The sequence below is a fragment of the Roseburia sp. TF10-5 genome (assembly GCF_003462365.1).
Lineage (GTDB): Bacteria > Bacillota > Clostridia > Lachnospirales > Lachnospiraceae > Roseburia > Roseburia faecis.
The window spans coordinates 1-230,686 of sequence record NZ_QTYW01000002.1 but is presented as its reverse complement, the minus strand read 5'-3'; the positions used below and the strand labels follow the sequence as shown (position 1 = coordinate 230,686).

215 protein-coding genes, 1 tRNA gene, 4 pseudogenes, 2 riboswitches and 1 other annotated feature (1 of these 223 cut by a window edge) are annotated in these 230,686 nt (G+C 43.3%); of the genes and pseudogenes, 194 read left to right on the top strand and 26 right to left on the bottom strand.

The window, feature by feature from the left end; all coding sequences use genetic code 11:
- From DXD06_RS03195 to DXD06_RS03130, 14 genes are all read left to right on the top strand, one after another.
- Positions 1-55: the 3' portion of an A24 family peptidase gene (locus DXD06_RS03195; RefSeq protein ID WP_022045651.1), read on the top strand. Its footprint begins 470 nt before the window's first position; only the last 55 of its 525 coding nucleotides appear in the window; the start codon falls outside the window, past its left edge; its stop codon occupies positions 53-55.
- 31 nt (positions 56-86) lie between these two features.
- Positions 87-1,070 carry a hypothetical protein gene (locus DXD06_RS03190; protein WP_243000839.1) on the top strand — a complete coding sequence of 328 codons (984 nt, stop codon included), beginning with the start codon at positions 87-89 and terminating at the stop codon, positions 1,068-1,070.
- Between the two features lie 37 nt (positions 1,071-1,107).
- The gene (locus tag DXD06_RS03185) at positions 1,108-2,319 is read left to right on the top strand and encodes a CpaF family protein (protein WP_117830693.1); all 1,212 of its coding nucleotides are present in this window, start codon (positions 1,108-1,110) and stop codon (positions 2,317-2,319) included.
- The gene (locus DXD06_RS03180; protein ID WP_117830617.1) at positions 2,276-3,013 is read left to right on the top strand and encodes a type II secretion system F family protein; all 738 of its coding nucleotides are present in this window, start codon (positions 2,276-2,278) and stop codon (positions 3,011-3,013) included. Before DXD06_RS03185 ends, DXD06_RS03180 begins: the two co-directional genes overlap by 44 nt.
- A gap of 10 nt (positions 3,014-3,023) precedes the next feature.
- The gene (locus DXD06_RS03175; protein ID WP_117830616.1) at positions 3,024-4,241 is read left to right on the top strand and encodes a type II secretion system F family protein; all 1,218 of its coding nucleotides are present in this window, start codon (positions 3,024-3,026) and stop codon (positions 4,239-4,241) included.
- 12 nt (positions 4,242-4,253) lie between these two features.
- The gene (locus DXD06_RS03170) at positions 4,254-4,421 is read left to right on the top strand and encodes a Flp1 family type IVb pilin (protein WP_117830615.1); all 168 of its coding nucleotides are present in this window, start codon (positions 4,254-4,256) and stop codon (positions 4,419-4,421) included.
- Complete coding sequence (locus DXD06_RS03165; RefSeq protein WP_117830614.1) at positions 4,421-5,974, top strand: DUF5702 domain-containing protein; 1,554 nt, start codon at positions 4,421-4,423, stop codon at positions 5,972-5,974. The genes DXD06_RS03170 and DXD06_RS03165 overlap by 1 nt, the downstream gene beginning before the upstream one ends.
- 197 nt (positions 5,975-6,171) lie before the next feature.
- The gene (locus DXD06_RS03160) at positions 6,172-6,888 is read left to right on the top strand and encodes a hypothetical protein (protein ID WP_147343601.1); all 717 of its coding nucleotides are present in this window, start codon (positions 6,172-6,174) and stop codon (positions 6,886-6,888) included.
- A gap of 31 nt (positions 6,889-6,919) precedes the next feature.
- Positions 6,920-7,333 carry a prepilin peptidase gene (locus DXD06_RS03155; protein WP_117830612.1) on the top strand — a complete coding sequence of 138 codons (414 nt, stop codon included), beginning with the start codon at positions 6,920-6,922 and terminating at the stop codon, positions 7,331-7,333.
- A gap of 11 nt (positions 7,334-7,344) precedes the next feature.
- On the top strand, positions 7,345-7,542 hold the full coding sequence (locus tag DXD06_RS03150) for a TadE/TadG family type IV pilus assembly protein (protein WP_117830611.1): 198 nt from the start codon (positions 7,345-7,347) through the stop codon (positions 7,540-7,542).
- Positions 7,539-8,801, top strand: coding sequence for a DUF6382 domain-containing protein (locus DXD06_RS03145; protein WP_117830610.1), 1,263 nt, complete (start codon positions 7,539-7,541; stop codon positions 8,799-8,801). The genes DXD06_RS03150 and DXD06_RS03145 overlap by 4 nt, the downstream gene beginning before the upstream one ends.
- Positions 8,802-8,867: 66 nt before the next feature.
- Entirely contained in the window at positions 8,868-9,491 is a 624-nt protein-coding gene (locus tag DXD06_RS03140; protein WP_117830609.1) for a rhomboid family intramembrane serine protease, read from the top strand.
- Between the two features lie 24 nt (positions 9,492-9,515).
- The gene (locus tag DXD06_RS03135) at positions 9,516-10,505 is read left to right on the top strand and encodes an SCP2 sterol-binding domain-containing protein (RefSeq protein WP_117830608.1); all 990 of its coding nucleotides are present in this window, start codon (positions 9,516-9,518) and stop codon (positions 10,503-10,505) included.
- 11 nt (positions 10,506-10,516) lie between these two features.
- Positions 10,517-10,927 carry an HIT family protein gene (locus tag DXD06_RS03130; RefSeq protein WP_117830607.1) on the top strand — a complete coding sequence of 137 codons (411 nt, stop codon included), beginning with the start codon at positions 10,517-10,519 and terminating at the stop codon, positions 10,925-10,927.
- Positions 10,928-11,013: 86 nt separating this feature from the next.
- Here DXD06_RS03130 and DXD06_RS03125 read toward each other — a convergent pair whose 3' ends face one another.
- A complete protein-coding gene (locus DXD06_RS03125; protein WP_117830606.1) occupies positions 11,014-12,090 on the bottom strand; it encodes an undecaprenyldiphospho-muramoylpentapeptide beta-N-acetylglucosaminyltransferase in 1,077 nt (358 codons plus the stop codon).
- 808 nt (positions 12,091-12,898) lie between these two features.
- Here DXD06_RS03125 and DXD06_RS03115 point away from each other — a divergent pair.
- The 11 genes from DXD06_RS03115 to DXD06_RS17005 all read left to right on the top strand — a co-directional run bounded on the left by DXD06_RS03115 (position 12,899) and on the right by DXD06_RS17005 (position 23,418).
- Complete coding sequence (locus tag DXD06_RS03115; protein ID WP_117830605.1) at positions 12,899-14,158, top strand: cell wall hydrolase; 1,260 nt, start codon at positions 12,899-12,901, stop codon at positions 14,156-14,158.
- A 130-nt stretch (positions 14,159-14,288) separates the two neighbouring features.
- Positions 14,289-15,278 (top strand): ornithine carbamoyltransferase, encoded by a 990-nt coding sequence (gene argF, locus DXD06_RS03110; RefSeq protein ID WP_117830604.1) that lies wholly within the window; start codon positions 14,289-14,291, stop codon positions 15,276-15,278.
- 41 nt (positions 15,279-15,319) lie between these two features.
- Positions 15,320-16,297, top strand: coding sequence for a biotin--[acetyl-CoA-carboxylase] ligase (locus DXD06_RS03105; RefSeq protein ID WP_117830603.1), 978 nt, complete (start codon positions 15,320-15,322; stop codon positions 16,295-16,297).
- The gene (locus DXD06_RS03100) at positions 16,290-16,652 is read left to right on the top strand and encodes a DUF6145 family protein (protein ID WP_055261114.1); all 363 of its coding nucleotides are present in this window, start codon (positions 16,290-16,292) and stop codon (positions 16,650-16,652) included. Before DXD06_RS03105 ends, DXD06_RS03100 begins: the two co-directional genes overlap by 8 nt.
- Positions 16,649-17,428 (top strand): type III pantothenate kinase, encoded by a 780-nt coding sequence (locus tag DXD06_RS03095; RefSeq protein WP_022045631.1) that lies wholly within the window; start codon positions 16,649-16,651, stop codon positions 17,426-17,428. The genes DXD06_RS03100 and DXD06_RS03095 overlap by 4 nt, the downstream gene beginning before the upstream one ends.
- A 2-nt stretch (positions 17,429-17,430) precedes the next feature.
- Positions 17,431-18,399, top strand: a complete 969-nt coding sequence (dusB, locus tag DXD06_RS03090; protein WP_117830602.1) for a tRNA dihydrouridine synthase DusB — start codon at positions 17,431-17,433, stop codon at positions 18,397-18,399.
- A 223-nt stretch (positions 18,400-18,622) separates the two neighbouring features.
- Positions 18,623-19,108 (top strand): transcription elongation factor GreA, encoded by a 486-nt coding sequence (gene greA, locus DXD06_RS03085; protein WP_022045629.1) that lies wholly within the window; start codon positions 18,623-18,625, stop codon positions 19,106-19,108.
- 14 nt (positions 19,109-19,122) lie between these two features.
- Positions 19,123-21,189, top strand: coding sequence for a lysine--tRNA ligase (lysS, locus tag DXD06_RS03080; RefSeq protein ID WP_117830692.1), 2,067 nt, complete (start codon positions 19,123-19,125; stop codon positions 21,187-21,189).
- Between the two features lie 263 nt (positions 21,190-21,452).
- Positions 21,453-22,337, top strand: a complete 885-nt coding sequence (locus tag DXD06_RS03075; RefSeq protein WP_117603519.1) for a MerR family transcriptional regulator — start codon at positions 21,453-21,455, stop codon at positions 22,335-22,337.
- 131 nt (positions 22,338-22,468) lie between these two features.
- Positions 22,469-22,690 carry a tyrosine-type recombinase/integrase gene (locus tag DXD06_RS03070; protein WP_431978808.1) on the top strand — a complete coding sequence of 74 codons (222 nt, stop codon included), beginning with the start codon at positions 22,469-22,471 and terminating at the stop codon, positions 22,688-22,690.
- 170 nt (positions 22,691-22,860) lie between these two features.
- Positions 22,861-23,418, top strand: a complete 558-nt coding sequence (locus DXD06_RS17005; RefSeq protein WP_158569473.1) for a hypothetical protein — start codon at positions 22,861-22,863, stop codon at positions 23,416-23,418.
- On the opposite strand, the pseudogene DXD06_RS18065 reads toward DXD06_RS17005, so the two are convergent.
- A pseudogene (locus tag DXD06_RS18065) lies at positions 23,373-23,471 on the bottom strand (helix-turn-helix domain-containing protein); the annotation flags it as partial. The gene DXD06_RS17005 and the pseudogene DXD06_RS18065 sit on opposite strands and share 46 nt — an antisense overlap.
- Before the next feature lie 212 nt (positions 23,472-23,683).
- Between DXD06_RS18065 and DXD06_RS03060 the strand changes: the two are divergent.
- The 6 genes from DXD06_RS03060 to DXD06_RS03025 all read left to right on the top strand — a co-directional run bounded on the left by DXD06_RS03060 (position 23,684) and on the right by DXD06_RS03025 (position 28,257).
- The gene (locus tag DXD06_RS03060) at positions 23,684-23,983 is read left to right on the top strand and encodes a type II toxin-antitoxin system RelB/DinJ family antitoxin (RefSeq protein WP_117830601.1); all 300 of its coding nucleotides are present in this window, start codon (positions 23,684-23,686) and stop codon (positions 23,981-23,983) included.
- A 5-nt stretch (positions 23,984-23,988) separates the two neighbouring features.
- A complete protein-coding gene (locus DXD06_RS03055; protein ID WP_117830691.1) occupies positions 23,989-24,330 on the top strand; it encodes a type II toxin-antitoxin system RelE/ParE family toxin in 342 nt (113 codons plus the stop codon).
- 150 nt (positions 24,331-24,480) lie between these two features.
- Positions 24,481-24,951, top strand: coding sequence for a hypothetical protein (locus DXD06_RS03050; RefSeq protein WP_117830600.1), 471 nt, complete (start codon positions 24,481-24,483; stop codon positions 24,949-24,951).
- Between the two features lie 214 nt (positions 24,952-25,165).
- Complete coding sequence (locus DXD06_RS03045; RefSeq protein ID WP_117830599.1) at positions 25,166-25,933, top strand: carbon-nitrogen hydrolase family protein; 768 nt, start codon at positions 25,166-25,168, stop codon at positions 25,931-25,933.
- Between the two features lie 613 nt (positions 25,934-26,546).
- Positions 26,547-27,320: a DUF134 domain-containing protein gene (locus tag DXD06_RS03030; RefSeq protein WP_055264255.1), complete on the top strand. Its 774-nt coding sequence runs from the start codon at positions 26,547-26,549 to the stop codon at positions 27,318-27,320.
- Positions 27,321-27,801: 481 nt separating this feature from the next.
- Positions 27,802-28,257, top strand: coding sequence for a PBECR4 domain-containing protein (locus DXD06_RS03025; protein WP_158569479.1), 456 nt, complete (start codon positions 27,802-27,804; stop codon positions 28,255-28,257).
- 27 nt (positions 28,258-28,284) lie between these two features.
- On the opposite strand, the gene DXD06_RS03020 is transcribed toward DXD06_RS03025, so the two are convergent.
- Positions 28,285-28,617, bottom strand: coding sequence for a type II toxin-antitoxin system RelE/ParE family toxin (locus tag DXD06_RS03020; RefSeq protein WP_117830596.1), 333 nt, complete (start codon positions 28,615-28,617; stop codon positions 28,285-28,287).
- Positions 28,614-28,877, bottom strand: coding sequence for a type II toxin-antitoxin system prevent-host-death family antitoxin (locus DXD06_RS03015; protein WP_055262435.1), 264 nt, complete (start codon positions 28,875-28,877; stop codon positions 28,614-28,616). Before DXD06_RS03015 ends, DXD06_RS03020 begins: the two co-directional genes overlap by 4 nt.
- Before the next feature lie 370 nt (positions 28,878-29,247).
- On the opposite strand from DXD06_RS03015, the gene DXD06_RS18060 reads away from it, so the two are divergent.
- The 13 genes from DXD06_RS18060 (at position 29,248) to DXD06_RS02950 (ending at position 45,864) form a co-directional block, all read left to right on the top strand.
- A complete protein-coding gene (locus DXD06_RS18060) occupies positions 29,248-29,487 on the top strand; it encodes a DUF3169 family protein (protein ID WP_422232796.1) in 240 nt (79 codons plus the stop codon).
- A 102-nt stretch (positions 29,488-29,589) separates the two neighbouring features.
- Positions 29,590-29,715, top strand: a complete 126-nt coding sequence (locus DXD06_RS17680) for a hypothetical protein (protein ID WP_264294233.1) — start codon at positions 29,590-29,592, stop codon at positions 29,713-29,715.
- A gap of 130 nt (positions 29,716-29,845) precedes the next feature.
- Positions 29,846-30,070 carry a hypothetical protein gene (locus tag DXD06_RS03000; RefSeq protein WP_055262436.1) on the top strand — a complete coding sequence of 75 codons (225 nt, stop codon included), beginning with the start codon at positions 29,846-29,848 and terminating at the stop codon, positions 30,068-30,070.
- A gap of 78 nt (positions 30,071-30,148) precedes the next feature.
- A complete protein-coding gene (locus tag DXD06_RS02995) occupies positions 30,149-33,187 on the top strand; it encodes an AAA domain-containing protein (protein ID WP_117830594.1) in 3,039 nt (1,012 codons plus the stop codon).
- Between the two features lie 206 nt (positions 33,188-33,393).
- Entirely contained in the window at positions 33,394-34,185 is a 792-nt protein-coding gene (locus DXD06_RS02990; RefSeq protein WP_243000838.1) for a M15 family metallopeptidase, read from the top strand.
- Between the two features lie 581 nt (positions 34,186-34,766).
- Positions 34,767-36,797, top strand: a complete 2,031-nt coding sequence (locus DXD06_RS02985) for an RNA polymerase sigma factor (protein ID WP_158569472.1) — start codon at positions 34,767-34,769, stop codon at positions 36,795-36,797.
- Positions 36,798-36,817: 20 nt separating this feature from the next.
- Complete coding sequence (locus DXD06_RS02980; RefSeq protein ID WP_117830592.1) at positions 36,818-37,603, top strand: NADase-type glycan-binding domain-containing protein; 786 nt, start codon at positions 36,818-36,820, stop codon at positions 37,601-37,603.
- A gap of 19 nt (positions 37,604-37,622) precedes the next feature.
- Positions 37,623-38,528: a hypothetical protein gene (locus tag DXD06_RS02975; RefSeq protein WP_117830591.1), complete on the top strand. Its 906-nt coding sequence runs from the start codon at positions 37,623-37,625 to the stop codon at positions 38,526-38,528.
- A 44-nt stretch (positions 38,529-38,572) separates the two neighbouring features.
- Entirely contained in the window at positions 38,573-39,652 is a 1,080-nt protein-coding gene (locus DXD06_RS02970) for a hypothetical protein (protein ID WP_117830590.1), read from the top strand.
- Between the two features lie 251 nt (positions 39,653-39,903).
- Positions 39,904-40,144 (top strand) — a binding site (T-box leader).
- Between the two features lie 76 nt (positions 40,145-40,220).
- Positions 40,221-41,222, top strand: coding sequence for a bile acid:sodium symporter family protein (locus DXD06_RS02965; RefSeq protein ID WP_055262438.1), 1,002 nt, complete (start codon positions 40,221-40,223; stop codon positions 41,220-41,222).
- 95 nt (positions 41,223-41,317) lie between these two features.
- Positions 41,318-41,944, top strand: coding sequence for a TetR/AcrR family transcriptional regulator (locus tag DXD06_RS02960; RefSeq protein ID WP_158569471.1), 627 nt, complete (start codon positions 41,318-41,320; stop codon positions 41,942-41,944).
- 181 nt (positions 41,945-42,125) lie between these two features.
- Positions 42,126-42,842, top strand: coding sequence for an ABC transporter ATP-binding protein (locus tag DXD06_RS02955; protein WP_022046219.1), 717 nt, complete (start codon positions 42,126-42,128; stop codon positions 42,840-42,842).
- Positions 42,843-42,852: 10 nt separating this feature from the next.
- Positions 42,853-45,864 carry an FtsX-like permease family protein gene (locus tag DXD06_RS02950; RefSeq protein WP_117830588.1) on the top strand — a complete coding sequence of 1,004 codons (3,012 nt, stop codon included), beginning with the start codon at positions 42,853-42,855 and terminating at the stop codon, positions 45,862-45,864.
- Between the two features lie 93 nt (positions 45,865-45,957).
- On the opposite strand, the gene DXD06_RS02945 is transcribed toward DXD06_RS02950, so the two are convergent.
- Positions 45,958-46,500: an ECF transporter S component gene (locus tag DXD06_RS02945; protein ID WP_117830587.1), complete on the bottom strand. Its 543-nt coding sequence runs from the start codon at positions 46,498-46,500 to the stop codon at positions 45,958-45,960.
- A gap of 180 nt (positions 46,501-46,680) precedes the next feature.
- Between DXD06_RS02945 and DXD06_RS02940 the strand changes: the two genes are divergently transcribed.
- From DXD06_RS02940 to DXD06_RS02900, 9 genes are all read left to right on the top strand, one after another.
- Positions 46,681-47,535 carry an N-acetylmuramoyl-L-alanine amidase family protein gene (locus tag DXD06_RS02940; protein WP_117830586.1) on the top strand — a complete coding sequence of 285 codons (855 nt, stop codon included), beginning with the start codon at positions 46,681-46,683 and terminating at the stop codon, positions 47,533-47,535.
- Positions 47,536-47,567: 32 nt separating this feature from the next.
- Positions 47,568-47,741 carry a hypothetical protein gene (locus DXD06_RS02935; protein ID WP_055068397.1) on the top strand — a complete coding sequence of 58 codons (174 nt, stop codon included), beginning with the start codon at positions 47,568-47,570 and terminating at the stop codon, positions 47,739-47,741.
- A gap of 24 nt (positions 47,742-47,765) precedes the next feature.
- Positions 47,766-48,401: a lactate utilization protein gene (locus DXD06_RS02930; RefSeq protein WP_022046224.1), complete on the top strand. Its 636-nt coding sequence runs from the start codon at positions 47,766-47,768 to the stop codon at positions 48,399-48,401.
- A 284-nt stretch (positions 48,402-48,685) separates the two neighbouring features.
- Positions 48,686-49,114, top strand: coding sequence for a MerR family transcriptional regulator (locus tag DXD06_RS02925; protein WP_022046225.1), 429 nt, complete (start codon positions 48,686-48,688; stop codon positions 49,112-49,114).
- Positions 49,111-49,890, top strand: coding sequence for a DUF6591 domain-containing protein (locus DXD06_RS02920; protein WP_117830585.1), 780 nt, complete (start codon positions 49,111-49,113; stop codon positions 49,888-49,890). Before DXD06_RS02925 ends, DXD06_RS02920 begins: the two co-directional genes overlap by 4 nt.
- Positions 49,891-50,083: 193 nt before the next feature.
- A complete protein-coding gene (locus DXD06_RS02915) occupies positions 50,084-50,908 on the top strand; it encodes a DUF6591 domain-containing protein (RefSeq protein ID WP_147343600.1) in 825 nt (274 codons plus the stop codon).
- Between the two features lie 133 nt (positions 50,909-51,041).
- A complete protein-coding gene (locus tag DXD06_RS02910) occupies positions 51,042-51,650 on the top strand; it encodes a DUF4230 domain-containing protein (RefSeq protein WP_055262447.1) in 609 nt (202 codons plus the stop codon).
- Positions 51,647-52,270: a DUF4230 domain-containing protein gene (locus DXD06_RS02905; RefSeq protein ID WP_117830583.1), complete on the top strand. Its 624-nt coding sequence runs from the start codon at positions 51,647-51,649 to the stop codon at positions 52,268-52,270. The genes DXD06_RS02910 and DXD06_RS02905 overlap by 4 nt, the downstream gene beginning before the upstream one ends.
- A gap of 299 nt (positions 52,271-52,569) precedes the next feature.
- On the top strand, positions 52,570-53,916 hold the full coding sequence (locus DXD06_RS02900) for an ATP-binding protein (RefSeq protein ID WP_117830582.1): 1,347 nt from the start codon (positions 52,570-52,572) through the stop codon (positions 53,914-53,916).
- 54 nt (positions 53,917-53,970) lie between these two features.
- Here the strand turns inward: DXD06_RS02900 and DXD06_RS17225 are convergent.
- A pseudogene (locus tag DXD06_RS17225) lies at positions 53,971-54,293 on the bottom strand (transposase); the annotation flags it as partial.
- A 29-nt stretch (positions 54,294-54,322) separates the two neighbouring features.
- On the opposite strand from DXD06_RS17225, the gene DXD06_RS02895 reads away from it, so the two are divergent.
- The 15 genes and pseudogenes from DXD06_RS02895 (at position 54,323) to DXD06_RS02830 (ending at position 69,613) form a co-directional block, all read left to right on the top strand.
- Complete coding sequence (locus DXD06_RS02895) at positions 54,323-54,733, top strand: peptide deformylase (protein WP_055262451.1); 411 nt, start codon at positions 54,323-54,325, stop codon at positions 54,731-54,733.
- On the top strand, positions 54,699-55,355 hold the full coding sequence (locus tag DXD06_RS02890; protein WP_330378783.1) for a class I SAM-dependent methyltransferase: 657 nt from the start codon (positions 54,699-54,701) through the stop codon (positions 55,353-55,355). The genes DXD06_RS02895 and DXD06_RS02890 overlap by 35 nt, the downstream gene beginning before the upstream one ends.
- Before the next feature lie 881 nt (positions 55,356-56,236).
- On the top strand, positions 56,237-56,776 hold the full coding sequence (locus DXD06_RS02885; protein WP_117830581.1) for an RNA polymerase sigma factor: 540 nt from the start codon (positions 56,237-56,239) through the stop codon (positions 56,774-56,776).
- Positions 56,766-57,707 carry a hypothetical protein gene (locus DXD06_RS02880; RefSeq protein WP_117830580.1) on the top strand — a complete coding sequence of 314 codons (942 nt, stop codon included), beginning with the start codon at positions 56,766-56,768 and terminating at the stop codon, positions 57,705-57,707. The genes DXD06_RS02885 and DXD06_RS02880 overlap by 11 nt, the downstream gene beginning before the upstream one ends.
- 68 nt (positions 57,708-57,775) lie before the next feature.
- Positions 57,776-58,480: a lantibiotic protection ABC transporter ATP-binding protein gene (locus DXD06_RS02875; RefSeq protein WP_117830579.1), complete on the top strand. Its 705-nt coding sequence runs from the start codon at positions 57,776-57,778 to the stop codon at positions 58,478-58,480.
- The gene (locus DXD06_RS02870; protein ID WP_117830578.1) at positions 58,477-59,241 is read left to right on the top strand and encodes a lantibiotic immunity ABC transporter MutE/EpiE family permease subunit; all 765 of its coding nucleotides are present in this window, start codon (positions 58,477-58,479) and stop codon (positions 59,239-59,241) included. Before DXD06_RS02875 ends, DXD06_RS02870 begins: the two co-directional genes overlap by 4 nt.
- On the top strand, positions 59,214-59,960 hold the full coding sequence (locus tag DXD06_RS02865; protein WP_117830577.1) for a lantibiotic immunity ABC transporter MutG family permease subunit: 747 nt from the start codon (positions 59,214-59,216) through the stop codon (positions 59,958-59,960). Before DXD06_RS02870 ends, DXD06_RS02865 begins: the two co-directional genes overlap by 28 nt.
- The gene (locus DXD06_RS02860; protein WP_055068391.1) at positions 59,953-60,612 is read left to right on the top strand and encodes a response regulator transcription factor; all 660 of its coding nucleotides are present in this window, start codon (positions 59,953-59,955) and stop codon (positions 60,610-60,612) included. The genes DXD06_RS02865 and DXD06_RS02860 overlap by 8 nt, the downstream gene beginning before the upstream one ends.
- On the top strand, positions 60,603-61,991 hold the full coding sequence (locus tag DXD06_RS02855; protein ID WP_117830576.1) for a sensor histidine kinase: 1,389 nt from the start codon (positions 60,603-60,605) through the stop codon (positions 61,989-61,991). The genes DXD06_RS02860 and DXD06_RS02855 overlap by 10 nt, the downstream gene beginning before the upstream one ends.
- 302 nt (positions 61,992-62,293) lie before the next feature.
- Positions 62,294-62,487: riboswitch (cobalamin riboswitch) on the top strand.
- The gene (locus tag DXD06_RS17000; RefSeq protein WP_158569470.1) at positions 62,472-62,639 is read left to right on the top strand and encodes a hypothetical protein; all 168 of its coding nucleotides are present in this window, start codon (positions 62,472-62,474) and stop codon (positions 62,637-62,639) included. (Overlaps the previous riboswitch by 16 nt.)
- A gap of 125 nt (positions 62,640-62,764) precedes the next feature.
- Positions 62,765-63,964, top strand: a pseudogene (locus DXD06_RS02850) (sirohydrochlorin cobaltochelatase); the annotation flags it as partial.
- A gap of 473 nt (positions 63,965-64,437) precedes the next feature.
- Entirely contained in the window at positions 64,438-66,003 is a 1,566-nt protein-coding gene (locus DXD06_RS02845) for an ABC transporter substrate-binding protein (protein WP_243000837.1), read from the top strand.
- A gap of 58 nt (positions 66,004-66,061) precedes the next feature.
- Complete coding sequence (locus DXD06_RS02840) at positions 66,062-67,114, top strand: FecCD family ABC transporter permease (RefSeq protein WP_117830575.1); 1,053 nt, start codon at positions 66,062-66,064, stop codon at positions 67,112-67,114.
- Between the two features lie 221 nt (positions 67,115-67,335).
- A complete protein-coding gene (locus DXD06_RS02835; protein ID WP_117830687.1) occupies positions 67,336-68,406 on the top strand; it encodes an ABC transporter ATP-binding protein in 1,071 nt (356 codons plus the stop codon).
- Positions 68,407-68,551: 145 nt separating this feature from the next.
- Positions 68,552-69,613 (top strand): FUSC family protein, encoded by a 1,062-nt coding sequence (locus DXD06_RS02830; protein WP_022045498.1) that lies wholly within the window; start codon positions 68,552-68,554, stop codon positions 69,611-69,613.
- A 2-nt stretch (positions 69,614-69,615) separates the two neighbouring features.
- On the opposite strand, the gene DXD06_RS02825 is transcribed toward DXD06_RS02830, so the two are convergent.
- Positions 69,616-70,704 (bottom strand): GGDEF domain-containing protein, encoded by a 1,089-nt coding sequence (locus DXD06_RS02825; RefSeq protein ID WP_207737073.1) that lies wholly within the window; start codon positions 70,702-70,704, stop codon positions 69,616-69,618.
- A 179-nt stretch (positions 70,705-70,883) separates the two neighbouring features.
- Between DXD06_RS02825 and DXD06_RS02820 the strand changes: the two genes are divergently transcribed.
- The 6 genes from DXD06_RS02820 (at position 70,884) to DXD06_RS02800 (ending at position 76,971) form a co-directional block, all read left to right on the top strand.
- A complete protein-coding gene (locus DXD06_RS02820; protein ID WP_117830574.1) occupies positions 70,884-72,464 on the top strand; it encodes a glucose-6-phosphate isomerase in 1,581 nt (526 codons plus the stop codon).
- A gap of 175 nt (positions 72,465-72,639) precedes the next feature.
- Entirely contained in the window at positions 72,640-73,596 is a 957-nt protein-coding gene (locus DXD06_RS02815; protein ID WP_117830573.1) for a DUF3878 family protein, read from the top strand.
- Between the two features lie 577 nt (positions 73,597-74,173).
- Positions 74,174-74,323: a hypothetical protein gene (locus DXD06_RS16995; RefSeq protein ID WP_022044884.1), complete on the top strand. Its 150-nt coding sequence runs from the start codon at positions 74,174-74,176 to the stop codon at positions 74,321-74,323.
- Positions 74,324-74,332: 9 nt separating this feature from the next.
- On the top strand, positions 74,333-75,610 hold the full coding sequence (locus DXD06_RS02810; protein WP_117830572.1) for an MYG1 family protein: 1,278 nt from the start codon (positions 74,333-74,335) through the stop codon (positions 75,608-75,610).
- Positions 75,611-75,631: 21 nt separating this feature from the next.
- Positions 75,632-76,501 carry a hypothetical protein gene (locus tag DXD06_RS02805; protein ID WP_022044882.1) on the top strand — a complete coding sequence of 290 codons (870 nt, stop codon included), beginning with the start codon at positions 75,632-75,634 and terminating at the stop codon, positions 76,499-76,501.
- Positions 76,498-76,971, top strand: coding sequence for an LURP-one-related/scramblase family protein (locus tag DXD06_RS02800; protein ID WP_117830571.1), 474 nt, complete (start codon positions 76,498-76,500; stop codon positions 76,969-76,971). Before DXD06_RS02805 ends, DXD06_RS02800 begins: the two co-directional genes overlap by 4 nt.
- Positions 76,972-77,023: 52 nt before the next feature.
- Here DXD06_RS02800 and DXD06_RS02795 read toward each other — a convergent pair whose 3' ends face one another.
- The 3 genes from DXD06_RS02795 to DXD06_RS02785 all read right to left on the bottom strand — a co-directional run bounded on the left by DXD06_RS02795 (position 77,024) and on the right by DXD06_RS02785 (position 80,219).
- On the bottom strand, positions 77,024-77,836 hold the full coding sequence (locus tag DXD06_RS02795) for a DUF6612 family protein (protein WP_055262469.1): 813 nt from the start codon (positions 77,834-77,836) through the stop codon (positions 77,024-77,026).
- A gap of 91 nt (positions 77,837-77,927) precedes the next feature.
- The gene (locus DXD06_RS02790; protein ID WP_117830570.1) at positions 77,928-79,121 is read right to left on the bottom strand and encodes a YkvI family membrane protein; all 1,194 of its coding nucleotides are present in this window, start codon (positions 79,119-79,121) and stop codon (positions 77,928-77,930) included.
- Entirely contained in the window at positions 79,122-80,219 is a 1,098-nt protein-coding gene (locus tag DXD06_RS02785) for an iron-containing alcohol dehydrogenase family protein (RefSeq protein WP_117830569.1), read from the bottom strand.
- Between the two features lie 197 nt (positions 80,220-80,416).
- Between DXD06_RS02785 and DXD06_RS02780 the strand changes: the two genes are divergently transcribed.
- From DXD06_RS02780 to DXD06_RS02760, 4 genes are all read left to right on the top strand, one after another.
- On the top strand, positions 80,417-80,626 hold the full coding sequence (locus DXD06_RS02780; RefSeq protein WP_117830568.1) for a helix-turn-helix transcriptional regulator: 210 nt from the start codon (positions 80,417-80,419) through the stop codon (positions 80,624-80,626).
- On the top strand, positions 80,623-81,108 hold the full coding sequence (locus DXD06_RS02775; RefSeq protein ID WP_117830567.1) for a hypothetical protein: 486 nt from the start codon (positions 80,623-80,625) through the stop codon (positions 81,106-81,108). Before DXD06_RS02780 ends, DXD06_RS02775 begins: the two co-directional genes overlap by 4 nt.
- 12 nt (positions 81,109-81,120) lie before the next feature.
- Complete coding sequence (gene fliB, locus DXD06_RS02770; RefSeq protein WP_117830566.1) at positions 81,121-82,479, top strand: flagellin lysine-N-methylase; 1,359 nt, start codon at positions 81,121-81,123, stop codon at positions 82,477-82,479.
- Positions 82,480-83,808: 1,329 nt separating this feature from the next.
- Positions 83,809-84,375, top strand: a complete 567-nt coding sequence (locus DXD06_RS02760) for a TetR/AcrR family transcriptional regulator C-terminal domain-containing protein (protein WP_022046818.1) — start codon at positions 83,809-83,811, stop codon at positions 84,373-84,375.
- 128 nt (positions 84,376-84,503) lie between these two features.
- On the opposite strand, the gene fucO is transcribed toward DXD06_RS02760, so the two are convergent.
- The gene (gene fucO / locus DXD06_RS02755; RefSeq protein ID WP_117830685.1) at positions 84,504-85,649 is read right to left on the bottom strand and encodes a lactaldehyde reductase; all 1,146 of its coding nucleotides are present in this window, start codon (positions 85,647-85,649) and stop codon (positions 84,504-84,506) included.
- A gap of 141 nt (positions 85,650-85,790) precedes the next feature.
- A riboswitch (Fluoride riboswitch) is annotated at positions 85,791-85,868 on the top strand.
- Positions 85,869-86,020: 152 nt separating this feature from the next.
- On the opposite strand from fucO, the gene DXD06_RS02750 reads away from it, so the two are divergent.
- The 3 genes from DXD06_RS02750 (at position 86,021) to DXD06_RS02740 (ending at position 89,677) form a co-directional block, all read left to right on the top strand.
- Positions 86,021-87,247: a chloride channel protein gene (locus DXD06_RS02750; protein ID WP_117830564.1), complete on the top strand. Its 1,227-nt coding sequence runs from the start codon at positions 86,021-86,023 to the stop codon at positions 87,245-87,247.
- A gap of 70 nt (positions 87,248-87,317) precedes the next feature.
- Complete coding sequence (locus DXD06_RS02745; RefSeq protein ID WP_117830563.1) at positions 87,318-88,937, top strand: MutS-related protein; 1,620 nt, start codon at positions 87,318-87,320, stop codon at positions 88,935-88,937.
- 29 nt (positions 88,938-88,966) lie between these two features.
- On the top strand, positions 88,967-89,677 hold the full coding sequence (locus DXD06_RS02740) for a MerR family transcriptional regulator (RefSeq protein ID WP_117830562.1): 711 nt from the start codon (positions 88,967-88,969) through the stop codon (positions 89,675-89,677).
- Here the strand turns inward: DXD06_RS02740 and DXD06_RS02735 are convergent.
- Entirely contained in the window at positions 89,649-90,578 is a 930-nt protein-coding gene (locus DXD06_RS02735) for an AEC family transporter (RefSeq protein ID WP_117830561.1), read from the bottom strand. The two genes, DXD06_RS02740 and DXD06_RS02735, sit on opposite strands and share 29 nt — an antisense overlap.
- A gap of 424 nt (positions 90,579-91,002) precedes the next feature.
- On the opposite strand from DXD06_RS02735, the gene DXD06_RS02730 reads away from it, so the two are divergent.
- Positions 91,003-92,619, top strand: coding sequence for a CvpA family protein (locus DXD06_RS02730; RefSeq protein WP_117830684.1), 1,617 nt, complete (start codon positions 91,003-91,005; stop codon positions 92,617-92,619).
- Positions 92,620-92,906: 287 nt separating this feature from the next.
- On the opposite strand, the gene DXD06_RS02725 is transcribed toward DXD06_RS02730, so the two are convergent.
- Entirely contained in the window at positions 92,907-93,821 is a 915-nt protein-coding gene (locus DXD06_RS02725; RefSeq protein WP_117830560.1) for a hypothetical protein, read from the bottom strand.
- 490 nt (positions 93,822-94,311) lie between these two features.
- Between DXD06_RS02725 and DXD06_RS02720 the strand changes: the two genes are divergently transcribed.
- From DXD06_RS02720 to rsmH, 3 genes are all read left to right on the top strand, one after another.
- Positions 94,312-94,728, top strand: coding sequence for a DUF4143 domain-containing protein (locus DXD06_RS02720; protein WP_117830559.1), 417 nt, complete (start codon positions 94,312-94,314; stop codon positions 94,726-94,728).
- A 157-nt stretch (positions 94,729-94,885) separates the two neighbouring features.
- Positions 94,886-95,356, top strand: coding sequence for an NUDIX hydrolase (locus DXD06_RS02715; protein ID WP_022046828.1), 471 nt, complete (start codon positions 94,886-94,888; stop codon positions 95,354-95,356).
- Between the two features lie 134 nt (positions 95,357-95,490).
- The gene (rsmH, locus tag DXD06_RS02710) at positions 95,491-96,546 is read left to right on the top strand and encodes a 16S rRNA (cytosine(1402)-N(4))-methyltransferase RsmH (protein WP_117830558.1); all 1,056 of its coding nucleotides are present in this window, start codon (positions 95,491-95,493) and stop codon (positions 96,544-96,546) included.
- Between the two features lie 25 nt (positions 96,547-96,571).
- Here rsmH and DXD06_RS02705 read toward each other — a convergent pair whose 3' ends face one another.
- The gene (locus tag DXD06_RS02705) at positions 96,572-97,396 is read right to left on the bottom strand and encodes a hypothetical protein (protein ID WP_117830557.1); all 825 of its coding nucleotides are present in this window, start codon (positions 97,394-97,396) and stop codon (positions 96,572-96,574) included.
- Between the two features lie 192 nt (positions 97,397-97,588).
- On the opposite strand from DXD06_RS02705, the gene DXD06_RS02700 reads away from it, so the two are divergent.
- From DXD06_RS02700 to DXD06_RS02685, 4 genes are all read left to right on the top strand, one after another.
- The gene (locus DXD06_RS02700) at positions 97,589-98,986 is read left to right on the top strand and encodes an alanine/glycine:cation symporter family protein (RefSeq protein ID WP_117830556.1); all 1,398 of its coding nucleotides are present in this window, start codon (positions 97,589-97,591) and stop codon (positions 98,984-98,986) included.
- A 91-nt stretch (positions 98,987-99,077) separates the two neighbouring features.
- Positions 99,078-99,629, top strand: coding sequence for an ECF-type riboflavin transporter substrate-binding protein (locus DXD06_RS02695; protein WP_117830555.1), 552 nt, complete (start codon positions 99,078-99,080; stop codon positions 99,627-99,629).
- A gap of 6 nt (positions 99,630-99,635) precedes the next feature.
- A complete protein-coding gene (locus DXD06_RS02690; protein ID WP_117830554.1) occupies positions 99,636-101,336 on the top strand; it encodes an ABC transporter ATP-binding protein in 1,701 nt (566 codons plus the stop codon).
- A complete protein-coding gene (locus DXD06_RS02685) occupies positions 101,336-102,163 on the top strand; it encodes an energy-coupling factor transporter transmembrane component T family protein (RefSeq protein WP_117830553.1) in 828 nt (275 codons plus the stop codon). Before DXD06_RS02690 ends, DXD06_RS02685 begins: the two co-directional genes overlap by 1 nt.
- A 103-nt stretch (positions 102,164-102,266) precedes the next feature.
- On the opposite strand, the gene DXD06_RS02680 is transcribed toward DXD06_RS02685, so the two are convergent.
- Together DXD06_RS02680 and DXD06_RS17220 are read right to left on the bottom strand one after the other, a co-directional pair.
- A complete protein-coding gene (locus tag DXD06_RS02680; protein WP_022046834.1) occupies positions 102,267-102,770 on the bottom strand; it encodes a zinc ribbon domain-containing protein in 504 nt (167 codons plus the stop codon).
- A gap of 85 nt (positions 102,771-102,855) precedes the next feature.
- Entirely contained in the window at positions 102,856-103,422 is a 567-nt protein-coding gene (locus tag DXD06_RS17220; protein WP_199535192.1) for an SCP2 sterol-binding domain-containing protein, read from the bottom strand.
- A gap of 445 nt (positions 103,423-103,867) precedes the next feature.
- Here DXD06_RS17220 and DXD06_RS02670 point away from each other — a divergent pair, with 445 nt between their 5' ends.
- A complete protein-coding gene (locus DXD06_RS02670; protein ID WP_117830552.1) occupies positions 103,868-105,610 on the top strand; it encodes a CAP domain-containing protein in 1,743 nt (580 codons plus the stop codon).
- Between the two features lie 91 nt (positions 105,611-105,701).
- Here the strand turns inward: DXD06_RS02670 and putP are convergent, their stop codons facing one another.
- Positions 105,702-107,237 (bottom strand): sodium/proline symporter PutP, encoded by a 1,536-nt coding sequence (gene putP / locus DXD06_RS02665; RefSeq protein WP_117830551.1) that lies wholly within the window; start codon positions 107,235-107,237, stop codon positions 105,702-105,704.
- A gap of 228 nt (positions 107,238-107,465) precedes the next feature.
- On the opposite strand from putP, the pseudogene DXD06_RS02660 reads away from it, so the two are divergent.
- The 25 genes and pseudogenes from DXD06_RS02660 to DXD06_RS02540 form a co-directional block, all read left to right on the top strand.
- Positions 107,466-108,170 (top strand): annotated as a pseudogene (locus DXD06_RS02660) (uracil-xanthine permease family protein); the annotation flags it as partial.
- 127 nt (positions 108,171-108,297) lie between these two features.
- Positions 108,298-109,182 (top strand): DUF975 family protein, encoded by an 885-nt coding sequence (locus tag DXD06_RS02655; RefSeq protein WP_243000835.1) that lies wholly within the window; start codon positions 108,298-108,300, stop codon positions 109,180-109,182.
- Positions 109,179-109,862, top strand: coding sequence for a response regulator transcription factor (locus DXD06_RS02650; protein ID WP_022046840.1), 684 nt, complete (start codon positions 109,179-109,181; stop codon positions 109,860-109,862). The genes DXD06_RS02655 and DXD06_RS02650 overlap by 4 nt, the downstream gene beginning before the upstream one ends.
- 2 nt (positions 109,863-109,864) lie before the next feature.
- Positions 109,865-111,091: a sensor histidine kinase gene (locus DXD06_RS02645; protein WP_117830550.1), complete on the top strand. Its 1,227-nt coding sequence runs from the start codon at positions 109,865-109,867 to the stop codon at positions 111,089-111,091.
- Between the two features lie 27 nt (positions 111,092-111,118).
- Positions 111,119-111,571: an NfeD family protein gene (locus DXD06_RS02640; protein WP_243000834.1), complete on the top strand. Its 453-nt coding sequence runs from the start codon at positions 111,119-111,121 to the stop codon at positions 111,569-111,571.
- A gap of 18 nt (positions 111,572-111,589) precedes the next feature.
- Positions 111,590-112,513 carry an SPFH domain-containing protein gene (locus tag DXD06_RS02635; protein WP_022046843.1) on the top strand — a complete coding sequence of 308 codons (924 nt, stop codon included), beginning with the start codon at positions 111,590-111,592 and terminating at the stop codon, positions 112,511-112,513.
- Between the two features lie 169 nt (positions 112,514-112,682).
- The gene (locus DXD06_RS02630; RefSeq protein WP_117830549.1) at positions 112,683-114,734 is read left to right on the top strand and encodes a DHH family phosphoesterase; all 2,052 of its coding nucleotides are present in this window, start codon (positions 112,683-112,685) and stop codon (positions 114,732-114,734) included.
- Positions 114,731-115,177, top strand: a complete 447-nt coding sequence (rplI, locus tag DXD06_RS02625) for a 50S ribosomal protein L9 (RefSeq protein ID WP_022046845.1) — start codon at positions 114,731-114,733, stop codon at positions 115,175-115,177. The genes DXD06_RS02630 and rplI overlap by 4 nt, the downstream gene beginning before the upstream one ends.
- Positions 115,178-115,189: 12 nt before the next feature.
- Positions 115,190-116,521, top strand: a complete 1,332-nt coding sequence (gene dnaB / locus DXD06_RS02620) for a replicative DNA helicase (protein WP_022046846.1) — start codon at positions 115,190-115,192, stop codon at positions 116,519-116,521.
- A 130-nt stretch (positions 116,522-116,651) separates the two neighbouring features.
- On the top strand, positions 116,652-116,822 hold the full coding sequence (locus tag DXD06_RS02615) for a DUF362 domain-containing protein (protein WP_022046847.1): 171 nt from the start codon (positions 116,652-116,654) through the stop codon (positions 116,820-116,822).
- An 81-nt stretch (positions 116,823-116,903) separates the two neighbouring features.
- Positions 116,904-117,779, top strand: a complete 876-nt coding sequence (rsmA, locus tag DXD06_RS02610; protein WP_117830548.1) for a 16S rRNA (adenine(1518)-N(6)/adenine(1519)-N(6))-dimethyltransferase RsmA — start codon at positions 116,904-116,906, stop codon at positions 117,777-117,779.
- 67 nt (positions 117,780-117,846) lie between these two features.
- A complete protein-coding gene (locus DXD06_RS02605) occupies positions 117,847-118,602 on the top strand; it encodes a M23 family metallopeptidase (protein WP_117830547.1) in 756 nt (251 codons plus the stop codon).
- A 104-nt stretch (positions 118,603-118,706) separates the two neighbouring features.
- On the top strand, positions 118,707-120,341 hold the full coding sequence (locus DXD06_RS02600) for a tetratricopeptide repeat-containing diguanylate cyclase (protein ID WP_117830546.1): 1,635 nt from the start codon (positions 118,707-118,709) through the stop codon (positions 120,339-120,341).
- 42 nt (positions 120,342-120,383) lie between these two features.
- Positions 120,384-121,982, top strand: a complete 1,599-nt coding sequence (locus tag DXD06_RS02595) for a DEAD/DEAH box helicase (protein WP_022046851.1) — start codon at positions 120,384-120,386, stop codon at positions 121,980-121,982.
- A gap of 220 nt (positions 121,983-122,202) precedes the next feature.
- The gene (locus DXD06_RS02590; protein ID WP_117830545.1) at positions 122,203-123,291 is read left to right on the top strand and encodes an NAD(P)H-dependent flavin oxidoreductase; all 1,089 of its coding nucleotides are present in this window, start codon (positions 122,203-122,205) and stop codon (positions 123,289-123,291) included.
- Between the two features lie 108 nt (positions 123,292-123,399).
- Positions 123,400-124,497, top strand: a complete 1,098-nt coding sequence (locus DXD06_RS02585) for a pyridoxal phosphate-dependent aminotransferase (RefSeq protein ID WP_117830544.1) — start codon at positions 123,400-123,402, stop codon at positions 124,495-124,497.
- The gene (locus tag DXD06_RS02580) at positions 124,484-125,122 is read left to right on the top strand and encodes a precorrin-8X methylmutase (RefSeq protein ID WP_117830543.1); all 639 of its coding nucleotides are present in this window, start codon (positions 124,484-124,486) and stop codon (positions 125,120-125,122) included. The genes DXD06_RS02585 and DXD06_RS02580 overlap by 14 nt, the downstream gene beginning before the upstream one ends.
- Before the next feature lie 24 nt (positions 125,123-125,146).
- Positions 125,147-126,253, top strand: coding sequence for a cobalt-precorrin-5B (C(1))-methyltransferase CbiD (gene cbiD, locus DXD06_RS02575; RefSeq protein ID WP_117830542.1), 1,107 nt, complete (start codon positions 125,147-125,149; stop codon positions 126,251-126,253).
- A complete protein-coding gene (gene cobM / locus DXD06_RS02570) occupies positions 126,250-127,071 on the top strand; it encodes a precorrin-4 C(11)-methyltransferase (protein WP_117830541.1) in 822 nt (273 codons plus the stop codon). Before cbiD ends, cobM begins: the two co-directional genes overlap by 4 nt.
- Complete coding sequence (locus tag DXD06_RS02565; RefSeq protein ID WP_117830540.1) at positions 127,068-128,156, top strand: cobalt-precorrin 5A hydrolase; 1,089 nt, start codon at positions 127,068-127,070, stop codon at positions 128,154-128,156. The genes cobM and DXD06_RS02565 overlap by 4 nt, the downstream gene beginning before the upstream one ends.
- A 21-nt stretch (positions 128,157-128,177) precedes the next feature.
- Positions 128,178-128,912 carry a precorrin-3B C(17)-methyltransferase gene (gene cobJ, locus DXD06_RS02560; RefSeq protein WP_117830539.1) on the top strand — a complete coding sequence of 245 codons (735 nt, stop codon included), beginning with the start codon at positions 128,178-128,180 and terminating at the stop codon, positions 128,910-128,912.
- 27 nt (positions 128,913-128,939) lie between these two features.
- A complete protein-coding gene (cobK, locus tag DXD06_RS02555) occupies positions 128,940-131,003 on the top strand; it encodes a precorrin-6A reductase (protein ID WP_117830538.1) in 2,064 nt (687 codons plus the stop codon).
- Positions 131,004-131,016: 13 nt separating this feature from the next.
- On the top strand, positions 131,017-132,444 hold the full coding sequence (locus DXD06_RS02550; RefSeq protein WP_117830537.1) for a cobyrinate a,c-diamide synthase: 1,428 nt from the start codon (positions 131,017-131,019) through the stop codon (positions 132,442-132,444).
- Between the two features lies 1 nt (position 132,445).
- On the top strand, positions 132,446-133,999 hold the full coding sequence (gene cobI / locus DXD06_RS02545; RefSeq protein ID WP_117830536.1) for a precorrin-2 C(20)-methyltransferase: 1,554 nt from the start codon (positions 132,446-132,448) through the stop codon (positions 133,997-133,999).
- A 53-nt stretch (positions 134,000-134,052) separates the two neighbouring features.
- Complete coding sequence (locus DXD06_RS02540) at positions 134,053-134,247, top strand: hypothetical protein (protein WP_117830535.1); 195 nt, start codon at positions 134,053-134,055, stop codon at positions 134,245-134,247.
- A gap of 60 nt (positions 134,248-134,307) precedes the next feature.
- Here DXD06_RS02540 and DXD06_RS02535 read toward each other — a convergent pair whose 3' ends face one another.
- Entirely contained in the window at positions 134,308-134,886 is a 579-nt protein-coding gene (locus tag DXD06_RS02535) for a hypothetical protein (protein WP_022046865.1), read from the bottom strand.
- A 146-nt stretch (positions 134,887-135,032) separates the two neighbouring features.
- Here DXD06_RS02535 and DXD06_RS02530 point away from each other — a divergent pair, with 146 nt between their 5' ends.
- Entirely contained in the window at positions 135,033-136,076 is a 1,044-nt protein-coding gene (locus DXD06_RS02530; protein ID WP_022046866.1) for an aldose epimerase family protein, read from the top strand.
- Between the two features lie 87 nt (positions 136,077-136,163).
- Positions 136,164-137,108: a D-2-hydroxyacid dehydrogenase gene (locus DXD06_RS02525; RefSeq protein ID WP_022046867.1), complete on the top strand. Its 945-nt coding sequence runs from the start codon at positions 136,164-136,166 to the stop codon at positions 137,106-137,108.
- A gap of 34 nt (positions 137,109-137,142) precedes the next feature.
- Here the strand turns inward: DXD06_RS02525 and DXD06_RS02520 are convergent, their stop codons facing one another.
- On the bottom strand, positions 137,143-138,102 hold the full coding sequence (locus tag DXD06_RS02520) for a zinc dependent phospholipase C family protein (protein WP_117830534.1): 960 nt from the start codon (positions 138,100-138,102) through the stop codon (positions 137,143-137,145).
- Positions 138,103-138,468: 366 nt separating this feature from the next.
- Here DXD06_RS02520 and DXD06_RS02515 point away from each other — a divergent pair, with 366 nt between their 5' ends.
- The 10 genes from DXD06_RS02515 (at position 138,469) to DXD06_RS02470 (ending at position 151,580) form a co-directional block, all read left to right on the top strand.
- Entirely contained in the window at positions 138,469-139,866 is a 1,398-nt protein-coding gene (locus tag DXD06_RS02515) for a radical SAM protein (protein WP_117830533.1), read from the top strand.
- A gap of 26 nt (positions 139,867-139,892) precedes the next feature.
- Positions 139,893-141,944: an LTA synthase family protein gene (locus DXD06_RS02510; RefSeq protein ID WP_243000833.1), complete on the top strand. Its 2,052-nt coding sequence runs from the start codon at positions 139,893-139,895 to the stop codon at positions 141,942-141,944.
- Positions 141,945-141,968: 24 nt separating this feature from the next.
- On the top strand, positions 141,969-144,191 hold the full coding sequence (locus DXD06_RS17760) for an HAD-IA family hydrolase (protein WP_117830532.1): 2,223 nt from the start codon (positions 141,969-141,971) through the stop codon (positions 144,189-144,191).
- 46 nt (positions 144,192-144,237) lie between these two features.
- Positions 144,238-145,110, top strand: a complete 873-nt coding sequence (aroE, locus tag DXD06_RS02500; protein ID WP_022046872.1) for a shikimate dehydrogenase — start codon at positions 144,238-144,240, stop codon at positions 145,108-145,110.
- The gene (locus DXD06_RS02495; protein WP_117830531.1) at positions 145,103-145,621 is read left to right on the top strand and encodes a shikimate kinase; all 519 of its coding nucleotides are present in this window, start codon (positions 145,103-145,105) and stop codon (positions 145,619-145,621) included. The genes aroE and DXD06_RS02495 overlap by 8 nt, the downstream gene beginning before the upstream one ends.
- A 2-nt stretch (positions 145,622-145,623) precedes the next feature.
- The gene (locus DXD06_RS02490) at positions 145,624-146,268 is read left to right on the top strand and encodes a YesL family protein (protein WP_227248481.1); all 645 of its coding nucleotides are present in this window, start codon (positions 145,624-145,626) and stop codon (positions 146,266-146,268) included.
- Positions 146,269-146,303: 35 nt separating this feature from the next.
- Complete coding sequence (locus tag DXD06_RS02485) at positions 146,304-147,479, top strand: FprA family A-type flavoprotein (RefSeq protein WP_117830529.1); 1,176 nt, start codon at positions 146,304-146,306, stop codon at positions 147,477-147,479.
- Positions 147,472-147,888 carry a hypothetical protein gene (locus tag DXD06_RS02480; protein ID WP_022046876.1) on the top strand — a complete coding sequence of 139 codons (417 nt, stop codon included), beginning with the start codon at positions 147,472-147,474 and terminating at the stop codon, positions 147,886-147,888. Before DXD06_RS02485 ends, DXD06_RS02480 begins: the two co-directional genes overlap by 8 nt.
- 57 nt (positions 147,889-147,945) lie before the next feature.
- Positions 147,946-149,361, top strand: a complete 1,416-nt coding sequence (gene pyk / locus DXD06_RS02475; RefSeq protein WP_055262516.1) for a pyruvate kinase — start codon at positions 147,946-147,948, stop codon at positions 149,359-149,361.
- A 179-nt stretch (positions 149,362-149,540) separates the two neighbouring features.
- Complete coding sequence (locus DXD06_RS02470) at positions 149,541-151,580, top strand: putative bifunctional diguanylate cyclase/phosphodiesterase (protein ID WP_117830528.1); 2,040 nt, start codon at positions 149,541-149,543, stop codon at positions 151,578-151,580.
- A 56-nt stretch (positions 151,581-151,636) separates the two neighbouring features.
- Here the strand turns inward: DXD06_RS02470 and DXD06_RS02465 are convergent, their stop codons facing one another.
- Entirely contained in the window at positions 151,637-153,733 is a 2,097-nt protein-coding gene (locus tag DXD06_RS02465) for a methyl-accepting chemotaxis protein (RefSeq protein ID WP_117830527.1), read from the bottom strand.
- A 165-nt stretch (positions 153,734-153,898) separates the two neighbouring features.
- On the opposite strand from DXD06_RS02465, the gene DXD06_RS02460 reads away from it, so the two are divergent.
- The 13 genes from DXD06_RS02460 (at position 153,899) to gdhA (ending at position 167,633) form a co-directional block, all read left to right on the top strand.
- On the top strand, positions 153,899-154,447 hold the full coding sequence (locus tag DXD06_RS02460) for a stage V sporulation T C-terminal domain-containing protein (protein ID WP_022046880.1): 549 nt from the start codon (positions 153,899-153,901) through the stop codon (positions 154,445-154,447).
- Positions 154,448-154,545: 98 nt separating this feature from the next.
- A complete protein-coding gene (locus DXD06_RS02455; protein ID WP_117830680.1) occupies positions 154,546-156,927 on the top strand; it encodes a PBP1A family penicillin-binding protein in 2,382 nt (793 codons plus the stop codon).
- Positions 156,928-157,078: 151 nt separating this feature from the next.
- Complete coding sequence (locus tag DXD06_RS02450; protein WP_117830526.1) at positions 157,079-158,017, top strand: ROK family glucokinase; 939 nt, start codon at positions 157,079-157,081, stop codon at positions 158,015-158,017.
- A 210-nt stretch (positions 158,018-158,227) separates the two neighbouring features.
- Positions 158,228-158,461, top strand: coding sequence for an acyl carrier protein (gene acpP / locus DXD06_RS02445; RefSeq protein WP_022046883.1), 234 nt, complete (start codon positions 158,228-158,230; stop codon positions 158,459-158,461).
- Positions 158,462-158,464: 3 nt separating this feature from the next.
- Positions 158,465-159,391, top strand: a complete 927-nt coding sequence (fabK, locus tag DXD06_RS02440; RefSeq protein WP_117830525.1) for an enoyl-[acyl-carrier-protein] reductase FabK — start codon at positions 158,465-158,467, stop codon at positions 159,389-159,391.
- Positions 159,392-159,415: 24 nt separating this feature from the next.
- Positions 159,416-160,324: an ACP S-malonyltransferase gene (gene fabD, locus DXD06_RS02435; protein WP_117830524.1), complete on the top strand. Its 909-nt coding sequence runs from the start codon at positions 159,416-159,418 to the stop codon at positions 160,322-160,324.
- Entirely contained in the window at positions 160,311-161,051 is a 741-nt protein-coding gene (fabG, locus tag DXD06_RS02430) for a 3-oxoacyl-[acyl-carrier-protein] reductase (RefSeq protein WP_055262520.1), read from the top strand. Before fabD ends, fabG begins: the two co-directional genes overlap by 14 nt.
- A gap of 30 nt (positions 161,052-161,081) precedes the next feature.
- Positions 161,082-162,314: a beta-ketoacyl-ACP synthase II gene (fabF, locus tag DXD06_RS02425; RefSeq protein ID WP_117830523.1), complete on the top strand. Its 1,233-nt coding sequence runs from the start codon at positions 161,082-161,084 to the stop codon at positions 162,312-162,314.
- 5 nt (positions 162,315-162,319) lie between these two features.
- The gene (fabZ, locus tag DXD06_RS02420; RefSeq protein WP_117830522.1) at positions 162,320-162,745 is read left to right on the top strand and encodes a 3-hydroxyacyl-ACP dehydratase FabZ; all 426 of its coding nucleotides are present in this window, start codon (positions 162,320-162,322) and stop codon (positions 162,743-162,745) included.
- A 10-nt stretch (positions 162,746-162,755) separates the two neighbouring features.
- Complete coding sequence (locus tag DXD06_RS02415) at positions 162,756-164,498, top strand: acetyl-CoA carboxylase carboxyltransferase subunit alpha (protein ID WP_117830521.1); 1,743 nt, start codon at positions 162,756-162,758, stop codon at positions 164,496-164,498.
- Positions 164,499-164,523: 25 nt separating this feature from the next.
- A complete protein-coding gene (locus DXD06_RS02410) occupies positions 164,524-165,483 on the top strand; it encodes a beta-ketoacyl-ACP synthase III (RefSeq protein ID WP_117830520.1) in 960 nt (319 codons plus the stop codon).
- 28 nt (positions 165,484-165,511) lie between these two features.
- Positions 165,512-166,006 (top strand): MarR family winged helix-turn-helix transcriptional regulator, encoded by a 495-nt coding sequence (locus DXD06_RS02405; RefSeq protein WP_022046891.1) that lies wholly within the window; start codon positions 165,512-165,514, stop codon positions 166,004-166,006.
- A 268-nt stretch (positions 166,007-166,274) separates the two neighbouring features.
- Positions 166,275-167,633, top strand: coding sequence for an NADP-specific glutamate dehydrogenase (gdhA, locus tag DXD06_RS02400; RefSeq protein ID WP_117830519.1), 1,359 nt, complete (start codon positions 166,275-166,277; stop codon positions 167,631-167,633).
- 431 nt (positions 167,634-168,064) lie between these two features.
- Here the strand turns inward: gdhA and DXD06_RS17370 are convergent, their stop codons facing one another.
- A complete protein-coding gene (locus tag DXD06_RS17370; protein WP_243000832.1) occupies positions 168,065-168,520 on the bottom strand; it encodes a hypothetical protein in 456 nt (151 codons plus the stop codon).
- Between the two features lie 2 nt (positions 168,521-168,522).
- Positions 168,523-169,029 (bottom strand): hypothetical protein, encoded by a 507-nt coding sequence (locus tag DXD06_RS02385; RefSeq protein WP_243000831.1) that lies wholly within the window; start codon positions 169,027-169,029, stop codon positions 168,523-168,525.
- Positions 169,030-169,260: 231 nt separating this feature from the next.
- Here DXD06_RS02385 and DXD06_RS02380 point away from each other — a divergent pair, with 231 nt between their 5' ends.
- The 9 genes from DXD06_RS02380 (at position 169,261) to DXD06_RS02335 (ending at position 175,704) form a co-directional block, all read left to right on the top strand.
- Positions 169,261-170,079 (top strand): helix-turn-helix domain-containing protein, encoded by an 819-nt coding sequence (locus DXD06_RS02380; RefSeq protein WP_021984720.1) that lies wholly within the window; start codon positions 169,261-169,263, stop codon positions 170,077-170,079.
- A gap of 173 nt (positions 170,080-170,252) precedes the next feature.
- Positions 170,253-170,525, top strand: coding sequence for a hypothetical protein (locus DXD06_RS17365; protein WP_243000830.1), 273 nt, complete (start codon positions 170,253-170,255; stop codon positions 170,523-170,525).
- 40 nt (positions 170,526-170,565) lie between these two features.
- A complete protein-coding gene (locus DXD06_RS02370; protein ID WP_055194703.1) occupies positions 170,566-170,814 on the top strand; it encodes a type II toxin-antitoxin system prevent-host-death family antitoxin in 249 nt (82 codons plus the stop codon).
- Positions 170,815-170,816: 2 nt separating this feature from the next.
- A complete protein-coding gene (locus DXD06_RS02365; RefSeq protein ID WP_117830517.1) occupies positions 170,817-171,116 on the top strand; it encodes a type II toxin-antitoxin system RelE/ParE family toxin in 300 nt (99 codons plus the stop codon).
- Positions 171,117-171,214: 98 nt separating this feature from the next.
- The gene (locus tag DXD06_RS02355) at positions 171,215-171,739 is read left to right on the top strand and encodes a dTMP kinase (protein WP_117830515.1); all 525 of its coding nucleotides are present in this window, start codon (positions 171,215-171,217) and stop codon (positions 171,737-171,739) included.
- A gap of 12 nt (positions 171,740-171,751) precedes the next feature.
- Positions 171,752-172,423, top strand: a complete 672-nt coding sequence (locus tag DXD06_RS02350) for a cobalamin-dependent protein (protein WP_117830514.1) — start codon at positions 171,752-171,754, stop codon at positions 172,421-172,423.
- Between the two features lie 1,107 nt (positions 172,424-173,530).
- Entirely contained in the window at positions 173,531-174,058 is a 528-nt protein-coding gene (locus tag DXD06_RS02345; protein ID WP_055068331.1) for an RNA polymerase sigma factor, read from the top strand.
- Position 174,059: 1 nt separating this feature from the next.
- A complete protein-coding gene (locus tag DXD06_RS02340; RefSeq protein ID WP_117830513.1) occupies positions 174,060-175,541 on the top strand; it encodes a hypothetical protein in 1,482 nt (493 codons plus the stop codon).
- A gap of 81 nt (positions 175,542-175,622) precedes the next feature.
- A tRNA-Tyr gene (locus DXD06_RS02335) sits at positions 175,623-175,704 on the top strand.
- Positions 175,705-175,839: 135 nt separating this feature from the next.
- Here the strand turns inward: DXD06_RS02335 and DXD06_RS02330 are convergent.
- Entirely contained in the window at positions 175,840-176,841 is a 1,002-nt protein-coding gene (locus tag DXD06_RS02330) for a LacI family DNA-binding transcriptional regulator (protein WP_055068329.1), read from the bottom strand.
- Positions 176,842-177,151: 310 nt separating this feature from the next.
- Here DXD06_RS02330 and malQ point away from each other — a divergent pair, with 310 nt between their 5' ends.
- The 31 genes from malQ to DXD06_RS02175 all read left to right on the top strand — a co-directional run bounded on the left by malQ (position 177,152) and on the right by DXD06_RS02175 (position 214,219).
- A complete protein-coding gene (gene malQ, locus DXD06_RS02325) occupies positions 177,152-178,648 on the top strand; it encodes a 4-alpha-glucanotransferase (protein WP_243000828.1) in 1,497 nt (498 codons plus the stop codon).
- Between the two features lie 83 nt (positions 178,649-178,731).
- Positions 178,732-180,030, top strand: a complete 1,299-nt coding sequence (locus tag DXD06_RS02320) for an extracellular solute-binding protein (protein ID WP_117830511.1) — start codon at positions 178,732-178,734, stop codon at positions 180,028-180,030.
- 119 nt (positions 180,031-180,149) lie between these two features.
- Positions 180,150-181,523 (top strand): carbohydrate ABC transporter permease, encoded by a 1,374-nt coding sequence (locus DXD06_RS02315; protein WP_199535191.1) that lies wholly within the window; start codon positions 180,150-180,152, stop codon positions 181,521-181,523.
- On the top strand, positions 181,523-182,410 hold the full coding sequence (locus tag DXD06_RS02310) for a sugar ABC transporter permease (RefSeq protein WP_117830510.1): 888 nt from the start codon (positions 181,523-181,525) through the stop codon (positions 182,408-182,410). The genes DXD06_RS02315 and DXD06_RS02310 overlap by 1 nt, the downstream gene beginning before the upstream one ends.
- A 70-nt stretch (positions 182,411-182,480) precedes the next feature.
- Positions 182,481-184,067 carry an alpha-amylase family glycosyl hydrolase gene (locus DXD06_RS02305; RefSeq protein WP_117830678.1) on the top strand — a complete coding sequence of 529 codons (1,587 nt, stop codon included), beginning with the start codon at positions 182,481-182,483 and terminating at the stop codon, positions 184,065-184,067.
- Positions 184,068-184,180: 113 nt separating this feature from the next.
- Positions 184,181-186,370: a methyl-accepting chemotaxis protein gene (locus DXD06_RS02300; RefSeq protein WP_117830509.1), complete on the top strand. Its 2,190-nt coding sequence runs from the start codon at positions 184,181-184,183 to the stop codon at positions 186,368-186,370.
- 59 nt (positions 186,371-186,429) lie between these two features.
- Positions 186,430-187,173, top strand: coding sequence for a lysophospholipid acyltransferase family protein (locus DXD06_RS02295; protein WP_117830508.1), 744 nt, complete (start codon positions 186,430-186,432; stop codon positions 187,171-187,173).
- Between the two features lie 53 nt (positions 187,174-187,226).
- Complete coding sequence (locus DXD06_RS02290) at positions 187,227-187,643, top strand: protease complex subunit PrcB family protein (protein ID WP_022047004.1); 417 nt, start codon at positions 187,227-187,229, stop codon at positions 187,641-187,643.
- Positions 187,644-187,743: 100 nt separating this feature from the next.
- Positions 187,744-187,986 carry a Veg family protein gene (locus tag DXD06_RS02285; RefSeq protein ID WP_117830507.1) on the top strand — a complete coding sequence of 81 codons (243 nt, stop codon included), beginning with the start codon at positions 187,744-187,746 and terminating at the stop codon, positions 187,984-187,986.
- Positions 187,987-188,057: 71 nt separating this feature from the next.
- A complete protein-coding gene (locus DXD06_RS02280) occupies positions 188,058-189,620 on the top strand; it encodes a DUF3794 and LysM peptidoglycan-binding domain-containing protein (RefSeq protein ID WP_117830506.1) in 1,563 nt (520 codons plus the stop codon).
- 34 nt (positions 189,621-189,654) lie between these two features.
- Positions 189,655-190,821, top strand: a complete 1,167-nt coding sequence (locus DXD06_RS02275) for a DUF308 domain-containing protein (protein WP_117830505.1) — start codon at positions 189,655-189,657, stop codon at positions 190,819-190,821.
- 133 nt (positions 190,822-190,954) lie between these two features.
- Entirely contained in the window at positions 190,955-192,172 is a 1,218-nt protein-coding gene (locus DXD06_RS02270) for a C40 family peptidase (protein ID WP_117830504.1), read from the top strand.
- A gap of 9 nt (positions 192,173-192,181) precedes the next feature.
- Entirely contained in the window at positions 192,182-192,853 is a 672-nt protein-coding gene (locus tag DXD06_RS02265; RefSeq protein WP_117830503.1) for a hypothetical protein, read from the top strand.
- Positions 192,854-192,856: 3 nt separating this feature from the next.
- Positions 192,857-193,732, top strand: a complete 876-nt coding sequence (locus DXD06_RS02260) for a methionyl aminopeptidase (protein ID WP_055262558.1) — start codon at positions 192,857-192,859, stop codon at positions 193,730-193,732.
- A gap of 55 nt (positions 193,733-193,787) precedes the next feature.
- Entirely contained in the window at positions 193,788-194,354 is a 567-nt protein-coding gene (locus DXD06_RS02255; RefSeq protein WP_022046997.1) for a hD domain protein, read from the top strand.
- Positions 194,351-195,637 carry a DUF4317 family protein gene (locus DXD06_RS02250; RefSeq protein ID WP_117830502.1) on the top strand — a complete coding sequence of 429 codons (1,287 nt, stop codon included), beginning with the start codon at positions 194,351-194,353 and terminating at the stop codon, positions 195,635-195,637. The genes DXD06_RS02255 and DXD06_RS02250 overlap by 4 nt, the downstream gene beginning before the upstream one ends.
- A 205-nt stretch (positions 195,638-195,842) precedes the next feature.
- The gene (locus DXD06_RS02245) at positions 195,843-196,205 is read left to right on the top strand and encodes a BlaI/MecI/CopY family transcriptional regulator (RefSeq protein WP_117830501.1); all 363 of its coding nucleotides are present in this window, start codon (positions 195,843-195,845) and stop codon (positions 196,203-196,205) included.
- Positions 196,206-196,210: 5 nt separating this feature from the next.
- Entirely contained in the window at positions 196,211-197,509 is a 1,299-nt protein-coding gene (locus DXD06_RS02240; protein ID WP_117830500.1) for a M56 family metallopeptidase, read from the top strand.
- 11 nt (positions 197,510-197,520) lie between these two features.
- Positions 197,521-197,940, top strand: coding sequence for a hypothetical protein (locus DXD06_RS02235; protein WP_117830499.1), 420 nt, complete (start codon positions 197,521-197,523; stop codon positions 197,938-197,940).
- 16 nt (positions 197,941-197,956) lie between these two features.
- Positions 197,957-198,601, top strand: a complete 645-nt coding sequence (locus DXD06_RS02230) for a hypothetical protein (protein ID WP_117830498.1) — start codon at positions 197,957-197,959, stop codon at positions 198,599-198,601.
- A gap of 87 nt (positions 198,602-198,688) precedes the next feature.
- The gene (locus DXD06_RS02225) at positions 198,689-201,391 is read left to right on the top strand and encodes a translation factor GTPase family protein (RefSeq protein ID WP_117830497.1); all 2,703 of its coding nucleotides are present in this window, start codon (positions 198,689-198,691) and stop codon (positions 201,389-201,391) included.
- Between the two features lie 80 nt (positions 201,392-201,471).
- Positions 201,472-202,662, top strand: a complete 1,191-nt coding sequence (locus tag DXD06_RS02220; RefSeq protein WP_117830496.1) for a pyridoxal phosphate-dependent aminotransferase — start codon at positions 201,472-201,474, stop codon at positions 202,660-202,662.
- Between the two features lie 8 nt (positions 202,663-202,670).
- Entirely contained in the window at positions 202,671-202,952 is a 282-nt protein-coding gene (locus DXD06_RS02215; RefSeq protein ID WP_022046993.1) for an acylphosphatase, read from the top strand.
- Positions 202,953-202,974: 22 nt separating this feature from the next.
- The gene (locus tag DXD06_RS02210) at positions 202,975-203,715 is read left to right on the top strand and encodes a YdcF family protein (RefSeq protein ID WP_117830677.1); all 741 of its coding nucleotides are present in this window, start codon (positions 202,975-202,977) and stop codon (positions 203,713-203,715) included.
- Positions 203,716-203,940: 225 nt separating this feature from the next.
- Positions 203,941-205,431 (top strand): ZmpA/ZmpB/ZmpC family metallo-endopeptidase-related protein, encoded by a 1,491-nt coding sequence (locus DXD06_RS02205; RefSeq protein WP_158569468.1) that lies wholly within the window; start codon positions 203,941-203,943, stop codon positions 205,429-205,431.
- Positions 205,432-205,442: 11 nt separating this feature from the next.
- Positions 205,443-206,951, top strand: a complete 1,509-nt coding sequence (locus DXD06_RS02200) for an S-layer homology domain-containing protein (RefSeq protein ID WP_158569467.1) — start codon at positions 205,443-205,445, stop codon at positions 206,949-206,951.
- 118 nt (positions 206,952-207,069) lie between these two features.
- Entirely contained in the window at positions 207,070-208,185 is a 1,116-nt protein-coding gene (locus DXD06_RS02195) for a hypothetical protein (protein ID WP_117830493.1), read from the top strand.
- Between the two features lie 46 nt (positions 208,186-208,231).
- A complete protein-coding gene (locus DXD06_RS02190) occupies positions 208,232-208,645 on the top strand; it encodes an Ig-like domain-containing protein (protein WP_117830492.1) in 414 nt (137 codons plus the stop codon).
- Positions 208,646-208,840: 195 nt separating this feature from the next.
- The gene (locus tag DXD06_RS02185; RefSeq protein ID WP_158569466.1) at positions 208,841-211,114 is read left to right on the top strand and encodes a DUF6273 domain-containing protein; all 2,274 of its coding nucleotides are present in this window, start codon (positions 208,841-208,843) and stop codon (positions 211,112-211,114) included.
- Positions 211,115-211,168: 54 nt separating this feature from the next.
- Positions 211,169-212,668 carry a hypothetical protein gene (locus tag DXD06_RS02180; RefSeq protein WP_117830490.1) on the top strand — a complete coding sequence of 500 codons (1,500 nt, stop codon included), beginning with the start codon at positions 211,169-211,171 and terminating at the stop codon, positions 212,666-212,668.
- 72 nt (positions 212,669-212,740) lie between these two features.
- Positions 212,741-214,219 carry a ZmpA/ZmpB/ZmpC family metallo-endopeptidase-related protein gene (locus DXD06_RS02175; RefSeq protein WP_158569465.1) on the top strand — a complete coding sequence of 493 codons (1,479 nt, stop codon included), beginning with the start codon at positions 212,741-212,743 and terminating at the stop codon, positions 214,217-214,219.
- A gap of 599 nt (positions 214,220-214,818) precedes the next feature.
- Here the strand turns inward: DXD06_RS02175 and DXD06_RS02165 are convergent.
- Both DXD06_RS02165 and DXD06_RS02160 read right to left on the bottom strand, forming a co-directional pair.
- The gene (locus tag DXD06_RS02165; RefSeq protein WP_117830487.1) at positions 214,819-215,193 is read right to left on the bottom strand and encodes a DUF6120 family protein; all 375 of its coding nucleotides are present in this window, start codon (positions 215,191-215,193) and stop codon (positions 214,819-214,821) included.
- The gene (locus tag DXD06_RS02160; RefSeq protein ID WP_117830486.1) at positions 215,186-215,542 is read right to left on the bottom strand and encodes a PadR family transcriptional regulator; all 357 of its coding nucleotides are present in this window, start codon (positions 215,540-215,542) and stop codon (positions 215,186-215,188) included. The genes DXD06_RS02165 and DXD06_RS02160 overlap by 8 nt, the downstream gene beginning before the upstream one ends.
- A 183-nt stretch (positions 215,543-215,725) precedes the next feature.
- On the opposite strand from DXD06_RS02160, the gene DXD06_RS02155 reads away from it, so the two are divergent.
- The 6 genes from DXD06_RS02155 (at position 215,726) to DXD06_RS02135 (ending at position 220,034) form a co-directional block, all read left to right on the top strand.
- Positions 215,726-215,953, top strand: coding sequence for a hypothetical protein (locus tag DXD06_RS02155; RefSeq protein ID WP_117830485.1), 228 nt, complete (start codon positions 215,726-215,728; stop codon positions 215,951-215,953).
- Between the two features lie 57 nt (positions 215,954-216,010).
- The gene (locus DXD06_RS02150; RefSeq protein ID WP_117830484.1) at positions 216,011-216,901 is read left to right on the top strand and encodes an FtsX-like permease family protein; all 891 of its coding nucleotides are present in this window, start codon (positions 216,011-216,013) and stop codon (positions 216,899-216,901) included.
- A gap of 26 nt (positions 216,902-216,927) precedes the next feature.
- Positions 216,928-218,139: an FtsX-like permease family protein gene (locus tag DXD06_RS02145; protein ID WP_117830483.1), complete on the top strand. Its 1,212-nt coding sequence runs from the start codon at positions 216,928-216,930 to the stop codon at positions 218,137-218,139.
- Complete coding sequence (locus DXD06_RS02140) at positions 218,139-218,792, top strand: ABC transporter ATP-binding protein (RefSeq protein WP_117830482.1); 654 nt, start codon at positions 218,139-218,141, stop codon at positions 218,790-218,792. Before DXD06_RS02145 ends, DXD06_RS02140 begins: the two co-directional genes overlap by 1 nt.
- A 329-nt stretch (positions 218,793-219,121) precedes the next feature.
- The gene (locus DXD06_RS16990; RefSeq protein WP_158569464.1) at positions 219,122-219,634 is read left to right on the top strand and encodes a hypothetical protein; all 513 of its coding nucleotides are present in this window, start codon (positions 219,122-219,124) and stop codon (positions 219,632-219,634) included.
- Between the two features lie 217 nt (positions 219,635-219,851).
- Positions 219,852-220,034 (top strand): hypothetical protein, encoded by a 183-nt coding sequence (locus tag DXD06_RS02135; RefSeq protein ID WP_055068313.1) that lies wholly within the window; start codon positions 219,852-219,854, stop codon positions 220,032-220,034.
- On the opposite strand, the gene DXD06_RS02130 is transcribed toward DXD06_RS02135, so the two are convergent.
- A complete protein-coding gene (locus DXD06_RS02130) occupies positions 220,012-220,959 on the bottom strand; it encodes a DUF4846 domain-containing protein (protein ID WP_022044895.1) in 948 nt (315 codons plus the stop codon). The two genes, DXD06_RS02135 and DXD06_RS02130, sit on opposite strands and share 23 nt — an antisense overlap.
- A 268-nt stretch (positions 220,960-221,227) precedes the next feature.
- On the opposite strand from DXD06_RS02130, the gene DXD06_RS02125 reads away from it, so the two are divergent.
- The 8 genes from DXD06_RS02125 to cas9 all read left to right on the top strand — a co-directional run bounded on the left by DXD06_RS02125 (position 221,228) and on the right by cas9 (position 230,638).
- A complete protein-coding gene (locus DXD06_RS02125) occupies positions 221,228-221,560 on the top strand; it encodes a type II toxin-antitoxin system RelE/ParE family toxin (protein WP_022044896.1) in 333 nt (110 codons plus the stop codon).
- 13 nt (positions 221,561-221,573) lie between these two features.
- A complete protein-coding gene (locus DXD06_RS02120; protein ID WP_022044897.1) occupies positions 221,574-221,897 on the top strand; it encodes a helix-turn-helix domain-containing protein in 324 nt (107 codons plus the stop codon).
- Between the two features lie 148 nt (positions 221,898-222,045).
- Positions 222,046-222,351 (top strand): metal-sensing transcriptional repressor, encoded by a 306-nt coding sequence (locus DXD06_RS02115; RefSeq protein WP_022044898.1) that lies wholly within the window; start codon positions 222,046-222,048, stop codon positions 222,349-222,351.
- An 18-nt stretch (positions 222,352-222,369) separates the two neighbouring features.
- On the top strand, positions 222,370-224,901 hold the full coding sequence (locus DXD06_RS02110; RefSeq protein WP_117830481.1) for a heavy metal translocating P-type ATPase: 2,532 nt from the start codon (positions 222,370-222,372) through the stop codon (positions 224,899-224,901).
- Positions 224,902-224,967: 66 nt separating this feature from the next.
- Positions 224,968-226,011: a glycoside hydrolase family 5 protein gene (locus DXD06_RS02105; RefSeq protein WP_117830480.1), complete on the top strand. Its 1,044-nt coding sequence runs from the start codon at positions 224,968-224,970 to the stop codon at positions 226,009-226,011.
- A 48-nt stretch (positions 226,012-226,059) separates the two neighbouring features.
- Complete coding sequence (locus DXD06_RS02100) at positions 226,060-226,482, top strand: hypothetical protein (RefSeq protein ID WP_117830479.1); 423 nt, start codon at positions 226,060-226,062, stop codon at positions 226,480-226,482.
- A 35-nt stretch (positions 226,483-226,517) separates the two neighbouring features.
- A complete protein-coding gene (locus tag DXD06_RS16985; RefSeq protein WP_158569463.1) occupies positions 226,518-226,670 on the top strand; it encodes a hypothetical protein in 153 nt (50 codons plus the stop codon).
- A gap of 653 nt (positions 226,671-227,323) precedes the next feature.
- Positions 227,324-230,638 carry a type II CRISPR RNA-guided endonuclease Cas9 gene (gene cas9 / locus DXD06_RS02095; protein ID WP_117830478.1) on the top strand — a complete coding sequence of 1,105 codons (3,315 nt, stop codon included), beginning with the start codon at positions 227,324-227,326 and terminating at the stop codon, positions 230,636-230,638.
- Positions 230,639-230,686 lie beyond the last annotated feature (48 nt).

Below are 230,686 nucleotides of genomic sequence, written 5' to 3'. Positions count from 1 at the left end.
GGTTTTACTGGGAATGTTATACGCGCATCGGACAGTATGGCTGTCACTGTTTTGAAAAGAAAGGAGGAGCTATGAGGAGAGCTCGATTGGGACTCTGTATTGGAGACCGGGAGTATGGTGACCGTTTTACCAGCTGCCTGATGAATCATTATCGGGATCAGCTTGAGCTGCACATGTTTTCCCAGAAGGAGGCACTTCAGGAGAACTGGAAAACCCTGGATGCAATTGTTCTGTCGGATGATTTGGCTGGGGAAAACAGGATAGAATGTGAAATTCCACAAATTTATCTGTTTGATGGAAATGAAAATGTGGATAAAGAGGTGGAAAAAGGGGTGGTGTTTGTGGATAAGTATCAGGAAGTGAATAAAATCGTCGATGAGATTTTAAAACAGATTGGGGAGGAAATAAAAAATGCCAGTGGGGGTGTGAAGCAAAAATTACAGGTTCTTGCAGTATATTCGCTGGCAGAAAATGAAATGCAGCTTCCGTTTGCGGTCACGCTGTCCTCCATTCTGAGTGAAAACGAAAAAGTTCTGCTTCTGGATTTGCAGGAAAACAGTGGATTGTCGCAGCTGATGGGGGAATTTTATTCGTCCGGGATGGAAGAACTTCTGGTGATGGCAGAAAGCGGAAAATACTCAAAGAGCAGGATGGTTTCCTGCATCGGTCATCTGGACAGGACAGATGTTGTGTATCCTTTGGGAAATACCGAGTGTCTGTGTGAAGTGAAAAATCTGACGTATCAGAAATTGTTTCAGATTTTAGCGCAGGAAATGAATTATACAACCATCGTTTTAAATCTGGGGTCACGGTTTATGGGATTTTTTGAATTGCTGGGGAGCTGCCAGAAAATTTTCCTGATGAAAAGCAGAGGAGGGCTTGGACAGTGGAGAGAGAAAGAATTTTTGACAGAAATTCAAAAACGTGGAGAAGAACGGTTATCCGAGAATCTGCGGGAAATACAGCTTCCGCTTGTGGTATCCCCTGTGGTATCCTGCGAGCGGCTCATCGAGCAATGGAAATGGAACGAATTTGGAGACAGTATCCGGAGGATGATGCCGGTTGGATGAGTATGTAGGAGATATCCGGCAGCGTGTATTGGAACGCATGGATCTTTCACGGGAGATGTCGGATGAAGAAATTGAAAATCTGATTGGGGAAGAGGCATCCCGGCTGATGCAGGAGGAACCCATTTCCATTCGGGAACGTCTGATGCTGGAAGCAAGAGTATTTAATTCACTCAGAAAACTGGATGCTTTGCAGGAACTTCTGGATGATCCGGAAATTTCCGAGATCATGGTTAATGGCCCGAAACATATTTTTTACGAAAAGGCAGGAAGGGTTCATGCATGGAATCAGGCATTTGCCAGCGAAGAAAAAATGCAGGATGTGATACAGCAGATCGTTGGAAGACATAACCGGGTGGTTAATTTATCGAATCCAATCGTAGATACAAGACTTGCAGATGGCTCCCGTGTAAATATTGTCCTAGCACCGGTTTCTCTGGATGGTTCTACAATCACAATCCGGAAATTTCCGGAGAAACCGCTGGATATGCAGACCCTTATTCAAAAAGGGGCACTTCCGGAAGATGCAGCAGAGTTTTTAAAGATGCTGGTAAGGGCAAAATACAACCTGTTGATTTCGGGAGGGACAAGCTCCGGGAAAACGACATTTTTAAATGCTTTATCACAGTATATCCCGGAGGATGAGAGGGTTATAACGATTGAGGATTCCGCGGAACTTCAAATACAGGGAATCAAAAATCTGGTACGTTTAGAAACACGGAATGCAAATATGGAGGGCGTCCAGCCGGTAACAATCCGGGATCTGATCCGCACGGCGTTGCGTATGCGTCCGGACAGAATACTCGTTGGGGAGTGCCGTGGAGCGGAGGCATTTGATATGCTTCAGGCATTGAACACCGGACATGACGGCGGATTATCCACCGCCCATGGAAATTCAAGCAGAGATATTCTCTCCCGTCTGGAAATGATGGTACTGATGGGGATGGATCTGCCGATTGCTGCAATCAGACAACAGATTGCATCGGGGATAGACCTGATCGTTCATCTGGGAAGATTACCGGATAAAAGCCGCAGGGTATTGGAAATTACAGAGGTATGCGGAGTGGAAAATGGCGAGATTCAGATTTCTCCGATTTATCAGCTGGAAGGAACCGAGGGCAGCTGGAAGTGGAAACACTGTGGCATATTAAAGAATCGTAAAAAACTGGAGATGGCAGGGTTGACCCGGGAGAAGGGAGAGATAGAGGATGGATTATCGTGTGTATCATCTGAGTCGGAAGGAAGTCTGTAGAAGCATTACTTTGGCGGGGCTGCTGACAGCGGTAGTTGCGTATTTATTTTATGCCAGCTGGCTGGGGATAGTATTTTTCCCTGTTTTTATCTGGTTTTTCATGAAGCGTCAGAAAAAAGCAGGGAGAGAACAAATGCAGATACAGCTTGCAAGGGAATTTATGGATACTCTTCGGAGTATCAGTGCGGCTTTGCTTGCTGGTTTTTCTATAGAAAATGCGTGGAAAGAGGCAGAAAAAGAAATACTCGCATTATATGGGAAAAAATCCTATATGTATCAGGAGGTAAAGGAGATGAATTGTTCCATCAGTCTCAATCAGCCATTGGAGGCATTACTTGCGGACTTTTCTGCGCGAAGCGGAAATATGGATATTGCAGGTTTTTCGGAAGTTTTTTCGTTCGCAAAACGCAGCGGTGGAAATTTTGTGACAATCATTGATGCGACATCCCGACATATGCGGGTGCGCCATGAAACGGAGAGGGAGATTCAGGTACAGATTGCTTCCAGAAAGATGGAACAGAAAGTAATGAATGTTATACCTGTATTCATATTGGCATATCTGAAAGTGACATCCATGGATTTCTTGAATGTTTTATACGGAAATGTGGCAGGTGCGTTGTTTATGACGGTGTGTCTTGCAGCTTATGGCGGGGCAATTGTACTGGCAGAGAAAATAATGACAATACACATGTAGAGGGGGAAGCGTGAGAAGGAAAAAAATCATAGAGGCATCGGTTGTTTGTATTCTGTTATTGTTGCTTGGAGCATATATGGAATTTTCCAGTCGCAGTATGGATGATAAAAACAGGATTATCCGAGGCAGCCCGGGCAGTGGGAGACAGGAAGTGGAACTTACGCTGAATGCGGGAGAACAATTGAAAGATTATGATTATCAGATAAGTGTTCCTGCACAATGTATTGATGAAAAGACTGCACAATCCTATTTTTCTCGGGCAGAAAAGGAAATAGACGAAACCTTTTTCCCAGAGGGAGAAGAGGCTGCACATGTAACAGAGCAGGTGCATATGAAGCCAAGCTATGTGAAAGGATTGGTAAAAGCCGACTGGACATTGGATCAATACAATGCAGTGGACGTGGATGGAACGATCCGGGAGGATCAATTAGATCCCCAGGGAGAACTTGTACAGGCAAGTGTGGCACTTACCTGTGAAAAGTACCGGGAGGAATATACGTTTTCTTTTCAAGTATACCCGAAAGTGATGTCGCAGCAGGAAAAGGTCATTCATGAAATTGCAGCTGAAGTAGAGCAGCAGAGTACGCAGGAAGGGGAGAGGTATCTGACTTTGCCGGATCAGGCGGCAGGGGTGAAGCTGCAATGGAAAGAAAAAAAACAGCAACTGGTATGGAAAATTTTGTTTTTTGAGGTGCTTGTCTGTTTCCTGATGGCGGGAATTGTTCTGGAGAGAAAACGTACTGCGGATCATATAAAAAAAGAGCAGATGAAACTGGATTATGCGGAAGTTGTGAGTAAACTTCTGATTTTACTGGGAGCAGGCATGTCATTAAAACAAGCATGGAATAGAATTTCCGCTCAATATTCTGATAAAAGGCAGAAAAAACAAATAAAAGAACGGTATATCTATGAAGAAATGATAATAACGAATCACGAAATCCTGGATGGGGAAAGTGAACGTCTTGCATACCAGAAATTTGGAGAAAGAGTGGATTTGGGAGAGTATCAGAGACTCATTCGGATTCTTTTACAGAATTTACAGACCGGAAGCAGGGGATTATGTAAACTTTTGGAACAGGAATCGGAGAATGCACTGGAAGAAAGGAAGGCACTGGCCTGTAAATTGGGAGAAGAGGCAGGAACGAAAATGCTGTTGCCGCTTATGATGATGCTTGGCATCGTGATTGCCATCATTATGATTCCGGCAATGCTGTCATTTCAAGTATAAGGAGGAAAAATTATGTTAGGATTTAAAAACTTTTTGATGGAAGAAGATGGGGTAGGCGTTGTAGAAATGGTGTTGATTGTTGTGGTATTGATAGGAATTGTTGTGTTGTTCAAGAAAAAACTGACAACATTGGTTTCGGATATTTTTACCACAATTAAAGAGCGTGCAGGAGAGGTATAGTGAGAAAAAAGGCGAGTATTACTGTGTTTGCAGCCCTTTCACTGATGCTGGTGGCGCAGCTTCTTTTCACACTTTTAGAAGCAGCGAGACATTATGAACTTCAGAAAGTATTGTATATGAATACGGATACGGTTTTGGAATCCGTTTTTGCCGATTATTGCAGTCCTTTGTGGGAAACTTACAAAATCCTTGGAGTACGGGTGGAAGATACAAAAGGTAAATTATGTTTTAATAACAGGGAAGCACAGCTACGTGGCCTTACATCGGATCATCTTGGAAGCAAAGAGCAGAAAACTTTGCTTTCCGGGATGAGTCTGTTGACCGCGGAGATGACAGATGCAAGGTATGACCCCTATCGATTGCTGACAGATCAGAATGGTGTCGTATTTCAGAAGGCTGTGTGTACTTATATGAAAAAGAATATTGCCTACGAGATGGCAAAGTCCGTCTACAATCATTATGAAGCAGTAAAAGAAGTAAAAAAGGACTATAAAAATCCGGATGAGGGTATTGCAGATGCAATGGATGCACTGAAGCATCCGGAAAAATATGAAACGGAGGGGGCAGGTAATTCATCATCCCGGCAGTTAAAAGGGGAAGCGCGTCAGGGGGATAAAACAAAGAAAGAGGATTCTGGGGAAAAGGCAACGCCAACAGAGAATCCTTTAGAAACGGTGACAGAAGTAAAAAAAGAAGGGGTACTATCCCTTGTTTTGTCGGAAAATACAAAGGTATCCGGAAAATCTATTAATATAGAAGAAACTGTTTCACACAGGAGTCTGGAAAAAGGTACGATGGATTCTTATGTGGGAACAGACTGGTATCAAAAAGTATTGTTTTATCAGTATCTGGTGAATTATCTTGGAAACTATGTGGAAAAAAAGCAGGATCGCGTATTGGAATATGAGCTGGAGTATGTTCTGGGCGGAAAAAGAAATGACGCGGATAATTTAAAAATTGTGGTTACGGAGCTGCTGGCAATGAGAGAACCGTTAAATATGGCGTCATTAACCGCATCTTCCCAGCGACAATCAGAGGCAATGGCACTTGCGGTCACGTTGGCGGGAGTATCCGCAAATCCGGCCGTAATCGAAGCTGTAAAATACGGAATCTTAGTAGCGTGGGCATTTGCAGAAAGTGTGTTAGATGTAAGGACACTATTGTCCGGTGGGAAAATTACAATGATAAAAAGTGATGCGGACTGGACTTCAAATGTACATATGATTCCGGAACTTTTGTCGGGCTGGTCTGTGGCGAAAGATTGTTCTCAGGGATTGGATTATGGACAATATGCTGCCATTTTGCTTTTGTTTCATAAGGGAAATACCCTTGCAATGCGCACCATGGATGTGGAGGAAGCGTATGTACAGACACAGGAAGGGTACGAAAATTTTCAGATGGACCACGTTTTGTGTGAAACTGAGCTTACTGCCACCTATGAATTCCAACCGGTATTTCTTGGCTTTATATCCATCCTTGAAGATTTCTCAAATGGATTCCGGATTCAAAATCATTCCGGATATAGTTATTTTCATGGGAAGGAGGGGATGTAAGGATGTCTTTTGGACAATGGAAACCGACAATTACCCTCAAATTTCAATCTTTTCCGAAGCAGGCATGTATTCATAAGATAATAAACGAACCAATAGATTCGAATCCGCAAGACGATATCTATAACCTGGGAGAACATCCTTGCCAAAAGGCATCCTTATGTTCCCTTTTTAAAGGATCGTATACGTTGGAGGCAGCAGTGATTATTCCTGTTACAGCGGTGTTTTTCCTTACGCTCCTATTTTTCTTTCGGGTGTTGCAGATTCAGACAGAAGTTCAGGAGGCATTGAATTATGCAAGTAGAAAAACAGCATGTGAAGCATCTGCCGTTTCATCGCAAACGGGGCTTCTGGTATCTGCGGAAGCGTATTTTAGAAAGGAGCTGGGAACGTACAGTTTGCCGGAAAAATATATTCGCGGTGGAAAACATGCGATTACAATGGCGAAATCCGATCTGTCAGGAAGTTATATTAATTTGCAGGTTAACTATTACATAAAAATTCCAATCAGTTTTTTTGAGGTAAAGGGTGTTGGTATCTGTCAGAAAAGTAAGAGTCATAAGTGGATTGGCGACCGTACAGATGGGGAGCAGAGTGATTATGTGTATGTTACAAAACATGGAACCGTTTATCACAGGAGCAGAAAGTGTCATTATCTGGATTTAAGTATTAAAAGTGCGGATTATGCACAGATCAGCGGCATGAGAAACAAAAATGAACATAAATACAGCGCATGTTCCGGGTGCGTGGTGAAAAATTATGTCTCCGGAAAGGTGTATGTGACGGATTACGGAACCTGTTATCACAGTGATCTTGCCTGCAGTGGATTAAAAAGAACCATTTATCTGATTCTGTTGGAAGAGACGGGAGGAAAAAGGGTCTGTGGCAAATGTGGGGCGAATGCGGAGGTGAGGTAAAATAATACGGAACAACTATGAAATAATCAGAATGTGCATATTGACCTTTGGATTGGCAGGACTCTCCTGGGAAGATATGAGAAAACAGGAACTTCATGGCTGGGCAATTTTGCTGCTGGGAATATCAGGTATGGCTGTATCACTGCTGGGAGGCTGTTGGAAAAATCCAGTATGGTTTTTGGGATTACTGCCGGGGATATTTATGCTTATACTGGCCTGGAGTACAAGAGAAAGTATTGGATATGGGGATGGTCTGGTAATCTTATGCATGGGATGTTTTTATGCATTGGGTGAAATGATGGCAATTGTCATGATTGCCATTACCATTGCGGGAATTGCGGCTCTTGGTTTACTGATATTTGGGCATAAAAATAGAAAATCTGAGTTTCCGTTTGTACCATTTCTGCTAGGGGCACATCTGGTCATGTGGGGATTACAGGGATAAAAGGAGAAAATATGAAATGGAGAGGAAGTTATACCGTAGAAGCGGCTGTGATCATACCGGTTCTGATATGGACGATGGCAGCAGCTATGTGTACAGGAATTGATTTGTTGCATGAAGTACGTGGGGAGCATGAAGAAAAACAGATAGAAGATATGTGGGCAGTAGATTCCTTTTATCAGTATCAGACGTTAAAAGAGGTGAAAAAATGATCAATCGGGAAATAGTATATGAAAGAAATCTTACGGGAAGTTTTATGAAAATTGCGGCGGGAATCCATGCGGGGCTGGATGAAAAGCTGATGTTGCGGAGAAAATTGCCGGGACTTCTTGCAGTGGAAAAGGCATATATGGATGGGGAGGGACAGTACTGGTATAACATATCCGGCAAACAGTCGCTTGATATGTATTGCAGGGTAAAAGAAGTAGATATTTCTTTTATTGAAAAACTGATTATGAGCATTTGCAGTGAGATGGAGATTCTGGAATGGAATCTGATTCAGACCAATTGCCTGATGCTGGATCCCGAGTTAATATTTATTACCAACAGCAACCAGGAAATTATTTTTACCGTATATCCAGGTGGGAGTGGAACTATTGAGACAGAATTTCAGCAGTTAATGGAATTTCTGCTTACAAAAGTGGATCATAAAGACACACGGGCGGTAAAAGCAGCATATGGAATTTATGAGAAGACGCTTCTGGATGGTTATTCTATTACAGATATCCGGGATGAAATTGTAAGAACCAGACAAAATGAGGGGAAAAAGGCGGCTGTGGAGGAATCCGGGGGAAATGGAATGGAAAAAGTTTGGAGAGAGGAAAACAATCAACCCGTAGTTTCTGAAAGAAAATATGAAGATTATCCAGACAAAAAAAGAAAAGATGAAACTGTAAAAAGAGCCAACAGAAAGAAAAAGGGGGAAAAGAAAAAGGAGGGAAAGAAAAAGGGGCAGAAGGAGTGGATCAGAAAATTAAAAAAGCTACTGATAGAAATAGGTCTTCTGGAAGAAGAAGAAACCGAAAAACAGGTATATGAATCTTATCATGGAAGTAGGGAATGCCTGCAGGATACCAGAAAACTTTCGAAGTCTGCGGTTGTATATCCGGAGGAAGTAATAAAAACGGTGGCACAACCCGAATATCGGCCAACGGTATGCCTGAACAGCATGACAGGGAAAGTCAGGGGAATGTTGTTGTATCAGGGAGCTGAATCTTACGAGGATATCTGTGTTACAAAGAAAATGACAAGAATCGGGTACGGTCCCGATGCGGACATACAAATACAGGCAGATACGATCAGTCAGCTGCATGCGCGGATTGATCATGATGGAGAGATCTATTATATTGAAGATTTAAATTCGACAAATGGTACGTTTGTGAATGATGAGCCGCTGGCTTACAAAGAGAGAAGAAAATTAAACAGTAATGACATGATCCGTTTCGCGGATGTCCGATATCGTTTTTGCTAACTGCCTTGTCTTTCCAAATGGAAGTGAGTATACTGATAGCATGTGAAAAAATCAGGAGGGAAAAGTATGCCACAAAAAAAGAAACTTCCATTTGTAACCGTGGGATTTGTCGCTGTGAATGTTCTTGTTTATGTGATTCTGGAAATCCTTGGAAATACAGAAAATTCGGAGTTTATGGTAAGAATGGGGGCGGTCTGGCCGCCATATGTGAAGCAGGGAGAATACTGGAGACTGTTTACAGCTACTTTTATGCATTTTGGATTTGAACATATTTTGAATAATATGCTGGTACTGATCTGTGCCGGTCCGATTCTGGAGAAAGCGATAGGACATATCAAATACCTGTGTCTGTATCTGATCGCCGGTGTGGGAGGAAGTACACTGTCCTATGTGCAAATGACCGCATGGGGAAAGCATGAGGTATCGGCAGGGGCATCCGGTGCTATTTTCGGTATTATCGGGGCATTGCTGTGGATTGTGATGATACATAAAGGAAGATATGAATCTCTTACGGGCAAAGGGCTGCTTTTTATGATTGTGATCAGCCTGTATTATGGAATTACCAGCGTGGATGTGGACAACTGGGCACACATCGGTGGCCTTGCAATGGGATTTGTTCTTGCAATTATTTTATACCGGAAACCTCGTAAAGCAGTTGATTTATCGGGGGAAAATCCCTATACTAATTAGTATCAAAGCAAGGAGAGTATACCGATGAAAATCAACGTGTATTATGGAGGCCGGGGACTTTTGGATGACCCGACACTGTATGTATTAAAAAAGATGGAAGATGTTTTACGGGAACTTCGGGTAAACATCGAACGATTCAATATATATGAGCATAAGAATGAAATTGCAACCCTTCCGCTGACGTTCAAAGAGGCAGACGGAATTATTCTTGCCACAACGATTGAGTGGCTGGGAATCGGTGGTTATATGCAGCAGTTTCTGGATGCCTGCTGGTTATATGGTGATAAGGAAAAAATCAGCCATACCTATATGCAGCCGATTGTTATGTCCACAACCTATGGAGAGCGCGAGGGAGAACTGACTCTGATGAATGCATGGGAGATTCTGGGTGGATTACCATGTGCAGGGTTATGCGGATATGTAGAGGATCTGGTGGAATTCAAGCAGAATAAAGATTATACGCTGATCATTGAAAAGAAAGCGGAAAACCTGTACCGGACCATTTCCCAGAAGATCAAAAACCTTCCGACCAGTAATCAGGCAGTAAAGCAGAGCGTTCTGCGGACGCAGCAGCTGAATCTGACACCACAGGAGAGCGAACAGCTCTCGAAGTATGTATCGGATGATACTTATGTGAAGCAGCAGAAAGAGGATATTGAGGAACTGGCATCAATGTTCAAAGATATGCTTGGAAAACCGGATGATGATATGGATACACCGTTTGTGAAGGAACTGGAAAGTCATTTTGTATCTACTGAGGATTTTGCTGCCAGCTATTCCTTTATTATCGAAGGAATCAAAAAGCCATTGTATGTGGCAATTCAAAACGGAGAATTGGAGATTCATTACGGACAGGAAGAAAAGATTGACGTGGTTGCAAAATTAAGCAGAGATGTTCTGCAGTCAATCATTGACGGACGGATGACATTCCAGAGAGCGTTTATGACGGGTGAGATGACAGCGAAAGGGAATTTTAAAACGCTTCGTATGCTCGATCAGATATTTGTATTTTAGGAGGCAAAAAAATGAGAGACGACAATTGTATTTTTTGTAAACTGGCAAACGGAGATATTCCGACCAATACGATCTACGAAGATGCGGATTTCCGTGTGATTCTGGATGCAAGTCCTGCAGCAAAGGGACATGCGCTGATTCTGCCGAAACAGCACTATGCAAATATGTTTGAGATTGATGATGAAGTACTCGCAAAGGCTGCAAAGCTTGCAAAGAAAGTTATTACACACGAAAAAGAAGTGTTGGGATGTGACGGTTACAATGTGCTTCAGAATAACGGAGAAGCAGCAGGACAGACCGTATTTCATTTCCATATGCATCTGATTCCGCGTAAAGCAGGAGATCAGGCAGTTCCTGAGTGGGAGCATTTATCTCTTTCCGATGATGAGATGAAAGAAATCTGTGATAAGATGAAGATGTAAAAAATCTGTATCTCTATATACAAAAACATGCATATCGCTGGAAAAACGTACAGCAGATATGCATGTTTTTTGTTTTGGCGTGTGAATTATTTAGAAACACTTTCAATCAGTTTTAATATCGTTCCGATGGAATCCATCTGACCGCTCTCTGACATGGTACGGATGTATTTTTCACGGTCGGCATATACTTCGCGTACTGCATCAAGTAATGTCTGATCGGTCAGTTTTTCTTCCTCAATCACATAAGAAAATCCCTGCTTTGCAAAAGATTTCGCATTTAAAATCTGATCACCACGGCTGGCAGCGGCAGAAAGCGGAATCAGGATGTTTGGCTTGTGTAATGCAAGAAGCTCACAGATGGAATTCGCTCCTGCGCGGGAAATGGCAAGATCTGCCAGGGCAAACATGTCGGTCAGTTCTGCACTTGCATATTCAAACTGCGCATAGCCAACCACGCCTTTTAATTTCTCATCAAGGTTTCCTTTTCCACAAAGATGAATGATATAAAACTGTTCTAACAGTTCCGGAAGCACTTTCCGTACCGCTTCATTGATGACCTTGGAACCTGAACTTCCGCCGACGATCAGGAGTACCGGTTTGCTGTGATCCGGGAAACCGCAGTAGTGAAGAGATTTTTCCGCATCTCCGTGGAACAGTTCCCGGCGGATCGGTGAACCGGTAAGAACTGCTTTTTCCGCTGGAAGGTATTTCATGGTTTCCGGGAAATTACAGCATACTTTTTTTGCACCGCGGATTGCGATTTTGTTTGCAAGTCCCGGTGTGATATCGGATTCGTGGATAATTGCCGGAATATGGCAGTGCTTTGCGGCAAGGACAACCGGAACAGACACAAATCCACCTTTGGAAAAGACGACGTCCGGTTTGAGTTTGCGCAGGATGGAGATTGCCTGCCCATATCCTTTTAATACTTTAAAAGGATCGGAAAAGTTTTTCCAGTCAAAATAACGGCGAAGTTTTCCAGAAGAAATTCCGATATAAGGGATTTTTTGCGCTTCGATAAGTTCTTTTTCCATTCCGTTATAGGAACCGATATATGTAATTTCATAACCGGCTTCCTGAAGTGCCGGCATAAGGGCAATGTTTGGAGTAACATGTCCGGCAGTTCCGCCACCGGTCATAACAATTTTCTTTGATTTAGCCATTCGATATTTCCTCTTTTCTTTACTTAAGTCAACTCTATATGATCCATATAGAAATGTCAAGCAACATGAGCAGTAACGACATATGTCGAAACTTGCGACCGAAAGGATATTCCGGTGATGACGTTCTTTCATTATAATAAGATTTATACAGTAAGAAATGATTTTATATAATATGAAAGGATGGGAGCAGATATGACAATACTGATGTGGATCAGCAGGTGGCAAAATGAAATGGAGTTAATGATTATGGGGTTGCAGATCATACTTTTTTTATTTTTAACAATTGGGGTGTTTTGTATTGTGCGGCAACAAAAAAAAGCAAACCGGTGCAGAAGACGCCTGGAATTGTACTTAAAAAAACACATGGACAAGCCTGGGAAAAAGGAAGAAAAAAGTGTATCACCGGAGAAAGTGCAAAATAAAAATTTACATGAGGATGAGGAAGAAAACCGCATAATTTCAACTGTTTTGCAGGAAATTTTCCCATAGTGGAATGTTTTTTATCAAAAACAATACATAAATTGACACAGGAATATAAAATATGTAACATTTTCAAAACCGGCATGGGTGTGCAGTGAAAACGCACACCCATTTTTTAAACGGAATATGAGCAAAAGTGGAGAACACTACCCATTTTTATACTAAAATTTGACAAATGGAAATTCCTGTGCTACAATAAGCCACGTAACAAACTTGTAACAAATGAAATAAAGTGTTTAAAAACGCAACATAAGTGTAATACTTATTGCATAAAATGTTACGAATCCACGGGTAAAAGGTGGATGAAACAAACTACGGAGGTTCATCAATGAAAGCAAGCAAAAAGGTGATGGAAAGTGTAATCGTGTCGGGACTGGCACTCACACTGGCGGTCACTGCAGTTACCGGTAATGGAGTGAATATTGCAGCAAAGGATGCAGCAGACACACAGTTTGTCAATAACGGGATTGCCGGAGTGGCATCTGCCATGAATGAATATGAACTGGAGTCAGCAGACTATCTGGACAGATATATTTCTGTTGAAAAGACAAATGCGGCTTTGGTTGCGGCAACAGCAGATGGAACGGTTATATCCGGAAATGATACAAGTGAAGAAACCACGGAAAAGGAAACTGTTTCCGAAGAGGAACAGGAGTGGCAGAATAAGCTGATGGCGAAGGTGGATGATTTTCTTTACGTCCGCGAAAAGGCAGATTCTGATTCCGAAATTGTCGGAAAGATGTACAAAGGGGATCGCGCAGTTGTGAAAGAAGCAGGCGATACCTGGACAAAGATTGAGTCCGGCAATGTAACAGGATATGTAAAGAATGAGTATTGTGTGACAGGAACAGATGCATTAAATTATGCAAAGAAACACTGTGATACGGTTGCGAAGGTTTCCATTGACGGTCTTCGTATTCGTAAAGCACCCGACACAGATGCGGAGGTAGTGAAAACCGTTGCATCGGGTGAGCACATGGATGTGAATACAAAAGCCGAAGAAACAGACGGATGGATTGCCGTCAAAGTTGGTTCAGATACCTGTTATGTGAGTGACGATTATGTGACCGTCACACTGGATACAGGCAAAGCAGTCACCATTGAGGAAGAACAGGCAGCAATCAAGGCTGCCGAAGAGAAAAAGGCAGCGGAAGAAGCAAAGAAGAATGCTTCTGTTTCTGCTGAAAAGAAATCGTCGTCCGGTCAGTCGGCATCTTCCCGGACAACACAGAATGCGTCGATTGCCGCAAGTGCAGATGAAGAGACACTTCTGGCAGCACTTGTACAGTGTGAGGCCGGAGGAACCAGCGTACAGTGTATGACAGCGGTTGGAGCGGTTGTTGTTAATCGTGTCAGAAGCGGCGGATTTGCAAATTCTATCTACGGAGTTATCTATCAGAGAGGTCAGTTTGGACCGGCATCTTCCGGCAGACTTGAAGCAAGACTTGCCAGCGGTGTCAGCGCAAGCGCCAGACAGGCAGCGAGAGCCGCATTAAACGGCAGTGATCCGACAGGTGGGGCAAAATACTTCAAACTGGCATCCAGCGGTCATGCGGGAACGGTTGTAGGACCGATTGTATTTTATTAAACTTAAAAATCCAGGAGCTTTGTCGAAAGGCAGAGCTCCTTTTTTGATCGGTCAATTTTCCATACCATTGTTGTAAAATTCCGGCAAATGGAGTAAAATGTTTTCAACGTACACTTAAGGAGGAAGAGCAATGACATTAAAGGGACGTAATTTGTTAAAAATGATGGATTTTACACCGGAGGAGATCCTGTATCTTGTGGATCTGTCCGCAGAGCTGAAAGAGAAGAAACATCAGGGAATCATGCATGACAGTCTGGTTGGAAAAAATATTGCACTGATTTTCGAGAAGACAAGTACAAGAACCCGATGCTCTTTCGAGGTAGCCGCACATGATCTGGGTATGCATGTGACATATCTTGATCCGAGCGGTTCCCAGATTGGAAAAAAGGAAAGTATTCCGGATACCGCACGTGTTCTGGGACGTATGTTTGATGGAATCGAATATCGCGGATACGGACAGGAAATCGTGGAAGAACTAGCAAAATACGCAGGGGTTCCGGTGTGGAACGGACTGACCAATGAATCCCATCCGACACAGATGATTGCCGATATGCTCACTATCAAGGAGCATCTTGGAAAACTTAAGGGTGTGAAGTTTGTATACATGGGAGATGCCCGCTACAATATGGGCAATTCCCTGATGGTTACCTGTGCAAAGCTTGGCATGCATTTTGTTGCCTGCACCAATCCGAAATATTATCCGGACAAGAAGCTCGTGGATTACTGTGTGGACGTGGCCTCCACGACAGGAGCAACCATCACACTGACAGACAGTGTTGCGGAAGCAACCAGGGATGCTGATGTCATTTATACAGATGTATGGGTATCCATGGGTGAACCGGAAGAAGTATGGGCAGAGCGTATCAATGACCTGAAACCGTATCAGGTAAATACCGATGCATTCAAAAATGCAAAGGACAGCGCGATCTTCATGCATTGTCTGCCGGCATTCCATGATTTAAAGACCACGATCGGAAAACAGGTTTATGAAAAGTTTGGATTATCCGAGCTGGAAGTGACCGATGAGGTATTTGAAAGTGAGCGCTCCGTTGTCTTCGATGAAGCTGAGAACCGTATGCATTCCATCAAGGCGATCATGAAGGCAACGTTATCTGACTAAGAAAAAACGTTTACATATTTTTGTGAATGGAAAGTATGATTATGAAAGCAGAAATTTTAAGACTGCTCCGTGAGACGGACGGATATGTGTCCGGTCAGGAGCTGTGCAATCAGTTTGGCGTATCCCGGACCGCTGTCTGGAAGGCAATTAACCAGCTGAAAGAGGCCGGTTATGAGATTGAGGCGGTGCAGAATAAGGGATATCATCTGGTATCTGTGCCGGACCGTATGGACGAAGTGGAGCTGGCAAGCATCCGAAAGACCGAATGGGCAGGCGCGGAAACGTATTATTTTGACAAGATTGATTCCACGAACACGAAAGCAAAAGAACTGGCAGAAGAAGGACATCCGTCCGGAACTTTTGTGGTAGCGGACCAGCAGACTGCGGGAAAAGGACGTCGCGGACGGTCATGGGATTCCCTTCCGGGAACGGGAATTTATATGACACTTATGCTCAAACCGGACATCAATCCGAACCATGCATCCATGCTGACCCTCGTGACAGCGATGGCAGTGGCAAATGCAATGCACCGGGTGACGGGAGCAGAGGCTTTGATCAAATGGCCGAATGATATTGTCATAAATGGTAAGAAGATCTGTGGTATTCTTACGGAAATGAGTGCACAGTTTGACTATATCAACCATATAGTGATCGGAATCGGAATTAATGTGCACAATGAAAGCTTCCCGGAAGAACTGCAGGATCATGCAGGTTCCCTGCTGCTGGAGTGCGGAAAACGTGTGCACCGTGCAGATCTGATAGAGGCATTTCTGGAAGAATTTGAGCGGTTATATGCCATCTATCTGCAAACCGAGGATCTGTCAGCATTACAGGAAGAGTACGATCAGCTGCTGGTGAACCGTGGCCGGCAGGTGCGCGTACTGGATCCGAAGGAGCCATTTGAGGGAAAGGCTATGGGAATTACAAAAAAGGGAGAACTGATCGTAGACACCTGGGAGTCAAGAAAACTGGTGTCTTCCGGAGAAGTCTCCGTGAGAGGAATCTATGGATATGTCTAAAGAGGCAAATGAGGTAGTATTGTGCGTATCCAACGCATACCAGAAAAAATTTTATCTGAATGAAAACTTCAACGGACTTCCACAGTCCATCCGTGACGAGTTAAAAATCATGTGCGTCATTTACACCGAGGATATCGGCGGAGTATTGGAGCTGGTATTTGATGAAGCGGGAAATCTGGAACTTCGCACTTCCTGCGAAGAAGGCGATTTCTGCTATGATGAGATCGGAAGCGTGCTGAAAATCAAGCAGCTGCGCAACGAAAAAAGGGAATTGCTGGAAGCACTTGAGATGTATTACAAAGTTCTGTATCTGGGCGAAGGCTTAGAGGCACTGGACGAGGAGGAAGACAAATGATATTAACCATAGATGTTGGAAATACGAATATTACCTGCGGGGTGTTTCAGGGCGATGAGATCGCCGCAAGTTTTCGTATTACGACAAAAATGCCACGGACATCGGATGAGTATGGGATGATGCTTATGAATCTGCTGGAGCAGAACGATATTCATCCGGCAGAAATTAAGGATGCCATTATCTGTTCCGTGGTGCCGAATGTGATGCATTCCCTGAGGGGCGGACTTGTCAAATATTTCCATATCACACCGATCGTGGTGGAGGCGGGCATCAAAACGGGAATCCGCATTGTGACACCGAATCCGCAGCAGATCGGAGCTGACCGTATTGTGGATGCAGTCGGGGCATACGAAATATACGGAGGTCCGGTGCTTGTCATTGATTTCGGTACCGCCACAACCTATGATTATGTGGATGAAAGCGGAGCCTTTCAGGGAGGGATCACAGCACCCGGAATCCGGATTTCAGCAAAAGCCTTGTGGGAAGATGCTGCAAAACTTCCGGAGATCGAGATCAAAAAGCCGGCATCAATTCTCGGAAAAGACACGATCACAAGTATGCAGGCAGGGCTTGTGTACGGACAGATCGGGCAGACCGAATATATTATTAACCGCGTGAAAGCCGAAGTCGGACTTGAAAATATCAAAACCGTTGTAACCGGAGGACTTGGCCGCATCATTGCCAATGAGACGGATGCTGTGGATATTTACGATCCGAACCTGACGTTAAAAGGGATCAATCTTGTGTATAAAAAACAGAATCGGAAAATAAAATAGTTATGATCAGACCACTTCAGATCGGCAGTGTGACACTGCCAAACAATTTAATATTAGCTCCTATGGCAGGCGTAACCGACCTGCCATTTCGCTTGTTGTGCAAAGAGCAGGGGGCAGGGCTTTTGTGCATGGAAATGGTAAGTGCCAAAGCAATTCTCTATAAAAACCGCAACACACAGGCACTTCTGACGATTGATCCGCGGGAAAACCCGGTGTCTTTGCAGTTGTTTGGATCAGATCCGGATATTATTGCAGAGATTGCACATCAGATTGAGGATCGCCCATTTGATATTCTTGACCTGAATATGGGCTGCCCGGTGCCAAAGATTGTGAACAACGGGGAAGGCTCGGCACTCATGAAAAATCCAAAACTCGCAGGAGAGATTATTGAAAAGACAGTAAAAGCGATCAAAAAACCGGTTACGGTGAAAATCCGCAAAGGGTTTGATGACGAGCATGTCAATGCGGTGGAGATGGCAAAGATTGCGGAAGCTTCCGGTGCGGCAGCAGTTGCCGTGCATGGACGGACCAGGGAGCAGTTCTATTCCGGCAAGGCAGACTGGGACATTATCCGTCAGGTAAAAGAAGCCGTAAAGATTCCGGTCATCGGAAACGGAGATCTGCTTACGGCGGAGGATGTGATTGCCATGGAAGAACAGACCGGATGTGATGGCTTCATGATCGCAAGGGGCGCACAGGGAAATCCGTGGATTTTCCGGCAGATCCTGCATTATTTTGAAACAGGGGAGCATCTGACGAAGCCGCCGGCATCGGAGGTGGCACAGATGATTCTGCGTCATGCCCGGATGATGCTGGAGTTTAAAGGTGAATATATCGGTATCCGTGAGATCCGCAAGCATGCGGCATGGTATACCGCCGGATATCCGCATGGAGCACGGCTGCGTGTGGCAATCAATCAGGTGGAAAATTACGAACAGCTGGAGACACTATTGATGGAGTATTTCGTCTGATGTATAGAAAGCTGTGTCGATGTTCACGGAATTGCTGTTCAGGTGCTGGGTGGACACGGTGTGGGGCGGGAGGTAACTTCACGGATGAGCGACAGTCCGGTTTGAAGGAGAATATCTTGACAGAATGTGGACAATTCGCTATAATACCTAGGTTATTGTGGATTATTTATGCGCTTTTTTCAAAAAGCTGCATATAAAAAATATAGAATCAGGGGTAAATCAAATGGATAAGAAAAATATCTTGACCTATGAAGGTCTGAAAAAGCTCGAAGACGAACTGCAGAATCTCAAAGTTGTAAAGCGTAAGGAAGTTGCTCAGAAGATCAAAGAAGCCCGTGAGCAGGGTGACTTGTCCGAGAACGCAGAATACGATGCAGCAAAGGACGAGCAGAGAGACATCGAGGCGCGTATCGAGGAGATCGAAAAGATCTTAAAGAATGCCGAAGTCGTTGTTGAGGAAGAGGTCGATCTGGAGAAGATCAGCATCGGATGTAAGGTAAAGATTCTCGACTGCGAGTTCAACGATGAGTTAGAGTACAAGATTGTTGGTTCCACAGAGGCAAACAGCTTAAAGGGAAAGATCAGTAATGAATCACCGGTAGGCCGCGCACTGTTAGGTAAAAAAGTAGGCGATACCATTACCGTAGAGACACAGGCTGGAGAGTTATCTTACAAGGTACTCGAGATCCAGAGATCAACCGTAGATTAAGAGAGGAAATGAAAATGGCAGGACAGAATAACGGAAAGCAGGGCGGACAGCAGCAGGATGTCAACCAGCTGTTAAAGGTGCGCCGTGAAAAGCTTGCAAATCTGCAGGAAGCAGGACAGGACCCGTTCCAGATTACCAAATATGACGTAACCCATCACACATCAGATGTGAAGGATCTTTACAATGCACACGAAGAGAAGCTTTTAGCCGGCAGACCGGCAGTTAATACCGATGGTATGGACGAGGCAGCTGCAAGAGAGGCAGTCAAAGCAGATTATGAGGAAAGAAGAAGCATCATGGATGCCGATCCGATCCACGTATCCATTGCAGGACGCATGATGTTCAAGCGTGTCATGGGAAAAGCATCTTTCGCAAACATTCAGGATCTCAAGGGAAACATCCAGATCTATGTTGCGCGTGACGCAATCGGAGAAGATCTGTACGCAACTTTCAAGAAATCCGACATCGGTGATATCTGGGGTGTCAAGGGATATGCATTCCGCACAAAGACAGGAGAAATCTCTATCCATGCGGAGGAGATGACACTGCTTTCCAAGTCTTTACAGATTCTTCCGGAGAAATTCCATGGACTGACCGACACGGACATGCGCTACCGTCAGAGATACATTGATCTGATCATGAATCAGGAGAGCAAGGAAGTATTTGTAAAGCGTTCCAAGATTTTAAAGGAGATCCGTAACTTCTTAGCAGACCGTGATTTTATGGAAGTAGAGACTCCGATGCTTGTTGCAAACGCAGGCGGTGCGGCAGCAAGACCGTTTGAGACACATTACAATGCATTAAATGAGGATGTAAAGCTTCGTATTTCCCTGGAACTTTACTTAAAGAGACTGATCGTTGGTGGTCTGGAGCGTGTATACGAGATCGGCCGTGTATTCCGTAACGAGGGTGTGGATACCCGCCACAACCCGGAATTTACCCTGATGGAGCTGTATCAGGCATACACCGACTACGAAGGTATGATGGAACTGACCGAATCCATGTTCCGTTACCTTGCCGAAAAAGTATGCGGATCTACAAAGATCTCTTACAATGGTGTAGAAATTGACCTTGGAAAGCCATTCGCACGTCTGACGATGAACGATGCCATCAAGAAATATACCGGAATTGATTTTGATCAGGTACCGGATGATGCAGCAGCAAAGAAACTTGCAGATGAGCATCATATTGCATACGAAGAGCGTCACAAGAAGGGGGATATCATCAACCTCTTCTTTGAGGAATACTGCGAGAAGGAACTGATCCAGCCGACCTTTATCATGGATCACCCGATCGAGATTTCTCCACTGACCAAGAAGAAACCAAGCGATCCTACCAAGGTAGAGCGTTTCGAGTTATTCTGCAATACGTGGGAGATGTGTAATGCATACTCCGAGTTAAACGATCCGATTGATCAGCGTGAGCGTTTCGCCGCACAGGATGCCAATGCCGCAGCCGGTGATGACGAAGCAGAACACACCGATGAAGATTTCCTGAATGCACTGGAGATCGGTATGCCGCCTACAGGTGGTATCGGATACGGAATTGACCGTCTGGTAATGTTACTGACAGACAGTCAGGCAATCCGTGACGTACTGCTGTTCCCGACAATGAAGTCCTTAGATGGTGTAAATAAGAAAAATGATGTAAATAATACAGCTTCTGAAGCACCTGAAAAAAATGTAAAAACTGAGTCTGAAAAGATTGATTTTTCTAAGGTAAAGGTAGAGCCTTTATTTGAGGAATTTGTTGATTTTGATACATTCAGTAAGTCAGATTTCCGTGCAGTAAAGGTTAAAGAGTGTGTTGCAGTACCGAAGTCAAAGAAACTGTTACAGTTTACTCTTGATGACGGAACAGGCACAGACAGAACCATTTTAAGCGGTATTCATAGCTTTTATGAGCCGGAAGAACTGGTTGGAAAGACTCTTATTGCTATTACAAATCTTCCACCGAGAGCTATGATGGGCATTGACTCTTGCGGTATGCTCCTCAGTGCTATTCATGAAGAAGAAGGCGAAGAAAAGCTTCATCTTCTGATGGTAGATGACCACATTCCGGCAGGTGCAAAGCTCTATTAAGATGATGTAAAGATGTACCGTTTTACAAAATAGACGGGACGTACTTCATTTGATAAAAAACTAAAAAAACAGCGATTTACATCAAACTTACATCAATTGATGCAGAAATTGGTGCAAGCAAGAAAAAATCGCATAATTAGCAGAATGAATGGGCAGTCCTGAAATCGGGATTGCCCATTTTTAGAAGAAAGACGAAAAACTCTTGACCTGCACGCAGCGTATACGCTTATACTATCAACATAAATCATAAGGAGGTGCATCTGATGTTATTAAATGAAATTATAAATGAGGTTGGAATGACAAAGCGTGCAGTTAAGTATTATGAAGAAAAAGGATTGCTGTCAGTGGATAAAGATAACAATGGTTATCGTAACTATACTGCACAAGATGTCGAAACTTTAAAAAAGATTTCAGTATATAGAAAACTCGGTATTAGTATTAAAGACATACAGAGTCTTTTGGAAACTGGCGACAAAAGTATTCTTCTTCGTATTTATCAAGAAAAAGTGCAGGAAAAAGTTTTAAAAGACTCAGAACTTGAAGCTTTGAAGCAATTTATAGATGATGGTGACGCAGACAAAGCAAATGAGGCACTTGATTATCAAACCGTTGAAAATGCAATTGAGTCTTTGCTACCGGGAAAAGAATGGGGAGATTATTTTAAAAGTCATTTCAAACCATTTCTTAATGTAAGGTTGAAGACTCTGGAACAGAAGCGAGCACTACAAAACATATTAGAATATTGCGATGAAACGATATTGAAAGTTCCTTTCATTATGGGAATAGGTGCGAAGATGATAGGTGGAATTGCACAAGAAACCAGAACCGCAGATGAGATGATAGCCTATTATCGTGATATGAGTGAAAGTGAATATGAAAGACTAAAAGAAAAAGTATGGAAAGGTGCTAAAATGAAAAACGGTATAATGAAATACCATCCAGCATTTATTGCACAGAGAAAAATGCAGAAAGAGTTACAAAATAAAGGATATAATGATATATTCATTCCTAATTTAATGGTTCTGTCTCCAACGTATGCAGAATATAAGAAAGCGTTAGATAATGTGAACGATAGAATGTGTAGAGAACTTGGACTGTATTATGATAGCAATTATAACTTAGTTATTAAAAAAGATAATTCTAAGTAAAAGTTAAACTACCCTTTGGGAGAGGAAAAATCCTTTTCTCAAAGGGCTTTTTCTATTTATACGGATATTCGCAAACTACAAGATAAAGCCAAATCCGAAGAATTATCCGTGATTGCAATGATGAGCAGTTTTTGCACAGTGATGAACCTGATGTGTTGCTTCCTCATTTTAGCTGTCACTCGCTTAGACATACATTTACAACAAGAATGTGTGAAGCTGGAGTAAATATAAAGGTCATTCAAGACGCACTCGGACATTCAGACATTTCAACCACACTGAACATCTATGCTGATGTTACAAAGGAAATGAAAGCGGCAGAGTTCAAAGGATTGGATAGCTACTTCGTAGTATAATATTGGACTTCACATATGGAAAGAGAACATACAGAGTGTTGTGTGTTCTTTTTTTTGCGGGAACTAGAAATAGTTGTCTCGATAAAAGTGTGATAGAATGGGAGAAGAATAAATGATTGATTATAGAAAGTATATGAAATAGATGTTATGTGACAAAGAGGAAAGCTATTATGGAAAACGAACTGCGAAAAGCTATAGAGAAATGGGTTGAATATCAGATTGAGCAAAACAAGGAATTAGAAAAGAAATACCCACCTAATCCACCGAATGATGTATGTAAAACGGCTTATATGAAAGGGCTTTTAATTGAAAATAGTTTTGAACCTGAAGTTGGCGAGATGAATGAATTATTTGAAGTAGAGCATGAAAAAGTATTCGTATGGACACATGAAAAAGATAGAAATTCATCTATCATAATTAAAGTAGACCCGGAAGTTAAGGATATGCCATTTTGGAAAAATATTGCAAGCATTATGTGGCTGGCTATGCAATATGCAAATTCTTTTGAGGGGATTTCAGCAGATTGGTATGAATATAGATGGATATATTATTTTGATTCTAATAAAAACTTAGCAGAACAAGTATTCAATAACCTCGAACAGTTTGATAGTGTAAACTTAACAAATGGAAGAATCATAAAAGCGACTGATATTGGAAATCTCGCACCGGAAATAGAGCTAATGATGTCTTTAAAAGTCACACCTTTGGATAATTCGTTTTCGATGTAGATACGGTCATTAAGTGTTAGATGTTTCTGGTTTCCAGGGATATATTTACTCATGATAATTCTCCTTCTACTGCTGTCAGAAGGAACTTTTACAATAACACTGATGTATGAAAGAGTAAATATCTACTGTGCAGGACTAAATTCTACCGCCCTGTAGGGCAGTGGAATTTAAAATTTCATTTTAGGGAAAAAAATAACTAATTAAATCGGTATTGCAAAATACTATACAACGTGGTACATTACAGATAGATAGGAGGATATGGACTATGGCAGTTAAAACAGCTAATGTAACAGCACGTATTCAACCGGAGATCAAAGAACACGCAGAGGCTATATTAGAAAAGTTGGGGATTCCGGTATCAGTATTTATTGACATGGCATATAGACAGGTTATTATGAGAGATGGAGTCCCTTTCTCATTAGAAATCCCGAGTACTTTTACAACTAGAGATGCATTATCAAAAGAGGAATTTGATACCATTATGCAGACTGGTCTTGCGCAGGCAAAGGCAGATGACTCTTTGGCTATGGATGATGCATTTAATCAGTTAAAAGCGGAGATTTAATGTGTATGGATAAAAAGTACGAAGTAAAGGTAACTCGGCAAGCGATGGCACAAATGAAAGAGATTGTGCATTATATTTCTGCGGAACTTCTAGCGCCAGAGGCTGCCAATAAGTTGCTTGATAAAATGCGTGATGCAATCGCTGCATTATCTTTTATGCCGAAGAAATATGCACTTATAGAAGAGGAGCCTTGGAAGCATGAAGGAGTGCGAAAGATTATTGTAAAAAATTTCCTAATATATTATTGGGTGGATGAAGAAAATTTTAAAGTACAAGTTATTGCAGTGATTTATAATAGGAGAGATCAGTTGCGAGCATTGATGTATATGGATTATAAATCAGAGTAATGATGACTTACGCCCAACATGCTCCCAATTTACGCCCAAAAGGAAAAAAGGGTGTAGAATTAGGGTGAAATATGAAATGCTGTTGTATAAAATATAAAGTAATATAGGTGCATAAAGGGCTATAAAATAGATTTGTTGATCTTCCCGACAATGAAGAGCATTGGTGGCGTAAAGGCTGAAAATGGCGTAAGTTCTAAGCCTTCAGAAGAGGTAAAAGCCGAGCCAGAGAAGATTGATTTCTCTAATGTAAAGATTGAACCTTTATTTGAGGAAGAAGTAGACTTCGATACATTCAGCAAGTCAGATTTCAGAGCTGTTAAGGTAAAAGAGTGTGTAGCAGTTCCTAAGTCAAAGAAATTATTACAGTTTACTTTAGATGACGGAACAGGCACAGACCGCACTATTTTAAGCGGAATCCACGCTTATTATGAGCCAGAAGAGCTTGTTGGAAAGACACTTATTGCCATCACAAATCTTCCACCTAGAAAGATGATGGGAATTGAATCTTGCGGTATGTTACTTTCAGCAGTAAACAATCTTAAGGATTCAGAGGATGAAGAACTTCATCTTCTTAGTGTTAATAATTACATCTACCTATTCGGAGGTGCATTAGCGTCATAATTCCGATTGCGGAAGAGACTGAAAAATGTTATTCTTATCATAGGCAGTGGAGCTTTCTTAGTTCAGTTGTTTCGTGTGGTAACTTAACAATAACGGATTATGGAAAGTAATTCTACTGCTTTTTCAATAAAAATAAAACTGCGCCACAGCCTTGGCAGGCCATCGCGCAGTGATTTTGTTCAATCGTTATTTGTAGAGAGGAGATGATTGTTAAATGAGAATTGCTGCGTATCAATTTGCTGTATCTGGAAATATTAGTGAGAATTATAAAGAAATAGAAAAAGCAATATATATCGCAAAAACTGAAAATGTTCGGTTGCTTATATTTCCAGAATGTTCATTAACAGGGTATCCTCCGAGAAATATATCTAATGCGTCATGTGTTGATTTTAATCTTGTTCAGATAATGTGTGATAAACTTCAATCAATAGCTAACAAAAATGACATTTCCTTTATTATTGGAACTATATTTAAAGAAAAAGAAATATACAATAGAGCAATGTTGTTTCAGCCTAATAGTCAAATTGAGTTCTATGATAAGCGTGCCTTGTGGGGATGGGATAAGGATAATTTCACAAAAGGCAGTAACAATGGAATATTTGAAATGGAAGGGATAAAATTTGGAATAAGAATTTGTTTTGAAATCAGATTTCCTGAATTCTTTCGAGAACTATACAAAAGAAATACAGATATAAATCTAGTTCTATTTTATGATGTAGCAGATATAGATGATAACGAAAGATATAACATGATTAAAGGACACTTACAAACTCGAGCAGTTGAAAATGTTACTACCACTATTTCTGTAAATGCTATTTCACCATTTCAAACGGCTCCGACAATGATCCTTGGAAAATCGGGTCAGTGTATAAAAGAATGTGTTAGAAATAAGCCTGAACTTTTGATTTATGATTTTGAAAAGACAGAGAATGATTTCGGTGAAAATGGAAGGATATCAATATCTGATATGTTGATTGAATAGAGTGCAATTGATGTTTCAAGACAATGAATTGGTTAACTTCCAGTTGTGCGCCCAGCTAAGGGTGTGTAGTCAAGCCGGTGGGATTCCGGTTTATCCAAGGTTTAGCCAACCAGATAATAGCGAGTCTTGGGATGATGCCGGTAACGGCATCTGACAAGCGTAGACAGCAAGAAAGCAGGGTTGAATAGTGATTGAGCTTCGAAACGTTAACTTCAGTCGGTCGACGTCTTAACTGGTGCGGAAGACAATATCATGTAATGCGATATGGCGAGTGTTATGTGGCACTGCGGAGTCAGAGAATCAATCATGTTCTACATTATGAATACACATCAACTGGGGAGAACCTGCCATTTCTCGAAGAAGAGTATGAAATTGCAACTGAAAACGGAGTATTTCAAATGAATGGTAGGTGGTCGGACAATCCCATAGTACTGTAGAAAACCTGGTGTACATTCTGCCCAATGGGAACAATGACGCAGGGTATCTGTAAATTAAAAAATAATGAAAATAAGTAATACTATAAGGTGATTTATAAAAGGCATATGTCAATAATGTTATTGACATATGCCTTTTATAGGACTATTATATAAGAAAAGCGAGAAAGGAGCAGTTTATGCCGAGACCAGTAAAATGCAGAAAAGTCTGTCATTTTCCCCAAATTTTAGAATTTCTTCCGGCAGATGATAATGAGAAAAAAACACCCATTGTTCTGACAATAGATGAGTACGAGACAATTCGTCTTTTGGACAAGAATGGCTATAGTCAGGAGCAGTGTGCAGCAGCTATGCAGATCGCAAGAACAACTGTTCAACGAATTTACGAGATTGCCAGGAAGAAAATAGCAGATGCACTCATTGATGGACATCCACTCAGAATCGAGGGCGGGGATTTCAGAATTTGTGATGGTCAGAGCAGCAACTGCAGCTTTGGAGGATGTTACAAACAGGAAATTTACAAAAAATATGCAGAAGAAAAAGGAGAAGGTATCATGAGAATAGCAGTAACATATGAAAATGGACAAATTTTCCAGCACTTTGGACACACAGAGACATTTAAGATTTACGATGTAGAGGAAGGAAAAGTAGTACATTCAGAAGTAGTAGATACGAATGGAAACGGACATGGCGCATTGGCAGGAGTTCTTAATGCATTGAACGCAGATGTTTTGATCTGTGGCGGAATCGGAGGCGGTGCACAGACAGCGTTAGCGGCAGCCGGTATTAATCTTTTCGGAGGAGTTTCCGGAGATGCAGATAAAGCGGTAGAAGCTTTTATCAATGAAACACTTGAGTATAATCCGGATGTGAAGTGTTCTCACCATGAGCATAACCACGGGGAAGGACATACATGTGGCGAGCATGGATGTGGAAGTCATAGCTGTCATTAAGAAGAATAAAAAATACAACACGAAAGGATGCGTCAAGGTAATGCAAGAATTATCGTGATACATCCTTTTGTATTTGGATTGATTTTCAAAAAGATATTGCTATAAAAAACAAGTTAATATTTTCCAGAATCGAGAGTATAATATAAGTACCAAGAGAGGAATCTCTTCCTGGAAACAGGACACGAAGCATAAGGTGTTTGCTTCCGTTGCACTGGCAACGTTAAAACTTTGCATTTACTCTTTAGCATAGAGGATAATCAAGCCGAGTAGGTGAGAGGCCTATGATTTGGTGGCAAAGCACCATAACGAAACCAGTTTTTAAGAAATTGTGGAGAAACCTTTGATGCAAAGGTTTCTCTTTTACGTTAAGGAGAATTATGAAGTGTAGAGTACCAAATACAAGAACATTGACTCTGGAAGAATTATTAACTATATTGTGCAAATGTGCAATATTATATTCAGAATATGCTGATACCACTTTATTATTCATATTTATGAGGCTTGTATAGAGGGAACAATTACCAGAGAAGATTGTAATCCACGAAGAGATGCGAATACCATGTATTCAAAAGTAGCTATTATGGAACAGATGCTGGACTTGCGAAATAGTAAGTGCTATAAAATCGGTGAAAAAAATCTGGTAACGAGGGATAATGATTTTGAAATGGCTACAGGCAATGTGAATGGAATAATGGGTTATGATTCGAGGATAAGGATAAAGGGAACAAATAAGGTGGATAGCACAAAATCACCCATCCCTACTACGTTATTAAATAATTCCATTACAGATTATTGCTCAAGACCACAGAAAATCATGTTTATTTTGCAGAAGTCTGATGGAGAAAGTACATATAACATATTATTTTATGAAATAAAGAGGGATTTGTTTCAATCTGAGAAAGAGTTTTTCACAGATGAGTTACATAATATGCACTAAAAAGGAACCTGCATAAAAACAGATTCCTTAAATGAGGGAAAATCCCTGTCGAAGAATGGAAGTCCAGTTACTTTTCTGATAGAGAAATCGGACTATGATTACAGTCTGCTTTTCTTCATCAATGGTATAAAAGGCAAGGTAATTATTGATTATCGCAAAACGAATGCCCCAGCTTGCCAGTACCGGATCATCTACCAGACAAAACTTCTGTGGCAGGTCGGCTAGTGAGCCTATCTGTTCAGTCGCAGCATCTAACAGATTATCTGCGGCATCGGGATTTCTGAGGGTAAATTGGATGTAATCCGCAGCACGCATAATATCGTGTTCTGCGGTGGAAGTGATATGAACCTGATAGCTCATCGGTTGCGGCGGCTCCTGATATCAGCCATAGCTTCGGAAAATGGTCTGGTGTTGCCTGTGGCAATATCGTCCATTCCTTCCTTGATCTGGCTGTAAAGTTCAAAGCGGCTGGTCAGTTCTTCGTAGGTTTCAATGCTCATGACGGCAAGGTCGCCTTTTCCATTCTTTGTGATGAAAACTGGTTCAGGATAATTATGACAAAATGTAGAAATTTCATTGTAATTATTCCTTAAATCAGCACTTGATTTGATTGCTGGCATAAAAACACCTCCTCATTCCATAACAAAATTATACACAAATTTTGTTATGGAGTCAATGGATATACCATTAGTGTTAGCAGGATAAACACAACTATTCATATGTATCTGACCGTGAGGTCGGGAACAGACCCGTTGGGTGATGTTCCCGGTGGGCTTTCACTGCTGCATACATAGCGGATCTATACTGTCCTTTATATTGTTCCAAAGTCCATGTACCACTTAAACGTTTATCTTTATCCTCCTACTTCGGCTTCTCCCTCTCAGGATTTCTTACCGGCTGTCTGTCTGAGTTCTCCTCTTTCTGCGATTCATCGGCATATTCAAGCTCATTTGTCTGCTCCCTGTCAATTTTTGCTCTGCCTCATCCTGCATAGAAAATCTTCTGTCAGTTTCGCATCTCCACCCGGATGATTATGATTTTGAGGTTAAAGCTTACGCCTCCACAAACACGGTTTGTACGATTCTGTCCATTGTGCTTGCCGTCTGTGCACTTGTTTTGGGCATAGGATTCTTACCTTCTCTTGTAGTGTGCCTGATTTGGATTGTAAATCAGTCTGTATATTGCAAGGAAGCGTTAAAGTATTCAAAGGCAGGAACTAAGATTTCATGATGGAAACGCAGGAGGACAGGCAATGGGAAGTTATTTGGTGATTATTGCTGTGCTGATTATCTTTTTCTGCATCAGGAGAAGAAGGCGAACAGCAGCGGTTGCGTGGCAGATACTAAATCGATGTATCGCATTTTTATCGTGGAAGATGATGAAATCATTGCAAGAACAGTAAAAAGTCATCTGGAAACGATGTCGGACGAATTGAGAAAGAGTACGATATTCCATTAGAAGAAGATTTAAGAAAGAATTTTTCGAGAATCCGAAGACAGACCGGTTACGGAAGTTTTTACAAACTTTTACTTACGGGAGTGGAGAGGATAAAAATCGGACATACTAACAAAAAAGTTGGAGGTATGTCATGAAACCCAAAAATTACACGGATAAATCAGCGATGCTTGTAGGAACGGATGCAGATCCGGTTACCGCAGGACCAAAATATTTTGCGGAGAACACACCGGAACAGGAAAAAGAAAATGCAGAAATCCGGCAGAGCAGTATGTACAACGACAAAAACCGCGCACGCATAGATAACAACCAGTTTTTTGAAACGAGAAGTAATCCTTTGAGCAGCAAAGGGAATTGAGGATTTGCTTGACAAAGGTTCTGTCCGAACATCATAATGAATGATAGAGATATCATGTAAAACAGGACGGAGCATAGTATGAATCAGATTTGCAGGGACATTTTCCGGGCGATTCATGAGGGAAAGTGGCTGAAAATCGAATATCGGAACAAAGCGGATCAGATTACAAAATACTGGATTGGAATCCGTGATCTCGATCCGGCAAAACGTACCCTCAAAGTAGATGGTCTGCACCTCGGAATGTATACACTGGGGGAATATGACAAAATTTTTGTGGATTCCATCCTGTCCACGGAAGTCATTGAAGGAACGTACTGTCCGGAAAACAGGCAGCTGATCGAAGATATTGAGATGCATCCGGAGCGCTATAAAACTATTTTTTCCAGCTCTGCAAATCTGAAAATACTAAATTATCTGGAACTGTGTAACCGCATGGATACGACACCTTACATCACCGATTATGATCTGATCCATTATATCGATGGGGATCGTGTGAAAAACGGACGGTATGCACTTAACGATCAGCAGTTTCAGGAGGTCGTGTCAAATTTCCAGTATTCCCTGTCTCACGAAAAGAAAAAGAGCACCAATTTAAGAATTAAGAAACTGGCACTCAATGTATTGAGTATTCATATGGCGAAGGGGCTGTATGTTCTGGCATACCGGAACCTGAACCTTGATGTGAAAAACAGAGTGTTTCAGCCGGATGAAGATATCACAGTCTGCACACAGTTTGGCATTGACGGACAGACGGAAAATGCGCGTAAATTTCTGGATGCGGACGAGTACGAACTGCTGGAAGATTTTGAAAACAATCTGGAAAAAATCAAAGATGCGATTACCGGTCATGGCGGGCAAAAGCCAGTCGTAGATGATATGCCGTATGTGCTGGGGCTTGGGATGGATGTAGTGCTGAATCTGCATGACGAGTACAAAGCCATACTTGATATGTTTGAAAAGCAGCAGGTTACTTATCCAGTCAAAGCCTTCTTCGGGGAATTGTTAGAACGGCCGCGCCGCACCAAGGCGTATCCGATTGCACTGATCAATCAGAACATCAATCTGGATCAGCTGCTGGCAATCAACAACGCCATGAAATATCCGCTTGCCTACATACAGGGGCCACCGGGCACGGGAAAAACAAATACGATCATCAACACGATAGTAACGGCGTTTTTTAACAATACGACCGTTTTATTTGCGTCCTACAATAACGTTCCAATCGACAATGTATTTGAGAAACTGACGCATCTTGAGTACCATGGACAGACCATTCCGTTTCCGGTACTGCGGCTTGGAAATATAGACAAAGTTAAAGCTGCAATCAGCTACATCAACCGCTTGCGCAATCAGGTGCAGACCGTAAAAATATTTACGTCCACGCTCGATAAGCGCAAGGATGACCGGATTGACCGTGCAAAACGTCTTTCTGCGAGACTGAAAGAGTATGAGGAAATTCTGGATTTAAAGGAGCGGAAAGAGACACTTTCGCATCTGATGGAATACCAGGAACATATTAAAAATGCCATGAATCTGCTCCCGTTTCAGATGGACCTGCAGGGATACCAGATGCAGAAGCTCGATCAGAGAATCCATCAGATTGGCGAAATTTCTGATTCGGATGCCCTGCAGCTTCTCGACCGCAACGAAGAAGAATTTTATCAGTATTTATTTTATACGTCTGCGCGTTATATCAAGATACTCGAAGAACCCAAATATCAGGAACTGCGGGAGATTTTAGATTCTGGAGAAAATCCAGAGACACAGGCGCGGGCATTCAACAAATACATGCAGAAATCCGAAAATGTAAAGAAGCTGCAGCGTGTTTTTCCAATCATTATCACTACCTGCATATCGGCACATAAGATCGGGAAACCGGAGCCACTGTTTGACATGACCATTATGGACGAGGCCAGCCAGTGCAATGTTGCGATCTCTCTTGTCCCGATTATCCGTGGAGAGAAACTGATGCTTGTGGGAGATCCGCAGCAGCTGAATCCGGTTATTCTGCTCGGAGAACTGATCAACCGCAAGCTGCGACGGCGGTATCATGTGGCAGAGGAATATGATTACAGAAAGAATTCGATTTACAAAACGTATCTGGCATGTGATGCGGTGAGTGATGAAGTGCTTTTGCGCAGCCATTACCGCTGCAACAGAGAAATTATTGGATTTAACAATAAAAAATATTACAATTCCAAACTGCAGATCTGTTCAAAAAGCAAAGAGCCGGAGCCGCTTGTCTATGTAGATGTAAAAAGCGATCGTGCCGGGATCAAAAATACATCTCCGGAGGAAGCAGACGAGGTCATTGCATACGCGAAGCAGAACACGGACAAAAGTATCGCGGTGATCACACCGTTTGTAAACCAGCGGGCACTGATCGAGCAGGCGATCAAAGAAAACCACCTCGAAAATTTAGTCTGTGGAACGGTGCATGCTTTTCAGGGAGATGAAAAGGATGTGGTGCTTTTTTCCACGGCACTGTCCGACCGCACCAATGCTGGTACCTATCAGTGGCTGAAAAACAATAAGGAACTGATCAATGTTGCAACCTCACGGGCGAAAGACAAACTTGTTCTGCTCGCAGACAGCAAAGAACTGGAGCGTCTGCATGCAGGACAGGCAGACGATGATCTTTATGAACTTGCGCAGTACATCAAAACCAACGGGAAGTCAGAGATCACGGAAAAACATATCAGTTCCCGTGCGCTTGGTATCCAGCCGTTTTCCACCGCTACCGAAAATGCGTTTCTCGAAAACCTGACGCATGCGCTCGAGAATATCTGGCTTTCCCAGAGCAAGTATGTGATCCACAAAGAAGTTGCCATATCGCAGGTGTTTCAGGACAACATGACATATGATGATCTGTTTTATATGGGGCGCTTTGATTTTGTTGTGTACGAAAAACAGGGAAAAAAGGAACTTCCGGTTCTGGCAATCGAACTTGACGGGAAAGAGCATTTTGAGGATGCGGTGGTGCAGGAGCGCGATCGGAAGAAAAATGCCATCTGTCAGGCACACAATATGGAGATTATACGGGTGGAGAATTCTTATGCCAGAAGGTATAATCATATTAAGGGAATTCTGATGGATTATTTTTCGAGGGTGCATTAAAAGAAAAATGCATTTTTTGTTATGAAAATATAGCAAATCCCAAAAATCAGTGCTAAAATATACACAATTCATCCGTGCAGAAATGCGGCCTTCGGGCTTTCACATGACACTTTTTTCGATAGCGTAGGCTTAGCGGTGTTATCATGTTGAAGCGGATGAATTTTTATGTTTACAGAAAAGGGAAACGTGTCAGTAAGGAGAAACTGGTGAAAAAACAAAAAGGAATGATCATCACTGCGGCCGTGTTACTTGCAGCCGCCGCAGTCGTAACCGGAAGCCGTCTGATCCGGCATCCGGAAAAATCAAACACAAAAAAGTCTGAGGTTGCGGATCAGGAGAACAGTGAAAAAGAACAGGATCACAGGACTTCAGGGACAGAACTGAGTGAGAAAAAACAAAACATGAACAAAAGTATCACAGAGGAAGCGTTCTATATTTCCAAAATCCCGGACGATATTTTTGAGAAGATGCAGGGAAAATCATACAAGGCAGATTGTACCGTACCGCGGGAAGATCTCCGCTATCTTCATGTGCTCCACATGGGGTTTGACGGTCAGACAAAAGAGGGAGAACTTGTGGTAAATAAAGCCATTGCAGAGGATGTCCTTGCCATTTTCAGGCAGTTGTATGAGGCAGAATATCCCATTGAAAAAGTCCGGCTGGTGGATGAATACGATGCGGATGATGAGGCATCCATGAGCGATAACAATTCCTCTGCGTTTAATTTCCGTTTCATTTCCCATACGACAACAATCTCAAAACACGGTCTGGGCATGGCAGTCGACATCAATACGCTTTATAACCCCTATGTAAAAACCGTCAACGGAAAGCTGTCGATTGAGCCTGCAAACGCAGAAGCATATGTTGACCGGAGTGGGGATTTTCCGCATAAGATCGATCACAATGATCTGTGTTACAAGCTTTTTACCCGATATGGATTTACCTGGGGTGGGGATTGGACACATTCGAAGGATTACCAGCATTTTGAAAAAGACTGATGGAAAGTTGTAGGGACATATAGAGAAAAAGATGTAATGTATGTCCCACTGTAAAGGAGTGGTGAGACATATAGAGAAAAAGATATAATGTATGTCCCACTGTAAAGGAGTGGTGGGACATATAGAGAAAAAGATATAATGTATGTCCTGTTGTAAAGGAGAGATGGGACATAAGAGAATAGATATTTCACATATGTCCCATGCGGACAATATGGGGGGACATAAAAGAATACATTTCCTATATATGTCCCATAAGAGCAAATGGAGAGGTCAACCAGCATTGGTGCAATTGGTGCCTGACACCATAAACTTCGTGAGCTTTCGCCGAAGGCGAAGGAAGCGCTCGAAGCCTATAAGGCAGTCAGTTGATTGGTAAATTTTAATATGCTCCATTTGGACGTGAGAGAGTGTTAAGAATCTCATGTGTTCCAAGTGGAGCTTTTTTATGGTTATTTTTATTTATATGTTGTAAAATGAAATAAATATAAAAATTTTGTATTATTTTAACCCCCTTTTTTATTTTGATTCGTCTATATAATATCAGAGATAAAAGAGAGGTTAGAAATATGGAGAAAAGTTGGATGTTAGTTGATGAAAAGGTTATTCAAGATGCAATAAACAAAGAAGAGAATGCTATAAATTTAATTTATGAACAAACGATAAATTCGGCATATTTTGTTGCACAAACCCATGCGTGTAATATTTCGTATATAAATGATATTTTGCAGGATTCTTATATTCGGGTGTTTGAACACTTGGATACACTACATGATTATACCAAATTGCAATCATGGATTAATGCTATCGTGCGAAATAAGGCATTGGATTATAATCGAAAATGTAAAGAATGGACATTTTCAGATTTAATATCAGACGGGGATGAAGAATGGGATACAGAGGATGAAAACGGTAAATTTATTCCTGAAAAAGAAGTTGACTATGTAGAAACACGAAAAATTATGATGCAGATTATTAGCGCGTTACCATCAGATCAACGTATTTGTGTGTATATGCGGTATTATGATCAACTTTCGGTAAATGAAATTGCGCAAGAACTTCAGTGTAATTCAGAAACAGTGAAAAGCCGAATTCGATACGCTAAAAAGAAGTTAAAAGAAAGCGTGCTTGAATTAGAGAAGCAGGGAACAAAGCTATATGCGATTCCGATTATTCCTTGTTTGTGCTGGATTTTTCAGGAGGAAGCAAAAGCATCGGTTTGCCCAAAGGAGGTAGCTATAGCGGTAAATAGGAACATCAGATATTGGGCGCATGAAAATATGATAGCTTCAACTACGGGAAAAGTGACATTGGCTGGAAGTAATATGGTCAAACCAATTGCAATTGGTTTATCTGTTGCTTTGGTGACCACTTCTCTCGGATATTTTGGAACTTCCGCATTTATTAGTAATAAACTCGGAAAGCGAGAATCTTTGCATGTGGCTCAATCAATGAACTCCGAAAGCGAAGGTGGAATAGAACAAAGTAGCGAGGAGTTTGAAAATAACGATGATATGCAATATGAGTTTTTCGCAGATGACATTGCATGGAAACGTTATTCGGATGCACTGTCGAATTTATTTTATGCAAATACATTTCCTGATAAAAAAGATACAGACAGTTGGCATGAAAAAATTGATGGCATGGATCCAGATAGTATAGAGTATCGATTTAGTATCCAGGATATTGATGGAGATGGTGAAGATGAATTAATGATTTACGCATATGGTGGCTATATGGCAGCGACTTTTGATGCAGTCTATAAATATGATAGTTCTGCAGATGGACTAAACAAAATGCTGGGGTTTGGAAACGAGGGCGATTTATATGAGAATGGAAGTATTGTAAGCAACGACCACGGAGCACAAACAATTTATTATTATGATAAAGAGGCACAACAATATTATGATAAAGGAACTTTTTACTTAACGGAGGCCGTGGATGAATTAGAAACATATGATTTGAATGGAAACGGTGAAATTTGTATAAAAGGCGATACAACATATTGCGATGATTCTGAATTTGATGAGATAATGGAAAAATATGCAGAAGGGGCTGTTGTAGAGAGCTTTGAAGAAATGCCGATATTGACGCATGAAACTATAGTTGATGTTGCAAAAACAGCAAGTGATAGAATTTTAGAGAGATATAAAGTCATAGCAGATGAAGAAAATGATTGGGGAATTTTGCTATTGCAACCGTATAATTGGAATTTTACGGAAGTAAGAGCTTCGTTAACGAAAGATCTAGTGGCTAACGGAATGGAATATAAGATGTTAGATGGAGAGTTTGGAAAGATGGAGGATCCTTATACGTATGGGGCTGAATACGAACTCTATGATAAAAATGAAAAAATTATCAAAGCAGAAATTGTAGATGGCGGAGGGATTACATTTTATAGACCGATAGATGGTGTGAGCGTATTTGGAAGCAAGGTTGGAGACCAAGAAGAAAAACTCTTGCATAATATGAAGGCGTTGGGCTTGTATAAAGTTAAGGAAGGCGTTTATTATTCGGGGGAATCAGAATACAATTGTGCTATTGAATATAGTGTTGATGAGAATGGTAAAATAAGCAAAATTGATTTACGTCCATATTGTAAATTCGCAGAATAAAAGCATAAGGAGTAGAGTTTATGTATTGTAGAAGATGTGGAAGACCGGTTAAAGATAATGAATTGTTCTGCAAAAATTGTGGCACAAAATTAAGAGATGAAACCGAATTACATATGATGCCTGAACGTACCAAGAAAAAAAGGAAAGGGGGTTACATAGTTGTATCAGCGTTACTTGGATTACTGTTAGGTGTTGTGGCTGCGATTGGAGTAAAGTGGAAAGATTTAAAATCACCACACGAAGTTGACTCTCAGATTATGACGAGTGAGAAACATATAAATTCGACACAGGATTTGCAGATGGAATCATCAATTGGAACCGAAACAACTGAGACAAAGTTAGAGGTGTTGAATACCGAAAATTCAGAGATGCCAGCAATTTCGATGGAAAATATTCAGCGGGTTTCAGCTAGTTCTTATTTGAAGGAAAAGAGTATTCAGCATATACCGGAACGGTTAATCGATCAAGATACAACAACTGCTTGGGTGGAAGGTGTTTCTGGAACTGGTGAGGGCGAATTTGTTTGCTTTGAGCTTGATGGTAGCTATACAATTAATGGAATAAAGATTTGGAATGGTTATCAGAAGAGTGAAGATTTATATTACAAGAATGCACGACCACAAAAACTAGAAGTGGAGTTCTCTGATGGAACATCAGAACGTCTTAAGTTACAAGATAATGTAGATGGGAGCCAAACGTTCTATTTTGATGGAAGAATTACATCATATGTAAAAATATCAATTCTTTCTACATACAAAGGAAGCAAATATGAGGATACTGTAATGTCAGAAATTGAGTTGTTTTAAAATGAAGGAGAAACAAGATATGAAAAAACGAAATATTATAAGGGGATTTCTTGTACTTGTAATGGTAGTAATGACAGGCTTTTTTATTAATCTAGAAATAACAAAAGCAGATGAGAAAAACACAGAAAATTATCATTTAATACCTTGGGATGATGGACAATCTGGTACATATTGGATGGATGGATATTTATATTGGATCGATATGAAAAAGAAAAAAATATCTAGGTATTCGGATGAAGAAATGACAAAAGAGGAAGTTCTGGTTGAGGCAGATAAGGGAACATGTATCGGCGAGTGCGGACTACTTTATGATGACATTATTTATTATGTACTTATAGATAATAAAACGCATGCAGGAAATTTGTATTCGTATAATTTGAAATCGAGAGAAAGCAATAAATTAGGAGCTGCAAGGGAATTGCAGAGACTAGAGGTACTAGTGGATGGAAAGATTTATGGATGTGGATATACGAAAACTGGAAATCCAGAGGTGTTTTTGTATGATTTAAAGGGAAAAAAGTTAAAACAGATATGCAAGAATGGTTATTTTGGACAGATTGTTGGAAAATACATTGCAATTCAGACAATTTCATCATCAGGAAAGTCTGGAATGACATTGTATAGAAAGTCTGATGGTCAGAAAATAAAAACGATTACTAGTAATTGCAGTTATTATGAGTTCATAGATAACACGTTTTATTATGTGGAACCGATTGCAGAATTTAAGTATAAGATAAAGTCTTATAACATCGAAAAAAAGAAGACGATCACATATGGAACCATAAAGGCAAATGAGTTTGGGGCAATCACTTCAAAGTATTTGTATTATAGCAATGGACCGATGATTGGAGAATGCAAATATTACAAGTATAGTTTTGCAAAGAAAAAAAGTATAAGGATTACAGAAGAAGCGTTTCAATATTAAATAAAATCAAGTATAATTATTAAAGGTTAAAGGAGGAAAAAGTTATGAAGAAAATAATTGGTAAGATTGTAAATTGGATATTGGTATGTGGTTTGCTGATAACAATGATTCCTGTTGTTACCAAAGCAGATTCAACATATACGAGAATAATGCCAGGGTACACATCTGATTTAGCAACAACAATTCCAGTTGATGGTACAGACTACGTTGCTACATTTGAATCTGGAGATATTGAAAATATGTATTTTTCTTTTGAAGTGCCGGAATCATCTGATAATTTTTATTCTATTTATTACAAGAATTTGTCGGTGGATTGTAGAACTTCATTTACGATAGAATCATCCGTAGGGGAGGTTATACATGAGTGCTCATATCTTAGGGCGTCGGATGGTTGTTATTATAATAAAAAATTGCCTTCAGGTACATATATTTTAAAAGTTCATCAAGGCAATTCAAAAAAAGGAAATATAAAAATTAATGTTTCTTCTCGAAAAGATGATGTTGGGGATTCTTGGGAAAGTGCCAAAAAAATAGTGGAAGGAAAGACTTTGCAGGGGTCATTAGATGGGGCATATGATAATGATTACTATAAATTTGTTGTTCCTGAAAATGGTACGTATGAGATTTATGCAAAAAATCTTTCTATAGCAAGTAAAACATATTTTGGCGTCTATTCTTCATCTGAAGAGTTGATGGGGGATCGAACATATATAGGGAAAAATGAGGATGGATACATTCATCTAAAATGTACTAAGGGCGACGTATATTATTTAAGATATTGTTATCAATATTCTGATTATCAGGAAAGCGATTTTGGTAATTATAAAATATATGTAAAGAATATAAAACCTAGTAAAATAAAGCGCATAAATGTAAAAAATACTAAATCTAAAGAGGTAAAGATTTCTTGGAGTAAAATTTCTGATGCAAGCGGATACGAGGTGCAGACCGCAACAGATAAAAAGTTTACAAATAGTAAAACGTTTGATGAGTCAGATGCAAATATAAAATTGTATTCTCGATCGAAAGGGACTTTTTATGTAAGGATTCGTGCATATAAGACTATTGACGGAACGACATATTATGGAAATTATTCTTCAATTAAGAAAATCAAGTTTAAATAGGGAGTATCATAGCTCCTCTTGAATAGATAATAGTTAACCTTTTGAGTAGGAGAGGCTATGTGTGAAACGGTAAGCGAAGCGATAAAGGATGAAATTAAAAAGATTCTAGTGTTTTCCATGTGGAATGTTGTGCATGCATTTAAAACGTAATCCTGAGCCAAAAGGTGGGACATAAGAGCAAACGGAAAATTTTTCCTTGACATATCTGTACAGGGGAATATAATAATCATCGAAAAGAAAATATTGTTCACCGAAATTCGTTGACGAGAACAGCATCGTATCTTATCGTTATTTTCAGAGAGCCTGTGGGTGGTGCGAACAGGTAGTAGCCGGATATGGATGATCCTCTCTAAGAAGCGGGCTGAAAGCAGACAACTGTGAGTAAACTTTGCCGGTTTCCTCCGTTATGGGATAGCATATGTTGGTATGTGAAGTGTCACAGAGTTTTTCTGTGGAATCAGGGTGGTAACGCGGATTTTATTCGTCCCTTTCCAGAGTAGTATCTGGGAAGGGACTTTTTTAATGTCTGAATTCGTTTTTCAGTGAACAGACCAAGGAGGAAAAGTTTATGAAAGCACTACAAAAACTCAGCAAATGGTTATCGGACTACACATCAATTGTGGTAATTGCAATTGCGGTAGTAACATTTATCGTTCCGGGCATGATGGGATGGGTAAACCATCAGTTATTTACCGATCCGGTTTCCAATAAGTTTACAAGTCAGTCGATCATCATCGGTATTATTATGTTCAGTATGGGTCTGACACTGACAACGCAGGATTTTAAGATTCTGGCACAGAGACCATTCGATATCTGTGTTGGTGCACTGGCACAGTATCTGATTATGCCGTTTCTGGCATTCGCACTGACGAAAGTGCTGCATCTTCCTGCCGGCATTGCACTGGGACTCATTCTGGTAGGTTGTTGTCCGGGTGGCGTGTCATCCAACATCATGTCGTATCTCTGCGGTGGAGATGTGGCATTTTCCGTGGGAATGACAACCGTATCCACGATTCTTTCCCCGATCATGACACCACTTATGGTTTCTCTTCTGGCAAGCGGAACCAATATTTCCATCAAGGCACTGCCAATGCTTGTTTCTATTGTGGAAACGGTTATTCTTCCGGTAGCACTGGGCTTTCTTCTCAACTATCTGCTGGGAAAAAAGAAAATGTTCAGTGAGTTACAGAAAATAATGCCGGGTGTTGCGGTACTGGGGCTGGCATGTGTTGTCGGTGGTGTGGTATCTTCCCAGGGCGCGAAGTTCTTCCAGTCCGGAGCTGTAATCTTTGTAGCTGTTTTTCTTCACAATGGACTTGGTTATCTGCTTGGTTATGGAGCAGGAAAACTTGTTGGTATGAATACCGCCAAAAAGAGAACCATTGCTATCGAAGTTGGTATGCAGAATGCAGGACTGGCAACAAACCTTGCCACAACGACCGCGCAGTTTTCCGCAACACCGGAGTCTGCGATCATCTGCGCTGTTTCCTGCACCTGGCATTCTATTTCAGGGACACTGCTTGCCGGCATGTTTGCAGCTTATGATAAACACAAACAGAAAAATGCATAAGTTTTTCTATTGACATAGACATGGGAATGATGTAACATAACGGTGTTATCTAACATAACAACGTTATGTTACATTTTTATTTACAGGGAGATACCATGGCAGGAAAGAAGATACACGACAACGAGACAAAGACACACCTGCTCCAATGTGCCAAAAAGGAATTTATGGATAAAGGATTTGCGGGGGCATCTCTGCGAGGGATTTGTCAGAAGGCGGGCGTGACCACCGGAGCGCTGTATTTTTTCTTTCAGGACAAAGATGACCTGTTCTGTGAAGTAGTGGGAAATTTCATGGACCGGCTCAATGAGATTTTGCGGGAGCATTTTTCCTATGAGGTAAATGAAATGGAAAGTGGAAAGGCGACCGAACATGATGACAGCAGCGATTTTGAAGCAGTCGCGCAGATCGTCCATGAACTGTACACTTACCGGGACGAGGTGCTTTTGGTGCTGACGAAAGCGCAGGGTTCGAGCATGGAACATATGCCGGACCGGCTGGTGGATCAGATGGATGAACACAATGCATTTATCTGTGAGGAAATGTGTAAAGCCTACGGTGTTATGATGGTGGAAAAAAACGTCGTGCACTGGATGTCCCATTCGCAGATTGACATGTTTATCTTTATGGTAACGCATATTGATAACGAAAAAGAAGCACTGCAGTTTGCAGAAAAGGGTGTAAAATATTTGCTGGCAGGCTGGTACGGACTCGTCAGACCGTAGGCTGTCCGCATGTTTTGACGGAAGGTCTGGAAAAGAAGCACAGATCGTCCGCGTTTGGACAAAAGGTTTAGAAAAGAAGCACAGGTCTTTCGCTTTTTGCGGGAGACCTAAAAAAAGAACCAGAGGTTAGATAAAACTAATATTAGTATGAAAAATAAAACCAAAAAGAAAGGGAGTTTCTATGTCAGAAGAAGAAAAGAAGTTTTTGGAAATTGTAGATTTAAAGAAAGGATTCGGAAGCGGACAGACGCGTCAGGAAGTCCTGCGCGGCATGAATTTTTCCGTTGCAAAAGGGGAGTTCTGTGTGCTGTTAGGACCATCCGGTTCCGGAAAATCCACACTGCTCAATATCATTGGCGGGATTGACAACGCTGATTCCGGTTACATCAATATCAACGGCGATAAGTTAGAGGATATGAGTGAGAAAAAGCTGACACAGTACCGCAGAAAACATCTCGGCTATGTATTCCAGATGTACAATCTGATTGGAAATCTAAACGTGAAGGAAAACATCGAAGTGGGAGCGTATCTGTCAGACAATGCGCTTGATATTGATGATCTGTTACATACGCTCGGACTTTACGAGCACCGCTACAAACTGCCGAACCAGTTGTCCGGAGGCCAGCAGCAGCGTGTTTCCATCGGCCGTGCGATTGTAAAAAATCCGGATATTCTGCTCTGCGATGAGCCGACCGGAGCACTTGACTACAATACCTCCAAGGAGATCTTAAAGCTGATTGAGGAGGTCAACAAAAAATACGGCAACACGATCATTATGGTAACGCATAACGAGGCGATCAAAAATATGGCAGACCATGTGATCAAGCTCCGTGACGGAGCGGTGCGCCACAACGACATCAATACAAACAAGGTATCCGCGGAAGATCTGGAATGGTAAGGGGGCTGCTATGAAAAAAATCAAAAATCCCCTGATCAGGAGAATACCGAAAGAACTGATCGGGGACTGGAAAAAATATCTGGTTGTATTCCTGTTTCTTGTGCTCACGATCGGCTTTGTGTCCGGTATGTATGTGGCAAACGAGAGTATGATTACTTCGGCAAACGAAGGCGTGACAAAATACAAACAGGAAGACGGTCATTTTGAGCTAAAAAAACAGGCAGATGCCACCTTGCTTTCGGCAATTGAGACCGGTGAAAAAGCGGATGTCAAACAGTATTATCTGGATGAAGCAAAAAAGAAACTGGATAAAAAACTGCCGAAAAAATTTAAGGAAAAATTTGACGAAAAGTTTCCGGATAAATTTAAGAAAGAATTCGATAAAAAATTTCCGGAACAGTTTAAGAAATCTTTTGACAAAGAATTTAAAAAGCAGTTTGAGCAATCGTTTCCGGCAAAATTTGCGTCATCTTTTAAGAAGGAGTTTGATCCGGAATTTAAACAGAGTTTCGATGCAACATTTGTCAAACAGTTTGATGCACAGTTTGCAGCGCAGGTAAAACAATCCCTGCTGGCACAGGGGATGGATGCACAGACAGCGGGGCAGATGCTGGATACTGCGGTAGCACAGGCAAAAAAAGACGGAAGCTACAAAAAAGCTTACGACAGTGCATACAGTAAGGCTTATGCTCCGGCATATAAAAAAGCGTATGACAGTGCATACAGCAGTGCATATAACGAGGCACATGACAAAGCCTACAGCGAAGCGTATGACAAGGCGTATGATGAGGCCTACGACAAGGCATATAAAAAAGCCTACAAAAAGGCGTATGATAAGGCCTACAAAAAAGCCTACGACAAAGCCTGGAAAAAGGCACAGGACAAGATCGAAGACAAATATGCGGATGCGGAAGAAAAATATAAATTAAACGATCCAGATTTTAAGGCAACAAAGACAACATTGTATGAAAACTTTTTCCGAAATGAGGAAGAAGATTATAATAACGATGGGAAAAAGGATGGAACGATCCGCGTATTTGCAAAGACAAAGGATATCAACCTGGCATGTATGCTGCAGGGAAGTTTTCCACAGAAGGCGGATGAAATTGCCATTGACCGTATGCACGCCGACAATGTCGGAATAAAGGTGGGAGATACCGTCACAGTTTCCGGAGAGACTTATAAAGTTGTGGGACTGCTTGCGTATGTCAATTACTCCACCTTACACGAAAAGACCACCGATCTGATGTTTGATGCACTGAAATTTGATGTGGCAATGGTGACACAGGACGGTTTCGACCGGCTGCACAAGAGTATCCACTATACTTATGCATGGAAATATGAAACGGAGCCTGCGGATGAGGCCGGGGAAAAAACACGCTCTGATAATTTTATGCGTGCATTGCTCACACAGGTGGTTGTTGCGGACAATGAGCTCGAAGATTACACACCGAAATACGGAAATCCGGCGATCAATTTTGCAACCGATGATATGGGATCGGACAAAGCCATGGGAGGTGTGCTGCTGGATATCCTTGTGGTAATCATCGCATTTATCTTTGCCGTGACGATCAGCAATACGATTGCAAAAGAGTCCTCCGCGATCGGAACGCTGCGCGCGTCCGGTTACACGAAAAGAGAGCTGGTGCAGCACTATCTGTCCATGCCGGTTATTGTAACACTGCTGGCTGCGATTGTCGGAAATATACTCGGCTATACGGTGTTTAAAAATATTGTTGTGTCGATGTATTACAACAGTTACAGTCTGCCAACGTATTACACGATCTGGAATCCGGATGCATTCTTTAAGACCACGGTGGTTCCGGTGATTCTGATGCTGGTTGTCAACCTGATTGTGATCGTGCGCATGATGCAGCATACACCACTGCAGTTTTTACGTCATGATTTAAAAAAGGCAAAGAACAAAAAAGCCATGCGTCTGCCGAGATGGAGCTTTTTAAGCCGTTTCCGTCTGCGTATCATGTTCCAGAATGTTGCAAACTATCTGATCTTGTTTGTCGGTATTTTCTTTATCATGATCATGCTTGCGATGGCGGTCGGTATGCCGGATACGCTCGATTATTACAAGAGCAATACGGATGGCATGATGTTTGCAAAATACCAGTATGTGCTCAAATCCTATGAGGATGACGATAATAAACTGATTACGACAGAAAATAAAGATGCGGAGAAGTTTGACATGACCTCACTCGTAAAAAAGAGTGATGTGCTTGATGAGGAGATCTCGGTATATGGAATCGCGGACAACAGCAACTATGTAAAGATCAAAAAGTTAAGTTCGCTCAAGAAAAATGAAGTTTATATTTCCACTTCGTTTGCTGACAAGTATGGACTTACCGTTGGCGATACCGTATCGCTGGATGAAAAGTATGAAAACAAATCTTACAAGTTTAAAGTTGCGGGATTTTATGACAAGTCCCAAAGTCTTGCGCTCTTTATGTCGATTGACAATTACGGAAAAGTATTTGACTTAAAGGAAAATGAATTCAGTGGATTTTTATCCGACAGCAGGATTACAGATATTGATGAGGAAAATATTGCAACGACCATTACGATAAGAGATATTACAAAGATGGCAGATCAGCTTGACCATTCGATGGGATCGTACATGAATTATTTCCAGATTCTTTGTATTCTTCTGGCTGCGGTTATGATCTATCTTCTGACGAAACTGATTATTGAGAAGAATGAAAATGCGATTTCCATGACAAAAATCCTTGGATACGAAAACAAAGAGATCGCGAGTCTGTATCTGCTTTCGACGAGTATTGTGGTTGTAATCGCGGATCTCATCAGTGTGATTCTTGGAACACTTGTTATGGCCGCGGCATGGCGGATGATGCTCTTTTCCTACAGCGGCTGGTTCGCTTTTCGCGTAACACCGATTGGTTATGCAAAAATGTTTGGATTTGTGCTGATCGGATATCTGATTGTTATGGTATTTGATTTCCAGAGAATCAAGAAGATTCCGATGGATCAGGCTTTGAAAAATGTAGAGTAAACAAAGAAAATAAAAAGAACTGGTACTTTGGAGAGGTACATAAAACGCCCCGGTAGTTGTAGCTGCCGGGGCGTTAATTTATGTAATGTGGGATTACGCCTGCTCACCAAGAGAGGTATTACGCAGTACCGCAAGAATGATGATAGCATATACCCCGCCGATCAGAGCGGTAATTAACTGTGTGACAGAAAATTGAAGCTGCAGGACATGTAACATTGGCTGCATTTTTGCCGGGAGCATATTCGGCAGAATGATAAGAGAAATCAAAATTCCCATAAACAGAGCCTTTAATACAGCGCCAATTACAATGGATACGGGCAAACCGGCTTTTTTACCGAATTTACTGCGGAGCAGGGCAACTGCCACAACAAGAATGATATTTCCAATCATAATACATGGGAACATTGCAGGAATGGCTGCCATAATCGGGCTTCCGGTGATGAAAAAGGAAGTGATTGGAGTGATCACGCTTAAAATGATGCCACAGGCCAGACCAGCGTATACCGTGGTTAAAATCAGAGCGGCATTGATGATCGGGCCTGTGATGTATACATTCAGGTTTTTGAAAAACTGGCTTACAATGCAGATTGCGAGTAAAATTGCTGTAACAGTGATTTGTCTTGTTTTTAATTTCATAAATTTATCCTCCTAAAATTCGTATCATGGTAATGATACTCTTAAAGGCACCGAAATGCAACGACACGGGGATTTTATCTTGTGTTACCATAAAAAATGAGGTAGAGTAAAGACAGTGAAAAGATATTTTGCTCCTACAGGGGGATAAAAACTGTCGAATGTTTAGAAAGAGGAGAGTATATGAAAAAGGGGATAGTATTTCTAATTGTATTTTTGATGGTCATCAGTTTCCCGATATGCGGATATGCGAAGGGGAAGGAGAAAATTTATCTGGACTCCTCCTGGAAATATGCGGATCATGCCAGAATTACATCGGGCTATGCCGTTATGTACAAGGCGAAAAAGAACCGGAAGGATATTGTGATTGCAGTCAATGCGGGACATGGGACGAAAGGCGGTTCATCGGTCAAAACGCTGTGCCATCCGGATGGCTCTGCAAAAGTAACGGGAGGGACAACGGCAGCCGGATCTATCAAAGCTGTGGCTGTGTCGGATGGCATGGCATTCCGTGACGGAACCGCAGAGCGGGATGTAACATTTCGTATGGCGCAGATTCTGAAAAAGAAACTGCTGGCAGAGGGGTATGATGTGCTCATGGTCCGGGATGGAAAGGATGTACAATTGGATAATGTGGCGCGCACGGTTATATGTAATAATGTAGCAGATTGTCATATTGCACTGCATTGGGACAGTGACGGACTTTCCTATGACAAAGGATGTTTTTATGCTTCTGTTCCGAAACAGCTGAAAAACCGAAAACCGCTTGCTTCTTATTGGGAAGAACATGATGCTCTGGGAAAAGCTTTGATTAAGGGATTGCGTTCTAAAAAAGTGAAAATAAGCGGGACAGGAGCTGCGGAGATTGACCTGACGCAGACTTCATACAGTACAATTCCTTCTGTTGATATTGAACTGGGCAACCAGTGTTCGGATCACAGTGACAAAAAAATGGAAAAATTAGCAGCCGGATTACTGCGGGGAATCAATAGCTATGCGAAAAAATACATTCATGTAGCGCCTTTAAGCAGTCTGTGAGATTTATATGAAATAAAAAATGGAGGTAGCATATGGAAACATGGTATTATGAAGTGGTCAGCATTGATGGAGATTATGCAAATTTGAAGCGGACAGATATCGAAAGTGATGATTTAAAACTTGTGGCGCGGGCATTGCTTCCGCCGGAGATTATGGAGGGAAGCAGACTCAAATATGAGCTGATGCAGTATGAAATCATAGCGTAGCTATTTGGAAAAGAGGTTTACACAATGGACGTAAGGAAAATGAGAAATGAGAAGCTGGGAGCGCGTGTTGTGGCGGCACTGGAATCCCGAAACATGGAAGCATACTATGTAGAGACAAAAGAGGAAGCGGTAAAGAAAGCACTCGAACTGATTCCAAAGGGCAGCAGTATCAACATGGGCGGTGCAACTTCTGTAAAGGAGTGTGGTCTTTACGATGCCATTTCCAACGGTGAGTATGAATTTTATGATCGGGATAAAGTAAAAACCCCGGAGGAAAAAGAGGAGATTGCGCGGAAAGCATTCAGCTCGGATTATTTTTTGGGCAGTGTCAATGCCATGAGCGAGGATGGCGTGTTTATCAATATTGACGGAAATGCCAATCGTGTGGCTGCGTATGCCTATGGACCAAAGCATGTTCTGCTGATTGTGGGTATGAACAAAGTCGTAAAATCCGAGGAAGACGCCCTGCACCGTGCGCGGAATGAGGCGGCACCGATTAATGCACAGCGATTTGGCATTGACACACCATGTTCCAAAAACGGAAGCTGTTTTGACTGTAAAAGTCCACAGTGCATCTGCTGTCAGATTCTGACAACCCGATTCAGCAGGGTCAAAGGACGGTTTCAGATTATTCTGGTGGATGAAAATCTGGGCTTTTAAGAAGAAAGACGGGTTTTCTTGTGATGATTACGGGCATATAGCATTGGCAGTGGTGGCACTGATTCAGCTGATCCGGCAGGTTTGTAAGAAAAATGAATAATAAAGGATAAAAAGTTCTGGGAAACAGATGTTTTCCAGAGCTTTTTTATTTCTGGAAATATTACCTCGCAAAATTTTCAAAGGCCTTTATGAAACCCAAGAAATGGCATTTCTGGAAATCAGTATTGCGGTCACGTATGCGTGATAGTTTATGCTGAAAAGTACGGGGAAAGGTAAAGGCCGTAATGAAAAAAGTAAACGAAGTGAGCCGGCTGGCAGGAGTGAGCAAGAGAACTTTGCAGTTTTATGATGATGAAGGACTATTGCCTGCCCAGCGGTCGAAAGACAATTATCGACTGTACGATGACGCTGCACTGGAACGTCTTTGGGAGATTCTGGTGTATCGGGCAATGGGGCTTGATCTGAAGGAAATCAAAGATCTTCTGACGCTTTCGGAGAAACAAAAAAATCAGTATCTGGAAAAGAAAATCCGAGGGCTAAGGCAACAGATCAGACAGCTGAACGGACAGATGGAATTTATTTCATATGTACAGCAAAATGGAATGTTACCGGTTCCGACAGAGGAAAACACTGTGGAAAAGACCTATATGGATCATATAGCAGTGTTGAGAAAAATGAAGCAGGATCAAAAAAGGGAGGACAAAGAGAAATGAAAAAAAGATTAATAATGGTAATGTGTTGTGGAATAATGATTTTGGGAAATCTTAGTGGTTGTAATGCTATGAAGACGAAAGAAACAGAGTATCATTGGCCGACAAGTACGCTGGTAAAATCGTTGCCTGTTCCGGAATCGAAATACGGAGAAATTGTATTGGATGCAGAAGATTCTTTTGAAATTGACGTTTTTAATACGTCGAAATCACAGTTTGCAGATTATATAAATGCATGTAAGGAAAACGGATTTAATGAGGATTATTATGGGACGGAAGATTCATATGATGCAGAGAATAAAGATGGATATACGCTCTCGCTGAGTTATGATAAAAGGAAAAAGACAATGAATATAGATATCTATGACCTGGACGATGATACGGAGGATACGCAGGAGCCGGAAGAAACAGAGGAGCCGGAAGAAACAGATGACTCGGAAAACGCAAAAGATACATCCAAAGATTCCTCAAAGACTGATAAGAAGGAGAAAAAGAAAACCAGTTCTAAAAAGAAAGATGGGGCAGTTGATGCGGATTTTAAGAAGATGATGGATAGTTATGAAGATTTCTTTGATGAATATATCGAGTTTATGAAAAAGTATGAAAATTCTGATGATGTGGCGGGAATGTTAAATGATTATGCGGATTATATGACGAAATATGCCGATTACATGCAGAAGTTAAATGACGTAGATACGGATAATCTGTCGACTGCGGATGCCGCCTACTATACAAAAGTGCAGGCACGTATTGTGAAAAAGCTTGCAGAAATCCAATAGGATCTGCTTTATGATGGTGGGATGAAGAAAAGGATCGAAAGGTCCTTTTCTTTGTCATAAACAATAATTTATGAGGAAAAGAAAAATGAAAAGAAAGAAAATAGGGATTATTACCATTTGTGTACTATTGTTTTTAGGAGCGATGATTTTTATTGTTATAAGGAATGGACAAAGAAAAGATAAGGAGGCCATTGTGGAAGATACAGAAAAAGAACAATATGCAGTCACGTATGTATGGCCTAAAAATGATCTGACTGAAAAAATACCAGAGCCAAAGTCTAAAAACGGAGCGGTTTTACATGCAGATGATCAAAAAACAAAACTGAAAATTTATAGGACTTCCTATGGAGAATATAATGCGTATGTAAGGGATTGCAGGAAGCAGGGATTTATTGTTAATGATTCGAAAAAAAGTAAAACATTCAAGGCACACGATGTGGAGGGCTACAAACTGATCGTGACTTATGAAAAAGATAGCGCAACAATGCTTTTATCTGTGGATGCGGAAGATGTAAGGAAGAATGCTTTTGCAGAAGGAACATACAGCACATATACATATAAAAATTATCTTATGGATATTCCAAATGAATGGGAAGTAGATAGTACAACAGAGGACAGTCAGCAATTTATTGTTTGCTCCGATGAGAAAGCAGGAAAGCTCAGTTATTTTGGTGTAAGTTATTCATTGGATGATGAGGATCAGGTAAGTTTAAAGACCCTTTATGAAGATAATGACAATATGATTGATATGTTAGAAGAATCTATTGATCATTGTAAAGTGACAGGAGAAAAGGAAGTAGTGTCAGATTATGGAGTAAAGGGAATTGTCTACCTATACAACCATTGGATGGATACGGATATTGGACGGATGGATGGTAAAGGTTGGTTTTACTGTTTTCCTTCGCCAGAGGATAACCGGTGGTTTATTATATATTTGATGGAGTTTGGAGATATAAAAGAGGATACTTATGAGGATGCGTATTGGAAGGTGCTGGCCTCTATTCGATCCAAAGAATAGTTTGGTGGTGGGTATTTTACATTTGTAATATACAAATGTAATTTATTTACAATAAAACAGGTTGATTTTAACACAAATATATTATAATCTGAAAAAAGATATCACAACAAAAGATGGGAGATAGAAAATACAAATGAAAAAGTTAAAAAAAGCCATAATTGCAATTGTTGTAGTGGTTATTGTGCTTGGTATACTGTCTATAAGCGGAATATTTGATCAAACAGAGGACGTACAGATTGTTACAGAATCGAATCTGCACAAGATTATTGAAGTAAGTCGGTTATCTACATATGAATGTGTATATAATGATATTTGTACTGTTATGGATGAAGATGATCCTTCGAAAGTAGCTTATTATTGTAAATACAAAGGCAGAGTAAAAGCGGGGATAGATTTTACAAAAGTGGATATTAAAATGGAAGAACAGGAATCGGGAGAATATTTGATTACGGTGACTTTGCCTAAGGTAACACTAGACGATCCGGAGGTTGATATTGATTCCTTAAAATATATGTTTCAAGAGAAAAAAGCAAATGATGGTACGGTTTCAGGAGAAGCATATAAAGCATGTATTCAGGATATCAAAGAAAAAAGTAAGTCCGAAACTATGATTTATAAAACAGCACAACAGAATGCAGAAAATACGATTAAGGGTTTGGTGGAACCGTTTGTAAGAAATGCAGAGACATCAGAAGATCACTATAAAGTAAAAATTATAACATCAGAGGAGAATGCAAAATGAAAAAAACAATAGAAGTGCTGGTTATTGTTGCAATGATAGGGCTGTTTTGCAGCTGTGGGGCAGAACAGGAAGCTGCTGATACCATGCAGATGGAGCCACAGCTTTCACAGATGAAAACAATTAGTGAATGGGCAACGATGGAATGTTATTATCACAACGTAGCGGAATACTACCAAAAAAATGCTTCTGGTTATTTATTATGGAAAAAAGATAAAAATTTTTGGATCAGTTATGATGGGATAGTTACACTTGGCATTGATAGTTCAAAGTTAGATGTAAAAGTAGATGGTGAAAATGTAAAAATACATATTCCAGAAGCAAAGGTATTAAGTTCAAAACCAAATCCCGACAGCATTACCAAGGATTCCTATTATTATGCAAAAAATTCAGCAATAGCGGATGCAGATGATCAGACGAAAGCCTATAAAAAGGCAGAGAAAGAAATGGAGAAGACAGCAGCAAATGATACTGTTTTATTAGCACAGGCACAACAAAGGGTGCAGTCTATGTTAGAGGATTATGTAAAAAATATGGGTACGATATTAGGAAAAGAGTATACGATCACATGGGATATCAAAGAAAATCATGTGAAGTCGGATACGGCAGAATCGACAGAATAGTAAGCTTTTTACGATGGCTTGGAACAATGTATTCTAAGCCATCAATTTTTATGCAGGTATGCGTTACGGTTGGTAAAAAATTAACATTTGCCTAATTAAACAACAGAAAAATTGATAGAAACGATCAAGATAGACTCTTGAAAAAAGTAAATTTCCTCATAAAAATGTAAAAAATAAATATAATTCGCTCATAAAAATGTAATATTGAAGAAAAAATCGCCCATAAAAATGTAAATTTTTATAAAAGTTTGCATGAAAAGGTGTATAATAGATACACTTAAACTGTGGAGGTACACAATATGGGATATTTAGTTCGAAAAGCAGACGCATTTTTGAGGGAGTGGAAGAAAAATCCAGATCGAAAACCTCTGATAATAAAGGGCGCAAGACAGGTCGGAAAAACAGAGACGATCAGAACATTTGCGCGGGAAAATTATAAAAATGTAATTGAGATCAACTTTATTACAGAGCCATCTTATAAAGTTATTGTTGAGGAAGGGTTTTCAGCAGAACATATTATCAAGCTGATCAGCAGGATTGATCCGACGAAACATTTTGAAGAAAACGAAACACTGATTTTTTTTGATGAAATTCAGGATTTCCCGGAGATTGCAACCGCGCTTAAATTTTTTAAAGAAAATGGAAAATACGACGTTATATGTTCTGGATCATTACTTGGGGTGCAGTATCAGCGAATTGCAAGTATCAGTGTGGGGTATAAAACAGATTATCAGATGTACTCCATGGATTTTGAAGAGTTTTTGTGGGCAAAAGGGTATTCGGAAGAAGCAATATCGGATATGCTATGTCATATGCTTGAAGGAGTTGCTTTTTCCGAAGCAGAGCAAATGATTTTTTCAAACCTTTTTCTGGAATATTGTATCTTAGGGGGCATGCCTGCGATTGTATCAAGTTATATTGAAAGAGAAACTTTTGAGGGTTCGCTGGATTTGCAGCATCAATTATTGGTAGATTATGAAAATGATATTGTAAAGTATGCACAAGGGCTGGATAAGGCGAAAATTCTGAGTGTATACCGGTCAATTCCAGCACAGCTTGCTAAAGAAAATAAAAAATTTCAATATTCGAAAGTCTCTAAGGGCGGAAGATCTAAGGATTATATGGGATGTGTAGAGTGGTTGAAAGATGCCGGGCTTATTAATGTATGTGAATGTTTGCAATTTCCGGAATTGCCATTAAAAGGAAATGTGGATGAAAGCAAATATAAAGTATATATTTCGGATACCGGATTATTGGTGGCAAGTCTGGACGATGAATCACAAATTGACTTGCGTGCAAATAAAAATCTTGGCATTTATAAAGGTGCGCTTTATGAAAATTTTGCAGCAGAGGCATTGGTAAAGCAGGGATATGGGCTTTATTATTATTCGAAGGATAATTCGACATTAGAAGAAGATTTCTTTATTCGAAGCGCAAATGAACTGATTCCAGTAGAAGTAAAAGCAAATACGAATCGTGCCAAATCTATGCGCCAACTAATAAAAAGTAATACTTATACAGATATTAAGCATGGAATTAAACTCATGGCGGGGAATGTGGGAATCAGTGAGAATATAGTCACATTTCCATATTTTTGTACTTTTTTATTAAAAAGGTATATGGGGAAACAAAACCTGTTTCAATAAAGCAAGCGAAAGTCATCTATGGTGAAAACCAGATGAAGCTGGTTACCGAAGAGATTACAAAAATAGGAGCCCGGTCAGACGTTCTTCAAAATAAAGTTCCGGCTGGGAATGGATCTGACCCCAGTCCTGCCTGTGGTCAATCCATTTTTTCGTGATATCCATGGCTGCCAGATAAGCATTTTTAAAAGGCTGTCATCCGACGGTAAAACCGTTTTGCTTTTGGTCACTTTCCGGAGCTGACGGTCGAATCCTTCCATTGCATTGGTGGAATAAATCAACCGTCTTACAGCTTTCAAATCAGCCATCAGTTTTTTGATGTCTTTGTATGAAAAAAACTTCATCGAATTACGGATCTCATAAATGATACACTGCTGTATGCTGTAAAAAGAAAAGTGGAGATAACATTATGATTAAAAACATCGTAAAAGGCAAACAGATTTTTTCAAAAAAAGCAACCCCTGCCACAGAAGCCGACAGGCAGGTAATAACCGATCTCTTAGACACTTTGCGTGCCAACCGGGAAATCTGTGTCGGCATGGCCGCAAATATGATTGGCGTAAACAAAGCAATTATCGTTGTAGCGGCCGGACCGTTTCAGTTTGCAATGGTAAATCCCGTGATAACAAAGAAATCCGGGGAGTATCAGACCGAGGAAAGCTGCCTGTCACTCGACGGAGCCAGAAACTGTACCAGATATAAGGAGATCGAAGTAGATTATCTGGATCAGAATTTTAAACCACAGCACGGAAAATATTCCGGCTGGACGGCGCAGATCATCCAGCATGAAATTGATCATTGCAACGGAATTATTATTTAATCACGAAAGGAAAACGATGAACGAGGAAAAGAACGAGACAAGATGGGACAGGCTTCTTGCGGTTCGCACCACTGGCAGAGACGATACAAATGCGGATCAGTATCGTTATCCTTATGAACCTACGCCTTATTCAGTTTTGGAACGTCTGGCAAACAGCGGACTGATTCGAAAGGAAAACACATTGCTCGACTACGGCTGCGGAAAAGGAAGAGTTGATTTTTTTATGTCATATCAAACCAGATGTCAGTCTATCGGTGTCGAATATAACGAGCGAATTTATGAAAAGGCTATGAATAACAAAGAGTCTGCCGTGGCTTCCGGCAGGGTATTATTTGCACTTGCAAATGCGGAGCGGTATACAGTTCCGGAAACGGTGGACCGGATTTATTTTTTTAATCCTTTTTCGCTGGAACTGCTGAAAAAAGTAATTGCCCGGATTTTGAATTCTTATTATGAAAACAGGAGAACAGTAAAGTTGTTTTTCTATTATCCATCCGATGAATACATAGCTTATCTGATGACCGTAGAGGAATTGTTGTTTTCCGATGAAATTGATTGCAGAGATCTGTTTGACGGAAACAATGTACGGGAAAAAATAGTGATATTTGAAATTGCTGTTTAACTGCGTGGTCTGTTCAGAGGGATGGATTTGCGGGGGAGACTGTTCTAAATATAAGGTTTCTCGATGTGACGGAAAAAGGGGACATTCTCTTTCTACAGAAAAATTTACAAGTTAGCTCTGGCGTTGGTTTCAGGTACGTGGAGTAAAGTTGTTCGGTTTACGCAATTCGCTGTGGGTTGTGAGTGCCAGAGCAAGTTGTAAATTTGTTCTTCCGAAAGAAATGTTCCCCTTCTTCCTGTTGGCTGGAGAAAATATAATTGAGAAACATATTTCCGCAAATCCTGTCTGTGGAACAAATATAAAGGCACCAGAACCTGCAGTTAAAGGCGCTCCCGGAAGAAAATTCGTGTAAAAGATACCATTGTGGTATCTATGCCAATAAAATTCATGTAAAAGATACCATTGCGGTACCTATATATTGAAAATTTAGCATTCAGATACCGGAAAGTCTCTATAGATCAAAAATTGCTTTTCCAGATACCACTTTCTCGAAAAAAGCGGTACCTGAAAAAGCAATTTTTACTATATAGGTGACATTTCCTGATTTCAAGCACTAAAATTTCGAAAAAACGTCACCTGAGCCTTTAATTTTTTATCTATAGATACCAGTCCTTATCATCAAGTGATTTAACCAGGTGTTTTTATGTTTATTTCAGTTTATGGGATTCGCATATCCTTTCCAGGCGCCTCTTAACTGCAAGTTCTATTATGGAAATTTCTATTTGTCGTTAATTAAGTATGTTTGAAAAATAAAACGGAGACATTTTTGATGATTCAGGATATTATTATAGTATAAATAAAACCTTTTTGCCAGTTCAGGACAATATAAAAGTGTAAGGGCAAACCCCTTAAATCGATTTAAGAGAGAAAAAGGATCTGGGATGGATAAGCACGAATTTGAGCAGTTTGTCACCGAACATGGAAAAGACATTCTGCGGTTCTGCAGGATGAATGCCGGGAGTACAGAGTGTGGAAACGAACTGTATCAGGACACCATGGTAAAGCTGTTGGAAAAGCAAAAAAAGCTTGATGGAGCGCAGAATATAAAAAGTTATGCCATGCAGACAGCAATCCTGCTGTGGAAAAACAAAAAGAAAAAATACGCCGTGCGAAACCGCATTCTTCCGGAGAGCAGTCTTGAAGAATACATGGAACAGGGCGGTTTGTCCGGCGCGTGTGAGGACGAAAAAACGCCCGAGCAGCAGATGTTAGATCAGGCGGAAATCGAGGAAGTTCAGGCAGTTGTGGCAGCACTTCCGGAGAAGTACCGGATGCCGGTTTACCTGAATTTTTCCGCCGGAATGACCATGCAGGAGATTGCGGTATGCTTACATATTCCGTTAAGTACCGTAAAAACCCGGATGCGCAAAGCAAAAGCATTGTTAAAAGAACAATTGGAGGCGATCGGATATGACGGATGAACGACTGGATCAGATCTTAAAACAGGCCCTTGCACCGGAAATTGCAGATACAGAGATTGCAGTGAAACAGGCAGGGAGGAATTATGATATGAAAAAAATATGGAAAATAGGAGTTGCAGCAGTTGCATGTGCTGCACTTCTTGTGGCAGGAACTATCGCAGCAGGACACCAGACAGTACAAAAAGAACCGGGAGCAGTCAGCATTTCCAAAAATCCGTTTGTCATCTGTGCACAGGCGGCGGAACTGACAAAGGATAAACCGGTTTACATCAGAGAATCGGTGAGCAATACATTTGGATATGCGGCATGGGATGATGGCAAAACCGGAAAGATGGGATTTGTTATGGAAATGCCGCTCTCTGTCAAGGGCGATGACATTAAAACTATCAGCTATCATATGGAAAATGGATTTTTTCAGGTGACAGATACCGGAGAAACGGACGATATGATCGTTGATTCCGAAGCCTATGAAGGGGATACAGCAGAAGCAGGGATCACAGAGCGTGGGGAAACGGAAGCAACGCTGGATATTTACCAGAAACATGCAGATGATTATATGGTAAAAGAAGTACCATCGGGCGCAAAAGAGCAGGCACTTTCTTCCTACACGGTGGCATATGACAGACAAAGCAGCGAGAATACCACGATCAATATCTGCGGAACGCAGGAGTTATCACAGGACGAAATTACTGCAATGCACAGCAGTGCCACAGATCCAGGGGAACTTGCAAAACTCTATGACAAGGTGTTCAAAGACACCGTGATCACCTGTACGGTAACATTTAATGACGGCACAAGCCAGAAGCGGCAGATCGGCATTGGCGGTGCGGTCATGACCTACGAAGAACTGGGAACACAGACGGATGAACCGGTGGAAAGCCCGGAAGATCCGTCGCAGAAGCAGGCATTTTTAAAGCTGCAGATAAAATAAAAAGATCCTTATAAATTCCTTAGAATTCTCCTTTATACTGATTTTACAAATCAAGAGGAGGATGAAACATGGAACAGAATATGATCACGATCAGAAATCTGTCAAAAGAATTTAAAGGACAAAACGTTCTGAAAAACATTACAATGGAAATCCCCAAAAACTGTGTATACGGACTTTTGGGGGCAAACGGCGCGGGAAAATCCACGCTGTTGAAAACAATCACCGGACTGTTAAACCCTACGTCCGGTGAAATTTATTTTGAGGGGCATAAGTGGACGCGGGCAGATCTGGCGGATATTGGCGCGCTGATCGAGACACCGCCCATTTATGAAAACCTGACGGCGTGGGAGAATATGAAAGTGCGCGCGCTTCTTCTCGGAATTCCGGATGAAAAAATTCAGAAAGTACTTAAAACCGTCGACCTGACGGATACGGGAAAGAAAAAAGCAGGGGCTTTTTCCCTCGGAATGAAGCAGCGGCTTGGCATCGGTCTGGCACTTTTGAATGATCCGAAACTGCTGGTACTTGACGAACCAGTCAACGGGTTAGATCCACTTGGAATTCAGGAGCTGCGCGCACTGATCCGGAGTTTCCCGCAAAAAGGCATTACGGTGATCATTTCAAGCCACATTTTAAGTGAAATCCAGCAGACTGCCGATTACATCGGGATCATTGCAAAGGGAACGGTGGGATTTGAAGGAAAACTGCAGGAACAGCAGGATCTGGAGGCATTGTTTATGAAGGTTGTCGCAAAAGGAGGGAATGAATCATGAAACATTATTTTCAGGCGGAACAGTTAAAATACCGTCATACCTCCGTGGCAGCAATTACGTTCGGCATGCCGGTGTTTACGGCGTTGCTGGCATTCTGGCTGACCTCTTCCTATTTTTCCATTGATGTGTACAACTGGTGGTACATCGGGCTGTATCCGGGGTTTCTGGGCATTTTGTGCAGCATCATCGGGAAAAAGGACAAACAGAAAAAGAATTACACGATATGGTCACTGCCCTGCGGCATGGAACAGATCTGGGACGCAAAAATCCTTGTCGGAATAAAGATGTCGGCGGTTGCAGTTGCTGGACTTACGCTGTTTTCCATGATGGGGCAGATGCTGCTGGAATCTGTGGGGAATCTGAAGATGAGGCAGGCAATCCCGATTCCGGCACAGATACTGGCAGGAATTGTGTTGTGGCTTACCACACTCTGGGAGATTCCGTTCTGCCTGCTTCTTGCACAGAAAATAAGCACATTTCTGATGCTTGTGATCCATGTTGGAATCTATAGTATTTTGTCTACGTCGGTATCGTTAAAACCGTGGTTTGCGTTGTTTCCGGGAGCGATCACATCGCGGCTGATGTGTGTCGTGATCAAAGTGATGCCAAACGGACTGCCGTTTGAGCCGGGGCAGGTGACCTATTCTCCGGAACTCGGCAGAGTGAGTGGGCTGTTGATTGGAATTCCTGCCGCACTTCTGTGGTTTCTGGTATTCTGGCTGGCAGGCAGAACATGGTTTCGAAAGCAGGTGGCAGAATGACAAAACGTGTGATGGGAAGTGTCCGGGCGGAACTTTTGAAAATGAAGCATACTTTTTTAATTCCGTTTCATGTGGCGGTGCCGGTTATCATCGCTGGTTTCATGCTGTTTTATTATCGCGGGACCATAGGAAATCCCATGGGACAGACCATGGCATATTTTGAACTGATCGGTATCGGACTTCCGTTTGTGGTGAGCATTGTGTGTGCGGGAAATATCGGACTTGAGGAGCAGAATCATTTTCAGGTATTTCTCGGGAACTACAAAGTAAAGGGCAAAGGATTTGTTGTAAAGGGCGTGGTTCTTTTTGGCATGGGGTTTCTTGCAATTTTCGGGGCAGCAGTTCTTTTTGCTGCCGGGTATCATTTTTTACTGGGAAAAGAGGGGATTGGCATGCAGTATGTGCGGCTGACGGGGACACTGATTTTCGGAAGTGTGCCGTTGTATCTGGAGCATTTGTTCCTGAATCTGATCTTTCCAAAGACCGTATCCCAGTGCGTGGGCGTGGCGCAGTCGGTGGTGTCCGCCCTGTTTCTCACCGGGCTTGGGGAGGGCAGATGGCAGTTTTTTCCGGCTACGTGGAGTGCAAGGGGCATTCGGTACTGCAATGATCCCGTAAACGGGAAACGTGTGTTGTTTTGTCTGTTGCTCTTGTTTCTGATGTGTGTCATAATCGGAGTATGGTTTCATAAATATGAAGGAAGGCAGTGCAATGACTGAGATATTGGCAATTGATGATGACCGGGAAATTTTAGCTGTGATCAAAAAAGCACTTTTGCGGGAAGGGTATCAGGTGACGGCACTTGAAGATCCGCTGCAACTGGAGGAAGACAAACTGGGCAGATACCAGCTCATTCTTTTAGATGTGATGATGCCGGGCATAGACGGGTTTGATCTGTGCCGCAGAATCCGCGAAAAAGTGGATTGTCCGATTCTGTTTCTCACGGCAAAAACCGAAGAGAAAGACGTAATGACCGGGCTTGGCGCGGGTGGGGATGACTATATCACAAAACCGTTCGGGATCGGGGAACTGCGGGCGAGAGTTGCTGCACATATCCGGCGGGAAAACAGGGAAAAAACGCATACGATCTGTATCGGGGAGGTGCGTTTTTCCATGCAGGAGAGAAAAATCTATGTGCAGGAACATGAACTTGTTTTTACAAAGGCGGAATATACGATCTGCGAATTTCTGGCATTAAACCACGGACAGGTATTTTCGAAAGAACGGATTTTAGAGCATGTATTCGGATTTGACGGGGACAGCAACAGTTCCGCAATTACGGAGCATGTAAAAAATATCCGTGCAAAATTCCAGAAATTCGGGATCAACCCGATTGAAACGGTTTGGGGGATCGGCTATCGATGGAAATGAAAAAAAGAAGACAAAAAACACTGACCGGGCTGTTTTTGAAATTTGCGGCGTTATTCTGTCTGGATACGTTCGGAATCGGAATGTTCTGTCTGGTGTTTCTGGTATTAAGTCCCATGACAGGATTTACGCTGCCTGCCAATTATGCGGAGCTGCAACTGACGGACCATACGGAAGAAATTAAGGCTGCGGGGACAGATGTGGAAGCCCTGATTCCGGATGGATGCAGATACGGGATTTACGATGCGGCGGGGTGGTTTAAGACCGGAACTTTTTCGGCAGACGCGCAGAAAAGGGCATGGCAGGGGTATAAAAACGGCAGTAAGTATGCATCCATGGGAAAGTATTACCGCTATATTAAGCAGAACAGCGGCGATATCTGTATTGTAAAATACGATTTGCATATGAGGTATGCGTACGATAAATTAAACGGCATTGTTCCATCTCTGGAGATACTGACACCGGTGCTTGGCGTGGTGCTGTTTTTCCTGCATGCCACATTGTTGTCCGGCCATTTTGCAAAAAAATTAAAACGGGAGCTTAGGCAGCTACGCGAAGTTACGGAAAAAATTGGACAAAATGATCTGGAGTTTGAAACCGGACCATCACAGATTAAGGAGATTGACGATGTGATGTCCTCACTTTCCGGCATGAAAGAAGCATTAAAAGATTCGCTGACCAGACAGTGGGACGCACAGCAGCAGAAAAAAGAGCAGCTTGCGGCACTGACACACGATATCAAGACACCGCTTACTGTCATCAAAGGAAATGCCGAGCTTTTGGCGGAGACGGATTTGTCTGCGGAAAACCGGGAGTGTACGGATGCTATTTTGGCGAATGTGGGCAGCATGGAGCAGTATTTGGAGCATATGCGGCAACTGCTGTATGGACGTGACCGCGCAGAGGAGACAGAAGTAGTCACCTGTGCGCGTTTGAAAGAGCAGTTCAAAGAAGCAGCCATGCAGATTGCGGCAGCGGAAAAAGTTCCGGTTGTTTTTCAGGAGGATTCCCTGTGTGGGAATGTATGCTGCAAGCCAGGACCGGTTGGCAGAGCGTGGAAAAATGTGGTCAGCAATGCGGTGGAACACACAGACCGGGCGCGCGGGATCGTGGTGCGCCTGCAGATGGAAGTGTATGAGGGGCAGGAGTATCTGACTGCAACCGTCCGCGATTTTGGAAAGGGTTTTTCGGAGCAGGATCTCATCTATGCAGATCAGGAATTTTACAGCGGGGATGCCAGCCGGCATGACCGGACGCATCAGGGGCTTGGTCTTGCGATCACAAAAAAATTCTTAAAAGAGCAGGGCGGCATGCTTTGTTTTTACAACCACGCGGAGTCTGGAGCGGAAGTGGTGTGCCGGATCAAAACGGAAAAGACGTAATTTTCGCATTGTAAATAAACGCGCAATATGCTAATATGTAAAAAGTTTCATAAAGAAGATCGTTGGTGCCTGTCATATAAAGCCACTTTGCATGGGATATATGGGCTTGTATGCACAGGGTAAAAGGGAAACAGGTGCAAATCCTGTACGAACTCGTCACTGTGATTAGGGAGTAACTGCAAGAAGCACACCGCATGAGAAATCCGCCAAGGCGGATGTGGTGTACGTAGGAAATGCAGCTTAGGCTGCATTTCAAGAAGGAGCACATCGCATGAGAAATCCGCTGACGCGGATGCGATGTACGTAGGAAATGCAGCTTAGGCTGCACTTCAAGAAGGAGCACATCGCATGAGAAATCCGCTGACGCGGATGCGATGTACGTAGGAAATGCAGCTTAGGCTGCATTTCATATGCCACTGATGCAGCTGCATTGGGAAGGCGAAGCATGTTATGATGATCTATGAGCCAGGAAACCTGCCAATGATCTGGTACAGAAAGTTTTTACTTTCAGATCACGAGTCATTGATCGTACTGCATGTTACAGAAAACTGTGTGGGACAGCCATCCGCAGACAGTTCCTTTTTGCATGGGTTGATTGCTCCTTTCGGAATGTTCCGGGTGGGGCTTTTCTTTTGGCACTTTGGATGATGCGTGATCTTATGAGATGAAGCAACCCGTCAACCCAAAGAATACATCGCATGAGAAATCCGTCAGGGTGGATGTGGTGTATGCAGGAAATGCAGTCTATGCTGTATTTCAAAAAGGAGAGAATTATGAGAAAGAAAACACTTGCATTGTTTCTGACATGTGTACTGGCTGCAGGAATGCTTGCCGGATGCGGAAACAAAGACAGCAAAGACAACAATCAGGTAGAAAATTCGCAGGGTACAGAGTCTGCAAAAGACGATCAGGCAGCCGCAGATGAGGTAGCAAAATTGATTGATGCTATTTATGTACAGGAGAGAACCGATAAAACAGATGAGCAGTGCGCAGCTGCAAAAGAAGCATGGGACAAGCTGACAGATGCACAGAAAGCACTTGTTTCAGGCGAGAATGCAGATCCGGATTATTTTGGCAGAGACACCGGGGATGCATCCAAGGATGATCCGTTAAATGAGGATAACATCGGGGAGAACGAAATTCTTGTGGTAAGTTTCGGAACTTCTTTCAACGACAGCCGTGTTGCGGATATCGGTGGTGTGGAGAAGGCCGTTCAGGAAGCAAATCCAGACTGGGCAGTCCGCAGAGCATTTACTGCACAGATTATTATCAATCATGTACAGGCCAGAGATGGTGAAAAGATTGATAACGTGGATCAGGCATTGCAGAGAGCTGTAGATAACGGTGTCAAGAATCTGGTGATCCAGCCGACACACCTGATGCATGGTGCAGAGTATGATGAGCTCGTTGGAGAACTGGACGCATACAAGGATAAATTTGATAAAGTTGTTGTTGCGGAACCTCTGCTTGGTGAAGTTGGTGACGATGCAACAGTGATCAATGATGACAAGAAGGCAGTTGCAGAAGATATCACAGCAGAAGCTGTAAAGACCGCAGGCTATGATTCCTTAGATGCTGCAAAAGAAGACGGTACAGCATTTGTATTTATGGGACATGGTACTTCCCATTCTGCAAAAGTAAGTTATAGCCAGATGGCTACACAGATGGAAAAACTCGGATATGACAACGTCTTTATCGGAACTGTAGAGGGTGAGCCGGAAGATACTTCCTGTGAGAATGTGATTCAGGCAGTGAAAGATGCCGGATACAAGAAAGTAATTCTTCGTCCGCTCATGGTGGTAGCCGGAGATCATGCAAACAATGATATGGCAGGAGACGATGACGATTCCTGGAAAAGCCAGTTTACTGCAAGCGGTAATTTTGACAGCATTGATACACAGATTGCCGGACTTGGTGAGATTGAAGCTGTTCAGAAACTTTATGTAGAGCACACAAAAAATGCAATTGAGTCACTTGGAAAAGTTTCCAAGTCTGCTTCTTCCAGCGCGGATGCCGCGCTGGAGGATGGCACTTATACCGCAAAGTTTAATACCGACAGTGGGATGTTTCATGTCAATGAAGCAGACAATGGATGTGGAACCCTTACCGTAAAAGACAAAAAGATGACCATTCACATCCGTCTGGTATCCAAGAAAATCGTAAATCTGTTTCTGGGAAGCGCAAAAGATGCAGAAAAAGACGGTGCAGAATTGTTACAGCCAACGACAGATAAAGTAAAATACAGCGATGGAACGACAGAGGAAGTTTACGGATTTGACGTGCCGGTAGAAGAACTTGGAAAAGAGTTTGACCTTGCAATTCTTGGAACCAAGGGAACCTGGTATGATCATAAAGTCAGTGTATCAGATGCACAGAAAAAATAAAATGTGAGTTGTCTGCCAGACGGCGGCAATTCCGGTACATCGTATTTGAAAATGATGTACATGTGTCAGAAGTTACAGGAAAACAGATAGGATGGATCGGAGAAATCATCCGGTCAAAGAGAAAAAGTATGAAAAGCAGGAAATTAACGGTAATTATAGTGTCCCTTTGTATGTGTGTGTCGGTTTTGTCCGGCTGTGGTTCTACGGCAGAAAAAGAACAGGTGCAGCATGCCGCGGAAACGCAGACTGCCACCGCGGAACCGGACACATCGCTGGAAGACGGAGAATACACCGTAAATGTAGAACTGGAAGGCGGAAGCGGCAGAGCTTCCGTAGATTCTGAAGCAAAAGTGAAAGTGACGGACGGACAGGCATATGCAACCATAGTCTGGAGCAGTAATTATTACGATTACATGCTGGTCGATGGAAAAAAATATACAAATGAGAACGAGGGCGGGAATTCAACGTTTACATTTCCAATTGCCGGAGTTCCGTGTACGATGGATGTAGTAGGAGACACTACAGCCATGAGCCAGCCGCATGAGATTGATTACACCCTGACATTTTCTTTTGCAAAAGATGTAAGTTTTAAAGATCTGAAACAGACCGGGCAGGTAAAATTGTCCTATGCCGATCAGTTTCAGATCGATGAATATGGAAATTATAAGCTGATTACGATCGTGGACAACGGTCGTTTTTTGCTTATTCCGAAAGGGGTTTCGGTGCCAGCGGATGTACCGGAGGATGTAACTGTTTTACAGCAGCCGTTAAACCATGTGTACCTTGTATCGTCTGCGGTGATGGATCTGATCTGTCAGACCGGTGGGCTGTCACACGTTGCATACACCGCATTGAAGGAAGACGACTGGTATGTGCAGCAGGCGAAGGATGCCATGGCAGACGGTTCTTTGGTTTATGCCGGGAAATACAGTGCCCCGGACTACGAACAGCTGTTACAGGGCGGCTGTACATTTGCAATCGAAAATACGATGATTACACACAATCCGGAAGTGAAAGAAAAACTCGAAGAACTTGGCATCAGGGTGATGGTCGAGCGTTCCAGTTATGAAAAGCATCCGCTGGGACGGCTGGAATGGATCAAACTGTTCGGTGTTTTGTTTGGAAAACAACAGCAGGCAGATGACTATTTTAATAAACAGGTAAAACGTGTGAAACCGATTATGGAAAAAAAGAGTACCGGGAAAAAGGTGGCTTTTTTTGCAGTTTCCTCGGACGGGACGATCACTGTGCGCAAGCCAAACGACTATGTCTCTGCGATGATCGGACTTGCAGGCGGTACCTATTCACTCGGAAATTATACGGATGAAGAAAAAAATGCACTTTCCACGATGAAAATGCAGATGGAAGATTTTTATTCTGCGGAGGTTGATGCGGATGTGCTGATCTACAACGGAACCATTGAGGGGGAATTGACGTCCGTTGATGAGCTGGTAAAGAAAAACAGCCTGTTTGCGGATTTTCAGGCGGTAAAAAGCGGACAGGTATACACAACGGGAAGCAATTTTTACCAGCAGTCTACCGGAACCTGTGATTTTATCGAGGATCTGAATCAGATCCTGACGGGAGAAGGGGATGGAACATACCGGTTTCTGAAGAAATTGCAGTGAGCCGGAGCGTACGGATGTACAAATAATAACAATTGTCGTAATGCATGAGGAGCAGAACATGAGATCACAAATAAAAGAAAAAAAGAATAATTCCGGGACAGAAACAAACAGAACGCTCCGCTATCTGGTTTCTTTTCTTGTGATCATGGGATTGCTGGTCGTTTTGTTTTTCTGGAATATCGGTGTCGGAAGTGTGGAAATGTCTTTTTTTGATTTTCTGGGCGTGCTGACAAAACATCAGCCGGATTCCACACTGTATCAGATTGTCTGGAAAATCCGTCTGCCCCGTATCATTGCTGCAGTTCTGCTCGGAGGGGCACTTTCCGTATCCGGTTTCCTGCTGCAGAGTTTTTTCCAGAATCCGATTGCAGGACCGTATGTGCTTGGGATTTCCTCCGGAGCCAAACTTGTCGTGGCACTGACCATGATCTTTCTTCTGGAAAAAGGGATTATGGTCAGTTCCCTTGGAATGGTGGTAGCTGCATTTGTCGGTTCACTGCTTGCCATGGGATTTGTCCTTCTGATTTCGTTTCGGGTATCGAATATGTCGCTTCTTGTAGTGTGCGGTATCCTGATTGGTTATATCTGTTCGGCGATTACGGATTTTTGTGTGACGTTTGCGGATGATTCCAATATTGTCAATCTTCACAATTGGTCAATGGGAAGTTTTTCCGGTATGAGCTGGGAGCACATTCGCATCATGGTCATAATTGTTGGAATCACGGTTGTGATTACCTTCGGGCTTGCAAAACCAATCAGTGCTTATCAGATGGGAGAATCTTATGCCAGAAATATGGGTGTAAATGTAAAAGTGCTGCGCATTGCACTGATTTTACTGTCAAGTCTGCTGTCGGCATGTGTGACCGCGTTTGCAGGACCGATTTCTTTTGTCGGGATTGCGGTACCACATCTGATCAAACTGGCAACCCGCACGGCAAAACCGATTATTCTAATTCCGGGATGTTTTCTTGGCGGCGCAGTGATTACGCTGTTCTGTGACGGGATTGCGCGGACGGTGTTTGCACCGACAGAGATCAGTATCAGTTCGGTGACTGCGGTATTTTTAGTGCCGGTGGTAATTGCGGCAATGTTGCGAAAGCAGCGGATGTGATGAATCGTGGAAGACAAATAACGTGCAGACAGAAAGCCAAAACGGATAAGGACGCAAAGGCAGGAAGAAAGTTACTATGAGCAGACACAAAAATGCAAATGGAAAATAATTGGAAAGTGATGAAAGAAGAAAACGGAAAACAACATAACGGGCAGAATATGCTAAATGAGCCAGGGCAGTTTCCTGCACAAGATATACCAAACGATGCCGAGCAGCTTACGATGCGTGATCTGACTGTGGGATACGACCGGATTCCCCTGATTAAAAATATCAATCTGGGTGTCCGGCCAGGGGAAATCCTCACACTGATCGGACCAAACGGCTCCGGAAAATCGACAATTTTAAAGACCATCACCAAACAGCTTAAAACCATTGGCGGCAGTGTTTTTCTGGGAAAAGAATCCATGCGGGAACTGACGGACAGTGAAATTTCCAGACATCTTTCGATGGTCATGACAGAGCGCATCCACACGGAACTGTTAAGCGGCAGGGATGTGGTGGCAACCGGGCGCTACCCGTACACGGGGAGGCTTGGTATCCTCTCACAACAGGACTGGAAAAAGGTGGACGAGGCGATTGCCCTGGTGCATGCCGGGGAAGTGCAGCAGCAGGATTTCCGGAGAATCAGTGATGGGCAGAGGCAGAGACTTATGCTGGCACGGGCGATCTGCCAGGACACACAGGTTCTGATTCTTGATGAACCGACTTCCTATCTGGATATGGGATTTAAACTGGACATTCTTACAACCATCCGCATGCTGGCACGGAAGAAAAACCTGGCAGTTATCATGTCATTGCATGAACTGGATCTGGCACAGAAAATTTCGGACACCATTGCGTGTGTGAAAGGGGACCGTATTGACCGGGTCGGGACACCGGAGGAAATCTTTTCCGGGAACTACGTGCAGCAGTTGTACGGTGTAAAGTCCCGGCAGTTTGAACCGCAGACCGGACAGGTTTTTATGGAAAGACCGGAAGGAATTCCAGAGGTATTTGTGATTGGCGGTGGTGGAACAGGGCTTGCGGTTTACAACCGCCTGCAGCGGCAGAATATTCCATTTGCAGCAGGCATTCTGCAGGAAAATGATGTGGAGTATGCAGCGGCATCTGCACTTGCCGCTTGTGTTTTTTCGGAAAAAGCATTCTTTCCGGTTTCGGAAGAAACCTTTTTGCGGGCAAAACAAATGCTGGGCAGTTGCAAAACCTGTATTTGTGCATTGACAGAATTTGGCCCTTATAATGAGAAAAACCGGCAGCTTTTTGAATATGCAAAAAAACTTGGCAAAATCTAAAATAATTCTAAACAGAATCTAAAAAAAACAGGACGTGTCCTTGACGTTTTTACAAAATCGAGGTATAGTACGCTACGTTTCTGCGGCAGACAGTCAGCAGGAACGCAGCGTATTTTATATTGGAAAGAAAAGAGGAAAAGCAAAAATGACTTTTTACCAGGAATTACAGCTGAGTTCCGTCGGCTCAAAACAGCTGATCAAAAACACAACAGACAAAAAAGAAAAACGCAGACATATCCTGATCTATAATTTTAAAGTCTATCTTGTTATGGCATTCTGCGTCGCTGTGGTTACACTGTTTAGTAAAATATTCGGTGCAGATAACAGTGTACCGGGAGTGGTTGTGCTGCTGGCAGTACTTGTGCTCCGGCAGGCAGATTTCGGGGTGCGTACCAGTCATGGGTTGCTCTGTATTGCGGGAATTTTTGGGATTTTAATCGCAGGACCGAGAATTACCAATATGATGCATCCGGTTCCGGCATTTTTTGTGAATGTGGCATGTATTCTGATTCTCATGATTTTCGGATGCCACAATGTGATCATGTCAAACCAGTCCACGTTTGTCCTTGGATATCTGCTTTTGCAGGGGTATGATGTGAGTGGACATGCCTATGTGCTACGTGTGATCAGTCTGTTGATTGGTATGGGAATCTGTATGGCTGTATTTTATAAGAATCAGAAAAACCGTCCATACCGCCGGACGTTCCTGGATCTGTTCCGGGAATTTGATGTACGTTCCGCGCGGAACTGGTGGTATATTAAGCTGACACTGATTGTTTCTTCGGCACTGCTGATCGTGTCACTGCTCGGATGGCCGCGTGCTATGTGGGCGGGAATCGCCTGCATGTCTGTATGTCTTCCATTTCATGAGGACAGTGTGGAGCGTGCAAAACGCAGGGGACCGTTTAATATTGTGGGGTGCATGATCTTCCTTATTTTGTATCATGTGTTACCGGAATCCATGTATCCGTATATCGGGATGATCGGTGGAATTGGTGTGGGTTATTCTGCAGGATATGCATGGCAGACCGTATTTAATACGTTTGGCGCACTGTCGATTGCATCGGGGTTATTCGGTGCAGGTACGGCAGTGACGCTGCGAATTATATTCAATGTGATGGGATCTGTATATACCGTCGTATGTGACAGATTTTTGGATTTCCTCAGAAAAAGAACGGAAATCCACCGGGTGGGTGAGATGGCATAAAATCAGTAGATCACCCGGTTCCGCCCACTCTCTTTGCCGAGATAAAGCTTGCGGTCGGCTTCCTGAATGACAGATTCCATGGTATGATTTCTGCCAAATTCTTCGACTCCGAATGTCATGGTTACATGAATCAGTTTGCGTTCGTATAATACAGGAGTGTGCCGGATATCATCCAGAAGGTCAGACATCAAAAGCTGAACCTCCTCCATATCCATGCCGGGAAATACAAACAGGAATTCTTCTCCGCCCCAGCGGCAGACTTCTCCTTTTTCGCCTATTACCGTGCAAAACAATCTGGAAAGTGTGCGGAGAACTTCATCCCCGGCATCATGCCCGTAAGTATCATTTACATGTTTGAAAAAGTCGATATCCCCCATGGCAACAGTCAGGGTCTGTAATTTATGCTGCGTGTATCTGGAAATACATGTTTCCAGACGCTTATACATCTGCCAACGGTTGAAAAGCCCGGTCAGGGGATCCGTGGATGCGATATGTTCCAGTTCCAGATTGTAACGTATAAGCTTGTGTTCCATCTGCTGGGAATTCTGGGTGAAAATAATCATAACGGTGATCAATTCTGCAAAAATAAACAAAGTGTCTATGGTCTGTATGCAGATACTGGCATCTGTGGAAAGCTGGATGACCGGCAGATGATACCGTGTATAGGAATACAAAAGCAGGCGGTAAGCACATGTGCAGATTCCAACAAAGATTTTAGTGCGTATGCGGTGGAAACTGACTGCAAAATTTAATACGAGAAGTACAAACAGGAAGTGCTGTACACCGCAGTCCCACCCAAATCTCTGTATAAATACAGTAATCCACAATAACGTCAGTAATTGTGAAAAAATGGAAGCAAAATGTGTATGGTTTAGATAGGTAATCCGGAAAGCAAATACATATAAAATGCCACAGATGAGCGTCAGCAGGGAGGAAGGAACATCCCGAAGAAAGCAGCAGACACAAAAAAGGACAAGAAAATAAACGCTGAGAATCAGTGCGTACAGACGCAGGGTCACAGCAGTGGTTTTTGTCTCATTTGGATTTTGTACATCCTGAAATATAAACGCCCCTATTTTTTTATGAATCATATGTAATCCCCCAATAAACATATGCCGTTCCAAAACATCTATAAGAATTATATCACAGTATAAGAAAAAGAAAAGCGCATTTTTCACATACTATCCATACTTGAATTCATGGAAATTACATTGTATAATCAGTAAGGTTGAGGAATAAAATAACAAAGAACATATAGGAGGAATCTATTATGGTTACTTGGGACAACTTGGATACCCTTGCTTCTTTTCAGAACCTTTCAAAAACAGGTCGCATAGATCTGAAAAAAGTAATGTCTGGCGAGAACGGGGCAGAGCGTGTGAAAAATTACAGTATTCCAATGGCAGAGGGATTGGTGTACAACTATGCTGCAAAGCAGGTGGATGATGATGTACTGGAAGCTTTGGTTAAGCTTGCAGAAGAAGCACAGCTTTCCGAAAAATTTGAGGAGCTTTACAACGGTGCAGTGATTAACACCGGAGAGAACCGTCTGGTTCTTCATCAGCTGACCCGTGGACAGCTTGGAAAAGCCGTTGTAGCAGATGGTGTGGATAAGCGTAAATTCTATGTGGAGCAGCAGCAGAGAATTGCTGATTTTGCCAATAAGGTACACGCTGGTGAGATTACAAACGCTGCTGGTGAAAAATTCACAACAGTTGTCCAGATCGGTATCGGTGGAAGTGACCTGGGTCCCCGCGCTATGTATTTAGCACTTGAGAATTGGGCAAAGAAAAACAACACATTCAAGATGGAAGCAAAATTCATCAGTAATGTAGATCCGGATGATGCAGCCGCTGTATTGAATTCTGTAGATGTTGCCCATTCTATTTTCGTACTTGTTTCCAAATCAGGTACTACACTTGAGACACTGACCAATGAGTCTTTCGTTAAGGACGCGTTAAAGAAAGCAGGCCTGGATGCTTCTAAGCATATGATCGCAGTTACCAGTGAGACTTCCCCTCTGGCAAAGAGTGATGATTATCTGGCAGCATTCTTCATGGATGATTACATCGGAGGACGTTATTCTTCTACATCAGCCGTTGGTGGAGCTGTATTATCCCTGGCATTTGGACCGGATGTATTTGCACAGTTCCTGGATGGCGCCGCAGCAGAGGATCAGCTTTCCGCAGAAAAAGATGTATTAAAGAACCCTGAAATGCTGGATGCACTGATTGGTGTATATGAGCGCAACGTACTGGGATATCCGAGCACCGCAGTGCTTCCGTATTCACAGGCACTCAATCGTTTCCCGGCACATTTACAGCAGGTAGATATGGAGTCCAACGGTAAATCCGTAAACCGTTTTGGAGAGCCTGTAAATTACCCGACAGGTCCTGTTATTTTCGGCGAGCCGGGAACAAACGGACAGCATTCCTTCTATCAGTTACTGCATCAGGGAACCGATATCGTACCGCTGCAGTTTGTAGGTTTTAAGAACAATCAGCTTGAAACCGATGTTGATATTCAGGGAAGCACAAGCCAGCAGAAACTCTGTGCAAACGTTGCGGCACAGATCGTTGCATTTGCATGCGGTAAAGAGGATGATAACCGCAACAAGAACTTCGAAGGCGGACGTCCATCTTCTATTATCATTGGTGATCAGGTAAATCCTAAGACATTAGGTGCATTACTGGCACACTTTGAGAACAAGATCATGTTCCAGGGATTCTTATGGAATGTCAACAGCTTTGATCAGGAAGGTGTTCAGCTTGGCAAAGTCCTTGCAAAGCGCGTTCTTGCACATGAGACAGACGGAGCACTGAAAGTATTCAGTGATCTGTTAAATATCTAATCGGATTTTTGTCTGAAGCAGGTCAAAGATATAAGACATATATAAAAAAAGGAGTATGGAAAACAACGGTGTTTTTCATACTCTTTTTTTGTTCTTGAAAAAATATGGGATGATTGACAGGAAAGAAGCCATTAGAGTATCATAGGCTTAGCAATGGATCAGGGAGTAGAAAAACGTGACAACATTTGAAATGCTGCAGGAACTGCTTGCGCAAAATGAATTTGAACTTTTGTTGCCGGAGGATTATACAGCGAATACAACAGAGCAGGATATCCGGTTGGTTTATCAAATGAATGATACCGTGGAGAGTTTTCTTGTTTTTCGGAAAGCAATCTTCACAGGCACATACAAAAAGGATTATGAAGGGAAACTGGATGCTTCTTATGACCGGGATCAGAACCGGTATGTGCTTGGAGTACGGCAGGGAGACAGTGTTATTACCCTGTTTTATCAGAAGTTGGAGCTGGAAGTAAATCTATATAACTATGGAGAGATTGCACATTTTTGGGTTCCGCGATATGAAAATCTGCGTCAGCTGGAATTTCGGATTGCAGTGCTGTGGGACAAGTATACCTATTTGGGGGAAAATTACTGCAGTGAGGGGGAAAAGCATCTGGTTCATCTGGCGGATGTCCCGGCGCTTAATTTCTGCTCTTACTGTGCTGCACCGGAGCCGTATATGGTGCCACATGAGATGCCGAAAGGGTCTTTCCTGCAGGGCCTGGATGTGATGGAGCAGTTGGCGAAGCAGGCGAAAGACTGGCTGCTGGTTGGCTGGATTCGCTTTTATCGCAGACATCCGTCAACAATTGTAACCAGGTGGGTGGCACACGTCCTGCACCATAGCATTCATTTTGGCTTTGTGAAAACACTTACGGAAACGATCAAAAAGGAGACGGCCATCTATCCGCGACGCCTGTTCGGAAAAAGCGGAGAGGAACGGCTGGCACTGTGCCTGAAAAAAGCAAACGCACGGAAGGAAGAACTGGAAAAGACGGGCGCATATGTAGAAATTGTGCGGCAGGAGCCATTTACAATTGCAAAAGATCAGCTGGATTTAAAGGTGTATCTGCTGGTCAGCCGCCAGGGGATGGTAAACCAGAAGATTCAGGTGGAGGAAATCGTATTGTAATTTTGTTGTTACAGTTCGCCGGGTAACCTGTGAACTGTAACACAGTAACGAATAAAAAGACAATCAGGTTAGAATTTGATTGAAAGACTTTTTCTAAAATGATAGTATAGATACATGGGAAACTAGAGAGCCGGGCGGCTTACCCTCTTTTTCGGAGGGGCTAACCCTCCAGACGAAAGAAAGGAGGGCGTTGCCAATGTATGTTACATATTCTGATTTGATTCAGATAGGGATATTCATTTGCGCCCTTGTTGGATTGTGTTACACGATTTTCAAGGGAAAACGAAAATAGCCGCCATTACTCGCAATAATGACGGCTGTTGTTAAAACAGATTTTTAATTATTGGGGTAAGCCGCTTCTCTAGCTTTCCCTTTTTCTATACATAGAATAACATATCTTTTGAATCTCTGCAAGGAAAAGTGTGAATCGATTCATAATTTGTTACTGTTCACTCAGCACCTGAACACCATGCTGTTCAGGTACACATTTTCCCCCTTTTTGTGAAATGAGTTGACTTCATCACACAGGTGTAATATATTGAAGAAAACATATCATTTTCGGAGAGGGGGAATTTTTATGTGGATGTTACTGGGGATTCTTGTAGTTGGTGCGCTTGGAGGCGTATGTATGGCTGCACTCCGCAATGTGAGCGGGGATGTCGGTGGAGGCATGGGCAGAGATTATATGGAAAAAGAGTGGGGAATTACAGAAAATAAAAAAGAGTAGAAAGACAAGATGGGATTATTAGAACAGATCAAAAAACCGAATGCAAAAGCATTTACACATAGCGGAAAATTTCATGCGGATGATGTATTTTCATCCGCATTATTGTTGTATCTGAATCCACAGATTACAATCACAAGAGGAAACCGTGTGCCGGAAGAATATGATGGGATTGTATTTGATATTGGCAGAGGGCGGTATGATCATCACCAGAGAGACAGCCGTGTGCGTGAAAATGGAGTACCGTATGCCGCCTTTGGTCTGCTCTGGGAAGAACTCGGAGGCGAAATCTTAGGCGGGACGTTAGCGCAGCGGTTTGATGAAGAATTTGTGCAGCCACTGGATAAAAATGATAATACCGGGGAAAAGAATGAGCTTGCATCACTGATTGGCAATTTTAATCCGGTGTGGGATGAAACGGAAGCGGCCGATGGAGTGACAGAGGAAGAAAGAGATCGCGGTTTGTCCGTCGGATTTTTGAGGGCCGTGCAGGTGGCAGGGATGGTCCTCGAAAACAAGTTTGCACGCTATCGCGCAGATGCGCGCGCGGATGAGAAAATTAATCAGGTGCTTGCCATGCAGGAGACACAGGGTGGTGATGCGCGTATTCTGGTGCTGCCGGAATTTGTTCCGTGTCAGAAGAGGCTGAAGGAGACGGATATAGCGTTTGTTATTTTCCCGTCAAATCGTGGCGGATATTGTATCCAGCCACAGAAGAAACCGGATTCCATGAATTACAAATGCAGTTTTCCAAAGCAATGGCTGGGGCTTGAAAATGAAGAACTGCAGGAGGCTACAGGGCTTGCCAGCGCAGGGTTCTGCCACAAGGGCGGATTTCTTATGACGGTTGGAGACGAGGCGGATGCCATCAGGGCATGCGGGATCAGTCTGGAAGAATATGAGCAAAAGCCGGTGATTGTGTGTCTGTGGGATGCCGGAGAGGCACAGGAGACAAAAAATTGCGAGAGAGAAGAAACAGAGCATATGCTCAGGCAGATTCCGGATATGACCGATGCACAGATCTGTCACATGACACTTCCGCATCTTCCGGATCTGGAAGAACAGGGCATGTATGCGGAAGTTGCGATGGAAAAAGAAGACTGGAAAAAGTATATTAAAGAGTTTGTAAAACAAATACTCGAATGTAAACCGGAAGCGGTTTATGTTACGGCAGATCTGTTTGCAGCTTATCCGGTGGTGCATGCACTCCGCAAAAAACACATGCCGGTACTGATGCGCGCAAAGAAGGAAGGAAAGACCCGCATCGTGCGGCTTCCTTCGGGATCGTAGACCAGAAAGAGAGGAAGAACAATGGACGAGTCAGGAAACCACAAACAGGCAGAACAGAGGGAGAGAATCCGGTGGATCGTATCGATTTTGATTCCCCTTTTGTGTGCACTTCTGTCATTTTGTGTGATTGCAAAATACACCTCATCTCCAACTATGAAGATAAATGCACACGCGATTCAGTCACTGGATGACAAAAAGACAACTGCATTGGAACTGACAGCAGCGGCAACAGCTGCTTCTGCCGCAATTACGCTTATTCCGGGAGATGCCGGTACTCCGATTGCGGATAAACTGGCCGATCTGAGTTCGTATTTTCTGATTGTTGTCTGTGCAATCTATCTGGAAAAATATCTGGTTACCATTACGGGGCTGGCAGCATTTAAACTGTTGATTCCGATTGGATGTATTTTGTTGTCGCTTTGTTTTGGATTCAAAAAAGATCTGGGCAGGACCATTGCCTGTAAGCTGGTTTTGTTTGGGCTGGCTGTTTATCTGGTAGTTCCGGTAAGTGTCAGGGTTGCGGATCTGATTGATGCGACATATGGAGCTTCCATGGAAAATACCATTGCATCGGCAAAGCAGGCGACGGATGAGATCAAAGGAGAGGCGGATACACAGAGTCAGGGGAGCAGCAGTTCCGATGACGGTGGGAAAAGTAGTTTCTGGTCGGGACTGGTGGACAAAGTTGAGAATACCGTGACCGGAGCAAAAGTAAATCTGGAAAATACACTGAACCGGTTTATAGAAGCGATTGCGGTAATGCTTGTGACTTCCTGTGTAATACCGATTCTTGTTCTGTTGTTTTTTGTCTGGCTTGTGAAACTGGTACTTGGGGTAAATATTACGTTGCCACAGATCGGGAAAAAGAAGAAAGAGGGAAAAAGAATATGAAATTACTGATGAAACAGCGTGTTTTTTCATGGACGGATACCTATGATGTCTATGATGAGGCGGGAAATAAAAAGTATTTTGTAAAAGCAGAATTGTTTCGGCTGGGGCACCAGATCCATGTATTTGATGTTTCCGGAAATGAAATTGGTATGATCAAGCAACGTCTGTTTACGCTTCTTCCTTCGTTTGATATTATAATCGGTGGACGTGAATTTGGAAATATTCAAAAGGAATTTACGTTTTTTAAACCGCGTTATGAAATTGATTATAACGGATGGCGTTGTGAGGGAGATTTCCTCGCCTGGGATTATGATGTGTATGCGGGCTGCAGTTCGGTCGTACATATTTCAAAGGAACTGTTCCACTGGGGAGATACCTATACGATTAATATTTTAAATTCCGAAGATGAGATTCCGGCACTGATGCTTGTCATTGCCATTGATGCAGCGAATTGTACACAGGGAAAATAAAAAAGTTGGAATAACGAATCGGTCGTTATTCCAGCTTTTTCATTTCTTTCATTTATTTGCAGGCTTTCGGAAGTGAAAATTTAGTTGCCTTGTTGAAGTTTTTGTATGTAACAGATGTCTTAATCTTGGAGTAGGACATATCGGAATCCGCTACAAGAGAACTAAGATACTCGTTCATGAAGTCTTTCATGTCGATCGTCTGTTTTACCGGATAATAGGTCTTCTTATCAATCCAGAGAGAGATGGTAATCGGAGAAAGAGAACTGTAATCAGAAGATGTTCCCTGTGTGTTATCTCCGTTAAGTCCAAGTTGTGCAAGAAGACCGGCAATATCTTCGCCCTTCAGCTGTGCCTGAATCTGTACGGTTGATTTTCCGTTGACGGTTACGCTGTTTTTGACAATTTTTAAATCCGAATACATATCTGTGGTCTGTACAGAACTGAGCATATCGGAGTAGTCAGACAAATCCAGGGTTGATTTTTCATAGGTTTTGTTATCCGTAGAGGTGTACTGCAACAGTTTGTTGCCTTTTTGTTTTGTGTAGGAGATTACTTTTATTTTTGTGTCCTTACCGTTGGAAGGGATTGTCATCGTCATAACGGTTTTGGTTTTCAGCGGACTGGCAAAAGCAATCGTTGTTGACGTGGTTTTGGTGGATGTGGTTTTTCCCTGAACCGACATGTCCATATCCATGTTCATTTTCATCTCATAGGATTTCAATTTTTCTGTGGCTTTCGCCATTTTGTTGATGTACTGCTTGGCAGAAAGGGTTGCTGCCGCTACAGGAGTAGTGCCGGCAAAAGCGCATACTGCCATAACTGCGGTAAGCACAGCTGCCAGAAATTGTTTCTTTAACTTTTTCATAAAATAAAACCTCCATATTTTTTATTGATATGGAGGTATCGTATCATCTAAAGATGTTTTTCGTCAATAAGACCTTTTTCCTACATTTGCTTTATTTGGAATCCATTCGTGTCACAATCATGTGAATGATATATGGAACAAGGATCACCGGAATGGCAAGGTAAGCCAGAAAACTGTAAGCTTTCTGGATCAGTGTCAGAAGCCCGAACTGTGCGATGCCAAAATCAATCAGACAGCAGATCAGTGCAATGATAATCTCACGGGAGGAGATGCGTTTTCTGGTGTTTATGTCCGGAGTTTCTGCTTTTGGTGTCCCGGCAGATACATCATTTTTGCCGGACAGGGTTCGTTTTTTAAGTCCGTCGGATACACGTTTCACCATGGCGGCAACCATATTTACGGCGGTGGATACGGCACCGAGGATAATCAGAATGGAAATTAACGGTGTCATAAATCCTTTTCCAATACCGTTTTGCACCATAAGCAGTGTCGGTACGCTGGTACCTGCCATATCCGGGCTTGTGGAAACGGTCATAATTCCAAGACAGACCATCGTCATCATCAGCGCGTTGATGATAAAGCCGAGCCCCATGCTTTTGACTGCATCGCCCGGTTTTTTGAATACTTTGGTATGCTGGACAAATACCGCAATGTTTGCCAGCTGGAACGTTCCGTAAAGGAATGCGGAGTAAAGTGCCTTTCCGAATGGTTGTGTGGATGTTGTCATCTGCTGTGCGGTTGCGCGGATGGCAGACCAGCCGTGGATGATATTCGGAATGTATACAATCAGAAGTCCGGCAATGATGCAGATGGAAAGCACGGAGGCTACCCGGCGCACCAGGTCGGTGCCGAAAATGGCAACGATAAAGATGAAAATGCCGATGATCAGTGTACACAGCAGATACGGAAGTCCTGTCAGTGTACTTAATGTTGCACCGCCGGTTGCAAAGGCAACCGCAGGAGCGACACACATGACACAGATATAGAGCACTTCAAACAGGTTGGAAAAAACTGGGGCGAATTTTCCGTAAAAAGCATTGTTGTACGAGCGGTAATCGTATACTTCGTGTTTCCTGGCAAAGCGCATGCCGTAGGCAAAAAAGATACCGTTATAGAGCATGGCAAGTGCAGGCATGATCAGACACCAGATGCCGAACCGTACATAGTAACTGTAAATCTGGGCGCCGGAAGCAAATCCGCCGCCGAAATGCGTGGTGAACCAGACAAAGGCAACACCAAAGATGATGGAATAGGTGCCGGTGCCGGCAGAAGATTTTTTATGCATTTATCTGTCTGCCTCCCGTTCTTTCAGCTGCTTCATTGCAAGGGTCAGCATTTCTTTTGTTACTTTGTATGGGTAATGTCTGATATCGGACATTTCCGGGATGCGGTCCATACTTTCCTCCCACTGTTCTTCCGTAATCTCAATCTGTTCCAGGGAGGTCGGAAGCTGCAGCTGTTTGTTTAAGGTATAGATTTTTTCAAATTCCTCGTACTGCTGGTCGACAAGCAGTGCAAACAGAACACCGAATCCCACGACTTCTCCGTGCAGATGTTTTTCTTCAATGATCGGATAACTGGTCAGCGCATAAAAAATTGCATGCGCCAGCCCGCTGTTATAATCCGGGGTGAAATCTTTCGTCAGGAAAATGGAGGCAATTCCGGTTGTCACGACGATGGCAAGGACAACCTGCTCCACATCGTAGGTACATAATCCTTTTTTATGATCCTCGAGTGCTTTGGCACCGTATTCCAGAAGCGGATTGCGGCACATGACACTTAATGCCACACCAAGGGAGGTGAAATGTTCCAGCTGTTCCCCACGGGAAGAGATGGTTGCCTCATAGTATTTGGCATAGGTATCGCCAATGCCCGCCCACATATACTGTGCAGGGGCTTTGGCAATAATTTCTGTGTCGATAAATGCGTGCATGGCAGGCCGTATAAAAAAGTTCGGTTTTAAGAAGGTGCCGTCCTCGTTGTACATGATGGATACCGAAGTACAGGCTGCACAGTTGGAGGCGATGGTCGGGAACGTAAAGACCGGCTTATCGTCTGTGATGCACAGGCATTTGACAGTATCCAATGCTTTTCCACCGCCCACACCAAAGACCATGTCCGCTTTTTGATAAACGGAAAGCTGGCGCAGTTTTTCTACGGTTTCGTAGGTGCAGTCACTGCCGTACCGTTCGACACCGATGATTTCTAAGTTTGTTTTTGCTACATAAGCGCGGATTTTTTCTTCCGCTGCTTTAAGTGCGCGTCTGCCACCGATCAGAAGTACGGTTTTTCCGTAGGATTCACAGACCGGTCCGATTTTATCGTAGATGTGATCGCCGATGGAATAGCTTGGCAGATGCACTTCGTAATTTTCTAATTTCATAAGTTCTCCTTTATTTTCGCAATCGCCTGCGATATAACACAGTTTATACCAATTGCCTGTTACTGTTCAATAGAAACTTTCAAAGTTTTGCTTCATCCTGAAATGAAAATGTAAAATGTACTTGACACACAATGTAAAGTACGCTATACTTCATGATGTAAAGCAAACTTGACAAAAATTCTGTGAGGAGGGGAAGCATGAAAACAAGAATTCAGGATCTGCGCAAGGAGCGGGGAGTGACCCAGAGTGAGCTTGCAGATGCTGTGGATGTGACCAGACAGACGATCATATCCCTGGAGGGAGGCAGATATAAAGCCTCTTTAGTGCTGGCACACAAACTTGCACAGTTTTTTCACGTAACCATTGAGGAATTATTTATATTTGATCAGGAGGATGAAAACATATGAAGGGATTTTGTTTATTTTCAGGAAGTAAAGTGACAAACAACGAGGAATTCCGCAAGCAGCTGCAGGCGAAAAATAAATGCCTGCTGGGATTGATTCTGCTTGGCGTAATCAGTGCGGCAGCCGCTTATTATATGGAATTTTGGGGAAAGATGAAAGCAGACGATTATATGCTGGGTGTATATTGTGGGATCGGTGTGGGGCTTATATGTTCTGGAATTATTTTTTTGATCCGCAATAAGCGTCTGATGAAAGACGAAGGGAAATTAAAGGAAGCAAGACTGCAGGTAACGGACGAGAGAAATATTGAGATTGGGTCGCGTGCGTTAAAGATGGCAGCGTTTGTGCTTCTGATTGTAATGTATTTTGCCTTTCTTTTTGGAGGACTGTATGATCCGATGATCAGTAAGCTGATGTCGTGTATGATCTGTCTGTTTCTTATTGTCTATGCAATTGCATGGAGAGTACTGAACAAGCATATGTAGAAATGAGGATATATGAAAACAGAACGAAAGAAAATCCGTCCGGATTATTATGATGAATTCAGCTGCATTGCCGGCCAGTGTCCGATTACCTGCTGTCAGGAGTGGAAGATTGCGGTGGATGCGGATACGAACCGCAGATGGAAGAAAGTCCTTCCGCCGGATACGATGCCGGGATGCGCTAAAAGCCAGTCGTTGGATCAGGTATCTGGAGATGTAAAAAATTGTGGGAAAAATCTCAGCACTTATACTTGTATGAAAGATGGAATCCGGGTTATCCGGCTGGACGAGGAGCATCGATGCCCATTTCTTGCCAAAGACAAACTGTGCCGTCTGGTTTTGGCGTATGGGGATTCGATTCTCTCGGAAACCTGCACGACATTTCCACGGGAAATGCACCGGTTTGCAGATCATGAAGAAGATACATTGATGCCGGGGTGTCCGGCGGTGATTGATCTGTGGCGGCATAAAGAGATTACGTTTCCATCGGTCGTGCACAGCAATGCAGACATTTCAAGTGAAAACACGTGGACAAATGTGTCGGAACATACCATGTGTGTGGAAAAAGACGAAAAAAAAATGATGTTTCTGATCCGGGAACATATTCTGGCGTTACTGGGGGACCATACGGTTTCTATCGAGGAGGCTCTGCTGGAAAGTTTTTATATTCTGCTGGAGTTGTATAAAAATCAGCCCATCACACCGGAACTGGTGGAAGAATATTTTTCTCCAGAAACACTGCTGCAACTGCGCACCGCAATCACACAGGCAAAGAGCACAATCTCTTCGCTGGAAACCTGGGAAGAATGCAATGAGCTTCTGCAGGATCTGGCGGTCAATTACCGGAAAGAGGGATTGTATGAGAAGTTTTTGACACCAGTGATTACACAGGCAGAATATTATTCCCAAATTTTCGGAAGGCAGGGAATCCATGTGGGAGAAGATATGGATGCCACTAAGGGGGAAAATGAGGCAGGACAGCTTTGGGATCGGTGGAGACAGTTCCGGAATGCATTTGTATCGTATGAACTGTTGCTTCGTAATTTCCTCAGAAACGAAGTGTTTTCGGATCTGATTTTGCCGGAGAATTTTGAGACGGAACCGGAAGAAGCTGATAATCTGGAGCACATGGTGCTGCAGATGCAGTGGATTGCGATTGCGTATGCGGCAATCCGGCAGAGTCTGTTTTTGAAATGGTGTCTGGATGCAGATGGGATATCAGCAGAGGAGGCACTCGATTATGAGACGGTGCGGGAGTATATGGTGGTGATTTCTCGTATGACCGGGTATGAGGATGAGGATATCCGCGGGTATCTGGAAAATAGTTTTGCGGAACTTATATGGGATTGGGGATATTTTGCGTTGATCATTTAAATTGCTGTTTAACAGCGGGGTCTGGAGCCTTTTGTTTTTCAGAGGGACGGATTTTGTGGGGGAGTTGGTTTGGGTATAAGGTTTCTCGATATGACGGAAGAAGGGGGACATTCTCTTTCTCCAGAAAAATTTACAAGTTAGCTCTGGCGTTGGTTTCAGGTACGTGGAGTAAAGTTTTTCAGTTTGCGCAATTCACTATGGGTTGTGAGTGCCAGAGCAAGTTGCAAATTTGTTCTTCCGAAAGAAATGTCCCCCTTCTTCCTGTGGATTGGAAAACTATAAGAAAAAGAATGATGCCCGCAAATCCTGTCTGTGGAACAAACATAAAGGCACCAGAACTTGCAGTTAAGGGGACGCCTCAAAAAGAGCTACGAATCCCATGAACTGGAATAAACATAAAAATACCCTGTTAAATCACTTGATGATAAGGCCGGGTATCTATAGATGAAAAATTAAAGTTTTAGGTGACGGTTTTCCGAAATTTTAATGCTTGAAATCAGGAAATGTCACCTATATAGTAAAAATTGCCTTTCCAGATACCGTTTTTTTAGAAAAAGTGGTATCTGGAGAAGCAATTTTTGATCTATAGAGACTTTCCGGTATCTGAATGTTAAATTTTCAGCGTGTAGGTACCATAATGGTATCTTTTACGTGAATGTTATTGGCATAGATACCACGATGGCATTTTTCCTATGAATTTTAATTATATAGAACCCATCCTTTATTTATAAGTTTATAATGCCCGATCATATAAAGGCTTCAATAGAACGATTGTTTCACAAAATACCGGCAATGAAATTTCCACTTATTAGCAAGTCAAGCTTCCCAAACATTTATCACTTTACTGTAAACACTCATTGTATGCATTTCCTTCCGGGAGCGCCTTTAACTGCAAGTTCTGGTGCCCTTATATTTGTTCCACAGACAGGATTTGCGGAAATATGTTTCTCAATTATATTATCTCCAGCCAACAGGAAGAAGGGGGACATTTCTTTCGGAAGAACAAATTTGCAACCGCGCCGTAGTTCCATCACATAACGCTAATGGCATAAAAGTAAAATATTTGTCAAACTTACCTGAAATCAATATCGGCGCTAACTTGCAAATTTTTCTGTAGAAAGAGAATGTCCCCCTTCTTCCGTCGCATCGAGAAACCTTATACCCAAACCAACTTCCCCACAAATCCGTCCCTCCTGCCAAACCCAAAAGGTCCCAGACCACGCAGTTAAACAGCAATTTAAAAGAAAACGAACAGATGAAAAAATTATGCAGATATAGTATAATAGACAATAATAAACCAAAAGAGAAACTTGCCAGACTGGGGGAAACATGGAACCACAAAAGCAGAATGACGGTGTGCGCTACAAACTGGCAAATGCCATGAAAGAATGTATGCGCACTGCACCGGTAGAAAAAATAACCGTAAAAGAAATTGTAGAAACCTGTGGGTTGACGCGTCAGACATTTTATCGGAATTTTCAGGATAAATATGATCTGATCAACTGGTATTTTGATAAGATTTTGCTGGAATCATTTGAGCACATGGGAGAAGGAAGAACCGTCTACGAGAGCCTTGTCAACAAATTTGAATACATTCAGATGGAGCAGCTGTTTTTTCGGGCGGCATTCAAAAATGATCAGCAGAATTGCCTGAGAGATCATGATTTTGAACTGATTCAGGAGTTTTACACAAAGCAGATCGAAAGCCGGACAGGAAGAAAGATTTCCACCGAATTGCAGTTTGAACTGGAAATGTATTGTCTTGGTTCGGTTTATATGACGGTGCAGTGGGTGCTCGGGTATCGGAAATGTACGCCAGAAGAGCTGGCCCATGCGTTGACCGAATCCATGCCTGTGCGGCTGCAGGACGTATTTCAAGAACTGGGATTAATATAGGAAGAAACTGTAAAAAATGCATCCGCTTGGTCTATCGTTTGAAACGCCAGAACCGGTATTTGCCGGAACTGGCGTTTCTTTCATCAGTGACTTCTTTTACAGTCCACTTTATATTGAATTGTAAGAAATTACATCAGTTTACGGAACAGTGCTTTCAGATCTTCCACACTGGCATCTTTTGGATTTCCAGGTGCGCAGGCATCGGCATGTGCGGATTCTGCAAGGAACTGTAAGTCTTCTTCCTTCAGTGCTTCCAGTTTGGTCGGAATTCCGACATCGACGGAAAGCTGCTGTACGGCATCAATCGCTGCCTTGCGGTATTCGTCCACAGACATTTCATCGACACCTTTGACACCCATGGCGCGTGCAATCTCACGGTATTTTTCACCGGTGCAGTCGGCATTGTATTCCATAACGATTGGGAGCATCATTGCACAGGCAACACCGTGTGGAGTGTCATAGACAGCACCAAGTGTGTGTGCCATGGAATGTGCGATTCCAAGTCCGACATTGGAAAATCCCATACCTGCGATATACTCGCCGAGTGCCATGCCTTCGCGTCCCTCTTTTTCGTTTGCAACGGCACTGCGCAGGGATTTGGAGATCAGCTCAATGGCTTTGAGGTGGAACATATCTGTCATTTCCCAGGCTGCTTTTGTAGTGTATCCTTCGATGGCGTGTGTCAGGGCATCCATACCGGTAGAAGCAGTAAGTCCCTTTGGCATGGAAGACATCATCTCAGGATCTACGATTGCGATAATTGGCATATCGTGTGGGTCAACACATACAAATTTACGCTTCTTTTCCACATCGGTAATGACGTAGTTGATGGTAACTTCTGCCGCAGTACCAGCAGTGGTCGGAACAGCGATGATCGGTACACATGGTTTTTTGGTCGGAGCTACGCCCTCAAGGCTGCGCACATCTTCAAATTCCGGATTGGCAATGATGATACCGATGGCTTTGGAAGTATCCATGGAAGAGCCGCCGCCGATTGCAATGAGGTAGTCGGCACCGGAATCCTTGAATGCCTGTACACCGTGCTGGACATTCTGGATGGTTGGATTTGGTTTGATATCGGAATAAATCTCATACACAAGACCATTCTTGTCCAGTACATCTGTTACCTTTTTTGTTACACCAAACTTGATCAGGTCAGGATCGGAGCAGACAAAAGCTTTCTGGAATCCGTGTGCTTTTGCCTCGGTTGCAATCTCCAGAATTGCACCTGCGCCGTGATAAGATGTTTCATTTAACATAATTCTGTTTGCCATAGTTGTAATCGTCTCCTTTGCATACATTCATGATACTCTTATTGTAGCAATGAAAAATCCGGGATGTAAGTTACAAAAGCAGCAGATTGTAACATGTGGTCCAAAATTTTTTTCCTTGATTTTTTATGGGAAAAGGAGTAATCTGTCAATGGGAATGAAGTTCTCCCAAGGGAATCTCCCTGAACTGCTGAACGATAAGCTGATGACTTCTACGATTGTTTGATCGCAGAGACCATCGGCTTTTTTATTTGCTGTAAGATTTTAAGGATGTGCAGGGGAAGGGTTGATGCAGGATGGATGTAGCAGTAAATCAATTGTTCATATGTCGCATGTAAGAGACGAAAAAGGGATTATGAAAGAAGAGGAAAACCATGAATCTGTCACAAGATTTACAGGGATTAAAGAAAAAAGCAAAAGAAACATTTTTGTATGTGCTATCTGCGCTGCTCCTTGGCATTGCAATTGGTGCCATTGACGCGGTATTTGGTCGTGTTTTACTTTTTATTACAGATTTTCGTTCGGCGCATGTAGTTGTATTGCTGCCGTTTCTGCCGCTGGCAGGGCTTGGGATCGTCTGGTTATACCGGCATTTCAATGAGACGGCGTCAAAAGGAATGACGCTTGTCATGGAAGCCGGGCAGGGAAAGCGGGAGTCGATTCCACTGGCACTCATCCCACTTGTCATGGCCGGTACATGGATCACACATCTGTTTGGCGGAAGTGCGGGGCGCGAGGGCGTTGCCGTGCAGATCGGTGCTACACTTTCCCATGCGTTTGCCCGCAGATTCCACTTCCCGGACAACGGCAGGATATTATTGATTGCGGGAATGGCAGCCGGATTTGGAGGCCTCTTTCAGACTCCGTTTGCAGCAGTCTTTTTTGCGATGGAAGTAGTGGTGAGTGGAAGTATGGCATATTCCGCATTGCTTCCTGCGGCAATTGCGTCTTTTACGGCATCTGCAACTTCGCATGCTCTGGGGCTGGAAAAATTTTCGGTTCTTCTTTCGCAGACCCTGTCATTGACGGACACAAAGACGGTGACGTATCTGATTCTTTTTGGAATCTTGTTCGGTCTGACGGGACGGCTGTTTGCGGTGCTTTTGCAAAAAGTAAAACAGTTTATGGGAAACGTATTGGAAAATCCATACAAGAGAATCGGCTTTGTGTCGATCCCACTGGCGGTGTTCCTTTTTCTGATGTGGAACGGACGGTACTGCGGACTTGGAACCAATCTGATCGCGCAGGCATTTTCCGGAGGAGAACTGTATACGTTTGATTGGATTTTGAAGCTGCTCTTTACGGTACTGACTTTGTCGATCGGGTTTCAGGGCGGAGAGGTGACACCGCTTTTTTCCATCGGTGCATCGCTTGGTTTTATGCTGGGAAGCCTGGCAGGATTGCCACCGATGGTCTGCGCGGCACTTGGATACGCGGCGGTGTTTGGAAGTGCAACCAATACTTTGCTGGCTCCGGTTCTGATCGGAATGGAAGTATTTGGTGTGGAAAATGGGCTTGCATTTTTTGCGGTCTGCCTGGTGGCATTTCTGGTCAATGGCAACCGCTGCATTTATACGGCACAGAAACGGTCTTTTTGGTAAAAATCCCTTGACTCTCACCCTGGTTCATGGTTTATAGTTCTGCCAGAATTTAAAAATTGAGGTGGAAATCATGAACTGGGTGATTGGAAAAAAGCAAAAAAGAAGAAACAGAATAAAAGCACAATTCGGGAAAAATCCAATGGAGCTGGAAGCGTGGGAATCACTGGAGAAGCGCATGCGCGAAATCCGTATGTATGAAGAGCTGGTGGTGCAGGACGTAAAGAAGGAAGAATGGCAAAGTGCAGGAAGCGTGGATACCGTTACGTGGAATGACCTGGAGATGGATCGTGTATTTGCGCGGATCAATCATACCCGGACGTATATGGGAGAGCAGATTCTGTACCATCGCCTGCACAATATGCAGACACGGCAGTCCTGTGAGGATATGGAAAAGAGGATTTCGTTTTTTTCGCGCCGGGAATCCATACGCACAGAGATAGAAGAAAAACTCATGCGTATCGGCAAGCAGAAAGAAAGCTGTTATCTGCCGTTTTTCCTGACGGAAGAAATTAACCCACTGGTCATTCCCGGTGCAATATTGTATTTTTTGCAGGGACTGCTGGCTTTTTGTCTGATCGGGGCAATTTTGCTGCGAAGTAATTTGTGGGCAACTGGTTTTCTTGTTGTGGCGGTAGTCAATCTGCTTATTTATCTGCATACAAAATGCAAATATGAGGGAAATTTGTTTATGGTATCCAGTCTGAAAGAACTTTTTGATTTTTGCAACTGGATTGTAAAAAAACTGGAACCGGACAGACCGGAAATTTTGCATGCATTGGAGAAAACTCAAAAATTATCCCACCGGATGCTGCGCTGGCAGACTAGAAAATACCAGAGCATATCCGGGGATGTGACGGGGATCCTCTGGGATTATATTGCGGGAATTACGCTGCATGATGTTGTCGCATTTTACCGTATTCAAAAAACTTTGCGCGCGTGCAAAAAAGAGACGATGCAACTGTATACATTTGCGGGAGAAATCGATATGGAGATTGCGATCGCATCCTTCCGGAAAAGCCTGCCGCAATGGTGCTGTCCGTCATTGCAGAGTGATGGCGCAATCAGTGTGAAGGAAATCAGTCATCCTCTTATGGCAGATGCAATCCCGAATGATTTTGTTCTGAAAAAAGGTGTGGTACTGACCGGGGCAAATGCATCTGGTAAATCGACATTTATGAAAGCGGTTGCCATCAATGTGATTCTGGCACAGACGATCAATACCTGTGTTGCAAAAAATATGAAAATGCCTGCAATACAGGTGATGACCTCGATGGCACTTCGGGATGATGTGCTGCAGGGAGAGAGTTATTACATGCGTGAAATTAAATATTTAAAGCGCATGCTCGATGAATTGGAAACGGGTGAGCCCATGTTGTTTGTGATTGACGAGATTTTAAAAGGGACGAACACGCGTGAGCGTCTGGCGGCATCCAATGCCATTTTATCCTACATGGTACAGAAACAGGGCTTTCTCCTGATTGCCACACATGATCTGGAGCTGGTGTATGCCTTAAAAAACCGATACGACACATATTATTTTGACAGTCAGGTTCATGAAAAAGATATCGTTTTTCCATACAAAATCAGACGTGGGATCGTCGGGAAAACAAATGCCATAGATTTGATGGAACTGCTGGATTTTCCAGAAGAAATTACAGACCAGGCACGGCGTGCGGTGGGAAAGAGATAATTGTATTTTCAAATATATAGAAGGAAGGAATGGGACAGATGAAAATAGGACAGGCAGCGCAACTGACCGGATTAACCATCAGCAATATCCGCTTTTATGAAAGAAAGGGGCTGCTCGAACCGGAGCGGAATGACCAGAGCAAATACCGCAATTACAGTGAACAGGATATCCGGCGGTTAAAACAGATCATTTTATATCGGAAAATGAATATGCCCATCGAAAAAATTGCCTCGATGCTGGATGATCCGGCAGTTTCTGAGGAACTTGTCCGGCAGCAGTTGCAGGAGTTGTTAAATAAGCAGCAGGAAATACAGGGTTCCATCGACCTGTGCCGGAAACTTGCAGCAGATCATGCCTACGATGGCGAAAATATTGATTTTTACCTCAACTATGTAAAAGAAGAAGAGAAAAAGGGACATAGCTTTGCGCAATTGGAGGAACTTGTCGGTGATTTTTCGGAGTACAGCGAGTTTTATAAAGTGAGTGGCGATCCGGTTTTCCAGTTTCTGTTTTGTAAGGTCAAAAATCAGAAGCTGTTTGGATGGGTATGGTTTGCACTGTGGATCGCACTGAGTGTTTTTTTTATTGTGGAGTTTGGATTCGGTGACGGGCATATGCCGCTTGTGGTAAAAGCGATCGTTATCGGGGCTGTGCTTGTCTTTTTATGGTATGATTTTATCCGGTATTGCAGAAAAAAGCGAAAATATACCGTTAAATACAGGAAAACAACAGCACCATAAAAGGCATGGTCACAATGGCACACAGCGTGGTCACTACGTTGATTGCGCTGGCATAGTGTGCATCATTTCCGTACACCTGGCACATCTGTGTAACGGTAGATGCAGATGGGGTGATTACTGCGAGAAATACAATGAGCATGATCTTTTGAGCATCTGCAGACAGTGTGGCAAGATGGCTGATTTTTATGAGAAACAGTGCAATCAAAGGAACGACAATCATTCTGAGAGCCGATATGAAATACACGCGTTTATTTGCAAAAATCGCTTTTAAATCCATTCCGGCAAAAAGCATTCCGGTTACAATCATGCTGGCCGGTCCGATCATATTTCCAACACTGGAGATGGTATTTGTAATGAGTTCCGGCAGCCGGATTCTGGTGAAAAATAAAATGGCACCAATGGCAATGGAAATCATATTGATGTTAAGGATGATTTTCTTCCAGTCATAGGAAGATTCACGGCTTATGATTTTCTTGCAGTGTGTCCAGAGGAAAACAAGCTGCACGCTCATGAAGACACATCCGTAAAGCACCCATTTCTGTCCCAGAACGAATGTCACGATAGGAACAATCAGATTACCGGAGTTGGAGTAATAGATAGAAGCTGTTTCCACTTCATTTAAGGAAAACAGTTTTCCCATCACGAAAACGACAAGCAGGAGAACCACCTGAAGCAATACGGATGCAGCAAGCGCGATCAGAAGACCATTTACGGTTTTTTTGGTATAGTCCACCTGAAAAGCGTTTATAATCACGCATGGAATGATCAGGTACAGTACGATTTTGGATAAAACCTTACTGTCTTCTTCCTTGACAATTCCTGCCTTTACAATAATAAATCCCATCAGAATCATGAGAAAAAGTTCAAAAATCTGTTCCATTAAAAGAATACTGATCTGCATAAAATCACCCTGTCTTTCTAACTGCCTATCATAGAACTTGTAAAATAAAATTGCAAGAGTATACCGGTTATTTGCAAAAGCAGAAACTGTGTAAGTTTATGGTTCCTACTTTCATGATAGAATCATATCCTGAAACGTGTGATATGACAACACAAATACGTCCTGAAACGTGTAACATCATAACACAAATACGTCCTTGAAAATGTTGACGGCTCTGCCATAAAGGAATATTATATAAAGCAATAAGAAAAGCTGCATATAAATTCCACTGACAGGGAGGACGCACGATGAAACGTTTTACATTGGAACAATTGGTGCCTGACACAATAAACTTGTTGATACCGGAACAAGATGGCGTATGTTTTGAAGAATTTTTATATCAGCTTCGACCAAACGAACGAAAGGGGAATTCGTGATGAAAGGAATGATGAAAGTCAAACTGGTGATTGCTTTGTTGGTGGTAATCGCTGTTGCAATTTTTTATTATGTTTCACTTCCGGCAATTAACATTCATGCAACAGAAACCTGGAAATTTATTTTTCTGATTTTGGCGGTGCTTTTCGTGCTTTATATTGTAAGAAAGGCAAAGATAGCAGGACAAAGCAAGATTGAACTGTCCTTTATTAAGGAATATACAGGTTTAAAGATTGGAGTGATTGTCTTTTTACTGTTTTTGGCGGTTTATGTGGCAGGCTCCATTTTGTCCTCACCGATTGTCAATGCAGCAAAATATCAGAAACTTTTAAAAGTGGAAGAGGGGGAATTTACCGAGGATATCAAACAGATTTCTTATGACCAGATTCCACTGTTAGATCGTGACTCCGCATCCATTCTGGTAAATCGTAAGATGGGTAGTCTTGTTGATATGGCGTCGCAGTTTGAAGTCAGTGAACTTTATTCCCAGATTAACTACAAAGGGGAACCGGTCCGTGTGACACCGCTCCGTTATGCGGATACCATCAAGTGGCTGACGAACCAGAAGGAAGGAATTCCAGCCTATATTAAGATTGATATGGCAACGCAGGATACGGAGCTGGTTCGTTTGTCAGAAGGCATGAAATATACGCCATATGACCATTTTCATAGAAACTTAAAGCGTCATTTAAGATTTCACTATCCGACCTATATTTTCGATGATATCAGTTTTGAGATTGATGAGGAGGGTACGCCTTACTGGATTTGCAGTGTTGCAGATTATAAGATTGGTCTGTTTGGAGGTAAGACCATCGGCAGAGTTGTGCTTTGTAATGCTGTGACAGGTGAGTGCACTGATTATGCGGTAAAAGATGTGCCAAGCTGGGTAGACCGTGTTTATTCTGCCGATTTATTGGTACAGCTTTATGATTATTATGGATCTTTAAAACATGGATTTATCAACAGTGTGTTAGGACAGAAGGATTGTCTGACCACCACGAACGGTTATAATTACCTTGCAATGAATGATGATGTCTGGGTTTATACCGGAGTAACCTCCATCACAAGTGATCAGTCCAACGTTGGATTCGTCCTGATGAATGAGAGAACGATGGAGACAAAATATTATCAGGTAGAAGGCGCAATTGAAGATTCTGCGATGTCCTCTGCGGAAGGTAAGGTGCAAAACCTTGGCTATACAGCAACCTTTCCACTGTTATTAAACATTGCAAATGAGCCGACCTATTTCATTGCATTAAAGGATGATTCTGGTCTGGTAAAAATGTATGCGATGGTAAATGTGCAGAAATATCAGATTGTAGCAACCGGTGATTCTGTCAGTGAATGCGAAAAGAACTATATGGAACTGATGAAGCAAAATGGTGTCAATGCGGAAACAAAAGAGAGCGACAGTGTCAAGAAAGCAACCGGTACGATTGCAAAAATCACCGATGCAGTGGTAGAAGGAAATACGCACCAATATATTTTGCTCGAAAATGATTCCGATATTTACGATGTATCGGTAGTAGATTACCTTGATATCGTGCGTTATGGTGTAGGAGATACCATCACATTTGAATATATGGAGGGTGAGCAGGCCAATACCGTGCTTGGGATTGAAAAATAGAACTATGATTGTAGTTACAGAATAAGGATAGAGGGGCAAGGTAAGCCCCTCATATTAAGAATTACTTAACTCTATCGTCATACCAAAGCAGATATTTTGTGAGTAGTATACCTGAGACAAATCCGACCATCGCATAAGTGGCTGCATCAATAGAAATAGAGAACAATTGGACAATTGGTGCCTGACACAATAAACTTGAAGGTAAGCAATATTCAATTTTGTAAATAAGCATATCATTCAGCTAACGAACGATAAAAACTCATTTCCTCCTCGGAAACTGCCTTATTTTATTGCAGCATTTCCTGCTTAATTTTTTCGTATAAAGGACGAATGGTTTCCGGCACTTCCTCCAATTCGTCCGCAATCTGATCCAGAGGTTTGCCTTTTTGAATTTTTTTACGAATCTGCTCTGACAATTTTTCTTCTTTCCCGATCTCTTTGCCGATCTCTTTCCCGATCTCTTTTCCGATCCTTTCGCCATCCTCAATTGCTTCGGCGCGCTGCATTTCCAGCCGTCGTTCAAATGTATAGTCTAATGTCATCACGTGCATTACCTCCTCCCTGTGTTGAGCCAGAAAATCCCTAAGCACATTTTCTTCCATACACTGGTTGATAGCTTTCTCAATGGCATCTTCCAGATTTCCACTGATTTCATTATTTTTCCGCACCATATCCACAAAATACATATATTCACGCAATGTCTGGCATTTTGACAGCAATGGAACATTTTTCCCATTGTTAATATTGTAAACATGGCAGACCAATTCTATCTCAGGATTCTTGGTTTCTTTTTCAAATGCATCAGAAAGACGGAGATCATACTGATCCGGCGCATCTTCTTTTCCATTATAAAACACGACAAAATGGGGCACTGGAATCTTTAAGATTCTTCCACCATAAATATCACGTTTCTGAGCTTTGATTTGTTTTTGTATAATGCTTGCAAAATAAAGCAGATCCCTCAGTGGCATATTCGGGCAATAGGTCGACTGATGCTCATACAGGCTCAGATTCGCATCAAGAATGAATGATGCATCATTCCGTACGGTAAGCGAAAAGCTTTTGTCATCCAAAGTTGTCATTTCAACCAGTTCTGGATCATCATAGTCCGTTCCATTAATCGCGTTATAAATTTCCATTGCACGTTTCTTGTCCTGAAGAAGCATGCTGAACACATCACTTTTGTATTCTTTGTTTGCCATACAGTTTCCTCCTTGTGTAAGCCACAGAATCTGTATGACAACACATCCCATATCAATACAAATCCTGCTTATAACAAAATTAAGTTAAAATAAAGTTGAATTTTAAAAGCAAGACTTTCCGGGATAATTTGAAATGAAAAAATAAAATATATGATATAGACGGCTCGCCAGGTACTGTCCGCCCAAGCTATGGAAAAATATGTATTTGCTTTGTGACAAGTATAGCATTTAAATGCCTGAGATGCAACAAAAACCTTCCACATTTATGCAAACAGTAACGTCCAGAAAAGTGTAGCACTATCACATAAATACGTCCTGAAAAGTGTAGCACCATAACACAAATACGTCCTTAAAAATGTTGACGGCTCTGCCATAAAGAAATATGATATAAAGTAATAAGGAATGCTACATATAAATTTCACTGACAGGGAGGACGCACAATGAAACGTTTTATAAGGGAACTTCTTTTCCGGTAGGGAAAGTTGATTTCATGGATCTGTATGCGTTCAAAATTTATATGCTTGATGTCGGGCTTCTGCTTGCCATGACAGATCTGGATGCAAGCGTTATCATTGATGGAAACAGGATTTTTACAGAGTTTAAAGGGGCGTTGACGGAGCAGTATGTGTTGCAGCAGATGATAGCGGAACTGGGTGTGGAACCATATTATTACACAACGGCAAATTCTACGGGCGAAATTGATTTTATGCTGCAGGCACCCGGATCGGTCATTCCGGTAGAGGTGAAAGCAGAGGGAAATCTGCGGGCAAAAAGTCTGCGGGCTTTTTGTGAGAAGTATCATCCCAAGCATGCGGTGCGGACTTCCATGTCGGATTTCCGTGAGCAGGACTGGATGACAAACATCCCGCTTTATAATATTGACCGGATTGGAGAATACCTCAAATGAGCACCATAACTCGGCTGGAATTTAAAAACGGGGCAAAAAAAGAAAATAAATATATCAAAAATGGGGCAAAATATGAAATGTTCGATTGAAAAAACGGGGCAAATTTTGTTATCATGGAGCATATGGAACAAATATGAGAAAAAACGAGGAAAATCCCATGAAAATGACAACCCTGTGTTACATAGAAAAAGACGGAAAATACCTGATGCTCCACCGCACCAAAAAGCAGCACGACATCAACAAAGACAAGTGGATTGGTGTAGGCGGACATGCAGAAGGCACGGAAGGACCGGAGGACTGCCTGTTACGTGAAGTAAAAGAAGAAACCGGCCTGACACTGACTTCCTACCAGTTCCGCGGGCTGATCACATTCATCAGTGATGAAGCGCCGGAGCCGGAAGAAATGTGCCTGTTTACCGCGGATGGTTTTACCGGGGAGCTGATCGAGTGCAATGAAGGCGATCTGCAGTGGATGGACAAAAAAGAAGTGCTTGCGCTTCCGACCTGGGAAGGAGATGCCATTTTTTTAAAACTGCTGATCGAGGAAGACGAGCACCGCTTTTTTACACTTCGGCTTGTTTATGAAGGAAGTAAACTGGTAGAAAAACAATTGTACCGGTATTCATAGAAAACAGATTAAATTTGAAATCATTAGTGCTCAGAGATTACTCTGCAAACAATACCTTCGCAACCTCATATAAAGTTTTGCCTTGCAAATGGTAAGAGGAGCTGTACCTGAACAGGAGAGGAAAGGAATAAAAAATGGAAAACGAAAACCAGACCCCGCACAAGCGCCGTGTGCATTATAAAGGAAAATACCCGAAGAAATTTGAAGAAAAATATAAAGAACTACAGCCGGAAAAATACAAAGACACCATCGCGCATGTCATCCAGAAAGGCAACACCCCGGCAGGCATGCATATCTCCATTATGGTAAAAGAAATTCTTGATTTCCTGCAGATCAAACCGGGACAGACCGGTTTTGATGCCACACTCGGCTACGGAGGTCACACGAAAGCCATGCTCGAGCAGCTGCAGGGGCAGGGACACATCCATGCGACCGATGTCGACCCGGTAGAATCGGCAAAGACGAAAAAACGTCTGGCAGAGCAGGGATTTGGCGAGGACATGCTGACCATCCATCTGCAGAATTTCTGCACGATCGATGAGATTGCAAAAGAAGTGGGTGGATTTGATTTTATTCTGGCAGATCTTGGCGTTTCGTCCATGCAGATCGACAATCCGGAGCGCGGATTTTCCTTTAAAGTGGACGGACCGCTTGATCTGCGGCTGAATCAGGAGGCAGGAATCAGTGCGGCGGAGCGTCTGGATACGATCAGCCGTGACGAGCTTGCCGGAATGCTTTATGAAAATTCGGATGAGCCGTACTGTGAGGAACTTGCAAAAGCGATCACCGATGAGATCCGCAAAGGACACCGCGTGGATACCACCACAAAACTGCGCAGGATTATTGAAGACACCCTCGATTTCCTGCCGGAAAAGGAGAAAAAAGAGACGATCAAAAAGACCTGCCAGCGGACGTTTCAGGCACTTCGCATCGATGTCAACCGAGAGTTTGAGGTGCTTTATGAATTTATGGAAAAACTGCCGGGTGCTTTAAAACCGGGCGGCCGCGTGGCAATTCTGACATTCCATTCCGGGGAGGACAAGCTGGTAAAGCGTGCTTTAAAAGAGGGCTGTCGTGCAGGCATTTATTCGGAGTATGCAAAGGATGTGGTGCGTCCGTCCGCGCAGGAGTGTGCGCAGAACGGACGGGCACGATCCACGAAGATGCGCTGGGCGGTACGCAGTCAGTGATCCTGATACACAATCATAATTGCCATTATTTGAGTCTTTGATAGGTGATGGGAATTTCTTTTGCACCTTTACGGTAGGAATCCACCCACTTTTTCAGGTCAGCAGCATCTATGGCGGTTTCTTTCCCTTTGGCATTTGTCAGGAGATATACGATACCGTCGTGATCCTTATCAGCGGAATCCGGAAATGAGGAAAATCCGTCAATGCTGTCTGCCCATTCTTTTTTATTCCAGTCGGTCACAAAACCTATTTGGGTGTAGGAGGCATCATCGGCCTGATAGGACCATACCTGATAAGGCCAGAAAGTGTTGGGGTCGGCTGCACCAGCGGTGGAATAAGGACCACCGTAAGGACTTCCGTGGGAAATATCCTCTTCCACAATTCCATTGTCGTAAAAACGGGAAAAAGTAAAGAAACCACCAATTTCATGAACCAGAGTAGGTGCATTGGGATCATAGGTGTACACTGTAATGCCGCCATCCGGACCACTATCATAATCAAAATCAAGCAGAAGCTCTTTTATGCCGTCCTGGGTGACATCGACAATTGCGTAGTAGATCGACAGTGATTCTTCCCAGTCAAACTCGGTGAACTCGGTGTCAGAACCCGGATACATGTGGTTTTGTCTGATTTTCCGTAATACGTTCCGGTAAGCAGAGACCGCGCTTTCAGTCTCCGTCTTGGAAGTTTCAGTCTCCGTCTCGGAAGTTTCTGTTTCCGTCTTGGAAATTTCAGTCTCCGTCTCGGAAGTTTCTGTTTCCTCTTTGGAACGAGAAGTACATGCGGTACAGGTGCACAGGACAAGACAAAGCATGACGGGAAGAAAAGTTTTTTTTATATGTTTCAGCATAGTGTTACCTCCAAAATTGTATGGATGATGTTTTGTCTGTTATTATATATTTTTATCCGATTTTGTAAAGGGACAAAAGATAGTATGTGTTTCTTTACGCAGATGTAGAGAAAATGCAAAAATTGTGCTATAATGCAAGCGCGTGTTTCACACAAAACACGCGCTTATTCACGTAGGAAGGAAAAGAAAACTATGTTATCCACAATTGAAGCAATCAACAGTGCGGTCAACAATTTCATCTGGGGTGTCCCAGCCATGATCTGTATCATCGGTGTTGGTCTGGTATTGAGTTTCCGGACCCGGTTCTTACAGATCCGCAAGTTCCCATACGCGATGAAAGTGACATTTGGCCGCATGTTTAAGAAGCGTGAGGCATCGGACGGAGCCATGACACCGTTTCAGGCGGTCTGTACGGCACTTGCGGCAACGGTCGGCACGGGAAATATTGCCGGTGTGGCAGGGGCGATTGCCATCGGCGGTCCGGGAGCCGTGTTCTGGATGTGGATTTCCGCAATTCTCGGTATGTGTACCAAGTTTTCAGAAGTGACGCTTGCGGTGCATTTCCGCGAAAAAAATGTGCATGGGGATCTGGTCGGAGGCCCAATGTATTATATTAAGAACGGACTGAAAAAGCACTGGCACTGGCTGGCGTATCTCTTTTCCGCGTTTGGCGTACTGACCGTATTCGGAACAGGGAATGCCACACAGGTAAATACGATTACCACAGCCATCAATACGGCATTGACGAATTACCATGTTATTTCAAAAGATGCGGTACCGACCGTTAACCTTGTGGTTGGGATCATTCTGGCGATTCTGATTGCACTCATTCTGCTTGGAGGTATCAGGCGGATTGGACGGGTGACAGAAAAGCTGGTACCGTTTATGGCATTGATCTATATTGTTCTGGCAGTGGGAGTGATTATTCTTAATATCGGACATGTCCCGGCTGTCTTTGCTTCGATTGTGGAAGGGGCATTTCATCCGGCCGCAGTGACCGGCGGCGCGGTCGGCAGCTTTTTCATGAGTATGAAAAAGGGCGTATCCCGTGGAATTTTTTCCAACGAGGCAGGGCTTGGTACGGGATCTATTGCCCATGCCTGTGCAGACACGAGAAAACCGGTCAAGCAGGGATTTTTCGGTATTTTTGAGGTGTTTGTAGACACGATTGTCATCTGTACGCTTACCGCGCTTGTTATTTTGTGCAGCCAGGTTCCGGTCAGTTACGGTCAGGCGGCAGGTGCAGAGCTTACAATCAGTGGATTTACCGCAACATACGGAAACTGGGTATCTATTTTTACTGCGGTTGCCATGTGCTGTTTTGCATTTTCCACCATTATCGGATGGGGATTATACGGGACACGCTGCATCGAGTTCTTGTTCGGTTCCCGTGTCAACAAGCCATTTATGCTGGTGTATGCGCTGGTTGCCATCATAGGAGCCACGATGGATCTGGGTCTGATGTGGAGCATTGCGGAAACCTTTAACGGACTCATGGCAATTCCAAACCTGATCGCAGTATTTTTGCTTTCCGGTGTCGTTGTTAAACTGGTGAAGGAATACTTTGCCGGAGATGGTGCAAAAAGTTAAAGGAAGCTGAAAAGAAAAAGGGCGAAAAACTTGACATTTGCGCGTTTATCATAAATAATAAGGTACTGAAAAAACAAAGGAGGAACTTGTTATGAAAAAATTTGGAATCAAAGAAGTTGTAGCAACCGGTATCGGAACCGCATTGTTCATTGTTTTGACAGAAGTGCAGATTCCGCTGGGAATTATCCCGAATACATCCATGCAGCCGCGTGCCGCAGTGATGGCATTTCTTGCCGCAGTGTTTGGACCAGTTGTTGGAGGAATCATTGGTCTTTTGGGACATGCGCTCGGAGATGCACTGTTTTATGGCGGTGTATGGTGGAGCTGGGTATTCCCGGATGCAATTTTTGGGATTTTAGTTGGCTTATTTGCAAAGAGTTTTGAGATTAAGGCTGGTGGATTTAATAAGAAGAAAGTCATTCTTTTTAATGTGGTTCAGGTTGTTGCGAATGCAGTCGCATGGATCGTTGTTGCACCGGTGCTTGACATTCTCATTTATGCAGAACCTGCAAAGAAAGTATTCTCACAGGGAGTATGTGCATTTGTAGCCAATATCATTATTGTAGGTGTACTTGGTTCATTACTTGGACTGGGATATACAAAGATTGGAGCAAAATCATCAAGTCTTACAAAGGAAGACTAAAAACGTATGGAACCGATTATTGAATTTGAAAACTTTACATTTAAATATCGGTCACAGATGGAGCCGACACTCCGGGATATCAATTTAAAGATTTATCCCGGAGAGAAGGTTCTCATTATTGGACCATCGGGATCAGGAAAGTCGACATTATCAAATTGTATCAACGGACTGATCCCTTTTTCGTATGAGGGAGATAGTACCGGGACGCTGAGAATCGAGGGAAAAGATCCGAAAAAACTTGGGATTTTTGGGCTTTCCAAGATGGTTGGAACTGTATTACAGGATACGGACGGGCAGTTTATCGGTCTGACGGTTGCGGAAGATATTGCTTTTGTGCTGGAAAATGACTGCATGGCACAGGAAGAAATGTTTCGCAAAGTGGACGGTGTGGCAGAGACGGTAGAAGTAAAAGAGTTGCTTTCCCATGCACCATCGGAGATGTCCGGTGGACAGAAACAGAGAGTTTCCATGGCGGGCGTTATGATTGATGATGTGGATATTCTTTTGTTTGACGAGCCACTCGCCAATCTTGACCCGGCGACCGGAAAGAAAGCGATCGCGTTAATTGACAGAATCCAAAAGGAACAGAAAAAAACGATCGTAATCATTGAGCATCGTCTGGAGGATGTGCTGTACAAAGATGTAGACCGTATTGTTGTGGTCGGAGACGGAACCATTGTTGCGGACATGAAACCGGATGATCTGCTGGTTGGAAATATCTTAGAGGAACAGGGAATCCGGGAACCGCTCTATGTCACGGCACTCAAACATGCCGGATGTACCATCACTGCACAGGATCATCCGCAGCATGTGGAAACCATGAATTTTGAACCATACAAAACACAGGTGCGGGAATGGTTTGAGACTACGCAGATTCCGCAGAAACAGGAAACACAGGAGAAGGTACTTAAAGTAGACCATCTGCATTTTTCTTATCAGCCGGAAAAAGCAATTCTTTCGGATATCAGTTTTGATGTAAAGAAAGGCGAAATGATCAGTATTGTCGGGAAAAACGGTGCCGGAAAGACGACACTGTCCAATCTGATCTGTGGATTTTTAGAACCGAGCAAAGGAAAAATTGAGCTGAACGGAAACGATATCTCACCACTTTCGGTCAAAGAGCGTGGGGAGCATATTGGAATTGTCATGCAGAATCCGAATCAAATGATTTCTAAGCCTATGATTTATGAGGAAGTGGCACTTGGGCTTACTGTGCGCGGAGTTCCAGAGGAAGAAATCCGTGAGCGTGTGCATGAGACACTGAAAATCTGTGGATTGTACCAGTTCCGGAACTGGCCGGTTTCTGCATTGAGTTTCGGTCAGAAGAAGCGGGTGACCATTGCGTCCATTCTTGTTATGAAGCCGGAGATCCTGATTTTAGATGAGCCAACTGCTGGTCAGGATTATCGTCATTATACGGAAATTATGGAGTTTTTAAAGGAAATCAACGAGACACAGGGGACGACCATTATCATGATTACGCATGATATGCATCTGATGCTGGAATATACCAACCGTGCGATTGTTGTGGCAGATGGAAAACTTCTGACCATTGATACGCCGGCAAAAGTATTGACCAATGAAACGATCACAGCTCCGGCATATTTAAAGCAGACGTCACTCTATGAGATGGCAGTCAAATGTGGAATCGAAGAGCCGTCTCAGTTCGTACAGAGGTTTATCAATTACGAAAGGGCGGTGCGGTAATGGCAAAGTTATTGACCTATGAAAAAAAAGACACCTGGATGGACCGGCTGTGCGGGGTTACAAAGCTGATCTATTTTCTGGCATGGTCCATCACGAGTATGCTTACGTATGATACCAGGGTACTTGCCGTGATGCTGGTACTTAGTCTGGTATTGTTTAGGCTTTCAAAAACAGAGTGGAAACAGGTCGGTTCCATTTTCAAATTCATTATGTTCTTTCTGGTGATCAATGTGCTTGCAATTTTTATTTTTGCGCCGGATCAGGGAACAAAAATTTATGGGACAAAGCATGTACTTTGGCAGCTTTCTGCACATTATCCGATCACTGCAGAGCAATTGTTTTACGAGCTGAATATTATTTTAAAATATTTTACCATTATTCCGGCGGTATTTATTTTTGTTGTGACCACCAATCCATCAGAGTTTGCGGCTTCCTTAAACCGCATCGGGATCAGTTACAATATCGGATATGCAGTGGCGATTGCACTGCGCTATATTCCGGATGTGCAGGATGATTTCCATAAAATTAAAAATGCGCAGGAAGCGCGTGGAATCGAGATGTCTGGAAAAGCGAAGTTGATGAGTCGGATTAAGAGTACAGCCTCTATCATTTTCCCGCTCATTTTTACAAGTATCGGCCGTATTGACACGATCAGTAACGCAATGGAGCTGCGTGGATATGGGAAACACAGAAAGCGTACCTGGTATATGGGAAGAAAATTACAGCGCAATGATTATCTGTGTATTGCACTGGTGCTTGGATTTGCCGTGGTTGCACTTGTGATTACCTATCATGATGGCAGCCGGTTTTATAACCCGTTTATATAAACAGTAGAGATTGCGCAGCTCGTCTTAATAAAATTAGAAAAGGAGCTATCGCACCAGCGAATATCGGTGGCACGACAGCTCCTTTTGTTTTCCATGTCTGTTTTTAAGCTTCGGTTGAAGCATCTGGTGCAGAGGCTTTAGTCGGGGTTTCGGAAGCATTTTCCGACACAGTCTCAGAAGCTGGTTCCTCAGACGGCTGTTCCGGAGGAATCACCTCGACGTCCTCTTCCTTAACCGGTTCCGGCTTTGGCTTTTCCGGCATTTTCTGTCCACAGGCACTGCAGAATGCAGCATCGGCATCCACGCTTGCACCGCAGGATGGGCAGATCGCTACACCTTTCATCTGGTGAATGCTTTCACGGCATTCCTTAATTCTGGCTTCGGAAACGGCAATCGCATCCAGCCAGGTTTTTACATCTTCTTCGGCATCTTCGCGATGTTTTTCCACATACCATTTTCCAATCTGTTCGTATGCAGTATCAATCTTGCGTTCTTCCTCGGAGATATTTAAGTTTAATTTTGCAGTATCTGCCAGATCTTTTGTTTTTTTAATGGTAGTCTGGCTCACATCACTGATCTTTTGTCCTAAGTTGTTTAAAAAAGACATATATTTCACTCCTTTCCTATATCAAAAACCTTATGTTATGAATTATCATAACATGCTGTCTGAAAAACACAAGGAAGTTTACAGATTATTTATGTCTTTTTCTGTTTTTTTTCCGGGACATGCGTGGTACCCGGACGGATGGTGCTGCAGCCGGAGTTTCTTCCTGAGAGGATTCTTCCGATGCCGAAGCTTCCGCAGGAGCAGATTCAACTGGTGCCGGAGCTTCCACAGGAGCAGATTCCGCCGGTGCCGGAGCTTCCACAGGAGCAGATTCCGCTGATGCCGAAGTTTCCACAGGAGCAGATTCCGCTGGTGACGGAGCTTCGGATGAACCGGTGACAATTTCATTTAACAGCAATGCTTTTGCAAGATTTCCTTCCGCAGAAATTTTCCCACTCTGGTAAGCTTCGAGAATGTCAAGGCTGCCCTGCGCGAGTGCAAGCAGATCAGCAGCTGAAGTTGTGACTAAAATGTCACGGTCGTAATATTCATATGGTTCAACATGAAGCTGTCCGTTTGCAATTTCCAGATACAGGGCACCTTCGGCTTCTCCCTGTATGTTAAATTGGATGGCAAGATGTTCGCTGATTTTAGAAGCATCTTTCTCCTGATAAGTATCTTTTAATTTTGAAACTAATTCCTGATAGGTCATATTCTGTTATTTCTCCCTTCTCCATCTGCTAATTAGATTGGTGATTGCGCAACTCGTTTCTGCGGGCTGTCGTTTTGTCGGGGACACCGTCTGAGCGATTTTGTGTCTGCCTTAGAGGGAAGCTTCGAATAAGCATGCCCACGGTTCTATTTGCGCAGTCACAGAGTGACATATTGAAAATAAAGTAAATATCAAGACAAATGGGGAGTGGGCGTAATAAACGTTTCGAAGATTCCCTCTTAGGCAGACTAGAAATTGCGAACGGTGTCCCCGACAAAACGACAGCCCGCAGAAACGAGTTGCGCACCCACCTGTTTGCTAATTAGAGTATAGCTTTTCTGTTATGCTTGTCAAGCAAACTTTATGAAATTATCATTGCGGGAAGCCGCTAAAAAGCGTACAATAGGGATAACAAAATTTTAAAATAAAGGAAGGGATCAAGATTATGAGAAAAACCAAAACGCACAATGTACTCAGGCGTCTGCTTGCGTTTGTCCTGATTGTTTCACTGCTTCCACTGGGGTATGCGGGCAATGTGATGGCTGCAACAACCGGTACACGGAACGTAAGTATTCAGGCTACATACGGACAGACGGATGCCAGAAATGTCTATGGCATGATCAACAGTATGCGCAGAAATTCATCCGATGCATGGTACTGGGATGCAAACAATTACACGAAGACATATTGTAATAATCTGCAGCCGCTTACTTACGACTATGCACTGGAGCAGGTAGCCATGAAACGTGCAGCAGAGATTGCACTTTCGTATTCACACACCAGACCAAATGGCACAAATTATTATACTGCTTACAGTGAAAACGGTGTCTATGCGGGAGTTTATGCAGAGAATATCGGTGTGAATTATTCTTCAGCATCTGCACTTCACAACGCAATGCGGGAAGACAATGCAAATTATTCCGGACAGGAACAGCGTAGAAATATGTTAAACAGCCAGTTTACAGCTGTCGGAATCGGACATGTATATTACAATGGATATCACTACTGGGTAGAGGAATTTGCCAACACAGTAACCAGAACATCCTATACAACACCGAACAACCAGACAACAACCGTAACTAATCTTCAGGTTGCAGAGAGCAATATTACTTCTGACCAGATTGTTGTTCCGTCATCTATTGGAACCTATATCCAGATGTCTGTCGGACAGACGAAAGATTTATCCGGATGCTATGAAAACATTAAGGTATCGAATCACTGGCCAGGCAATGCAAACTGCCCGATTGTACAGGGGCTGAATATGTATGTATCCAATACTGCGGTTGCCTATATCAGCGGAACAAAACTGATCGCAAATTCGACAGGGTCTACAACACTTACACTGAACCGTCCGGATGGTAAAATTCCCCTGCAGATTCCGGTTCAGGTAACAGGAACCAATAACAGCAGCAATACCTATTCGTACTATATTCCAAATGCTTCGGTAGGTACAATCGTTGATCAGACATACACCGGATATGATATCCGTCCGTCTGTATCGGTATGGCTGAATGGCGGATATCTGTATGAGGGAAGAGATTATACCCTTACTTACAGCAACAACCGCAATATCGGTACTGCATCCGTAACAATTAACGGAATCGGAAATTATTATGGAAGCAGAACAGTTTATTTCCGTATTGTAAATCATGGAAACGGAAATACAACGGTTTCATCCAATAACCTTGCAAATGCGGTGATCAGTAAGATTGCAGCACAAAGATATACGGGATCTTCCGTAAAACCGGAAGTTACCGTTACATTAAATAACATTGTTTTAAAAGAAGGTTCGGATTACTATCTGAATTACAGTGACAATGGTGCACCGGGAAAAGCTGCTGTTATGGTAGTGGGAACCGGTAATTATACGGGATCTGCAAAGACAAGCTTTATTATTAAGCCGGAGAAGCCGGTTATCACAAGATTGCGTGCACACGGATCAAAAGTCCGTATCACATGGCTGCCAGGTACTTCCGTTACCGGCTATGAAATCTACCGCTCCAAGGGAGCATATGATTATGGATACAAGAAGATTGCGGCTACAAAAGATGGTGAGATGCAGTCTTATACAAGGGCAAAACTCACCAAAGGAACTTATTATTACAAGATCCGCAGCTATGTTACGGTAGATGGAACAAAGTATTACAGTCCATACAGCAGTGTGAAGTCTGTAAAGATCCGCCGCTAGGATCAAAGCATAATTGAAAATAAGAATTAAAAATGTCGGTAGATATCTGTCAGATATCTACCGACATTTTTGGTATACAAAGTTAAAAGATTTATTTCATCTGTGCGACCCGGTCAAATTCCTCTTCGATTTCTTTGGAAGGTTTTGGTGTCAGCAGACTGACGATTACGATCGCAGCGCAGGCAATCAGGAATGCAGGAAGCAGTTCATAAATGTTCCAGATACCACCGAGCGGGCGGATCAGGTATTTCCAGATAAATACCATGGAACCCCCGCAGACCATACCGGCAAGTGCGCCCCATTTGTTGGTACGTTTCCAGAACAGGGAAAACAGAACAACCGGTCCGAATGCGGCACCGAATCCAGCCCAGGCGAAAGAAACGATGGCAAATACGGAACTGTCCGGATTTCTGGCAATGAATGCGGCAACGACAGAAATTACAAGGAGTGTAATTCTTGCGGCTGCCATGCTTCCGTTTTTGTTGGAAGAATCTTTGCGGAAAGCACCGAGAATGTCGGAAGAAACCGCAGAAGATGCAGCCAGCAGCTGCGAGTCCGAAGTGGACATGGTGGAAGCTAAAATGCCGGCGAGAATCACACCCGCAAGCAGGGCAAATATCACACCGTGCTGGGAGAGCAGGGCGGAAATTTTTACGATAATGGTTTCGGAATTCGATCCGGTCAGCATCTCCAGTGCGCCGACTTTGCTCATGGTATAACCGATCACACCGATAAAGACGGCAACGAACAGGGAGATTACGACCCAGATGGTTGCAACGCGGCGGGACAGTTTCAGTTTTTTCTCATCCTCGATTGCCATAAAACGGAGCAGGATATGCGGCATACCGAAATATCCAAGTCCCCATGCGGCAGTGGAAACAATGGTCAGGGCACTGTAAGGAGCGGCCTTTCCGGTGTTTACATCATAGGAAAGTGTCATGGAAAGATATCCCGGAAGCTCGGAGGCGTTGTGGATAACGGCACCGATACCGCCAGCAGTTTCTACACCAAAGATCAGAACTACAATCAGAGCAACCGACATGATGATACTCTGGATAAAGTCCGTTGTGGAAGCAGCAAGAAATCCGCCAAGTGTTGTGTATGCCACAATTACGATAGCACTGATAATCATGGCGGTCAGATAATTTACCCCGAATAAGCTGGAAAAAAGTTTTCCGCATGCGGCAAATCCAGAGGCCGTATAAGGAATAAAAAAGATAACAATAAAAATAGCAGCAATGACCTGCAGCATCTTTTTTTCATCGCGATAGCGGTTGCTGAAGAACGATGGGATGGTAATGGAATTGTTGCAGGTGTGCGTATAGCGGCGGATACGTTTGGCAACGATCAGCCAGTTAATGTATGTACCAACAGCCAGTCCGATTGCGGTCCATCCGGCATCTGAAATTCCGGTGAGGTAAGCAACGCCTGGAAGTCCCATCAGAAGCCAGCTGCTCATGTCGGAAGCTTCGGCACTCATCGCGGTTACGAAAGGACCGAGTTTTCTGCCACCCAGATAGAAATCGTCAGTACTGTTGTTTTTCTTGGAACATCGGAAACCAATATAGATCATACCAATAAGGTATACGATAATGGCAATCATGATGCATATTTGTGCAGATGTCATAAATAAATCCTCCTCTTTTGTACGCTTTCACACGCTAATTGTTCATAGTATAGCACAGATGATAATTATACCGCAACCGGGAAATCCTGTTTGACACTATGGGCAATAAGATGATAAACTGTCTTTGTCTATACATGAGAAAAGCAATTCCGTTTGGCCTTCAACATGTGCTTGCCATGTTTGTAGCAAATCTGGCACCCGTACTGATCGTCTGCAGTGCAGCTCTGGTTCGGGGCATGGTATCATCTGCTGGTAGGTGCTCTGACACTTATCGTGTGTCTGGTGGCAAGATATGTGTTAAAGGGCGTTTATAAGAATCTGAATATTCTGGTAGGACTTATTTTCGGATATATTCTTTCTATTATATTTACGGTTGCAGGGATTGCACCTATGGTGGATTTCTCCGGAATTCAGGAGACCATTGATCAGGTAGGATTTTTCAGCATTCCAAAACTTGTGTTTTTTACCAGTCACAAGCCGGTATTTAATCTTGGAGCCTTTTTAACAATTGCGCTTGTTTTTCTGGTTTCTGCAGCAGAGACAACTGGCGCGACAACTGCTGTGTGTACCGGAGCACTTGGACGTGACCTTAAAATGGAGGAACTTCAGGGCTCACTTGCCGTGGATGGATTTTCCAGTGCAATTTCCGGATGCTTTGGATGCCTGCCACTGACATCGTTCAGCCAGAATGTCGGACTGGTTACCATGACAAGGGTGATCAATCGTTTTACGATTTTTATTGGGGCACTGATTTTAATTCTTGCTTCTTTGTTCCCGCCACTCGGAGCATTTTTTAATTCGCTGCCGCAGGCAGTGCTTGGAGGATGTACCGTTATGATGTTTGGTTCAATCATGTATGAGGGGATCAAAATGTTAAAAAATTGCGAATTTAATGACCGTACAATGATTATTGTTTCCCTTCTGCTGAGCCTTCTTTTGCCGAAGAAGAAACAGGCAAATTAAATACACGTTGTTAAGGTAACGTTAAGGTGCAGCGATTTTTAAGATAAGGATTTGGTGTTATGATGATATCATCAAAAAGGAAATGGAGGAATTTGATATGTGGAGTCGCGCACAATTAAAGGGAAGGGCGAAAGCAACATTTAAACGAAATTATTGGAAATGTATTCTGATCAGCCTGTTGCTGACACTGATTGCAGGGGGAAGCGGAGCTGCTTCGGGCAACCTCAGCAGTGCAACCGGTTCCTTACATGGATCGGAGAATCAGGCAGGCAGTTCCTATGATTATGACAGCGGTTATGACAGTGATGATGGTTCACTGCGTGATTTTGAGGCTGGGCTTGAAGAAGGCTTTAAGGACGGACTGAAAGCAGGAAACAGGGGAGTGATGGGCGGTATGGTCGCAGCAGCGATCGCCATCGGCATATTCATAGTTGTTTTTCTGGTGATTTTTGTCCTTATACTTCTGGTTGATGTATTTATCATAAATCCGTTTGAGGTCGGATGCAGGAGATTCTTTATCCGCAACTTAAATGAGCCGGCACAGATTGGGAACATTGGATATGGATTTGACAATAATTACAGGAATGTTGCAAAGACAATGTTTTTCCGTGATCTGTTTACGGTTTTATGGTCATTGCTTTTTATCATTCCGGGTATTGTAAAGGCATATGAATATATGATGATTCCGTACCTTCTGGCAGATAACCCACAGATGACCAAAGAGCAGGCATTCGCGGAAAGCAAGCGTATGATGCAGGGACAGAAATGGAAAGCATTTGTTCTGGATCTGTCCTTTATCGGATGGTACATTTTATCCGGACTGACACTTGGAATTCTTGCAGTCTTTTATGTGTCACCATATGTGAATGCAACACATGCCGCACTGTATGAGGCACTGTGCTATGCAAACCCGGCTGGTTCAAACGGATTTACACAGCAGGCGGATCCGGTGAATTCACCTTTCCGGCAGGAGAATGTATGAATTATACGATTTTAATTGCAGATGATGAGCCGGAGATACGAACGCTTCTCCGGCTGTATCTGGAAAATGAAAATTATCAGATTATTGAGGCAGAAAACGGGAAGCAGGCACTGGAACTGCTAAAGAAAGAACATGTGGATCTGTGTCTGCTGGATATTATGATGCCGGAGATGGACGGATACCATGTGTTGCAGGAATTACGTAAAACAAGCAATATTCCCGTTATGATACTTTCGGCAAAGGATGCGGATTCCGAGAAGATTCTGGGGTTAAATCTCGGGGCAGATGATTATCTGGCAAAACCGTTCAATCCTTTGGAGGCAGTAGCACGTGTCAATTCAAATATCCGTCGGTTTTATGCGCTGGGGACAGCGGAACTGTCATCCGGTATACTGACCGTCCGGGATCTGGAACTGGATCCGGAAGGCTGCGTACTCAAAAAAAATGGAGAACCGATTGAACTGACTTCGGTAGAGTACCGGATCATGGAGTTATTTATGAAGCATCCGGGAAAAGTGTTTACCAAACAACAGATTTATGAACAGGGATGGGGTGACACTTATGTGGTTGCAGACAATAATATTATGGTCTGCATCAGCAAGCTGAGGGCAAAACTTGATGAAGACCCGGCAGCTTATATTCGAACCATCCGCGGATTGGGCTATCGGCTGGAGAAATAGCAATGCGTGATTTACAGGCATTTTTGATCAAACGGTTTATTTATATCCTTGTACTGGTGACAGTTGCACAGTCGCTGATCAGTTTTTTGATCAGCCAGGCGGTTATGCCTGTGGTGATGAAAGTTTTTTTCCCGGATTACCAGAGGCAGTCATCCGTTGGAAAGACGGATCTGTTTATTTTTATCATATGTGTTCTGTTATTGCTGATAGTAAATGCCGTCCGGATGCTTTTGCCATCACCGCTGCAGGGAATGATGCAGTGGACAGGGGAAAGGTTACAGGACTGGCTGGGCAATGCACTTCCGGCGACAAGGAGTTCCGTCGTCGTACAGGAGATGGAAGGATGGAAAGCCATCCTGCTGTTTGTGGTTCTTCTGCTGTTAATGGTGTGTATGCTGCTTCCTTATATTTTGGGTGCGATAACGTTCGCGCGGATTGTGATGGCGGAGTTTCATCAGATCCAGGAGGAGCGCGAACAGCAGCAGAGAGAGTTTGACCGCAAGCGGAATCTGATGCTTTCCGATATCGCACATGATCTTCGGACACCGGTCACGACCGTATCCGGTTACGCAAAAGCATTGGCGGATCATATGGTACAGGAACCGGAAAAACAGCAGGAATATCTGAACGCCATCCAGAATAAATCGGTTCGGATCGGAAATCTGATCAATTTGCTGTTTGAATATGTAAAACTGGATAGTGAAGGGTTTGCATTAAATGGAAAAACGCTTGATTTGTGTGAACTTCTCAGAGAAAATGCGGCAATGTTGTATGCAGAGATGGAAGAAAACGGAATGACACTGACAGCAGATATTCCGGAGGAAACGATACCGGTCTGGGCGGATGAACTTCAGTTATCCCGTGTAGTGACAAACCTTCTGACAAATGCCATGCAGCACAATCCAAAGGGAACAAGAATCGGACTGTTTGCTTATAGGGAGCTGGAGCGGATTTATGTATTGGTGGCAGACAGCGGAATTCTGATTCCAGAGGAACAGGCGCAGCATTTGTTTGATCCTTTTACGCGTGGGGACAAAGCGCGGGTAAGCGATGGGAGAAACGGACTTGGACTTTCCATCGTGTCAAAAATCGTGCAGATGCACGGATGGGACTTAAAACTGGTGCAACAGCCACAGATTCAGCATTATGCAAAAGCAGCCGGATTTGCAAAAGCATTTGTGATCCGGATGGAAAATGCCGGTATGTATTCTGTGCATCCGCTAAAATAAAAAAGTGGCAGAAAAGAGGGAGAGTCTATGATAATTATAAGAGCGATGGATCCGTATGAATTGCTTTGGATAGTACTTTTGATTGTGTTTGTTCTGGGAGAACTTGCAACAATCGGACTAACGTGCATATGGTTTGCCGCAGGTGCACTTGCGGCACTGGTTATGGCAATGGCAGGGGTAAATCCGGTGGTGCAGTTTCTGGTATTCTTAGTGGTATCCATTCTTTTGCTTGCTGCGACAAGACCGTGGGCGCGTAAATATGTAAATGCCAAAATGCAAAGAACAAACGCGGATAGCCTGATTGGGGAAAATATACGGATTTCCGAGCGCGTCAGTAATATGGATCAGACCGGGATGGCAGTTGTTCATGGACAGGAGTGGACGGTGCGTACCCGTAATGATAATGAGATCATTGAACCGGGAGAAGAAGCAAAAATTCTGGCAATCAGTGGTGTCAAACTTATAGTAGAAAAGGTATAGGTAAAGGAGGAAAAAGTTATGCCTGTTGTAATTCTCATTGTAGTGATCATTGCATTGGTCGTTATTGTGAACTGTGTGAAAATTGTTCCACAGGCGCATGCGGTAGTTGTGGAGAGACTTGGAGGGTATCTTACCACATGGTCGGTAGGGCTGCATTTTAAGGTGCCGTTTATTGACCGTATTGCAAAAAGGGTATTGTTGAAGGAACAGGTGGTTGATTTCCCACCACAGCCGGTAATCACAAAAGATAACGTAACAATGCAGATTGATACGGTTGTATATTTTCAGATCACGGATCCAAAGCTGTATGCATACGGTGTGGAAAATCCAATCATGGCAATTGAAAATCTGACTGCTACGACGCTTCGTAATATCATTGGTGATCTGGAACTGGATGAGACACTGACATCGCGTGAGACCATCAACACCAAGATGCGTGCAACGCTGGATGTGGCAACAGATCCGTGGGGTATCAAAGTAAATCGTGTGGAGTTAAAGAACATTATTCCGCCAAAGGCAATTCAGGATGCCATGGAGAAACAGATGAAGGCAGAGCGCGAGCGGCGTGAAGCCATTCTGCGTGCAGAAGGTGAGAAAAAATCTACAATTCTGGTTGCAGAAGGAAATAAGGAGTCTGCAATTCTCGATGCAGAGGCTGAAAAACAGGCTGCAATCCTGCGTGCCGAGGCACAGAAGGAAGCAACCATCAAGGAAGCCGAAGGTCAGGCAGAGGCTACATTAAAGATCCAGCAGGCCAATGCAGATGGTCTGCGTATGCTCAAAGAAGCTGCTCCGGATAATGCGGTACTTCAGATTAAGAGTCTGGAGGCATTTGCCAAGGCAGCAGACGGTCAGGCAACCAAGATTATTATCCCATCGGATATTCAGGGGATTGCAGGACTGAGCAAATCCATTGTGGAAATTGCAAAAGAAAACGGATAACACAGATACATCTGTGATGCATTGGACGAAACTGCTCCATGAAAATGGGGCAGTTTTTGTTATCTCAGTAAGGTCTTTATTTTGCACAGGGAAAATGTTATACTATAGATTATTGATGTGGGGGTATATTCCACAGTTGGGCGATGATGTGGAAAGAACAGGAGCGTAAATGAAATCAAAGGTTCGGTTTAAGGGAAAACTGAGATCGTATCTCTGCTGGCCATTGTGGCTGACGATCCCGATGACACTCGCAGATGTGGGGCTTTATTTTTACGATGTGACGGCAGGCTTTTTGCTGACGGTATTTATTGCTATCTATTTTGTACTGGAACTGGGATTATATTATAATACCAGACCGCGGCTTGCAAATGAGATTATCAATTTTGCCACACAGTATGCAACGGTACAGAAAAAACTTTTGAATGAGTTTGAAATTCCATATGCGCTGTTGGACTATACAGGAAAAATTCTTTGGGTGAATGAACGCTTTTCCGAGCTGACGGGAGTGGGGAGAAACTATCATAAATCAATTACAACCCTTTTTTCCAATATTACCCGTGAGTTTCTTCAGAAACACGAAGATGCACAGAATATTACGATTGAAAAAAAGGAGCGCATTTTCCGGATTTCCCTGAATCGTATTTATTTTGACGATATCATGGAGGAGAGCAAGGAAATTGACGTGAAGGATTCCGATGAATTCCTGACGGCACTGTATCTGTTTGATGAGACCGAACTGCAGCATTGCAAGCAGGAAAATCTGGATCAGAAGCAGGTATCGGCACTTGTTTATATTGATAACTATGACGAAGCACTTGACAGTATCGAGGATGTGAAGCGTTCGCTTCTGATTGCGCTTGTCGATCGAAAAGTGAACCAGTATTTCTCAAAGATGGACGCGCTTGTCCGCAAAATCGAAAAAGACAAGTATTTTGTAGTATTTAAGTATAAATATTTACAGAAGCTTATGGATGACCGGTTCAGTGTACTTGAAGATGTCAAGACGGTCAAAGTGGGCAATGAGATGGCGGTTACGCTGAGTATCGGTGTCGGTATCAAGGGGACTTCTTATAACGAGAACTATGAGCAGGCACGTGCGGCAATTGATCTGGCACTCGGACGAGGTGGGGATCAGGTCGTTGTCAAAAATGGTGAGGACATTGCATATTTTGGAGGCAAGGCAAAACAGGTGGAGCGCAACACCCGTGTAAAAGCGAGGGTTAAGGCACATGCGCTGCATGAAATTATTGAGAGCCGTGAGAACGTGATTATCATGGGGCACAGCCTGACAGATGTCGATTCCCTTGGTGCAGGGATTGGAATTTTCTGTGCAGCCCGTGTGCTTGGAAAAAAGGCACAGATCGTGATCAATGAGCCAACAACTTCCATCCGGCCGCTTATGGAATGTTTTACTCCAGAAAAAGGCTATCCGGAAGACATGTTTATCAATAGTGAGATTGCGATTGAAGAGGTAAGCCGCAATTCCCTTGTTATGGTGGTGGACACGAACCGTCCAAGTTATACGGAATGCCCAGAACTGCTTACGCGTACCGATACAATTGTTGTATTTGACCATCACCGTCAGGGCAGTGAAGTGATTGAAAATCCGCTGCTGTCCTATATTGAGCCGTATGCGTCTTCTGCCTGTGAGATGGTAGCAGAAGTTTTACAGTATTTCCAGGAAGGATTTAAGCTCTCTCCGGCAGAGGCAGACTGCATTTATGCAGGTATTTTGATTGATACCAATAACTTTATGACCAAAACAGGTGTCCGTACATTTGAGGCGGCAGCATATCTCAGACGCTCCGGGGCAGAAGTGACCCGTGTGCGTAAAATGCTGCGAAATGATATGGCATGCTATAAAGCCCGTGCGGAGGCAGTGCGTCATGCGGAAGTATACCGCGGTGCATTTGCAATTTCTGTCTGTCCGAGTGAGGACGTGGAAAGTCCGACGATTGTCGGCGCGCAGGCAGCAAATGAGCTGCTCAATATTATAGGAATCAAGGCATCTTTTGTGCTGACAGAGTACGCAGGAAAAATATACATCAGCTCACGTTCTATTGATGAAATTAATGTACAGTTAATCATGGAACGAATGGGTGGCGGCGGTCATTTGAATGTGGCTGGTGCACAGTTGACGGGATGTACGATTTCCGAGGCAAAACATGCCATTATGCGGACCATTGATGAAATGCTTGAAGAAGGAGATATACAGGAATGAAAGTAATTTTATTACAGGATGTGAAAGCTCTTGGGAAAAAGGGCGAAATCGTAAATGTGAGTGACGGTTATGCACGCAATGCAATTCTGCCGAAGAAACTTGGAGTAGAGGCAACGACAAAGAATCTGAATGACCTCAAATTGCAGAATCAGCATGCAGACAAAGTGGCAGCTGAAAATTTAGAGCACGCAAAGGAACTGGCGGAGGAGATCGGAACAAAGAAAGTTGTTGTAAAGATCAAATCCGGTGAGGGCGGACGTATTTTCGGGTCTGTTTCCACCAAGGAAATTGCACAGGCTGCAAAAGAGCAGGCAGGGCTGGATCTGGATAAAAAGAAGATGCAGTTGGGCGAATCCATCAAGGCTCTTGGAACTTATGAGATTCCGGTGAAGCTTCATCCAAAGGTAACCGCAACACTGCGTGTTCAGGTTGTTGAGGAATAGGAGGAAGTTCGCTTGGAAGAAACGCTGATCAAGCGGGTGATGCCGAACAGTCTGGAGGCCGAGCAGTCGGTCATTGGTTCCATGATCATGGATCAGGATGCCATTGTAACAGCCATGGAGATCCTTCTGCAGGAAGATTTTTATCACAAGCAGTATGGGATTCTCTTTGATGCGATGATCGAATTGTACAGCAGCGGACAGCCGGTGGATCTGGTTACACTGCAGAATAAACTCAAGGAAAAGGATGTACCACAGGAAGTCTCCAGTCTGGAATTCGTTGGAGAATTGGTGCGTGCGGTTCCGACATCCGCGAATGTCAAATATTATTGTAATATTGTAAAAGAAAATTCCATGAAGCGGAAACTCATCCGGGTCACGGAAGAGATAGAGAATGAGTGCTATGCGGGCAAAGAATCGCTCGAAAGTGTTCTGGATAAGACCGAACATGATATTTTTGCATTGTTGTCAAGCCGTACCGGTGGAGACTATGTGCCGATTCGTCAGGTTGTCATGAACGCACTGGAAAAGATTGAAAAAGCGTCACAGCAGGACGGAAATGTTACGGGAATACCGACAGGGTTTATTGATTTGGACTACCGGACAGCAGGATTACAGCCATCGGATCTGGTATTGATTGCAGCCCGTCCGTCTATGGGAAAGACAGCGTTTGTTTTAAACATTGCACAGTATGTGGCATTTCATGAAAACATGTGCACGGCGATATTTTCATTGGAAATGTCGAAGGAGCAGCTGGTAAACCGACTGTTCTCCCTGGAATCCCGTGTAGATGCACAGGCACTTCGTACCGGTAATCTGTCGGATGCTGACTGGGCGAAACTCGTCGAAGGAGCCGGAATCATAGGGGATTCCGAACTGATCATTGATGATACGCCGGGAATCAGTATTTCCGAGATGCGCAGTAAATGTCGTAAATATAAGCTGGAGCATGATCTGAAACTTATCATCATTGACTATCTGCAGTTGATGTCTGGGTCCGGCAGGAGTACAGACAGCCGGCAGCAGGAGATTTCAGACATCTCCCGTTCCCTGAAAGCACTTGCCCGTGAACTGAATGTACCGGTGCTTGCTTTGTCCCAGCTTTCCCGTGCAGTCGAGCAGAGACCGGATCATCGTCCGATGCTCTCCGATCTGCGAGAATCCGGAGCGATCGAGCAGGATGCCGATGTCGTGATGTTTATTTATCGTGATGATTATTATAACAAGGATACTGAACTGAAAGGAATTTCAGAAATCATTATCGCCAAACAGCGTAATGGTCCGATCGGTACGGTGAACCTCGCATGGCTGCCGGAATACACGAAGTTTGCAAATCTGGAACGATAAAATTTTTCTTATGATCATGCATCAAATTAAATACATTTGCCGAAATGCTTGCGCTTTGGACGGGTTTGTACTAGAATACCATTAAGCCAATAAGGCAATAATGATCATTATTCATAAGGAGGATTTTATTATGGCATACGTTATTTCTGATTCATGCGTTAGCTGTGGTACATGTGCAGGCGAGTGTCCTGTAGGAGCAATCTCTGCAGGTGCTTCTCAGTACGAGATCGATGCAAATAGTTGTGTTGATTGTGGTACATGTGCTGGTGTTTGCCCAACTGGAGCAATCTCTCAGGGCTAATCACATAATAAAACGAAACGAAGAGCTGTCTCTTAAACCACGGAGGCAGCTCTTTTTCGATTATAGAAAGAGAGGAATAACATGGCTACATTAGGAAATCCTAAGAACACGATTGCAGTATTGCAGAAATACCAGTTTAATTTTCAGAAAAAATTTGGACAGAATTTTTTGATTGATACAGGAATTTTAGAGGAAATTATAGAAGCTGCGCAGATCACAAAGGATGATTTTGTGCTGGAAATCGGTCCGGGAATCGGAACCATGACACAATATCTCTGTGAGGCGGCACGCGCGGTAGTGGCAGTGGAAATAGATACCAATCTGATTCCGATTCTAAAAGATACGCTTGCGGAATATAATAATGTTGATGTATTGAATGAAGATATTTTAAAAGTAAATATTTCAAAACTTGCGGAAGAAAAAAATAACGGGAAGCCGATCAAGGTCGTTGCAAATCTTCCGTATTACATTACGACTCCGATCATCATGGGATTGTTTGAAAGCCATGTGCCGATCGACAGTATCACGATCATGGTACAGAAAGAAGTAGCGGATCGTATGCAGGAAGGACCGGGAAGCAAGGAATATGGCGCACTTTCCCTGGCGGTGCAATATTACGCAAAACCGGAAATCGTAGTCAATGTTCCGCCAAGCTGTTTTATGCCGCAGCCGAAAGTCGGCAGTGCCGTGATCCGTCTGACACGCCACAGTGAACCTCCGGTTACCGTAAAAAGCGAAAAACTGCTGTTTCAGGTGATCCGGGCATCCTTTAACCAGCGCAGGAAAACACTGGCAAATGGACTTGCCAATTATGGGGCATTCTCACTTCCGAAGGAAGAACTGCAGGCATGCATTGAAGAACTTGGCGTACCGGTTAATATCCGGGGGGAGGCACTTTCCCTGGAGCAGTTTGCACAGCTCTCCAATATTATTTATGATCACAGGAGTGCTGTATAAAAACAGCGCGGGCAGTCCATACTATCATCAAAGACCATAAAACGAAATGATGATGGAGGTAAGCCAAATGAGAAAACAACAGTATATAGCCACTGTCGCGTGTCTGGTAGCGGGAGTGATTGGATTTGTCAGTGTATATGCCACGGATAAAGGAAAAGAACGCAGGGAAGCAGAACAGGAAATTGCGGCACAGACCCAGCAGGAGGCACCGGCTTCCTATGAAGTGAAACCGGAAATAAGTGTGGAAGATGCAACGAAAAAAGCGGAAGAACAGGCGTTAAAGCTGGCAGAGCAGGAAAAAATAAAACAGGAAGAAACACAGCAGGAGGAAGAGAAGAAACAGGACGAAGAAAAAACAGTAGAGACAGCAGCCACCGTGACACAGCATTTTGACAAGAGTTCTGCGGTCTGGCCAATTGAGGGAGATGTTCTTCTGGATTACAGCATGGATTCCACCATTTATTTTCCCACGTTAGAGCAGTACCGATGCAATCCTGCTATGGTGATCAGCGGAAAAGTCAATGACAAAGTATTTGCAATGGCAAAGGGAAAAATCACAGATATTCAGGAAAATGAAGAGACGGGATGTACGGTGATACAGGATCTGGGTGACGGATATGCTGCGGTTTACGGACAGTTGAAGGAACTGAATTTTGCAAAAGGGGATACGCCGGAAGCTGGTCAGGTGCTGGGATATGTCAGTGAGCCGACAAAATATTATACAACCGAAGGCAGTAACGTCTATTTTCAGCTGAAAAAAGATGGAAAAGCTGTGGATCCGAAAGAGTATCTTCCGCAGATGGCGATGGATACGCTGGATTGACATTCATAGTTTTTTCTAATACAATAAAATGTAAACGGTTTTGGAGCTTTATGCGAAAAAACCGTACATAATCAAGAGGTATCTCAGCTTAAGAGGGATAAAATATGGAATTTAACCAGTACAATACAACCGTACAACAGTGGATTCATACAGTTCTGGAAAATCGGGAAACCAATGCGGACGTGGTGTTGGAATGCTGTCGGGATATCATAGCGTATGGACGGGAAACAGATGATCCAAAGCTGATGGGATTCGGTTTCTTTTATGGTGGGGAAATCTATTATGAATTAAATGACGGAGCACATTTTTTCCATATGATGACAGAGGCACTGACGTATCTGGACCGTGCAGAGGAATGGGAACTTGTGGTGCGTTGTTACAATTTTCTGGGAATCGCATCCATGAGCAGAGGAAATCCATCGCTTGCGCTTGACTATTATATGAATGGTCTTAAGGACAGTGATACATATGATCTTCCAATGCAAAAGATTATGATTCTGATCAATATGGGGTTATTGTATCTGGAGTGTGGGCATTATGCAGATTCCGAGAATTCTTTTTTAGAAGCTTATCAGATTTTGCAGACAAAACAGAAGGATGAAAAGTATAATTTTTATATGTATGCTTTTTATGGAAATATGGCAGAATGTCTGATCCTGCAGGATCGTCTACAGGAAGCAAAACCATATCTGGAGTATCTGCATAAAGATGGCTGGGAACAGGTTGCCCTTACAGAGCGGCTGTTTATCGACATCGTGGATGTAATTTATTATCACAAGATGGGAGATGTACAGAAGCGGAATGAGAGTATTCAGATGATCCATCAGAATCTTCCGGATAATCTGACGGTACTGGACTTTTTTTCGGATTATTACCGTTGTTGTCTGGTGTTGCTGGAAACGGACCAGGATGAATCGTTCTGGCGTATCATTGAAGTAATCGAACCACAGGTGGTGAATTTTAAGATCATTAATCTGCAGCTGAAAGTTCTGTCCCTGAAGATGAAATTTTACCGGAAGCATAACCAGAATGCGGAATATCTGCAGGCGGCAGGGCTTTACTATGAATTGTCTGAACGGAATGAAGTAGTGACGCGCAACATGCTTTCGAGTATGATTACGTTGCGCAAAAATCTGGAAAATATGCGCAAAGCCAGAATGAAGGCGGAACGAAAGAATCTTGTATTACAGGAGCGTTCCGAGCAGGATCCGTTGACGCGTATGGCAAACAGGTTCCGTCTGAATGATTATGCAGAAGAGGTGTTTGCCTATTCGCAGGAGAATGATATTCCGGTTGCGATGGAAATACTCGATATTGATTATTTTAAGGAATATAATGATAATTACGGACATCAGGAAGGAGACCGGTGTCTGGTAAGTATCGCAAATACAATCCGTAATCTGGTGGAGGAAGCGGAAGGATTCTGTGCACGGTATGGAGGGGATGAGTTTGTCATTATCTATGCGAATGTGACATGGGAACAGGCAGTTTCCTATGCAGAGGAGCTGCGCAGACGTGTACTTGCACTGGAAATGGAGCACCGGTTTTCCAAGGCACTTCCCGTAGTGACGATTTCGCAGGGAGTCTGTTGGGGAATCCCGCGCAAGGGAAACCGCAGCTGGGATTTTTTGCATGCAGCAGATAATATGCTTTACCGGGTGAAGAAATTCAGCCGGAACAATTATTGTGTAGGGGGGCTTGATGAAACTGAAGACGTGACCATGGGAACTGCATTGTAGCGGCATGGCAGTCGAAACCTGGCAAAAAAGAAAAGGATGAAAATGGAAACAGTTAAATTTGAAGAATTAGGGTTATATCCGCAGCTTCTGCGGGCAATCAAAGAGATGGGATTTGAAGAGGCAACACCCATCCAGTCACAGGCGATTCCGGTTGTGATGAGTGGGGTAGATGTGATTGGTCAGGCACAGACCGGAACCGGAAAGACAGCTTCTTTTGGAATCCCTCTTTTGATGAAAGTGGACCCAAATAATAAAAAAACGCAGGCAATCGTACTTTCTCCGACAAGAGAACTGGCCATCCAGAGCGCGGAAGAAATCCGGAAACTTGCAAAATATATGCATGGGATCAAAGTGCTTCCCATTTATGGAGGGCAGGATATTTCCCGTCAGATCAAGGCATTAAAAGGTGGGGCAACCATCATCATCGGAACACCTGGGCGTGTGATGGATCATCTGCGCCGCAAAACCATTCGCTGTGATTATATTAACACGATTGTGCTGGATGAAGCGGATGAGATGCTTAATATGGGATTCCGCGAGGATATAGAAACAATTTTATCCTATATCCCGGATGAAGACCGGCAGACCGTACTTTTTTCGGCAACTATGCCAAAGCCGATTCTGGAAATCACAAGAAAATTCCAGCATGATGCGACTACAATCAAGGTGACGAAGAAAGAACTGACGGTTCCGAATATTGACCAGTATTATTATGATGTGCGCAGAAATGATAAGATGGAAGTGCTGACACGCCTGCTGGATTATTATAATCCAAAGCTTTCGCTGGTATTTTGTAATACCAAGCGCATGGTGGATGAACTGGCATCGGAATTACAGGGGCGCGGCTATGCAGCAGAGGGAATTCATGGCGATATGAAACAGGTGCAGCGTGACCGAGTGATGAAAAAATTCCGAAATGGGAAAACAGATATCCTGATTGCAACCGATGTCGCAGCGCGTGGAATTGATGTGGATGATGTTGAAGCGGTATTCAACTATGACCTGCCACAGGACAATGAATATTATGTGCACCGGATCGGAAGAACCGGACGCGCCGGCCGTACCGGAAAAGCGTTTAATTTCGTTAAGGGCAAGGAAGTATACAAACTCAAAGAGATCCAGCGCTATTGCAAGACAAAGATCAAGGCGCAGCCAATCCCATCTTCGGATGATGTGGCAGCGATCAAGGCGGATAAGATTCTTGACGGCATCGGACAGATTATCGAGGACGGAGATCTGCGCGATATGATCGAGCTGATAGAGCAGCAGGTGAACAACTCTGATTATACCGCGATGGATATTGCAGCTGCGTTTTTAAAACAGGCAATCGGAGGAGTGGAATTATCAAAGGAGGATCACGAATTTGATGATGCATTAGCAGGAGATACCGGAGCCGAGGAAGGGATGGTACGTCTGTTCATTAACATCGGAAAGAGCCAGCGGATCCGCCCGGGAGATATTCTCGGGGCTGTAGCCGGAGAGGCAAAGATTCCGGGCAAACTTGTGGGGGCAATTGACATGTATGATAATTACACATTTGTCGAGGTGCCGCAGGAGTATGGAAAAGATGTATTAAAAGCCATGAAAAATGTAAAGATCAAAGGAAAGTCGGTCAACGTGGAGCCGGCAAATGCACGATAGAGGATAAGACGACATGCCAGATACCGTGGGTTTTCAGGATTTCAGTGAAATCGGAAACCCACGGTTTTTGCATTTAGAAGAAATATCAGATATGAAAGTAGTAAATAAAACTACGTATAAAAGAAATGAAAACAAATACATGTTGACAAAGAAACCACATTGCCATATACTGAAAATTGTTTGATAGTCAAACAATTTTCGGTATATGGAGGAAACGTGCATGATAAGCACATATACATCAAAGTTGAAACAACTGCAGATCGGGGATCTGATTGCAAAAATTCCGATCATCCAGGGTGGCATGGGGGTAGGAATCAGCAGAAGCCATCTGGCGGGAGCTGTGGCAAAGGAGGGCGGTGTAGGTATCATTTCTACTGCGCAGATCGGCTACGATGAAGAAGGCTTCGAGAATGATCAGGCAGGCTGTAACTTAAAAGCCATCAAAAAACATATTCGGAAAGCAAAGGAGCTTGCCTGTGGAAACGGACTTGTGGGTGTCAATATTATGGTTGCATTAAAGCATTACAAAGAGCATGTCCGGGCAGCAGTTGCGGCAGGGGCAGATGTGATTATCAGTGGAGCCGGGCTTCCCATGAATCTGCCGGAGCTTGTCAGCAAAACCTGCCGGACAAAGATAGCTCCGATTGTATCCTCGAAGCGTGCAACCCAGCTGATATTGAAGATGTGGGCGCACCGCTATGACCGCACGGCGGACTTTATTGTAGTGGAGGGACCGAAAGCCGGCGGGCATCTGGGGTTTTCCAATGAACAGCTGGCACATATGGATGCCATTAATTTTGACGGAGAGATCCGGCAGATTATCGACTGCAAAAAGGAATACGAACAGCGGTATCAGAAAAATATTCCGGTCATTGTGGCCGGCGGGATATTTGATCAGAAAGATATTTCGCATGCGCTGGATCTCGGCGCGGATGGTGTACAGATTGCCAGCCGCTTTGTCGCAACCGAAGAATGTGATGCATCGGAGGCATACAAGGAGGCGTATATTCACGCCAGTGAGGAAAATATCGAGATTATCCAAAGTCCGGTCGGTATGCCGGGACGTGCACTGCGCAATAAGTTTATCGATCGTGTAAAGCGCGCAAAGCTGCCAATCAGTAAGTGTTACAACTGTCTGGAAAAATGCAGTCCGCAGAAAGTTCCTTACTGTATTACGAAAGCGTTGATCGATGCCGTGCGTGGGGATGTGGAAAACGGTCTGGTATTCTGTGGGGCGAATACGGGACGGATTCACGAGATTACTACGGTACATCATCTGATGCAGGAGCTGATGGGAAATATACAGTAAAAAGGGTTTGTGTGATTTTTCCTTGGAATCAAGGAATTCCTGTAGTAAAATATGAAGTAAAGCAGTAATGCAGATACGGGAAAACAGGAAAGAAGGAGAACACACAGCATGACGGTGGCCGCACATGGGGGAGATATTTATCAAAATCAGATCACATATGATTTTTCTGTAAATACCAATCCGCTGCCGCTGCCAGAGATATTGCAGAAACGGATGGCGGAAGCGGCGGTTCACAGCAACCGTTATCCACAGTATGACAATGTGCTGTTGCGGGAACGGCTTGCAGCACTTTATGGTTTTTCAACAGAAGAAGTAGTGTGTGGCAACGGAGCATCCGAATTATTTGTTGCGATTGTGCATGCACTGCGCCCGAAGCGGGTGGGCATTTTGGCTCCTTCTTTTTCGGGATATGCCTGGGCGGCTCAGACAGTGGGCGCCGAGGTATGCAGTATCCCGTTGCGGGAAGAAAATAATTTTGCCATAGATATGGCACAGATGGAGTCATTGTGCAGGCATCTGGATGGAATCAGCTTATTATTTTTGGCGAATCCAGCGAATCCGGCGGGAAACAAAATGGAAGCGTCTCTTTTGGAGACGCTTCTTGACGTGTGTGAAAAGAAACAGATTACTGTGGTGCTGGACGAATGTTTCATTGCATTCACGGGGACGGAAGGATATGTTTCCTGGATCTGGAAATATCCGCATCTGATTGTCGTGCGGGCATATACAAAGATCTATGCGATTCCGGGAATCCGGCTGGGGTATCTGCTGGCGCAGAAAGATATCTGTGAAAAAATTGCGCATCAGCTGCCGGAGTGGAATGTATCTGTGGTTGCGCAGCGGATCGGCATGGATATTCTGAATGATTCGCTTCCTGGTTGGAGTCGTAGAAAGTATCTGAAGGATACGATTGAGCTGATTCAGGAAGAAAAGCACTTTTTAAAACACGAGTTAACAAAAATGTTTGGAGATCAAATGAAAATTTTTCCTTCTGAAGCTAATTTTTTGTTGCTGAAAACACAACTTCCACTGTACAGATTATTGCTGGAAAGAGGAATTCTGATCCGAAACTGCGCAAACTATACAGGACTGGGACAGGACTTTTACAGAATTGCCGTAAAAGGTCATCCGGAAAATGTACAACTGATTGAGGCATTGCTGGATATAAAGAAGAAAGGGGAAGAAAAACGTTATGGAAAACATTGAATATGTTCTTCCGGGAGAGATTGAAAAACGAAGTTTTGCCATCATAGGGGAAGAACTAAAGGAGCGTGGTATCGTGCTTCCGCCGGAACAGGAGCCGGTGACAAAGCGCGTGATCCATACAAGTGCGGATTTTGATTATGCAAAGACGATGACGTATTCTCCCCATGCCGTGCAGATTGCCAAAGAACTGATTGCAGGTGGCGCTGACATTGTCACGGATACCAATATGGCGCTTGCAGGCATCAACAAAAAACGGTTAGGGGAATTTGGAGGAACGGTGCATTGTTTTATGGCAGATGAGGATGTGGCGCGGGAGGCAAAGACGCGGCAGGTGACACGTGCGACGGTCAGCATGGAACATGCAGCACATATTGACAAACCTGTAATTTTTGCCGTGGGAAATGCGCCGACGGCATTGATTTCGCTCTATGAACTGATGCAGAAAAGTGATTGGCGTCCTGCATTTATTATTGGAGTTCCGGTGGGATTTGTAAATGTAGAGGCGGCAAAAGAACTGATTTTAAAAACCGATGTGCCGCATATTGTCAACCGCGGTAGAAAAGGCGGCAGCAATGTAGCGGCAGCAATCGTAAACGCACTGTTATATCAGATCCGGCCGGTATAAAGGAAAGAAGGAGGCGTATCTGGTGTGAGGTACGGATTTACAACCGGCAGCTGTGCTGCCGCAGCTGCAAAGGCTGCGGCATATATGCTTCTGACGGGAAAAATAAAAAACTGTATAACGATTGAGACCCCAAAAGGAATTCCATACACCGCGGAAGTGACGGATATCGTGCGCGGGGAATCTCAGGTTTCCTGCGCTGTGGTCAAGGATGGCGGCGATGATCCGGATGTGACCAGCGGAAGTAAAATCTGTGCCACGGTCACCGCGGACAACCGTGGGGATGGAGAAAAAGAACTTCTGCAGATTGACGGAGGAAAGGGTGTGGGCCGTGTGACGAGACCCGGACTTGATCAGCCCGTAGGCAATGCCGCAATCAATCATGTGCCGCGGGAAATGATCACCCGGGAAGTGCAGGAAGTGTGCCGGATTTGTGATTTTCACGGAACACTGCATATTCTGATTTCTGTGCCGGATGGGGAAGCACTTGCAGAGCGTACGTTTAATCCAAGACTGGGGATTGTCGGGGGAATCTCAATACTGGGGACGACAGGAATTGTGGAACCGATGAGCAGTCAGGCACTTAAGGAGACCATCCGTGTGGAACTCCGCCAGCAGCGTGCAGAAGGGCAGACCATTGCGGCAGTTTCACCGGGAAATTATGGATTGGATTTCATGCAGCAGACCTATGGATATGATCTTGACCGCAGTGTGAAATGCAGTAATTTTATCGGTGAGACGATCGATATGGCGGCGGAACTGGGATTTTGTGCAATGCTTCTGACCGGACATATTGGAAAACTGATTAAGGTGGCGGGAGGCATTATGAACACCCATTCCCATGAGGGAGATTGTCGGATGGAACTTTTAGCGGCAGCAGGCATCCGTGAAAATGTATCTTTAGAATGTTTAAAGAAGATTTTAGATTGCGTCACAACCGAGGAAGCACTTGCGTTTATTGATGCCGAAGGTAAAAAAGAAGATGTTATGGAAGATACCATGGAAAAAATTGATTTCTATCTGAAAAAACGTGCGGCCGGTCGGTTACAGATCGAGTGTATTGTCTATTCCAATACCTACGGGCTGCTTGGGATGACTGCAAAAGCAGAAGAATTACTCAGGAGGTTGCTATGATTTATTTTGTCGGAGCAGGAAGCGGAGCACCGGATCTGATTACTGTGCGGGGAATGCGTCTGCTGCAGAAAGCAGATGTCATCATCTATGCCGGTTCGCTGGTCAATCCACAGCTTCTCGATTATGCAAAAGAGGGCTGTGAGATTCATAACAGCGCCAAAATGACACTTGAAGAGGTTATTTCGGTGATGGAACAGGCAGAAAAAAATAATTTAATCACGATTCGACTTCATACGGGAGAACCCAGTATATACGGAGCGGTGCGGGAACAGATGGATATTCTCGATCAGAAGGGGATTGCGTATGAGAGTTGTCCGGGTGTGAGTGCCTGTTTTGGAGCAGCGGCATCGCTGAATCTGGAATATACCCTTCCGGATGTGTCACAGTCACTGATCATCACCCGGATGGCCGGAAGGACGGCGGTACCGGAAAAGGAGAGTATTGAGAGTTTTGCCGCACACCATGCTTCCATGGCAATTTATCTGAGTACCGGAATGCTGGAGGAATTATCACGGCGCCTTGTAAATGGCGGATATGAGCCGGATACACCTGCGGCACTGGTGTACAAGGCAACCTGGTCGGACGAGGAAGCATATATCTGTACTGTGCAGGAGCTGCCGGAGGTGGCAAAGAAATATAATATTACAAAAACCGCTCTGGTGCTGGTCGGAGATGTAATATCAAATCAGCATTATACGCGCTCCAGACTCTACGCACCGGATTTTACAACTGAATTCCGCAAGGCAAAAACACCAAAAAACGCAGAAGACGATAGATTAATGCGTGACACGGATGCGGGAAAGGAGTTACCGGAATGATCCTGTATATGACCTGGTTTTCGGAACGTGGAAGAGAGCTTGCGGCACGAATCACAGAACTTTCACTTTCTGTTTCGTATGGATTTTGGCAGAGCCGTTACGGTGGTCACCCTGCGGTTTCAAAGATACAGATAAGAGAAAGAGGAAACCGGTCACTTCCGGATTTTCTGGAGGAGGCTTTTGCACAACAGTTTCCCGTGATTTTCATTGGAGCTCTCGGGATTGCCGTACGGGCCATCGCACCTTTGATCCGCCACAAAACCGTGGACAGTCCGGTACTGGTGCTGGATGAGGCCGGACAGTTTGTGATTCCGGTGCTGTCCGGACATCTGGGTGGTGCCAATGAACTGGCGCAGCAGATCGCAGAATCATTGCATTCCGCTGCGGTTGTGACGACGGCAACAGACGTGAATGGGCTTTTTGCCGTTGATGTGTTTGCAAGAAAAAATGGCCTGCGGGTGTGTAACCCCGAAGCGATCCGGCATGTGTCCGGAAAACTGTTACAGGGCGAAATCATTGTGATGGCGGTAGATCCGGCATGTATGTCCCCGGAGGAGGTGGCAGAATTACAGTCGCCAAAGGAAGTAAAGCTGATTTCGTGGAACGAAGCACAGGCGGAACATGCTGTGGATGTGTGGATTACAAAAAAAGAGCCACAGGAAGACCGTAAAACGCTTGTTTTAGCTCCGAAAACAGCCGTACTTGGCATGGGATGCAGAAAAAATAAAAGTTATAACGAGATAAAACAAATGATAAAAACATTGGTGGATAGCAGAAAAATAGACCTGGATGATATCTATGCCCTGGCATCGGTTGATGTGAAGGAAAAAGAACCCGGTCTGCAGGAACTGGCACAGCATTTGCGGGTACCGTTTGTCGTTTTTTCTGCCGGAGAACTGAAAAAAGTGCCGGGTGATTTCACCGTATCCGCGTTTGTGGCTCAGACAGTGGGAGTGGATAATGTGTGTGAGCGTGCTGCGGTCGCTGCAGCAGACGGAGGTAGTTTGCTGATACATAAGCAGGCTATGGATGGCGTGACCATTGCCGTGGCAAAACGGGAGAAAATCGTATTGCAGTTTGTGTGAGACGAAAGGAAGGAGAAAGAAATGAAACACCGGATTTATGTGGTCGGTATGGGACCGGGACAGGAAAATATGATGACGCAGGAAGCCATGCAGGTGTTAGAAGCCAGTGATGTGATCATCGGTTATACCGTATATCTGAAATTGCTTGGGGAACGGTTCGGGGGCAAAGAATTATTGTCTACACCGATGCGGCAGGAGCGGGAACGCTGCCAGATGTGTTTCGAGAAGGCAAGAGAAGGCAAAAAAGTGGCATTGATCTGCAGCGGAGATGCCGGAATTTACGGGATGGCATCCCTGATGCTGGAAATCGGAAAATTATATGATGATTGTATCATTGAAGTAATTCCCGGAATAACAGCAGCAAGTAGCGGTGCGGCAGTGCTTGGGGCTCCTCTCAACCATGATTTTTGCGTGATCAGCCTGAGTGATCTTCTCACCCCGTGGGAGAGGATTAAAAAGCGGCTGATTGCAGCCGCGGAGGGAGATTTTGCAATGGCAATTTATAATCCGTCGAGCCATAAACGGGCAGACTATCTGGAGCGTGCCTGCAGAATTCTGATGGAACACGGGGTGGAACCGGAGCGTGCCTGTGGGTATGTGGAAAATATCGGACGCGATGATACGAAAGCCGTAACACTTCCCATGGCGGAACTGGTGCATACACAGGTAAACATGTTTACCACGGTATTTATCGGGAATTCCCAGACGGAAATTATCGACGGAAAGCTTGTGACACCGAGAGGATACCATATATAGCAGCAGAAAACGGGGAAGAGGAATAAGATGGCAGAGAAAGTGTTAATTTATGCGGGAACAACGGAAGGTCGTCTTCTCGCACAGGAACTTTCACGGGCACATATTGCCTGTGATGTGCATGTAGCAACCGAATACGGTCAGATGGTCATGCCGGAACTTGCCGGGGTGAAGGTCTGTGTAGGAAGACTGGACGTAGAGGAAATGCGCGCCCTGCTGAAAAAAAACGGACAGAACAACTATGCGGCAGTCGTGGATGCTACGCATCCGTTTGCCACAGAAGTGTCTGCCAACATCCGGGAGAGTACAAAAGGAAGTGGAATTCCATATCTGCGTCTCCAGCGGCGAATGGACGATGGAATCTGTAGCATACCGGAAAACGAAAGCATGAAAGAGCGCGCTGGAACCGTGCATGTGTTTGCCGATTATGAAAGCTGTGTCCAGGCACTTACGGACACATCTGGAAACATTCTTCTGACAACCGGAAGCAAAGAGCTGGCGGTATTTGCACCCCTGAAGGAGCGTTTGTTTGTGCGTGTGCTTCCCGGATTGGAGAGTATCGGTCTCTGTGAAAAGGCGGGTATCCGCGGAAAGCAGATTCTTGCGATGCAGGGCCCGTTTTCGGAGGAAATGAATCTGGCAATGATCCATCAGTTTTCGATCCGCTATCTGGTTACAAAAGCCAGTGGTGCGCACAGCGGATTTCAGGAAAAACTTGCGGCAGCACAGAAGGCAGGTATTACGGCATGCGTGATCGGGAAACAGGAACAGGAGCAGGGAATGTCTTATGCACAGGTAACCGAAACACTTTCCCGTCTGCTTGGACATACGATTTCCGGTCGTCCGGAGGTGGAAATTTCCCTGATTGGCATCGGTATGAGTGCAGCGACACTGACACAGGAAGCAAAAAGAGCGCTGGAAGAGTCTGATGTGGTTTTTGGGGCAGAACGGATGCTCGAAGTGGTGGAAAACAGTAAGGAAACCTATCCTTTTTATCTCGCAAAAGATATTTTACCGGTTTTAAGACAAAAGGAATCCCAAATGGATGGCCAGAAGCTGAAAGTTTCCATATTATTTTCCGGAGATACTGGATTTTACAGTGGAACAGAAAAAATAAAAACAGGATTAAATAAAAATAATTACAAAAAAATTCGTATTTTTCCAGGAATTTCATCCGTTTCCTACCTCTCTGCGGCAACGGGAATTGCCTGGCAGGATGCAAAAATTATAAGTATCCACGGGAAAAAAGATACCGCAGAGACCAGAGCACTCGTTCTCGATGCAATCCGGCATTTTCCCAAGACATTTCTGCTGGTTTCCGGGGTGGAGGATGTCCGACGGATCGGATGCTGGATAGAAGAAGAAAAATTGACGCAAACCCGCATTATTGCTGGATTTCAGCTCTCTTATGACAGAGAAAAAATCCGCGAGCTATCGTATGAAGAGGCAAAAAATGCAAAAGAAGAAGGTCTGTATACCCTGTTATTATGCAATGAAAATGTGCAAAAAAGACGTCTTGTTCCAGGGATGTCCGATGAATCATTTTTGCGTGTCGTGGAAGGGGAAAAAACGGTTCCAATGACCAAGGAAGAAGTGCGTGCACTTTCATTATGCAAACTTGGCCTGACAGAAGATGCTGTGGTATACGATGTGGGGAGTGGTACCGGATCGATTGCAGTGGAATGTGCAACGTGCAGTCCGGGGATTCGTGTGTACGCCATTGAGCAAAAAGCCACAGCACAGCAGCTTCTGCGCCGGAATCTGGAAAAATTTCATCTGGCAAATGTGATTCCGGTGGATGGGAAAGCACCGGAAATATTGGAACCACTGGAACCTCCGACACATGTATTTATTGGGGGAAGCAGTGGACGCCTTGCGGATATTCTGCATGTCATCTGGGAGAAGAATCCACGGACACGTGTGGTTGTCAATGCCATAAGTCTTGAAACCGTGGCTCAGATTACAGAACTTGCTGCAGGGAAAATGCAGACAGAAATCATACAGGTGCAGGTCAGCAGGGCAAAAACCGTGGGAACCTATCATCTGATGCAGGCTGAGAACCCCGTATATATCTGTGTGCTGACGATGGCATAATGAGGAGAGAACTATGTTACACAGTGGAATGGTACTGGCAGCGCCGCAAAGTGGCAGTGGAAAAACGACAATCACCTGTGCGTTGCTGGCAGCAATGAAAAACAGAAAACTTGCAGTTCGTGCGTTCAAAAGCGGACCAGACTATATTGATCCCATGTTTCACCGTCAGGTGATTGGTGTACCGTCGCGCAATCTGGATACGTTTTTTTCAGGGGCAGATCAGATCCGGGAACTGTATGGATATGACCGAGAGAGCTTCTCTTATTCGGTGATCGAGGGAGCCATGGGATTATACGATGGCCTAGGAGGCACACAAAAAGAGGGCTCCGCCTATCATCTGGCACAGACCCTGGATCTGCCGGTTGTGCTTGTGCTGGATGCCCGTGGGATGGGGCGCACGATGGTGGCACTTCTGGCAGGGATATTACAGTATGACAGGGATCACCGGATCATTGGTGTGATATTAAACCGCACATCGGAAGGGTTCTGCCGGACAATGACGCCGGTGATTGAGAAAGAACTGGGCCTTTCGGTGCTGGGATGTTTTCCGGTACAGAAAAATCTGCATCTGGAGAGCCGGCATCTGGGTTTGAAAATGCCACAGGAAATGGAAGGTCTGCGCAAGCAGGTCAATCAGGCTGCGGAAAAACTTGAAGAGACCGCAGATCTGGATCGGATGCTGCAGCTGTTGCAAAGCTGGGCACTTTTACATGCGTTTCGGGACGGAAAAACGAAACTGCCTAAATTACAGGAACCGGGAAAAGACAAAGGGGTTTTACAGAAAAAGGAAAAACAGCAGGAGGAATGTCCGGTTATTGCAGTTGCAAAAGATGAGGCATTTTGTTTTTATTATGAGGATAACCTGCGGCTTCTGGAAGCGTATGGTGGAAAACTCGTCTGGTTTTCGCCGCTTGGACAGGAAAAAATTCCAGAGGAAGCGGATGCGCTTCTTCTGGGAGGAGGCTATCCGGAGCTGTGTGCCCGGCAGCTTTCAGAAAATGTCTCCATGCGCAATTCCATCCGGGAGGCAATTGAAAATGGTATGCCGTCCGTGGCAGAGTGCGGCGGGTTTATGTATTTGCATGAATCCATGACAGATGAAGAAGGAGAAAACTGGCCGATGGCAGGGGTCATAACGGGCAGCTGTCATAACAGGGGAAAACTTGTACGTTTTGGCTATGTAAATGTGATGGAACAGACGTCCCATTTCCTGGCGGGAAAACCTGTCCGTGCACATGAATTTCATTACTATGACAGTGATAACAATGGAGAAAGCTGCGTGGCGGTCAAACCGGTAAGCGGAACATCCTGGACATGTATCCACGAGGACGACAGAAACTGGTGGGGTTATCCACATTTGTATTATCCGTCCAATCCGGCATTTGTGGAACACTTTGTACAGGCAGCACGCTTATATCACAGAGAGAGGAATGCAAAATAACATGAAAAAAGCAATTTTAATTGTGAGTTTTGGAACAACCTATCCGGATACCCGGCAGAAAAATATTGCAGCCATCACGCGGCAGGTCCGGGCATTGTATCCGGATGCCGTGGTAGAGGAAGCTGTCTCGAGTACGATTGTGCGTAACGCAATGAAAAAGCGCGAGCATATAGAAGCAAAGAGTCCGACGGAAGCTCTCGAAAGCATGAAAAAACAGGGAGTGACGCATGTAGCTGTATTTCCTACCCATGTGATTGACGGAATTGAAAATCACAGACTCAAGGAAGCGGCGAAAAAATATGCCGGTGCTTTCGAACAGATTGCAGTTGCCGATGCGCTTTTGGCAAAACCGCAGGATTATGAGGATGTGGCAAAAGCACTGTGGGAGTCGCTGAAGGAAGAGGTGGGAGATTTCCCATTGATTTTGATGGGGCATGGAACCGAACATGCGGCAGATGCCAGTTATGCGATGATGGAACAGTCGCTGCGTGCTTATGCAAAGCATGAAATCTATATCGCAACAGTGGAGGGAAGTATTACCATTAAAGATGTGATTGCACGGATGAAGTCCGGGCCGCAGAGCAGACAGAACGGGAAAGTGCTTCTTACACCGTTTATGCTGGTGGCGGGAGAACATGCAAATAATGATATGGCAGGCGGCATGCAGGACGGGGAGCAGCCGGATGCGGATTCCTTTGCCGGAAAATTGCAGGCGGCCGGATACCAGCCGGAATGTGTGATTCGGGGAATTGGGGAGTATCCGGCTGTCCGGGAGGTGTATCTGACTCATTTGCGACAGGTAACAAAAAAATTATTTTGTGATTTAACAACAGAAAATCGTCCGGGTATCCTTTATGGAATCGGTGTGGGACCGGGAAATCCGAAACTTATGACCTTACAGGCACTGGAAACGATTCGCAGCTGTGATCTTATTGTGCTTCCGGCGGTGTCAAAAGAGGAATGTTATGCGTATCGGATCGTGGAGCAGGTTTGTCCGGAAATTGCAGATATGCCGCTTCTTTGTATGCCATTTCCGATGATCAAAGATGCGCAGAAACTGGAACTGGCACACAAACGGATTTATGATGCCATGGAAGATTATCTCCGACAGGGATTGCGGGTAGGAATGCTCACAATTGGAGATCCGGGGATATATTCTACCTATATGTATATGCACAGATGTGCAGCAGATGCCGGCTGGGAGGCGCGGATCGTAAGTGGTGTGCCGTCGTTTTGTGCAGTAGCGGCAAGACTGGGGATTTCTCTGGGAGAAAAAGATGAGGAAATCCATATTATTCCGGCGGCGTATGACGTGCGTGAGTCACTCGGTTTTCATGGTACACGCATTTATATGAAATCCGGGAAAAAACTCGAAGAGTTATTACGGGTGCTCCGGGAATCGATGCAGGATAAAGAGAGCAGAGCGCACCAGGACATTTATGGAATATCCAATTGCGGCATGGAGAATGAACAGGTGTATTGTGGCCTGGATGAACTGGAACAGGCAAAAGGATATCTGACAACTGTGATTGTGAAGGAACATGTGGTACAATAGAAAACGTTTGATTTTAGAAAAATCTTTTAATGTCTGGAAAAAAGGAGTGTCATATGTGGAAGATCAAGCACATTTTTGACGGAGAGTATGGGTGTGAGGAACTGGCAGAAGGGCAGCGGCCGAAGGTGTCAGTGACTCTGATTAATGAAAAAGAAGAAGAAACCTGTTTTTCTGTGGAGGACGGCTGGCTGATCGAACATGGATTAAATGAGGGAGATCTCTGGCCAAAAGAGGATGAGTTCCTATAAGAACAGTGAAATAACAAAAGCAGGTGATACGAACCGTATCACCTGCTTTTGTTTTGCGTTTTATAAGGAGATGTCAATATGCATATTCTGCGTGCTAATCAAGGACATAATGTTCTCCTGTACAGCGGAATTCATCTTACGGGAAAGCTTGACGAGCTTCTGCGGATATTCCTGATCCGGAGAGAGCAGCTTTCGTGCCTTGGAATTATTGGCGGTTTTCAGAAGGTCTTTGTTGAGATCCAAAGTGCCATCACTGTTTATCGTGATACCTAAATCTTCCAGTTCGTCTGCGTGTTTTTTACTCAGCGTGTTAAGCTGCTTGACATAACGTTTGGTTTCGTAGTCGGAACTGGATTTCCCGGAAGTGACCGTATAGTTGTAAGTATCCACAAAGGCTTCAATGGCAGCCTTCGATGTATCATTGAGATCATCGTCTTTCTCATCCGTGTCGGAACCAAAATCACTTTTGGAAAGCCGCTTGGCAGCCCTGTTTAAAGCACGGCTGTCTTCGTAGGAAAGCTCCACATTACTGTAACCGGACCGACCGGAGGTTTTGGCTGCTTTCTGATTATTTGTATAGAAGTTTCTTAAAAAATAATTCGTGGATAATGATACCCCAGAGGAAACTTTTGTGGACATAATAAACATCCTTTCTTAAAAAGGTTATAATTTCTATATTTTTACTATTTACATCGGCACTTGTTCTTTACTTCTTAACCCAAACAAGGTAAAATATTTTATATAGACAGGAACAGAGTAGATGAATTCAGGAGGCAATTACAGTTATGGAACGAAAAGCATTTGGAAAGCTTGCAGATGGAGAAGAGGCAACACTTTATACTATTTCCAATACGAAGGGGATGTATGCACAGATTACAGATTTTGGAGCATCCATTGTATCACTTGTGGTAAAAGATAAGGACGGAAAAAATACAGATGTGGTCCTTGGTTATGAAAATGCAGAGACTTATCAGCAGCAGATGGCCAGTTTTGGAGCAGTTGTTGGAAGAAACTGCAATCGTATTGCAAATGCGGAAATTGTGATCGATGGAGTTACCTATCAGCTTGAGAAAAACGATAATGAAAATAATCTGCACAGTGGTTCACAGGCGACTTCAAGACGTCTGTGGGATGCTGAGGAACAGACGGCAGACAAAATTACATTTGTAATTAAGGATGCAGAAGGTCAGCAGGGATATCCGGGAAATGCAGTTATGAAAGTAACGTATGAAGTAACTGAAGCGAACGAACTTTCCATTACATATCATGCAACAGCGGATAAGACAACGATTTTTAACATGACAAATCATGCATATTTCAATCTGAATGGTGCCGGAAGCGGCAGTGCCATGGAACAGATTCTGCAGATCCGCGCGTCTCATTACACACCGGTAATTGATGCAAAATCCATTCCGACCGGTGAGATTGCTTCAGTGGATGGAACACCGTTTGATTTCCGGGAAGCAAAGCCGATGGGCAGAGATATTGAGCAGGCAAATGATCAGCTTTCTTACGGCCATGGATACGATCATAATTTTGTTCTGGATAAGGAGCGGGCAGGGCTTGAAAAGATTGCCACCGCATACAGTACAAAGAGTGGCATAAAGATGGACGTGATTACGGATTGTATCGGTATGCAGCTTTACACTGCGAATTTCATTCAGGGACAGAAAGTGCAGGGCGGAGCAGTATGCAAAGAGCGGGATGCTTTTTGTCTGGAAACACAGTATTTTCCAAATTCCATCAATGAGCCAAATTTTACAACACCATTGACAGAAGCCGGAAAATCATATGATACAAAAACGGTCTATGCATTTTCGATTGCATAGATATAAATACAGGATGTAAAGGGGAAGAGGATGTTAGAAAAGGCAGCCTCTTTTTCTTTTGGAATCAGAATAGGGTAGGAGGATAAAATGAAAATCGTATTTTTGGATGCAAAAACAATTGGAGATGATATTGATCTGTCTGCATTTGAAAAACTGGGAGAGGTGGTAACATATAATTTTTCCACTACAGAAGAAGCTTTGGAACGGACCGTGGATGCAGACGTGATCGTGTTAAACAAAGTGGAGATTAATGAGCATTCGATTGGAAAAGCAAAAAAACTGAAACTTGTCTGTGTGACGGCAACGGGAACAAACAATCTGGATAAGGAATATTTAAAAAGCCGTGGCATAGAATGGCGTAATGTCGCAGGATACTCCACGGAAAGCGTAGCCCAGCATACGTTTGCCATGCTGTTTTATCTTTGGGAAAAGCTTGCGTATTATGATCAGTATGTCAAATCGGAGAAATATGTGGGAGATGTTATGTTTACCCATTTTGAGAAAAGGTTTCATGAGCTGAGCGGAAAAACCTGGGGAATCATTGGTCTGGGAAATATCGGGAGACGTGTGGCGGATATTGCAAAGGCATTCGGATGCCGGGTGATCTATTATTCCACTTCCGGTAAGAATTCTCAGCAGGGATATGAACGTGTGGAATTTGATGCGTTGTTGGAACAATCAGATATTGTTTCTGTTCATGCACCTCTTGATAAAAATACGCGGGGACTCATGAACCGGGAAGCATTTCGGGAAATGAAATCGTCTGCAGTTTTTTTGAATCTTGGACGAGGACCGATTGTTGTGGAACAGGATCTGGCGGATGCGCTTGAGACCGGAGAAATCGCGGGTGCGGGGCTGGATGTCCTTTCCGCAGAACCAATGCGGAAGGATAATCCGCTTCGCAAAATCAAAGACAGCGAAAAGCTGATTATCACTCCTCATATTGGCTGGGCAAGCGTGGAAGCACGCATGCGTTTGATGGAAATTATCTGTCAGCAGATTGCGGATTTCCAAAATCAGATTATATTATAATCATATGTCTCTTATATAATAGGAAGAAACTCTTTTATTCATCACAAGGCAGACCACTCAGAAACGAAAGATTACCGTACGCGGATAGAAAGCGTGCGGTTTCTTTTTGCGGGAAACCAGAGTGCTGCAAATGTGCGTAATCAACCAGACGTTTATGATAAATTTTCTCAGCCTGTTCATAGAGCTCCGGAAAAGAGGCATTGGAAGATTCCTTTGTCCATGGATGAATCCAGGTGTGATGTTTGAGGTTCATCGGGTCCTGTATAAAACGATAATAATCGCTGGCAACCATCGGAGATAAAAAAGCACGTCCAAGGAAAATCTTTTCGATCAGACGGGATAAGACTTTCTTTTGTCCGCTTGGATCATTCAGTAAATGGGTTCCAAGTTTTATCCAGAATGGTGCACCGCTCAGGAAAAGTTCACTCACGGAAATATCCGGATAGGTGTTCCGGTATGCGTAACACAGCATTCGCACAATGACTTTCCGCTGGAGCGTCGTCAGACGAATCGTTGCGTTCTGATGAAACTGGGAAGGATACAGATGCTTTTTCTCATATAAAAGTTCGGAATCGAGTTCCGTTTCGAAATAAGCATGCTGACCAAAATATTCCGTATTGGAAGGTGGGGTCTGGGCATTATAGCCTGTAAATGCATATACATAGGGATGAATCGTACAATCCAGTGTGTAATGGCCCATAAATCCACAGATGTAAGCGTCTGCAATAGAGAGGGAATGTTTTTTCCCTGCAAAAAGTTTGCGGCTTTGCAGCAGATTGGCAAAGAACTGGCCAGTATCCTTGCGATGTGCCAGATCTCCAATATTTTTTCGATGCATCAGGTAAGAGGGAAGATAGTAAAAAAACAGATCAGGTCCCTGCAGACCAAGTGCATATGCGCTGTGATCGCGTCGGATCATATTGTGCATGGATGTGGAGGTCAGACGTCTGCATGCGTCTACGCCAAACAGATAGTGGGTGGTAAAACCCGGCATACAATCACTCCAATCTTCAGTAAATAATCAATTTTTTAAAGAAACAACAGCATTATAGTATATTTTATTGCTTCGGTCAATTTGCGGCAGAAGTAAATATTTTAGGTTGACTTTACATAAGATAGTGGTATAATGTCACATAGTATTCAAAACTACGTTTTGAGTCTGCAACAAAAATTATATCCAAAAATCGTTGGAAAAATGCACAAATCATGTTTTTTTAGACATTTTCAGAAGATTGTATATTGCAAACATACATGGTTTTGTGATTGAATATGTTCATTCGGTGGAAAAACAACTATACTTCCAATGGATGAAATATCTTATGATTTATTTACACAAGAAAGAAAACGGAGGAGTAAGAAAATGGCAAGTTTAAAAGATGCGGCAGAAAGACAGGCGTTTTCGCTCGCTATCGATGCTACGTTAAAGAGTCTGAATAAGGACAGAGAGAAAGGTTTGCTCAATATTGTAAACCTCGCACAGAAGTTTATGGGAAGCAATTTCCGTTCTGAGGCATACGAAGGCGCAAAGAAAATGATTCAGAATCCGGACAGCAAGTGGATGCGTTATGTGAATCGTCTTCTGGATGAGACAGATCCGCATGTTGCCAAGATGACAGCACTGAATCTTGGATATCAGGCAGCGTTTGCAGGAACCAAGAAGATTCGTAAAATGAGAGAAATTGAGAACTGCAATATTCCGTGGCTCATTCTTATGGACCCGACCAGTGCATGCAACCTCCATTGTACAGGATGCTGGGCAGCAGAGTATGGTCATAAATTAAATCTGACATTTGATGAGTTAGACAACATTGTTACACAGGGTAAGGAACTGGGCGTATATTTTTATATGATGACCGGTGGAGAACCACTGGTGCGCAAGGCTGATATCATCCGTCTGTGTGAGAAACACAATGACTGCGCATTCCATTGCTACACAAACGGAACACTTGTAGATGAGAAGCTTTGCGAGGATATGAAGCGTGTAGGAAATCTTTCCCTTTCCATTTCCCTTGAGGGATTTGAAGATGCCAACGATTTCCGACGTGGAGAAGGTGTATACAATAAAGTCCTTCACGCAATGGATCTGTTACATGAGAACGGACTGATCTTTGGAAACAGTGTATGTTATACAAGCAAGAATATGGATGCGGTTACCAGTGATGAGTTCTTTGATCTTCTGATCGAGCATGGAAGCCGTTTCGCATGGTATTTTCATCTGATGCCGGTAGGAATGAAGGCTTCACCGGAACTGATGCCGACCAAGGAGCAGAGAGAATATATTTACCACAGACTGCGTGAAGTTCGTGGATTTGAAGGTGGAAAAGAAATCTTCGTTATGGATTTCCAGAACGACGGTGAATACGTTGGAGGATGTATCGCCGGAGGACGTAACTACTGTCATATTAACCCGAAGGGTGATGTAGAGCCATGTGTATTTATTCACTACTCTGGAGCAAACATCCGCGAGAAATCCCTGCTTGAGTGTCTGAAGCAGCCGTTGTTTATGGCTTACCGTGATAACCAGCCATTCAACGAAAACATGCTTCGTCCATGTCCGATGCTTGAGAATCCGGAGATTTTACAGAAGATGGTTCATGAGACCGGAGCTCATTCTACAGATGTAGAACAGGAGGAGCCGGTTGAGCATCTGTGTGGAAAGTGCGTAGATTACGCAAAGGATTGGCAAGAAACAGCAGATAAACTCTGGGCTGCACATCCATATAAGCAGAAGGGATACACAAACTTCAAAAAGAAATAATTCGGTTACTGTTCGCAGGGTAACCTGTGAACAGTAACATAATTCACACAAAATTAAGATTTCAGACAGGATTCCCGGTTTACATGCCGGGAATTTTGTTGTATTGTAATGGCATGAAACCAAAATTTAAAATCAAACTTCAATACGATAAAAAAAATAACATCTGGGCAGCGATTGCAATTATATTGGCAGTCGTAATGTATGTGACCATTGATTTTTCCATCGTTGCATTGATCGCATATGGATTTCTGTACTATCTGGTAAAAAGTCTGCATCTGGAACTGGATGACCGGTGTCCGTGGCTCTGGACACTGATTCTGTTTATCGGAGGTTCCTGTCTCACCACTTTTTCGATACAGTATATGCTGCTTGATCCTGAAAACTTTACGAGGACAACGTACGAGAAGCTCTTTTTAAATGTGCTTTGCTGTCTGATTGTCTATTTTGTTGTGCAGATTTTTACGAACAACAGTGGGCTAACCTGCATCATTGCCCATGTGTCGCTGCTTTCGTTTGGATTTGTAGACTATTTTGTATATCTGTTCCGCGGAAATGAATTTACGTTTTCCGATATCAGATCCATTGGAACCGGTCTGAGTGTGGCGGGAAATTATAAATTGCAATTGAACGATCGTGGAGTATATGTGATCTTTCTGGCAGCATTGTTTATTGCTTTTGTCCGCAAATGGCATGTCCGGTTTACCGGAAAAATTCAGATGCGGGTAATTTCTGTGATGGCGATTGCCTTAAGTTGTGTGATCATTGCAGCAAATGCTTATGATGTAAACACAGAGACGTGGGAACAGAAGGGAACTTATCGCAATGGATATCTGTTGAATTACGTACTGGGGGTTCGTGACAGTTTTATTTCTGCTCCGGAAGGATATTCCAAAGATAAGATCAAAGAACTGGAGAAAACCTATCAATCCGATAAAAAGGATTACAGCACAACAAATGAAAAAGCAAAAAATCCGACGATCATTGCCATTATGAATGAATCGTTTTCCGATCTGAGTGTGTTGGGGGATCTGCAGACCAACATGCCGCTCACACCGTTTATCGATTCTTTGAAAGAGAATACAACGAAGGGATATGCACTTTCGTCGGTATTTGGCGCGAAGACTCCTAATTCGGAGTGGGAATTTATGTCCGGAAATTCCATGGCATTTCTTCCGATGGGATCCGTTGTTTATCAGCAGTATATCAGTGATACTCCGACAACGATTGTGTCAAATCTGAAAGATGACGGGTATACGTGCATTGCCATGCATCCATATTATGAAACCGGATGGAGCCGGAATCTGGTGTATCCGCATATCGGGTTTGACGAAATGCACTTTATTGATTATTTTGACCAGACAAAGATCCTGCGGGAATATATTACCGACCAGGAACTGTATGATAAGATTATCAAGCGTTATGAAAACCGTAAAAATAATGAAAAACTGTTCTTTATGGGAATTACCATGCAGAACCACGGTGGTTATACGGAAACCTATGACAATTTTCCGGAGAATTATTATAAAGTTGGACGTTCTTATACGGATGCCAACCAGTATCTGTCCCTGGTACACGAGAGTGATGAGGCAGTAAAAAACCTGATCAGTTATTTTTCAAAGGTAGATGATCCGGTAGAAATCATTTTCTTTGGAGATCATCAGCCAAGCTTAAACAGTAATTTTTATCCGATTCTGAATGGAAAAGGACTCACAGGGCTGACGGAAGATGAGCTGGAAAAACTGTACACAGTTCCGTTTTTTATCTGGACCAATTATGATACACCGGAAGAAACGGTAGACATTACCAGTCTTGATTATCTGTCTACCATGGCACTGGAACGGGCTGGAATTGAGCTTCCGGCATACAATAAGTTTCTGGCAGATATGCAGGAGGTTGTTCCAGCCATCAATTCCAGAGGTTATTATTCCAAAAGTAAAGGTTGCTATCTGCATATCGATGAGGCCGAGGGAGAAGAAAAAGAATGGATTGAAAAGTATCATATGCTGCAATATAATTCGATGTTTGACAAAAAGAACCGCAGCAGCTTTTTCTTCCCATATAATCTAAAAAGCAAGTAGAACAATCAGGCAAGGGGAATCAAGATGAAACTGAGTGAGTTATTAGCGTATGACAATATTGTAATACAGTGCCATGACAATCCGGATGCAGATACCATTGCATGTGGATTTGGGGTCTATCTGTATTTGAAATCCAAAGGAAAAGAACCACGTCTGATTTACGGAGGGCAGAATGTGATCCGGAAAACGAATCTGGTGATGCTGATCCGGGATCTGAAAATACCAATCGAGCATGTGGATTATCTGCACAAACCAGAGTTATTGGTGATGGTGGACTGCCAGTACCATTCCGGAAATTCTGCAGTGTTTGAAGCAGAACATATTGCTGTAATTGACCATCACCGGATCTGCACGGAATTACCAGAGCTTTCCGAGGTGCGTTCTAATCTGGGCGCGTGCTCGACACTGGTCTGGAATATGCTCAAAATAGAAGGATTTGATGTACGAGGTAATCGTGAGTTGTCAACAGCACTGTATTATGGATTATATACGGATACCGGAAGTTTGACGGAAATTGTACATCCGCTAGACCGGGATCTGCGTGACGAGGCAAACTTTGACCCGGCAATCATGAGGAAACTCCGCAATGCCAATCTTTCGCTGGAAGAACTGGAAGTTGCTGGAGCAGCACTTCTTCATACGGATTATGTAGAAGAATTTCGTGCCGCGATTGTAAAAGTGGGGCAGTGTGATCCGAATATTCTTGGACTGATTTCCGATCTGGTACTGGAAGTGGATGCGATTGATATCTGTGTGGCATTTAATCTGCAACCAGAAGGTGTGAAGTTTTCAGTGAGAAGCTGTGTGAAAGAAGTCAAGGCGAGTGAACTTGCGGCAGAGTTGTGCAAAGGAATTGGTTCCGGCGGAGGACATCTGGAAAAAGCGGGTGGCCTGATTCCGATGGAATTGATGACACAGGAATATTTAAAGTTTTGCAAAGAACATCATTTTGCACCGCGCATGGAGTATGATGCACAGGGAAGACATGAACAGCCAGCAGCTTCGGGTATTAAATCTGTTATCGAGCAGCGTATGCGGGACTATATGGGAAATACCGATATTGTGTATGCACAGGATTGCAGAATAGAGGCAGAGGATGCAAAGACGTACTGCAGACGCTCCGTTCCGTGGGGATATGTCCGGGCAACGGATCTCTTTGCGGAGGGAACGCAGGTGACTGTGCGGACTCTGCAGGGAGATATGAAAGCTACAGTGGAAGCAGGAATTGTTTTTATCATTGGACCGAAAGGGGAATGTTTCTTTCGTAATGAAGAGGCTTTTATGGAAGAATTCCGGATTTACACGGATTGGAAGTTTGATCTGAGAAATGCAGAGTATGAACCTACCATCAAAGATGTAGAGAAAGGAATCATCGTAGAACCGATGAAATGTGCAAAGGTCTGCGTGCCAAAGGGAACTACAATTGTTCGTGCACGCAGGCTGGAGCGCAAGGTAAAACTGTTCCGGGATAAAGATGAAAACGAACAGTATACACTTGGCCGGGTTGGAGATTACATGGTTGACAGCAGTGATACGATCAACAATATCCGGATTATGCGTAAAGATCTGTTTGAAGAAATCTATCGGGATTCCGGTGAGCAGGAAGAGCAAAAAAGTGTGATCTTTGATCTGGACGGAACCTTGTTATATTCGTTGGAAGATTTAAAAAACGCTACCAACGCGGCATTGGAGTCACAGAATATGCCGACTTGTACGCTGGATCAGGTGCGCAGATATGTAGGAAACGGGGTGCGCATGCTGATGGTGCGTGCCGTGCCGGATGGGGAGAAAAACCCGAAGTTTGAAGAGACATTTGCGGAATTTAAAAAATATTACGGGGAGCATTGTCTGGATCATACAAAGCCATATCCGGATATCATGCATCTTTTGACTGAATTAAAGGCGCGCGGAGTGAAGACAGCAATTGTATCCAATAAGCTGGACTCGGCAGTAAAAGAATTGGATGAACGTTTTTTCCGGGGTTATATGACTACGGCAATCGGTGAGATGGAAGGTGTGGCAAAAAAACCGGCACCCGATATGGTACAAAAAGCCATGAAAATTTTAAAAACGGACACGAAGAAGGCCATTTATGTAGGTGATTCCGAGGTGGATATTCAGACCGCGGAAAACACGGGACTTCCATGTGTTTCGGTCATGTGGGGATTCCGCGATGCGGAGTTCCTTCGTAAAAACAGAGCACAGGTACTTATTCAAAGACCACTGGAATTGTTGTACTTAATTTAAAAGTTATGGTATCATATAACCAACATACAAGGACAGGAGAAAAAAGATGGAAGAAAGAATTTCAGGACATACAGGGTTACTTGCACTGATCGGTTCGCCGGTAGGACATTCCGGTTCCCCGGCAATGTACAATTACAGCTTTGCAAAGCTGGGGCTGGATTATGCATATGTTGCATTTGATGTAAAAGAAGATCAGGTAAAAGAAGCACTTGACGCGGTGAAACTGTTTCATATGCGTGGAATCAATGTGACGATGCCGGATAAGACCGAGGCGGCAAAGTATGTGGATGAGCTGTCTCCGGCAGCACAGATTATCGGAGCTGTAAACACAATTGTCAACGATGACGGCAGATTGACCGGATATATCACGGACGGAGAAGGCTTTGTACACAACCTCAAGGACCATGGCGTAGATATTAAAGGAAAAAAGATCACGGTCGCAGGCGGTGGCGGAGCTGCGACAGCCATTCAGGTACAATGTGCATTAGATGGAGCCAGAGAGATCACGATTTTCAATATTAAGGATGCATTTTTTGAGCGTACTCTTCAGACCGCAGAAAAGATTCGAAAAGCAGTGCCGGGAATTGTTGTCAATGTATATGACATTGCAGATACGGCAAAGATGACAGAGGAGATCACATCCAGTGACATTTTTGCAAATGCGACGATCGTTGGTATGAAACCGATGGATGACCAGAGTGTGGTAAAAGATTTATCTGCATTTCGCCCGGGATTGGTTGTATGTGATGCGGTTTATAATCCGGCAGAGACAAAACTGTTGCGGGAAGCAAAAGAAGCAGGATGTACCTGTATTGGAGGTAAGGGAATGCTTCTGTGGCAGGGAGTTGCTGCATTCCGGTTATATACAGGTATGGATATGCCGGTAGAAGAAGTAAAGGAGAAATTTTTTCATGAATAAAGAAAAGAAAAATATTTTCCTGATCGGTTTTATGGGAGCCGGTAAAAGCACGATTGCACGTGCGATAAAGCAAAAGCTGGGTTATCCGGTTGTGGAGATGGACGAGCGTATCGTAAAAGAACAGGGAATGCCGATCAGCAAAATTTTCGAAACATACGGAGAACTTTATTTCCGGGAGCTTGAGACAAAACTGATCCAGTCACTAAATCAGCAGGAGCCGACAATCGTATCCTGTGGAGGCGGTGTGGCAATGCGACAGGAAAATGTAGACTGCATGCGGGATGGGGGAAGAATCGTATTTCTTACGGCAACACCGCAGACCATATACGAACGTGTAAAAAACAGTACGGATCGTCCACTTTTAAACGGTCATATGAATGTTGCATACATTTCTGAACTGATGGAAGCACGCCGGCCAAAGTATGAGGCGGCTGCAGACATTCTCGTAGCTACGGATAGAAAAACAAAAGAAGAAATCGCAGAAGAAATTATTGGGCGACTGGAGGAATAAGCGTGAAATTTAATTGGGATAATATTGTATTTCAGATGCTGGGAAAACTTGTGGACTGCGTGTGGGTCAGCATTTTATGGGTGATCTGCTGCATTCCGGTTTTTACGATCGGGGCATCGACCACCGCGTTGTATTACACGGTACATAAATCCATCCGCGGTGACCGCGGATATACCACAAGAACCTTTTTCGGAGCGTTCAGGGACAACTTTAAGGCTGCAACACTGCCATATCTTATATGGCTGGCCGTTATGATTGTTCTGGGCTGTGATGCCTATATCACCTATCAGGTATTAAAAACCGGCAGTATGAAGGGCGCATTTTTCTATTTCTTTCTGGTTATGATTGCTGTTGCGATTATGTGGAGCGCATTTTTATTTCCATATATTGCAAGATTTGAAAATACCGTAAAACAGACATTGAAAAATGCATTCCTGCTGATGGTAAGACATCTGCCATGGTCACTGTTGCTGCTGGTGATTTTGATTGCATCGGCTCTGTCGATTTATATTATACCGGTACTGCTTGTGGTAATTCCGGCAGTTGCATCGATTGTATTTGATTTTATTTTAGAGCGCCTGTTCCGCCGCTATATGAGTCCGGAGGATTTAGAGCGTGAAGAGGAAAATGATATGTATGCATCATAATACATAAATAAAAACAAAAAGAGAGGGAGAAACAAATGAGTGTAACAATTTCTGAAGCAGTAAAGTATATCGGAGTAGATGATAAGACGATTGACCTGTTCGAGAGCCAGTATGTGGTTCCGCATGGCGTATCTTATAATTCTTATCTGATTTTTGATGAAAAGGTAGCTTTGATGGATACGGTAGATGCCAGGGGCATGGAGCAGTGGGAGAAGAATCTGCTGGCCGCATTAGACGGACGGAAAGTGGATTATCTGATAGTTTCCCATCTGGAGCCGGATCATGCCGGAAGTATCGGACGTTTGGTAGAGCTTTTCCCGGAAGTGACCCTGGTGGGAAATGCCAAGACATTTCAGATGCTTCCACAGTTTTTTGACGAGCTTCCGGTAGATGAGAACCATAAAATTACAGTGGCAGAAGGAGAGTCTTTGTCCCTTGGTACCCATACGCTGAATTTTTATATGGCACCGATGGTACACTGGCCGGAAGTTATGGTAACATACGAGAGCAGTGAAAAGATTTTATTCTCGGCAGACGGATTTGGAAAATTCGGCGCACTGGATTATGAAGATCCGGAAGGATGGGCCTGTGAAGCGAGAAGATATTACTTTAATATTGTAGGAAAATACGGTGCACCGGTACAGGCACTGTTAAAGAAAGCGGCAGGACTGGATATCCAGACGATCTGTCCGCTGCATGGTCCGGTATTAAATGAAAATCTTGGTTATTACATTGGATTATATGATACCTGGAGCAGCTATAAGCCGGAGGATAAGGGTGTTCTTGTAGCATATGCATCGATCCATGGAAATACTGCAAAAGCAGCACAGAAATTTGCTGAGATGCTGCGTGCCAAAGGAGTAGAGAAAGTTTCTGTCATGGATCTTTCCCGTGATGATATGGCAGAAGTTGTGGAAGATGCGTTCCGTTATGACCGTATGGTTCTTGCAGCAGCAAGTTACGATGGCGGGGTATTCCCATGTATGCAGGACTTCCTGAATCATTTACAGTCCAAGGCATTCCAGAACCGTACCGTAGGTATTATTGAGAACGGTACCTGGGGACCGACGGCCGGAAGAACGATGAAGGGAATTCTGGAAACCATGAAAAATATTACCATTGTGGAGCCGATGGTAACGATCCGTTCCGCCATGAAAGAGTCCGACCTACCAGCGATGGAAGCTCTGGCAGATGTGATTGCAAATGCATAAGCACTTCGGAAAACGGACCAAAAAGAAACATCATATTGTGCTGATCTGTTCCGCTGTGGTCATTGCGGCGTTTGTGCTTCGCATGCCGGTGGAGATGAATGTAGCAGATGCCTGTGGAATGCAGCAGAAGGTCAATGTGCTTAGCAGCAGTATGCATAACCGGCAGGCGGAGGATTACCTGAATGATGCAGGAGAGTTTTGCATTTCCCAGACAGTGCTCAGGGAAGGGAAACCGTCCGTTGTTCCGCAAGTCAGGCGAATCGGGCTTCGTTTCCTTCCGGTGAGCCATATGACACAGCAGTGGCTGCTGGTACAGAGAATTCTGACCTCGAAGCCCAAATTTCTTGTTCCACCGGCGCGTCGGCTGATCGTCGGGCGGTATATCCGCGCAAATCCCGTCTGTGTGTGACAGAATGAAACTCAGGGGATACAAAAAAATTTGGATAGAGACAGGAGAACAAGCATTATGAGAAAAACAAAGATTATTTGTACCATCGGACCTGCAAGCGAAAGCGAATCTGTACTGACACAGATGTGTAAAGCCGGCATGAATGTAGCCAGATTAAACTTTTCCCATGGAAGCCATGAGGAACATCAGAAGAAGATTGATACGATCAAAAAAGTGCGTAAGGCGTTAGGTCTTCCAATTGCGATCATGCTGGATACCAAAGGACCGGAGTACCGGATCAAAACCTTCGAAAACGGAAAGATCACGTTAAAAGATGGAGATACATTTACACTGACAACGGATGATATTGTGGGAAATCAGGAGAGAGTTTCCGTAACCTACAAAAACCTGATCAACAATCTGAAGGTGGGAGATCATGTCCTGATCAACAATGGTCTGATTATTCTGGAAGTAGAAAAGCTGAAAGCACCGGATGCCATCTGTAAGGTTCTTGTCGGAGGCGAGGTGTCGGATAAAAAGAGCATGAATTTTCCGAACAAGGTCATGGATCATGCATTTTTGAGTGAGCAGGATAAGAAAGACCTGCTGTTTGGTATCAAAAACGACGTGGATTTCGTTGCAGCATCTTTCGTCTCCGTAAAGAAAGATGTCGAGGATATGCGTAAATTCCTTGACGAGAACGGCGGCGAAGATATTGATATTATTGCAAAGATTGAGAACCGTTCGGGTGTGGAGCACATTGAAGAAATCTGTGAGATTGCCAATGGTGTCATGATTGCCCGTGGAGATCTCGGAGTCGAAATCCCGGGCATGGAAGTGCCTGCGGTTCAGAAGTATCTGATCAGCAAGTGCCGTATGCTCGGAAAACGTGTCATAACCGCGACCGAGATGCTCGAGTCCATGATTCACAATCCGCGTCCGACACGTGCAGAGCTTTCCGATGTGGCAAATGCGGTATACGATGGATCATCCGCGATCATGCTGTCCGGGGAATCAGCTGCCGGTAAATATCCGGTAGATGCCGTGCGGAACATGGCAGAGATTGCTGAGTATACGGAATCCCAGATCAAATATACCAAGCGTTTCCGCACTTCTGATTTTGAGACAAGAAGCATTCAGGATGCCATTTCGCATGCAACCTGCGCGATGGCAGTTGATGTCCAGGCAAAATGTATTGTCGCAAGTACACTCAGCGGAACTACCGCACGTATGGTCAGCCGTTTCCGTTGTCCGGTAGATATCATCGGAATGACGACTTCCGAGAAAGTATGGCGGAAATTGAACTTAAGCTGGGGGGTTACTCCGGTTCTCTGCGAGGAATTCAGTTCGATGGAAGTTATGTTCTACCATGCAATGAAAAAGGCAAAAGAAGTATTTTCATTACAGAGCGGAGATGCTGTTGTTCTGACCGGTGGTCTGATCAATGGCAAAGTAGGAAATACGAATGTGATTAAGGTAGAAACCGTAAAATAAAATAGAACATAAGCGAATGCTGTGTAGTTGGAAAGCGCATGTGACATCTCTGTTGCATGCGCTTTTCGTGTGTTTTTGTGAAAATTTACTACCTTTACGAGGAAAATAGTTTATGCTATAGTATATTTGTACAGAAATAATCAGACAATATTTACAGTTTACCAGGGAAAGGCAGGCCTATGGTAGAAAAAAACGATCAGAAGAAGTGCAGGGATATATCAATAGAGATTCAGGAGACTCTGGCAAAATGGGGAAAGTATTTTTTTTACTATTATCCCAAAGAACGCAGAATCAGACCATCGGAGTTTGCAGCCCGTCACAAGGGAATCGTGGAGAATGTTGCGGATCTGGAGCATAGTATCCTCATGGACAGAATTATGGAAAAAGAAAAACTGTTAAAACTGTTTCAGGATATTGACCATGGCGCAAAGACGGTAAGTGCAAAGATTCAGTCTTCGGGAAAAGACATGGTATATCAGATCTCTATGGGTAGGATTCAGGGCGGTTCACAGAAACAACCGGAATATGTATTGGGTCTGATCGAACAGATCAGGGCAGACACACGCCAGAATGAGATTATTCAGGCACTGGGAAGCAATTTTAACAGTGTATATTATGTAGATGTGGATCATGATAAGGTATATGCATATAAGGTGAACTCCGCAGTGCGCTCTGTGCTCAATGATACGCTTAAGGCAATTCCGGGATATGAATCTATCATGGCAGAATATGTGGGGAAGGTTGTCCTTACCGAAGATCGTGAGACAATGCTGTATGAGACCTCCATTGAAAATCTCCGTAAGCAGCTGAGCCTGAAAAAAGCATATCAGTATGATTACCGGATTGTGCGGGATGGAAAAGTAAAATACTGCCGTGCAAAATTTGTAAATACATCGGATGGAGGACAGCTGCACCGGATGGTAGCAGGATTTTCCGATATCAGTTCCGAAAAACAGAGGGAACTTGAGCGCATGGCGTATGTGGACAGTGTGACCGGCGGAAATAATTACGAAAGTTTTAAGAAGAAAATCCGGGATTTCCGGCAACCGGGATATCTGGTGTCCATGGACATCCACTCCTTTAAAATTATCAATTCGATCTGTGGAATTATCAAAGGGGATGAAACACTCAAAGGAATCTGGAAGTGTATTCAGGGGATACTGGAAAAAGATGATCTGGCAGGACATATCAATGCAGACCGTTTTGTGATTTACAGTAGTGGAAAGGATCAGGAAAAGACGATCCGGCAGTTACAGCAGCTGGAAACCATACTGGCAGAATTGTCGGAAAGACTGAAGGTTCCGAAGCTGATCCCTTATTTTGGAGTGACGAAGTGGAAACCGGATTCCAAAGTGGAAGAGGTATACAGCGAAGCAAATTTTGCCAAGAATCAGATCAAGGATCGCAAAGATATCAGCTATCAGTTTTACAGCCATGAAGATACGATCCGCATGCTTGAAGATAAAGCCATGGAGGATGAATTTAAACATTCTCTGGAAAATAACTGTTTTGAGGTGTGGTATCAGCCGAAATATGATCCGGAAACAGAGCGGATGGTAGGGGCAGAAGGTCTGATCCGCTGGAGAGATGAAAAGGGAAATGTTATTCCACCCGGCAAATTCATTCCGTTGTTTGAGAGAGACGGACTGATAAAAGTTCTGGATGAGTATGTTTTCCGAAAAGTATGTATGCAGCAGTTAGAATGGCAGAAACAGGGAAAGGAGATTATTCCGGTATCCATCAATCTGTCCAGGGCGAGTCTGTATTTTGACAGTGTGGTCAGCCGGTATCAGCAGATCGCTGATGAAATCGGAGTAAAAACCCATCTGGTTCCGATTGAGATTACAGAGAGCGCAGCAATTGACAATGACAATATCAAGGGGCTGGCAGATAAGTTCCATGACAATGGTTTTCCATTGCTTGTAGATGATTTTGGATCGGGGTATTCTTCCCTTGCAACACTGAACATGAAATGTTTCGATACGTTAAAAATTGACAAAAGTCTGATTGATTACATCGGGGATTTCAGTGGGGAACGATTGCTGGAACATACGATTTTACTTGCAAAGGAACTTGGATTGTGCGTTACGGCAGAAGGTGTTGAGAGAGAAGAACAGGTGGATTTCCTCAAACAGATGAAGTGTGACAGTATTCAGGGATATTACTATTCGAGACCGCTTCCAAAAGAAGAGTTTGAAAAACTTTTGCTGACAGCTTAAATGATAAGAAAACAGGGAAAACTTTTATGGAATCATAGAAGTTTTCCCTGTTTTATTTATTGACCGAGAAGGGAATCTACATAATTGCGTATTGCATAATTGTCTTCCGGCATCTGACATCCCACAATATATACACCTTCATCATCCGAGCACCGGATGACATGTCCTTCCAGATGGGACTGATCCGAAAGGGCAAAATTTTGGATATCGATAGCAACATCTGCATGTTTGTGATCCATGAAAAACGGATCCCGGATCAGAAATGCAAATCCATTGGCACTGATATTGTCAAGCTGACCGGAGAACGTTGTGTCGGAATCTTTCAGCGTGATGGTACATGGATTGGACACATCTGCCCGTGGGTATTTCCGGCGGTTTTTAATCTCCGGACGTGCGGAAAGCTGCAATGCATAGACGTGGGAACCGGACGCCGTGTCAGCTTGTATCTGCGCCTGATCCCAACAGTAGAGAACATTGTCAACCGTGACCTGAACCTTACATGTTTCGGATCCGTTTAACTGTGGATCGTCAGACAAAATCAGGGAAATACTATTTTCCGCAACAGATCTGACTTCTCCGTGATACTCCATACGTTCCAGATGTTTTGGAAGAATAACTTTTGCTTTCATACCGGCATGAATATCATCCAGACCCATGAAACCACCGATGCCCAGTTCACACATCAGCTCCTGAATTACATTTTCTATGTTATTGATGTTGGAAGCACTTTCCTCATATTTGCTGAGCATGCGTTTGCTTGTTTCATCGGAATCACTGATGCATGTGGTCATGGTTTCCACGATGGAAGATACCTGTTCCATATTTTCCACCAGCTGACGATTGGAAGATTCCACTTCTTTCATGGCAGAATCAATTGTCTGGATGTGTTCACCCAGAAGAGAAGAATCCTGTGTAATTTTATTTACATTTTCACCGGTCTGGGTTACTTTTTCCAGAGTGGCCTGAATAAGTTTTAAGGTTTCTTCAATGGAAGAAGTCATTTTTCCTGAAATTTCATCCAGCCGCGAGAGTGCTTCGCTGATCTGTCCGGAAGAATCTTTGGTTTCGGTACTCAGCTTGCGGATCTGTTCTGCAACGACGGAGAATCCTTTTCCGGCTTCCCCTGCGCGGGCAGCTTCAATGGAAGCATTAAGTGCCAGCAGATTGGTCTGGCTGGAAATACTGTCAATGGTTCCGGTTTCCTGTTTTACGGTTTCAAATTCTGCCTTGAAAGCGTCCAGAATATGTTCTACCTCATTGGACAGATCTGCCATCGTTCCGGCAGTCTGTACCAGACTCTCCAGATCAACGGAACTTGTCTTTGCGTGTTTGCCGGATTCCGCAGTCAGGGATACCATATCATTGATCATGGAAGCAACATTCTGTACCTGGGAATTGATATCTCCCGTCATTTCCTGTGAGGAGGCTGTCCGGGACTGCAGCTGATCGTTATTGTCGGTCAGTTTGTTCATTCCGTCTACGACGATGTCTGAACCATGTTTGTTTTCCGTGGCAAGTTCGCGGACAACGGTGATTCCGTCCATGATGGTATTGCTGGCGGTTTTAACCTGTTCAACGGTTGTAATAACCCGTTTTAAATCTGCTTTGATACTGTCTGTCAGGGCACCGTCGGATTCGATGAGGTGGCGGATAGACATGATATAGCCGATATAACAGAGCAGGAGACAGGCAACCTGCAGCTGATAATTTTTCTGGTCCGTTGCAGTATTCTGACCGAGAACGACCAGATGATAAAAGACACTGACAATGACACTGGCGATATTGGCGATTGCACATCCCACCATAAATTTCTGGTCTTTGTAAAGAACCAGAAGACTGACAACCGGAAGAATATAGGTAAAGGCAATCGGTGAATCGGTGGTGCAGATCAGGAACGTGTAAAAAATACCGTAACCGATGACAAGTGCATACCGATAGCGGTCATCGGCCTTTCCCCTGATGCGCAAAAGAAGATCACCGGCAAAAAAAGGAACCCAGCACAGTATTAAAAAAATGATGTAATTTGTGGAAGGATACCCACCCTGGGATACATCTGAGCCGTAGTTTGCACTAAGAAGAAGGGCAAATACAAGCCAGATGCGTCTGGCTTTGATATTGGCCTTGGCCTTAAATTCATTTTCATTATAATCCATAATACGTTTCTCCTATGTGAATGTTAGTTCTATTGTATGACGGGATGAACGTTTTTTCAAGTAAAATGCTTTGTTTTCTGTGCATAATTTTTCCGGGATTCCGGCATACTACCCATACAACATGAATATGGAAAGTAATCTGGAAAACAGGAGGAAATTTATCATATGAAAGCAACTGGAATTGTGCGCAGAATCGATGATCTGGGAAGAATTGTGGTTCCGAAAGAAATTCGCAGGACACTGCGCATCCGGGAGGGGGATCCCCTGGAGATTTTTACAAGCCGGGAGGGCGAAATTATGCTCAAAAAATACTCACCGGTTGGGGAACTGGGCGAGTTTGCACGAAGTTATGCACAGGCACTGGCACAGACCACAGAGGCTCTGGTCTGCATTACGGATCGGGAATATGTGATCGCAGCAGCGGGAACCGGGAAAAAGGAAGTTGAGGGGGAACAGCTGAGCGAAGAAATGGAAGAAATGATTGAAAAGCGCAGCACAGTTGTGAAAACAGGAGAAGAACAGGCCTGCTCCATTACAAAAAAAACAATGTCAACCCTTCCGAAGGGAATTGTGCTTTCAAGTATTCTGTGCAATGGAGACTGTCAGGGTGCTGTGATTCTGGCAGATAACAGCGGACAAAAGGAAACACTTGGACTGTTGAAAGCATTGTCTGCCACAGCTGCAAATTTTCTGGGGAAAAATATGGAACAGTGAAAATAATAAAATCTTAATAAAAAGATAATTTGCATATACTGTCCAAAAGAGATAAAATGTATGATGTATGTTTCCAAAATAAATATGGAGGAGAGTATATGTCAACCAAGAAGAAAAAGAAAAGAAAGAAAAAGCAGCATCGCTTTTTCTGGTTTGTCATAAAGCTGCAGATCGTGCTGATGCTTGTTGTGCTGGCAGGTTTTGGATACTACTATTTTGGCGGATATGCGGATCAGATACAGCAGATGCGCCGTGAGGCAGTGCAGGAAGTATCTGCTTCCGACGATTCTACGTTTATCCCTTCACAGACCTGCTCCGTTTTTGATAAAGACGGAAAACTGATCTCTGAACGAAGGGGAGACAAGAATGCGCAGTATGTCAAATACGAGGATATTCCAAAGGATTTTGTCGCAGCGATTATCAGTATTGAGGACAAGAAGTTTTACCAACATAACGGTGTGGATCTGAAAGGACTTGTGCGCGCGGTCAAAGCCACAGTCATGTCGAAACTGAAAAAATCGCAGGGTGGTACGCAGGGTGGAAGTACGATTACCATGCAGCTTGCCAAGCTGATTTATATGCAGCCGAAACAGACGTGGCAGTACAAGGTGAAGCAGATGTTTCTTGCGTGGGAACTCGAAAAACGTTACAGTAAGGATAAAATTATGGAATTTTATCTGAATAACGTGTATTTTGCAAACGGCTATTACGGAATTGACGCTGCCTGTCATGGATATTTTAACTGTGAACTGAAAGATCTTGATGTATCGCAGACCGCGTATCTGTGTGCGATCCCGAACCGCCCGTCCAATTATGATCCGGTGACACACCCGGACAATACCATTACCCGGCGGAATCTGATCTTAAAGAATATGCGGGATGACGGGAAAATCTCCCAGGAAGAGTATTATGAGGCAACCAAAGAAGAGATTGCGCTGAACCGGCCGAAAAAGAGTGACACGGAGAAAATTAACAGTTCGATTGACACTTACACGTATGACTGCGCAACCCGTGCACTGATGGAACAGGAAGGTTTCCAGTTTAAATATTATTTTGATTCGGATAAGGAAAAGAAGTCTTATGGGGAAGCATATGACGAACTTTACAGTGCGTGTCAGAAGAAACTGTTTTCCGGAGGATACAAAATCTATACGACGATTGATATGGAAAAACAAAAGGAACTGCAGTCTGCCATTGATGATACCCTGAAAGGATTTAAAGACAAATCCAAAGACGGAACTTACAAGATGCAGGCGGCAGCAGTATCAATTGATAACAACAGCGGATATGTTGTGGCAATCGTGGGCGGCCGTAAGCAGGATTCGGATAATTATACGTTAAACCGTGCATACCAGAGTTACCGTCAGCCGGGAAGTTCGATTAAGCCATTGCTGGTATATACTCCGCAGCTGGAGCGCGGGTATACTCCGGATACCGTTGTGGATGACCATAAACTAAAAGACGGACCGTCGAATGCAAACAATACATATGCCGGAAAGATTCCGCTCAGATATGCGGTTGCACATTCCATTAATACGATTGCCTGGCAGCTGTATGATGAACTGACACCAAAAGCAGGCCTGCAGTATTTAAAAAATATGAATTTTGCACAGATCAAGGACGGAGATTATACCCTCGCCACATCTCTTGGTGGATTTACCAAAGGTGTTTCTCCACTTGAGATGGCATCCGGGTATGCAGCGGTTGAAAATGACGGACTTTACAGGGAACCGACCTGTGTAAAATCAATTGTGGATTCTGACGAAAATGTAGTCTATACGTCCAGCCTGACGGAAAAAACGGTTTATAAGCAGGATGCGGCGCGGATGATGACGGATATCATGACCTCCGTTATGGACAGTGGAACTGGACGTTCTGCAAAGCTTGCCGATATGCCGTGTGCCGGAAAGACGGGTACAACAAACGATCACAAAGATGGATGGTTCTGCGGATTTACCAGATATTATACAACCGCAGTCTGGGTGGGATGTGATTATCCAAAAGCCATTTCCAATCTGAGTGGAAGCACATATCCGGCACAGATCTGGAAAGCATATATGTCTGCGGCCCACGAGGGATTATCTTCGCTTGATTTCCTTCCTTATGCCCAGCTTTCGGATGATTTTAAAAATCAGCAGAAGAAGGAAGAGGAAGAACACGACAAGATGCGCGAAGAAAACCAGACGGAGGAAAACCAGACGGATGACCAGCAGACTTCCGAGAGCCAGCAGAAAGATAATACAACGGACGGAAGCTCCGAAAATGATAACCAGCCGGACAATAACGACAGCAATGCCGGTGATCAGAATAACAATTCCAAACCGGAACATAGTGGGGACAACGATTCCGGAGAAAGTGGAGGAAACACTGATACACCGGAAAATGGAGAAAATACCAATAAACCGGACAATAGCGGAACCACGGATAATAGCGGTGATACCGGAGAGAGTGGAGATACCGGTGGTGGAAACGTACAATAAACATATATAAAACAGTGCAACCGGTGTATTTATGGATACATCGGTTGATTTTTTTTATCGATACTAGGCAGAAATTCCGGAATATGGTAGAATACAGATACATGGGGTAGAAGAAAAATACATATCACATAGATCAAGGAGGAATCAGGAATTGAAGAAATATGGATTTGGCGTAGACGTGGGAGGAACCACCGTAAAAATGGGATTTTTTGAGACAAGCGGAGGGCTTCTTGACAAATGGGAAATCAAGACCGATACCAGCGATAACGGAAAGGCAGTACTGCCGGATATTGCACAGGCGATTGATAATAAGCTGGCGCAGGAAGGCATCAGTAAGAGTGATGTAGAGGGCGTGGGAATCGGTGTTCCGGGTCCTGTGCGGAGTGATGGCGTTGTTAACGGATGTGTCAATCTCGGCTGGGGAGTGATCAATGTTGCGGAGGAACTCGGTGCACAGACAGGTCTGAAAGTAAAAGTTGGAAATGATGCGAATGTTGCAGGTCTTGGCGAAATGTGGCAGGGCGGTGGAAAAGGAAGCAAAGATGTCATCATGGTAACGCTTGGTACCGGTGTCGGCGGTGGAATCATTGTAGACGGTCATGTGGTTGCCGGATATAACGGTGCAGGCGGAGAAATCGGACATATTACCGTAAACCATGATGAGATCGAGCCTTGTAACTGTGGGCAGTATGGATGTCTGGAACAGTATACTTCTGCGACTGGTATTGTACGCATGGCAAAACGTAAACTTGCCAAAACACAGGATGCGACAAAGCTTCGTGATTATAAAGATATTACTGCGAAAGACATTTTTGATGTGGCAAAAGAAGGCGATGAAGTAGCTCTTGGACTGGTAGATGAAGTGGGAGAAATTTTAGGGTCAACCCTTTCGAATATTGCATGCGTGACCAATCCGGAAGTTATCGTGATCGGTGGTGGTGTGTCCAAAGCCGGACAGATTTTAATCGATACGATCCAGAAGCACTTTAAGGAAAGCTGCTTCCATGCATGTCGTGATACCCGCTTTGAACTGGCACAGCTTGGCAATGATGCCGGAATATACGGGGCAATGCAGCTCATTATCGGATAAGTTCAAAAAACAGAACCATATGCACAGCAAACATTTTCGTGTAGGAAGAAAGTGTTTGCTGTGCTTTTTTGTACTCTTTTATCATTACCCTGTTGAAAAAATATCTTGACAATCAAACTATCTTTGCATATACTTTGACTAAGAAACTGTTTGATAATCAAACTATTTCACAATCAAACAAAATTGAAGACAGTAAAAGGAGAACCCATTATGTTAGAAAAGTTAAAAGAAATCATTGCAGACCAGTTAAACGTAGACGCAGATTCTATCACCGCAGAGTCCCGCTTCAAAGAGGATCTTGAGGCAGATTCCTTAGATCTGTTTGAGCTGGTTATGGCTTTGGAAGAAGAGTACGGTGTAGAGATTCCTTCTGAGGATTTAGAGAAGATCCTTACCGTTCAGGATGTCATTGATTATATGAAAAATAAGGGTGTTGAGGCATAAGCTATGAAAACAAGAGTGACAGAGCTTCTGGGAATCGAATATCCGATCATTCAGGGCGGTATGGCATGGGTCGCAACACATGAACTGGCCAGTGCGGTATCCAATGCCGGCGGACTTGGCATCATCGGAGCAGGTGGAGCACCGGCTTCCTGGGTGCGTGAGCAGATTCAGGCAGCAAAAAAAGAAACCGACAAGCCGTTTGGAGTAAATCTCATGCTGATGAATCCGGAAGCGGATGAGATTGCAAAAGTAATTGTGGAGGAAGGCGTTAAGGTAGTAACAACCGGCGCCGGCAATCCGGCCAAATATATGAGCATGTGGAAAGAAGCCAAAATCAAAGTGATCCCGGTTGTGGCAAGCGTGGCATTGGCAAAGCTGATGGAGCGTGGCGGTGCGGATGCACTGGTCGCTGAGGGAATGGAGTCCGGTGGACACATCGGTGCCCAGACGACGATGACACTCGTACCACAGGTAGTAGATGCGGTATCCATTCCGGTCATTGCAGCCGGTGGAATTGCAGATGGACGTGGATTTGCGGCAGCTATGATGCTTGGCGCAGAGGCAGTACAGATGGGAACCCGTTTTGTTGTTGCAAAAGAATCCAAGGTTCATGAAAATTACAAGCAGCGCGTGGTCAAAGCAAAAGATATTGACAGTGAAGTGACCGGCATGTCCACAGGCCATCCGATTCGCGTTATTCGTAACAAAATGACCCGCGAGTACTTAAAGAAAGAAAAAGAAGGTGCACCGTTCGAAGAACTTGAGCAGATGACACTCGGAGCACTGCGCAAAGCAGTTGTCGAGGGTGATGTCATGTACGGCAGCGTTATGGCAGGCCAGTCTGCGGGTCTGGTAAAAAAAGAAGAGACCTGTGCGGAAATTATCCGGGATGTTATGAGTGGTGCCGAAAAGTTATTGGGACAGAAATAGGAGAAGACATTGAAGAGAGTATTTATGTTCCCTGGACAGGGATCTCAGTATATTGGTATGGGAAAAGAGTTTTACGACGCCATGCCGGAAGCAAAAGCGGTCTATGATCTGGCAAATGAAGTGACAGGTCTGGATGTGGCAGCTCTTTGCTTTGAAGAAAATGATAAGCTGAACATTACAGAGTACACACAGATCTGTATGCTCACAACCGAGGCGGCTATTTATACAGCATTAAAAGCAGCGGGAATTGGCTGCGACGTTACGGCGGGCTTAAGCCTTGGTGAATATGGTGCGCTGATTGCATCCGGAGCGATGACGATGAGGGATGCATTTGCGGTTGTCCGCAAGCGCGGTATTTATATGGAACAGGCATATCCGGTAGGCGGCGGTATGTCTGCAATTCTTGGACTGGATGCGGAAAAGATCGCAGCAATCTGTGAGGAAACCGCTGCAAAAACAAACAAAGTTGTTTCCATTGCAAATTACAACTGTCCGGGACAGATCGTTATCACCGGAGCAGCAGATGCTGTAGGTGAGGCAGGAGATGCCTGCAAGGAAGCCGGAGCAAAGCGCGTGGTTCCGCTTAAAGTCAGTGGCCCGTTCCATTCTGCACTTTTAGCAGAAGCAGGAAAGAAACTTAAAGAGGCGCTGGAAGATGTAACGATTCAGCCGATCACCATTCCGTATCTGACCAATGTGACTGCAGATTATGTCAAAGATCCGGCAGACGTCAAGGATTATCTGGTACGTCAGGTTTCTTCTTCCGTGCGCTGGCAGCAGACAATTGAGCGCCTGATTGCAGACGGAGCAGAGGAATTTGTGGAGATCGGACCGGGACGCAGCCTTTCCGGATTCATGAGAAAGATCAATCGCGAGGTTACCACATGCAACATCGACAAAATGGAGGATTTCAATAAATATGTTAACCGGTAAAAATGCACTTGTTACAGGTGCTTCCAGGGGAATCGGAAGAGCCATTGCGCTGGAGCTGGCAAAACGCGGAGCATTTGTTGTGGTGAACTACAATGGTTCCGAAGATGCTGCAAATGAAACGGTTGCAGCGATCAAAGCGGCCGGAGGAGATGCCGTGAGTGTTCGCTGCAATGTCTCTGATTTTACAGCCTGTCAGGAGATGATTGAATCCCTTATCAAAGAATATAAGCATATGGATATTCTGGTGAACAATGCCGGAATTACAAGGGATGATCTGCTGATGCGCATGAAGGAAAGCGATTTTGATGCTGTGATCAATACCAACCTGAAGGGAACTTTCAATACCATTCGTCATCTGTCACGCTATCTGTTAAAACAGCGTGCCGGAAAAATTATCAATATTTCTTCGGTATCCGGAATCCTTGGAAATGCGGGACAGTCAAACTATGCAGCCAGCAAGGCGGGCGTGATCGGTCTGACAAAATCTGTTGCAAGGGAGCTTGCATCCAGGGGAATCTGCGTCAACGCGGTAGCTCCCGGATTTGTAGAGACAGAGATGACCGCAGTATTGCCGGAAAAGACCCAGGAAGAATTAAAAAAGCAGATCCCGCTTGGCAGAGCCGGACAGGTACAGGATATTGCGAATGCAGTCGCATTTCTTGCATCACCGGAGTCGGATTATATTACCGGACAGATACTTTCCGTAGACGGTGGTATGGCCATTTAAGGAACCTGATAGAAAGAAAGGAAAAGGAAAATGAGAAGAGTCGTTGTGACGGGAATGGGAGCAATCACGCCGATCGGCCTGAATGTGGAAGAATTCTGGAAAGGAATCCATGCCGGACAGATTGGATTTGGTCCTATCACAAAATTTGATGCAAGTGAATATAAAGCACATCTTGCGGCAGAAGTCAAAGGTTTTGTCGGAAAAGAGCATATGGATTTTAAGGCAGCAAAGCGTATGGAACTGTTTGCACAGTACGCAGTAGCAGCAGCCAAAGAAGCCGTTGCGGATGCAGGGCTTGATATGGAAAAAGAGGACGCTTACCGTTGCGGTACAGCCGTTGGATGCGGTGTTGGAAGTCTTCAGGCAATCGAGCGTGAGTACACAAAGATTGTGGAAAAAGGACCAGGCAGAGTCAATCCGATTTTCGTTCCATTGATGATTTCAAACATGGCAGCAGGAAATGTCTCCATCCAGCTGGGATTGCAGGGAAAATGTACCAATGATGTAACTGCCTGTGTGACTGGTACGAATAATATCGGTGATGCGTTCCGCAGCATTCAGTACGGAGAGGCAGATGTCATGGTAGCCGGAGGAACCGAGGCAGCCGTATGTCCATGTGCGATTGCCGGATTCGGTGCACTGACGGCACTTTCTCCATCCGATGATCCGGAAAAATGTTCCCTTCCTTTCGATAAGAACCGCAGCGGTTTTGTACTGGGGGAAGGAGCCGGCATTGTTGTCCTTGAAGAACTTGAGCATGCAAAAGCAAGAGGCGCAAAAATCTATGCAGAAGTTGTGGGATATGGATGTTCCGCAGATGCTTACCATATTACTTCCCCACTCGAAGACGGTGCAGGCGCAGCCCGCGCAATGCAGAATGCCATCGAGGATGCAGGGGTAGACAAAAACGAGATCACATACATCAATGCGCATGGTACTGCAACGCATCACAACGATCTTTTTGAGACCCGTGCCATTAAGTTACTGTTTGGGGATCATGCAAAGGACATTAAGATCAATTCTACAAAGTCCATGATCGGTCATCTTCTTGGCGCCGCAGGTGCGGTTGAATTTATCACCTGTGTCAAAGAGCTGGAAGAAGGATACATCCACCGTACAGTTGGTTATGAGACACCGGATGACGAGATGGATCTGAACTACTGTAAAGAAGAATACCACGAGTCATTTACCTATGCACTGTCAAACTCTCTTGGATTTGGCGGACATAACGCAAGTCTTCTGGTTCGCAAATACGAGGAGTAGAAGCTATGAGTATGACAACACAGGAAATTATGGAAATTCTGCCACACCGGCATCCGTTTTTGCTGATTGACACAGTGGAAGAAGTAGAGCCGGGTGTGCGCGCCCTGGCAAAGAAAAATGTAACCTTCAATGAACCGTTTTTTGCCGGTCATTTTCCGGGAAATCCGGTTATGCCGGGTGTGCTGATCGTGGAAGCACTGGCACAGACCGGTGCGGTTGCGATTCTTTCGCAGCCGGAATGGAAAGGAAAGACGGCATATTTTGCAGGAATCAATAAAGCAAAATTCAAGCAGAAAGTTGTTCCGGGGGATACTCTGGTGCTTGAAACCGAAATTATCAAGGTGAAGGGACCGATCGGTGTGGGGCAGGCAACAGCAAAAGTAAATGGAAAACTGGCATGTTCCGCAGAATTGACATTTGCAATCGGATAGGGGAAAGGCAATGTTTTTTAATAAAAAATATATCAAAGTAAATCACAACGAAGAACCAGAAAAAACACAGGCAGAAGAGCCAAAGCAGGAAGAGGTAAAGGAAACAGCACCTGTTGTAGAGACCGTTACCTGTAAAATCTGCAAAAAAGAACTGGATAAACAGCGTGTCATCAAAAATAAATATGTCTGCTACGAGTGCGGATATTATTTCCGTGTCCGCACAAAAAACCGTATTCGTATGGTGGCGGATGCAGGAACTTTTGAAACCTGGGATAATGATCTTAAGACCGAAAATCCGCTGAATTTCCCGGAATACGAAGAAAAAGTTGCTGCAACACAGGAAAAAACCGGATTAAACGAAGGCGTAACCATGGGAAGTTGTACAATCAACGGAGAGAAGACAGTTCTCGGTGTGATTGATGCCCGTTTCATGATGGGAAGTATGGGACACGTAGTCGGTGAGCGAATTACACGTGCAATGGAAAAGGCAACGGAACAGAAACTTCCGGTGATCTTATTCTGCTGTTCCGGTGGTGCGCGCATGCAGGAGGGCATTATTTCCTTGATGCAGATGGCAAAAACTTCTGCAGCCGTAAAACGTCATTCGGACGCAGGGCTTCTTTATATTCCGGTTCTGACAGATCCGACAACCGGTGGTGTGACCGCAAGTTTTGCAATGCTTGGAGATATTATCCTTGCAGAGCCGGGAGCGCTGATTGGTTTTGCCGGTCCGCGTGTGATTGAGCAGACCATCGGGGAAAAACTTCCGGACGGTTTCCAACGGGCAGAGTTCCAGTTAAAGCACGGATTTGTAGATGCGATTGTAGAGCGTGAAGAATTAAAAGATACACTTGGTAAAATTCTTCGTCTGCATCGTCCGACCGAAGGATATGCGAACTTTGATCCGGCACACGATGATGACCGTTATGAGCCGACGGAACTGATGCGTGAGAGAAATACGTTCTCCAAGCCATTGGAGCCATGGGATAAAGTCATGGCAGCACGTCAGATGAAGCGTCTGGCATCTGTCGATTATATGGGGCAGATTTTTGATGAATTCATGGAATTGCACGGAGACCGTTATTTCCGTGATGATCCGGCAATTGTCGGTGGTATTGCCTATCTGGATGGACAGCCGGTAACCGTGATCGGGGTGCATAAGGGAAAAGATTTAAAGGACTGCAAGGAACGCAACTTTGGTATGCCTTCGCCGGAAGGATACCGTAAGGCAATCCGTCTGATGAAGCAGGCAGAAAAATTCAATCGCCCGATCATTACATTTGTAAATACATCCGGTGCATATCCGGGAAAAGAAGCCGAGGAGAACGGACAGGGTGAGGCAATTGCAAGAAACCTTTATGAAATGTCCGGTATTCAGGTGCCAATCCTTTGCCTGATGATTGGCGAAGGCGGCAGTGGCGGAGCTCTTGCCCTTGCGGTTGGTAATGAAGTATGGATGATGGAAAATGCCACCTATTCGATTCTTTCTCCGGAAGGATTTGCTTCCATTCTCTGGAAGGATGGAAAACGTGCAAAAGAAGCGGCAACTGTCATGAAGATCACGGCGCAGGATCTGAAAGAACTGTCTGTTGTGGATAAGGTGATTCCGGAGTATGGCGGAGCGGATGACGATGCGCTGACTTCGATTGCGGCATGGATGAAAGGAAATATGAAAGAATTTTTACGTGCACAGAATGACAAGAGTGGTAAGCAGCTTGCACAGGAGCGGTATGATCGCTTCAGAAAGTTCTAATTGTTCCATAGAGGAGAATCATAAAATGAAATTTTTAGGAACCGGAAGTGCGCTTCCGAAAAAAGTTGTAAGCAATGATGACCTGGCCCAGGTTATGGACACTTCAGATGAGTGGATTCGTTCCCGTACCGGGATTGGCATGCGCCATATTGCAGTGGAAGAGACAACAACTTCCATGGCGGTAGAGGCGGCAGAGAAAGCACTTGCAGATGCAAAAATATCCGGATGTGAAATTGATCTGATTATCGCGGGAACCATTTCCCCGGATTACATATTTCCATCGCTGGCATGTGAAGTACAGGCTGCAATTGGAGCAAAAAGTGCAACGGCATTTGATCTGAGTGCGGGATGTTCCGGATTTTTATTTGCACTGGCTACGGCGGATGCCTATTTCCGTACCGGACGTTACAAACATGCACTGGTTATCGGGGCAGAAACCCTGTCAAAAATGATGAACTGGGCAGACCGCAGTACCTGTGTGCTTTTCGGGGATGGAGCCGGAGCTGCTGTAGTTAGTGCAGAAGGAAGCCAGTTGCTTTCCATGGTGCAGGGATCAGACGGAGCCGGTGGCATGGCACTGCATTGTGAGAACCGTCCGGTGAATAATCTTTACCGCCAGCTTGGTGCACAGCATTATGCGTTCACCCAGATGGATGGGAGAGAGGTTTATAAGTTTGCCGTGCGCACGGTTCCAAAGGCGGTCAGTGAAGCACTTGAACAGGCAGAACTTCCAATTGAAGATGTAAAATATTTTCTGCTTCACCAGGCAAATATCCGGATTATTGAGTCAGTGGCAAAGCGTCTGCATCAGCCAATGGAAAAATTTCCATGTAATTTACAGAAGTGTGGAAATGTTTCGGCTGCAAGCATACCTATTTTACTTGATAATGTCCACAAACATGGTATGATAAGCGGGGGCGATAAAATCGTATTAGCTGGATTTGGTGCCGGACTTACCTGGGGGGCATGTGCAGTCGAGTGGTAGGTCACACCAGATCATGAAGGAGTTTAACATGACGCTGGAAGAGACCTTAAATGATCTTCTTGTAAAATTATTCAAAGATATTCTGGAGATTGAGGCGAAAAGCCTGATCACAGAAGAGTTTAAAGACATTAGTTATAATGATATGCATATTATTGAGGCAGTGGGAATTGATGAGCCGCGAAATATGAAAACCGTTGCAAAACTGATGTCCGTTACAACAGGCACACTCACGAAAGCAATGGATGCCTTGTGTGAGAAAGGATATGTTGTCCGGGAACGGAGTACGCGGGATAAAAGAGTAATAAAGCTGCGCCTGACAGATAAAGGGAAAGCTGCCTATTATCATCACGAACAGTTTCACCGCCAGATGATTAAAAATGTTGCGGATGAGATGAACGATTCTGAAAAAGAGATACTTGTCTTTGCCCTGGCAAAACTGGTGGATTACTTTAAACTGACCTACTATGATACGGACGAGGAATCCGAATTCGTTGACTGGTCGAAAATAAGCAGGGATAAATAAAATATATACTTATTTAGTGTTATAACCGGGCGGCTCAGAATGCAAGTTTTGAATCGCCCTGTTTCATTTTGTACTCAAAAAGCTACTTTATTACGCCGTAGTGGTAGAAAATTACAATAATAAAGAATTTTCTATTGCAAAATCCTGCATTTTTCGTTACAATAAAAAAGGTTGATGTAGAAACAGACAACAGATTATGATCAGGACATGACGATTCGGGATTTTACTGGTTCCGGACGTTAAAAATTAATATTAAGGAGATAGAGAAATGGGTTATGTTGATGAAGTACTCGAAGTAGTAAAGAAGAAAAACGCAGATCAGCCTGAGTTTTTACAGGCAGTAACAGAGGTTCTTGATTCTTTAAGACCTGTGATCGATGCAAATGAGGAATTATACAGAAAGAATGCGATTCTTGAGAGAATCACAGAGCCGGATCGTCAGATCATGTTCCGTGTTCCTTGGGTAGATGATAACGGACAGGTTCAGGTAAACAGAGGTTTCCGCGTACAGTTCAATAATGCCATTGGACCATACAAGGGAGGTTTAAGACTTCATCCTTCTGTAAACCTTGGAATTATCAAATTCTTAGGTTTTGAGCAGATTTTCAAGAACTCTCTTACAACACTTCCAATCGGTGGTGGTAAAGGTGGTTCTGATTTCGATCCTAAGGGTAAATCAGACAGAGAGATCATGGCATTCTGCCAGAGCTTCATGACAGAACTTTGCAAATATATCGGAGCAGACGTTGATGTACCGGCCGGAGATATCGGAACAGGTGCAAGAGAGATCGGATTTATGTTCGGACAGTACAAGAGAATCCGTGGATCCTTCGAAGGAGTACTTACAGGAAAGGGTCTTACCTATGGTGGATCACTTGCCCGTACACAGGCTACCGGATATGGTCTGTTATATTTAACAAACGCATTATTAAAGGATAACGGAATTGATATCGCTGGCAAGACTGCTGCAGTATCCGGATCAGGAAACGTAGCTATCTATGCAATCGAGAAGGCTCAGCAGCTTGGTGTTAAGGTTGTTACATGTTCTGATTCTACAGGATGGATCTACGATCCGGAAGGAATCGATGTTGCACTTCTTAAGGAAGTAAAGGAAGTAAAGCGTGCACGTCTTACAGAGTATGCTGCTGCTAAGCCATCTGCAGAGTATCATGCTAAGCAGAACGGTGAGCACGGTGTATGGCAGTACAAGGTAGATCTTGCTCTCCCATGTGCTACACAGAACGAGTTAGACCTTGAGGATGCTAAGATGCTCGTTGCAAACGGTGTTACATCCGTAACAGAGGGTGCTAACATGCCTACAACTCTTGAAGCTACAAAGTACTTCCAGGAGAATGGTGTTCTCTTCGTAGGTGGTAAGGCTGCCAATGCCGGTGGTGTTGCTACATCTGCACTTGAGATGAGCCAGAACTCTGAGAGACTTCACTGGACATTCGAAGAAGTTGACGGAAAGCTTAAGGGAATCATGGAGACTATTTATGCTAACATCAGCGATGCTGCTAAGAGATACAATGCAACCGTTGGTGGAAAGACAGACTATGTGGCAGGTGCTAATATTGCCGGATTTGAGAAGGTAGTAGATGCTATGTTAGCTCAGGGTGTTTGCTAATTAAGAATTTCTAAGATAATATAAGATATTGAGAAGTCCTGGAAATGTTGAATTTCTGGGGCTTTTCTTTATGTATTGAAATGACAAAAGAATTGTCAGAATATTCATAAATAGAAGATAATTTACGTTGTTTTGAGGTCGTTATATACACGTGATACACAAGTGATATACAGGTGGTATATACTCGTTTTTACTGATTTTGGATAATTTTTTGAAGCATTTCATCCGGTGTTTTTCAAGATGATTCAAGCTGAATATGAGTGTAATGTTAATAATAAGAAACATCATAAGTGTATCCAGCAATCAGTCTCGATTTACTATTTTATATCTTGTTCACTTCTGTAAGAAGTTCTTCTAAAGTCTTATGGGTGTATGTTCCTTTGGTGGTGTCGTTCTTCATACTGTGTCCCATAATCAATTTGATACATACATCATTTGCTCCGGCATTGTCCATGAGTGAAGCAAAGGTGTGTCTGCCATTTGTGATTGTAGGCATTTAAGCACTGCTGCAGATCATTTGTCCTGATGGAAATAAATTTGCGGTCATGCAGCTCGCTGAAATGATGAAAAGCAATCTCATAATTTCGCCATGTGGAATCGCTAATCTGGTTCTTAAGCGATTTTCGGTATTTCTTCCATTTCTCGTACATCTCTGCAAAAGTAGGCGAGTCCGAGTATTTCATATGCTCCGGAACAACCGCACCGCTATTGTATTCAGCAAGGTAGGTGTACGCCATTTCCGGTTTGGAGAAATAAGCCAGGTAGGTGTATTTTCGCTTGACCTTCCCGGTATCATCTTCCACAAGTTTCGAGATGCGAACAGCGTAGGGCTTTCGTCGTTTGCCACCAAGCTTGATTACGCTGCCGTAAGAGTTTGGTAACTTCATATTTAACCTTCTTTCTGCATTTGTTCTAATTGTTTAAGGCAATACTCTGCATATTCCTTGTAGCGTTTTACTCTTGCAATTTCATCTGGAATATCAAAAGTATAAATGGACTTCGGAACCAGATCAGAACGTTTGGTAGGATTAGTCACCTTGTATGTAGATAGCTTATATTCTACAAAATCTTTTACTTCTTTTTCCAGTTCAGACAGTTTGGTTAATGGTATCTGGGCAACGTCTTTTCCAGTCTCATTTGAATAGACGTGGATCACGCCATCTTCAGCAAATTCTTTTACATCAACAGATCCGGTTGCAGTATCGAAGGAATCCTGTAAATGGGCTTCTTGAAGAAGTTCATATTCAACCGTATAGCCGATATCATACAGATAGGAGAGGACACCGTAATAAGGCTGTTCATATTTGTTAATGTAGTATTTGCGTATTTCAAAGGAATTGAAATAGTCATCAATGATTGCATTCACAAAATCATTGGTGCATTCGCAATATTGCATTAAATCTCCATTCTCATTAGGAATAAATGGGAAGTATCGGTTAAAGCGAAGTAAACGGTTTTAATGGAATTGTGTGTGCGCGTGTGGTAAAATGGTGTTGTTGAAGAAAACGGCATTTATCAAATATAATACCTCTCCCAACCTATGGTTGAGTTTGATAATTCCACTTACAGTTTGTGTACAAAAACTGATAAAAATTGTAAAGTGTAGCGTGAAAGGAGGCATATTGTAATGAATCAAATTGATACAGGGAAGTTTATTGCTAGTTGCAGAAAAGAAAAAGGTCTGACACAAGCACAATTAGCAGAAAAGTTAAACATCACTGACAGAGCTGTTTCCAAATGGGAGACAGGAAAATGTATGCCCGATTCATCTATCATGTTGGAACTTTGCAATATCTTAGATGTTACGGTCAATGAACTATTAAGTGGGGAGAGGATAGAAATGAATAATTACGAAGAAAAAGTCAGCGAAAATCTCATTGAATTAAAACGAAAAGATGAGAATAATATGAACAAGAATACTATAATATCAATAATATATACAATTACCATGGTTATTGGTATTCTAGTATGTTGTATATGTGATGTTGCTATTTCGGGCACCCTTACATGGTCACTTATTACACTTAGTTCTATTTTGATTACATGGATAGCATCTTTTCCTGTTATATTGTTAGGGAAAAAAGGTGTTTTGGTAGCGATGGTTGCCATTAGTATTCTCATTTTACCATTTATGTACATATTAAGTATTTTGATAAAAGTCAATGAAGTATTCAACATTGGTGCGATTATGTCCATTTATACACTAGTTTTTTTGTGGATAATTTATATTCTGTATTATCGACTCAAGGAACGAAAACTGTTGGCAACAGGAATTACATTTTTGTTTGCAATTCCGTTCACACTTTTGATAAATATTACATTATCAAAATTAATTGGAGAACCTGTGATTGATGTTTGGGATATATTATCCGTATTTATCCTGTTGATAGTATCAGTTGCTTTTATAATTGGAGATTATGCACGAAAAAAAGGTTTTGTAAGATAGGCTATTTTCTGAGTCGCTTGAAAATTCAAGGTTCAGAAGTTAAACGTTATTTGAAAAATGTTAGTGTGAGGTACATATATGGGAAAATGTTAATACTGACATTTGAAGACAGCGAGGAAGAAATACTAAACCATATAGTTTCTTTTGTCAGTACAGGAACGAAGGCATTTTAGGTGGTAGAAAATGCAAGAACAGAATTAAGATTCGATGGATTGGAAATAGATGTTACAAAACGTTTGGTAAGAAAGCAGAAACAGGAAATAGATTTGACCTTTACTGAATTTGAAATTTTGCATTTATTAGCAAGAAATCCGGGCAGAGTGTTTGTAATATCTGCTTTTTATATGGCTGATAATAATGGTTTACGGACTTTGCCAGAGAAAGAATATAAGAAAGCTGTAAAATTTCACGTTGAATTTTACAGCTTTCCTGCGTATAATATATAAGTGAAGAAGCTATATTGTAGTAGGAAAGGAAGTTGATTTTATGCCAAATATATTACCGGTATCAGATTTAAGAAATTATAATGAAGTGTTGAAAAATTGCCAGATTGGAGAACCCGTGTTTTTGACCAAAAACGGTAGAGGTAAGTTTGTGGTTATGGATATTGAGGACTACGAGCGTGAAAAAGCCGAAAAGAAGCTACTCATGAAACTGCAGGAAGCAGAAGAAGCTGTTAGGGATGAAAGTGCCTGGATGAGTTTGGATGAACTAAAGAAATCTGTCGGGGTATAGATATGATGAAATTGCGGATTAACCCTATTGTGGCAGAGGACTTGAAGAATATTAGAGAGTATATTGCTGAAGATAATGAAGAAATGGCGGTAAAGAACATCCAGGAGATATATGCTCGAATTGAAAATATACAGCAATTTCCGTACATGGGAGCTGATCTTGCTAAAAGGGTCAGCTTCCGAACGGATTATAAATATGTGATTTGCGGGAATTATGTCGTGCTATATAAGATTGGGGAAGAATATGTGGAGATTTACCGAGTGGTAAATCGATATCAGGATATTACGAAGATATTTCTTTGATGTGAAGAGGGGGATTTTATGAACAAAAATCTTTATAGTGGAAAATTGATAGCTGTTGATGGTCCTAATGGGGCAGGAAAGACTACAATTATACAAGAATTAAAAAAGAGTTGGAGAAACGGAGAATTGAAGCTTGTTTTACGAAAGAACCTACAGATAATGAATTAGGATGTTTTGTGAGGGAATATGCCGAAAGGTTTGATGGGATAAGTGTGGCATGTCTGGTTGCGGCAGATCGCTATCAGCATTTAAGGGATGAGATTGTGCCACAGTTAGAAAAGGGGAAAATTGTTATTACAGATAGATATGTTCTTTCTTCTTTGATTCTACAGAGGATGGACGAAGTAAGTGAAGAGTTTATTTTGGCGCTCAATAATGAGATTGTTCAGCCTGATTTACAGATTGCTGTTTTTGCTGATAGAGATGTAATACAGAATAGACTTAAGGAACGTAGTTGTCTAACTAGATTTGAAAAAGGTAATAAAACGAATAAAGAGTTGGAATATATGGAGAAAGGAATACAAGTATTACAAGAACAAGGGATTGATGTCTTTCAGCTTATTAATGATAATAACTTAGGGGATAGTGTTGCTAAAGTAACTCAAGCGATAATAAATTTGTAGGGAGGATTATTGATGAAAAAGTTTGTCCTAATTAATTCACCTTTATTTTGGGAGAGAACGAATGAAGAAGAAGAGTACTTATCTCCCTTGGGACTTGGATATATTGCAACTTATTTAAAAAAAGTTGGGTTAGAAGTATTGCTTCTGGATAGTGTGAAGGAAAGATTAGGAGTAGAGGATATTTTAAAACAAGTTTCTGAAATAAAGCCGGAGTTTGTTGGAATAAATGTTTTTACTCAGAACTATGAATTAGTACAGTATATAATAGAAAAAATGTCCATACAATGTGAATGCTTTGTAGGTGGTCAAGTTGTTAAGAGCATTTATGAAACTATTTTAGATTGGAAGACTAGTAATAAGGTGAATATTATTATTGGTGAGGGAGAACTTATTATTCCTGCGATTGTGTTAGAAAATTGTAAGGAAAAACCAATTGAGCATTTAGATAACAAGTTCGTATATAAGGTCGACAGGAACTCCCAATATTTTCCAGAAGATATATCAAAAATTTATTTGGATAGATCATTTTTGAAAAGTCCTGTAAACGATGCGTTTATGGGACTTTTCTTTTATACATGTAAAACTAATTATAAAGAAGTAGATGTGCAAAAAATGAGAATAAACGGTTGCGCGTTTGTGCAATTTTTCGTATTTTTTCTCAAAACTAGGAATATAGTACCGTAGAACTGACCAGAAAAACGCAGGAACTTTTTTCGACTTTGTGCACACTTATCCGGCCGTCCATGGTATTATAATAACCGTAAAAACCCCCCAATACATTATATAGTTTTTGCTATACCCCATAGTAAAAATACCTTCTCCTAAAAAGGCAGCGTTCGAAGCTGTCTTTTTTATTTTATAAAGTGCATCGTGTACGACCACATTCGGGAAAGGATGCAAATTGGGTATGAAAATAACCCACAGGAAACACATGTGCAAAAAACAGGAATAAACGGTTGCGCGTTTGTGCAATTTTTCGTATTTTTTCTTAAAACTGGGAATATAGTACCGTAGAACTGACCAGAAAAACGCAGGAACTTTTTTCGACTTTGTGCACACTTATCCGGCCGTCCATGGTATTATAATAACCGTAAAAACCCCCCAATACATTATATAGTTTTTGCTATACCCCATAGTAAAAATACCTTCTCCTAAAAAGGCAGCGTTCGAAGCTGTCTTTTTTATTTTATAAAGTGCATCGTGTACGACCACATTCGGGAAAGGATGCAAATTGGGTATGAAAATAACCCACAGGAAACACATGTGCAAAAAACAGGAATAAACGGTTGCGCGTTTGTGCAATTTTTCGTATTTTTTCTTAAAACTGGGAATATAGTACCGTAGAACTGACCAGAAAAACGCAGGAACTTTTTTCGACTTTGTGCACACTTATCCGGCCGTCCATGGTATTATAATAACCGTAAAAACCCCCCAATACATTATATAGTTTTTGCTATACCCCATAGTAAAAATACCTTCTCCTAAAAAGACAGCGTTCGAAGCTGTCTTTTTTATTTTGTTTTCACTTATACAAAATAACCAAAAACGAGTCATACTTTTTGTGAGGTTTGTGCACACTTTCGCAGGGGTTCATGCTATTATAATAACCGTAAAAACCCCCAATACATTATATATAGTTTTTGCTATACCCCATAGTAAAAATACCTTCTCCTAAAAGGCAGCGTTCGAAGCTGTCTTTTTTATTATCTGAAATTATTCAAAAATTTTATTCTGAAAGATATTTCCCCATGATGAATCGTGTATATAATAGTTGGAAACAGGAGGGCAGGCATGAAAAAAACAAATGACACTCCAATGGAAGATTTTCAGGCATTATATAACCGACAGGTGAATCGTGTTTATAGACTGGCGCTGGTTATGCTGGGCAGCCAAAGTGATGCTGAAGACATGGTACAGATGGTATTTCTGAAAGTCTGGGAGAAAAAAATAAGTTTCCGGGACACAGATCATGAAACGGCATGGATTCTGACCGCAACGAAAAATCAGTGCAAAGATGTACTGAAAAGTTATGAGCGGAAACATTGCGGTACACTCGAAGAGATGCCGGAACCGGGTATTGCATCGGAAAACCATATGGAAAATGTTGTGTGGCTGGCACTGGAGTCGCTGGAACCAAAATACCGGATTCTGCTGTATCTGTATTATTATGAAGGCTATTCCATACGGGAACTGACTGCGATTCTGAAACGAAAAGAAAGTACATTGCAGACGCAGCTTGCTGCAGGACGCAGGAAATTGAAAGAAGAGCTCAAAAAAGCAGGGGAGATTCCACAAAATTGGGAAAGGGAGGGAAAATAAAATGATGAGTGATCCTGAAAAATGGGAAGAAATTTTCAAATATACGATTGATCAGACGTCACCGGATCAGGAACGGAAAGAGCAGATGTGGAACCGGCTTCAGAGTACAATTTCAGGAAGAGGACAGAAGCGGAAGCAGGTCATACGATCCGGGTGGCAGCCACATGGCCGGAAAACATTTGCAGCGGCATTGGCTGGAACCTGTGTGATTGCAGTCTGCCTGTTGACCGGCGTAGGTGTCAATGCCGCAACGGATGGTGCATTATTGGATTCTATCCGGGAATTTTGCGGACTTCCGGTACAGCAGAAGAAAGCGGCAGACGAAGGATTGAAGCTGAAAAATGAAGTGTATGCACCGGAACTGGCAGGATGTTCTGAAAAATATGTGGTATTTGCCAATGAACGCGCACTGATAGTATATGGACGGCAGGAAAAAAAGCTTCTGGCGGCACTGGATCTGCAGGCAATGGACTGCAATTATTTTAATACCGACAGTATCCATACCCGTGCGCTGCTGCAGAAAGACACGATATATATTTTTAATGAGAAAAAGGAACAGCAGCCAACGCAGATGTATGTGTATGATCTTAAAAAGACTGATGTATCATCCGCGCTTTCCGTGACGGAGGATGTTCGAAAACTGGAACTGGTTTACCGGGAGTGGAAAACGTTTTCCGCAGAAAATTCCCTGGACACATTTTCTGGTATGGCAGACGGGGACTACTGGAACAGTCTGATAAATTCCGGTAAAGATGGGAAAGAAACGGGCGTTTACAGTCAGCAGTGTATTGTATGGACGGATAGGGCTGGCAGACAGTACCGCAGTGCTTTAGTTATTATCGGTGGAGATGATTATGAACTGTATTCCTGCCCGGCGGATGACACGGAGAAAATTTCGAAGGAAAAGCTTTTGGTACAGACGTATTCTGATGAGATACAGACGGAAACTGCGACGGAAGAGAATACGCAGCATACAGGACTGCCGGAATTTGCTTATCAGGGAGACGATGAAATTATGAAACTTGTCTGTGATTACATGATTAAAAACAGAAACGAGTATGAATATCTGGAAAACGGTGGAATTTATATTTATGTGCCGGAGCCGGTCATTGTGAAAACAGTCAGAACCGGAAATGATCTGTTTATTTTTGGGAATTTCTGGTGGGAAACATACTACCGGAACGGAAATACGCTGATGAGTGACAGTGGAAGTGAAATGCCTGCACGGTTACATTTTGTTTCGTATGGAAATGGCAGTTATATTTTTAAGGATAAAGAAGTGGCAGGGGACGGATCTTACTATGGCACAAGTATTCGTGAATTCTGCGAAGGATATCAGGTAGATCCGCAGAAACTGATGGATACCGCGGAGGCACATAAAAAAATTCGTATAAAAATGCTTCGTGATTATGTAAAGCAGAATCATCTAGACATCCAATATTACAAAGATTACGGCTGGGATCCGGTGGCACTGGATAAATAATAAAAGAAAAAGGACTTGTCACAGAATAAAAATTATGCTATAATTCCAAATTGTCAGAGTGCTTTGCATTCTGATGGAAATGGGCAGATTCCCGAGTGGCCAAAGGGGACAGACTGTAAATCTGCTGCAAATTGCTTCGGTGGTTCGAATCCACCTCTGCCCATTCTTTTAAGACCGACATTGTGTCGGTCTTTTTTTGTGCAGATTATTAAAAAATGAAATAAGGTATTGTTGGAAAATCTTAAAAAGAATGGGCACAAAGCATAAGCAATTATGCGGATAAAATAATAAAATATTGTCAGTCGCGGTGCGCACAGCGCGCAGTAGATTCACGCTCGATCAGCTTAGGACGCAGCAGCGTTTTGCTGATCGGGATGTGATGGATCAGGGAATTTAAAATATCGTAAGCACAACGGCCAAGCTCGTTGCGTTCCTGACGGATTGTGGTAAGCGGCGGGTCAAAAGTGGCAGCAATGGATATGTCGTCAAAACCAACAACACTGACGTCTTCCGGCACGCGGAATCCGCGCTTCGTACATTCGTCAATGACACCTTTGGCAATCAGGTCATTGCCGCAGACCACGGCAGTGGCACCGGCGGAAAGAAATCCGGGAACATGATATTTGGCACTGTCGGATACATAGTAGCCGTAAGCTGTCAGATCCTTCTGTACAGGAAGTGAGGCAGCAGCCATAGCACTTTCAAAGGCCTCCTGCCGCTGGTCAGAAACCAGTGAGTATAAGGAACCGTTTAAGAATGCAATGTTTTTATGCCCGAGATTAACCAGATGATTTACTGCCATGGTGATGCCTTCGTAGCTGTCGGTTCCAAGATAGCAGACATTTGGATTTCCAGAGATGAAATTGTCAAAAAGCACAGTTGGCATGGTAGTGTTTTCCAGCTGCTTGATCCAGGAATCATGCAATGCAAGACCCATCAGAAAGGCTCCGCAATAGCCGTTTTTCAACAGAAAGGTATCGTATTTTTCCTCTTCCTGAAATGCCGGGGTGATGGGAAGAATATCAACATCCCATTTGCGGCGGAACGCATTCTGTTTGAAGCCGAGAACTATGTCATATCCGAATTCATCAATTGTTTCGTAATTCATGTTTTCTATGAAAATGCAAAGCTTGCGGTTTTCCACTTTCTTGGAACGCTTGGTGCTGTATCCCATCTCCACAGCGGTATCGAGAACCATCTGCCGCAGCTCATCACTTATGTCACTTGCGCCGTTTAAACCTTTGGAGACTGTGCTTACAGAAACTCCAAGACGATTGGCAATATCTTTGATTGTAGCCATATATTTTCTCCTGTGATTTCTTATGTTTAAATGATTATAAATCAGTTTGGGAAACTGTGCAATTCTTTCTCAAAAAAAGTTTCGAAAAAACAGAGCAATAATGTTGTGAATATATACAAAAACACGATATAAAATACGTGAAAAGTGGGGAAAATGGTGTCCGAAAACGCAAAATCATTGACAAAATGACGTAGAGAAACTAAAATTAAGACAGATACGAAAAAACACGAAACAATCCGAAAAGATTTTTAGATGGTTTTTCCAATAATCCGAAGGAGAATTCGTGATTTAAAAGACGGGGTGAAGAATCTTGGAAGGACAGGAAGTAGCAAGAGGTTCCGGAATCCTTCTTGCAGTATCAAGCCTACCGTCAGAGTATGGTATTGGCACTCTGGGTGATGCAGCGTTCCATTTTGTGGATCTGCTGGTGGATCTGAAACAAAAGTACTGGCAGGTGCTTCCTGTCGGACCTACAAGTTTTGGGGACAGCCCATATCAGAGCTTGTCGGCATTTGCCGGAAATCCTTATCTGATTGATCTGGATCAGCTTGTCAGAGAAAAGCTTCTGACGCCGGAGGAAATCCAGAGCTATTACTGGGGAACACAGAAATCTGCCATTGATTATGCAGCACTCTTTGAAAACAGGACGCTGGTTCTGCAGAAAGCATTTGGTCGGTTTGACGAACACGAACCGGAATTTCAGCAGTTTGTAGAAGAAAACAGGGACTGGGTCGAAGATTATGGACTGTATATGGCACTGAAAGTATCCAATGGAAACCAGAACTGGCAGAGCTGGCCGGAAAATATTCAAAAAAAACAACCGGTTGCGCTTGCAAAGTGCCGAAAAGAGATGTATAATAACATCATGTTTTGGGTGTTTTGCCAATACAAGTTCTTCCAGCAGTGGGGAAAACTTAGGGAATATGCCAACAGCAAAGGAATCCAGCTGATCGGAGATGTACCATTTTATGTGGGAAAGGACAGCGTGGATACCTGGATGCATCCGGAACAGTTTTTACTGGATGAGAATGGCGAAGCTGCTTATGTGGCAGCTGCAATTCCGGATAAGTTTTCCGAAACAGGTCAGGTATGGGGAAATCCACTGTATAACTGGCCTCTCATGCAGGAGGATGGGTTTTCCTGGTGGAAACGAAGAATGCAGATCAGTACAAAGCTCTTTGATGTAATCCGGATGGATCATTTCATCGGATTTGTCAAAAATTATATGGTTCCAAGAGATGCCACGGATGCTTCAGGCGGACGGTGGATGAAGGGACCGGGGCGCAAACTGACCGACGCTTTGAATTCCGTTTTGAATGGAACAACAGTGATCGCCGATGATTACGGCGGCAAGGCATTGATACCGGGAGTAAAAAAACTCCTTGCAAAGACAGGGTGGCTGAACACAAAAGTTTTGATGTTCGCATTTGACGGGGATCCGTCCAATGAACATCTGCCACATAATTATCCGGGAAGCCACACAGTGGTATACGCGGGAACGCATGACAATGATACGATTGTAGGATATTTCAGGGACAAGACAGAATATGAACTGGCTTATCTGTATGAATATCTCAACATCAGCAGTCAGGAAGAAATCCCGGATGCACTGATCCGGTGTGCATATGCAAGTATTGCAGACATCGCGATCATACAGATGCAGGATTTGCTGAAACTCGGGAACGAGGCAAGAATGAATGCACCGTCTACCGTGGGGTATAACTGGCGGTGGAGATTGAACAAAGAACAGCTCGCGGAAAGCCGCCGGGCGTGGATACGAAATCTTGCGGCGGTATACCGCAGATGACGCAGAAATTACGATATAGAGCGCAGAGGCGCTTTATATAGATACTTTTGAACTATCATTTTTGAAAAAAGGAGAGGAAAACGATGAAAAAGAAAGTATTAGCAGCAATGCTTGTCGCAGCAATGACAGCTACAATGTTCGCTGGATGCGGCAACAAGGACAACGGAGCATCCAATGATGGAACACAGGCAGCAAACAATGGAAGCACTTCCGAGTCAGCAGAACCAGTTGATGTAAAACTTACTGTTATGGGACCTTCCGAGGATCAGGATGATGCACAGGGGGCATGGTTAAAGACAGAGTGTGAGGCATTTAACGAGGAACATCCGGAGTGGAACATTACATTTGATTATGTAACATGTTCAGAGTCTGATGCAAAAGACACCGTATTACAGGATCCTGCAAGTGCAGCGGATGTATTCATGTACGCAAATGACCAGATTGCTGATCTGGTTGATGCCGGAGCATTAACAAAGCTTGGTGGAGATGCAGCAGAATATGTTAAGAGCTCTAACTCAGAAGCTATGGCAGCAACTGTTACATACAACGGAGATATTTATGGTGTTCCTTATACATCAAATACATGGTTTATGTATTATGATAAGAGAGTCTTCTCAGAAGATGATGTAAAGAGCCTTGATACAATGCTTGAGAAAGGAAAAGTTTCTTTCCCATTTGACAACGGCTGGTATCTTGCTTCCTTCTATGCAGCAAACGGATGTACAATCTTCGGAGATGGTACAGATGCATCTAAGGGATATGACTTCGGCGGAGACAACGCTGTAGCAGTAACAAAGTACATTGTTGACTTATTCAACAACAAGAATTTCGTAATGGACAATAACGATGGATCCCTTGGTCTTGCCGGATTAAAGGATGGATCTGTAAATGCTTACTTCAATGGTAACTGGAACTATGATGCAGTAGTTAAGAACCTTGGTGAGGAGAACGTTGGTGTTGCAGCCCTTCCTACAATCAACGTTGACGGAAAAGATTGCCAGCTGAAGGCATTCCTTGGTTCTAAGGCTATTGGTGTTAACCCGAACTGCAAGAATCAGGAAGTTGCTGTTAAGCTTGCTGCATACTTAGGAAGCGAAGACGCACAGTTAAAGCATTTTGAGTTAAGAAAGCAGGCTCCTGTTAATACAACCCTTGCTTCTAACGAAGAAGTTGCTAAGGATGCAGTTGCAGCAGCTATGGCAAACGTAGCAACAAATTGCTCTATCGCTCAGCCAATCATCCCAATGCAGGCTTACTGGGATGCAGCTACACCATTCGGTGATGCATTCGTACACGGTGCTGAAGGACAGATCACAGCAGACAATGCTAAGGAAAAGACAGAAGCATTCAACGAGCAGTTAAACAGCTCACTTACAGAGTAATCTTTTTCCAAAAGGAAAAGACAGAGAAACAATTCCAAGGTTCTGGGGGACTCCCCGGAATCTTGGAATACATGAGTCTATAAATATGGCATAGAGCAACATGTGCCGGGAGGATAAGTATGATAGGTGCAAACAAAAAGAAGTCGGACTTCGCTACACCGTACACTGTATCCAATGCGCTTACGAAGGGCGGGGCTGCAGTTAAGTTATCAGCGCTTATAATGGGATTGGGAAATATCGCCCACAAGCAGATTATCAAAGGTTTAATTTTTTTGGCAATTGAGATTGGCTATATTATGTTTATGGTCAATGCAGGTGCATATTATCTTTCCATGCTTCCTTCATTAGGATGGAGAAAACAGGAAGAGGTATTTAATGAACAGAAACAGATATATGAGTATGTACAGGGTGACAATTCCGTATTGTTGTTGTTATACGGTGTTGCTACGATTGCGATCACTCTTTTATTTATTTATATGTGGGCTGAAAATTTAAGAAGCGCATATATGGCAGAGTGCCTCGCAAAAGAGGGGAAAGAAATCAATTCTTTTGGCAAGGATGTCAAAAGTTTATTTGATAAAAATTTATACAAGACATTAATGTTTCTCCCATTGATGGGAATTCTTATTTTTACAGTTTTACCATTGTTATTCATGATTCCAATGGCATTTACCAATTATTCTACGATCAACAAGCATCTGACCTTGTTTGACTGGGTTGGATTGGCGAACTTTAAGACGGTACTTGGACTTGGCGGAAAGATAGGCAAGACATTCTGGCGGGTTTTAGGCTGGACCATTGTATGGGCTGTATTTGCTACATTCTTATGTAACTTCTTAGGACTGATCCTTGCAATTGTAATCAACCGCAAAGAAACACATTGTAAAGCATTCTGGCGTACCTGTTTTGTTATTTCCATTGCAGTGCCACAGTTCGTATCCTTACTGGTTATGAGACAGATGCTTCAGGAACATGGGGCGGTCAACAACCTGCTGATGGAGTGGGGGCTTATCCAGAATCCACTTCCGTTCTGGACGAATACGATGTGGGCGCGTGTATCGGTTATTTTGATTAACTGCTGGGTTGGTATTCCATACACCATGCTTCAGGTTACCGGTGTATTGCAGAATGTACCGGCAGAGTTGTATGAGGCAGCCAAGATTGATGGTGCCAATGCCGCACAGATTTTCCGCAAAATTACATTGCCATATATTATGTTTATTATGGGACCATACATCATTACACAGTTTACAGGTAACATCAATAACTTCAACGTTATCTACCTGTTATCCGCAGGTAAGCCGACTCCGGTTGGTGAAACAGCGGGCAAGACGGATCTTCTGGTAACATGGCTGTACAAGTTAACGGTTGATTATCAGTATTACAACATCGGTGCCGTGATTGGTATCTTAACATTCGTAGTTCTTTCTATTGTGGCATTAGTCACCTACAGAAATACGAAAGCATACAAAGATGAGGAGGGATTCATGTAATGAGCAGTGCAAAAGTAAGCAAACGCCCTATGACCGCTGGCCGGGCAAAGAAAATTGCAAAAAATTCATTGGTACATATAATCCTTGCCATCCTGGTAGTGATCTGGTTATTCCCGATTTTCTGGATTATCATGACAAGTTTGCGAGGGGAAAGTGGTGCATATACCGCATACTTCTTCCCAAAAGAACTGACATTTAATAACTATAAGAGACTCTTTACGGAGACAACATTGTTGAACTTCCCGAGAGCTTTTATGAATACGCTGATCATTTCCATTTTTTCATGCTTGATTTCAACGACATTCGTACTGAGTGTATCTTACTGTATGTCAAGACTGCGCTTTAGAATGCGTAAAACATTTATGAATCTGGCAATGATCCTTGGATTGTTCCCGGCATTCATGTCCATGGTTGCAGTATACTTTATTTTAAAAGCAGTTGGACTGACCGATGGAAGTGGGCTTCGTATCGCTCTGATTCTGATTTATTCTGCAGGATCTGGTGTTGGATTTTATATCGCAAAGGGATTCTTTGATACGGTACCAAAGTCTCTGTCAGAAGCAGCGATTCTGGATGGATGTAATCAGTTCCAGGTATTTTACAAGATCATCCTTCCGCTCAGTAAACCAATCGTTGTATATACGATCCTTACGGCATTCCTTGCTCCATGGCTTGACTTCGTATTTGTACGTGTCATTGTTGGACCAAAGGATAAGTATTGGACGGTATCACTTCTCCTGTACAATATGCTGGAGAAAGAGTTTGTAAACGGATGGTTTACAAGATGGGCTGCAGCCGCAGTTATTGTGTCTATCCCGATCTCTATTCTCTTCGTATTTATGCAGAAATTCTATGTAGATGGTCTGACAGGCGCTGTAAAGGGTTAATGATGAAAGATAGAAAGCCGGTGGTCGTTTGACCACCGGCTTTTTTCATCCGATGAAGAAAGGAAAGGTTATGAAAAAAAGAATTTTGTCGGCAGTTGTTGTGCTGGTGCTTTTTGCCGGGGTGCTTGCAGGCTGTATTTCGGGGAACGGTACACAGGATGCAAAATTAAATATCATTGATGATAATTACCGTAATTACTATGAAATTTTTGTCGGCTCCTTTTATGACAGTGATGGGGACGGCATGGGGGATTTAAAGGGTGTGGAAGAAAAGCTGGATTACATCTCAGATCTGGGATGCAACGGAATCTGGCTCATGCCGATCATGCCTTCCCCAACCTATCATAAATATGATACAACGGATTACGAAGCGGTGGACGAGGCATATGGTACGGCGGATGATTTTAAAGAGCTGGCAAGTGCGTGTCATGAAAAAGGTATCCGGCTGATCATTGATGTGGCAATGAATCACAGTTCTTCCCAGCATCCATGGTTTACACAGGCATGTGAGTATCTTGCAGGTCTGAAGGCAGGAGAAAAACCGGACGATACGGTGTGTCCGTATGTGGATTACTATCATTTTTCTGACAAGCAGGAGGGAACAACCTACTATGCAGTGCCGGGAAGCAGCAGCTGGTGGTATGAGGGATCCTTCTGGTCGGAAATGCCGGATCTGAATCTGAAAAGCCCGGCAGTACAGAAGGAATTTGAAGAAGTTGCGGATTACTGGATAGATCTTGGTGTGGATGGGTTCCGGATGGATGCGGCCATGCATTATGAAGAAAATGCAACCAATGCGAATTGTGATATTTTAAATAAATTATACACATACTGTAAAGAAAAAAATCCACAGTTTTATATGGTATCTGAAGTGTGGGCGAGTGAGAATGTCATTGCGGATTATTATGCGAGTGGAACACCAAGTATGTTCAATTTTGATGCAGGAACGGCAAAAGGAGCACTGGTCAATGCGGTAAGAAAGGGCGATCCGGTAAGCCTTGTGAATTCCATGCTGAAATATCAGAATGATTTCTCCGCAAAAAATCCGGATTATATTGATGCACCGTTTTTGTCCAATCACGATATGGCAAGGATTGCCAATACGCTGGTGAATGATCCGGATAAGATTAAGACAGCAGCAGGTCTTCTGATGACAATGAACGGCAGTCCGTTTGTTTATTATGGGGAAGAAATCGGCATGAACAGTTCCGGAACAAAGGATGAAAATAAGCGTATTCCGATGGTGTGGTCAAAAACTGACATCACAGGAATGACAAAGGGACCGGCAGATATGGATGCCGGCATTGAATCTCCGTTTCCGGCAGAAGATGAACAGGAAAAGGATAAGGATTCTATCTTAAGTTACTATAAAAATGCGCTTCGTCTGCGGAATCAAAATCCGGAAATTGCAAGGGGAACCATAGAAAAAGTAGAAAGTCTGTGTAAAGATTCACAGGCGGCAATCACGAAAACGTATCAGGACAGTACCATCGGAATTGTGTATAATCTTGGGGAAGGAAATGATACGGTTGACCTGAAAGGAACAGCACTTGAAAATATGAATCTGGAGGGAAGCTTGACACTGAAGGAAGAGACGGTACAGCTGAAAGATGGGAAACTGGAGATGCCGCCATGCAGTATTGTTGTGTTAAAATAGTAAAGTATAACAAATCATAGTAGTTTTAAGTTGAGTTTTTTGTCAGATTGTAGTATATTATCTATATTATAGGTGGGGGAGAAATCGTCTGAATTAACGGAGGCGTATGCAATATGAGAAAAAACGATGAGCAGAAAGTAAATAAACTAAAGAAAGAAAAGGTAAAAAAAGAAAAAACAAAGAAAATACCGAAACGTGACAATGCTTCCCGGAAGGAAAAAAAGATAAAAATGAAAGAGTCATCCGGTGGGCAGAAAAAGGAAAAATCGGAAATTCCATTCTATCGCAGCATTGCGATGCGGCTGGTTGGGGCTTTTTTAATTCCGGTGATAGGTGTACTGGTTCTTGGTATTACTTCTTACAATAATGCGTCCAATGCCATTGTGGATACATACAAGGAATCGGTGCAGCAGACTGCTGATACGATGCAGCAGTATATCAATCTGGTTATCACGAGTGAGAAGGACGAATTTAAGACCTATCTGACCGAGTCGGATTTGCGTAAGTATTTTGCGGGGTTGATGGATATGTATGATGAGAGCTCCGTGCGCAAAGACTATCAGGGCAGACTGCGCAATAAGATGGCACTTGACAGTAAGATACAGGGAGCCTATATTATCGCGGACAACAAGCGTACGATTGACTGTCAGGGAATTGTTCGTGACCGAAATGTTTATACGGACTATGTCGGATGCGATCAGGGAAAACTGGTCAGCAAAAGTGCAACAAACTGGTTTTTCTTTGGGACAGATGAAAGTTCGGATAAAACACTGGATCTGGGAATTGATTCCTACTGTCTGCGAATTGTAAAAAAAATGAACAATCAGCCGGCCATGATGATCATAAACATCAGTGATTCCTTTATCCGTTCCGCCATGCAGTCACTGGATCCTGGAAAGGGAGGCTATGTAGCATTAATTACGGATACAGATGGAAAAGAGTTTTATTCCGATGAATCCGTCAAGACGGAAAAAGCACTGATTTACGGTACAAGTTTTTATAAGAAAGCATTGAACGGGAAAAAAGATTCCGGAAACCAGATGATTACATTTAATGGAAAGTCATACATGTTTGTATACAGTAAACTTTCAGCCGGAGATCTTATGGTTGCGGCACTGATTCCTTCTGACCGTCTGCTTGAGCAGTCATCCGGAATCAAACAGCTGACAACCGTACTTGTGATTGTCTGTATGATCATCGCACTTGCACTTGGGTTATTCCTTTCGAGTCAGATGACAGGAACCATCAAATATATTCTGCGTCAGCTGCGCAAAGTTTCCAATGGAAACCTTACGGTTCATCTTTCCGCAAAGCACAAAGATGAATTTGGTTTACTGTGTGATGGTGTCAATGATACCGTAGAGCATATGAAATCGCTGATTCTGGATGTCAATGATGTGAGTCAGCAGGTTGGAGAAGCGGCAATTCATGTGGCAGAGGCATCCGGAACATTCCTTGAAACTTCTAAGAATATTCAGAGTGCAGTTGAAGAGATTGAGAGTGGTGTGAACAAACTGGATACCGGTTCCGATAACTGTATGAGTCAGATGGATTCCTTATCGGGAAAGATTAATAATGTAAGCTCCAATGCAGATGAATTGGGAAAACTTACTTCTGCAACCGGAGAAACCATTACCACCGGTATATCTTCTGTACAGACACTTACGCAGACATCCGAGACCACTGCAAACATTACAAGAAATGTCATTCAGTCAATACAGGAACTGGAAGAAAAATCAAAATCCATCAGCAACATTGTTTCTGCGATCAATGATATTGCGGAACAGACGAATTTACTTTCCCTGAATGCGTCCATTGAGGCAGCGCGTGCGGGAGATGCCGGTAGAGGATTTTCTGTGGTCGCAGAAGAAATCCGCAAGCTTGCCGATCAGTGTCTTGCTTCTTCTTCCCAGATTTCTTCCATTGTAGATGAAATCGTTTCCAAGACGGGAGAAGTGGTAAATATCGCAAGACAGGCGGAAGATGCAGTTTCTTCCCAGTCTTCCGTTGTAGAGGATACCACAAATTCCTTTAAACAGATTGACCAGCTTGTAGCGCAGCTGATTCAGGCACTGCAGACGATTTCGAATAATGTGCAGGAAATGAATGGTGCACGAAACGAGACACTCAGTGCAATCGAGAGTATTTCCGATGCGTCCACCCAGACGGCAGAATGTTCTTCATCGGTACATTCGGCAGCAGGTACGCAGCTGGATGCAATCAAGAATCTGGATGAAGCATCCCAGAGTCTTACGACCAAGGCCCAGAGTCTGCTGGATGCACTGTCAACGTTCCAGGTTTAAGCAAAAAGTGAAAAAGCCTGAAGATGAAATGCTTCAGGCTTTTTTTATGGAGGAAGAAAATGCGGACAATTATCGTAGTCATTTATGTTTTTTTATTTTTGATTCTTGGACTGCCGGTTCTCGGAATCGAATGGATTATCGCAAAATTTGATAAACATGCAGCCGATATCAGCCAGCTTCGGATTGTGCAGTGGGGACTGCGCTGTGTATCTTTTTTGGCGGGGGTTCATCTGACTGTTGAGGGAAAAGAACATGTACCAACGGATCAGGCTGTACTTTATATTGGAAATCACCGCAGCATTTTTGATATTGTCATTACTTATGCACAGTGTCCGAATCTGACCGGGTATATTTCTAAAGATGGTGTCAATAAGGTTCCGCTGCTGGGAATATGGATGCGCCGTCTGTATTGTCTGTTTCTTGACCGCAAGGATTTAAAGCAGGGACTTAAGACCATTCTGACCGCTATCGATCAGGTGAAGTCCGGCATTTCTATTTGTATTTTCCCGGAGGGAACGAGAAATCGTGACCGGGAGGATGCAACGATGCTTTTGCCGTTTAAAGATGGTTCTTTTAAAATAGCACAGAAGACGGGATGTCCGATCATTCCGATGGCACTTACCGGGACGGCGGATATTTTTGAAAATCATTTTCCGTGGCTGCACCGTGCAGAGGTAAAACTGACCTATGGGGAGCCCATTATTTTTGCCGAACTTTCCAAGGAAGATCAGAAACATATCGGCGCATACTGCCAGAATGTGATTCATGAAATGCTGCAGGAACACAAAAATACAAAAGAATAGATCGCACGACCGCTGCATAGGATAGCATAAGAACGAAAATAGAGTGGTCAACCATGAAAGATAAAAAAAGAAAGTATATCCTGATGATCATTTTGCTGGGGGTGCTTATGCTGCTGAGCGGGTGTGTGCGAAAAGAATGTGAGGAGAAGGTAAAGGATCTGGAGTTTACCGTGACAAAGGAGGAAGAACTTCCGGAAGCCTTAAGACAACAGATTGAAGAAAAAAAGGAGGGGGATTTCCGTTTTACATACAGCGATAATGAATATTTATACGTTGCCAGAGGTTATGGAATACAGGAGACCGGAGGATACAGCATCTCCGTGGAAGACTGTTATCTGAGTGATACCGCCATCTGTGTAAAGACGAGACTGCAGGGACCCAAAAACGGAGAAGAGGTGACAAAAGCACCTAGTTATCCGTTTATTGTACTGAAGCTGGAACTGCGGGAGGAAGAGGTACTGTTTCAATAGGGTACTTAAGAACTATTGTAAAAAGTTTAACACTCTGCTATACTAAAGCTACTAGATATAGTATTTTCTAGAATATTCAACTCAAATGGAGGAGGCAACAATGGAACAGGCACAGATTAGCAAGGTTCGGGCATCCGTTCATCGGCAGCGCGGTAACAGAGTGAAAATTCAGTTAGACCGTGGACGTAACAAGGTAGATATTCAGGAAGGCGTTATCCAGGGCGCATATCCAAGCGTTTTTACAATACTTGTAGATGACGAGCGAGAGGAAAATCCTCCACAGTTATTATCATTCAGTTACACTGATATTATTACAAAGGACATTCGAATGAAACTTTGTTAGGAATGAATAAAATTCCCTTTCTTTGAATAAGTATTAGTATACTTACTTCAAAGAGAGGGGATTTTTTTGTTTTGGAATTGAAGAGACAGCTGTTCAGACAGAATTTACTAAGGAGCAGGGCGTTTACCCAGATTACGCTGGATGATGACTGTATTGTAAAAGACAACAAACCGGATCTGTTGAACATTATACATACCAGGGGTTCTGTTATTTTTGAGGATGTCAAGGTGAGCAGCCAGACGGTGTGGGTTACCGGACAGTTGCGTTTTGTCGTGTTATACCGCAGTGAAGATAACCGGCTGGAATCTTTTACGGACAGTATAAATTTCGGAGAAAAAATTTTTATGGATGAGGTGGAAGAACGCGATACCGTCAATCTGAGCGGAGATCTGGAGGATCTGAATATCAGTGCCATCAATTCCAGAAAGCTTGCCGTGCGTGCTCTGCTTGGCATTCATGCCGTGTGTGAGGTGCCGGTGGAAGAAGAAATTGTAAGTGGTGTTGAAAATGATCCGGATATTCAGCAGAAAAGCCGGACGATGCAGCTTTTGGCACTGACATCCGCGAAAAAGGATATCTTGCGTGTGCACAGTGATATTGCACTGCCACAGTCCAGTCCGAATATCGGACATCTGCTTTATGATTATGTGGAAGTGCGTAACCGGCAGGTGATCTGCACCGGGGAGCAGATGCAGATTCAGGGAGAAGCGTATGTGAATGTATTGTACAGCAGTCCGGAAGGAAAAATGGAGTGGTATGAAACGATGGTTCCGTTTTCCGAATCAATAGAAGGGGGAATGACCGGAACACAGCCGATCTGCTGGGTACATTGCCAGACGAAAGAATATGAGGTGGAACCGGCAGAAGATTATGATGGCGAAATGAGGGCGCTGAGCCTGAATCTTTCCATGGATGTGGAAATGAAGCTGTGGGAAGAAAGGAATGTGGAACTTCTGGCAGATGTCTATTCGCTGGAAACAAATCTTGTGCCACAGAAAGAAATGGTCTGTGCAAAAAAACTGCTGATTAAAAATGAAGCAAAACTGCGGATCTCTGAACAGATGAAGCTGGCGGAAGAACAGGAACGGATCTTACAGCTGTGTTCTTTTGAGGGGCATGCAGAGATGGATCATGTGGAACCGGTGGAAAACGGGTTAGAGGTAGAAGGAATCCTGACGGTTGATATTTTGTATGCAACGACGGATGACAGTTTTCCGATTGCACATACGCAGGAACAGATTCCGTTTACACAGATTGTTGATGTTCCCGGCATGAAAGGGCACACGGAAGATATTTCTTATGAAATCGAGCCGGCGATTGATCAGCTTGCGGTGAATCTGCTGGATAACGAACGATTTGAGGTCAAGGCGGTTATTTCCCTGCAGACAATTGTACAGCAGGAAGTGTGCATGGAAAAAATTGTGGATATCCATAAGGAACCGCTAGACGCGGTGGAACTGATGAAGCAGCCGGGAATTGTTGGCTATATTGTTAAAAAAGAAGAACAATTATGGGACATTGCAAGACATTTTCATACTACCGAGGCAGAAATTATGGAGACAAACGGACTCAAATCGGCAGATGTGCAGCAGGGCGATAAGTTACTCATTGTAAAGAAAGTGAGTGAATGTTAGAATTGATGATAGAAAGCGTCAAAAGGAGAAAGTTATGGAAAACGAAAGAAAAAAGAAATTTCAGGACTATGCACCACCGGAGCAGAAACCATCGGGGGGATACAACTTAAACGGGGTGTATTATTCGCGTGACGGACAGCGGCTGGATGATCAGCCCAAGAAGAGCTGGAGCCAGCGGGAATACGAGCGCGCGGAGCGCGAAAAAATACACTGCCGGGCGAAACGGGAGCAGAGGGAAAGTGAGGTTGATGCGCAGGGAAATCCGGTCAAGGACAATTCGGGAGTCAAAAAGGCCATCGCAATTGTTGTGATTGTTCTGGGCGTGATCGCTTCCATCGCACTGCCGGGATCTGCAACATGGGCGGTGATATTTGCAATTGTTACACTTATCAGCGCCAGAAAACAAAAGCAGAGTTACGATGCCGGGGACTGGGAACGTTTCCGCACAAGTGCCAAAAAAGCAACGAGGTGGCTTTGGGTAACACTGGGGTTGTGCTGTGTGGGTGTGGTTGCAATCTTCGGAATCGTGGGAATATATTTAAAGTCCGACAACGGTACTGTGGGTCTGATTCGTGAGGCAATTCAGACAATCCGGGACGATGACAGTTCCCATACTCCTGAAAATTCCCACCAAGATGCTGTAGCAGATTCAAAAAGTAAGGCGCCGGATGGAAAATTTAAGGATCTGAATGGGGAGAATGTGTCTTATGTGCATGGATTTAATACATTCGCCCTTTCCGGAAACGAGTTTTCGATTCCGTGTAAATTTTCGGAGTTTGAAAAAGCCGGATTTACCATCAGTAACGATGAAGATAAAAAGATTAAGCCGGGAGAATCTGATGGTTATGCATACTATGAGGAGGATGGAACTTACCGCGGGACGATCTTTATTTTTAATACATCAGATAAGGATATTGTGCCGGAAAAGGGAATCGTTGGAGGACTTACATTAAATCCGGGTTCACCGGTGAAAAAAAACGATCTGAAACTGGCAGGGGATCTGGGGTTTGAGAGTCAGCCGGATGATTTTGGACAGGTTTTGGGATATCAGCTCACAAATTATGTGAGCATGAGCAATTATACGTCCTATGAGTGGTATTTTGAAGACCAGGGATATTATACCAGCCTGCAGGCACAATATGGGGAAGATGGAAAACTGAGTACGGTCTGGTTAATGAATAATGCTGATTTGCGGAATTAATGGCTGTTTTTGAAAAAATTTATGAATTTTTCCTTAATTAGTAAGAAAAACCAGTAGAAAAAATATGTATTTTGTGCCACAATAAAGGAAGGTATGGGAGCACTCCCATGGAAGATAAGTCTGGAGGCATAATATGCATAAGAAAATACATGTAAAAACAAAGAATAAGATTTGTGCAGCAGTATTGGTGTTTGTTCTGGCCGGGTCACTTACTGCAGGTGCGTGTGCGGTACCGAATGTGTATGCAAAGACCGAGGCAGAAAAGAAGCGTGATGCGTACAAGAAAAAACTGAAAGCAAAAAACAGCGATATTGCAAATATCAAAGACAGTCAGTCGGATGTAAAAGACAGCATCACTGCTGCCGCAGCCAGAATGAAAACACTTCTTTCCAAGCAGGAACAGCTGAAGTCGGATATTAAGGACAAGCAGAATGAAGTGGAGCAGGCAAACAAAAAGCTGGAAGAAGCAAAGGAAGAAGAACAGAACCAGTATGATGCCATGAAGCTCAGGATTCAGTATCTGTATGAGAACAGTACGGATAATTCCATCTGGTCTGCCATTCTGGAGTCCAATGGGCTGTCCGATATGTTAAACCGTATTGAATATGCGACCGATCTGTACAAATCTGACAGGGAACTTATGACTTCTTATCAGAATGCGGTAAAGAAGGTTGAGGACTGGACTATGCAGCTGGCAGATGAGATGGACAGTCTGCTTGCTTTGCAGGATAAGTATCAGACCCAGCAGGGGGAACTGAAAACCCTCATGGCAAAGCTCGAACAACAAAAAGATGCCTATGCGCAGCAGCTGGCAGAAGCACAGAAGCAGGCGCAGGACTATAAAAAGACAATTTCCAAACAGGAGGCAATTATCCGTGCGCAGGAGGCAGCGGCAGCGCGTGCCAATGCCAACACCTATGACGGTGGAGGTACCGGTGCCAGTGGTGGAATTGCAAGCGATTCCTATCTGAAAGATCCGGATTGTAATCCTTCACAGACAACAGATGTGAGCGGCGCAGATATTGTGGCTTTTGCGCAGCAGTTTGTCGGAAATCCTTATGTATGGGGAGGAAACAGTCTGACCAATGGGGTTGACTGTTCCGGATTTGTACATCAGGTCTATGCACATTTTGGAATTAGTACCCCACGGTATTCCCAGGCATTTAAGAGTGTGGGACAGCCGGTGTCTTATCAGAATATCCAGGCGGGAGATGTCGTGGTATATCCGGGACATGTGGCAATTTACATTGGAAACGGAAATATCGTGGAGGCGCAGTCAACAAGAGCCGGCATTACAAACAGCCGTCCGGTGAACTGTCACACGATCACCGCAATACGCAGACTGGTATAGGAGTTTTTGATGAGACCAAAACATCTGGTATCCATTGTTCTGATTGCAGTTGTGCTTGTGATGCTCATGAGAAATAATAATAGCATGACGAATGCAAGGCCGCTTGTGTACCGGGAGTCTCTGGATGAAGTGGCAGCGCAGATCAATGGTGAAAAACTGACCCTTAGAGACATGGCATTTTATGTCGGATATGAGGAATATCAGATTCAGCAGGAGGCACTGGTATACGATCCGGATGATCCGAACCGTTACTGGAGTATGCGCGTAGAAGGGGGATTTATGAATGCCGTTGCACGCAAAAATGCGATGCAGATGGCACTTCATGATGAACTTTTTTATCAGATGGCCATGGAGGAAGGCATTACACTGGATGACAATGACCAAAAACATATGGACAATAAACTGGAGGATTTCTGGGAGGATCTGACGGAACGTCAGGGGGAAACGGCACTGGGGATTTCCAGAAAAGATGCAAAAAAGACGATCCAAAGGATTGCATACGCCCAGAAATATCAGGAGGTGTATGCACAGCTGCATAACCGTACCTATGACGATTATGCGTATAGGGAGGATTCCTATCAGAAGCTTTTGAAAAAGCAAAAATACAAAGTGAATGCTAAAGTATGGAATCGTGTGAGTTTTGGAAATGTCACATACAATAATAAAAAGAAAGAAGATTAAAAAATGTCAGTAAAATTAGGAAGAAATGATCCATGTTGGTGCGGAAGCGGCAAGAAATATAAGGCGTGTCATGCGGCTTTCGATGATAAACTTGCACGTTTGGCACAGGAGGGTCACGTTGTTCCGACACATGACCTGATCAAGACGCCGGATCAGATTGCAGGGATAAAGGAGAGTGCCAAAATCAATGTAGCAGTACTTGATTACATAGAAAAGAACATTCACGCAGGAATGAATACAGCGGAAATTGATAAGATTGTCTATGATATGACCACTTCCATGGGAGGTATTCCGGCACCGCTCAACTACGAAGGATATCCATACAGTGTATGTACTTCAGTGAATGAGCAGGTATGTCACGGATTTCCTTCCGAGAAGGTGATCTTAAAAGAGGGGGATATTATCAATGTAGACTGTTCTACCATTCTGAACGGATATTTTTCCGATTCTTCCCGGATGTTCTGCATTGGGGAAGTAAGCCCGGAGAAAAAGAAACTGGTTCAGGTAACGAAAGAATGTGTAGAACTTGGACTTAAGGAAGTAAAGCCCTGGGGTTTTTTGGGTGATATGGGTCAGGCAGTTCACGATCATGCTTATGCTAACGGGTATACCGTTGTACGTGAAATTGGCGGCCACGGTGTTGGCCTGGAATTTCATGAGGAGCCGTGGGTTGGTTACAATTCCAGGCGTGGAACCCAGATGGTACTTGCGCCGGGTATGATCTTTACCATCGAGCCGATGGTTAACATGGGCGGTGTGGAGATTTTCATTGACGAAGAGAACGACTGGGAAGTATACACCGAGGATGGAATGCCATCTGCACAGTGGGAGATCATGGTTCTTGTCACTGAGGATGGCCATGAAGTACTTAGCTGGTAAAGGTTCACGTATGCCATACATCTTTGATGTATGCGTGTAATATGGGGGAGTACAGATGAAAAAGGATTGTCTGACAACATTTTCAAAGGTTGACTTTAATACCTTTGAGCCGGAAGAGGATAAAATACGAATTGAGGATATTGCACATGCCCTGTCGATGATGACGCGGGCAAACGGGCATTTCCCGCAGTTTTTTTCTGTAGGTCAGCACTGCATCCAGTGCTGCCATGAGGCAACTGCGAGAAACTATCTGCCGCAGACGGCACTTGCCTGTCTGCTTCACGATGGAAGTGAAGCCTATCTGGCGGACATTACCCGTCCGGTCAAGAAAAACATGACGATGTATCTGCAGATCGAAGAACAGCTGCAGCATATGATCTACACCAAATTTCTGGGATATGTGCCGGAGGGGGAAGAGGCAGAACTGATTACAAACATTGATGACAGCTGCCTGTATTATGAGTTCCTTCATTTTATGGATGAAAAAATGTATTCGGTGGAGCCGGTTATGGTGAGCACACCGAGCTATGAATTTCAGCCGATGGCTGATGTGGAGAAAGAGTTTCTTTCATTGTTTGAGGAACTGAAAGAGAAAATCAGGGAAGAGGAATCCAAGAAATGAATAAAAAGGAAGTCCTGGAGTTAAAAAGAAGATTCAAGAAAGAGGCGGCAACGTTTACGCGCGTGTGTGGCTGTTACGTTGACGGAAATCACAATAAAGTCTGTAAGTTTGGAAATACATTTCTGAATCTGGAAGAAGATGAATTTTACAAATATCTGGAAATTGCAAATAAGGCATTGTCCGGAACCATCGGAAATAACCTTCTGGAATTGAAGTTTCCGATTGAGGAAGAGGAAGTGGGCGGTCGTCAGCATATTCTGATGGCACTGCGCGCATCGAAGCTGGAAGATGAAAATCTGCTGGATACCTTTTATGATCTGGTAATCGACACGTATGACCATGCCGGAAATTATCTGATCGTGCTGTTTCACGATGCATACGATGTGATGAGCCGGACGAGTGACAATAACAATCTCGATGAGTCCGAGGAAGTGTACGAATATCTGATCTGTGCGATCTGTCCGGTCGATCTGTCAAAGCCGGGGCTTGGCTTTCTCGAGGAGGAGCACCGGATCGGGCCGCGCGTGCGCGACTGGGTGGTAGGAGCTGTGGACACTGCATTTTTATTCCCGGCATTCAATGACCGCAGTACGGATATCCATTCGACATTGTTTTACACGAAAAATACCAAGGAGCCACATTCTGAATTTATGGCAAACGGATTGGGTTGCGGCATTGAGCGCACCGCAACCGAGCAGAAGATGGCATTCCATTCTATCGTCCGCAACGTGCTTGGCGCAGAGGATGAGCACACGGATGATGTGCTTTTGGATCTGCAGCAGAATTTAAGTGATATGATCGATGAATATGCCGAGACACACGACGATGACGAAGATGTTTTCCTGCTCGATAAGGAAGTGGTCACAAAGCTTCTCGCAGACAGTGAGATCAGCGAGGAAAAGGCTGCAAAGATCGAAAAGTCCGTGGATGAGGCATTTGGCGAGAAACCGCCTGCAGCAGAGAATGTGATCGACTCCAAGGCGCTTGTGCAGAATGAACTGCGTGTGGAAAAAATGGCACTTGAGGATCAGGTCGGCACACTGACCGTGCAGCTTAATGAAAAGGATGAGGCGCTTGCGGAGCGTACCTCCCAGCTCATTGAAAAGCAGGAAGAGATCGACAATTATATCGCTGAGACAAAGACGTATGATGTGGTACTGCGCGTGAAGCCGGAGAAGGCATCGCAGATCAAGTCACAGGTGATCAACGGGCAGAAATGTCTGGTGATTCCGATGGGCGAGGATGAGCACGCCACGATCAATGGAGTGAATACGACGGTGTAAGAAAGGTGGAAGTGCATCATTCATGATCGTTTATCATGGTTCAACGGAAATCTATGAAATAAAGTATATATTCAGGAAAGTTCACAGAAAAAACTGTGGACTTTTTTATTTGAGATAAAACATATGAAAATAAATTGACAAAATATTCTACATAATGTAGTATAAAAACATACTACATTATGTAGAATGAAAGAAGGAAATTGATATGGCAGAGTTACAGATGGGACCAATTGAATCCAGATTTGCGGATATTATATGGGACAATGAACCGATTTCATCCTCCGAACTGGCAAAGAAAAGTGAAGCGGAACTGACATGGAAGAAGACAACTTCCTATACGGTTTTAAAACGTCTATGTGACAAGGGCATCTTTGTCAATAACCGGGGAACGGTGACATCCCTGATTTCAAGAGAGCAGTTCTATTCCATGCAGAGTGCGCAGTATGTGGAGGAGACGTTTGACGGTTCGCTTCCGGCGTTTATTGCCGCGTTTACAAAGCAGAAGAAACTTTCTTCAAAGGAAATTGCCGAGATTCAAAAAATGATCGAGGAAGCGGAGGAAAAGTAAGGGATATGGAAAAAATTTTTACAGTCATTTGTGAACGGGGAATCAGTGCCGGATATGTAATACTGGCAGTAATTGTCCTGAGACTGCTTTTCCGAAAGAGTCCACGCTGGGTGATGGGAATTCTGTGGGCACTGGTTGCCATCCGTCTGATTTGTCCAATTGTGGTGGAAAGTCCGTTTTCTGTTGTGCCAAAAGGACCACTGTTTGATAAAGAAACATCAAATTTAAAATCAGAACAGGAAGTTCAGCAAATAAATAATTTGCCAGATCAAAATCAGACAGCAGGTAAGCAGGTAGCAGAAATAAAAGAGCATACAGCCAAACAGGATGAGACAAAAGATTTCTGGACAGATAAAAGAAAAACAGACAGCAAAAAAATGTTAAGTACCATCTGGCTGCTTGGCATGCTTGTGCTGACCGGATATGGAATATTTGGAAGTCTCCGTGTGGAATATCAGTTGCGGTTTGCGGTACCAGTGGAGCAGCAGATTTGGGAATGTGACACCATTCATACTTCATTTCTATGGGGACTGTTTCATCCACGCATTTATCTGCCATCGGGCATGAATGAAGAGACGAAGCGATATGTAATCAGACATGAGCGGGCACATCAGAAACGCGGGGACCACTGGTGGAAAGTAATCGGTTATGTACTGCTTGTGATTTACTGGTTTCAGCCGCTGATGTGGATCGCTTATTGGATTTTTGCCAGGGATATTGAGTATGCCTGTGATGAACATGTTATCGGAAATCTGTCATTTGCAGAGAGGAAGGAATATGCACAGGCACTTCTTTTATGCGGCAGTGGCAGAAGCCGCAGACTGGCAGGACCACTTGCGTTCGGAGGGCTCGGCGTTAAGCCGCGTATAAAAAATGTGTTGTCTTATCAGAAGCCGGGCAGAGGGAAAATTGCAATTTCACTTCTGGTATGCGTTGTTGTAAGCGTCTGCTTTTTGACAAATCCAAAAGATGTAAATGGGATGGATGCAGAAAAACATCCGGTGAATATGGAGGCGGGCAGACAATTGGATCACGTTCTTTCCGACAAAATGCACATGGTATTTGATGGAAAAACAGTACAGAATCAGAGATTGCAGGTATTGCTTACGCGAAATGGAAAAGATCTGACAGCGCATGTACAATCAGCAGATGGAACGATCCAAAAGAAGTTGCAGGGGGCAATAGGAGAAAATACAGGCTGGTTTATGGTAAAAAGTGAGGATGGCAGTTTGTTGGAAGGTTACGCATCAAAGGGGGAGTATCCCTATATCAGTGTACAGGGAATTATTGATGGGAAAAAATAGAAGCAAATGATTTGTTTGAAAGTACAGGGACAATCTTTGAGACAAAAGAAGAGGAAGCAGATTATTATGTTGGAATGGGGGAATATGGTGGTGTGGAAGTCACGAAAGAGACAATGGACGCATTTATGCAACAGATCAGGACAGCAGTGGATGATAAAGAGGCATTTGCGAAGCTGATGGATTATCCAGTGAAAATTAATTATGAAGCTGGCAGTGTAACGGTTAGTAATGAAAAAGAAATGATGGAGACATATGATACCCTGATGAATACAAATCGTTTCAAAGAGAATGTCAAAGAAATTTTTGTGGGCAACTACCCATTTTATAATTATATGGGCGTGATGCTGGAAATTGGTGAGCAGGGACAAAATGTATGGATTGATCAGGATAAAAATGGAACGCTTGGAATTTATGCGATCAATGCAGGCTGAAACATAGAGGTGTATAATGAAAAGAAAAATTTTGGCAGCAAGTCTGGTGGCATGTTTGTGTTTGATGACCGGCTGTACGCAAATACACGATACAGTCACAGAGGAGCGTCAGGCACAAAGTGCCCAAACGATGCAGACAGAAGCGGCAGATACAGAGACAACCGAAGCTGTGGATTCCACAGAGGAAAGTGATACGGAATATATCGATACAACCTATACACAGGAAAAAATCAGGGAAATTTTATTTGGAGAGTGGAAAGTCAGCAAATTTCTTGGTTTTACAAAGATTCAGAATGATTACGCGATTTATCCGGATGGGCATGACATCATAGGCGATCATATTGTGATCAATGAGCATACATTTTCCAGTGAAGGAATAAAAAAATATGAACGATATCAATGTGAACTTTCAGATCCGATCTACAGTGTGAGCAGTATCAAAGAAATGTATGCCATATATGATATAAGTGACTCCGTCGAAAAGGGGACAAAACTTTATGACATGATCGTCAATGAATCCCTACAGGATGTAGAGATCGAAGGAATCAATAAAAACGATCCTACCCAGTCGTGGCCTTCTGCGGATATTATGATATCGAGTGAGAGTCATACGGTTATCCTTTATGTTGACTGTGAATATTATCTGCTGGAAAAAGTTTAAATAAAGTAGGCATTTGGAATGAAATCTATCCCTTTCTGTGCTATCATAAATCTATTGGATTATGATACATGGAAAGGGGCTTTTTTTATGGGTAGAAAAAATCCCGCAAAAAATATAAATATCGGTCTGCTGGCGCATGTCGATGCCGGAAAGACCACGCTGTCGGAGGCACTGTTATATGCCACCGGGCAGATCCGTGCGCTGGGGCGTGTGGATCATCAGGATGCATTTCTGGATACGGATGCGCAGGAGCGGGCGCGTGGAATTACGATTTTTTCCAAGCAGGCGCGACTTCGGTTGCAACCGACGAATGAGAATTCACATGGTGAACAGACAATAGGTCTGACAATTCTGGATACACCGGGACATGTGGATTTCTCCGCGGAGATGGAGCGCACGTTACAGGTGCTCGACTATGCAATCCTTGTTATCAGCGGAACCGATGGCGTGCAGGGACACACGCGGACACTCTGGCGGCTCCTGCGGCACTATAACATTCCGACCTTTTTGTTTGTCAACAAGATGGATCTGCCGGGGGCGGACAAGGAAGTCGTGCAGCAGCAGTTAAAAACCGAACTGTCCGATGGATGTGTGGATTTTACACAGGACAGCGGAGAAGCATTTTTCGAGGAAGCTGCGATGGGAAGCGAAGCACTGCTGGATGAGTATATGGATCAGGGCAGCATTGCAGAGGAGCATCTGGCGCATGCGGTGGCAAAGCGCGAACTGTTTCCGTGCTACTATGGCTCGGCACTCAAAGTGGAGGGTGTGAAAGAACTGCTTGCAGGCTTTGCAAAATACCACAGGGCACCGGAGTATGAAGACGAATTTTCTGCCCGTGTATACAAGATTGGCAGAGATGCAAAAGGAGCGCGGCTGACCTATCTGAAAGTGACCGGAGGCACGCTGCATGTCAAAGACCGGATTTCCTATGATGGTCTGGAGGAAAAAGTTGACCAGATCCGTCTGTATTCCGGAGAAAAATTTGAGACCGCGGAGGCGGTGGAGGCCGGGGAAGTCTGTGCTGTGACCGGACTTACCACAACCGTACCGGGACAGGGACTCGGCGCGCAGCAGGAGAGCAGTGTGCCGGTACTCGAGCCGGTGCTTAACTACCGGATTTATCTGCCGGACGAAGTGAATGCCGTGGAGATGATGGAAAAATTAAAGCAGCTTGAGGAGGAAGATCCACAGCTTCATATCCTCTGGAATGAGCAACTGCAGGAAATCCATGCGCAGATGATGGGGCAGGTGCAGATCGAAGTTCTGACGCAGTTGATCAAAGAGCGGTTTGGTGTTGTGGTTGTCTTTGGACAGGGCAACATTGTATATAAGGAGACGATCGCAAAGCCGGTGGAGGGTGTGGGACATTTTGAGCCACTGCGCCACTATGCGGAAGTGCATCTGCTGCTGGAGCCGGGCGAACCGGGCAGCGGAATCGAGGTGGCGAGCGTGTGCAGTGAGGATGTGCTCGACCTCAACTGGCAGCGGCTGATCGCAACACATATTATGGAGAGGGAACATCCGGGCGTACTGACCGGATCAGCACTCACCGATGTAAAAATCACGATTTTAAGCGGACGCGCCCATATCAAACACACCGAGGGCGGTGATTTCCGGCAGGCAACTTACCGCGCGATCCGGCAGGGGTTAAAGAGTACGGAAAGCGTGCTGTTAGAACCAGTGTATGCGTTTACGCTTGAAGTACCGCAGGAGATGGTTGGCCGTGCCATGACCGACTTAAAGCAGCGTGCAGGCAAGTTTGATTCGCCGGAATTTGGCACCGGAAACGGCATGGACTACGCCGTGCTGCAGGGCACGGTTCCGGTCGCAACAATGCAGGACTACAGCAGTGAGGTGCATGCGTATACCCGCGGACTCGGGCATCTGACACTGGAACTTTCCGGTTATGATGTCTGTCACAATAGTGAGGAAGTGATCGCGGGAATTGGGTATGACAGTGAAGCGGATACGGCAAATCCGACCGGATCGGTATTCTGTGCGCATGGTGCCGGATTTATCGTGCCGTGGGATCAGGTGGATAATTATATGCATCTGCCGCGGCAGTTTGTGCCGGAGGAGGAAACCCAGACACCTGCGGACGGGCGCAGTTATGAGACCAACGGGCAGAGTTTTGGTCCGGTGCACCGGCAGCAGTCTTCCGGCAAGACCGGCTGGGAGTTAGATCAGGAGCTGCAGCAGATTTATGCCCGCGAGTTTGGCATGAGCCGCGAAGATATGGAAGATCAGGAACGGCGCAAGTGGCTGAAAAAGAAATCCGATGCGCCGAAGCCGAATGTGGTAAAATATGATAAAAAAGGCAATCCGATCTATCCGGCGAAGGGACCGCAGGAAGAATATCTGATTGTGGACGGTTACAATATTATTTTTGCATGGAAAGACTTAAATGAACTTTCTCGTGTCAATATTGATTCCGCAAGGGACAGGCTTTTGGATATTTTAAGCAATTATCAGGGATACAAGAGCTGTCCGGTGCTGGTGGTGTTTGATGCCTATAAGCGCAAGGAACATCCGGGTGCCAAAAGCAAATATCACAATCTGGATGTGGTCTACACGAAAACCGATGAGACCGCGGATGCATTTATCGAGCGCACCGTGCATGAGATCGGGCACAAGTACCGTGTCACGGTTGCGACAAATGACGGGCTGGAGCAGCTTACGGTCATGAGTCAGGGGGCGCTTCGCATGTCGGCGGACAATCTCCGGGAGGAGATCGAGCGGCTGAGCCGGCTGGAGTATGAAAATTATCTGGCAAGTCAGAAGCGATAACTTGAAAAACAGGAGATATAAAAGGTTGAAAAGCCTTGAATTTTAATAAAGACACCTGATTATATGAGGAGGAAAATAAAATGTTCGTAGCAGAAGATATGTATCAATTAGGAAGCCAGCGTTCGGCAATCCGTGAATTATTTGAGTATGGCAAGCAGCGCGCAGCAGTTGTGGGAGCGGAAAATGTCTATGATTTTTCTCTTGGAAACCCGACCGTACCGGCACCGGACTGCGTCAATGAGACCATCCGTGACCTGACACAGAAACTGGATTCCATTTCTTTGCACGGATATACTTCTGCACAGGGAGATATCGAGACGAGACAGGCAATCGCAGATTACCTGAACAAGACATATGAGACTGCGTTTTCGGCAGACAATTTTTACCTGACCATGGGAGCTGCCGCATCTTTGTCCGTATGTTTCCGCGCACTTACCACTTCACCGGAAGATGAGTTTATCACGATTGCACCGTTTTTCCCGGAGTACCGTGTGTTTGTGGAAGCCAACGGAGCGAAACTTGTTGTGGTACCGCCTCACACCAGCGATTTCCAGATCGATTTTGAAGCCTTAGAAAAAGCCATCAGCGCACACACTAAAGGCGTGATCATCAACTCCCCGAACAACCCGTCCGGAGCTGTCTATTCGAAAGAGACAATCCGGAAACTTGCCGCACTTCTGACAAAGAAATCCGAAGAAAACGGCACACCGATCTTTATTCTTGCGGACGAACCGTATCGCGAGATCGCATACGATGGCGTGGAAGTACCGTATGTGACAAAATATTATGCAAACACTCTGGTATGCTATTCCTACAGCAAATCTCTGTCACTGCCGGGCGAGCGTATCGGCTACGTGATCGTTCCAGATGAAGTGACCGAGAGTAAGACGGTCTATGCGGCAATTGCAGGAGCCGGGCGTGCGCTGGGTTATGTCTGTGCACCGAGCATGTTCCAGAAAGTGATTGCATCCTGTGTCGGCAACACCGGGGATATCGAATTATATAGGAAAAACCGCGATCTGCTCTACGATGGCCTGACAAAGATCGGCTATGAATGTTTTAAGCCACAGGGCGCTTTTTACATGTTTGTCAAGGCTTTGGAGCCGGATGCAGATGCATTCTGCGAGCGTGCCAAGGATCAGGATCTTCTGATCGTATCCGCGACCGGATTCGGCTGTCCGGGGTATGCGCGTGTGTCCTACTGTGTCGATTACGATATGATTGAGCGGTCGTTTTTGGCATTTGAAAAATTGTATCAGAGTTATCGTTAGGGGAAATTATGTCAGACAGTAAACGAAGAGAACACATCTGTTTCACTGGATATGTGCAGGGGGTAGGGTTTCGCTACCGTCTGTCGCATCTGGCCCAGTACTATGGTGTGACCGGATGGGTAAGAAATGAATATGATGGATCGGTCAGTGCCGAACTACAGGGGCTTGTCGGAGAGATTGATCAGATTATCCAGCAGTTGAAACAGGACAGATATATTGATATTACCGGGATGGATCGGCAAAACATACCACCGGATGAACAGGAAAATGGCTTTCATATCCGGTATTAGCGGAGTGAAAAGGGATGGAGAAATGAAAAAGAATATGATGGTATTTTGGATATGTTTACTGCTTGGAATCCTGAGCATGATTTATGCGGTAATGGTTCATGCGACCGGTTCCGGCACAGCTTTTTTCCTTATATGGATTGGTATCGGGATCGTGGTGTTTCTGTTTGGAATTTCCGTGTACATGGAAGTGTGGAAAAAGGTTCCGCATCCGGTAAAAATCTTTGCAGGAATGATTGTCTGTATCGGACTGCTTGTGTTTTGTATCGTAGAGGGCTGTGTGATCAGCCAGATGCACGCGGATGGACGAGGGGGGCTTGACTATATTATCGTACTTGGCGCACAGGTGAGAAAGGACGGTCCGAGTCCGGTTCTTAAATATCGTCTGGATAAGGCTGTGGAATATCTGAATGAAAACCCGGACACGGTCTGCATTGTTTCCGGAGGACAGGGAAGCAACGAGCCGTGGTCTGAAGCAGAGGGAATGGCACGGTATCTGCAGGAAAAAGGAATTGATACTGCGCGGATTTTGCCGGAAGATAAATCGCAGACAACCGAGCAGAATATCACGAACAGTAAAATGCTGATGAAAGAAGGCGCATCCGTTGGCATTGTGACCAACAATTTTCATGTATTCCGTGCCCTACAGATTGCCAAAAAGTACGGACTTTCCGATGTATGTGGAATTGCGGCGGATTCCACACCAAAATATCTGCCGAACAATATGCTGCGGGAATTTTTTGCAGAGATGAAGTGGCTGTTATAGAGAAAAAGGGGAACACCCTGCACAAAGCAGAGGTGTTCCCCTTTTTTTTTCATAACTATAAACCGCAAATGACGGCATTTTATAATCGTTCATGTCGAAATAACTGTAATTCGCGCAATTAACAGCAGAACTTTTTTAAAATGTGGTACTATATTCACAGAGTGAATGCACATCAGACCAGATGTGCCAGAAGTCTGAAAAATGGACACAACGGAGGAAATGCTTATGAAAAAAATGGTAGCTTTTGTGATGGCACTGGCATTGGTCTGTACCAATGTTCCGGCTAATCTGCATGTACAGACAGGAACAGAGACCGTATACGCGGCACAGGAGACAGCGATCAATTCAGAGCAGGATCTGATCGCCATGCAGAATAACCCGAAGGGAAAATATTATCTGGCAAAGGATATTACAATTACGAAAAAACTGAATATGTTCCCGGATTACAAAGACGATAATGGTGATTACCGTGTGGACAGTTTTATGGGAACGCTGGACGGTAAGGGGCATAAGATCAAAAATTATGCGGGAATCGGGTTGTTTGATAATGCAAAAAATGCAACCTTTAAAAACATTATCATGACAAATGTTACGATAGAAGGAACTGAGAGTGCCGCAGCTTTGGTATATAGTGCGAAAAAATGTACATTTACCAATATTACAGTATCCGGCAGTACAAAGACAGACGGCGCAGGGATTGTATTTATGGATGAGAACTGTAATTTTACCGATTGTACCAGCAAGGTCGATGCCAATATCAAAGCAGAGAAGGACATTTGGATCAGTTTTGCAGGAATCAGCCGGGGAGATTCTGGCAGTACTTTCAAGAATTGTAAGAACAAAGGAAATTTGAAAGTGACCAGTGAGTCTCTTGATGATCTAAGCTATAAGTTATGTGGTATTACAAGATATGCAAAAAGCATGGAAAACTGTTCCAATTCCGGCAATATTACAATTGTAAACACAGAAAAAAATGATCCGGAATATGGACCGGCTTTAACCGCTTGTGGTGTTATAGAGGAGTGTAGACAAAAAATTACAGGATGCAGCAATACCGGAAATATCTCAGTGACAAATAAAGGCGGTAAAAAATCAGCGACAAGGGCAACGATAGCCGGTGTGTTCGGTTCGTCAGGGAAAGCAGCCAGCCGCTGCTATAACACGGGAAATATTTCCTATAAAGGTGCCTGTACGGATTACTCGCTTGATAAAGCGATCAGGGTTCAGGGCGTTGGCACCGGATATGGAACAAGTGAATGCTATAATACTGGAAAAATTACAGTTAAGCTGACAAGCGGAACGGCTTGTGTGGGTGGTGTAAGCTATGCCGGAACAAAACTTAAAAACTGTTATAATACCGGAGCGGTAAGCCTGACCGGAAATGGTCTGGCCGGTGGTATCGCGGCAGAGTTCTATTCTGGTTACAGCAATTATAATACCGGTAAAATCTCAGGAAAAGGCAAAACGCTTTACAAAGGTGAGATTGCCGGAAATGCCGGATACAGCTACTTGGACGGTGTGACGGTCTATGATAATTATTATACCGGTTCCGGCAAAAAAAGCGGATCGGAGAGCACATCCTGGAAACCATATCAGTCCAAAGCAAAAAAAGTATCTTCGATCACATTCGGAAACTGCTCGAAGCTTTCTTCCAAATACTGGACATACTCAAACAAACATAAAAGGCTGATCTTAAAGAACAACAAAGAAGCATAGGAGGAATGTATATGAAAGCAAAGAAAAAAATAATCCTGCAAATAGGAAAAAATTTGTGCAGTCTGGCACTGGTACTTATTATGATGATCTGCATCCTACCGCAGATGACCGTAAAAGCAGACAATGTGGGTACGACAGAGGAAAAACTCGAGGAAGACTGGGGGGCAATGAGTTCAGCAGCCGGCAAAATGAATATGACCAATACAACAACCAAAGCACAGGTCATGAAAGTAATTACTGCTGCAGCAAAAAACGGAACCAAAGCAGAGTGGAAATCGTTCCGCAAGGTAGATGCAACTTATGAAAGTAAGGGAGGCGTTACAGCCTATCTGAATCTGTCACTGGATGGAAAGACAAGGGAACTTTATATCAATGAAGTGATTCCGACATTGGGAAACAACCGGCCGGAAAAAGGAATTGCCGTTTCTGAGGATGAATGGAACATTTTGCGGCTGACCAATATTGAGCGTGCAAAGGAAGGGAAAAAACTTCTTACCATGCCGGCAGCACTGCAAAAAGCAACTGCAGTCCGTGCTAGGGAAAATGTCAACAATACACAGCCAGCACATACCAGACCAAATGGAACCAGCTACAAGACTGCCGTTCCGTCTTCTTTTAAGAATACCGGACTCGGCGAGAATATGTACAAATGTACAAAAACTGTTACGGCACAGCTTGCGATGCGTGGATGGATGAACAGTGCCAGTCATAAGGCAAATATTTTACGGGAAAATTATCAGTATCTGGGCGTTGGAACTTATAAGACAGAGGCAGTGCAGATCTTTGCATCTTCCAGTAAGAAGATCAAGTCCTACACAACAAGCACCGGAAAGACCACTTTTGCAGATGAGGAGGCAATGGCTGGCGAATATCTGATCTGTACGGATCAGGCAGGTGTGAAATCGTATCTGCCACTTGATACAAACTATATGAAAAAAGTAAAGGGTGGCTATACGATCAATCTGAATGCGACAAAGACCGTGAAGATCAAGATTAAAAATGCATCTTCCACCTCCTCGTACACCGATGTGGATGCTGCCGATGCCAAGGCAGTTGCATGGGTGGTAAAAAACAAGATCATGGAGCCTACCAGCAAGAACGAATTTTATTCCAAGGCAATCTGCACCAAGGGTGATGTATTTAACGCTTTGTACAAGGCAAACGGATCTCCGACACCGAAAGCATTAAATCATTTTCCGGATGTCAAGAGTACGGACAGTTACTATAAAGCTGCATTGTGGGCAGTGGATAAGGGGCTGATTGAGTATGGAATCTTTGAAGGAAAATATGCTTACCAGCGTGGCTATGCACTGTATTATGTATGGCAGAGCATCGGTGCACCGAAAGCATCCCAGAAATCAACATTTACGGACTACAAGGACTGGGTATTTTATGCGGATGCGGTAGCATGGGCCGAGTCCAAGGGCATCATCAAAGACAATGGTGATCATAAATTCAGACCGGACGATGCCGTTACGCGTGTGGAACTTGCAAAATTTATTTATTATGCATACAAATAAAAAACTGATAAAAATCGTTCATGTCGAAATAACTGTAATTCGTGCACAAAATGTCGCAAATTGCAGTAAACGAGGTATCATATTTTTACAGTAAATGGACGACAAAGGAGGACTGGTTATGGTGAAACAATTTAAGGAAACACAAATGGAAGGAAGAAGGCTGCTGTATTTGGGGATAGCAGCATGTATGCTTTTGCTGGTCATGGTAATCTGTCATGCAGAGCCTGTTTTTGCAAAGAACTTCGAAATGGATCTGGATGCAAATAAGGTAACTTACACACTTACAGAAGCAAAAAGCGGTGAAATAACGTTTGGTGCGGCAAACACTACCGGGTACATTTATGTCGGAAAAAAGCCGGACACATTTGTTGTAAAAAACAGCACAGATAAAGTTATCCGCGTTGGTATGTGGGTGGCTGCAGAAAGTCCGGTTACAATGTCATGGTATGCGGATTTCGGACCGGCGCTGACGAGCCAGACGATCGGCCGGAGTGCAACAGCAGTTATTACAGGACAGACTGCAAAACCGGGAGAAGAGGTAGCTATACAGTATGCTTATATGGAGGCGGAAAACAAGAATGTGAAAACGCAGCCACGGCTTCAGGTTATAGCAAGAATCACCGTTACGGATGACCCGGTGTATGAGACAGTGATCAATAAGACACCAAAGATTGATGTGACGAAAATGTCTGCAGATCAGGTTGGAATTCAGGTAGATGTCAATAATGGTGGTGCAGATACCAAAGGCGCTTCAAAGATTTATGTTTATAAGGGATCAAAAAAGATCAAGACAATTACAAGTAAGGCGACAGATATATATACATTTACTTATAAGGAAAAAGGGGCAGGTTCAGCAAAATATAAGGTAAAAGTCGAAATGACTAAAAACAAAAAAGATGCCAAGACCAGTAAGCTGGTTTCTCCAAAGGCAAATGTATATTCTGTGAAGGTCAGCACGAAGCTGAGCGACTATGAACAAAATGATATGCTGTTTGTAACAAAATCTCTTTCTTATAGTGGAAATACTCTTATTGTAAAGGGATATACGGTAAATACGATGGGTGTAGATCTGGCTTTCCCAATCTATACACGGGCTTCTTATCCGGGAAAAATGCTTTTTGAATATGAAACACCGGAAAATAAAGTGATTAAGAAGGGTATTCACAAGTATACATTCAAGGTTAAGAATGTGCCGGTTGTAGATTTACGGCACTGTGGAATCAATTTTGCATAATTACGGTGGGATTACACGAAAATAGAGAGTCGCAACGACCAGGAATTTGCAGCTTGTACAGAAGCAGCGTGACAATAAGAAAACGTACCAGTATTACATTGTGGCATATAAGACGATTGACGGAAAGAAAGCAAGGATCGGCAAGACACTGACGTTGTATGCTGTGATGAACAATGTAAAGTACACGGAAGTAAAAAAGATCAAGCTGAATAAGAAAAGCTACAGCTTAGAAGTCAGTGCAAAAGCAAAGATCAAGGCTGTATTGTTAAAGCGGGAGAATGAAAAGAAAATGAAGGCAGAGTCAGAGAAACTTCGTTTTTATTCGACCGATAATACGGTAGCTGAGGTAAATGCAAACGGAACGATTACCGCAAAAGGTGCAGGAACCTGTTACATTTACGTTGTTGCGGGAAACGGAATTTCCCAAAAGATTAAAGTAACCGTAAGTAAAGCAAAATAAAAATCAGGAATAGAGTTAAGGATAACGCATATAGGGAAAGCCACAATGTCCATTTGAAAGAATGGACATTGTGGCTTTTTTATATTGACAAGAGGTGGACAAGAGGTGCCTGACACAATAAAATTGGCTCGTCCCTTGGGGTACGATTTATAATTAGTTTAGCAAAACCAGAGAGAACTTACAAGGAGAATGCATATGAAAAAACGAAATTTAATGAACAGAGGAATCGCAACCTTACTTTCTGCAACAATGGCCTTGAGTATGATGGTGGGAATCGAATCGACAGTGGCCGGGAATAAGATGCAGGTGCAGGCAGCAACGGTTGCACCGAGTGTGACGGCTTATGCGACCAAGACACAGTTGATGGATGATACCTTTGCACCGGGAAGTAATGGAGAGCCTGTGAATACAGGCAAACTTGTATTTGGAAAGAATAGTGACGGAAATGCACAGGAATGGTTTGTCTTAGGAAAGGATGACGGCGTAGATGGCGATAATACGATTATCTTTGCGGCGAGTCCGATTATGACAGGGATGTATAATTCTGTCATCGAAGACAAGCAATATCAAGAAGGATATGGAACGTATGCAGATGGCAATCCTACAGTGTTAAATGCCAACCATTACGGAGCAAGTGAGTTAAGGGCGACACTGCAGAATATGGCAAATGCAGAAAAATCGGCGTACTTTTCTGCAACAGAGAGATCTCTAATGAAGGCGACAACGATTACAACGAATGATACAAGGAATAGTAACAGTTATACTACATCCGATAAGTTGTACATTCCTGCAGGTGATTTATTGGAATATAGCATAAAAGTAGGAAGTTCGGACAAGATAGCGTCAAGATATCCATATGCGAACTTTTCGGTAGCACGGGCGATGTTCTGGCTGCGCGTACCGCAAATTGATTACAGGGGTGGTGTATATTATAGTGACGTCAATTTTCTTGTTGGATCGGGAGAGGGTATTAACAAAGAACATGCCGTGCGTCCTGCTTCCAATCTGGATCTGTCGAATGTTTTATTTGCATCGGCTGCCACAGCAGCATCATCTGATGCGGTAGTGTCCGGCACAATTGCAGAGGGGACAGCGATGACTCTGCGATTAAATGGAAGTGATCCAGCCATTAATGATCAGATCGGCCGCGCAACCTATGATGCGACAACCGGAGAGATCTGGGCGGTCAAAGGCGGCATATCGGGTAATGTGGCACTTGTGGTGCAAGGAAATGATGGAACGAACGATTGGTATTACAGCAAACAGGTTGGTCTTAATCCGTCTATCGTAACAGTAACGGGCAATGATATCAAGAACCAGCTCGGTCTGTCATCCGATATTGATCTGTTAAATTGTAAAATCTGGATGGAAACAACGGTTGATAATGTTGTTTATGCGGTTGAGGCAACGGATAAAGATAAGCTTGTAAGCATTACGGCACCGAATTCGATTACGGTAGCGAACGGAACCGCTTATGATGCAATGAATCTGCCTTCAGAAGTTAAAATCGTGACCGAGGGTCATACGATAACAAGTGCGCCTGTGACATGGGATACAACCACTCCGGCAAGTGGAAGCTATAATCCGACGCTTTCCACGGAGCAGACCGTGACATTAAATGGTACAGTCACATGTCCGAATTCAGTTGATGCAAACGGAGTTGCACTTACTACAACCATTACGATCACAATTCGTGCAGCAGGAGCAATACCGACGACTCCGGGAACTACAACACCGTCGCAGCCAAAGCCGGAGAATCCAACACCGTCGCAGCCAAAGCCGGAGAATCCAACACCGTCGCAGCCAAAGCCGGAGAATCCAACACCGGAACAGCCGAAACCGGAGGAGCCGAAGCCGGAAGAACCGCAGAAGCCGGATAAGCCACAGGAGACGCAGAAACCAAAGGTAGAAGTGCTTCCGGCAAAAGCGTCTGTCACAGACAATGGACAGGTTACGCTTACATGGGATAAAGTGGATGGTGCGGAAGGTTATCGCATCTATCGGAAGGTTAAGGGAAGCAAGGACGGATATCAGAGAGTCGCAACGACCAGGAATTTGCAGCTTGTACAGAAGCAGCTTGACAATAAGAAAACGTACCAGTATTACATTGTGGCATATAAGACGATTGACGGAAAGAAAGCAAGGATCGGCAAGACACTGACGTTGTATGCTGTGATGAACAATGTAAAGTACACGGAAGTAAAAAAGATCAAGCTGAATAAGAAAAGCTACAGCTTAGAAGTCGGTGCAAAAGCAAAGATTAAGGCTGTATTGTTAAAGCGGGAGAATAAAAAGAAAATAAAGGCAGAGTCAGAGAAACTTCGTTTTTGTTCGACCGATAATACGGTAGCTGGGGTAAATGCAAGCGGAACGATTACCGCAAAAGGTGCAGGAACCTGTTACATTTACGTTGTTGCGGGAAACGGAATTTCCCGAAAGATTAAAGTAACCGTAAGTAAAGCAAAATAAAAATCAGGAATATTGACAGAATCAAAGTGACGGCAGACAAAAGAGGTAATGTGTATGAAGAAAATGGTAGCTTTTATGATGGTGTTGGCTTTGGCATGTAGCAATGTTCCGGCACATTTGGGCTATGCAAATGGTAAGGAAGCTGTGTATGCGGCTGAATCGGTTGCAATCGCTTCGGCAGACGATCTGTTAGCAATGGAGCAGAATCCGGGCAGAAATTATTATCTGAGTAAGGATATTACGGTTTCTGCGGGAACGAAGCTGTTTCAGGATAGAAATACGCCTTTTAAAGGAACGTTGGATGGCAAGGGACATAAGATTAATGGCTTGCGTGGTGGTGCTTTGATCGGACAGGCACAGAATGCGAAGTTTCAGAATCTTACATTGGCGGATGTGACGCTAAGCGAAGAGGCTGCGCTTGTAAATCAGGCCCGCAAATGCACTTTCACAAAGATTAAAGTATCCGGTAAAGCAACAGGAAGTTCTGCGGGACTCGTCAATTCGGCGTCAGACAGTACATTTACGGATTGTTCAAGTTCTGTCGCTTTTTCAATTAAGAATAAGAAAAGTGCAGATAACGCAAGTGATCAGAGTGCGGCTGCAGCCGGTATTGTGTTATACGGCAGCGGCTGCAAACTAAAGAACTGCAAGAATACAGGAAGCTTTTCTCTTGAGGCAGTCATGGTGTATCCGACCAGTGTGAAAGCATACGGTATTGCGGGAAGTGCCCAAAGTCTTGAAAATTGTAAGAATTCGGGTAATATTGCTGTAAAAGGAACGAAGCCTTCGGACCCGGATGATGGATATTACACAGATGTTCATGCAGCCGGTATTGCAGGAAGTTATACAACTCTTAAGAATTGTGGCAATTCCGGTAAGATCGTTGCTTCCTGTACATCGGTAGAGTCCGGTATGCGTGTTAGTGGTGTCGCATTAAGCGGAACAAACAGTGGAAAAACGCATAATTCGGTAGCAAGGTGCTATAATAAGGGGGCTGTCAGTGCAACCGGAAAATGTGGCAGAGGAATTAAGATATCCGGTGTGACGAATGAGACGGAAGCTGCAACAGAGTGCTATAATACAGGTAAGATCAGTGTTGATCTGAAAAGTCAGGAGAATGTGATCGTGGGTGGAATCTGTTCTTCAACAACGTTTGTTCAGAATTGTTACAACACCGGAAACGTTACGCTGAAAGGTAGCGGATTTGCCGGAGGTATTGCCGGAATCGGCGCATTTCTCAACAGCAGTAAGAAGAAAGATGCGATGTATAATTATAATTGCGGAACGGTTAAGGCAAGCGGTAAGAATTCTTTTGCAGGTGCAATCTTTGGCGAACTGGACGGAGCGGATGATATTGGCAGACCGAACGCGCGGGAAAATTATTATACATCGGGTAAGCCTTACGGACATGAAACCACAGCATGGAAGCCTTATATGGCAAAGGCAACGAAGGTTTCTTCCATTACATCCAGAAATTGTCCGAAGCTGTCCTCGAAATACTGGACATATTCAAGCAAGCATAAGAGAATGATTTTGAAGAATAACAAAGAATAGAAGGTGACAGGAACCGCATGACAGGTAAGAACCTGTCATGACACTACCCATGTGAAAACGGAGGTAATGTTTATGAAAAAAATGGCAGCTTTTCTGATGGCGTTTACTTTGGTATGTACCAGTAGCCCGGCGAATCTGCATACGGGGGCAGCAACCGAAACCGTTTACGCGGCAAAGGCAGTTGCAATCAGTTCCGAGGCCGATCTAGTTGCAATGCAGGAGAATCCGGATGGAAATTATTATCTGGCGAAAGATATCACAATTAAGGGGAATCTGAATCTGTTTCCGAATTATTATGATTATGATACAAAGGTGCAGCACGAGGAGTGCTTCACGGGTTCCCTGGATGGCAAAGGACATACGATTAAGAACTATACGGGAATGGGACTGTTCAACAATGCAAAAAATGCAACGTTTAAAAACATTGTTATGACAAATGTGACGATTCAGGGAAAAGAAATGGGAGCAGCTCTGGTATATCAGGCGGAAAAGTGCAGGTTTTCCAATATCACAGTATCCGGAAAAACGACAATCGGTGGTGCCGGAATTGTCGATAGCGCACAATCCTGTGATTTTACCGATTGTACCAGTAAAGTCAATGCAGATATTAAAGTAACGGATGCGTTGCCAGGCTGTTTTGCCGGAATCTCCTGGGGAGATGAAAATTCCAATTTCAGGAATTGCCGGAATCAGGGCAATATCACATTGACAGGAGCACGGAATGAGGATACTTCGTTTTCGGTATATGGTATTGCCATGATCACGAAGAAAATAGAAAAGTGTGTCAATACCGGAAATCTTACAATTAAGAATACAGCAAAGGGAGATGCAGGACTCGGGCTTGAATTTGAGGCTTGCGGTGTTGCCGGATCGTGTTATGGACAGGCTAAGGGATGTGGCAATACCGGTAAAATTTCTGTGACAAATCAGGGAGGAAAGACCTCGCGCGCAGTAGTCAAAGTGTGTGGTATCGAAGCGGCCGCTGTAAAAATTAAACAGTGTTATAACAAGGGGGCGGTTTCCTTTACTGGTGTCTGCTCCGGAAGAGACTATGAAGGAGATAATGAAGTTGCGGGTGTAGGATTTGCAGCGTCAATGAGCGAATGTTACAATACCGGAAAGATTACCGTCAATACGAAAAACGGATTTACCAATGTTGGCGGTGTAAGTTACTGTGGAACGAAGATTAAAAACTGTTATAATACAGGAACGGTCAGCCTTACCGGAAAAGGGTATGCAGGTGGTGTTGTCGGAGAATTCCGCGACGGAAGCTGCAATTACAACGTAGGAAAAGTTACGGCAAAAGGAAAATATGCCATGGCTGGTGAGATCGCCGGTTATGTATCAGGGGAAAATACAGTATCGGATAATTATTATACCGGTTCCGGAAAGAAGAGTGGACGCGAGTATACAAGCTGGGTACCATATCAGTCAAAGGCGAAGAAAGTTTCTTCCATTACGTCAGCAAACTGTCCGAAATTGTCATCAAAGTACTGGACCTATTCCAGCAAGCATAAGAGACTTATCTTAAAGAATAACAAAGAGGCGTAAGAGAGAATGTGTATGACCTTGTTCCGCCACTGGGCGGAGGAAAGGAGAGGAAAATTTGTAAGTGGACTATTTACGGATGTGAAAAAAGAAGCCCCTGTTGTGTGCAGGGGCTTTAAAACTTAGGAAATAGTGCCATTTTTACTACATGAAATAGTAACACTTTGTGTGAAGTCTTTTGAAGAACTAGGTGACGAATGTGTTGCTGTTGCATATGCAGTGGCAGAGTTCCCGTTTTTGGAAGATGATATGGATTTAATTGACCAAGTTGTAGCAGGCGCAGTTGCGCTTGGTGAACAACTAATGCAGCGAGAGGTTGTGCCATCATAGGTAAATGTTGCGGTAATAGAAACACTCCATAATACTGTTCCGGAAGAGTTGCGCATATAAGTCGTTTTAGTCTTTGTAATATTATGGGATGCTCGATCGAAGTTTGTTATTATATTAGGTGAAAGAACAGCATCAGTTATGACTGTTTATATGGTGTATTAGGATAAGTGTCTGTAATAATATTAGCTTTAGCCGAAACCGGGGTTGAACATAATAAAAACAGAGCAGAAGTTAAGCATAATATAATTTTCGTTTCATATAAACTTTTCTCCTTATTCAATATTCGTGTTAGTAAAATAAATGGCTTCTTGTTTAAATACTTGAAAACTTCGATAGGAAGTAATTCCAAAAATAGAAGCTATGACAGCTAGTATTATAATTAGGGTTATGATACCTCCTCGTATATACTTACCTATTTGAATTCGTTTTATTAAATTCTCAGCAGTGAGTGTTGAAATATAAGAATTTACGGTATCTACAGGTGTGCCGAAGTCTTTGTACAAGTCATGGATTGTTTCAGGAGAAGTATCTTTACAAAAATCTTCCAGATTATTTGCCAGCGTAGCCAAATATTTTTTTTCTGCTTTTCCGACTGTTGGAAGTAATAGTTTTACCTGATATATGTATTGCCTGCATAATTTAGTCATGTTGTTTGCCTTCTTTCTCCAGCGAATCAAAAATTGAAGATACAGCAGATATCATGTTCTTATAGTCGCCATGCAATTCTTCCAGATAGGTTTCTCCATCAGCTTCAATATGATAATAAACACGTGTACGCTTTTTCCCTACAAGAACCGAATATTCGCTGATCATGTGTTCATTTTCCAGTTTATACATGACGGTATATATGGTATTAGGGGAAATAGAGAGTAGCTTATTTGATTCACTTGTAATATATTTACTTATTTCATATGCATAACAATCCCCCTTTATTTTTAAAATTGATAGTACTAGAAAGTCTGTGATACCCGTAAGGAGAGTATTTTTGTATGCCATATAACACCTCCAAGATATATGGAATTATAGCATGTTATATACGAAAAGTAAATATTATTTAGTACAAAATATTGGTTGACAAAATAAAATGCCTATGATACGCTACCAATGCAATAATACATGTATAATTGTAATTTAAAGAAAAATTATATAGGATTTAATAGTAAAGGAAAAGCTATAATAATGAAAAAACTTGGTAGGAAGGGATCCGCATGTATGATGGCAATTGCTTTATGTGCTATGACCGTTCCAGTGTTTGCTGGTAGCAATAATAAGTCTGTTAAAAGTGCAAAGTATAATGCATATGCAACAGAATATGTTGGATTTGTAAGTGCGGGGAGTGGAAACACATATGGATATGCAGCAATGGATTTTGAAGGATCTACCTATGAAATTCATGCTACAGATTAATATGGATTCCTGCAGGGAAGACTTTCCCTGTAGGAATCTTTTTAACAGGGGGATAAAATGAAAAAATATTTATCCATAGACAATGGCCTTTTAATGCTATGCATGAGTTTGTTTTTGTTTATGATGTTTATTTGTACACAATTACTGGTAAGAGGATATATAGAAAACAGGACACCCGAAGAGATTTATGTTGTAAATGAAAAGCAAATCACAGAGCATCAATTAAACCAACTGAGTCATATTTTAAAAGAATGCGATGCAAATGCGTATATGACGGGAATATATATGAAGGATGGAGATCTTTTTGAACGGAAAGAAGTGAAATTGTGGTTAAATCATGAGAAGAATTATGATTTAAAATCGAATTTTATGTTTGAAGAAAACACAATAAAAATTGATTGGAGAACAATCTCAGAACATTTGAAAAAAACGATCATACACGCAATAAATCAAAGAGAAACAAAATTTGAAAACATATATTTAGTATTTTCACACAAATATAGCAATGAATGTATTCAAAAAATTTCTCATTGTATGGAAGTAAATAAAAATCAGGATCAAATGGAGACAAGGGAAAACTATTTACAGTTATTTCAAAATAAAATGATGCTTTATTCTTCTCTTGCAATTGTAATATTTGGTAGCCTTTGTGTGTATGCACTTTCTGAATTATGGATATATACCAGAAAAAAGGAATGGAAAATTTGTAGAATATTTGGATATGATCATTTTAAAATTTTAAAAAATATTTTTAGAGAATTGTCATTTGTATATATGGGAGCTGTTATTGGTGGAATAATAATAGCTGTAATTTATCATTTCTTTTATCGTTACACGTATATGGTAACAGAAAAATGGATTGAGATAATCGTAGTGGAAATCGGATGTGTATATATATTATTCTTGTTTTATGTGACACATAGAGCAAAAAAGCTTGTAGACGGATAAGACGAAAAGGATTGGAATGGTGTGTTATGAAATGGATAATTATTGCATGGGATCAAATTCGCCTGAATAAGAAAATTTCTATTATATTAGTTGTTTTTATTACCATGAGTATTTTTCTTATAGGGGTAATAAGCTTTTATAATAATATTTTTAGTTATTCTCAAAAGCAGTGTGAGCAGGTTTTGACGGGAACTATTGATAATATTGGATTGTTATATGTTGAAAATGGAGATTTTTATTCACAGAAAGCACAGGATTTTATAAATGAAGCGATGGATAAAAAAGTGGTAAAGTTTATCGGATCAATTTCTTCATTAGAAACAGACAGACTTCCGGAATTAGCCAGATTACAGGGAAATGAACAGGGAAATTTAACATGGATATGGGCAGATCAGACGGTCCTTGGGTTATGCAATTTAGAATTTTATAAAAAAGCAGAAATGACAGATATAAATAAAAATGTATATCACTTGTATTTGGGATATAATTTTAAAAAAGTTAAGGTTGGAACACAATATGTGGTAAAACAGGAGGATGGGAAGGATGATGTATATGTAGTGGATGGAATTTTAAAAAAACACCAGAATTTTATTTCCGGGGAAATAGCATCTGGAGCAGCAGCAGGAACTACCGTGGCAGTTTATAATATGGATAACCGCGTGTTAGTTTTCGGGGATGTATATCCATCTTCCGGATTTTGGATATATGAATCGTATAAAAACCCAGATAATATGAAATCTGAGTTAAAAAAACTGGCTGATAAAAATGGAATACAGATACAGCTCTCATCTTTAAATAGTTATTTAAAAAATGCCCAGATAGAAAACGAAAAGATCAGAATGATATTTTCCAGAATGTTTGGCGTCATTTTGATTGGAACAATCATTATAAATTTGAGCATGTGTGCGCTTTCTTTTATAGTAAATAAAAAACAGTATGGTGTCTTATATATATGTGGATTTTCAGAAAAGGATTTAGTCATTATTTATATAATGGAAAATTTATTGAAAAGCTTTATAGCGTTGATAATTGCGGGAGCAGGAATTTATGTCATGTTTACAAGATTATTTGTGAATAATTATGAAACATATCAGATGATACAGAATATTTTCTTTGCTCATATTATAAAAATTTTAGTTGAAGAAATGCTTATACTTGTACTTATTCTATCCATTTTGCCAGTTATCCTTATAAAGAAATATTCACCACAGATGATTGTAAAAGAGGGGGGCTTGTAATGATCCGCTTATCGCATATTGAGAAAACGTATTTTGGAAAGGGAAATGAAACACATGCATTAAAAAATGTAAATTTGAAAATACAAGATAATGAATTGTGTGCAATTATGGGGGCAAGCGGTTCTGGGAAAAGTACATTATTACATATAATAGGAGCCATGGATGATGTGACAGGTGGTTCCTATTTGTATAACGATATACCTGTATCTAAATTGAGTAAAAAAGATTTACATGGATTTAGAAAAAAATATGTAAGTTTCGTGTTTCAGAATTTTGCATTAATTGAAAGATATTCAGTTTACGAAAACTTAGAAGTACCACTTTTGGCAAGGTCGGTAAAGAAAAGGAAACATATTATTGAAGATGCCGCAGAGCGTGTGGGAATATCTGATCTTCTTCGAAAATATCCATCAGAACTCTCGGGAGGTCAACAACAGCGTTGTGCGATTGCAAGGGCTCTTATTGCAGATACGGAACTACTGTTGTGTGATGAACCTACAGGGGCTCTTGACAGTGAAAACAGCATTAAGATTATGGATGAGATTGCAAAAATTCACAGAACTGGTAAAACAATTATTATAGTAACGCATGATGACGAGGTGGCACATCGATGTGATCGCATTATTCGAATTACGGATGGATGTATTCTGTAGTTCAAAAAGAATAGTAAAAATTATCTTAAAGGATGAAAGTACCATGGAGGATTTGAGATTATAAAAATTGTGCAACGTCCCCAACCTCATAATGAGAAATTTTAGGGTTGCGGTGAAGGTGAGGAAAACGATTGATTTTCTGTTTGAAAAATGCTACAGTATTACCAGATTTTGTGAAAATCCGCTAAAAGTAGAAGATGACTGGATAAAAGACTATGCACTGGAAGAGGAAATATGATAATTATAATTGTAGTGCATTTTATGAATCATCCTATGTGATAGCAAGGGCATATCAAAATGGAAGATTTTCATTTGGTGGGAGGGATAAGATGAAGAAAAAAATTGCGTTGGTAATCACAATTGCGGTATGTATAGTATCCGTATCAGCAAATGTTTATCAGTACAGGGTGATACAGAATAAAAACGCGTCTATAACATGGAACCAAAAGGTTGTGGATCAGATGTTTCAGGAGGAACTGGCATACATAGGGGATCAGATGATTCGATTAAGCAAGTGTGAATCCGGAGAAAAAGACACAGAGATCGGGAGAACGTTGGGGTATTGCCTGGATGCATTCAATATGTATCCAAGCACAAGTTATGGAGTATCTGGAAAGGAACATGATGTTCAACAGATGGTGGCTGAGTTTAGAGATTATCTGGAAAATTTACAGTCCGATGAAACACTGTGGAAAAATGCAAAGAGTGGTGACTTAGATCGGTTGCATGATGCGTGGTCAGAGGTACTTACGCAGATTGATAAGGGAAAGAAAGCCCGTGTTGCAGCAGCTTCAAAAGTGAGACAGATTTTGAAAAATTGTGCAACGTCCCCAACCTCATAATGAGAAATTTTCGTTGAATTCGACCTTTGAATGCCCTCTTTTCCTTGTGGTACAATAGAAATACAGGGAAAAGGGGGAATTATCTTGTATCAGATAGGAGAATTTATTGTCAAAGCTGCAAACGGAGTATGTGAGGTAAAGGATCTGGTGCATCTGGATTTTTCAGATACAGATTCTAAAAAACTGTACTATCACCAGCAATGATCCGGAGCGTCTGGTGGGGATCATCAAACTGATCTGCGACCGGAAAGAAGAGCGTGTCCGGCAGGGCAGAAAAGTTACGGCGGTGGATGGGCGTTATTTTAAACTGGCAGAGAATCTGCTGTATGGGGAACTGGAAGTGGCACTGGATAAAGACACAGAGGAAATCCACAGGCTTATTCAGGAGCAGTGTGGGTAATCCCATAATTTAATCGTTTTAAGCTTCCCTTCTGGAAGGTATATTCCGGCGTGTGAAACGGATAGGTGACTTCATCTTCATAATACCATGGGTCATCTTCGTGCGCCGGATTTTTTAATACATGAAATTGTTGTGCCGGCATATATCCCTGTGCAAGCAGGAAGGCTTTTTTGCCGTCTGCATTTTCGCACAGATCAACGACCATCACAACATGCCCCGGATTTCCGCCTTTTAAAAACACATCTCCCACCTGCAGATCAGATAGCGGGATCGGCTGTGCTTCGGTATCCATGGAGGCGGTACCGGCATAAGAAAAAACGATACGCAGATAGTCTTTCAAACTGTCGTAGGAAGTGTCCGGCTGTGCACTTTTGATCCAGCTTACATTATTTCCGTTTACACGGATACGGTAACCGTCTGCCCACTTCGTATACTGGGCGTCAAATCCATTCGTAAAATGAAAAGCAATGCGATCGTATTGCTTTGTACTCCAAAAATATTCTGCATATACCCGGATGGCGGAATCCGCGCATTGCTGGAGATCCTCATGTTCAAGTGGGAGATCAAATACGGCAACATGAGCCTTTTGATTGCGTTTTTTACTGCCGTCATATAATAGAACGGGACTTTGATCAGGCTCCATGGCATAGTTTCGCAAAAACTCTGCAAGACTTCCGTCGGCTTCTTTGGTTCTTGTGTAACCGTCCGATGTGTGGATGCGGCTTTCTAATGTCATGCCGGAAGCGTCAATCAGAGAAAGCGTGGAAGAAGTTTCCGTTTCTGTTGGTCCGGCCTGCGGTTCTGTCTGTCTGGAAATAGTTTTTTGTGAATCCGTCTGTGAATGGCTGGCATGACAACCGGTGAACGTGATGCCAAGGGATAGGATGCCGATTCCGAATAATAATCTTTGTACTAATTTTTTCAATGTTTTCTTCCTCATTTAAATATAATCTATGACAGAGCATACCACACTTTTGGAGAAAATAATAGAAATTGTTCTTGACAGGTAAAAACGTGTTTGATAATGTTATTTCATAAAGTTATATTGTTTCTGAATATTATATTAGTAAATGTCAACAGGAACAAATCACGGGGGATTCTCCCACGACTCCATGAAATTTAAAAAACAGAATGAAGGGTTACATGATAACTTGACATACTACTATTGAATAGGGTAATGTAAAGGAGAAAAGATGGTCAGAACATTTATACAGACACGCGAATTTTCCAGGAATTGGGATAAACTTGGGTTTAAGGATGAAGATTTAAGAAAGCTGGAATTAGAATTGCTGGAAAATTCTGATTTACATCCGGTAATAAAGGGAACAGGAGGACTTCGAAAGATCAGAATTCCTTTTGCAAATGAAGGGAAAAGTGGCAGTGCCCGTGTTTGCTATGTGGATTTTGTGGTTCAAGAGGTTATTTATTTGATTACCGTGTATTCTAAAAATGAAAAAGAAAATCTGTCGCAAGCTGAACGTAATGGTATCAAAAGTTTAATTGAACAATTGAAATTGAAGTTATAGGAGAAGAAATAATATGAGCGATGTATATGAAAGTATTGTGGCTGGATTACAGGAAGCCATTGAGGATGCAAAAAGTAAAGAAAAAAAACTTCCGCGCCGTGTCGTGACAGTTGTTCCTGTTAAGGAATACAATGCCAGCGAAGTAAAGAAGATTCGTAACGAAACCGGAATGTCGCAAAAGACATTTGCAAGTTATCTTGGTGTTTCCTGTAAGACTGTGGAGGCATGGGAATCTGGAATCAATCATCCGTCAGGTGCAGCAAGCCGTCTTCTGCATATGATGGAGATGGATCGAAATCTCACAAAAGAATTTCCTTTTGTATCCATAGAGGAATAATAAATAATACATGAGTGTTTTCCAAAAACCGGAAGACACTCATTTTTATTGAGAAAAATAATTCTTGCATAATACCCACAGGGGGTATATAATGCGATGCAGAAGGATACCCATACAGGGTATCGGAGAGAGAGGAGACATAATCCGAATGGAAAAAGAACATACTTGTGAATGCTGTAAGAAAAAAGAGCGTTCCGAGAAGGAACGGAAAGATATGATCAATCGCCTGAGCCGCATTGAAGGACAGATCCGCGGCATCAAAGGCATGGTAGAAAAAGACTGTTACTGCCCGGATATCATCACACAGGTAGCGGCTGCCAATGCGGCACTCAACAGTTTTAATAAAGTCCTGCTGGCACAACATATCCGTACCTGCGTCGCAGATGGCATCCGAAACGGCGAGGACGATAAAGTAGACGAATTAGTAACGATGTTACAAAAATTAATGAAGTAAGAAATGTAGGAGGCAACTATGAAGCAATATGAAGTGACCGGCATGAGCTGTGCGGCATGCTCCGCCCGCGTGGAAAAAGCCGTCTCCAAAGTGCCGGGTGTGACTTCCTGCTCTGTCAGCCTGCTGACCAACTCCATGGGAGTGGAAGGCACGGCAACCGATCAGGAAATCGTAAATGCAGTTGTCGCAGCCGGATACGGCGCAGCACCCAAAGGCGCAAAAAAAGAACAGACCGCAGCAGAAGAGGAAGAAGCATTAAAAGACCACGAGACACCGAAACTGCGCAAGCGTCTGATCGCATCGGTCATCTTTCTTGTCGTGCTGATGTATTTTTCCATGGGACATATGATGTGGGGCTGGCCGGTACCGGCTGCCATGAAAGACAATCATGTGGCAATGGGAATGTTGCAGATGCTTTTAACCATCATCATCATGGTGATCAACCAGAAGTTCTTTGTGAGCGGTTTTACCAGCCTGCTCCACGGCGCACCAAATATGGATACACTGGTGGCACTCGGCGCCGGAGCATCGTTTGGATACAGTACGTATGCCCTGTTTGCCATGACCGGAGCGCAGGTGCGCGGCGATATGGATGCAGTCATGGGATATATGCATGAATTTTATTTCGAGTCCGCGGCCATGATTCTGACACTCATCACCGTCGGAAAAATGCTTGAATCCCATGCCAAAGGAAAGACGACCGATGCCTTAAAGAGCCTGATGCGGCTGGCACCGAAGACTGCGACCGTAGTGCGGGATGGGAATGAAGTTATCGTGTCGATCACCGAAGTGCGGCAGGGAGATACCTTTGTCGTGCGTCCTGGCGAAAACATTCCGGTCGATGGGATTGTCCTAGAGGGAAGCAGTGCGGTCAACGAGGCAGCACTCACCGGCGAGAGTATTCCCGTCGATAAACAGAAAGGTTCCTCTGTCAGTGCGGCAACCACGAACCAGTCCGGATTTTTGCGCTGCGAGGCAACCCGTGTGGGCGAGGATACGACGCTTTCCCAGATCATTAAAATGGTATCGGATGCAGCGGCGACCAAAGCCCCAATTGCAAAAATTGCGGATAAAGTATCCGGTGTTTTTGTTCCGACCGTTATCACCATTGCAGTAATCACCATTATGGTATGGCTGCTTGCCGGAAAAGATATCGGATTTGCATTAGCGCGCGGTATTTCCGTGCTCGTCATCAGTTGTCCGTGTGCGCTTGGACTTGCAACACCTGTAGCGATCATGGTCGGAAACGGCATGGGAGCAAAAAACGGAATCCTGTTCAAAAATGCGGTGGCACTCGAAAATGCTGGAAAAACACAGATTGTAGCACTGGATAAGACGGGAACGATCACAACAGGAGAGCCACGCGTGACCGATATTTTACCGGCAGAAGGCTACACGAAGCGTGATCTCATGCAGCTTGCTGCAGATCTGGAGAGTTCGAGTGAACATCCGCTGGCCAAAGCAGTTATGGAGCATGCCAAAGCGACGGGGATTTCCCAGACGGCGGTACATGATTTTCAGGCACTTCCGGGAAATGGTCTTTCCGCGGTGCGTGGGGAAGATCTGCTGCTCGGTGGCAGCGTTTCTTACATGAAGGAGAACGTAACTGTAGATTCCACCCTGCTCGATCAGGCCCAAAAGCTGGCAGAAGAGGGAAAAACACCGTTGCTTTTTGCCAAAAATCATACCTGTGCCGGCCTGATTGCTGTAGCAGACACGCTCAAAGAGGACAGCCCCCAGGCGGTGGCCGAATTGCGTGACATGGGAATCCGTGTCATTATGCTGACCGGAGATAACGAGCGCACAGCAAAAGCCATCGGTGCACAGGCAGGAGTGGACGAAGTCATAGCCGGTGTACTGCCGGAAGGTAAAGAGGCAGAGATCCGTAAGCTGAAGGAACAGGGCAAAGTAGCCATGGTCGGAGACGGAATCAACGATGCCCCGGCACTGACACGAGCAGATACCGGAATCGCCATCGGTGCCGGAACCGATGTGGCAATCGATGCGGCATCCGTTGTCCTGGTTAAGAGCCGTCTGCGGGATGTTCCGGCGGCCATCCGCCTAAGCCGGGCAACGCTGCGGAACATCCATGAAAATCTGTTCTGGGCATTCTTTTATAATGTAATAGGGATTCCACTTGCAGCCGGAGTGTGGTATCCTATATTTGGGTGGAAATTAAATCCAATGTTTGGCGCGGCAGCCATGAGCTTATCCAGCTTTTGTGTCGTGACCAACGCATTACGGCTGAACCTGTTTTCCGTACACGGAAAAGCAAATAAAGATGCTGCACCGGCAGCAGAACCGGTAGAAATAAAAACAAGCGAAAGTGAGGAAAAAGTAATGACAAAGACAATGCATATTGAAGGAATGATGTGTGGACACTGTGAGGCAACGGTAAAGAAAGCACTTGAGGCACTTCCGGAGGTGACATCCGCAGAAGTCAGCCATGAGGCTGGCACTGCTGTTGTGACCTTGTCCTCGGAAGTGGCAGATGATGTATTAAAGAAAACAGTAGAAGAGAAAGATTACAAGGTTACGGCAATCGATTAAGAATGTTGCAGCGGTTCAATGGAACGTGGAGCCGCCTGTTCCCGTTGGAGAAGGGTGGTATGAAACATGTATTTATTTCATAAAAAAACAAAAGTTCTGCGTGTACTCGCACTGCTGTGTGCGTTTGCACTTGGATTGTGTATGACAGGGGGATTTCAAATGACAGAAGCAAAAACAACGTATTATGATGCATCGGCAGGCAGACTGCACGTCAAAGGAACAAAACTTGTGGACAAAAAGGGGCATGAAGTACAGCTTCGCGGGGTCAGCACACATGGATTGAGCTGGTATCCGCAGTATGTCAACGACAAGTGTTTTGCCCAGCTGCATGACAAATGGGGGGCAAATGTCGTGCGACTGGCGATGTATACCGAAGAATATAACGGCTACTGCAGCGGAGATGCAAAGAACCGCAGTGATTTAAAGAAACTCATAAAAAAAGGTGTAAAGCTGGCAAAGAAACACAAGATGTATGTGATTGTGGACTGGCACATCTTAAGTGATGGCAATCCAAATTCCCATAAAAAAGAAGCAAAAGCCTTTTTCAAGGAGATGTCAAAGGAATTAAAAGGTTACAACAATGTGATTTATGAGATCTGCAACGAGCCGAACAACGGAACAAGCTGGAAAGAGATCAAGTCTTATGCGAAAAGCGTGATTTCTACCATCCGTGAAAATGATAAAAAAGCGGTGATTGTTATAGGAACGCCAACCTGGTCGCAGGATGTGGATCAGGCAGCAGCAGATCCGATCAAGGGGGACAATATCATGTATGTGCTGCATTTTTATGCAGCCACACACAAAGCAGATCTGCGCAATAAAATGACCGCAGCCATCAACAAAGGACTTCCGGTATTTGTCACGGAATATGGAATCTGTGATGCTTCCGGAAACGGAGCCATCGACAAAAAAGAGGCAGACCGCTGGGTACAGACGATGGATGAATACGGTGTCAGCTACATTGCGTGGAATCTGTCAAACAAACAGGAATCTTCTTCTATTATTAAAAGCAGCTGTCCGAAAGTCAGCGGTTTCAAGAAAAGTGAGCTGAGTGACGAGGGCAGGTGGCTGTATAACCTGCTTCGCAAGAAGGCTGGACTGACAAAGTAGTGATGGAATGATTACATAACACGGGCATGCCCGGGAAAGGAGGGAATCATGCGGATACAAAAAAGCCGGATGAGGTGTGTAGGCATCTTTTTGGCGGTTGTCATATGTTTTTTTGCGGTGCAGCAGAGCTATGGTGTGCAAAATATGTACGATATCACGCAGGCGGAGCCGGATCATCTTGCGGTACATACGATGGAGCGGCAGCAGGGTTCCTTCCTTGATATCCTCGGACGTTCCGAACTGACACAGTTCGAACAGGCGCGTCTGACCGTCAGTGCACGGATCACGCGGCTGAATGCAGAACGCAACATCATTTTGTGGGCAGGACTTGCAAGCGGATTTGCTGGGAATGCTACCCGGATTTATCTGGCATCCTGCCGTATCGAAAACATATTTGTGCGCAGTCATGCGTGGATCATGGCATACATACACTGGCAGGATGGGGAAAAAGCTTCTGACTCTTTGAAATAAGCGACCATTTTCAAAGAGTTCAGGAGGAAAATTTCATGTTAGAAAAAGTCATTATCGTAGTTGTAGTAGCAGTTGTTGTGTTGGCCGCAGGTGTGGCATGGTGGTTCGAGAACGGATCAGCAAGCCATAATGAGGGCAGTCATGCGGCGGATGTGGACAGCAATGAACTGACAAAACTGGAAAAATAAATACATAAATGAAAGAGGGAATGTTTCTGTGTGGGAACATTCCTTTTTCTTGTGCGTTTCTTTGTGTTTTGGGGACATGTAGAGAAAAAGTAAGCTTGAAAGTCGCGGTGAAAGTTGCCGGAGGGACATATGTAGAGAAAGTGCATTGAAAAATCCTGGGAGAAGTTGGTAAAAGGACATATGTATAAAAAGCGCATGAAAAAGTCCCAGGAGAAGTTGGCAAAAGGACATATGTATAAAAAGCGCATGAAAAAGTCCCACAGGACCTGTTTAATGGGACATAAATGAGCACTTTTTTATCATATGTCCTCCATTCAGTTCGTTATGGGACATGGACGGCTATTTTTTTGCCATATGTCCTCTATTCAGTTCGTCATGGGACATAGACAAGCATATTTGTTTTATATGTCCAGCCTGAGTTATTACATAGAAAAGTAAAGTGACATAGATGAACCTATGGAAATATCATATGGAAATAAAAGAAGAATTGCAGGAAAGGTTAAAAGATGCTGTTCCTGTTTTTTGAAATAATAATTGAAACTATTTAGGAAGATTAGAACAAAATATTGAAAAATAAAATGAAAAGGTGTATTATAAAATAAATACAAGAAATTTTATATTTGGAAGAAGATCTTATTACAAGGAGAAAAAATATGCGGTATATTGTAGCTGTGGACATTGGGGTGGCTTCGGCCGGATGGGCAGTGATTGATAAAAGCTCTGAAATGGTAATTGAAGCCGGATCAAATATTTTTCCGGAGGCATCTGCAACCAATAATCAGGCGAGAAGAGGGATGCGTCAGGCAAGGAGATTAAAAAGAAGAGAACGGACAAGATTAGATGATTTCAAAAAGTTATGGGAATATCATGGACTTGCTATTCCACAGGTGAAGAAAAATGATATTGTCGGGCTTAAAGTAAAGGCACTTTATGAAAGTATTTCTTTGGATGAATTGTATTTGATTTTGTATAGCTATTTGAAACATCGTGGAATATCTTATTTAGAGGACGTGGAAGATTCTTCTGTTAGCGGATCAACTGCATATGCAAATGGATTAAAATTGAATGCAAAAGAATTAGAAAAGAATTTTCCGTGTGAAATTCAAAAACACAGGCTGGAAAATATCGGAAAATACAGAGGTCAGATACAGATAGAAGATGATCAGGGAGAAAAGCTGGATCTGAGTAATGTGTTTACAATTGGAGCCTATACGAAAGAAATTCAACAGATTTTGGACACACAGAAAAAATATCATGCGGAAATAGCAGATGAATTCTGCGAGAAATATTTAAAAATTTTTACAAGAAAAAGAAAATACTATGAAGGACCGGGAAATGAAAAATCAAGAACTGACTATGGAAAATACACAACAAGATTAAAGGAAAATGGGGAGTATATTACCGAAAAAAATATTTTTGAAAAATTAATCGGAAAATGCAGTGTATACAAAGATGAATTGCGAGCTGCATCGGCTTCTTATACTGCACAGGAATTTAACTTGTTAAATGATTTAAATAATCTGACGGTAAATGGAAGAAAACTTGAAGAAAATGAGAAGCACCTAATTGTTGATAAGGTAAAAACAAGCAATACCATAAATATGCGCAAAATTATTGCCGATGCAATGGGAGAGAAAATTGAGGAATTTTATGGTGCCAGAATTGATAAGAGTGAGAAAGAAATTTTTCATAAATTTGAGGTCTATAATAAAATGAGAAAAGCCCTTGCGGCTATTCATGTGAATATAGAAGAATTTTCCAGGGATAATTTGGATGAAATCGGATATATTTTGACAATTAATACGGATAAAGAAGCTATGATGGAGGCGTTTGATAATTCAAGACTTGAATTGCCGGGAGAAATTAAAAATTGTCTGATCTCTCTCAGGAAAACAAATGGGGCATTATTTAGCAAATGGCATTCATTTTCATTAAAAATAATGAATGAACTGATTCCGGAAATGTACCGACAGCCCAAAGAACAAATGACTCTCTTAACAGAAATGGGCGTTATGACGGGACAGACAGATGAATTTGAAAAAAATAAGTATATACCAGTAGATGTGGCAAGTGAGGATATTTTTAATCCTGTAGTCCGCAGATCTGTTCGTATTTCCTTTAAAATATTAAACGCGCTTATGAAAAAGTATGGAACATTAGATGAAGTGGTAATTGAAATGCCACGGGATCGCAATTCTGACGAACAAAAGAAGTGGGAAAAAGAAACGCAAAAAAAGAACGAAAAAGAACAGGAGTATATTGAAAATAAACTGGCTACAGTATATGATATCAGACTTTCATCGGCTGATTTCTCTTCGCAAAAGCAATTAAATTTAAAGTTAAAATTGTGGAATGAGCAGGATGGAAAATGTTTATATTCCGGGAAGATAATTGAACCGGAGGATTTGATTAAACATTCGGAGCTGTTTGAGATTGATCATATTATTCCGAGATCCATTTCTTTTGACGATTCCAGAAGCAATAAGGTTCTTGTGTATCGGACAGAAAATCAGAACAAAGGAAATCAGACACCATACTACTATTTGACACATACCAATAGTAAATGGTCATTTGAACAATATAAAGTTCTGGTTATGGATTTATCAAAGAAAAAGGAGTATGGACTTTCAAAAAAGAAAGTGCGGAATTTGCTGTATAGCGAAGATATTACGAAAGCAGATGTATTACGTGGATTTATCAATCGAAATATTAATGATACAAGTTATGCAGCGAGAGTTGTCCTGAACACGGTACAGGGATATTTTCGAGTGAAAGAAATGGGTACAAAGGTAAAAGTGATCCGGGGAAGCTATACGCATCAGATGCGTGTGAATATGAAGCTGGATAAAGATCGGGAAAAAAGTTATGCGCATCACGCAGTGGATGCCATGCTGATTGCATTTTCGCAATTAGGTTATGAAGCGTATCGAAAATTACAGGGAGAATTCATTGATTTTGAGACGGGAGAAATTTTAAATTCAGAAAAATGGAAAGATCAGATGTCTGACGAAGTATATAAACAATACCTTTATAGAAAAAAGTGGAGTAATATTCGAAATGAAATTACAAGGGCAGAAAAGAATGTAAAATACTGGTATTATGTTGACCATAAATCAAACCGTGGCCTTTGCAATCAGAAGATTCGTGGAACAAGAGTTTATGATGGAAAAATTTATAAAATAAATAAGCTGGATATCAGAACAAAAGAGGGAGCTGCTCTTTTTAAAAAGCTTGCATTTAGTGAAAAAGAGAGTGACAGAGAAAAGTTATTGGTCTATAAAAATGATAAGAAAACATATGAGGATCTGGTTCGGATCATGCAGGATTATTCGGATTCCAAGAATCCGTTTGTGCAGTACGAAAAAGAAACTGGAGATTATGTAAGGAAATATGCAAAGAAACATAATGGACCTCGTATTGATAAATTAAAGTATACAGATGGAGAAGTTGGATCTTGCATTGATATTTCACATAAATATGGGTATGAGAAAGGCAGCAGGAAGGTAGTGCTTGAAAGTCTGGTTCCATACCGTATGGATGTTTACTATAAAAAAGAGGAACAGACCTATTATTTAGTAGGGATAAAACAGTCGGATGTAAAATGCCAAAAGGGGGAATATGTCATTGATGAGGATGCATACGCAATAAATTTAGTGAATGAGAAAATGATTCAACAAGGACAGAAGAGAAGTGATCTGGAGTCTCTGGGCTTTGAATTTCAGTTGTCGTTTTATAAAAATGATATTATTGAATATGAGAAGGATGGGGAAATAGTCAGGGAAAGATTTTTGTCAAGAACAATGCCTAAAGTAAAAAATTATATTGAAACAAAGCCGATAGACAGGGCAAAATATGAAAAACAAAAATTGGTAGGGCTTGGCAAAACTAAGAGGATAAGAAAATACCGAATGGATATTTTAGGAAATTATTATTTATGTAGCAGGGAAGAATTCTCAAAATATTGCTGACTTGAAAAAGTAAATTCCAGTGCAAGAGTAAATTCCATCGGCTTTTAA

Coding starts and splice junctions, on each gene's coding strand:
- DXD06_RS03185 (WP_117830693.1), top strand. CDS start 1,108: ATGGATCTTTCACGGGAGATGTCGGATGAAGAAATTGAAAATCTGATT.
- DXD06_RS03180 (WP_117830617.1), top strand. CDS start 2,276: ATGGATTATCGTGTGTATCATCTGAGTCGGAAGGAAGTCTGTAGAAGC.
- DXD06_RS03170 (WP_117830615.1), top strand. CDS start 4,254: ATGTTAGGATTTAAAAACTTTTTGATGGAAGAAGATGGGGTAGGCGTT.
- DXD06_RS03155 (WP_117830612.1), top strand. CDS start 6,920: ATGTGCATATTGACCTTTGGATTGGCAGGACTCTCCTGGGAAGATATG.
- DXD06_RS03150 (WP_117830611.1), top strand. CDS start 7,345: ATGAAATGGAGAGGAAGTTATACCGTAGAAGCGGCTGTGATCATACCG.
- DXD06_RS03145 (WP_117830610.1), top strand. CDS start 7,539: ATGATCAATCGGGAAATAGTATATGAAAGAAATCTTACGGGAAGTTTT.
- DXD06_RS03140 (WP_117830609.1), top strand. CDS start 8,868: ATGCCACAAAAAAAGAAACTTCCATTTGTAACCGTGGGATTTGTCGCT.
- DXD06_RS03135 (WP_117830608.1), top strand. CDS start 9,516: ATGAAAATCAACGTGTATTATGGAGGCCGGGGACTTTTGGATGACCCG.
- DXD06_RS03130 (WP_117830607.1), top strand. CDS start 10,517: ATGAGAGACGACAATTGTATTTTTTGTAAACTGGCAAACGGAGATATT.
- DXD06_RS03125 (WP_117830606.1), bottom strand. CDS start 12,090: ATGGCTAAATCAAAGAAAATTGTTATGACCGGTGGCGGAACTGCCGGA.
- DXD06_RS03115 (WP_117830605.1), top strand. CDS start 12,899: ATGAAAGCAAGCAAAAAGGTGATGGAAAGTGTAATCGTGTCGGGACTG.
- argF (WP_117830604.1), top strand. CDS start 14,289: ATGACATTAAAGGGACGTAATTTGTTAAAAATGATGGATTTTACACCG.
- DXD06_RS03105 (WP_117830603.1), top strand. CDS start 15,320: ATGAAAGCAGAAATTTTAAGACTGCTCCGTGAGACGGACGGATATGTG.
- DXD06_RS03100 (WP_055261114.1), top strand. CDS start 16,290: ATGTCTAAAGAGGCAAATGAGGTAGTATTGTGCGTATCCAACGCATAC.
- DXD06_RS03095 (WP_022045631.1), top strand. CDS start 16,649: ATGATATTAACCATAGATGTTGGAAATACGAATATTACCTGCGGGGTG.
- dusB (WP_117830602.1), top strand. CDS start 17,431: ATGATCAGACCACTTCAGATCGGCAGTGTGACACTGCCAAACAATTTA.
- greA (WP_022045629.1), top strand. CDS start 18,623: ATGGATAAGAAAAATATCTTGACCTATGAAGGTCTGAAAAAGCTCGAA.
- lysS (WP_117830692.1), top strand. CDS start 19,123: ATGGCAGGACAGAATAACGGAAAGCAGGGCGGACAGCAGCAGGATGTC.
- DXD06_RS03075 (WP_117603519.1), top strand. CDS start 21,453: ATGTTATTAAATGAAATTATAAATGAGGTTGGAATGACAAAGCGTGCA.
- DXD06_RS17005 (WP_158569473.1), top strand. CDS start 22,861: ATGGAAAACGAACTGCGAAAAGCTATAGAGAAATGGGTTGAATATCAG.
- DXD06_RS03060 (WP_117830601.1), top strand. CDS start 23,684: ATGGCAGTTAAAACAGCTAATGTAACAGCACGTATTCAACCGGAGATC.
- DXD06_RS03055 (WP_117830691.1), top strand. CDS start 23,989: ATGGATAAAAAGTACGAAGTAAAGGTAACTCGGCAAGCGATGGCACAA.
- DXD06_RS03050 (WP_117830600.1), top strand. CDS start 24,481: ATGAAGAGCATTGGTGGCGTAAAGGCTGAAAATGGCGTAAGTTCTAAG.
- DXD06_RS03045 (WP_117830599.1), top strand. CDS start 25,166: ATGAGAATTGCTGCGTATCAATTTGCTGTATCTGGAAATATTAGTGAG.
- DXD06_RS03030 (WP_055264255.1), top strand. CDS start 26,547: ATGCCGAGACCAGTAAAATGCAGAAAAGTCTGTCATTTTCCCCAAATT.
- DXD06_RS03020 (WP_117830596.1), bottom strand. CDS start 28,617: ATGAGCTATCAGGTTCATATCACTTCCACCGCAGAACACGATATTATG.
- DXD06_RS03015 (WP_055262435.1), bottom strand. CDS start 28,877: ATGCCAGCAATCAAATCAAGTGCTGATTTAAGGAATAATTACAATGAA.
- DXD06_RS03000 (WP_055262436.1), top strand. CDS start 29,846: ATGAAACCCAAAAATTACACGGATAAATCAGCGATGCTTGTAGGAACG.
- DXD06_RS02995 (WP_117830594.1), top strand. CDS start 30,149: ATGAATCAGATTTGCAGGGACATTTTCCGGGCGATTCATGAGGGAAAG.
- DXD06_RS02985 (WP_158569472.1), top strand. CDS start 34,767: ATGTTAGTTGATGAAAAGGTTATTCAAGATGCAATAAACAAAGAAGAG.
- DXD06_RS02980 (WP_117830592.1), top strand. CDS start 36,818: ATGTATTGTAGAAGATGTGGAAGACCGGTTAAAGATAATGAATTGTTC.
- DXD06_RS02975 (WP_117830591.1), top strand. CDS start 37,623: ATGAAAAAACGAAATATTATAAGGGGATTTCTTGTACTTGTAATGGTA.
- DXD06_RS02970 (WP_117830590.1), top strand. CDS start 38,573: ATGAAGAAAATAATTGGTAAGATTGTAAATTGGATATTGGTATGTGGT.
- DXD06_RS02965 (WP_055262438.1), top strand. CDS start 40,221: ATGAAAGCACTACAAAAACTCAGCAAATGGTTATCGGACTACACATCA.
- DXD06_RS02960 (WP_158569471.1), top strand. CDS start 41,318: ATGGCAGGAAAGAAGATACACGACAACGAGACAAAGACACACCTGCTC.
- DXD06_RS02955 (WP_022046219.1), top strand. CDS start 42,126: ATGTCAGAAGAAGAAAAGAAGTTTTTGGAAATTGTAGATTTAAAGAAA.
- DXD06_RS02950 (WP_117830588.1), top strand. CDS start 42,853: ATGAAAAAAATCAAAAATCCCCTGATCAGGAGAATACCGAAAGAACTG.
- DXD06_RS02945 (WP_117830587.1), bottom strand. CDS start 46,500: ATGAAATTAAAAACAAGACAAATCACTGTTACAGCAATTTTACTCGCA.
- DXD06_RS02940 (WP_117830586.1), top strand. CDS start 46,681: ATGAAAAAGGGGATAGTATTTCTAATTGTATTTTTGATGGTCATCAGT.
- DXD06_RS02935 (WP_055068397.1), top strand. CDS start 47,568: ATGGAAACATGGTATTATGAAGTGGTCAGCATTGATGGAGATTATGCA.
- DXD06_RS02930 (WP_022046224.1), top strand. CDS start 47,766: ATGGACGTAAGGAAAATGAGAAATGAGAAGCTGGGAGCGCGTGTTGTG.
- DXD06_RS02925 (WP_022046225.1), top strand. CDS start 48,686: ATGAAAAAAGTAAACGAAGTGAGCCGGCTGGCAGGAGTGAGCAAGAGA.
- DXD06_RS02920 (WP_117830585.1), top strand. CDS start 49,111: ATGAAAAAAAGATTAATAATGGTAATGTGTTGTGGAATAATGATTTTG.
- DXD06_RS02910 (WP_055262447.1), top strand. CDS start 51,042: ATGAAAAAGTTAAAAAAAGCCATAATTGCAATTGTTGTAGTGGTTATT.
- DXD06_RS02905 (WP_117830583.1), top strand. CDS start 51,647: ATGAAAAAAACAATAGAAGTGCTGGTTATTGTTGCAATGATAGGGCTG.
- DXD06_RS02900 (WP_117830582.1), top strand. CDS start 52,570: ATGGGATATTTAGTTCGAAAAGCAGACGCATTTTTGAGGGAGTGGAAG.
- DXD06_RS02895 (WP_055262451.1), top strand. CDS start 54,323: ATGATTAAAAACATCGTAAAAGGCAAACAGATTTTTTCAAAAAAAGCA.
- DXD06_RS02890 (WP_330378783.1), top strand. CDS start 54,699: ATGAAATTGATCATTGCAACGGAATTATTATTTAATCACGAAAGGAAA.
- DXD06_RS02885 (WP_117830581.1), top strand. CDS start 56,237: ATGGATAAGCACGAATTTGAGCAGTTTGTCACCGAACATGGAAAAGAC.
- DXD06_RS02880 (WP_117830580.1), top strand. CDS start 56,766: ATGACGGATGAACGACTGGATCAGATCTTAAAACAGGCCCTTGCACCG.
- DXD06_RS02875 (WP_117830579.1), top strand. CDS start 57,776: ATGGAACAGAATATGATCACGATCAGAAATCTGTCAAAAGAATTTAAA.
- DXD06_RS02870 (WP_117830578.1), top strand. CDS start 58,477: ATGAAACATTATTTTCAGGCGGAACAGTTAAAATACCGTCATACCTCC.
- DXD06_RS02865 (WP_117830577.1), top strand. CDS start 59,214: ATGGTTTCGAAAGCAGGTGGCAGAATGACAAAACGTGTGATGGGAAGT.
- DXD06_RS02860 (WP_055068391.1), top strand. CDS start 59,953: ATGACTGAGATATTGGCAATTGATGATGACCGGGAAATTTTAGCTGTG.
- DXD06_RS02855 (WP_117830576.1), top strand. CDS start 60,603: ATGGAAATGAAAAAAAGAAGACAAAAAACACTGACCGGGCTGTTTTTG.
- DXD06_RS17000 (WP_158569470.1), top strand. CDS start 62,472: ATGATCTGGTACAGAAAGTTTTTACTTTCAGATCACGAGTCATTGATC.
- DXD06_RS02840 (WP_117830575.1), top strand. CDS start 66,062: ATGAGATCACAAATAAAAGAAAAAAAGAATAATTCCGGGACAGAAACA.
- DXD06_RS02835 (WP_117830687.1), top strand. CDS start 67,336: ATGCGTGATCTGACTGTGGGATACGACCGGATTCCCCTGATTAAAAAT.
- DXD06_RS02830 (WP_022045498.1), top strand. CDS start 68,552: ATGACTTTTTACCAGGAATTACAGCTGAGTTCCGTCGGCTCAAAACAG.
- DXD06_RS02825 (WP_207737073.1), bottom strand. CDS start 70,704: ATGATTCATAAAAAAATAGGGGCGTTTATATTTCAGGATGTACAAAAT.
- DXD06_RS02820 (WP_117830574.1), top strand. CDS start 70,884: ATGGTTACTTGGGACAACTTGGATACCCTTGCTTCTTTTCAGAACCTT.
- DXD06_RS16995 (WP_022044884.1), top strand. CDS start 74,174: ATGTGGATGTTACTGGGGATTCTTGTAGTTGGTGCGCTTGGAGGCGTA.
- DXD06_RS02810 (WP_117830572.1), top strand. CDS start 74,333: ATGGGATTATTAGAACAGATCAAAAAACCGAATGCAAAAGCATTTACA.
- DXD06_RS02805 (WP_022044882.1), top strand. CDS start 75,632: ATGGACGAGTCAGGAAACCACAAACAGGCAGAACAGAGGGAGAGAATC.
- DXD06_RS02800 (WP_117830571.1), top strand. CDS start 76,498: ATGAAATTACTGATGAAACAGCGTGTTTTTTCATGGACGGATACCTAT.
- DXD06_RS02795 (WP_055262469.1), bottom strand. CDS start 77,836: ATGAAAAAGTTAAAGAAACAATTTCTGGCAGCTGTGCTTACCGCAGTT.
- DXD06_RS02790 (WP_117830570.1), bottom strand. CDS start 79,121: ATGCATAAAAAATCTTCTGCCGGCACCGGCACCTATTCCATCATCTTT.
- DXD06_RS02785 (WP_117830569.1), bottom strand. CDS start 80,219: ATGAAATTAGAAAATTACGAAGTGCATCTGCCAAGCTATTCCATCGGC.
- DXD06_RS02780 (WP_117830568.1), top strand. CDS start 80,417: ATGAAAACAAGAATTCAGGATCTGCGCAAGGAGCGGGGAGTGACCCAG.
- DXD06_RS02775 (WP_117830567.1), top strand. CDS start 80,623: ATGAAGGGATTTTGTTTATTTTCAGGAAGTAAAGTGACAAACAACGAG.
- fliB (WP_117830566.1), top strand. CDS start 81,121: ATGAAAACAGAACGAAAGAAAATCCGTCCGGATTATTATGATGAATTC.
- DXD06_RS02760 (WP_022046818.1), top strand. CDS start 83,809: ATGGAACCACAAAAGCAGAATGACGGTGTGCGCTACAAACTGGCAAAT.
- fucO (WP_117830685.1), bottom strand. CDS start 85,649: ATGGCAAACAGAATTATGTTAAATGAAACATCTTATCACGGCGCAGGT.
- DXD06_RS02750 (WP_117830564.1), top strand. CDS start 86,021: ATGAATCTGTCACAAGATTTACAGGGATTAAAGAAAAAAGCAAAAGAA.
- DXD06_RS02745 (WP_117830563.1), top strand. CDS start 87,318: ATGAACTGGGTGATTGGAAAAAAGCAAAAAAGAAGAAACAGAATAAAA.
- DXD06_RS02740 (WP_117830562.1), top strand. CDS start 88,967: ATGGGACAGATGAAAATAGGACAGGCAGCGCAACTGACCGGATTAACC.
- DXD06_RS02735 (WP_117830561.1), bottom strand. CDS start 90,578: ATGCAGATCAGTATTCTTTTAATGGAACAGATTTTTGAACTTTTTCTC.
- DXD06_RS02730 (WP_117830684.1), top strand. CDS start 91,003: ATGATGAAAGTCAAACTGGTGATTGCTTTGTTGGTGGTAATCGCTGTT.
- DXD06_RS02725 (WP_117830560.1), bottom strand. CDS start 93,821: ATGGCAAACAAAGAATACAAAAGTGATGTGTTCAGCATGCTTCTTCAG.
- DXD06_RS02720 (WP_117830559.1), top strand. CDS start 94,312: ATGGATCTGTATGCGTTCAAAATTTATATGCTTGATGTCGGGCTTCTG.
- DXD06_RS02715 (WP_022046828.1), top strand. CDS start 94,886: ATGAAAATGACAACCCTGTGTTACATAGAAAAAGACGGAAAATACCTG.
- rsmH (WP_117830558.1), top strand. CDS start 95,491: ATGGAAAACGAAAACCAGACCCCGCACAAGCGCCGTGTGCATTATAAA.
- DXD06_RS02705 (WP_117830557.1), bottom strand. CDS start 97,396: ATGCTGAAACATATAAAAAAAACTTTTCTTCCCGTCATGCTTTGTCTT.
- DXD06_RS02700 (WP_117830556.1), top strand. CDS start 97,589: ATGTTATCCACAATTGAAGCAATCAACAGTGCGGTCAACAATTTCATC.
- DXD06_RS02695 (WP_117830555.1), top strand. CDS start 99,078: ATGAAAAAATTTGGAATCAAAGAAGTTGTAGCAACCGGTATCGGAACC.
- DXD06_RS02690 (WP_117830554.1), top strand. CDS start 99,636: ATGGAACCGATTATTGAATTTGAAAACTTTACATTTAAATATCGGTCA.
- DXD06_RS02685 (WP_117830553.1), top strand. CDS start 101,336: ATGGCAAAGTTATTGACCTATGAAAAAAAAGACACCTGGATGGACCGG.
- DXD06_RS02680 (WP_022046834.1), bottom strand. CDS start 102,770: ATGTCTTTTTTAAACAACTTAGGACAAAAGATCAGTGATGTGAGCCAG.
- DXD06_RS17220 (WP_199535192.1), bottom strand. CDS start 103,422: ATGACCTATCAGGAATTAGTTTCAAAATTAAAAGATACTTATCAGGAG.
- DXD06_RS02670 (WP_117830552.1), top strand. CDS start 103,868: ATGAGAAAAACCAAAACGCACAATGTACTCAGGCGTCTGCTTGCGTTT.
- putP (WP_117830551.1), bottom strand. CDS start 107,237: ATGACATCTGCACAAATATGCATCATGATTGCCATTATCGTATACCTT.
- DXD06_RS02655 (WP_243000835.1), top strand. CDS start 108,298: ATGTGGAGTCGCGCACAATTAAAGGGAAGGGCGAAAGCAACATTTAAA.
- DXD06_RS02650 (WP_022046840.1), top strand. CDS start 109,179: ATGAATTATACGATTTTAATTGCAGATGATGAGCCGGAGATACGAACG.
- DXD06_RS02645 (WP_117830550.1), top strand. CDS start 109,865: ATGCGTGATTTACAGGCATTTTTGATCAAACGGTTTATTTATATCCTT.
- DXD06_RS02640 (WP_243000834.1), top strand. CDS start 111,119: ATGATAATTATAAGAGCGATGGATCCGTATGAATTGCTTTGGATAGTA.
- DXD06_RS02635 (WP_022046843.1), top strand. CDS start 111,590: ATGCCTGTTGTAATTCTCATTGTAGTGATCATTGCATTGGTCGTTATT.
- DXD06_RS02630 (WP_117830549.1), top strand. CDS start 112,683: ATGAAATCAAAGGTTCGGTTTAAGGGAAAACTGAGATCGTATCTCTGC.
- rplI (WP_022046845.1), top strand. CDS start 114,731: ATGAAAGTAATTTTATTACAGGATGTGAAAGCTCTTGGGAAAAAGGGC.
- DXD06_RS02615 (WP_022046847.1), top strand. CDS start 116,652: ATGGCATACGTTATTTCTGATTCATGCGTTAGCTGTGGTACATGTGCA.
- rsmA (WP_117830548.1), top strand. CDS start 116,904: ATGGCTACATTAGGAAATCCTAAGAACACGATTGCAGTATTGCAGAAA.
- DXD06_RS02605 (WP_117830547.1), top strand. CDS start 117,847: ATGAGAAAACAACAGTATATAGCCACTGTCGCGTGTCTGGTAGCGGGA.
- DXD06_RS02600 (WP_117830546.1), top strand. CDS start 118,707: ATGGAATTTAACCAGTACAATACAACCGTACAACAGTGGATTCATACA.
- DXD06_RS02595 (WP_022046851.1), top strand. CDS start 120,384: ATGGAAACAGTTAAATTTGAAGAATTAGGGTTATATCCGCAGCTTCTG.
- DXD06_RS02590 (WP_117830545.1), top strand. CDS start 122,203: ATGATAAGCACATATACATCAAAGTTGAAACAACTGCAGATCGGGGAT.
- DXD06_RS02585 (WP_117830544.1), top strand. CDS start 123,400: ATGACGGTGGCCGCACATGGGGGAGATATTTATCAAAATCAGATCACA.
- DXD06_RS02580 (WP_117830543.1), top strand. CDS start 124,484: ATGGAAAACATTGAATATGTTCTTCCGGGAGAGATTGAAAAACGAAGT.
- cobM (WP_117830541.1), top strand. CDS start 126,250: ATGATTTATTTTGTCGGAGCAGGAAGCGGAGCACCGGATCTGATTACT.
- DXD06_RS02565 (WP_117830540.1), top strand. CDS start 127,068: ATGATCCTGTATATGACCTGGTTTTCGGAACGTGGAAGAGAGCTTGCG.
- cobJ (WP_117830539.1), top strand. CDS start 128,178: ATGAAACACCGGATTTATGTGGTCGGTATGGGACCGGGACAGGAAAAT.
- cobK (WP_117830538.1), top strand. CDS start 128,940: ATGGCAGAGAAAGTGTTAATTTATGCGGGAACAACGGAAGGTCGTCTT.
- DXD06_RS02550 (WP_117830537.1), top strand. CDS start 131,017: ATGTTACACAGTGGAATGGTACTGGCAGCGCCGCAAAGTGGCAGTGGA.
- cobI (WP_117830536.1), top strand. CDS start 132,446: ATGAAAAAAGCAATTTTAATTGTGAGTTTTGGAACAACCTATCCGGAT.
- DXD06_RS02540 (WP_117830535.1), top strand. CDS start 134,053: ATGTGGAAGATCAAGCACATTTTTGACGGAGAGTATGGGTGTGAGGAA.
- DXD06_RS02535 (WP_022046865.1), bottom strand. CDS start 134,886: ATGTCCACAAAAGTTTCCTCTGGGGTATCATTATCCACGAATTATTTT.
- DXD06_RS02530 (WP_022046866.1), top strand. CDS start 135,033: ATGGAACGAAAAGCATTTGGAAAGCTTGCAGATGGAGAAGAGGCAACA.
- DXD06_RS02525 (WP_022046867.1), top strand. CDS start 136,164: ATGAAAATCGTATTTTTGGATGCAAAAACAATTGGAGATGATATTGAT.
- DXD06_RS02520 (WP_117830534.1), bottom strand. CDS start 138,102: ATGCCGGGTTTTACCACCCACTATCTGTTTGGCGTAGACGCATGCAGA.
- DXD06_RS02515 (WP_117830533.1), top strand. CDS start 138,469: ATGGCAAGTTTAAAAGATGCGGCAGAAAGACAGGCGTTTTCGCTCGCT.
- DXD06_RS17760 (WP_117830532.1), top strand. CDS start 141,969: ATGAAACTGAGTGAGTTATTAGCGTATGACAATATTGTAATACAGTGC.
- aroE (WP_022046872.1), top strand. CDS start 144,238: ATGGAAGAAAGAATTTCAGGACATACAGGGTTACTTGCACTGATCGGT.
- DXD06_RS02495 (WP_117830531.1), top strand. CDS start 145,103: ATGAATAAAGAAAAGAAAAATATTTTCCTGATCGGTTTTATGGGAGCC.
- DXD06_RS02485 (WP_117830529.1), top strand. CDS start 146,304: ATGAGTGTAACAATTTCTGAAGCAGTAAAGTATATCGGAGTAGATGAT.
- DXD06_RS02480 (WP_022046876.1), top strand. CDS start 147,472: ATGCATAAGCACTTCGGAAAACGGACCAAAAAGAAACATCATATTGTG.
- pyk (WP_055262516.1), top strand. CDS start 147,946: ATGAGAAAAACAAAGATTATTTGTACCATCGGACCTGCAAGCGAAAGC.
- DXD06_RS02470 (WP_117830528.1), top strand. CDS start 149,541: ATGGTAGAAAAAAACGATCAGAAGAAGTGCAGGGATATATCAATAGAG.
- DXD06_RS02465 (WP_117830527.1), bottom strand. CDS start 153,733: ATGGATTATAATGAAAATGAATTTAAGGCCAAGGCCAATATCAAAGCC.
- DXD06_RS02460 (WP_022046880.1), top strand. CDS start 153,899: ATGAAAGCAACTGGAATTGTGCGCAGAATCGATGATCTGGGAAGAATT.
- DXD06_RS02455 (WP_117830680.1), top strand. CDS start 154,546: ATGTCAACCAAGAAGAAAAAGAAAAGAAAGAAAAAGCAGCATCGCTTT.
- acpP (WP_022046883.1), top strand. CDS start 158,228: ATGTTAGAAAAGTTAAAAGAAATCATTGCAGACCAGTTAAACGTAGAC.
- fabK (WP_117830525.1), top strand. CDS start 158,465: ATGAAAACAAGAGTGACAGAGCTTCTGGGAATCGAATATCCGATCATT.
- fabD (WP_117830524.1), top strand. CDS start 159,416: ATGTTCCCTGGACAGGGATCTCAGTATATTGGTATGGGAAAAGAGTTT.
- fabG (WP_055262520.1), top strand. CDS start 160,311: ATGTTAACCGGTAAAAATGCACTTGTTACAGGTGCTTCCAGGGGAATC.
- fabF (WP_117830523.1), top strand. CDS start 161,082: ATGAGAAGAGTCGTTGTGACGGGAATGGGAGCAATCACGCCGATCGGC.
- fabZ (WP_117830522.1), top strand. CDS start 162,320: ATGAGTATGACAACACAGGAAATTATGGAAATTCTGCCACACCGGCAT.
- DXD06_RS02415 (WP_117830521.1), top strand. CDS start 162,756: ATGTTTTTTAATAAAAAATATATCAAAGTAAATCACAACGAAGAACCA.
- DXD06_RS02410 (WP_117830520.1), top strand. CDS start 164,524: ATGAAATTTTTAGGAACCGGAAGTGCGCTTCCGAAAAAAGTTGTAAGC.
- DXD06_RS02405 (WP_022046891.1), top strand. CDS start 165,512: ATGACGCTGGAAGAGACCTTAAATGATCTTCTTGTAAAATTATTCAAA.
- gdhA (WP_117830519.1), top strand. CDS start 166,275: ATGGGTTATGTTGATGAAGTACTCGAAGTAGTAAAGAAGAAAAACGCA.
- DXD06_RS17370 (WP_243000832.1), bottom strand. CDS start 168,520: ATGAAGTTACCAAACTCTTACGGCAGCGTAATCAAGCTTGGTGGCAAA.
- DXD06_RS02385 (WP_243000831.1), bottom strand. CDS start 169,029: ATGCAATATTGCGAATGCACCAATGATTTTGTGAATGCAATCATTGAT.
- DXD06_RS02380 (WP_021984720.1), top strand. CDS start 169,261: ATGAATCAAATTGATACAGGGAAGTTTATTGCTAGTTGCAGAAAAGAA.
- DXD06_RS02370 (WP_055194703.1), top strand. CDS start 170,566: ATGCCAAATATATTACCGGTATCAGATTTAAGAAATTATAATGAAGTG.
- DXD06_RS02365 (WP_117830517.1), top strand. CDS start 170,817: ATGATGAAATTGCGGATTAACCCTATTGTGGCAGAGGACTTGAAGAAT.
- DXD06_RS02350 (WP_117830514.1), top strand. CDS start 171,752: ATGAAAAAGTTTGTCCTAATTAATTCACCTTTATTTTGGGAGAGAACG.
- DXD06_RS02345 (WP_055068331.1), top strand. CDS start 173,531: ATGAAAAAAACAAATGACACTCCAATGGAAGATTTTCAGGCATTATAT.
- DXD06_RS02340 (WP_117830513.1), top strand. CDS start 174,060: ATGATGAGTGATCCTGAAAAATGGGAAGAAATTTTCAAATATACGATT.
- DXD06_RS02330 (WP_055068329.1), bottom strand. CDS start 176,841: ATGGCTACAATCAAAGATATTGCCAATCGTCTTGGAGTTTCTGTAAGC.
- DXD06_RS02320 (WP_117830511.1), top strand. CDS start 178,732: ATGAAAAAGAAAGTATTAGCAGCAATGCTTGTCGCAGCAATGACAGCT.
- DXD06_RS02315 (WP_199535191.1), top strand. CDS start 180,150: ATGATAGGTGCAAACAAAAAGAAGTCGGACTTCGCTACACCGTACACT.
- DXD06_RS02310 (WP_117830510.1), top strand. CDS start 181,523: ATGAGCAGTGCAAAAGTAAGCAAACGCCCTATGACCGCTGGCCGGGCA.
- DXD06_RS02305 (WP_117830678.1), top strand. CDS start 182,481: ATGAAAAAAAGAATTTTGTCGGCAGTTGTTGTGCTGGTGCTTTTTGCC.
- DXD06_RS02300 (WP_117830509.1), top strand. CDS start 184,181: ATGAGAAAAAACGATGAGCAGAAAGTAAATAAACTAAAGAAAGAAAAG.
- DXD06_RS02295 (WP_117830508.1), top strand. CDS start 186,430: ATGCGGACAATTATCGTAGTCATTTATGTTTTTTTATTTTTGATTCTT.
- DXD06_RS02290 (WP_022047004.1), top strand. CDS start 187,227: ATGAAAGATAAAAAAAGAAAGTATATCCTGATGATCATTTTGCTGGGG.
- DXD06_RS02285 (WP_117830507.1), top strand. CDS start 187,744: ATGGAACAGGCACAGATTAGCAAGGTTCGGGCATCCGTTCATCGGCAG.
- DXD06_RS02275 (WP_117830505.1), top strand. CDS start 189,655: ATGGAAAACGAAAGAAAAAAGAAATTTCAGGACTATGCACCACCGGAG.
- DXD06_RS02270 (WP_117830504.1), top strand. CDS start 190,955: ATGCATAAGAAAATACATGTAAAAACAAAGAATAAGATTTGTGCAGCA.
- DXD06_RS02265 (WP_117830503.1), top strand. CDS start 192,182: ATGAGACCAAAACATCTGGTATCCATTGTTCTGATTGCAGTTGTGCTT.
- DXD06_RS02260 (WP_055262558.1), top strand. CDS start 192,857: ATGTCAGTAAAATTAGGAAGAAATGATCCATGTTGGTGCGGAAGCGGC.
- DXD06_RS02255 (WP_022046997.1), top strand. CDS start 193,788: ATGAAAAAGGATTGTCTGACAACATTTTCAAAGGTTGACTTTAATACC.
- DXD06_RS02250 (WP_117830502.1), top strand. CDS start 194,351: ATGAATAAAAAGGAAGTCCTGGAGTTAAAAAGAAGATTCAAGAAAGAG.
- DXD06_RS02245 (WP_117830501.1), top strand. CDS start 195,843: ATGGCAGAGTTACAGATGGGACCAATTGAATCCAGATTTGCGGATATT.
- DXD06_RS02240 (WP_117830500.1), top strand. CDS start 196,211: ATGGAAAAAATTTTTACAGTCATTTGTGAACGGGGAATCAGTGCCGGA.
- DXD06_RS02230 (WP_117830498.1), top strand. CDS start 197,957: ATGAAAAGAAAAATTTTGGCAGCAAGTCTGGTGGCATGTTTGTGTTTG.
- DXD06_RS02225 (WP_117830497.1), top strand. CDS start 198,689: ATGGGTAGAAAAAATCCCGCAAAAAATATAAATATCGGTCTGCTGGCG.
- DXD06_RS02220 (WP_117830496.1), top strand. CDS start 201,472: ATGTTCGTAGCAGAAGATATGTATCAATTAGGAAGCCAGCGTTCGGCA.
- DXD06_RS02215 (WP_022046993.1), top strand. CDS start 202,671: ATGTCAGACAGTAAACGAAGAGAACACATCTGTTTCACTGGATATGTG.
- DXD06_RS02210 (WP_117830677.1), top strand. CDS start 202,975: ATGAAAAAGAATATGATGGTATTTTGGATATGTTTACTGCTTGGAATC.
- DXD06_RS02205 (WP_158569468.1), top strand. CDS start 203,941: ATGAAAAAAATGGTAGCTTTTGTGATGGCACTGGCATTGGTCTGTACC.
- DXD06_RS02200 (WP_158569467.1), top strand. CDS start 205,443: ATGAAAGCAAAGAAAAAAATAATCCTGCAAATAGGAAAAAATTTGTGC.
- DXD06_RS02195 (WP_117830493.1), top strand. CDS start 207,070: ATGGTGAAACAATTTAAGGAAACACAAATGGAAGGAAGAAGGCTGCTG.
- DXD06_RS02185 (WP_158569466.1), top strand. CDS start 208,841: ATGAAAAAACGAAATTTAATGAACAGAGGAATCGCAACCTTACTTTCT.
- DXD06_RS02180 (WP_117830490.1), top strand. CDS start 211,169: ATGAAGAAAATGGTAGCTTTTATGATGGTGTTGGCTTTGGCATGTAGC.
- DXD06_RS02175 (WP_158569465.1), top strand. CDS start 212,741: ATGAAAAAAATGGCAGCTTTTCTGATGGCGTTTACTTTGGTATGTACC.
- DXD06_RS02165 (WP_117830487.1), bottom strand. CDS start 215,193: ATGACTAAATTATGCAGGCAATACATATATCAGGTAAAACTATTACTT.
- DXD06_RS02160 (WP_117830486.1), bottom strand. CDS start 215,542: ATGGCATACAAAAATACTCTCCTTACGGGTATCACAGACTTTCTAGTA.
- DXD06_RS02155 (WP_117830485.1), top strand. CDS start 215,726: ATGAAAAAACTTGGTAGGAAGGGATCCGCATGTATGATGGCAATTGCT.
- DXD06_RS02150 (WP_117830484.1), top strand. CDS start 216,011: ATGAAAAAATATTTATCCATAGACAATGGCCTTTTAATGCTATGCATG.
- DXD06_RS02145 (WP_117830483.1), top strand. CDS start 216,928: ATGAAATGGATAATTATTGCATGGGATCAAATTCGCCTGAATAAGAAA.
- DXD06_RS02140 (WP_117830482.1), top strand. CDS start 218,139: ATGATCCGCTTATCGCATATTGAGAAAACGTATTTTGGAAAGGGAAAT.
- DXD06_RS16990 (WP_158569464.1), top strand. CDS start 219,122: ATGAAGAAAAAAATTGCGTTGGTAATCACAATTGCGGTATGTATAGTA.
- DXD06_RS02125 (WP_022044896.1), top strand. CDS start 221,228: ATGGTCAGAACATTTATACAGACACGCGAATTTTCCAGGAATTGGGAT.
- DXD06_RS02120 (WP_022044897.1), top strand. CDS start 221,574: ATGAGCGATGTATATGAAAGTATTGTGGCTGGATTACAGGAAGCCATT.
- DXD06_RS02115 (WP_022044898.1), top strand. CDS start 222,046: ATGGAAAAAGAACATACTTGTGAATGCTGTAAGAAAAAAGAGCGTTCC.
- DXD06_RS02110 (WP_117830481.1), top strand. CDS start 222,370: ATGAAGCAATATGAAGTGACCGGCATGAGCTGTGCGGCATGCTCCGCC.
- DXD06_RS02105 (WP_117830480.1), top strand. CDS start 224,968: ATGTATTTATTTCATAAAAAAACAAAAGTTCTGCGTGTACTCGCACTG.
- DXD06_RS02100 (WP_117830479.1), top strand. CDS start 226,060: ATGCGGATACAAAAAAGCCGGATGAGGTGTGTAGGCATCTTTTTGGCG.
- DXD06_RS16985 (WP_158569463.1), top strand. CDS start 226,518: ATGTTAGAAAAAGTCATTATCGTAGTTGTAGTAGCAGTTGTTGTGTTG.
- cas9 (WP_117830478.1), top strand. CDS start 227,324: ATGCGGTATATTGTAGCTGTGGACATTGGGGTGGCTTCGGCCGGATGG.